198 protein-coding genes and 7 pseudogenes (1 of these 205 cut by a window edge) are annotated in these 226597 nt (G+C 74.3%); 109 read left to right on the plus strand and 96 right to left on the minus strand.

Annotated features, from left to right (window positions below; translation table 11 throughout):
* Positions 1-165: 165 nt before the first annotated feature.
* From ACFWTC_RS04045 to ACFWTC_RS04070, 6 genes are all read right to left on the minus strand, one after another.
* Positions 166-666: an SRPBCC family protein gene (locus ACFWTC_RS04045; RefSeq protein ID WP_384026427.1), complete on the minus strand. Its 501-nt coding sequence runs from the start codon at positions 664-666 to the stop codon at positions 166-168.
* 145 nt (positions 667-811) lie between these two features.
* Positions 812-3295 (minus strand): right-handed parallel beta-helix repeat-containing protein, encoded by a 2484-nt coding sequence (locus ACFWTC_RS04050; protein WP_383915483.1) that lies wholly within the window; start codon positions 3293-3295, stop codon positions 812-814.
* 247 nt (positions 3296-3542) lie between these two features.
* Positions 3543-4142 carry a hypothetical protein gene (locus ACFWTC_RS04055; protein WP_384074034.1) on the minus strand — a complete coding sequence of 200 codons (600 nt, stop codon included), beginning with the start codon at positions 4140-4142 and terminating at the stop codon, positions 3543-3545.
* 287 nt (positions 4143-4429) lie between these two features.
* Positions 4430-5278, minus strand: a complete 849-nt coding sequence (locus ACFWTC_RS04060; protein ID WP_383915480.1) for an MOSC domain-containing protein — start codon at positions 5276-5278, stop codon at positions 4430-4432.
* 55 nt (positions 5279-5333) lie between these two features.
* Positions 5334-5849 carry a DUF6643 family protein gene (locus tag ACFWTC_RS04065; protein WP_383915479.1) on the minus strand — a complete coding sequence of 172 codons (516 nt, stop codon included), beginning with the start codon at positions 5847-5849 and terminating at the stop codon, positions 5334-5336.
* Positions 5850-6095: 246 nt separating this feature from the next.
* Positions 6096-7268, minus strand: coding sequence for a glycosyltransferase (locus ACFWTC_RS04070; RefSeq protein WP_383915478.1), 1173 nt, complete (start codon positions 7266-7268; stop codon positions 6096-6098).
* Positions 7269-7605: 337 nt separating this feature from the next.
* Between ACFWTC_RS04070 and ACFWTC_RS04075 the strand changes: the two genes are divergently transcribed.
* Complete coding sequence (locus tag ACFWTC_RS04075; RefSeq protein WP_383915477.1) at positions 7606-8412, plus strand: glutamate racemase; 807 nt, start codon at positions 7606-7608, stop codon at positions 8410-8412.
* Between the two features lie 217 nt (positions 8413-8629).
* Here the strand turns inward: ACFWTC_RS04075 and ACFWTC_RS04080 are convergent, their stop codons facing one another.
* A complete protein-coding gene (locus tag ACFWTC_RS04080) occupies positions 8630-9571 on the minus strand; it encodes an ADP-ribosylglycohydrolase family protein (protein WP_384026424.1) in 942 nt (313 codons plus the stop codon).
* 479 nt (positions 9572-10050) lie between these two features.
* On the opposite strand from ACFWTC_RS04080, the gene ACFWTC_RS04085 reads away from it, so the two are divergent.
* The 3 genes from ACFWTC_RS04085 (at position 10051) to ACFWTC_RS04095 (ending at position 12913) form a co-directional block, all read left to right on the plus strand.
* On the plus strand, positions 10051-10566 hold the full coding sequence (locus ACFWTC_RS04085) for a hypothetical protein (protein ID WP_383915475.1): 516 nt from the start codon (positions 10051-10053) through the stop codon (positions 10564-10566).
* 180 nt (positions 10567-10746) lie between these two features.
* Entirely contained in the window at positions 10747-12369 is a 1623-nt protein-coding gene (gene lnt / locus ACFWTC_RS04090; protein WP_384026421.1) for an apolipoprotein N-acyltransferase, read from the plus strand.
* A 37-nt stretch (positions 12370-12406) separates the two neighbouring features.
* Entirely contained in the window at positions 12407-12913 is a 507-nt protein-coding gene (locus ACFWTC_RS04095; protein WP_383915473.1) for an NUDIX domain-containing protein, read from the plus strand.
* Positions 12914-12994: 81 nt separating this feature from the next.
* Here the strand turns inward: ACFWTC_RS04095 and ACFWTC_RS04100 are convergent, their stop codons facing one another.
* Complete coding sequence (locus tag ACFWTC_RS04100) at positions 12995-13771, minus strand: trypsin-like serine peptidase (protein ID WP_383915472.1); 777 nt, start codon at positions 13769-13771, stop codon at positions 12995-12997.
* A 312-nt stretch (positions 13772-14083) separates the two neighbouring features.
* Between ACFWTC_RS04100 and ACFWTC_RS04105 the strand changes: the two genes are divergently transcribed.
* Positions 14084-15373, plus strand: a complete 1290-nt coding sequence (locus ACFWTC_RS04105; protein ID WP_383915471.1) for an ATP-binding protein — start codon at positions 14084-14086, stop codon at positions 15371-15373.
* 332 nt (positions 15374-15705) lie between these two features.
* On the opposite strand, the gene ACFWTC_RS04110 is transcribed toward ACFWTC_RS04105, so the two are convergent.
* The 4 genes from ACFWTC_RS04110 to ACFWTC_RS04125 all read right to left on the minus strand — a co-directional run bounded on the left by ACFWTC_RS04110 (position 15706) and on the right by ACFWTC_RS04125 (position 19739).
* Complete coding sequence (locus ACFWTC_RS04110) at positions 15706-16305, minus strand: hypothetical protein (RefSeq protein ID WP_383915470.1); 600 nt, start codon at positions 16303-16305, stop codon at positions 15706-15708.
* A complete protein-coding gene (locus ACFWTC_RS04115) occupies positions 16302-17942 on the minus strand; it encodes a serine/threonine-protein kinase (RefSeq protein ID WP_384026418.1) in 1641 nt (546 codons plus the stop codon). The genes ACFWTC_RS04110 and ACFWTC_RS04115 overlap by 4 nt, the downstream gene beginning before the upstream one ends.
* A 219-nt stretch (positions 17943-18161) precedes the next feature.
* Positions 18162-18641 carry an NUDIX domain-containing protein gene (locus ACFWTC_RS04120; protein ID WP_383915468.1) on the minus strand — a complete coding sequence of 160 codons (480 nt, stop codon included), beginning with the start codon at positions 18639-18641 and terminating at the stop codon, positions 18162-18164.
* A 75-nt stretch (positions 18642-18716) separates the two neighbouring features.
* Entirely contained in the window at positions 18717-19739 is a 1023-nt protein-coding gene (locus tag ACFWTC_RS04125; protein WP_383915467.1) for a cation diffusion facilitator family transporter, read from the minus strand.
* A 178-nt stretch (positions 19740-19917) separates the two neighbouring features.
* Here ACFWTC_RS04125 and ACFWTC_RS04130 point away from each other — a divergent pair, with 178 nt between their 5' ends.
* From ACFWTC_RS04130 to ACFWTC_RS04140, 3 genes are read left to right on the plus strand one after another with little or no spacing between them, the layout of a single operon-like run.
* Positions 19918-22425 (plus strand): FHA domain-containing protein, encoded by a 2508-nt coding sequence (locus ACFWTC_RS04130; protein WP_384026415.1) that lies wholly within the window; start codon positions 19918-19920, stop codon positions 22423-22425.
* Between the two features lie 5 nt (positions 22426-22430).
* Entirely contained in the window at positions 22431-23111 is a 681-nt protein-coding gene (locus ACFWTC_RS04135; protein WP_383915465.1) for a hypothetical protein, read from the plus strand.
* A 41-nt stretch (positions 23112-23152) separates the two neighbouring features.
* On the plus strand, positions 23153-24118 hold the full coding sequence (locus ACFWTC_RS04140) for a serine/threonine-protein kinase (RefSeq protein WP_384026443.1): 966 nt from the start codon (positions 23153-23155) through the stop codon (positions 24116-24118).
* A gap of 45 nt (positions 24119-24163) precedes the next feature.
* On the opposite strand, the gene ACFWTC_RS04145 is transcribed toward ACFWTC_RS04140, so the two are convergent.
* On the minus strand, positions 24164-25435 hold the full coding sequence (locus tag ACFWTC_RS04145; protein WP_383915626.1) for a streptophobe family protein: 1272 nt from the start codon (positions 25433-25435) through the stop codon (positions 24164-24166).
* 406 nt (positions 25436-25841) lie between these two features.
* On the opposite strand from ACFWTC_RS04145, the gene ACFWTC_RS04150 reads away from it, so the two are divergent.
* The 3 genes from ACFWTC_RS04150 to ACFWTC_RS04160 all read left to right on the plus strand — a co-directional run bounded on the left by ACFWTC_RS04150 (position 25842) and on the right by ACFWTC_RS04160 (position 32782).
* Positions 25842-27191, plus strand: coding sequence for a DUF6777 domain-containing protein (locus tag ACFWTC_RS04150; RefSeq protein WP_384074037.1), 1350 nt, complete (start codon positions 25842-25844; stop codon positions 27189-27191).
* 150 nt (positions 27192-27341) lie between these two features.
* Complete coding sequence (locus ACFWTC_RS04155) at positions 27342-29438, plus strand: SpoIIE family protein phosphatase (protein WP_383915463.1); 2097 nt, start codon at positions 27342-27344, stop codon at positions 29436-29438.
* A gap of 551 nt (positions 29439-29989) precedes the next feature.
* Positions 29990-32782, plus strand: a complete 2793-nt coding sequence (locus tag ACFWTC_RS04160) for a phosphodiester glycosidase family protein (RefSeq protein WP_384026409.1) — start codon at positions 29990-29992, stop codon at positions 32780-32782.
* A 45-nt stretch (positions 32783-32827) separates the two neighbouring features.
* Here the strand turns inward: ACFWTC_RS04160 and ACFWTC_RS04165 are convergent, their stop codons facing one another.
* The 4 genes from ACFWTC_RS04165 to ACFWTC_RS04180 form a co-directional block, all read right to left on the minus strand.
* The gene (locus ACFWTC_RS04165) at positions 32828-33520 is read right to left on the minus strand and encodes an alpha/beta fold hydrolase (RefSeq protein WP_383915461.1); all 693 of its coding nucleotides are present in this window, start codon (positions 33518-33520) and stop codon (positions 32828-32830) included.
* 43 nt (positions 33521-33563) lie between these two features.
* Positions 33564-35501, minus strand: coding sequence for an ABC transporter permease (locus ACFWTC_RS04170; RefSeq protein ID WP_383915460.1), 1938 nt, complete (start codon positions 35499-35501; stop codon positions 33564-33566).
* A gap of 244 nt (positions 35502-35745) precedes the next feature.
* Positions 35746-36573 carry a molybdate ABC transporter substrate-binding protein gene (gene modA, locus ACFWTC_RS04175; protein ID WP_384026406.1) on the minus strand — a complete coding sequence of 276 codons (828 nt, stop codon included), beginning with the start codon at positions 36571-36573 and terminating at the stop codon, positions 35746-35748.
* A gap of 210 nt (positions 36574-36783) precedes the next feature.
* Complete coding sequence (locus ACFWTC_RS04180) at positions 36784-37179, minus strand: molybdopterin-binding protein (RefSeq protein WP_383915458.1); 396 nt, start codon at positions 37177-37179, stop codon at positions 36784-36786.
* Positions 37180-37313: 134 nt separating this feature from the next.
* Here ACFWTC_RS04180 and ACFWTC_RS04185 point away from each other — a divergent pair, with 134 nt between their 5' ends.
* From ACFWTC_RS04185 to ACFWTC_RS04200, 4 genes are all read left to right on the plus strand, one after another.
* Positions 37314-37697, plus strand: coding sequence for an RNA-binding S4 domain-containing protein (locus tag ACFWTC_RS04185; protein ID WP_383915457.1), 384 nt, complete (start codon positions 37314-37316; stop codon positions 37695-37697).
* Between the two features lie 89 nt (positions 37698-37786).
* Positions 37787-38422, plus strand: a complete 636-nt coding sequence (locus ACFWTC_RS04190) for an alpha-ketoglutarate-dependent dioxygenase AlkB (RefSeq protein ID WP_384026403.1) — start codon at positions 37787-37789, stop codon at positions 38420-38422.
* A gap of 121 nt (positions 38423-38543) precedes the next feature.
* Positions 38544-38945 carry a hypothetical protein gene (locus ACFWTC_RS04195; protein ID WP_384026400.1) on the plus strand — a complete coding sequence of 134 codons (402 nt, stop codon included), beginning with the start codon at positions 38544-38546 and terminating at the stop codon, positions 38943-38945.
* 119 nt (positions 38946-39064) lie between these two features.
* The gene (locus ACFWTC_RS04200; protein WP_383915455.1) at positions 39065-39709 is read left to right on the plus strand and encodes a fasciclin domain-containing protein; all 645 of its coding nucleotides are present in this window, start codon (positions 39065-39067) and stop codon (positions 39707-39709) included.
* Positions 39710-39815: 106 nt separating this feature from the next.
* Here the strand turns inward: ACFWTC_RS04200 and ACFWTC_RS04205 are convergent, their stop codons facing one another.
* Positions 39816-40112, minus strand: a complete 297-nt coding sequence (locus tag ACFWTC_RS04205; RefSeq protein ID WP_383915454.1) for a YkvA family protein — start codon at positions 40110-40112, stop codon at positions 39816-39818.
* 54 nt (positions 40113-40166) lie between these two features.
* Complete coding sequence (locus tag ACFWTC_RS04210) at positions 40167-40631, minus strand: MarR family winged helix-turn-helix transcriptional regulator (protein ID WP_384026398.1); 465 nt, start codon at positions 40629-40631, stop codon at positions 40167-40169.
* A 131-nt stretch (positions 40632-40762) separates the two neighbouring features.
* On the opposite strand from ACFWTC_RS04210, the gene ACFWTC_RS04215 reads away from it, so the two are divergent.
* Positions 40763-41326, plus strand: a complete 564-nt coding sequence (locus ACFWTC_RS04215) for a DoxX family protein (RefSeq protein ID WP_383915452.1) — start codon at positions 40763-40765, stop codon at positions 41324-41326.
* A 64-nt stretch (positions 41327-41390) separates the two neighbouring features.
* A complete protein-coding gene (locus tag ACFWTC_RS04220; protein WP_384026396.1) occupies positions 41391-43193 on the plus strand; it encodes a glycoside hydrolase family 15 protein in 1803 nt (600 codons plus the stop codon).
* Positions 43194-43207: 14 nt separating this feature from the next.
* Here ACFWTC_RS04220 and ACFWTC_RS04225 read toward each other — a convergent pair whose 3' ends face one another.
* The 7 genes from ACFWTC_RS04225 to ACFWTC_RS04255 all read right to left on the minus strand — a co-directional run bounded on the left by ACFWTC_RS04225 (position 43208) and on the right by ACFWTC_RS04255 (position 49882).
* Positions 43208-43372, minus strand: a complete 165-nt coding sequence (locus ACFWTC_RS04225) for a hypothetical protein (RefSeq protein ID WP_384026392.1) — start codon at positions 43370-43372, stop codon at positions 43208-43210.
* 293 nt (positions 43373-43665) lie between these two features.
* Complete coding sequence (locus ACFWTC_RS04230) at positions 43666-44199, minus strand: rhodanese-like domain-containing protein (RefSeq protein ID WP_384026389.1); 534 nt, start codon at positions 44197-44199, stop codon at positions 43666-43668.
* Positions 44200-44574: 375 nt separating this feature from the next.
* The gene (locus tag ACFWTC_RS04235) at positions 44575-45573 is read right to left on the minus strand and encodes an STM4011 family radical SAM protein (protein ID WP_383915448.1); all 999 of its coding nucleotides are present in this window, start codon (positions 45571-45573) and stop codon (positions 44575-44577) included.
* The gene (locus tag ACFWTC_RS04240; protein ID WP_384026386.1) at positions 45570-46931 is read right to left on the minus strand and encodes an STM4012 family radical SAM protein; all 1362 of its coding nucleotides are present in this window, start codon (positions 46929-46931) and stop codon (positions 45570-45572) included. The genes ACFWTC_RS04235 and ACFWTC_RS04240 overlap by 4 nt, the downstream gene beginning before the upstream one ends.
* On the minus strand, positions 46928-47773 hold the full coding sequence (locus ACFWTC_RS04245) for an STM4013/SEN3800 family hydrolase (protein WP_384026440.1): 846 nt from the start codon (positions 47771-47773) through the stop codon (positions 46928-46930). Before ACFWTC_RS04245 ends, ACFWTC_RS04240 begins: the two co-directional genes overlap by 4 nt.
* Before the next feature lies 1 nt (position 47774).
* Entirely contained in the window at positions 47775-48938 is a 1164-nt protein-coding gene (locus ACFWTC_RS04250) for an STM4014 family protein (protein ID WP_383915446.1), read from the minus strand.
* A complete protein-coding gene (locus ACFWTC_RS04255) occupies positions 48935-49882 on the minus strand; it encodes an STM4015 family protein (RefSeq protein WP_384026383.1) in 948 nt (315 codons plus the stop codon). Before ACFWTC_RS04255 ends, ACFWTC_RS04250 begins: the two co-directional genes overlap by 4 nt.
* Before the next feature lie 141 nt (positions 49883-50023).
* On the opposite strand from ACFWTC_RS04255, the gene ACFWTC_RS04260 reads away from it, so the two are divergent.
* Positions 50024-50413, plus strand: coding sequence for a VOC family protein (locus ACFWTC_RS04260; RefSeq protein WP_383915444.1), 390 nt, complete (start codon positions 50024-50026; stop codon positions 50411-50413).
* Positions 50414-50560: 147 nt separating this feature from the next.
* Here the strand turns inward: ACFWTC_RS04260 and ACFWTC_RS04265 are convergent, their stop codons facing one another.
* Positions 50561-52693 (minus strand): SpoIIE family protein phosphatase, encoded by a 2133-nt coding sequence (locus tag ACFWTC_RS04265; RefSeq protein WP_384026380.1) that lies wholly within the window; start codon positions 52691-52693, stop codon positions 50561-50563.
* A 738-nt stretch (positions 52694-53431) separates the two neighbouring features.
* On the opposite strand from ACFWTC_RS04265, the gene ACFWTC_RS04270 reads away from it, so the two are divergent.
* The gene (locus tag ACFWTC_RS04270; protein ID WP_383915442.1) at positions 53432-54169 is read left to right on the plus strand and encodes a class I SAM-dependent methyltransferase; all 738 of its coding nucleotides are present in this window, start codon (positions 53432-53434) and stop codon (positions 54167-54169) included.
* A 76-nt stretch (positions 54170-54245) separates the two neighbouring features.
* Here ACFWTC_RS04270 and ACFWTC_RS04275 read toward each other — a convergent pair whose 3' ends face one another.
* Positions 54246-55154 carry an alpha/beta hydrolase fold domain-containing protein gene (locus tag ACFWTC_RS04275; RefSeq protein ID WP_383915441.1) on the minus strand — a complete coding sequence of 303 codons (909 nt, stop codon included), beginning with the start codon at positions 55152-55154 and terminating at the stop codon, positions 54246-54248.
* A 198-nt stretch (positions 55155-55352) separates the two neighbouring features.
* On the opposite strand from ACFWTC_RS04275, the gene tdh reads away from it, so the two are divergent.
* The 3 genes from tdh (at position 55353) to ACFWTC_RS04290 (ending at position 58716) form a co-directional block, all read left to right on the plus strand.
* Positions 55353-56381 carry an L-threonine 3-dehydrogenase gene (tdh, locus tag ACFWTC_RS04280; RefSeq protein ID WP_383915440.1) on the plus strand — a complete coding sequence of 343 codons (1029 nt, stop codon included), beginning with the start codon at positions 55353-55355 and terminating at the stop codon, positions 56379-56381.
* A 205-nt stretch (positions 56382-56586) separates the two neighbouring features.
* Positions 56587-57789, plus strand: coding sequence for a glycine C-acetyltransferase (locus tag ACFWTC_RS04285; protein ID WP_384026377.1), 1203 nt, complete (start codon positions 56587-56589; stop codon positions 57787-57789).
* A gap of 12 nt (positions 57790-57801) precedes the next feature.
* Entirely contained in the window at positions 57802-58716 is a 915-nt protein-coding gene (locus tag ACFWTC_RS04290; RefSeq protein WP_383915438.1) for a LysR substrate-binding domain-containing protein, read from the plus strand.
* A gap of 86 nt (positions 58717-58802) precedes the next feature.
* Here ACFWTC_RS04290 and ACFWTC_RS04295 read toward each other — a convergent pair whose 3' ends face one another.
* Entirely contained in the window at positions 58803-59582 is a 780-nt protein-coding gene (locus ACFWTC_RS04295) for a DeoR/GlpR family DNA-binding transcription regulator (protein ID WP_383915437.1), read from the minus strand.
* A 156-nt stretch (positions 59583-59738) separates the two neighbouring features.
* Here ACFWTC_RS04295 and ACFWTC_RS04300 point away from each other — a divergent pair, with 156 nt between their 5' ends.
* The 3 genes from ACFWTC_RS04300 (at position 59739) to ACFWTC_RS04310 (ending at position 62869) form a co-directional block, all read left to right on the plus strand.
* On the plus strand, positions 59739-60641 hold the full coding sequence (locus ACFWTC_RS04300) for an SIS domain-containing protein (RefSeq protein WP_383915436.1): 903 nt from the start codon (positions 59739-59741) through the stop codon (positions 60639-60641).
* Positions 60638-61474, plus strand: coding sequence for a class II fructose-bisphosphate aldolase (locus tag ACFWTC_RS04305; RefSeq protein ID WP_383915435.1), 837 nt, complete (start codon positions 60638-60640; stop codon positions 61472-61474). The genes ACFWTC_RS04300 and ACFWTC_RS04305 overlap by 4 nt, the downstream gene beginning before the upstream one ends.
* 204 nt (positions 61475-61678) lie before the next feature.
* Positions 61679-62869: an acyl-CoA dehydrogenase family protein gene (locus ACFWTC_RS04310; RefSeq protein ID WP_384026375.1), complete on the plus strand. Its 1191-nt coding sequence runs from the start codon at positions 61679-61681 to the stop codon at positions 62867-62869.
* Between the two features lie 504 nt (positions 62870-63373).
* On the opposite strand, the gene ACFWTC_RS04315 is transcribed toward ACFWTC_RS04310, so the two are convergent.
* The gene (locus tag ACFWTC_RS04315; protein ID WP_384026372.1) at positions 63374-65686 is read right to left on the minus strand and encodes a hypothetical protein; all 2313 of its coding nucleotides are present in this window, start codon (positions 65684-65686) and stop codon (positions 63374-63376) included.
* Positions 65687-66041: 355 nt separating this feature from the next.
* Positions 66042-66758, minus strand: coding sequence for a DUF6333 family protein (locus tag ACFWTC_RS04320; protein ID WP_383915432.1), 717 nt, complete (start codon positions 66756-66758; stop codon positions 66042-66044).
* A 176-nt stretch (positions 66759-66934) separates the two neighbouring features.
* Here ACFWTC_RS04320 and ACFWTC_RS04325 point away from each other — a divergent pair, with 176 nt between their 5' ends.
* Complete coding sequence (locus ACFWTC_RS04325) at positions 66935-67219, plus strand: hypothetical protein (protein WP_383915431.1); 285 nt, start codon at positions 66935-66937, stop codon at positions 67217-67219.
* A 361-nt stretch (positions 67220-67580) separates the two neighbouring features.
* On the opposite strand, the gene ACFWTC_RS04330 is transcribed toward ACFWTC_RS04325, so the two are convergent.
* Positions 67581-68495, minus strand: a complete 915-nt coding sequence (locus tag ACFWTC_RS04330; RefSeq protein WP_384026370.1) for an ADP-ribosylglycohydrolase family protein — start codon at positions 68493-68495, stop codon at positions 67581-67583.
* Positions 68496-68789: 294 nt separating this feature from the next.
* Here ACFWTC_RS04330 and ACFWTC_RS04335 point away from each other — a divergent pair.
* From ACFWTC_RS04335 to ACFWTC_RS04365, 7 genes and pseudogenes are all read left to right on the plus strand, one after another.
* Positions 68790-69332, plus strand: a pseudogene (locus ACFWTC_RS04335) (hypothetical protein); the annotation flags it as partial.
* 155 nt (positions 69333-69487) lie between these two features.
* Positions 69488-69895: a hypothetical protein gene (locus tag ACFWTC_RS04340; protein ID WP_383915429.1), complete on the plus strand. Its 408-nt coding sequence runs from the start codon at positions 69488-69490 to the stop codon at positions 69893-69895.
* A 150-nt stretch (positions 69896-70045) separates the two neighbouring features.
* A complete protein-coding gene (sigK, locus tag ACFWTC_RS04345) occupies positions 70046-70654 on the plus strand; it encodes an ECF RNA polymerase sigma factor SigK (protein WP_383915428.1) in 609 nt (202 codons plus the stop codon).
* A complete protein-coding gene (locus ACFWTC_RS04350) occupies positions 70654-71421 on the plus strand; it encodes an anti-sigma factor domain-containing protein (protein WP_384026367.1) in 768 nt (255 codons plus the stop codon). Before sigK ends, ACFWTC_RS04350 begins: the two co-directional genes overlap by 1 nt.
* Before the next feature lie 131 nt (positions 71422-71552).
* Positions 71553-72596, plus strand: a complete 1044-nt coding sequence (locus ACFWTC_RS04355) for an oxygenase MpaB family protein (RefSeq protein WP_383915426.1) — start codon at positions 71553-71555, stop codon at positions 72594-72596.
* Positions 72578-74809: a tetratricopeptide repeat protein gene (locus ACFWTC_RS04360; RefSeq protein WP_384026364.1), complete on the plus strand. Its 2232-nt coding sequence runs from the start codon at positions 72578-72580 to the stop codon at positions 74807-74809. The genes ACFWTC_RS04355 and ACFWTC_RS04360 overlap by 19 nt, the downstream gene beginning before the upstream one ends.
* Positions 74806-76404, plus strand: a complete 1599-nt coding sequence (locus ACFWTC_RS04365; protein ID WP_383915424.1) for a phytoene desaturase family protein — start codon at positions 74806-74808, stop codon at positions 76402-76404. The genes ACFWTC_RS04360 and ACFWTC_RS04365 overlap by 4 nt, the downstream gene beginning before the upstream one ends.
* Before the next feature lie 107 nt (positions 76405-76511).
* On the opposite strand, the gene ACFWTC_RS04370 is transcribed toward ACFWTC_RS04365, so the two are convergent.
* Complete coding sequence (locus ACFWTC_RS04370) at positions 76512-76961, minus strand: nitroreductase family deazaflavin-dependent oxidoreductase (RefSeq protein ID WP_383915423.1); 450 nt, start codon at positions 76959-76961, stop codon at positions 76512-76514.
* A 74-nt stretch (positions 76962-77035) separates the two neighbouring features.
* The gene (locus ACFWTC_RS04375) at positions 77036-78235 is read right to left on the minus strand and encodes an FAD-dependent monooxygenase (RefSeq protein ID WP_383915422.1); all 1200 of its coding nucleotides are present in this window, start codon (positions 78233-78235) and stop codon (positions 77036-77038) included.
* An 87-nt stretch (positions 78236-78322) separates the two neighbouring features.
* Between ACFWTC_RS04375 and ACFWTC_RS04380 the strand changes: the two genes are divergently transcribed.
* Positions 78323-78946, plus strand: a complete 624-nt coding sequence (locus ACFWTC_RS04380; protein WP_384026361.1) for a TetR/AcrR family transcriptional regulator — start codon at positions 78323-78325, stop codon at positions 78944-78946.
* 266 nt (positions 78947-79212) lie between these two features.
* Here ACFWTC_RS04380 and ACFWTC_RS04385 read toward each other — a convergent pair.
* Positions 79213-79479, minus strand: a pseudogene (locus ACFWTC_RS04385) (winged helix-turn-helix domain-containing protein); the annotation flags it as partial.
* 362 nt (positions 79480-79841) lie between these two features.
* Here ACFWTC_RS04385 and ACFWTC_RS04390 point away from each other — a divergent pair.
* Positions 79842-80216, plus strand: coding sequence for a hypothetical protein (locus ACFWTC_RS04390; RefSeq protein WP_383915420.1), 375 nt, complete (start codon positions 79842-79844; stop codon positions 80214-80216).
* Positions 80217-80368: 152 nt separating this feature from the next.
* On the opposite strand, the gene ACFWTC_RS04395 is transcribed toward ACFWTC_RS04390, so the two are convergent.
* Entirely contained in the window at positions 80369-82219 is a 1851-nt protein-coding gene (locus tag ACFWTC_RS04395; RefSeq protein WP_383932778.1) for a serine hydrolase, read from the minus strand.
* A gap of 563 nt (positions 82220-82782) precedes the next feature.
* Between ACFWTC_RS04395 and ACFWTC_RS04400 the strand changes: the two genes are divergently transcribed.
* The 3 genes from ACFWTC_RS04400 to ACFWTC_RS04410 all read left to right on the plus strand — a co-directional run bounded on the left by ACFWTC_RS04400 (position 82783) and on the right by ACFWTC_RS04410 (position 87173).
* A complete protein-coding gene (locus ACFWTC_RS04400; protein ID WP_383932776.1) occupies positions 82783-83889 on the plus strand; it encodes an NAD(P)H-dependent flavin oxidoreductase in 1107 nt (368 codons plus the stop codon).
* A 39-nt stretch (positions 83890-83928) separates the two neighbouring features.
* Positions 83929-85485, plus strand: a complete 1557-nt coding sequence (locus tag ACFWTC_RS04405) for an acyl-CoA synthetase (protein WP_383932774.1) — start codon at positions 83929-83931, stop codon at positions 85483-85485.
* Between the two features lie 548 nt (positions 85486-86033).
* Positions 86034-87173, plus strand: coding sequence for a calcium:proton antiporter (locus ACFWTC_RS04410; protein ID WP_383932772.1), 1140 nt, complete (start codon positions 86034-86036; stop codon positions 87171-87173).
* A 145-nt stretch (positions 87174-87318) separates the two neighbouring features.
* On the opposite strand, the gene ACFWTC_RS04415 is transcribed toward ACFWTC_RS04410, so the two are convergent.
* The 3 genes from ACFWTC_RS04415 to paaK all read right to left on the minus strand — a co-directional run bounded on the left by ACFWTC_RS04415 (position 87319) and on the right by paaK (position 92507).
* Positions 87319-89766: a penicillin acylase family protein gene (locus ACFWTC_RS04415; RefSeq protein ID WP_384026358.1), complete on the minus strand. Its 2448-nt coding sequence runs from the start codon at positions 89764-89766 to the stop codon at positions 87319-87321.
* A 191-nt stretch (positions 89767-89957) separates the two neighbouring features.
* Complete coding sequence (locus tag ACFWTC_RS04420; RefSeq protein WP_383932768.1) at positions 89958-90812, minus strand: YhjD/YihY/BrkB family envelope integrity protein; 855 nt, start codon at positions 90810-90812, stop codon at positions 89958-89960.
* 393 nt (positions 90813-91205) lie between these two features.
* Entirely contained in the window at positions 91206-92507 is a 1302-nt protein-coding gene (gene paaK, locus ACFWTC_RS04425) for a phenylacetate--CoA ligase PaaK (RefSeq protein ID WP_384026356.1), read from the minus strand.
* Positions 92508-92772: 265 nt separating this feature from the next.
* On the opposite strand from paaK, the gene ACFWTC_RS04430 reads away from it, so the two are divergent.
* Both ACFWTC_RS04430 and ACFWTC_RS04435 read left to right on the plus strand, forming a co-directional pair.
* The gene (locus tag ACFWTC_RS04430; RefSeq protein ID WP_383925157.1) at positions 92773-92988 is read left to right on the plus strand and encodes a hypothetical protein; all 216 of its coding nucleotides are present in this window, start codon (positions 92773-92775) and stop codon (positions 92986-92988) included.
* A gap of 61 nt (positions 92989-93049) precedes the next feature.
* Positions 93050-93556 carry a CAP domain-containing protein gene (locus tag ACFWTC_RS04435; RefSeq protein ID WP_383925160.1) on the plus strand — a complete coding sequence of 169 codons (507 nt, stop codon included), beginning with the start codon at positions 93050-93052 and terminating at the stop codon, positions 93554-93556.
* A gap of 141 nt (positions 93557-93697) precedes the next feature.
* Here ACFWTC_RS04435 and ACFWTC_RS04440 read toward each other — a convergent pair whose 3' ends face one another.
* On the minus strand, positions 93698-95335 hold the full coding sequence (locus tag ACFWTC_RS04440; RefSeq protein WP_384026353.1) for an acyl-CoA synthetase: 1638 nt from the start codon (positions 95333-95335) through the stop codon (positions 93698-93700).
* 187 nt (positions 95336-95522) lie between these two features.
* On the opposite strand from ACFWTC_RS04440, the gene ACFWTC_RS04445 reads away from it, so the two are divergent.
* The 5 genes from ACFWTC_RS04445 to ACFWTC_RS04465 all read left to right on the plus strand — a co-directional run bounded on the left by ACFWTC_RS04445 (position 95523) and on the right by ACFWTC_RS04465 (position 100478).
* Positions 95523-96323: a crotonase/enoyl-CoA hydratase family protein gene (locus ACFWTC_RS04445; RefSeq protein ID WP_384026350.1), complete on the plus strand. Its 801-nt coding sequence runs from the start codon at positions 95523-95525 to the stop codon at positions 96321-96323.
* A gap of 577 nt (positions 96324-96900) precedes the next feature.
* The gene (locus tag ACFWTC_RS04450; protein WP_384026347.1) at positions 96901-97869 is read left to right on the plus strand and encodes a Zn-ribbon domain-containing OB-fold protein; all 969 of its coding nucleotides are present in this window, start codon (positions 96901-96903) and stop codon (positions 97867-97869) included.
* Entirely contained in the window at positions 97869-98936 is a 1068-nt protein-coding gene (locus ACFWTC_RS04455; RefSeq protein WP_384026345.1) for a thiolase domain-containing protein, read from the plus strand. The genes ACFWTC_RS04450 and ACFWTC_RS04455 overlap by 1 nt, the downstream gene beginning before the upstream one ends.
* Entirely contained in the window at positions 98933-100117 is a 1185-nt protein-coding gene (locus tag ACFWTC_RS04460; protein ID WP_383925174.1) for a thiolase domain-containing protein, read from the plus strand. The genes ACFWTC_RS04455 and ACFWTC_RS04460 overlap by 4 nt, the downstream gene beginning before the upstream one ends.
* A 121-nt stretch (positions 100118-100238) precedes the next feature.
* Positions 100239-100478, plus strand: coding sequence for a DUF397 domain-containing protein (locus tag ACFWTC_RS04465; protein ID WP_383925176.1), 240 nt, complete (start codon positions 100239-100241; stop codon positions 100476-100478).
* Positions 100479-100588: 110 nt separating this feature from the next.
* Here ACFWTC_RS04465 and ACFWTC_RS04470 read toward each other — a convergent pair whose 3' ends face one another.
* Positions 100589-101779 (minus strand): low temperature requirement protein A, encoded by a 1191-nt coding sequence (locus ACFWTC_RS04470; RefSeq protein ID WP_384026342.1) that lies wholly within the window; start codon positions 101777-101779, stop codon positions 100589-100591.
* A 26-nt stretch (positions 101780-101805) separates the two neighbouring features.
* Here ACFWTC_RS04470 and ACFWTC_RS04475 point away from each other — a divergent pair, with 26 nt between their 5' ends.
* The 3 genes from ACFWTC_RS04475 to ACFWTC_RS04485 all read left to right on the plus strand — a co-directional run bounded on the left by ACFWTC_RS04475 (position 101806) and on the right by ACFWTC_RS04485 (position 106119).
* Positions 101806-102216: an ACT domain-containing protein gene (locus ACFWTC_RS04475; RefSeq protein ID WP_383925181.1), complete on the plus strand. Its 411-nt coding sequence runs from the start codon at positions 101806-101808 to the stop codon at positions 102214-102216.
* Positions 102217-102376: 160 nt separating this feature from the next.
* Positions 102377-105232 carry an ATP-binding protein gene (locus ACFWTC_RS04480; RefSeq protein WP_384074041.1) on the plus strand — a complete coding sequence of 952 codons (2856 nt, stop codon included), beginning with the start codon at positions 102377-102379 and terminating at the stop codon, positions 105230-105232.
* Positions 105233-105618: 386 nt separating this feature from the next.
* Positions 105619-106119, plus strand: a complete 501-nt coding sequence (locus ACFWTC_RS04485; RefSeq protein WP_266911468.1) for a hypothetical protein — start codon at positions 105619-105621, stop codon at positions 106117-106119.
* A 40-nt stretch (positions 106120-106159) separates the two neighbouring features.
* Here the strand turns inward: ACFWTC_RS04485 and kstD are convergent, their stop codons facing one another.
* The gene (gene kstD / locus ACFWTC_RS04490) at positions 106160-107941 is read right to left on the minus strand and encodes a 3-oxosteroid 1-dehydrogenase (RefSeq protein ID WP_384026339.1); all 1782 of its coding nucleotides are present in this window, start codon (positions 107939-107941) and stop codon (positions 106160-106162) included.
* Positions 107942-108221: 280 nt separating this feature from the next.
* Positions 108222-109346 (minus strand): aminoglycoside phosphotransferase family protein, encoded by a 1125-nt coding sequence (locus ACFWTC_RS04495; protein ID WP_383925190.1) that lies wholly within the window; start codon positions 109344-109346, stop codon positions 108222-108224.
* A gap of 231 nt (positions 109347-109577) precedes the next feature.
* Between ACFWTC_RS04495 and ACFWTC_RS04500 the strand changes: the two genes are divergently transcribed.
* On the plus strand, positions 109578-111074 hold the full coding sequence (locus ACFWTC_RS04500) for a hypothetical protein (protein WP_383925193.1): 1497 nt from the start codon (positions 109578-109580) through the stop codon (positions 111072-111074).
* Positions 111075-111205: 131 nt separating this feature from the next.
* On the opposite strand, the gene ACFWTC_RS04505 is transcribed toward ACFWTC_RS04500, so the two are convergent.
* Positions 111206-112642 (minus strand): PP2C family protein-serine/threonine phosphatase, encoded by a 1437-nt coding sequence (locus ACFWTC_RS04505; protein ID WP_384026336.1) that lies wholly within the window; start codon positions 112640-112642, stop codon positions 111206-111208.
* A 567-nt stretch (positions 112643-113209) separates the two neighbouring features.
* Between ACFWTC_RS04505 and ACFWTC_RS04510 the strand changes: the two genes are divergently transcribed.
* Complete coding sequence (locus ACFWTC_RS04510; RefSeq protein ID WP_384026333.1) at positions 113210-115603, plus strand: molybdopterin cofactor-binding domain-containing protein; 2394 nt, start codon at positions 113210-113212, stop codon at positions 115601-115603.
* A gap of 20 nt (positions 115604-115623) precedes the next feature.
* Positions 115624-116079 (plus strand): (2Fe-2S)-binding protein, encoded by a 456-nt coding sequence (locus ACFWTC_RS04515; protein ID WP_383925201.1) that lies wholly within the window; start codon positions 115624-115626, stop codon positions 116077-116079.
* 75 nt (positions 116080-116154) lie between these two features.
* On the opposite strand, the gene ACFWTC_RS04520 is transcribed toward ACFWTC_RS04515, so the two are convergent.
* On the minus strand, positions 116155-116568 hold the full coding sequence (locus ACFWTC_RS04520; protein WP_383925203.1) for an SHOCT domain-containing protein: 414 nt from the start codon (positions 116566-116568) through the stop codon (positions 116155-116157).
* A gap of 137 nt (positions 116569-116705) precedes the next feature.
* On the opposite strand from ACFWTC_RS04520, the gene ACFWTC_RS04525 reads away from it, so the two are divergent.
* The gene (locus ACFWTC_RS04525; RefSeq protein ID WP_384026330.1) at positions 116706-118646 is read left to right on the plus strand and encodes an APC family permease; all 1941 of its coding nucleotides are present in this window, start codon (positions 116706-116708) and stop codon (positions 118644-118646) included.
* A gap of 59 nt (positions 118647-118705) precedes the next feature.
* Here the strand turns inward: ACFWTC_RS04525 and ACFWTC_RS04530 are convergent, their stop codons facing one another.
* Positions 118706-119941: a PucR family transcriptional regulator gene (locus ACFWTC_RS04530; RefSeq protein WP_383925209.1), complete on the minus strand. Its 1236-nt coding sequence runs from the start codon at positions 119939-119941 to the stop codon at positions 118706-118708.
* A gap of 169 nt (positions 119942-120110) precedes the next feature.
* Here ACFWTC_RS04530 and ACFWTC_RS04535 point away from each other — a divergent pair, with 169 nt between their 5' ends.
* From ACFWTC_RS04535 to ACFWTC_RS04570, 8 genes are all read left to right on the plus strand, one after another.
* Positions 120111-120671, plus strand: coding sequence for a TetR/AcrR family transcriptional regulator (locus ACFWTC_RS04535; protein WP_384026327.1), 561 nt, complete (start codon positions 120111-120113; stop codon positions 120669-120671).
* Positions 120672-120863: 192 nt separating this feature from the next.
* On the plus strand, positions 120864-121106 hold the full coding sequence (locus ACFWTC_RS04540; RefSeq protein ID WP_383925215.1) for a helix-turn-helix domain-containing protein: 243 nt from the start codon (positions 120864-120866) through the stop codon (positions 121104-121106).
* 160 nt (positions 121107-121266) lie between these two features.
* Positions 121267-121677, plus strand: a complete 411-nt coding sequence (locus tag ACFWTC_RS04545) for a hypothetical protein (RefSeq protein WP_383925218.1) — start codon at positions 121267-121269, stop codon at positions 121675-121677.
* Complete coding sequence (locus tag ACFWTC_RS04550) at positions 121674-122471, plus strand: transcriptional regulator (protein WP_383925220.1); 798 nt, start codon at positions 121674-121676, stop codon at positions 122469-122471. Before ACFWTC_RS04545 ends, ACFWTC_RS04550 begins: the two co-directional genes overlap by 4 nt.
* A 95-nt stretch (positions 122472-122566) precedes the next feature.
* On the plus strand, positions 122567-122986 hold the full coding sequence (locus ACFWTC_RS04555) for a roadblock/LC7 domain-containing protein (RefSeq protein ID WP_383925223.1): 420 nt from the start codon (positions 122567-122569) through the stop codon (positions 122984-122986).
* Between the two features lie 126 nt (positions 122987-123112).
* A complete protein-coding gene (locus tag ACFWTC_RS04560; RefSeq protein ID WP_383925226.1) occupies positions 123113-123487 on the plus strand; it encodes a hypothetical protein in 375 nt (124 codons plus the stop codon).
* 204 nt (positions 123488-123691) lie between these two features.
* Positions 123692-127258 (plus strand): CDP-glycerol glycerophosphotransferase family protein, encoded by a 3567-nt coding sequence (locus ACFWTC_RS04565; protein WP_384026324.1) that lies wholly within the window; start codon positions 123692-123694, stop codon positions 127256-127258.
* A 125-nt stretch (positions 127259-127383) separates the two neighbouring features.
* Positions 127384-127866, plus strand: a complete 483-nt coding sequence (locus tag ACFWTC_RS04570) for a VOC family protein (RefSeq protein ID WP_383925232.1) — start codon at positions 127384-127386, stop codon at positions 127864-127866.
* Positions 127867-127954: 88 nt separating this feature from the next.
* On the opposite strand, the gene ACFWTC_RS04575 is transcribed toward ACFWTC_RS04570, so the two are convergent.
* Complete coding sequence (locus tag ACFWTC_RS04575; RefSeq protein WP_383925235.1) at positions 127955-128677, minus strand: NAD-dependent deacetylase; 723 nt, start codon at positions 128675-128677, stop codon at positions 127955-127957.
* 153 nt (positions 128678-128830) lie between these two features.
* On the opposite strand from ACFWTC_RS04575, the gene ACFWTC_RS04580 reads away from it, so the two are divergent.
* The 4 genes and pseudogenes from ACFWTC_RS04580 (at position 128831) to ACFWTC_RS04595 (ending at position 131021) form a co-directional block, all read left to right on the plus strand.
* Positions 128831-129268: a hypothetical protein gene (locus ACFWTC_RS04580; RefSeq protein ID WP_383925238.1), complete on the plus strand. Its 438-nt coding sequence runs from the start codon at positions 128831-128833 to the stop codon at positions 129266-129268.
* 43 nt (positions 129269-129311) lie between these two features.
* Positions 129312-129918, plus strand: a pseudogene (locus ACFWTC_RS04585) (ATP-grasp domain-containing protein).
* Between the two features lie 42 nt (positions 129919-129960).
* Positions 129961-130875, plus strand: coding sequence for a GNAT family N-acetyltransferase (locus ACFWTC_RS04590; RefSeq protein ID WP_383925241.1), 915 nt, complete (start codon positions 129961-129963; stop codon positions 130873-130875).
* 20 nt (positions 130876-130895) lie between these two features.
* Entirely contained in the window at positions 130896-131021 is a 126-nt protein-coding gene (locus ACFWTC_RS04595; RefSeq protein ID WP_383925244.1) for a hypothetical protein, read from the plus strand.
* A 175-nt stretch (positions 131022-131196) separates the two neighbouring features.
* Here ACFWTC_RS04595 and ACFWTC_RS04600 read toward each other — a convergent pair whose 3' ends face one another.
* The 3 genes from ACFWTC_RS04600 to ACFWTC_RS04610 all read right to left on the minus strand — a co-directional run bounded on the left by ACFWTC_RS04600 (position 131197) and on the right by ACFWTC_RS04610 (position 132918).
* Entirely contained in the window at positions 131197-131640 is a 444-nt protein-coding gene (locus ACFWTC_RS04600; protein WP_383925247.1) for a subtilase-type protease inhibitor, read from the minus strand.
* A 296-nt stretch (positions 131641-131936) separates the two neighbouring features.
* Positions 131937-132395 carry a Crp/Fnr family transcriptional regulator gene (locus tag ACFWTC_RS04605; RefSeq protein ID WP_383925250.1) on the minus strand — a complete coding sequence of 153 codons (459 nt, stop codon included), beginning with the start codon at positions 132393-132395 and terminating at the stop codon, positions 131937-131939.
* A 220-nt stretch (positions 132396-132615) separates the two neighbouring features.
* On the minus strand, positions 132616-132918 hold the full coding sequence (locus ACFWTC_RS04610; protein ID WP_383925254.1) for a hypothetical protein: 303 nt from the start codon (positions 132916-132918) through the stop codon (positions 132616-132618).
* Positions 132919-133253: 335 nt separating this feature from the next.
* Here ACFWTC_RS04610 and ACFWTC_RS04615 point away from each other — a divergent pair.
* The 6 genes and pseudogenes from ACFWTC_RS04615 (at position 133254) to ACFWTC_RS04640 (ending at position 140525) form a co-directional block, all read left to right on the plus strand.
* Positions 133254-134189: pseudogene (locus ACFWTC_RS04615) on the plus strand (cellulase family glycosylhydrolase).
* Between the two features lie 238 nt (positions 134190-134427).
* Entirely contained in the window at positions 134428-137160 is a 2733-nt protein-coding gene (locus ACFWTC_RS04620) for a DNRLRE domain-containing protein (RefSeq protein ID WP_384026321.1), read from the plus strand.
* Positions 137161-137468: 308 nt separating this feature from the next.
* Positions 137469-138065 carry a ribosome-inactivating family protein gene (locus ACFWTC_RS04625; RefSeq protein ID WP_383925283.1) on the plus strand — a complete coding sequence of 199 codons (597 nt, stop codon included), beginning with the start codon at positions 137469-137471 and terminating at the stop codon, positions 138063-138065.
* A 383-nt stretch (positions 138066-138448) separates the two neighbouring features.
* Positions 138449-139273: a hypothetical protein gene (locus tag ACFWTC_RS04630; RefSeq protein ID WP_383925259.1), complete on the plus strand. Its 825-nt coding sequence runs from the start codon at positions 138449-138451 to the stop codon at positions 139271-139273.
* Positions 139270-140034, plus strand: coding sequence for a class F sortase (locus ACFWTC_RS04635; protein ID WP_384026318.1), 765 nt, complete (start codon positions 139270-139272; stop codon positions 140032-140034). The genes ACFWTC_RS04630 and ACFWTC_RS04635 overlap by 4 nt, the downstream gene beginning before the upstream one ends.
* Before the next feature lie 212 nt (positions 140035-140246).
* Positions 140247-140525, plus strand: a complete 279-nt coding sequence (locus tag ACFWTC_RS04640) for a hypothetical protein (protein WP_384026315.1) — start codon at positions 140247-140249, stop codon at positions 140523-140525.
* On the opposite strand, the gene ACFWTC_RS04645 is transcribed toward ACFWTC_RS04640, so the two are convergent.
* Positions 140506-140958 (minus strand): DUF3224 domain-containing protein, encoded by a 453-nt coding sequence (locus tag ACFWTC_RS04645; RefSeq protein WP_383925267.1) that lies wholly within the window; start codon positions 140956-140958, stop codon positions 140506-140508. The genes ACFWTC_RS04640 and ACFWTC_RS04645 overlap by 20 nt on opposite strands.
* Before the next feature lie 274 nt (positions 140959-141232).
* On the opposite strand from ACFWTC_RS04645, the gene ACFWTC_RS04650 reads away from it, so the two are divergent.
* Both ACFWTC_RS04650 and ACFWTC_RS04655 read left to right on the plus strand, forming a co-directional pair.
* Positions 141233-142195 carry a helix-turn-helix transcriptional regulator gene (locus ACFWTC_RS04650; protein ID WP_384026312.1) on the plus strand — a complete coding sequence of 321 codons (963 nt, stop codon included), beginning with the start codon at positions 141233-141235 and terminating at the stop codon, positions 142193-142195.
* Positions 142196-142232: 37 nt separating this feature from the next.
* Positions 142233-142451 (plus strand): annotated as a pseudogene (locus ACFWTC_RS04655) (GNAT family N-acetyltransferase); the annotation flags it as partial.
* A 39-nt stretch (positions 142452-142490) separates the two neighbouring features.
* Here ACFWTC_RS04655 and ACFWTC_RS04660 read toward each other — a convergent pair.
* Positions 142491-142946, minus strand: a complete 456-nt coding sequence (locus ACFWTC_RS04660) for a hypothetical protein (protein ID WP_384026310.1) — start codon at positions 142944-142946, stop codon at positions 142491-142493.
* A gap of 97 nt (positions 142947-143043) precedes the next feature.
* On the opposite strand from ACFWTC_RS04660, the gene ACFWTC_RS04665 reads away from it, so the two are divergent.
* Positions 143044-143340, plus strand: a complete 297-nt coding sequence (locus ACFWTC_RS04665) for a hypothetical protein (RefSeq protein ID WP_384026307.1) — start codon at positions 143044-143046, stop codon at positions 143338-143340.
* 79 nt (positions 143341-143419) lie between these two features.
* On the opposite strand, the gene ACFWTC_RS04670 is transcribed toward ACFWTC_RS04665, so the two are convergent.
* From ACFWTC_RS04670 to ACFWTC_RS04680, 3 genes are all read right to left on the minus strand, one after another.
* Positions 143420-143950, minus strand: coding sequence for an adenylate kinase (locus tag ACFWTC_RS04670; RefSeq protein ID WP_383925278.1), 531 nt, complete (start codon positions 143948-143950; stop codon positions 143420-143422).
* A 24-nt stretch (positions 143951-143974) separates the two neighbouring features.
* Positions 143975-144823 carry a MerR family transcriptional regulator gene (locus tag ACFWTC_RS04675; protein WP_384074044.1) on the minus strand — a complete coding sequence of 283 codons (849 nt, stop codon included), beginning with the start codon at positions 144821-144823 and terminating at the stop codon, positions 143975-143977.
* Positions 144824-144967: 144 nt separating this feature from the next.
* On the minus strand, positions 144968-145390 hold the full coding sequence (locus ACFWTC_RS04680) for a hypothetical protein (RefSeq protein ID WP_384026301.1): 423 nt from the start codon (positions 145388-145390) through the stop codon (positions 144968-144970).
* Between the two features lie 448 nt (positions 145391-145838).
* Here ACFWTC_RS04680 and ACFWTC_RS04685 point away from each other — a divergent pair, with 448 nt between their 5' ends.
* The 3 genes from ACFWTC_RS04685 (at position 145839) to ACFWTC_RS04695 (ending at position 148561) form a co-directional block, all read left to right on the plus strand.
* Positions 145839-147149 carry an MFS transporter gene (locus ACFWTC_RS04685; protein WP_384026298.1) on the plus strand — a complete coding sequence of 437 codons (1311 nt, stop codon included), beginning with the start codon at positions 145839-145841 and terminating at the stop codon, positions 147147-147149.
* Between the two features lie 249 nt (positions 147150-147398).
* Positions 147399-148229, plus strand: coding sequence for a peptidoglycan-binding protein (locus tag ACFWTC_RS04690; protein ID WP_384074047.1), 831 nt, complete (start codon positions 147399-147401; stop codon positions 148227-148229).
* Between the two features lie 38 nt (positions 148230-148267).
* A complete protein-coding gene (locus tag ACFWTC_RS04695) occupies positions 148268-148561 on the plus strand; it encodes a hypothetical protein (RefSeq protein WP_384026292.1) in 294 nt (97 codons plus the stop codon).
* Between the two features lie 652 nt (positions 148562-149213).
* On the opposite strand, the gene ACFWTC_RS04700 is transcribed toward ACFWTC_RS04695, so the two are convergent.
* Positions 149214-149957 (minus strand): SDR family NAD(P)-dependent oxidoreductase, encoded by a 744-nt coding sequence (locus ACFWTC_RS04700; RefSeq protein WP_384026288.1) that lies wholly within the window; start codon positions 149955-149957, stop codon positions 149214-149216.
* A gap of 190 nt (positions 149958-150147) precedes the next feature.
* Here ACFWTC_RS04700 and ACFWTC_RS04705 point away from each other — a divergent pair, with 190 nt between their 5' ends.
* The 4 genes from ACFWTC_RS04705 to ACFWTC_RS04720 all read left to right on the plus strand — a co-directional run bounded on the left by ACFWTC_RS04705 (position 150148) and on the right by ACFWTC_RS04720 (position 154485).
* Positions 150148-151224, plus strand: a complete 1077-nt coding sequence (locus tag ACFWTC_RS04705; protein WP_383929114.1) for an RNA ligase (ATP) — start codon at positions 150148-150150, stop codon at positions 151222-151224.
* A 123-nt stretch (positions 151225-151347) separates the two neighbouring features.
* Complete coding sequence (locus tag ACFWTC_RS04710; RefSeq protein ID WP_383929117.1) at positions 151348-151590, plus strand: hypothetical protein; 243 nt, start codon at positions 151348-151350, stop codon at positions 151588-151590.
* Between the two features lie 290 nt (positions 151591-151880).
* Entirely contained in the window at positions 151881-154238 is a 2358-nt protein-coding gene (locus ACFWTC_RS04715) for a glycoside hydrolase family 3 C-terminal domain-containing protein (RefSeq protein WP_384026437.1), read from the plus strand.
* On the plus strand, positions 154201-154485 hold the full coding sequence (locus ACFWTC_RS04720) for a fibronectin type III-like domain-contianing protein (RefSeq protein ID WP_384074050.1): 285 nt from the start codon (positions 154201-154203) through the stop codon (positions 154483-154485). The genes ACFWTC_RS04715 and ACFWTC_RS04720 overlap by 38 nt, the downstream gene beginning before the upstream one ends.
* A gap of 58 nt (positions 154486-154543) precedes the next feature.
* Here the strand turns inward: ACFWTC_RS04720 and ACFWTC_RS04725 are convergent, their stop codons facing one another.
* A complete protein-coding gene (locus ACFWTC_RS04725) occupies positions 154544-155251 on the minus strand; it encodes a hypothetical protein (RefSeq protein WP_384026282.1) in 708 nt (235 codons plus the stop codon).
* Positions 155252-155339: 88 nt separating this feature from the next.
* Here ACFWTC_RS04725 and ACFWTC_RS04730 point away from each other — a divergent pair, with 88 nt between their 5' ends.
* Positions 155340-156443, plus strand: a complete 1104-nt coding sequence (locus tag ACFWTC_RS04730; RefSeq protein ID WP_384026279.1) for a LacI family DNA-binding transcriptional regulator — start codon at positions 155340-155342, stop codon at positions 156441-156443.
* Between the two features lie 148 nt (positions 156444-156591).
* Here ACFWTC_RS04730 and ACFWTC_RS04735 read toward each other — a convergent pair whose 3' ends face one another.
* Positions 156592-157905, minus strand: coding sequence for an ROK family protein (locus ACFWTC_RS04735; RefSeq protein ID WP_384026276.1), 1314 nt, complete (start codon positions 157903-157905; stop codon positions 156592-156594).
* Positions 157906-158121: 216 nt separating this feature from the next.
* On the opposite strand from ACFWTC_RS04735, the gene ACFWTC_RS04740 reads away from it, so the two are divergent.
* From ACFWTC_RS04740 to ACFWTC_RS04760, 5 genes are all read left to right on the plus strand, one after another.
* Positions 158122-159441 (plus strand): ABC transporter substrate-binding protein, encoded by a 1320-nt coding sequence (locus ACFWTC_RS04740; RefSeq protein ID WP_383929129.1) that lies wholly within the window; start codon positions 158122-158124, stop codon positions 159439-159441.
* A 9-nt stretch (positions 159442-159450) separates the two neighbouring features.
* Positions 159451-160464, plus strand: coding sequence for a carbohydrate ABC transporter permease (locus ACFWTC_RS04745; protein WP_383929132.1), 1014 nt, complete (start codon positions 159451-159453; stop codon positions 160462-160464).
* Positions 160454-161317, plus strand: coding sequence for a carbohydrate ABC transporter permease (locus tag ACFWTC_RS04750; RefSeq protein WP_383929135.1), 864 nt, complete (start codon positions 160454-160456; stop codon positions 161315-161317). The genes ACFWTC_RS04745 and ACFWTC_RS04750 overlap by 11 nt, the downstream gene beginning before the upstream one ends.
* Entirely contained in the window at positions 161314-162705 is a 1392-nt protein-coding gene (locus tag ACFWTC_RS04755) for a GH1 family beta-glucosidase (protein ID WP_383929138.1), read from the plus strand. Before ACFWTC_RS04750 ends, ACFWTC_RS04755 begins: the two co-directional genes overlap by 4 nt.
* Positions 162706-162840: 135 nt before the next feature.
* Positions 162841-163758, plus strand: a complete 918-nt coding sequence (locus tag ACFWTC_RS04760) for an NADP-dependent oxidoreductase (RefSeq protein ID WP_384026435.1) — start codon at positions 162841-162843, stop codon at positions 163756-163758.
* Positions 163759-163907: 149 nt separating this feature from the next.
* On the opposite strand, the gene ACFWTC_RS04765 is transcribed toward ACFWTC_RS04760, so the two are convergent.
* The 8 genes and pseudogenes from ACFWTC_RS04765 to ACFWTC_RS04800 all read right to left on the minus strand — a co-directional run bounded on the left by ACFWTC_RS04765 (position 163908) and on the right by ACFWTC_RS04800 (position 178098).
* Positions 163908-165626, minus strand: a complete 1719-nt coding sequence (locus ACFWTC_RS04765; protein ID WP_384026432.1) for a discoidin domain-containing protein — start codon at positions 165624-165626, stop codon at positions 163908-163910.
* Positions 165627-165679: 53 nt separating this feature from the next.
* Positions 165680-166756 (minus strand): DUF1996 domain-containing protein, encoded by a 1077-nt coding sequence (locus tag ACFWTC_RS04770; RefSeq protein ID WP_383929141.1) that lies wholly within the window; start codon positions 166754-166756, stop codon positions 165680-165682.
* 112 nt (positions 166757-166868) lie between these two features.
* The gene (locus tag ACFWTC_RS04775) at positions 166869-169025 is read right to left on the minus strand and encodes a discoidin domain-containing protein (RefSeq protein ID WP_383929144.1); all 2157 of its coding nucleotides are present in this window, start codon (positions 169023-169025) and stop codon (positions 166869-166871) included.
* A gap of 805 nt (positions 169026-169830) precedes the next feature.
* Positions 169831-170752: pseudogene (locus ACFWTC_RS04780) on the minus strand (methyltransferase domain-containing protein); the annotation flags it as partial.
* A 316-nt stretch (positions 170753-171068) separates the two neighbouring features.
* Positions 171069-173954 carry a poly(A) polymerase gene (locus ACFWTC_RS04785; RefSeq protein ID WP_384026273.1) on the minus strand — a complete coding sequence of 962 codons (2886 nt, stop codon included), beginning with the start codon at positions 173952-173954 and terminating at the stop codon, positions 171069-171071.
* A complete protein-coding gene (locus tag ACFWTC_RS04790) occupies positions 173954-175870 on the minus strand; it encodes an RNA ligase family protein (protein ID WP_384026270.1) in 1917 nt (638 codons plus the stop codon). The genes ACFWTC_RS04785 and ACFWTC_RS04790 overlap by 1 nt, the downstream gene beginning before the upstream one ends.
* Before the next feature lie 149 nt (positions 175871-176019).
* Positions 176020-177507, minus strand: a complete 1488-nt coding sequence (locus tag ACFWTC_RS04795) for a hypothetical protein (RefSeq protein ID WP_384026268.1) — start codon at positions 177505-177507, stop codon at positions 176020-176022.
* A gap of 54 nt (positions 177508-177561) precedes the next feature.
* The gene (locus ACFWTC_RS04800; RefSeq protein WP_384026265.1) at positions 177562-178098 is read right to left on the minus strand and encodes a hypothetical protein; all 537 of its coding nucleotides are present in this window, start codon (positions 178096-178098) and stop codon (positions 177562-177564) included.
* A gap of 138 nt (positions 178099-178236) precedes the next feature.
* Between ACFWTC_RS04800 and ACFWTC_RS04805 the strand changes: the two genes are divergently transcribed.
* Complete coding sequence (locus ACFWTC_RS04805; RefSeq protein WP_383933176.1) at positions 178237-178875, plus strand: LysE family translocator; 639 nt, start codon at positions 178237-178239, stop codon at positions 178873-178875.
* Here ACFWTC_RS04805 and ACFWTC_RS04810 read toward each other — a convergent pair.
* The 9 genes from ACFWTC_RS04810 to ACFWTC_RS04850 all read right to left on the minus strand — a co-directional run bounded on the left by ACFWTC_RS04810 (position 178783) and on the right by ACFWTC_RS04850 (position 185259).
* Entirely contained in the window at positions 178783-179325 is a 543-nt protein-coding gene (locus ACFWTC_RS04810; protein ID WP_383933174.1) for an ATP-binding protein, read from the minus strand. The genes ACFWTC_RS04805 and ACFWTC_RS04810 overlap by 93 nt on opposite strands.
* A 120-nt stretch (positions 179326-179445) precedes the next feature.
* Positions 179446-180804, minus strand: a complete 1359-nt coding sequence (locus tag ACFWTC_RS04815) for a PP2C family protein-serine/threonine phosphatase (protein ID WP_383933172.1) — start codon at positions 180802-180804, stop codon at positions 179446-179448.
* On the minus strand, positions 180801-182069 hold the full coding sequence (locus ACFWTC_RS04820) for an ATP-binding protein (RefSeq protein ID WP_384026262.1): 1269 nt from the start codon (positions 182067-182069) through the stop codon (positions 180801-180803). The genes ACFWTC_RS04815 and ACFWTC_RS04820 overlap by 4 nt, the downstream gene beginning before the upstream one ends.
* Entirely contained in the window at positions 182066-182467 is a 402-nt protein-coding gene (locus tag ACFWTC_RS04825) for an anti-sigma regulatory factor (RefSeq protein ID WP_383933169.1), read from the minus strand. The genes ACFWTC_RS04820 and ACFWTC_RS04825 overlap by 4 nt, the downstream gene beginning before the upstream one ends.
* Positions 182464-182892 carry an STAS domain-containing protein gene (locus tag ACFWTC_RS04830; protein WP_383933167.1) on the minus strand — a complete coding sequence of 143 codons (429 nt, stop codon included), beginning with the start codon at positions 182890-182892 and terminating at the stop codon, positions 182464-182466. Before ACFWTC_RS04830 ends, ACFWTC_RS04825 begins: the two co-directional genes overlap by 4 nt.
* Positions 182889-183743 (minus strand): STAS domain-containing protein, encoded by an 855-nt coding sequence (locus ACFWTC_RS04835; RefSeq protein ID WP_383933165.1) that lies wholly within the window; start codon positions 183741-183743, stop codon positions 182889-182891. Before ACFWTC_RS04835 ends, ACFWTC_RS04830 begins: the two co-directional genes overlap by 4 nt.
* A gap of 171 nt (positions 183744-183914) precedes the next feature.
* Positions 183915-184265: an STAS domain-containing protein gene (locus ACFWTC_RS04840; protein ID WP_383933163.1), complete on the minus strand. Its 351-nt coding sequence runs from the start codon at positions 184263-184265 to the stop codon at positions 183915-183917.
* A gap of 144 nt (positions 184266-184409) precedes the next feature.
* Positions 184410-184769 (minus strand): ATP-binding protein, encoded by a 360-nt coding sequence (locus ACFWTC_RS04845; protein WP_383933161.1) that lies wholly within the window; start codon positions 184767-184769, stop codon positions 184410-184412.
* A 136-nt stretch (positions 184770-184905) separates the two neighbouring features.
* On the minus strand, positions 184906-185259 hold the full coding sequence (locus ACFWTC_RS04850) for a PRC-barrel domain-containing protein (protein ID WP_383933116.1): 354 nt from the start codon (positions 185257-185259) through the stop codon (positions 184906-184908).
* 301 nt (positions 185260-185560) lie between these two features.
* On the opposite strand from ACFWTC_RS04850, the gene ACFWTC_RS04855 reads away from it, so the two are divergent.
* Complete coding sequence (locus ACFWTC_RS04855) at positions 185561-185776, plus strand: hypothetical protein (protein ID WP_384026260.1); 216 nt, start codon at positions 185561-185563, stop codon at positions 185774-185776.
* Positions 185777-185847: 71 nt separating this feature from the next.
* Here the strand turns inward: ACFWTC_RS04855 and ACFWTC_RS04860 are convergent, their stop codons facing one another.
* Positions 185848-186228, minus strand: coding sequence for a hypothetical protein (locus ACFWTC_RS04860; RefSeq protein ID WP_384026258.1), 381 nt, complete (start codon positions 186226-186228; stop codon positions 185848-185850).
* A complete protein-coding gene (locus tag ACFWTC_RS04865) occupies positions 186225-186812 on the minus strand; it encodes a TetR/AcrR family transcriptional regulator (protein ID WP_383933122.1) in 588 nt (195 codons plus the stop codon). The genes ACFWTC_RS04860 and ACFWTC_RS04865 overlap by 4 nt, the downstream gene beginning before the upstream one ends.
* A gap of 463 nt (positions 186813-187275) precedes the next feature.
* Here ACFWTC_RS04865 and ACFWTC_RS04870 point away from each other — a divergent pair, with 463 nt between their 5' ends.
* The 6 genes from ACFWTC_RS04870 (at position 187276) to ACFWTC_RS04895 (ending at position 200686) form a co-directional block, all read left to right on the plus strand.
* Complete coding sequence (locus tag ACFWTC_RS04870; protein ID WP_383933124.1) at positions 187276-188619, plus strand: MFS transporter; 1344 nt, start codon at positions 187276-187278, stop codon at positions 188617-188619.
* Positions 188620-188771: 152 nt separating this feature from the next.
* On the plus strand, positions 188772-190073 hold the full coding sequence (locus tag ACFWTC_RS04875) for a condensation domain-containing protein (RefSeq protein WP_384026255.1): 1302 nt from the start codon (positions 188772-188774) through the stop codon (positions 190071-190073).
* A gap of 499 nt (positions 190074-190572) precedes the next feature.
* Positions 190573-193722 carry an amino acid adenylation domain-containing protein gene (locus ACFWTC_RS04880; RefSeq protein ID WP_384026252.1) on the plus strand — a complete coding sequence of 1050 codons (3150 nt, stop codon included), beginning with the start codon at positions 190573-190575 and terminating at the stop codon, positions 193720-193722.
* Positions 193722-195659, plus strand: a complete 1938-nt coding sequence (locus ACFWTC_RS04885) for a non-ribosomal peptide synthetase (protein WP_384026249.1) — start codon at positions 193722-193724, stop codon at positions 195657-195659. Before ACFWTC_RS04880 ends, ACFWTC_RS04885 begins: the two co-directional genes overlap by 1 nt.
* Position 195660: 1 nt before the next feature.
* Entirely contained in the window at positions 195661-197568 is a 1908-nt protein-coding gene (locus ACFWTC_RS04890) for an amino acid adenylation domain-containing protein (protein WP_383919333.1), read from the plus strand.
* Entirely contained in the window at positions 197558-200686 is a 3129-nt protein-coding gene (locus tag ACFWTC_RS04895) for a condensation domain-containing protein (RefSeq protein WP_384026247.1), read from the plus strand. The genes ACFWTC_RS04890 and ACFWTC_RS04895 overlap by 11 nt, the downstream gene beginning before the upstream one ends.
* 21 nt (positions 200687-200707) lie before the next feature.
* Here the strand turns inward: ACFWTC_RS04895 and ACFWTC_RS04900 are convergent, their stop codons facing one another.
* The gene (locus ACFWTC_RS04900; protein ID WP_383919339.1) at positions 200708-200896 is read right to left on the minus strand and encodes a hypothetical protein; all 189 of its coding nucleotides are present in this window, start codon (positions 200894-200896) and stop codon (positions 200708-200710) included.
* A 147-nt stretch (positions 200897-201043) separates the two neighbouring features.
* Here ACFWTC_RS04900 and ACFWTC_RS04905 point away from each other — a divergent pair, with 147 nt between their 5' ends.
* Positions 201044-201217, plus strand: coding sequence for a CsbD family protein (locus ACFWTC_RS04905; RefSeq protein WP_384026244.1), 174 nt, complete (start codon positions 201044-201046; stop codon positions 201215-201217).
* 371 nt (positions 201218-201588) lie between these two features.
* Here ACFWTC_RS04905 and ACFWTC_RS04910 read toward each other — a convergent pair whose 3' ends face one another.
* Both ACFWTC_RS04910 and ACFWTC_RS04915 read right to left on the minus strand, forming a co-directional pair.
* Positions 201589-202020 (minus strand): STAS domain-containing protein, encoded by a 432-nt coding sequence (locus tag ACFWTC_RS04910; protein WP_383919344.1) that lies wholly within the window; start codon positions 202018-202020, stop codon positions 201589-201591.
* Positions 202017-202280, minus strand: a pseudogene (locus ACFWTC_RS04915) (PP2C family protein-serine/threonine phosphatase); the annotation flags it as partial. The pseudogene ACFWTC_RS04915 and the gene ACFWTC_RS04910, both read right to left, overlap by 4 nt.
* A gap of 536 nt (positions 202281-202816) precedes the next feature.
* On the opposite strand from ACFWTC_RS04915, the gene ACFWTC_RS04920 reads away from it, so the two are divergent.
* Positions 202817-203461 (plus strand): dihydrofolate reductase family protein, encoded by a 645-nt coding sequence (locus tag ACFWTC_RS04920; protein ID WP_383919346.1) that lies wholly within the window; start codon positions 202817-202819, stop codon positions 203459-203461.
* Between the two features lie 78 nt (positions 203462-203539).
* On the opposite strand, the gene ACFWTC_RS04925 is transcribed toward ACFWTC_RS04920, so the two are convergent.
* The 3 genes from ACFWTC_RS04925 to ACFWTC_RS04935 all read right to left on the minus strand — a co-directional run bounded on the left by ACFWTC_RS04925 (position 203540) and on the right by ACFWTC_RS04935 (position 205333).
* On the minus strand, positions 203540-204196 hold the full coding sequence (locus ACFWTC_RS04925; RefSeq protein ID WP_384026241.1) for a DedA family protein: 657 nt from the start codon (positions 204194-204196) through the stop codon (positions 203540-203542).
* A 107-nt stretch (positions 204197-204303) separates the two neighbouring features.
* Complete coding sequence (locus ACFWTC_RS04930) at positions 204304-204693, minus strand: hypothetical protein (RefSeq protein WP_383919351.1); 390 nt, start codon at positions 204691-204693, stop codon at positions 204304-204306.
* A gap of 307 nt (positions 204694-205000) precedes the next feature.
* The gene (locus ACFWTC_RS04935) at positions 205001-205333 is read right to left on the minus strand and encodes a hypothetical protein (RefSeq protein ID WP_383919354.1); all 333 of its coding nucleotides are present in this window, start codon (positions 205331-205333) and stop codon (positions 205001-205003) included.
* Positions 205334-205611: 278 nt separating this feature from the next.
* Here ACFWTC_RS04935 and ACFWTC_RS04940 point away from each other — a divergent pair, with 278 nt between their 5' ends.
* Both ACFWTC_RS04940 and ACFWTC_RS04945 read left to right on the plus strand, forming a co-directional pair.
* Positions 205612-205758 (plus strand): AraC family transcriptional regulator ligand-binding domain-containing protein, encoded by a 147-nt coding sequence (locus tag ACFWTC_RS04940; RefSeq protein WP_383919357.1) that lies wholly within the window; start codon positions 205612-205614, stop codon positions 205756-205758.
* 47 nt (positions 205759-205805) lie between these two features.
* Positions 205806-205985 (plus strand): hypothetical protein, encoded by a 180-nt coding sequence (locus ACFWTC_RS04945; RefSeq protein ID WP_383919360.1) that lies wholly within the window; start codon positions 205806-205808, stop codon positions 205983-205985.
* A 159-nt stretch (positions 205986-206144) separates the two neighbouring features.
* Here ACFWTC_RS04945 and ACFWTC_RS04950 read toward each other — a convergent pair whose 3' ends face one another.
* Together ACFWTC_RS04950 and ACFWTC_RS04955 are read right to left on the minus strand one after the other, a co-directional pair.
* Positions 206145-207380 (minus strand): DUF418 domain-containing protein, encoded by a 1236-nt coding sequence (locus tag ACFWTC_RS04950; protein WP_383919363.1) that lies wholly within the window; start codon positions 207378-207380, stop codon positions 206145-206147.
* A complete protein-coding gene (locus ACFWTC_RS04955) occupies positions 207371-209131 on the minus strand; it encodes a VanW family protein (protein ID WP_384026238.1) in 1761 nt (586 codons plus the stop codon). The genes ACFWTC_RS04950 and ACFWTC_RS04955 overlap by 10 nt, the downstream gene beginning before the upstream one ends.
* A gap of 218 nt (positions 209132-209349) precedes the next feature.
* On the opposite strand from ACFWTC_RS04955, the gene ACFWTC_RS04960 reads away from it, so the two are divergent.
* The 6 genes from ACFWTC_RS04960 (at position 209350) to ACFWTC_RS04985 (ending at position 213504) form a co-directional block, all read left to right on the plus strand.
* Positions 209350-210465, plus strand: coding sequence for an NUDIX domain-containing protein (locus ACFWTC_RS04960; protein WP_383919369.1), 1116 nt, complete (start codon positions 209350-209352; stop codon positions 210463-210465).
* Between the two features lie 87 nt (positions 210466-210552).
* A complete protein-coding gene (locus ACFWTC_RS04965) occupies positions 210553-211110 on the plus strand; it encodes an SRPBCC domain-containing protein (protein ID WP_383919372.1) in 558 nt (185 codons plus the stop codon).
* A 120-nt stretch (positions 211111-211230) separates the two neighbouring features.
* Positions 211231-211965, plus strand: coding sequence for an SDR family oxidoreductase (locus ACFWTC_RS04970; protein ID WP_384026234.1), 735 nt, complete (start codon positions 211231-211233; stop codon positions 211963-211965).
* A 62-nt stretch (positions 211966-212027) separates the two neighbouring features.
* On the plus strand, positions 212028-212675 hold the full coding sequence (locus tag ACFWTC_RS04975) for a GNAT family N-acetyltransferase (RefSeq protein ID WP_383919377.1): 648 nt from the start codon (positions 212028-212030) through the stop codon (positions 212673-212675).
* 89 nt (positions 212676-212764) lie between these two features.
* Entirely contained in the window at positions 212765-213037 is a 273-nt protein-coding gene (locus ACFWTC_RS04980; RefSeq protein WP_383919380.1) for a hypothetical protein, read from the plus strand.
* Positions 213034-213504, plus strand: a complete 471-nt coding sequence (locus ACFWTC_RS04985) for a hypothetical protein (RefSeq protein WP_383919383.1) — start codon at positions 213034-213036, stop codon at positions 213502-213504. Before ACFWTC_RS04980 ends, ACFWTC_RS04985 begins: the two co-directional genes overlap by 4 nt.
* Positions 213505-213621: 117 nt before the next feature.
* Here ACFWTC_RS04985 and ACFWTC_RS04990 read toward each other — a convergent pair whose 3' ends face one another.
* The gene (locus tag ACFWTC_RS04990) at positions 213622-215109 is read right to left on the minus strand and encodes a DEAD/DEAH box helicase (protein ID WP_383919386.1); all 1488 of its coding nucleotides are present in this window, start codon (positions 215107-215109) and stop codon (positions 213622-213624) included.
* Positions 215110-215175: 66 nt separating this feature from the next.
* Positions 215176-215700: a MarR family transcriptional regulator gene (locus ACFWTC_RS04995; protein WP_383919389.1), complete on the minus strand. Its 525-nt coding sequence runs from the start codon at positions 215698-215700 to the stop codon at positions 215176-215178.
* A gap of 106 nt (positions 215701-215806) precedes the next feature.
* On the opposite strand from ACFWTC_RS04995, the gene ACFWTC_RS05000 reads away from it, so the two are divergent.
* On the plus strand, positions 215807-216202 hold the full coding sequence (locus ACFWTC_RS05000; protein ID WP_383919392.1) for an HGxxPAAW family protein: 396 nt from the start codon (positions 215807-215809) through the stop codon (positions 216200-216202).
* A gap of 234 nt (positions 216203-216436) precedes the next feature.
* Complete coding sequence (locus ACFWTC_RS05005) at positions 216437-216643, plus strand: cold-shock protein (protein WP_383919393.1); 207 nt, start codon at positions 216437-216439, stop codon at positions 216641-216643.
* A 66-nt stretch (positions 216644-216709) separates the two neighbouring features.
* On the opposite strand, the gene ACFWTC_RS05010 is transcribed toward ACFWTC_RS05005, so the two are convergent.
* The 5 genes from ACFWTC_RS05010 to ACFWTC_RS05030 form a co-directional block, all read right to left on the minus strand.
* Positions 216710-217309, minus strand: coding sequence for a TetR/AcrR family transcriptional regulator (locus tag ACFWTC_RS05010; protein WP_384026231.1), 600 nt, complete (start codon positions 217307-217309; stop codon positions 216710-216712).
* Positions 217306-217659 (minus strand): DUF1304 domain-containing protein, encoded by a 354-nt coding sequence (locus ACFWTC_RS05015; protein ID WP_383919399.1) that lies wholly within the window; start codon positions 217657-217659, stop codon positions 217306-217308. The genes ACFWTC_RS05010 and ACFWTC_RS05015 overlap by 4 nt, the downstream gene beginning before the upstream one ends.
* Before the next feature lie 213 nt (positions 217660-217872).
* Positions 217873-218067 (minus strand): ferredoxin, encoded by a 195-nt coding sequence (locus ACFWTC_RS05020; RefSeq protein WP_383919558.1) that lies wholly within the window; start codon positions 218065-218067, stop codon positions 217873-217875.
* A gap of 20 nt (positions 218068-218087) precedes the next feature.
* Positions 218088-219275, minus strand: a complete 1188-nt coding sequence (locus ACFWTC_RS05025) for a cytochrome P450 (protein ID WP_384026228.1) — start codon at positions 219273-219275, stop codon at positions 218088-218090.
* 237 nt (positions 219276-219512) lie between these two features.
* Entirely contained in the window at positions 219513-219857 is a 345-nt protein-coding gene (locus ACFWTC_RS05030; RefSeq protein WP_383919404.1) for a thioredoxin family protein, read from the minus strand.
* Between the two features lie 117 nt (positions 219858-219974).
* Here ACFWTC_RS05030 and ACFWTC_RS05035 point away from each other — a divergent pair, with 117 nt between their 5' ends.
* Entirely contained in the window at positions 219975-220244 is a 270-nt protein-coding gene (locus tag ACFWTC_RS05035) for a hypothetical protein (RefSeq protein WP_383919408.1), read from the plus strand.
* 175 nt (positions 220245-220419) lie between these two features.
* Here the strand turns inward: ACFWTC_RS05035 and ACFWTC_RS05040 are convergent, their stop codons facing one another.
* A complete protein-coding gene (locus tag ACFWTC_RS05040; RefSeq protein ID WP_383919411.1) occupies positions 220420-220797 on the minus strand; it encodes a hypothetical protein in 378 nt (125 codons plus the stop codon).
* Between the two features lie 202 nt (positions 220798-220999).
* On the opposite strand from ACFWTC_RS05040, the gene ACFWTC_RS05045 reads away from it, so the two are divergent.
* Positions 221000-221356, plus strand: coding sequence for a YciI family protein (locus ACFWTC_RS05045; protein ID WP_384026225.1), 357 nt, complete (start codon positions 221000-221002; stop codon positions 221354-221356).
* A 69-nt stretch (positions 221357-221425) separates the two neighbouring features.
* Entirely contained in the window at positions 221426-222646 is a 1221-nt protein-coding gene (locus ACFWTC_RS05050) for an RNA polymerase sigma factor (RefSeq protein WP_383919561.1), read from the plus strand.
* Between the two features lie 84 nt (positions 222647-222730).
* Here ACFWTC_RS05050 and ACFWTC_RS05055 read toward each other — a convergent pair whose 3' ends face one another.
* The 3 genes from ACFWTC_RS05055 to ACFWTC_RS05065 all read right to left on the minus strand — a co-directional run.
* Positions 222731-224209, minus strand: coding sequence for a condensation domain-containing protein (locus ACFWTC_RS05055; protein WP_384026222.1), 1479 nt, complete (start codon positions 224207-224209; stop codon positions 222731-222733).
* A 124-nt stretch (positions 224210-224333) separates the two neighbouring features.
* Complete coding sequence (locus ACFWTC_RS05060) at positions 224334-225317, minus strand: ABC transporter ATP-binding protein (protein ID WP_384026220.1); 984 nt, start codon at positions 225315-225317, stop codon at positions 224334-224336.
* Positions 225314-226597, minus strand: partial view of a hypothetical protein gene (locus tag ACFWTC_RS05065; protein WP_384026217.1) — the 3' end only. The gene runs 1455 nt beyond the window's last position; 1284 of the gene's 2739 nt are visible here — the last part of the coding sequence; its start codon lies beyond the right edge, outside the window; its stop codon occupies positions 225314-225316. Before ACFWTC_RS05065 ends, ACFWTC_RS05060 begins: the two co-directional genes overlap by 4 nt.

A 226597-nucleotide genomic window follows, 5' to 3' on the forward strand; every position in this document is an offset into this window, starting at 1 on the left:
TGCTGTCGCGAGGGTGTCCAGGTCCGTCTTCACACACTGACATTGGACGCCCTCGTCCTATGTCCGCAGGCCATCCCTTGGACTCACTCATCTAGCACTAGCACGAGCACGGGTACTTGACCCGCACCGGCTCCGGCTACGCCCGCCCCCGGGCCCCGGCCCCCCTTACTGCTCCTGCGGGCCCGCCGTGCGGTGAGCGGCGGCGAGGCGCCCGTCCAGCGCGCGCACGGCCGAACGGAACGAGCGGCCCAGCCCGGGCCGGGCGGCGGCGAGGCCGAGCCGGAACGCGGGCGTGCCGTCCGCGGCGAAGGTCCAGAGGATCCGGGTGCCGGAGCCCGCCGGGGTCAGCCGCCACTCCTCCAGCAGGGCGCGCATCCCGGGGACGTTGGTCTCGTCGACCCGGTAGGCGTACCGCTGCTCGGGGTCGGCGGCCATGATCGTCTCCTGGAACCGGACGCCGCCCATCAGCCTGATCTCCCGCCCGGCGCCGCCGTGCGTGGGCCGGGCCAGTGTGACGGCGCGGAACCAGGCGGGCCAGCCCGTGACGTCCTCCGCGAGCGCCTGGTACACCACGGCGGGTGCCGCCGAGGCTACGGCCGTGAACCTAAGCCGTATCGGGGCGTCCTCGGTGAAGTCCGTCCCCACCGGACGGAGTCGGTGAGTCATGTCGGTACCCCCAGGGTCGGGAACGCGTGTGCGGACGGCGTGTCCGCCACCCTAGCTGGCGGCCCGTCAGATGTCCGCCCCCGGAAGCGCGGTGCCGCAGGCGCAGTGCCCCCCCCGCCGCCCCTCCCCGCTGGCGCCCCGCGCCTCAGTGGGAAGCGGGCAGGGCGGGCAGGGCCGGGAGCGCCGGGAGGTCCGCCGGGAAGAGCAGGGTGAGGTCGTCCGTACTCGGTTCCGCGAGCTGCGCCACCCGGCCCGCGTGCCGCTCGACCATCGATTCGAAGGTCTGGCGAGCGGTACGCCCGTTGCCGAAGGCGGGACCCTTCGGCAACTCCGTGAAGTACGTCAGCAGGGCCCCGGACGTGCCCTCGCCGAGCCGGTACTCGTGCTCCTCGGCCTGCTGCTCCACGATCCGCAGCAGCTCCTGCGGCCCGTAGTCGCCGAACGTGATGGTCCGGGAGAACCGCGAGGCCACCCCCGGGTTCACGGTGAGGAAGCGGTCCATCTCCGCCGTGTACCCGGCGACGATCACCACCACCGCGTCCCGGTGGTCCTCCATCAGCTTCACCAGGGTGTCGATCGCCTCGCGCCCGAAGTCGCGGCCCGAGTCCTCCGGCGCCAGCGCGTACGCCTCGTCGATGAACAGCACCCCGCCGCGCGCCCGGTCGAAGGCCTCCTGCGTACGGATCGCCGTGGACCCGATGTGCTCGCCGACCAGGTCCACCCGGGACACCTCGACGAGGTGGCCGCGCTCCAGCACCCCGAGCGAGGCGAGGATCTCCCCGTACAGCCGGGCGACCGTGGTCTTGCCGGTACCGGGGGAGCCGGTGAAGACCAGGTGCCGGCGGACCGAGGCGGCCTTGAGTCCGGCCAGCTGCCGCCGCCGGCCCACCTCGATCATGTCCGTGAGCGCCCGCACCTCGCGTTTGACGCTGTCCAGGCCGACCAGCCCGTCGAGCTGCCCCAGCACCTCGCCGGAGCCCCGGGCGGCCGGCGGCGGGTCCTCCGCGCCGTCCGCCGGTTCCCCGGGCCGCGGTACGGGCACCTCCGCCGCCGACGGGGACTGCGCCGGGGCGGCGACGCCGCCGGCCGTGACCGTACGGGTCCCCGTCCGCGCCCCGGCGGAGCCGGCACCCGGGCCCGACTGGGCCGCCAGGCGGGGGCCGGGCTCGTCGCTCGTGCAGTCCTCGGCCTCCGGACCGTCCTCGGCGAACTCGTAGCCCCCGCGCGCGCAGCGCTCGGTGTGGCAGCCCTTCAGGGTCGTGCGGCAGCCGTCGATCACGTGGAAGCCGAAGCCGGAGCTGCCCGTCACCCGGCAGGCGGTGAAGGTGCCGCGGCCGCCCGCCGACACGTAGAACCCCGCCTCGGCGGGGGAGGTGACCGTGCACCGCTCCAGGGCCGGGTCGGCCCCCTTGGTCACGATCACCCCCGTCTGCACCGCGTCGATGGTGCAGTTCGCGAGGGTGCCGCCGCTGCCGTGGTCGCGGAACCAGGCTCCGGTCGCGGCCTCCCGGATCCGGCAGTCGTCGAGCTGCGCGGTGGCGCCGTCGCTCACCGAGACGGCCGTGTTGCGGACCTGCGACAGGTCGCTGTCGACCACGTCCACGCGCGAGCCCCGGTCCAGGACGAACAGCGCGTCCGGCACGTCGTGCACCCGGCAGGAGTCGAGGGAGACCGAGGCCCCGTCGCTGATCCACACCGCCGGGTAGTCGCCCGTGCTGTCGTGGATCTCGCAGGACTCGGCGTCGACGCGGGTGCCCGGGTCCCACACCGACAGGCCGTTGCGGCCGAACCTGCGCACCGTGGTGCGGCTCAGGGTGAGGACCGACCGGGAGCGCAGGTCCACCGCGTTCTCCGGGATGTCGTGGATGTCGCAGCCGGCGAGGGTGAGCACCGCGTCCGTGTCGAGGGTGACCCCGTCGGTCGACGTGCGGTGCACCGAGCAGTCCGTGAGCCGGGCCGTGGCCCGGGCGGCGATCTGCACGCCGGTGCCCTTGATCTCGTACACCTCGCAGCCCAGCGCCTCCAGGCCCGAGCCCTCGCCGGTGACCGCGATCCCCGCGCCGGTGGCGTGGTGGATCCGGCAGCGCTCCAGCCGGGGACGGCCGCCGCCGCGGACCGAGACGCCGTTCTGCCCGGCGGCCACGACCTCGCACTCCTCGAACACCCCGCCGCCGCCGTCCAGGACGGCGATGCCGACCCCGGTCGGGTTCTCCACGGTGCAGCGCCGCACCAGCGGGCGCGCCCCGCTGCCGCGCACCTCGATGCCGGCCGCCGAGCGGGTGCTCACGCGCAGGTCGGTCAGCTCGGGGGCGCCGTCCTCGACGAGCAGCGCCGGGGCGGCCCGGTCCTGGCCCTCCAGGTGCAGGTCCTGGATCACGGCGGAGGCGCGCACGGTCAGTGCGACCCCGTCGGGAGGCGCGATCCGCACCGACCCCAGACCGCCCTCGGGACCGCGCAGGGTCACCGCGTGGAGCACCACCAGGTTCTCCCGGTAGGTGCCGGGGGGGATGGACAGCACGTCCCCGTCGCCCGCGACGGCCAGTGCGGCGGCCAGCGTCGGATACTCACCGGATCGGCGCCGCCACCGCGATGCCCCGCCGTGCGTCACCTGGACCGTGCCCTGAGCCATGGTGCTGTCGTGCCCCCGCCCTCGTACTCGCGCTGTCGACGCGGCCGAAGCCACTGAAACCGTCGAAAGCCACCGCGGCCACTGACACCGCGGTCACTGGAACCGTCGAACCTGTCGTACCCGTAGAACATTTCGTACTCGCCGGGGCCGGTCGGGGCGCTGGGAGCGGCCCACCGGGGTGGAGCGGCCGAGGGCGCCCGGACCGGCCGCTCCACCGTAGCGCGCGCGGGGCCGGTGGGGCGCCAGGTCAACTTCCCGCGCCCGCCCGGCCCCAGTCGGGCCAGGCCGCCGCCCACGCCCGGTCCAGTCGTATGTACCGCCGATGCATGAGCCTGCGTACGACCATCCGCCGGACGGTCTCCACCAGCGCGGCCGCGCAGACGGCGGCGGCCAGCCCCGCCGTCCCCGCGTGGAACGCGGCGGCGGAGGGGTCGAGCGGCTGCCCCACCGCCCGGCCGTGCCCGTCGGTCCACATCCGGAACCGGTCGCCGGTCCGCGGCGGTTCCTCCGCGGCGGGCACCGTGCCCTCGTGGCTGCTGCCGTCGGGCCCGGTCCACGCGGCCACGACCTGCGTCCGCCGCGGGGCCGTCCGCTGCGCCGACGGGTCGGCCGAGGCGTCCCCGGCCGGCTCGGGAGCCGGCCGGACCACCACCGCCGGTACGAGGTGGCGCTCCTGCCGCTGCTCGTTCGCGGCCCGTTGAAGGGTCCCGTCCACCCGCGCGCCGACGGCCCAGCCGAGGGCCGGGGCCACCAGCAGGAAACACACCACCGCGCCGAAGGCCACCCACGCCTCGACGAGGTCGGTCGGCCGGCGCAGCGGATTGCGCCGCCAACGCCACACACCCATCGCTGTCCGCACGGTCCGGCTCCCCCTGCTTCCGCCTGCCTGCGCGTCCAAGCCTCCCGCATGCCCCCGGGACCCGCATTCCGGGACGCGCGAGACATGTGTCACCCGATCCGGTGTCGAAGTCCCCACGGGTGCCCACCTGTCCTGACTGATCCAACGGCGCGGCGCGGCAGGTTGGTTCCAACCCCGGCCAGGAGCCCCCCGAAGGTGTCATTCCGGCGGCGGGCCCCCCGGGCGCCGCGTCCGCGGCGCCCGGGTCGCTCCAGGCGCCCGGGTCGCTCCGGTCGTCACTCCCGGGCCCCTCCCTCGTCCCACTCCAGCACGTGTACCTCGTCGCCGACCCGCACCGTGCCCAGCCGCACCGGGACCAGGTGCCTCCCGAACGCCAGGGACTTGCCGATCCGGCGGTGCGCGGCCAGCGTCTTGAGGGGCTCCCTGCCGCGCCGCGCCGTCGCCTGGTCGGTGGTCGTGACGACGCACCGCCCGCACTCGCGGACCCCGCGGAACTCGGCGCCGCCGATCACGATGCGCCGCCAGCCGTCCTCCGACCACGCGCCGGCTCCGGACACCACCACGTTCGGGCGGAACCGGTTCATCGGGAGCGGCCCCTCCGCGGGATGGTCTCCCTGCGCGATCAGCGAGTTGAGCGCGTCCAGCGAGCCGAGGGTGGTGATCAGCAGCGGGTAGGCGTCGGCGAGGCTCACCGTCTCGCCCGGCAGCGCGTAGTCCGGGTCCACGGGCCGGCGCACGGCCGGATCGTCCAGGTGGACCAGGCGCGCCCCCACCCCGAGGTACGCGCTGAACCAGGCCGCGGCGTCCTGCGCCGCGACCACGGTCTCGACCTTCTTCCCGAACACCAGGACCGGCTCCGGCGGACCCGGCGCGGGCACCTCCACGACCAGCTCCGGCATGCCCGGTGCCGACAGCCCGATGCGGCCCCCGTCCAGCGGACGGGCCGCGGCCAGGGCCAGCCGGGGCTGCTGGCGCTGCGTGATGACGGCGCCCCCGGTGTCGACCAGTGCCCAGCGCCGGTCCCCGGACAGACCCCAGGGCTCCACGGCCACCGCGTCGGGAGCGGTCCCCGCTACCGATTTGACGGGGTGGACGTGGAGCGACTGGACGCGCATGTTCGGCATGGGGGCATCCTGCCAGCCCCCGCCTCCTCCGCCCCAGCGGGTTTCGACGGCCCCGTCAGTAGCCCCGTCCCTGGTACGGGCGGCCGTACGGGTCCTCGTACGTGGCCGCGGGCGCCGGAGCCTGCATCGGGCGCGGTGCGGCCGGGCGCATGGCCTCGTAGCCGGTGGACGCGGCGACCGGGCGGGGCTGCTGTTGCTGCGGCTGCGGCTGGGGCACGTACCCGCCGCGGGCTGCCATCGGCTGCTGCTGCGGGATGTACGGGGCGGGCGCCTGCTGTAGCGGCATCGGCTGCGGTGCGGCCTGCTGCTGGTACGGGTAGCCGTACGCGGGTGCGTGCTGCTGCGGTGCGGGCGGCAGGGCGGGCAGGGCCGACGCGAGGGCCGGCAGGTATCCACCGTTCGAGTAACCGGTGGAGTAGCCGGCGCTCGGGGACTCGTAGGCGGCCGGGACGCGGATCGGGGCGATCTGCGGAGTGCCGCGTTCGGCGACGAGGGAGTCGTAGATGGGGGTGTCCGGGAAGGAGGGCGCGGAGTAGTAACCGCCGCCATAAGTGGAGCGGGGGGAGGTCATGGGACCTAAGTTAAGCCCACGACTTCACGTGGTCCATAGCGAGGTTGGGCGAACACCGCTCTGACCTGCATATTCGCAGGTCAGGACCACGGCTGTCACTTGGCGTTCACGTGCACGATTCACCACTTCCGTCCCACCTCGCCCCTACTCGTACCTGCTGGTTGTGCGCTGCACCCATTTCGTGCTGACGCAGCGTCACAATGCCGTGACCTCGGACGATGTTGGGCCGGGCGGCAGTTCGCCGTTTCAGGCGTCGCGGGGACGGGCATAGGTACGTCCCTTCCAGGCGGCGCCGCGGCCCCGGTAGTGCTGGACGGCCGAATCGACGGTCATCAGCAGGTACAGCAGCGCCGTGAACGGAAGCAGGGGCGCGAGCAGGGCCGGCTGGCGGTAGTAGCGCAGCATCGGCAGGTACGTGCCGGCCATCAGCAGCCAGGCCAGCCCTCCGGCCCAGGCGACGGCGGGGCGCCCCGCCGCGAGGCCCCCGAGGAGGGCGGCCGGCGGCACGATGTACACGAGCACCAGGCCCGCCACCGTCCCGGCCAGCAGCGCGGGCTGGTGGCGGAGTTGGGCGTACGCGCTGCGCGAGACCATCCGCCACAGGTCCGCGAGCGCCGGGTAAGGGCGCACGCTGTCCACCCGCTCCGCCAGCCCCAGCCAGATGCGGCCGCCGGAGCGCTGGACGGCGCGCGCCAGGGAGACGTCGTCGATCACGGCCTGCCGGATCGAGTCGGGCACGCCCGCCCGGACGGCCGCCTCGGTGCGCAGCAGGACGCAGCCGCCGGCCGCGGCCGCGGTACGGGCGCCGGGACGGTTGATCCGGCGGAAGGGGTACAGCTGGGCGAAGAAGTACACGAACGCCGGCACGACGAGCCGCTCCCACGGGCTCGCGACCCGCAGGCGGGCCATCTGGGAGACGAGGTCCAGGTCGGCGGAGGTCGCGGCGGCGACCAGCTCGCGGAGGCTGTCGGGCTCGTGCGCGATGTCCGCGTCGGTGAGGAGCAGGTACTCGGGCGCGGGAGCGGTACGGGCGATGGCCATGCCGTGGCGCAGCGCCCACAGCTTCCCCGTCCACCCCGGGGCCGGGTCGCCGGGGGAGGCCACCGTGAGGGGCAGCCCGGGCTGTTCGGCGGCCAGGCGGCGGGCGAGGTCGGCGGTGCCGTCCGTACTGCCGTCGTCGACCAGGATGACCTCGGCGTCGCCGGGATAGTCCTGCGCGAGGAGCGAGGGCAAACTCCGGGGCAGCACCCCGGCCTCGTCCCGGGCCGGGACCACGATCGCGACGGACGGCCAGCGGGCGGGGGCGGAGCGCGGGGGGAGGCGGACGTCGGTGCGCCAGAACATGCCCTGGGCCAGGGTGAGCCAGAGCCAGGCGGCGAGGGAGGCGTAGGCCGCGCAGGCGGCGGTGAGGAGGCCCATCCCGGCAGTGTGCCGCTCCCCGACGGCCGTGTCCCGCACCCGGCGGCGCCCCGACCCGGCGCGTCTCCCGAGGGGGCCGGCGGCGCGGGGTCCGGCGCCCGTCCGCGTCGGGGTGGCGTGCGCGGGCCCGGGGGCCGGGGCCGGGCGGTGGAGCGGCCTCGTCGCCGGTGCCGGGCTCCGGGCGAACCTCCGCAGCGGGGGCTCCGGGGCGGAGGCCCCGCGGTGGTACGGGGCGCCTCCCGCGGTCCGGGGCCGCGCGCCCTGCGCGGCTCCGGCGGGTGGGTCCGCCGCCGTGGTCGGAGGCCGGTCCTGCGGGGGCTTCGACTAAGGTGACGGGGTGAAGATCGCGCTCATGGACTCCGGAATCGGCCTCCTCGCGGCGGCCGCGGCGGTACGGCGGCTGCGGCCGGACGCGGATCTCGTGCTGTCCTCCGACCCCGACGGGATGCCGTGGGGCCCGCGGACCCCCGAGGACCTCACCGGGCGGGCCCTCGACGTGGCGCGGGCCGCCGCCGCCCACCGGCCCGCCGCGCTCATCGTGGCCTGCAACACCGCCTCCGTGCACGCCCTCCCCGCCCTGCGGGCCGCGCTGGAACCCGCGATCCCCGTCATCGGGACCGTCCCCGCGATCAAGCCCGCCGCGGCCGCCGGCCGGGGGCGGGTGGCGATCTGGGCCACCCCCGCCACCACCGGCAGCCCGTACCAGCGCGAGCTGATCCGTGCGTTCGCCGCCGGGGCGCGGGTGACCGAGGTGCCCTGTCCCGGCCTCGCCGACGCCGTGGAAGCGGCCGACGGCGCCGCCGTGACGGCCGCCGTCGCCGCCGCCGCCGAACTCACCCCGGCCGACGTCACCGACGTGGTGCTCGGCTGCACCCACTACGAGCTGGTGGAGACCGCCATCCGGGTCGCCCTCGCCGCCCGCACCGGCGGCGCCGACCTCGTCTTCCACGGGTCCGCCGAGCCGGTGGCCGTCCAGGCGCTGCGCCGCATCGGCGCCCGTCCCGAGCCCGCGCTGGCCGCGACCGGCGGCCTGACCGTGCTGCGCAGCGGCCGCCCCGGATCCCTGCCGGCCGCCGCCCTCGGGTACGCGGAGGGACGGCTCCTCGCGGGCCGGGAAGCACGCGGCCCCGCCGCCGTCCGCTGACCTCGCCGCGCTGACGTCCTACAGCCCGGGGCCCGTCGCTCCGCGGTGGCCGGACGCGTGCGCCCGTCGCGTGAGCGGCGGGTGCGCGACGGCCCGGTAGGGGGCGTTTCAGTGCCCGCCGGGGTCGGTCCGACATCGCCAACTGGAGCACGCTGTGCGGAGCCCTGTGCTTCTCGGTCGGCGGTGTGCTCCAGGCCTTCGAGCGGCCGTAGGGGCCCTACCCGTCTCCCGCGCCGGCCGCCGCCAGCCGCCGGGCCAGTTCGCGGAGGTCCTCGGCGCGCAGGACCCGGCCCCCGAAGCCCGGCAGGGGAACGTGCAGCGGGTCCGTCCAGTGCCGCGGGATCGCCGCCGCCCCGTACCGGGCCCCGGCCAGGGTGCCCGTCACCGCGGCCACCGTGTCGGTGTCGCCGCCCAGGTCCACGGCGGCCCGCACCGCCTCCGCGAAGCCGGTGGTCGTCCGCAGCGCCCACACCGCCGAGCCCAGGCAGGGCCACACCGCCCCGTTGAACTCGGTGGCGAGGCCCGGGTGCCAGTCGGCGGCGAGCACCCGCTCGTACCGCTCGCGCGCGCTCGGGCGCACCAGGCCGAGCGTCGCCGGGAGGGCGGCCAGCGGGTCGGCACCGTCGAGGGCGACCCGTACGAGCTCATGCAGGACGGCCGTGCCCTCCCACGCCGCCCGGTCGCCGTGCGTCAGTGCCGCGATCCGCCGGGCGGCGTCCATGGTGGCCTCCCGCCCGGCCGCGGCGAAGTACACCGCCGAGGTCGACGCCCGCATCAGTGAACCGTTGCCCGCCGCCCGGGCGTTGAGCTGGAAGTGCAGTGCGGCGGCGAGGTCCCAGGGCTCGCCGTTGGTCAGCACGTCCTCGGTCTGGAGGCCGATGTCCTTCGGGCCTCCGGCCGCCCAGCGCTGGAACCGGCGGAAGACGTCCGGGAGTTCGAGGCCGCCGTGCTCCAGCAGCGATTCGCCGACCAGGACCGCCATCTGCGTGTCGTCGGTGGCCTCGCCCGGATCCCAGCCGCCGCCCCCGCGCATCTCCTCGCCGCGCGCGGTCAACTGCCCCTCGGGGCCGAACTCGTACGGTGCGCCGAGCGCGTCGCCCGCCGCCGAACCCACTACGGCTCCCACCACCCGGTCGATCCGGTCGTCCTGCTCGCTCACGGAGCCTCCCGCTTCGTACGGCGGCCCGCGGGCCGGGGGCCAAGCCTTCCAGATCCTGCGGCCCCGCCGACCCCTACGCTCCCACTGCCCCGGTGAGGCGGCGGGCCGGGCGAGCGCGTCCGGTACGCACACGTGCAGCGCGACCGAGGTCCCGCCCAGCGCAGCGGGGGAGGCGGAAGGGGCCGCTCCAGCCGGACGTCCTCCACGGCACCGAAGGCTCGCGCGAGAGGCGCGTAAGGGCGCGTAAAGGCGCGTAGAGGAGAAGGTGGCGGGTAGGTCGGCCGCCTGACGTGCGGCGCCACCGCGTTGCGGTACCGCGCCGGAACGATCCGCACTGCGTCCTCGCACATCATGGCAGGACCCTGGAACCTCACGTTCGGTTCGGGTCGAGGGCGGGCCGGTGCAGGTGCGGGGCCTCGGGGGGACCGGCTGGGCGAGAGGCAGTGGCGCGCATGCGGAAGGTGAGTACGCTGCTACACATGACGGGTCACCCACCGGGTCCGCTCTGGACGGGCCGGGCCTCCAACCGCGCACAGTGGCTGCTCGCCGCGACCGGCGCCGCCTGCCTGGCTCTCGGCATCGAGCTGGCCGTGGACAACTCCTGGTCGGCCGGCATCGTGCCGCTGCTCATGTCCGTGGTCGGCTGCCTCGCCGTCGGTCTGCTCATCCTCTACGGCACCCTCGCCTTCGTGCACGTCGCCGTCACCGTCGACTCCGAAGCCCTGGAAGTGCGCTGCGGCCATATCGGACTGCCGCGCCGCAAGATCCGGCTCGCCGAGGTCGCCTCCGCCGAGTTCGTCCCCCGCATCACCCCGCAGCAGTGGGGCGGCTGGGGCTACCGGTGGCGGCCCGAGAAAGGCACCGCGGTCATCGTTCGCCGCGGCGAGGGGCTGGAGCTGCGGCTCGGCGACGGAAAGCTGTTCACGGTCACCGTGGACGACGCCGAGAACGCGGTCCGGGTCATCCGCACCCACCTCCGGTCCCTCGCCCGCTGAACCGCGCACCGCCGGCCGACGCCCGGTCCGCCGCCGCTGCCGGGTTCACCCCCGCAGCGGCCCGCCGTCCCGCTCCCGCCACCCGCGGGAGCCCGCCCCGCGCGGCCGACCGGCTCCTCCGCGGCGCCTGCCCGCCGGCCTTTACGGGCGGTCGGCCCCCGGGGCCGTACACTCCGCCAGATGAGCACCAGTGTCACCCGCGCGGCCGGAAGCGAGCCCGCGCAGCCCGCCGGCCGGACCGCAGCGGGCACCGGAACCGAAGCCGCCGCTTTCCCCGGAAAGGGGAGCCGGAAGGAGTTCTGGGCGCGTGCCGGGCTCGCGGCGCTCGCCGGCGTGCTGCTGTACCTGAGCTTCCCGCCCCGCCCCCTGTGGTGGCTGGCCCCCCTCGCCCTCGCCCTGCTGGCCGGCTCCCTCCACGGTCGCCGCGCGCGCGCCGGCTTCGGCCTCGGGTTCTTCGCCGGCCTCGGGTACCTGCTGCCGCTCCTCAGCTGGACCGGCGAGGAGGTCGGCCCCGTCCCCTGGCTGGCGCTCACGGCCCTCGAAGCCGCCTTCATCGGTCTCACCTGCCTCGGGATCGCCCTCGTCAGCCGGCTTCCCGCCTGGCCGTTCTTCGCCGCCGCCGTCTGGGTCGCCGGGGAGGCACTGCGGGCCCGCGCCCCCTTCGGTGGTTTCCCCTGGGGCAAGCTCGCCTTCGGGCAGGCCGACGGCGTCTTCACCCCGCTCGCCGCGCTCGGTGGCACCCCGCTGCTCTCCTTCGGCGTGGCCCTGTGCGGATTCGGCCTCTACGAGGTCCTGCGCGCCGCCCGCAGCCACCCCCGCCGGGCCACCGCCGCGCTGGCCGCCCTCGCCGTCGCCCTGCCGGTCGGTGCGAGCCTCGCCGCCCGCCCGCTCGTCTCCGACGCGGCCGAGGACGGCACCGTCGTCGCCGCCCTCATCCAGGGCAACGTGCCGCGCCTCGGCCTCGACTTCAACTCCCAGCGCCGCCAGGTCCTCGACAACCACGCCGCGCGCACCGTCCAGCTCGCCGAGGACGTCAAGGCCGGCCGCGTGCCCAAGCCCGACTTCGTCGTCTGGCCGGAGAACTCCTCCGACCTCGACCCCTACGCCGAGCCCGACGCCCGCGCCGTCATCGACCGGGCGGTCAAGGCGATCGGCGTGCCCGTGGCCATCGGCGCCGTCGTTGCCCCCGAGACCGGCCCGCTGCGCAACACGATGATCCTGTGGGACCCGGCCAAGGGCCCGACCGAGACCTACGACAAACGCAAGATCCAGCCCTTCGGCGAGCGCATCCCGATGCGTTCCTTCGTCCGGCTCTTCAGCTCCGATGTGGACCGGGTCCGCCGCGACTTCGGCCCCGGCAAGGAGCCCGGCGTCTTCGACATGGCGGGCAGCGGGGTCGGCATGGTGACGTGCTTCGAGGCCGCCTTCGACGACGCCGTCCGCTCCACGGTCCGGGCCGGGGCCCAGGTCATCACCGTACCCAGCAACAACGCCACGTTCGGCCGGAGCCAGATGACCTACCAGCAGCTGGCCATGGACCGGGTCCGCGCCGTCGAGCACAGCCGGACCGTGCTCGTCCCCGTCACCAGCGGCGTCAGCGCGGTGATCCGCCCCGACGGCAGCGTCGTCTCGGAGACGAAGATGTTCACCGCGGACGCGCTCGTCGCCGAGATCCCGCTGCGCTCCACCCGCACCCCGGCCACCGTCGTCGGACCGCTGCCGGAGTACGCGCTGCTCGTCCTCGCCGCGGCCGGCCTCGGCTGGACCGCGACACTCCGGTTCCGCGCCCGCCGCGCCGCCTGAAACGGGAGCCGTCGGTCCCGGCTCGTAGGGTCGGGGGATGACCACACCCGATTTCATCCGCGCGATCCGCGCCACCGCCGGCCACCAGCTGCTCCTGCTGCCCGGGGTGACGGCGATCGTCCTCGACGACCGGGGCCGGGTGCTGCTCGGCCGGCGCAGCGACACCGGGCGGTGGTCCGTGGTCGGCGGGATCTCCGAGCCGGGGGAGCAGCCGGCCGAGACCGCCGTGCGCGAGGTGTTCGAGGAGACGGCGGTGACGTGTGTGCCGGAGCGGGTGGTCCTCGTGCAGATGCTCGCGCCGGTCACCTACCCCAACGGCGACGTCTGCCAGTTCCAGGACATCACCTTCCGTTGCCGGGCGACCGGCGGGCAGGCCCGCGCCAACGACAGCGAGTCGCTGGAGGTCGCCTGGTTCGAGGTGGACGCGCTGCCGCCGCTGGAGCAGTTCTCCCTCGACCGGATCCACCGGGCGCTGCGGGACGAGCCGACCTGGTTCGAGCCGTTCGTCCCCGCGCCGCAGGAGCGGCCCGCCGGCGGTGCCTGAGGGCCGTACGGAGTACGTACGAGCGCCCGGCCGGCGTACGGGCCCGGGCCGGCGTACGGAGCGCGGCGTCCGGCGGGGGCGTCAGCCCGCGGCCGCCGCCGCGCGGTACAGCGCCGTGGCCCCGTCGCCCAGCACCGCGCTGTAGGAGACCTCCGGAACCGTGCCGCCGCCCTCGTATCCGCCCAGGACCCCGGCCAGCGCGCCGTTGACCAGCCAGGGGCTGCCGCTGGTGCCGCCGCTGAGGTCCGGGCAGCCGATCCGGCGCTGGGTCGGCGAGATCAGGTCGGTGGTGTTGGCGCAGCGCAGCGGGGCGTCCAGCGCGCGCGGGTAGCCGACGACCTCCACCGTGGCCTCCCCGGACTGGTCGCCCGCCACCGGGAACCCGCCCACCAGGTCCTCCACCGGCCCGGACTGCCCGGCGTCCACCGGAGCCACCGTGGCGAAGGCGATGTCCGCGTCCGGGTCCTGGCCGTCCGTCCAGCCCCGGGCGACCTGCACGCCGGTGATCCGCCAGAGGCCGTACGGGGCGATGCCGTCCCGGTAGCCCGGCGCGAAGAAGGTGCTGTCCGGGTCGCCCAGGCAGTGCGCGGCGGTCGCTATCACATCGCCGTCGTCGCTGCGGACCACCGCGGCGGTGCAGAAGTGCCCTCCGTCGAGACCGTCCGTGAACAGGGCGCCCACCCGGTTCGCCGTGGCGTCGGGGACGGCCCGCGCCGTGACGCCGAGCGGCCGGTCGGGGGCGGCGTCCGGCAGGGCCACGCCGAGCAGCGCGGTCAGCGCGGCCAGCACGAGCACGATCCGGGACGCCTGCCGGGCGCGGGCGCGGGCCCGTCCGGCCGCACGGGGATGGGAACGCATGCGCGGGATCATGTTCCGACCCTGCCCGGCGAACCTTTGTCCGGAGCCCGTAGTTCCGTATGAATCTGCTGTGAATCGCGTGAACCGGATGTGAAACCGGGTCATAGCAGCGCAGAGCGGCGGCAGGCGGTGGGGGAGTCGTCGGATGCGATGAACGCGCCGGGTGCTCCGAGGATCCGTTTCGGCGGAAAGCACGAGTCTATGGACGACACGGACGGTTTGCGGACCTGCTGTTGTGCACCGCGGAGCGTGAGCGGCGGGCCCGCCCGCCCCTAGCCTCACCGCAGGAGCACGAACGAGGGGCGGTACCCGGTGAACTGGCTCATCCACGACTACCGCGAGAGCGATCTCGCCGCAGTGGTCCACCTGATCGACACCACGGCCGAACTCGGCCAGGAGTCCGTCTTCTCCCTCGCCGAGTGCATCGGCGCCCTCACCGACCGGCAGCCGTGCGTGGTCGCCGTCCACCAGGGCGTCCCGATCGGCGCGGCCCTCGCCTGCGTCACCGGTGAGCGGGCCTGGGTGATGCGCATCGCGATCGCCGCCGGCTGGCGCGGCCGCGGCCTGGCCAGCGCGCTGCTCGTCGAGCTGGAGCGGCGGCTCATCGCCGCCCGCGTCGGGAGGATCGCGTACGTCCTGCCCGAGGAGGACCTGCTCGGCGAGGGTCTGCTCAACGCCGGATACACCCGGCAGCCCGCCGTGGCGTACTTCGAGAAGACCGAGCCGCTCCACGGACCCGCGGCAGGCCTCCTGGACGACCTCGGCGGCCGCTTCCTCCCCAACGACCTGTGGACCGGGGTCGCCGGGATGGAGAAGGAGAAGGACCTCATCGAGCGGCGCGTGGTCCTGCCGCTCGCCGAGCCGGAGCGGGCCGCCTCGCACGGGGTGCGGGCGCCGCGCGCCATCGCCCTCTTCGGGCCGCCCGGTACCGGCAAGACCACCTTCGCCCGGGCGATCGCCTCGCGGCTGGGCTGGCCGTTCGTCGAACTGCTGCCGTCCCGCCTCGCCGACGAGGGCAACCTGGCGGCCGCGCTGCGCGACGCCTTCGCGCGGATCGCCGAGCTGGAACGGGTGCTCGTCTTCATCGACGAGGTCGAGGAGATCGCGCCCCGGCGCACCGAGCCCGCGCAGCCCGGCGGCATCCACGGGGTGACGAACGAGCTGCTGAAGCTGATACCGCGGTTCCGCGAGGGTGACGAGCGGCTGCTGGTCTGCGCCACCAACTCGGTCCGCTCCCTGGACCCGGCCTTCCTGCGGCCCGGGCGCTTCGACTACCTGATCCCGATCGGCACCCCCGACGCCGTCGCCCGGGCCGCGATCTGGTCCCGGTACACGGCGGGGCGCGCCGACGTCGACGTGGCGGCCCTGGTGGCGGCGACCGAGCTGTTCACCCCGGCCGACATCGAGCACGCGGCGCGGATCGCGGCGCAGGTGTCCTTCGAACGGGACCTGGAGGCGGTGGGCGCGCGCGGCGCGGCGGCCGCGCAGCTCGGCGCGACCACCGGCGACTACCTGGAGGCGGTCCGGCAGTGCCGGCCCACGGTGACCCCGGCGATGACGGGGGAGTTCGAGGCGGACATCACGGCGCACGCCCGGTTCTGACCCCGCGCGGGGTTCAGTGCTCCGTCCCCCGGTTGCGGCGGGGGACGGCACGCGGCCCGCAGTCACTCCCCAAAGCGGCTGCGGGCCTCCCGCGCGGACTTGGCATCCGTGCGGGACGGCCACGCTCCGGTTGGGGTGTATCGCCGGCTGGAGCGTGACACGCAGCGGTGCCGGAGGGCGCCCTGCGCGCCCTCGTCAACACCTTCGAGTCAACCAGCGGGCCGGGGGCCCGCGCTTCGGCCGGACGGCCCCGGACGGCCCCGGACGGCCCCGGCCGCCCCGGCCGGAAGGACGGCCGACAGGACCCGTCACGGGGCCGAACGGCCGGCCGGCTACGGCCGGCAGCGGTACGTGAACTCCACCGCGGCCGTGCGCCGCCCGGGCGACAGCAGCTCCAGCTCGGCCTTCGCGGGGTAGCTGCCCGCGCCCCGGAACGTCCACAGCAGGTGCAGCCGCGCCTCCCGCTGCCCGCGCGGCACCCGCTCGGTCAGCTGCTCGGAGCGCGTGCCGTCGCTGCGGATCCAGCGGTAGGCGAGCGTGCCCTCGCGCCCGTTGGTCCGTACGAGGGCCACCACGTCGGCCGCGGTGTCGCACGACGGGCCCCCGGCCGCGGTGGTCACGGCCACGTCCCGCACTTCCAGGGCGGGCCCGTACCGCTGCCAGCCGAGGTACGCGAGCACGCCGACCAGCACCAGCACGGCCAGCGCGTACCTGCGAAACCCGGCGGCCCGGCGCCCGCGGGGCGCGGCCGCGCCCGCGGTGACGGGGAACGGCGCGGGCAGGGCAGCCGTCACCCCGGGCCCGAACCGCAGCACGGAACCCTCGACCCGGTCGGGGACGACCCCGGCCGGCTCCGGCGGGCCGGAGATCCAGTGGCTGCCGAGGACGGTGGCGCTGTACTCGTCGTCCCGGGGCGCGCGGGGCCCGCTCATCGGGCGGGCCCCTGACAGCGCGGCAGGTACTGGGAGTCCGACGCGGAGCCGCTCGCCGCGGCGGGCTCGGTCGTGACGCGGACCCCGCCGTAGCAGCCGCGTCCGCGGGTGAAGACGTGGGACCGCACCACGGGGGCCACGGAGCCGGACTGGACCACGACCGTGTCCGTGCCGTCGGGCACGGAGAGCTCGCCGGCCGCGTCGCCGAGGTACCACTGCAGGACGACGGTGACGGGGCCGGTGCCCCGGGTGGCGAGCGAGACGGTCGCCTGCCCCTGGTAGACGCCGGGCCGCAGCGACACGTCGAGCTTCGTGACCTTCAGCGTGGGTGTCGGCGTCGGGGTCGGCGTGGGCGTGGGGGTGGGCGTGGCACCGGTGGTCGGCTCGGCCGTGGCGCCCGGCGTCGGGGTCGGCGCCGTCGTGGTCGCGCCGGGTGACGGGGACGCGGACGGCGACGGGGAGGAGGACTGCGACGCGGACGGCGACGGCGAGGGGCTCACCGACGCCGAGGGGCCCGGGGATGCGGACGGGTCCGCGGTCCCGGTCGGCGAGCCCGGTCCCGGCGGGGCGGCGCTGGTGGTGGCGAACGCGCTCAGCGCCGACGCCCCGCCCGGGGTGCTGCCGATCGCGTCCGTCGTGAACAGCAGCACCGCGCCCAGGACCAGTGCCACGCCCGTCGCGAGCCAGCCGCCGCGGCCGGGAGCCCAGCCGGAGCCGCCGCCCAGCGTGGTCGAGGCCAGCGCCGTGGTGCCCTGGGCGGCGGCCCCGGCCGAGGGGAACAGCAGCGGCAGCAGCGCGGCCAGCGCCGCCAGCTTGCGCTGCCCGCGCTCCTCCCACTGCGGCCCGTACGCGGCGAGGGCCACGCCCTCCAGCTCCGCCACGAACTCCTCGGCGTTCTCCGGCCGTTGCTCCGGCTGCTTGGCCAGGCCCCGCCGGATCAGCGGGCGTACGGGCTCGGGGGCCTCGGTCTCCGGAACCGGGGCCTCGATGTGCTGGACCGCGAGCTCCGCGAAGTTCTCCCCGTCGTAGGGCTTGCGGCCGGTCAGGCACTCGAAGAAGGTCGCCGTCGCCGCGTACACGTCGGCGGCGGGCGAGGCCGGACGGCCCTGCCACTGTTCCGGGGCCATGTAGGCGGGCGTTCCGGCCACGCCGGGCGTGGTGCCGCGGCCCGCCGCGATGCCGAAGTCCACCAGCTTCGACGAGCCGTCCGCCGCGACCAGTACGTTCTCCGGCTTGTAGTCCCGGTGGACGACCCCCGCTCGGTGCGCCTCCGCCAGACCGAGCAGGGAGCCCTTCAGCACCACCAACGCGGCTTCGGCGTCGGTCCGCCCGGACTGCTTGAGCAGCGCGCGCAGCGAGATGCCGTCGACCAGCTCCATCACGATGGCCGCGCCGCCGGGCGCCTCCACGTACTCGTACAGCCCCACCACGTACGGGGTCCGCAGCCCGCCGAGGAGCCGCGCCTCGGCCCGGAACTCCCCGACGAAGGCCGGGTCCTCGCGGAGCCGGTCGCCGAGGTACTTCACCGCGACCGCCGTGCCCGTGCCGTCGTGGACGGCGAGCACCACCCGGCCGCTGCCCCCCGAGCCCAGTTCCCGGACCTCCGTGTAGCCGGGGACCGTCCACATACGGTTCATCGTTCACGCCCCTCGGCGCCGTGACGGCGTCCTGTCCCCGGGCCGCCCGGTCGTCGGGCGGCCACCCCTTGGGACACGCATTCCGCCACGGCCGGTTCCCGTCCGTACGGGGTGTGTCAGGCGGCGGCCGTACAGCCGGGCGCCACTGCCCACCAGCACGACGGTCGTCGCAGGAGCGATGTCCATGCAGGCGGGGTTTGCTGGCAAGTAAAGGTCGGGTCAACCCTTCAGCAGCACCAACAGCCTCTCCAGGAAGAGAATTTGAGAAGTCATCAGTTTTTTCTCGGCCACCTCCGGGGCGAACCAGGCCACCCGGTCCAGTTCGGGGAACTCCCGCACCTCCCCGGAGTGCGGCGGCCACTGCATCGAGAACGTCCCGGGCACCATGAGCGCGGGGTCGAGGTCCGCCTCGACGGCCCAGATCGTCACCAGCTTGCCGCTGGTCAGCCGCACCTCGCCGAGCGGCAGGTACGGGCCCTCCGGCGGCGGCAGCCCGATCTCCTCGGTGAACTCCCGGCGGGCCGCGTCCCGCGGCGTCTCGTCCGGCCCGTACTCGCCCTTCGGGATGGCCCAGCCCCCGTCGTCCCGCCCGGCCCAGAGCGGACCGCCCATGTGCCCGAGCAGGACCTCGACGCCGGATGCGTCCTCGCCGCCGGTGCGGCGGAACAGGAACAGCCCGGCACTGCGCTTGTGCGTCATGGGTCCATCCATGCCCCGGACCGGACCGTCCCAGTGACGCCCGGCCGGGGATTCCCGCGGACCGGCGGCCGGCCGTCAGTGGTCGTGCGGACCCTGGCGGTGCACCGGGCCGTGCGCGTCCGCGCAGTGCGGGTCGCCGGACGGCTCCTCGCCGGCGCGGCCGACGGTGAGGAGGGACTCCTGGGTGTGGTCCACCTGGAGGGTGGTGTGCGTGATCCCGTACTCCTTGTCCAGCAGCCCCTCCAGATCGCGGCGCACGGCGTGGCAGTCGCCCGCCGGCTCCACCAGCACGTGCGCCGAGAGCGCCGCCTGACCCGAGGTGATCGTCCAGATGTGCAGGTCGTGCACCTCGGCGACCGGCGGGTGCCCCGCCAGCCGGTCGCCGACCGCGTCCGGGTCGACGTGGGCCGGCGCGGCCTCCAACAGGATCCGGCCGGACTCGCGGACCAGCCCGTAGCCCGCCTTCACCATCAGCACCACGACCACGAGGGTGGCGATCGCGTCGGCCTGCCGGAAGCCGGTGGTCAGCACGATCAGACCGGCCACGGCGGTCCCGATGAAGGCGAACAGGTCGTTCAGGATGTGCTGGTAGGCGCCCTCGACGGCGAGCGAGGACCGGTTCGCCCTGGATATGCACCAGGCCGCGACCACGTTGACGACGATGCCCGCCAAGGCCGTCACCAGGACGAGCCCGCCCTCGACCGGCGGCGGGTCGGCCAGCCGCCGCACGGCCTCGTACGCCAGCCAGACCGCCAGCAGGAGCAGCGTCAGCCCGTTGGCCTGCGCGGAGAGTATCTCCGCGCGCTTGAGGCCGTACGTGAAGCCGCCGCGCGCCGGGCGGGCCGCCAGCCGCATCGCGATCAGGGCCAGGACGATGGAGACGGCGTCGGTCAGCATGTGGGCGGCGTCGGAGATCAGGGCCAGCGAGTGGGCCATGACGCCGATGACCACCTCGACGGCCATGAACGCGCCGATCAGACCGAGCGCGATCCCCAGCCAGCGCCGGTCGGCGTCGGCGGACACGCCGTGGCCGTGTCCGCCGGGTCCGTGGCCGTGCCCTCCGTGTGCGTCGCCGTGATCGTGGTCGTGGCCGCTCATGGGTCCCCCGTCTCATCGCGTCACCCGTGTGTCCGGTTCCGTCGGGTGAAGTGAAGCGCACCCCGGCGCGATGGGCAAAGGCTGCAACGGGGACCGTTGTCATTACCCATAACGCGGCTCTGACCTGCGGTGATGTGCGACCGGTGCCGGGTCGGCCGGATCGTGGGAAAATCTGCTCATGGTCCAGCGCCCCGGAGTGCCGACCGCGCCCGAGCTCGTCCTGGAAACCGACCGTGGCTCCACCGCGATGAGCCCCGGCCGGATCTACCACGTCGGCCGGGACCCCCTCTGCGAGATCTGCCTCGACGACGCCCGCGTCTCCTGGCACCACGCCGTCCTGCGGCCCGACGGCGACCACTGGACGGTGGAGGACGCGGACAGCACCAACGGCACCTGGGCCGACGGCCGCCGCGTGCACGAGTGGAGCGTCGGGCCCGGCAGCGAGCTGCGCTTCGGCCACGCGGCCGACGGGCCGCGCGCGCTGCTGCTCGGGCCGGCACCGCCCGCGCCCGGGCCGACACCGCCCGCCGCGCCCTCCGCCGACTCCGCGGTCGAGCCGCCCGCCGCCCCTCGCGCGGTCGAGCCGCCCGCCGCCGAGCCGCCCGTTGCGCCGCCCGCCGCCGCGTGGCCCGTCGTGCTGCCGGCCGTACCGGCCGCCGCCCGGCCGTCCCGGGTCTCGGACCCGGCCCTGACCGGCACGTTCCGGCAGCCCACCGCCGTCCGTCCGCTGCCCGCCCGCACCGCCGTGCGGATCGGCCGCGCCCCCGACAACGACCTCGTCGTCGACGACCTCGTCGTCTCCCGCCGGCACGCCGAACTGCGCGCCCGCGCCGACGGCACGTACGAGATCGCCGACCTCGGCAGCCACAACGGCACCTACCTCAACGGCGCCCCCGTCGACGGGACCGCCCGCCTCGCCGAGGGCGACCTCGTCGGCATCGGCCACTCGGTGTTCTGCCTCGTCGGAGACCAGCTCCAGGAGTACGTGGACACGGGCGAGGTCTCCCTCGACGTCCAGCAGCTCACCGTCGCCGTCGACCGCGGCCGCAAGACCCTCCTCGACGACGTCTCCTTCCCCGTCGGCGCGAAGTGCCTGCTCGCCGTCGTCGGCCCCAGCGGCGCCGGCAAATCCACCCTCCTCGGCGCCCTGACCGGCCTGCGCCCCGCCGACCGCGGCACCGTCCTCTACGACGGCCGCGACCTCTACCGCGACTACGCCGAACTGCGCAGCCGTATCGGCCTCGTCCCGCAGGACGACATCCTGCACGCCCAGCTCACCGTCCGCCGCGCCCTCGGCTACGCCGCCGAACTGCGCTTCCCCCAGGACACGGCCAAGGCCGAACGCCGGGCCCGGGTCGAGGAGGTCATCGGCGAACTCGGCCTGCGGGAGCGCGCCGACCAGCCCATCCACAGCCTCTCCGGCGGCCAGCGCAAACGTGTCTCCGTCGCCCTGGAACTGCTGACGAAGCCCTCGCTGCTCTTCCTGGACGAGCCCACCTCGGGGCTCGACCCCGGCATGGACCGCTCCGTGATGCACATGCTGCGCGGCCTCGCCGACGACGGCCGCACCGTCATCGTGGTCACCCACAGCGTCCTCAGTCTGGACGTGTGCGACCGCCTCCTGGTCCTCGCCCCGGGCGGGCGCATCGCCTACTTCGGGCCGCCCGGGGAGACCCTCGACTACTTCGGCTACACCCAGTGGCCCGAGGCCTTCGAAGCCTTCGAGAACCACCGGGGCCGCGACTGGGCGGGCGAGTACGCCGTCTCGGCGTCGTACCGCAAGTACGCCGCCGCCGCGTCCCGGACGCCGCGGCGCGACGGCGCAGACGGCCCGGAGGGAACCGGCGGCTTCGTCTCCGCCCCGCCCAAGGCGCAGAGCTGGGGCTCACAGCTTTCCACGCTGGTCCGGCGGTACGCGGCCGCGCTCGGCGCCGACAGGACCTTCCTCGCCATCATGATCGCGCTGCCGTTCGTGATGGGCGCCATGGCCCGCGCCCTCGCGGGCAGCGCGCTCACCGCCGAGACCGCGATCAACGCCCTGCTCATCCTCTGTGTCGGCGGCGTGCTCACGGGCGCCGCCAACGCGGTGCGCGAACTGGTCAAGGAACGGACCATCTACCAGCGCGAGAGAGCCGTCGGACTGTCGCGCTCCGCCTATCTGATGTCCAAGGTGGTGGTGCTCGGCGCCGTCACCGTGGCCCAGGCGGTGGTGCTCACCCTGGTCGGCCTCTTCGGCGTGAAACTGGAGGCACCCGGCGGCCGGGGGGTGTTCCTGCCACCCCTCGTCGAGATCACCCTCGCCGTGGCGCTGCTGTCGTTCACCGCGATGATGCTCGGCCTGCTGGTCTCCGCGCTGGTCAGGAAGGAGGAGGTCACCATGCCGCTGCTGGTCCTCCTCGCCATCGTGCAGGTGGTCTTCTGCGGCGCGCTGCTCCAGCTGGACGGCGTACCCGTCATCGAGCAGTTGGCCTGGCTCGTACCCTCCCGGTGGGCGCTCGGGGCCATGGCGGGCACCATCGACCTCGGCGCCATCGTGCCCGGCACCCTCACCGACGACCCGCTGTTCGCGCACAGCGCCGGGGTGTGGCTGCTCAACATGGGGATGCTGGCCGCCCTGTCCGTGCTGTTCGGGATACTGGTCGTCCGGCTGCTGCGGCGCCACGAACCCGCGATCATGCGGAAGTAGGCCCGATGGCGAATCCGACGACGGACCCCGGGGGCGCCGCGGACTTCCGGCCGACGCACGTCGTGCCGCACGACGGGCTGCCCGCCTGGGAGACCCCCGACGCGTCCCGGCCCACCGTGCCCCTGGACCCCTTCCTTCCCGTACGGCTGCTCTCCCGGCGGGCGGAGTGGGGGGAGATCCTGTGCGCCAACGGCTGGTCCGCCTGGGTGGACGGGCGGCTCCTGGTCGCCGTACCGCAGCCGCCGCCGACGACCGGGGGTCGGCCGCCGGGCCGGGCCGAGGACCCCCGGCCGCTGCTCGCGCGCGGCGCCGACGCCCTGGACCGCTACCGGCGGGCCGTCGACGTGCTGGCGTCCGGGCAGGCGGACGGAGAGGGCTTCCGGGCGTCCGTACGCGGACTGCGCGCCGGGATCGTGATCGACGGGGAGTCGGTCTGGCTGTACGACGAGGCCGCCGGGCGCTGGCTGTACGGGGACGGCACCCGACTGGCGACGTACGCGGTCGTGGCCGGACCGGGCGCCCCGCCGGAGCCGGACGCTGACGCGGAGGCGGGGGCGGACGGCGCGGCGGGCACGGGCCCGGTCCGGCCGGGGGCTCCGGGAGGGGCGCCGGGGCACGAGCCCACCCGCGTCGTAGACGCCCCCGACGGCCGGCCCGGGGCCGCCCGGGAAGGCGGCGGGCGGTGACGGGCCCGGAGCGGGGCCGGGACGCGGATCCGGTCGCGGGGTTGGTCGCGGGGCCGGTCGCGGGGCGCCCGTCGGACCTGCGCGGGCAGCTGATCGCCGGGTACCGGGTGGAGGACGAGATCGGGCGCGGCGGGATGGCCGTCGTCTACCGGGCCCGGGACCTGCGGTTGGACCGGACGGTGGCGTTGAAGCTGCTCGCCCCCGAAATGGCCCGGAACGACACCTTCCGGCAGCGCTTCGCGCACGAGTCGAAGGTGGCCGCGGCCATCGACCACCCCCACATCGTGCCGGTCTTCGAGGCGGGGGAGACGAACGGCCTGCTGTACATCGCGATGCGGTACGTCGCCGGGCAGGACCTGCGGGCCCTGCTCGACCGGACCGGGCCGCTACCGGTGGAGACCGCGGCCCGGATCGCCGGCCAGGTGGCCTCCGCACTGGACGCGGCGCACGCCCACGACCTGGTCCACCGGGACGTGAAGCCGGGGAACGTCCTGGTCGCGGCGGGCACCGACAGCGAACACCCCGAGCACGTCTACCTCACCGACTTCGGGCTGACGAAGAAGTCGCTGTCCCTGACCGGCTTCACGAGCGTCGGACAGTTCGTGGGGACGCTGGACTACGTCGCGCCGGAGCAGATCTCGGGCAAGCCGGTGGACGGCCGGTGCGACGTCTACAGCCTGGGGTGCGTGGTCTACGAGATGCTGGCGGGCGGGCCGCCGTTCCAGCGGGACGACGACATGGCCCTGCTCTGGGCCCACCAGTACGACCCGCCGCCACCGCCGACCTCCCGCCGGCCCGGCCTGCCCGCGGAGGTGGACGGGGTACTGGCGAAGGCGCTGGCCAAGTCGCCGGACGACCGGTGGGGCAGCTGTCTGGAGTTCACCGGCGCCCTGCGCCGGGCGGGCGCCGGAGCCCCCCGGCCGCCGCGGACCCGTGCGGGTTCCCCGACCGGGCCGCCCCCGCCCCCGCCGCACTGGGCGGGCCCCGTGTTCCACGGGCGCTCGTGACCGGTCGGCGGGGAGGCAGGGCGGCCACGGGGACCGGGCCCCGGGCTACCGCCGGGCGCCGGCCGGTTCGCCGACGCGGCCCCGCCGGTGCAGGGGGCGGGCCAGCAGGGCGCCGAGGAAGCCCGCCACCGCGCCCCAGAGGAGGGCGAGGCCCACCGTGCGCCCCAGCAGAGCGGTGAGTTCGACCCGGCCGCCGAGGCCGTCGACGGCGCCGATGCCGAGGAGGGACAGCCCGAACCGGGCCTGTACCCCGGCCAGCAGGCACACCGCGAGCGTCGCCAGCGCCAGAGCCACGCCGAGGTGCAGGGCGTGCTGCCGGGGGCGGACGTGCGCGGGGGACCGTACGGCCGTCAGCACGCCCGCGCCCAGCAGCAGGACGGCGGCGACCACCACCAGCCACCAGGCCCGGGCGTCCCGCTCCGCGAGCGAGGTGACGTCGACCGGGGACAGGTCGGGGCGGCGCAGGACCTGGTCCAGCACCTGCGGCACCGGGAGCCCGAACGGCCCTTCCACCCGGCCCTGCCAGGCCCCGCCGAAGCCGAGGGTGAGCGCGATCCAGACCAGGTTCGGCAGGCCGAGCAGGACCACGGCCAGGGTCTGCCCGGGGTGGCCGCGGGTCGCGGCCACGACCAGCCCGACGCCGACGCCGAGGACGACGTACGCGAGCAGCAGTGCCACCGTGGCGAACGCGGCGGGCCGCACCGCCGCGTGGAAGCGGACCAGACCGGCTGGCAGCGGCGCGCGGCGGGAGACCAGCAGGCAGACCAGCAACACGCCGAGGATCCACAGCAGTCCGAACAGGAGCGTGGCGGGGACGGCCGCGCGGAATCCCACCGTCGGCGCGGAGTCGAGGAGTTCGCCGATCTCGCCGACGGGGGAGTCACCGGTGGAGATCCCGAAGGTCTGGCGGGCCAGGAGCGAGGCGCCGGTGAGCGCGAGGAGCCACAACACCACCAACGGCAGTGCCCGTCCGGCCAGTTCGCGCGGGCGGGCCACGGCCCGGTTGTGCAGGGGACGCAGGAAGCAGAAGCCGGCGGTAAGGGCTCCGGCCAGGCTGACCGAGAGCGGCATGAGGGCCAGGCTCGCGTCCGCGCCGGCGAGGAAGCCCGCCCCGCCCGACACCTCGACCGACCCGCCGGCGGCCAGTACGACGACGGCGGCGACCACGCGGGGGAACGCGCCCTCCGGCAGGTCACCGGCGCCGGCGCAGGCCAGCCCGGCCGCGCCGACCACCGTCATCACCACGAATCCCGCGACGACGGCGACCAGCGCGTCACGCCACGCCCCCGCGGAGGAAGCCCCGGTCGGCGGTGCCATCGGCGTACGGCTCACCCTGCAACGGTAGGCACCGCCCGTGTACGGCCACCACCTGAACGGCCCACCCGGCCGCGCGGCGGAGTGACGGGTGCCCGGATACTGCAAGGAATGCACCCGTATGGGTGGGTCTACGGGCAGAGCGTCCAGCCGGGACCGGAACTTCTGCGTACGGAGGGCATCCGTGACCACGCAACCTTCGGGCATACCGCCGTCCGACCGCCCCGCCGGTCCTCCGTCCGGGCCGCTCTCGGGCGGCCGGCAGGGCCCGCCCCCGGAGGGCCCGGGCGGTCCGTCCGGCCCGGTTCCTCCGGGCGGTTCAGGCCCTTCCGGGCAGCCTCCCGGCGGGCGGCCCCCCGGAAGGCCCCGGTGGCGGTCCGGGCCCCGGCTGGCGGCGGCACTCGTGGCGGTGGCCGCGGCCGTGGCGCTGATCGTGGTGCTGACCCGGCCCGGCGGTACGCCGACCGCCACCGGCGGCGAGGTCTTCCTCCAGCCGGCGGGCTCCGCGGGGCAGGACCCGTTCACCGAGTCCACCGCGACGGCGCCGGGCGCCCAGGAAACCCAGCCGACCCCCACGGGTCCCGTGCCCACCACCGGCACCACCACCACCACCACTCGCACCGTCAGCGGCGCCCAGCCCGGCCTGTACGGCGGTACCCAGGACCTGGCCAGCTGCGACGTCGAGAAGCAGGTGCGGGTGCTCGGGGCGGAGCCGGCCAAGAACAGCGCGTTCGCCGAGGCCCTGGGCATCCGGCCCGCGGCCGTACCGGGCCACCTGCGCGCCCTCACGCCGGTCCGGCTGCGTCTGGACACCCGGGTGACCAACCACGGCTACAAGGACGGCCGCGCGACCCCCTATCAGGCCGTGCTCCAAGCCGGAACGGCCGTGCTGGTGGACGACCGGGGCGTGCCGCGGGTGCGGTGCGCCTGCGGGAACCCGCTGGTGGAGCCGGTGCCCCTGAAGCCCGACTCGAAGCGGTACGGGCAGCCGTGGAGCGCCTACCACCCGCTGAACGTGGTGGTGATCGCGCCCTCGGTCAAGATCGTCAACAAGATCGTGATCTACGACCACGAGGACGAGCGCTGGTACGAGCGCGACCGGGGTGCGAAGCCGGCCCCCGACCGGCGCATCGACCCGCCGGTGGTCCCGACGCCTCCGGTGACGACGGCCCCGCCCTCCCGCTCGCCGTCCGACACGGGCAAGCCCACGGGCAAGCCCACGGGCAAGCCCACGGGCAAGCCCACGGGCAAGCCCACGGGCAAGCCCACGGACACGCCCACGGACACGGATTCGGGTACGCCGACCGACTCGGACACTCCGACCGGCCCGTCCTCCGACACGGACACCGGTACCCCGACGGACTCGGACACGCCCACGGAGACGGACACCGACCGGCAGCGGGACGCGGGTACGCCCACCGACACGGGCACGCCGACGGACTCCGGCACGCGCACGGACACGGGTACGCCCACGGACACGGGCACGCGCACGGACACGGGTACGCCCACGGACACGGGCACGCGCACGGACACGGGTACGCCCACGGACACGGGCACGCCCACCGACACCGGCACCCCCACGGACACCGACACCCCGACGGGCGCGCAGCAGAAGCCGGGGCTGACCGACCGGAGCGGCACTCCGACCGGAACGGCGACGTCCGGCCGACCCGTCGGACCGCCCTCCTCCTCGGGCACGGAAACCGGCACGGAATCCGCCACGGAATCCGGTACCGCCCCCGCCCCGCCCGTCCCGTAGGCGGGGTTCCAGCGAAGGCGCTGCTCTTCTGGAAGCGCACGAGCGAGAACGACCCGTCGGGCCCGACCGGCACGGTGGCGACGCCCTCACCGCCGTCGATCCCCCGTGCCCCGCTGGGACACCGGCGGGCTGGGGTGAGACCCTTGCTCCATGGGCCGAAGGGGAGAGAACCCCGAAGTCGGCTGGCCCGCGCGGCCGGACACGAGCCTCGCACTGAACCGCATGGGCACGTTCGACTGGGACCTCGACAGCGGTCGGATGCACCTGGACCCGACCGCCCTCGAGGTGCTCGACCTGCGGCCGGACGAATTCCCCGGTACGCCCGCCGGACTGGGCCTGCGGATCCCGCCCGCCGAGGCGGCCCGGCTCGACGCCCGGGTCGCGCAGGCGCTGAAGGACGGCCGCAGCCACTACGGCGCGTACGTCCGCAGCCGCCGCCGGGACGGCTCCCCGGCCTGGACCCACCTCCAGGGCCACGTCCTGCGGGAGCGCGACGGCCGCCCGTACCGCGTCATCGGGATACTCCGCGACGCCGCCCACGACCCGGGCGAACCGGGCGCCGCCGGCGAGCGGGACGAGGGGCGGCGGCGGATGACGGGGGTCGTCGAACGGACCACGGCGATCCTGGCCCACGCGCGCACCGTCAACGACGTGACGGACACCCTGAAGGACCCGGAGGCCCTCGGACACCTCGGCGCGGTCAGCGTGATGCTCGGCGTCGTCGACGGCGGCCGCATCCACCTGGTAGCGGAGGGGCAGCTCGGTTCGTACGTCCCGGAGATCGAGTACACGCGGATCGACTCGCAGTTCCCGATGAGCGAGGTCGTACGGACCATGCAGCCGGTGGTCCTCGCCTCGCGGGAGGAGTTCCAGCGGCGCTACCCCCAGCTCTGGCCGTACATCGAGCCGCTGGCCGTGCGCAGCGGGGTCTACCTGCCGCTGATCGCCCAGGGGCGTCCCATCGGCGCGCTCGGGCTCCTCTACACGCGGGACGGCGACTTCACCGCCGAGGAGCGGAACCTGCTGATGGCCCTCGGCAGCGGCATCGCCCAGAGCCTCCAGCGCGCCATCCTCTACGAGCAGGAGCACGACCTCGCCGAAGGGCTCCAGCGCGCCATGCTGCCCCGCCGCATCCCGGACGTGCCGGGCGCGCGGATCGCCGTACGGTACCGGTCCGCCCGGATGGGACGGGACGTCGGCGGCGACTGGTACGACGTGATCCCGCTCGGCGAGGGCCGGGTCGGCGTGATGATCGGCGACGTGGAGGGGCACGACACGGACGCGGCCGCCGTCATGGGACAGCTCCGGATCGTCCTGCGCGCCTACATCACCGAGGGGCACACGCCCGGCGCGGCGATGGAACGGGCTTCGGCCTTCCTCCGCGAGCTGGAGACGGAACGGTTCGCCACCTGTACGTACGCCGAGGTGGACCTGAACACCGGGACGCTCGGCATGGTCCGCGCCGGGCACCTCGACCCGGTCGTGCGGCGCGGCGACGGGAGCTGTCACCGCATCCAGGTGGCCGGCGGCCTCCCCCTCGGCCTGCCGGCACGGGACGCCGCCCCGCACGAGGGGCCGGCGACCGGCTCCGGATACCCCGTCACCAGCCTCGAACTCCACCCCGGCGACACCCTGCTGCTCTGCACGGACGGCCTGATCGAACGGCCCGGCAGCGACGCGGACACGGGCATGCGGGAGTTCATGGAGGCCGTCCACGGCGGCCCCGCCGACGTGGAGGAACTCGCCGACGTGCTCTGCGACCTGGTCGGCGACGCGGGCGGCGGCGACGACATGGCCCTGCTCGTCCTGCGCCGGCGCGGCACGCCCGACGCACGCGGCGGCGGCCCGCTGCGCCACCGCCTGGACCCGGGCGACAAGGACGCCCCGACGGCCGTCCGGCACCTGATCCGGGCGGCGGTGGCCGCCTGGGGTGCCGGGGAGCGGGCCGACGAGATCGAGCTGGCCGCGGACGAGCTGATGACCAACGCCCTGGTCCACACCGACGGCGGCGCCCAAGTGGGACTGCGGCTGACGGCGCAGGGGCGGGTCCGGTTCGAGGTCGAGGACTCCAGCAGCGCCCTGCCCCGGCCGCGCGAGGCCGGGGACTGGGAGGAGTCGGGGCGCGGCCTGCTCCTGGTGGACCGGCTCGCGGACGCCTGGGGCGTGGAGCCGCGGGGCGGCGGGAAGCGCGTGTGGTGCGAGTTCGACCTCGCCGGGCCGGAGGGGTCACCGGAAGCCGCCGCGTGAGGCCATGACCGCCGTCGGGGCGCAGAGCACTCGCCGTCCGGGCCGAGCGGGGTAACGGGCTTCCTGGGTCTGCTTCGCCGTGCGGTACGGGAGGAACCGCCGTGCCGGGGAACCGTGGCATCCAGAGCACCCGTAAGCCTCTTCTCGGCCGGCGTCCACCCGTACACGTGGTCGAGCCGATGACGCAGAGCAGCAGGCCCACGGCCGTCGCGGGGCCCTGCGGGGACAGCGGCACACCGGAGGCGGGCGCGGGGCCGGTGGAGGGCTCCACGGGAAACCGCGGCGGCGCGGACGGGTCCCCGAGGGGAGCGACGTCGGCCGGGTGGCGGCGGCGCCGGTGAGCCGGGCGCGCTGAAGGACAGGACGGTGGCCCCTCCCACGGGATCGTTCCGGGTGGGAAGCGGCGCCCGCCGACCAAGCGGGCAGCGATGAACCCATGTCGTCCCCGCGTCGGCGTCCACGCGGTTCGGCGGGCGCCCGAACGGCTGAACGTGCGGGTCCGCGCCCGGTTCGCGACGTTCGGGCGGTGTCCGGGGGACGATCCTTCCCGGGTGTCGAACCCCCGCCCGCTGCTGCCCGTGCTCCCGCTGCTGCTCGCCGTGGTACTCGCCGCGGTCCTGTCCGTTCCCGCGGACGCCGCCGACCGGGCCGGGGACGGCATCGAGACCGACCGGACCAGCCGCCAGGTGGCCCCGGGCATCCGGCTGGAGTCGTACGACCGGCTGGAGGCCGACCGCTGGCTGCGGATCGACGAGCTCGTCGTCGACCTCGGCGGGAGCGGCGGGGTACGGGCCGAGTACCTCGGCGGCGCCGGCGCCGCCACCGTCGCGGAGGCCGCCGCCCGGCACCGGCCCGGTCCCGGGCGACGCGTGGTCGCCGCCGTCAACGGGGACTTCTTCGACATCGGCCGCACCGGCGCCCCGCTCGGCCCCGGCCTCGCCGCCGGGCGGCTGCTCCACGCGGCGACACCCGGAGCGGGCCGGGCCGTCGGCTTCGGCGCCGACGGCAGCGGCCGCGTCCTGTGGATCGGCCTCGCCGGAGGGGTCACCCTGCCGGGCGGCCGCGCCAGCCCGCTCACCGGCTACAACACGGCCCGGCCGCCCGCCGACGGCATCGCCGCCTACACCGCCGCCTGGGCGGGCACCGAGATCCCGGACCGGGACGGCGCCGCCGCCGTCGACGTACGCGACGGCCTGGTCACCGCCGTCCGGTCGCCCCGGGATCCCGCCCGGCCGCAGCGGCGTCCCGCCCCCGGCACCACCCTGCTGCTCGGCCTCGGCGCGGCCGCGGCCGAGCTAGCCGCCCTGCGCCCCGGGGACCCCGTCGCCGTCGCGGCCCGGCCCGCGCCCGACCCGGGCCCGGCGCCGGTCGCGGCCGTCGGCGGCCGGGAGCCGCTCGTCGTGGCGGGGGTACCGCGGGACCACGACGGCACCCCGAACAACGCGGCCGCGCCGCGCACCGCGGTCGGCCTCTCCCGCGACGGGCGCCGCCTGCGCCTCCTGACGGTGGACGGCCGCCAGCGTGACAGCGGCGGCCTCAGCCTGACCGCGCTGGGCCGGCTGATGCACCGGGCCGGCGCCCACGAGGCCCTCAACCTCGACGGCGGCGGCTCCTCGACCCTCCTCGCGGCGATCAGCGGAGCCGCGGCCCCCGTCCTGGAGAACACCCCCTCCGACGGGCGCCCGCGCCCGGTGCCCAACGGCATCGTCCTCACCGCCCCCGAGGGCCCCGGCCGGCCCACCGCCTTCCGGGTCGACGCCCTCGGCGGAGCCGCCCGCGTCCTTGCCGGTCTGACCCGCACCCTCACCGCCACCGGCCACGACGCCGCGCTCGGACCGGCCGCGGGCCGGCCCCGGTGGTCCGCCACGGCGGGCTCGATCGGGGCGGACGGGGTGCTCCGCGCGCCGCGCGCCGGGAGCGTCACGGCGTCCGCCCGGCTCGGCACCGCCCGCGGCACGCTCCGCCTGGACGTGCTCGGCCCGCCGGCCCGGCTGCGCCCGGTGCCGGCCCGCATCGGCCTCGCGGAGGCGGGCGAGAGCGCGGCGTTCGTGCTGACGGGGTACGACGCCCAGGGCGCGGCCACCACCGTCGAACCCCGGGACGTGACCCTGCGGTTCGACCGCTCGCGGTGGCGCGTCACCGGCGCTGCCGGGGGCGGCTTCACCGTCACCGCCCTCGTCCCGCGGGCCGCCGGGCGGCTGCTGGCCACCGTCCGGGCCACCGGGGTCACCGCCGAACTGGCCCTCGGCGTAGGCCTGGTCAGTCGGGAGCTCGCCGGGATGGAGGACGCCACCGCCTGGACCGGGCCGGACGCGGCCCCGGCCGGGGGCCATCCGGGGCCCGGGCTCGCCCTGGAACTCCGGCCTCCGGCAGCGCCGTTGGCCCCGCCCGCTCCTTCGCAGCCCGGCGTGCCACCGGTCCCGGCCGCGCCCTCGGCCCCCGAGGCCTGGGCGATCCCGCCCCGGCCGCTGCCCGTGCCGGAGCTGGCCCGGACGCTGACGCTCCGGGTCGGCGGGGACGGCTCCGGGGCCCGGCCCGCCGTGGAACTGGCCGACGCGGACGGCGCCGCCGTCACGGTGCGCGGACCCGCCGTGGACTGGACCGGCTGGCGGGAGATCTCCCTCCCGCTGCCCGCCGCGCCGCAGCGGCCGCTCACCGTCACCCGGCTCTCCGCCGCCGGCGGGACCCGTCCGGGCCGGCTGCTCCTGGACACCCTGGCCGCCCGGACCCCGCCCACCGGGCCCGCGGCCCGCGAGCCCGCCCGGCCGGACCCCGTGGTGGCCACCGGCGCCCAAGTCGGTGCCCGGCCCTGGCGGTTCGCCGTCGCGCCCGGCGCCGGGCACGTCCGGGCCGCCGGCGCGGACCCCGCGGTGACGGGCGCCGACCTCGTGGTGACGGGAGCCGAGCAGCGGCCGTTCCTGCACCGCGGCGTACGGTTCGTGCCGCTCGGCAGCGCCCGCCGCACCCTGGACGGGGGCGGGCTGGAGCGCGTACGGGCCCTGCGGGACGCGCTGGCGGCCGCCGCCCGGGATCCCGGCACGGGCGCGCTGGCCGTCGTACGCCGGTACTCCGTGCGCACCGTGGACCGCAAGGAGGAGGCCCTGCTGGCGCGCTGCCTTGCGGAGTTCCGGCGCGCCACGGGAAAGGGCGCCGCGGTGCTCACCGTCGGCGCCCCGCGGTTCGCCGCAGGACGCTCCGAGGGCGTGCTCGCCCTCGCGGCGGCCCGTACCGGCTGGACCCTGGTGGGCGCCGACGCCTTCCCGGGCCCCGGCCGCGACTGGCTCTCCGTACGGCCGACCGGCCCGCTGCCCCGGACCGGGGCGTCGACGGGGCCGCCGTCCTGAACCGCAGGGCCGGGCGCGGGCGGCGCCGGACGCCACCCGGTGGGCTCAGGCCGCGTCGAGGAGGACCCGGGCCAGCTCCCGGGGCCGGGAGAACATGGGCCAGTGGCCCGTGTCCAGCTCCACCAGGCGCCAGTTCCCGCCGGTCAGCAGCCGGGCCACGTCCGGGCCCGGATCCGCCCCGTCGAGCAGGCACTTGACGTACGTGGCGGGAAGTCCGCCCAAGGGGCCCGCCAGCACGGCCGGCTCCGTCAGGGAGGCGCCCGGGTGGGGGGTGGAGCCGGAGACGATCCGGGCGGTCTGCGCGGCGTCGAGCCCCTGCCCCGTGAAGTCTGCGGCGGCCAACGGCGGCCAGAAGCCGTCGTTCCCGGCGATCGCGGCCTCAACCTCCGACCTGCCGTCCGGCCAGCCCGACACGAAGGACTCGCCGTCCGCGGGAACGCTGGCGTCGACGAAGACCACACGGGTCAGCCGGGCCCCGATGCGCTGCGCCGCCTGCCCCACCGGGATGCCCGAGTAGCTGTGCCCGACCAGGACGACGTCCCGCAGGTCGAGGCGCTCCACCTCGGCGACGATGTCCTGCACGTGGGTCTGCTGCCCGGCGGGCGTGCCCCTCCGGCCGGCCAGACCGGACAGGGTGAGGGCGTGGACCCCGTGCCCGGCCGACCGCAGCTCAGGGGCCACCTCGTCCCACGCCCACGAGCCGAGCCAGGCACCTGCCACCAGTACGAAGTTCGTCATGCGGGCACGGTAGCCGAGCCCTCCGACACCGCCCGCCCGCTTGTTAGAGCGGTACGAGGGTGACCTCGGTGGCCTTCACGCTCGTCCACACCTCGACGCCGTCGGCGATGCCCAGCTCGGCGGCGGCCACCGGGGTGATCTCCGCGACCAGGTCGGGCGCCTCGGGGGAGGAGACCAGGACGCGCAGCCGGCTGCCGACGGCGGTGACCTCGCGCACGGTGCCCCGCCAGACGTTGCGGGGGCTGCCGCCCGGGCGCTCCCGGTGCACCGACACGGCCTCCGGGGCGATGATGGCCAGCGCCGGCGCCCCCTCCGGCAGTGCTTCGGCGACGACGAGGCGGCCCCCGGCGGCGAGCGCGAGGCCGTCGGCCGAGGCGGTGCCGGGCCAGGCGTTGCGCCCCAGCATCCGGGCCACCCACGGGGAGCGCGGGTGGCGGGTCACCTCGGCGGGCGGCGCGTCCTGCAGGGTCCGCCCGTCGGCCAGTACGAGGACCCGGTCGGCCAGGGACACCGCCTCCACGGGGTCGTGCGTGACGATGAGGCAGACCCCGCCGAAGCCGGCCAGGTGGGTGCGCAGCGTGTGCCGGACGTGGGCCCGCGTCGTCTGGTCGAGGGCGGCGAGCGGTTCGTCCAGGAGCAGCAGCCGGGGGCGGGCCGCGAGCGCCCGGGCGAGGGCGACGCGCTGGGCCTGGCCCCCGGACAGCTGCGCGGGCCTGCGCTGGGCCAGGTGCCCGACGCCGAGCCGGTCCAGCCAGGCCTGGGCCTCGCGGCGGGCGTCGGCGCGCGGCACCCGGCGGGCGCGCAGCCCGTACGCGGTGTTGGCCAGGGCGCTCAGGTGCGGGAACAGCGCGCCGTCCTGCGGTACCCAGGCCACCTGCCGCCGGTGCGGGGGCAGCGCGGTGACGTCCGTGCCGCCGAGGACGAGGTCGGCATGGGCGCGCGGGGTCAGGCCGAGCAGGGCGCGCAGCAGGGTGGTCTTGCCGGCCCCGTTCTCGCCGACGACGGCGATGGTGGTGCCCGGCGCGGCGTCGAGGGTGACGTGGTTGAAGCCGGTGACGGTGGCGTGCAGGGGCCAGCGGCCGCCGTCACGGGGGGCGTGCCCGGCGGGTTCCACGGGCTCGCCCGGAGGGGGCGGGGGCGGGGTCTCCTCGACCGGTTTCGGCGCTTCGGCGCCGGTGCGGGCGACGGGGGTGCCCGTCCAGCGGCCGCGCAGCGCGATCAGTACGGCCATGGCGATGGCGAGGAGCAGGAGGGAGACGGAGGTCGCCGCCTCGGGCTGGTCCTGGAGCAGCAGGTACACCTGGAGCGGCAGGGTCTGGGTGGTGCCCGGCAGGTTCCCCGCGAAGGTGATGGTGGCGCCGAACTCGCCCAGCGCCCGGGCCCAGGTCAGCGCGGCGCCCGCGATCAGTCCCGGGGCGACCATGGGCAGGGTGACCGTGAAGAACACCCGGACCGGCGGGGCGCCGAGGGACGCGGCGGTCTCCTCGTAGCTCTGCTTCAGGCCGCCGAGCGCGCCCTCCAGGCTGATCACGAGGAACGGCATCGCGACGAACGTGGCCGCGACGACGGCGCCCGAGGTGTGGAAGGGCAGGGTGATCCCGAAGGCGTCCTCCAGCCAGGGCCCCAGCAGTCCGCGGCGGCCGAAGCCCAGCAGCAGCGCCACGCCGCCGACGGTCGGCGGCAGCACCATCGGGAGCAGCACGAGCGAGCGGACGAGGGGCTTGCCCGTGAAGTCGACCCGCGCCAGCAGCCAGGCGAGCGGTACGCCGAGGAGGAGCGAGAGGCCGAGGGCCCACAACGACACCAGCAGCGACAGTTGTAGGGCCTCGACGACGCCGGGGCTGGAGAGGTGGGTGGCGAGGTCGCTCCACTGGGTACGGGTCAGGATGCCGATGAGGGGCAGCAGCAGGAACGCGACGGCGAGCAGCGCGGGCAGCGCGAGGGCCACGGGGGGTCGGGTGCGGGTGCGGAGTCTGCTCATGAGGGGTTCCTGGCTGGGGGGTTACGGCGGCGGGAGAAGCGTATGGCTGCCGACTGCTACAACTGCCGGACGCGCGCCGCCCGGACGCGCGCCGCCCGGACGCGCGCCGCCCGGACGCGCGCCGCCCGGTCCGGAGGGACTGCCCGTCCCCCGGACCGGGCGCTCCTTCCCCGGCGCCGGCGTCACCGGGGGACCGGGTCGGCCCCGTGGTGGCGCCGGACTCCGCCGTACGGCGCGGTGCCCGCTACGGCTTCTGGAAGCCCGCGTCCTGGAGGATCTTCTGCGCGTCCGGGCTGTTGAGCCAGGTCACGAACGCGGCGGCGGCCGCGGCGTTCTTGGACTGCTTCAGGGAGGCGGCCGGGTAGGAGGCGACCGCGTTCTGGTCGTCCGGGATGTCCACGGCGACGACCTTGTCGCCCGACTTGGCGGAGTCCGTCTTGTAGACGAGACCGGCGTCGGCCTCGCCGAGCTCGACCTTGCTCAGCACGGCGCGGACGTTGGGCTCCTGGGAAACCGGCTTCACCGTGACGGCCTGCTTGTCCAGGATCTCCTTGCTGTAGCGGCCGACCGGGACCTCGGGCGCGGCCAGGACGACCTTGAGCTTGGAGTCGGCGAGGTCCTTCAGCTCGTCGATCTTGAACGGGTTGCCCTTGCCCGCCGCGATGACCAGGCGGTTCTTCGCGATGACCGTGGGGTTGCCGGTCTCCGCCTTGAGGCCGTCCATGGTCTTGGTGTCGGCGGTGACCAGCGCGTCGGCCGGGGCGCCCTGCTTCACCTGCGCCGCGAGTTCCTGCGAGCCGGCGAAGGAGAAGGTGATCTTCGTACCCGGGTGGGCCTTCTCGTAGGCCGCGCCCGCGGTCTTGAACACGTCGGTGAGGGAGGCCGCGGCGAGCACCGTGAGGTTCGCCGCCTCGGGCTCGGTGGAGGCCGGTCCGGTGTCCGAGGCGCTCGCGGAGGAGTCGGCGGCCGGCTTCCCGTCGCCGCCTCCGCAAGCGGTCAGCGGGACGAACAGGGCGGCGGTGAGAGCGGCGGCTGCTACGCGGCGGCCGGTCGGGGTCAGGGTCGGGGACATGAGCTGGTGCTCCTCGGTCGGGTCGGCGGCCGGCCGGGTGCCGGTACCGCGCGGTGGTGACCCCGCGCCGGTGACGGCGGAGCGGGTGGGAACGTACGGGACAGGAGGTACTGGGGTGGGGAGGCGGCGCGTCGGGGTGCGGGGTGGTACCGGACCGTGGCCCCGGCCGCGGGGGTGGGCGGGCGTCGGGCCGTCGGCCGCCTCCGGACGTCAGACGCGGTCGATGTGCACGCTGGTGGACTTCACGCGGGCGGTGGCCCGCATGCCGACCTCCAGTCCGAGCTCCTCGACGGCTTCACGGGTGAGCAGGGAGACCAGCCGGTGGGGACCCGCCTGGATCTCGACCTGGGCGGCGACGTCGCCGAGCGTGACGGCCGTGACGATGCCGGGGAAGGCGTTGCGCGCGGAGGTGTACGGCACGCCGTCCTCGGTGTGGGCGCCCTGTCCGACTTCCGCGGAGAAGGCGGCCAGGGCCCGGCCGTTGATCAGGCGCCGGCCGCCCTCGTCGCGGTGGGTCGCAACCCGGCCGGCGTCGGCCCAGCGACGTGCCGTGTCGGGGCTGACGCCCAGCAGACGAGCCGCCTGGCCGATCGTGTAGGACTGCATGTGCGACAAGGTAGGGGCAGTTGTGCCGCATGTGCAATTCTTTTGGGGACATCTCCATGGCAAGTGCGGTGCCCTTTGTCGTATCCGCCAAAAGTCGTTCCGGATTCCTCCGCCCGTCTCGCTAGAGTCGTGGCATGGCTGAAGAGGTAGCGGCGACGGGCACCGTGCGCGTGGACGCGTGGATCTGGTCCGTACGTTTGACGAAGACCCGCGCGACCGCGGCGACCGCGTGCAGGGCGGGCCACGTGAAGGTCAACGGGGAGCGCGCCAAGCCGGCGCAGCCGGTGCGCGCGGGTGATGAGGTGCGGCTGTTCCACGCGGGGCGCGAGCGGATCGTCGTGGTCCGGCGTCCCGTGTCCAAGCGGGTGGGGCCGCCGGTCGCGGCGGACTGCTTCGTCGACAACAGCCCGCCGCCGCCCACGCGCGTCGAGGCGGCCGTCGTGGGCATCCGCGACCGCGGTGCGGGCCGGCCCACGAAGCGCGAGCGCCGCGACATCGAGAACCTGCGCGGCCGCTGACGGCCCGGGGTCGTCTTCCGGTGCGGCCGCGAGGGTACCCGTACACCGCTATTCGAGCGTGTGTTCGGATCCGGGGGTAGGGTGGAGGCATGTGCGCCGTCCAGGGCCTCCAGGGCTCGCTCTTCGACCAGGGGGACGAGGTCCTGCTCGGCCCGCTCGTCGGCGTCCGGCGGACCCCGCTCGGCGCCGGGGCATGGGTCGACCACCTGCCCGGCTGGCTGACCGGCGCCGGCGTGCTGTTCGAGCGACTCGCCGCCGACGTGCCCTGGCGGGCCGAACGGCGGCAGATGTACGAGCGGGAGGTGGACGTGCCCCGGCTGCTCGCCTTCTACGGCGAGGGCGAGGCGCTGCCGGACCCCGCACTCACCGACGCCCGCGAGGCGCTGACCCTGCACTACGCGGCCGAGCTCGGCGAGCCCTTCGCCACCGCCGGGCTGTGCCTCTACCGGGACGGGCGCGACAGCGTGGCCTGGCACGGCGACCGGACCGGCCGCTCCTCCACCGAGGACACCATGGTCGCCATCGTCTCCGTCGGGGATCCGCGCGATCTCGTGCTGCGCCCCCGCGGCGGTGGTTCCACCCTGCTGCGCCTGCCCCTCGGGCACGGGGACCTCGTCGTGATGGGCGGCTCCTGTCAGCGGACGATGGAGCACGCGGTGCCCAAGTCGGCGCGGGCCGTGGGGCCCCGGATCAGCGTGCAGTTCCGCACCCGTGGAGTCCGCTGACCTGCGGTTGCGCCCGTGCCTCCGGCGTCCCGGCCGACCGAGGGACGTCAACGGCCTAGATAATTTTCATCCGTCCGGCTGAACGGCCAATCCGCTGGGCCCGCGGCGCCGAAGACCAGATGTGAGCATCAACCGCAGCACCACCGAGCAGGGCGCACCGGCGCCCGAACTCGTGGACGCCCCGACCGGTACGGGGCCGCTGTGCGCACCGATCGGGCGCCTGACCGCCGTACCGGGCGGTCAGGGCGCGACAGCCGGCATCGGGCCCGGCTGGAGCCGTCGGGGCTTCCTCGCCGCGGACGGGGCCTCTGCGCCGGCCCCGATCGCGGCGGGGGGCCTCGGCCGGCGGCCGGACACCCCCGGCGGCCGGGAGGCGACGGCCTCCCGCGACGCGGAACGACCCCCTGCGGGCGCTCCGCCCACCGCGACCCCCACCCGCAGTGCAGTGCGGGTCGGGACGCGAGCCCGGACCATAACCGGCGGCGCGAGCGGCCGGTACCCGGCCCGGCCCGGCGTCGGCTGAACCGGACTTCTTCCCCTTTCTTCCTCTGACCTCCGTACGTCCGTACCTCCGTGCGCCCGTACGTCTACGCATCCGTGCCCTTTCTGCCGAGCAAGCAACTCCCAAGGAGAACAGCCACCATGAACGCTCTTCACTTCCGCCGCACCGCTGTGGCCGTGGCCGCCGCCGCCGTCCTTCCCTTCACCCTGGCGGCCTGCTCGGAGTCGGGCAAGGACTCCGCCGCCGGCTCCACCGCGAGCACGGACAGCTCCGCCTCGCAGCCCGCCACCCCGGACGCGTCGATGGCGATGGACAAGCCGTTCGGCCCGGCCTGTGCGGGCGTCCCCGCCGATGGTGCGGGTTCGTTCGACGGGATGGCCAAGGACCCGGTGGCGACGGCGGCTTCGAACAACCCGGCGCTGTCGACCCTGGTCACCGCGGTGAAGCAGGCCGGTCTGGTCGACACGCTGAACAACGCGAAGGACATCACGGTCTTCGCGCCGACGAACGACGCGTTCGCGAAGATCCCGAAGGCGGACCTGGACAAGGTCCTCGCCGACAAGGCCATGCTGACGAAGATCCTCACCTACCACGTGGTGGGCGAGAAGCTGACGCCGCAGCAGCTGGAGAACGGCTCCTTCGACACGCTGGAGAAGACGAAGCTGACGACCGCGGGCTCGGGCGAGGCCTACAAGGTCAACGGCACGTCCAGCGTGGTCTGCGGCAACGTCAAGACGGCCAACGCCAACGTCTACATCGTCGACACCGTCCTGATGCCGAAGTAGCGGCGCTGCGCGCGCAGCGCGCGCGGGGAACCGAGTGAGCGAGCACCGTGCGGTCCCGGATTCCGGGGCCGCACGGTGCTGTCCCCGGGCCCCGGGGCGGGCGGCGTCAGGCCGGGTCGGAGTCCTTCATGCCGCCGGGCAGGCGTCCGGCCGCGGCGTGCAGCGAGCGCAGGGCCAGCATGAGGACGCCGATGTCGTCCAGGTACACCGGGTCCGGGATCAGGTCCACGGGGGAGACCGTGTACACGACCGCGACCCAGAACAGGGCCTTGTCGCGCAGCGGGATGCCTGCGTCGAGCAGGAGCCGCCGCGCGGCGAAGACGCGTACGAGCAGTACGACCGCGGCGATCGCCAGAGCAATGGCGACGACCACGGCCAGGGTGAGCCAGACCTTTCCGTCCATGGCGCGCCTATACCCCGTTCCCGGCCCGCTCTACCGGGGCGCCGCAGGGGCGGCTCATCCGGTCCCGCCGCGCAGGCGGCGGCCGACCTCGCCGAGGCCGTCGGCGAGCACGTCGAGCTGCTCGGGGGTGAGGACGTCGACGAGGACCTCCCGGACCGTGGCCACGTGTCCGGGCGCGGCGTCCTCCAGCCGGGCGCTGCCGGCGTCGGTGAGGGCGGCGAAGACGCCGCGCACGTCGGAGGGGCAGCTGCGGCGGCGGACCAGCCCGGCCTTCTCCATCTGGGTGACCTGGTAGGTCAGCCCGCTCTTGGAATTGATCAGGCCATTGGCGAGCTCGGTCATCCGCAGCTCGCGCCCGGGGGCGGCGGCGAGCCGTACGAGGATCTCGTACTGGGGGTGGGAGAGCCCGGAATCGTCCTTGAGCTGCTGGTCGAGGCGGCGGTTCACCAGGGCCGAGGCGGCCAGGAAGCCGTCCCAGGCCCGCATCTCTCGCTCGTTCAGCCATCTCGTCTCAGCCATGCGGCGAGCCTACACGGGTTGTTCCAATTTGAATTAATGGCCTAGGGTCGGGTCTCGGCGGTTCGAATTTGAACAAACCTGAGCAGTGCCGTCCCCGCCATCCGGACCGCCCGACCGGAAGGATTCCCCCCATGACCAGCCCCTCCGTGACCCCGACGAAGCCGCAGGCCGCCGCACCGGCCGTACCCCCGCACGCGTTCGCCCCCTCCACCCCCGCGCACGACACCGGCCTGCTGATCCTGCGCCTGGTCCTCGGCCTGACCATGGCCGCCCACGGCGCCCAGAAGCTCTTCGGCTGGTTCGGCGGCGGCGGTATCAGCGGCACCGGACAGTTCTTCACCGCCAGCGGCTACCCCGCCGGCGACGCCATGGCCGTCCTCGCCGGCCTGACCGAGACCCTGGGAGGCCTCGGCCTCGCCGCCGGACTGCTCACCCCGCTCGCCGGGGCCGCCCTCTTCGGCACGATGATCAACGCCATCGCCGTCCACGGAGCCGGCTCGTTCTTCGCGCCGGAGGGCATCGAGTACGAGCTCCTGCTCACCGCCGGCGCCGCGGCCCTCGCCCTCACCGGCCCCGGCCGGTACGCCGTCGACCGCTTCCTGCCCGTCCTGCGCGCGCACCGGCTGGCGCACGGCGCCCTCGCCGTCGCCCTCGGCGCGGTCCTCGCGGCCGTACTGCTCCTCGTACGCGACTAGCGCGCACGAGGGTGTCCGGGGCCTGCGCTGATTGGCCCCGGGCATTCGCGGGAAGAGCGCACGAATGACACAACCCATCGAAGACTACGCACTCATCGGCGACCTGATGACCAGTGGGCTCGTCGGCCGCGACGGGTCCATCGACTGGCTGTGCCTGCCGCGCTTCGACTCGGCGGCCTGCTTCGCCAAGCTCCTCGGAGAAGAGGACAACGGCCACTGGCGCATCGCCCCTGCCGGGGCCGCACCCGACGAGCGGTGCAGCCGCCGGGCCTACTTGGACGGCGCGCTGGTCCTGGAGTCGTACTGGGAGACCGAGGACGGCACGTTCAAGGTCATCGACTTCATGCCGCAGCGCGACACCGCACCCGACGTCGTCCGGATCGTCGAGGGCCTCACCGGCGAGGTCACCGTACGCAGCATGCTGCGCCTGAGGTTCGACTACGGCCACGTCGTGCCCTGGGTCCGCCGCGTCGACGGCGAACGCGTCGCCGTCGCCGGACCCGACTCCGTCTGGTTCCGCAGCGAACCACACGTGCACACCTGGGGCGAGGACAACAGCACCCGCTCCGAGTTCACCGTCACCGCCGGGGAACGCGTCGCCTTCGTCCTCACCTGGCACCCCTCGCACGAACCCCGCCCCAGCCCGATCGACCCGTACACCGCGCTGGAGACCAGCCTCGCCGACTGGCGCGCGTGGTCCTCCCAGTGCACCTACGAGGGCCCCTACCAGGAAGCGGTCACCCGCTCCCTGATCACCCTCAAGGCCCTCACCTACGCCCCCACCGGAGGCATCGCCGCCGCGGCCACCACCTCCCTCCCCGAGGAGCTCGGCGGCGTCCGCAACTGGGACTACCGGTACTGCTGGCTGCGCGACTCCACCCTCACGCTCGGGTCGTTGCTCGCCACCGGATTCCTCGACGAGGCCCGCGCCTGGCGGGCCTGGCTGCTGCGCGCCGTCGCCGGCGACCCCGCCGACCTCCAGATCATGTACGGGATCGCGGGCGAGCGCCGGATCCCCGAAACGGACCTGCCGTGGCTGCGGGGCTACGCCTCCTCCGCCCCCGTCCGCGTCGGCAACGCGGCCGTGGACCAGCTCCAGCTCGACGTGTACGGCGAGGTCATCGACTCGCTGTACCTGGCCCGCGCCACCGGCCTCGACGCCGAGCCGCACGCCTGGAACCTCCAGCTCGCCCTGCTCGACTTCCTGGAGCGCAACTGGCGCCGGCCCGACGAGGGTCTGTGGGAAGTGCGCGGCCCGCGCCGCCACTTCGTCCACTCCAAGGTGATGGCCTGGGTCGCCGCCGACCGGGCCGTGCGCACCCTGGAGCGCGAGCCCTCGCTGCCCGGCGACATCGAGCGCTGGCGGGCCATAAGGGACGAGGTCCACCGCGACGTCTGCGAGAACGGCTACGACCCGGATCGCAACACCTTCACCCAGTACTACGGTTCCCGCGAGCTCGACGCCGCCACCCTGCTCATCCCGCGCGTCGGCTTCCTGCCGCCCGACGACCCGCGGGTCGTCGGCACGGTCGCCGCGGTCCAGGCCGAGCTCGGGCGCAGCGGCCTGGTCCGCCGCTACACCACCGAGGGTCCCTCCGTCGACGGACTGCCCGGCGACGAAGGGGCCTTCCTGGCCTGCTCGTTCTGGATGGCCGACGCGCTGCAGCTGATCGGCCGGGAGAAGGAGGCCCGCGCCCTCTTCGAGCGGCTGCTGTCCGTGCGCAACGACGTGGGACTGCTCGCGGAGGAGTACGACCCCATCGCGGGACGCCAACTCGGCAACTTCCCGCAGGCGTTCAGCCACGTCGGCCTGGTGAACACCGCGCTCACCCTCGCCCGGGGGGAGGCGGCCGTGGCGACGCCGTAGCGCGAGCCGCCCCATCAGCCCGGGCTGCGGACTCCGCCCGGCGCTACGGAACCCGCACGGCCTCGGTCAGCCGGCCCCGGGCCGATGCCCGCCCACAGGTTCGGCGACACCGTCAGCCGGGCCGCGTCCGCGACCCCGCCGTGCAGGGCCGTCATCCGGGCCTGCACGGTGGAGTCCATGGCGGCGAACCGTTCCTGCGTCGCCCGTACGCGCCGGGGAAGGGTGTGTCAGTGGGGCGCGCGAAGGGTGCGCGGGTGTTCGTACGGGGTCAGGAGCGGCGGATCAGGAGATCAACAGCCGTGCGTACGGGAGGAGTCGGCCCGACAGAGCATGGTCGAGACGCAGCAGATCCACGTGACGACGCGATACGAGTACCGGGGCCATGGCCGCATCCTGTCGTTGCCGGGCGGGCTGGGACAAGCGGGGTCCGGATGGTGGACGTTTCCGTTCCGGAGTCCGGTACGGTCCGGGCTCAGCGGCGCCGGTTGAACGGGAGGCGGCCGAGCACCAGCGCCATCCCGCAGGTGTCGGTGAGCGCGGAGAAGACGAGTCCGGCGCCGATGCCGGCGGAGAGCAGCTGGAACGCCGGGTGCACCAGGAGGCCGAGGGCCAGGCCGAGCAGTACGAGCGAGCCCGCGGTGACCCGTACCTGACGCTCCATGGCCCAGACCGACCGGCGGCCCTTGGCGGGGTAGTCCAGGCCATGCCCGCCCGCCGACCAGGAGCGGGTGCCGCCGGTCAGGCTGGTGGACGGGATGCCGTGCGAGGCGAGGGTCCGGGCGGCGTTCTCCGAGCGGGCGCCGGTGGCGCAGACGAGCAGCAGGCCCTTGTCCTCGGCGGCGCGCCGCAGTTCGGGCAGGGAGGGGGTGATCCGGTCGAGCGGGATGTTCACCGCGCCGGGGAGGTGACCGGAGGCGTACTCGCCCGGTGTGCGGACGTCGATCACGGTGAACTCCTCGGGGCTGGAGAGGACCTGGCCGGCGGTGAGGGTGGTGGGAAGGCTCATGGTGGACGGGCTCCTTGCGGGACGTGGAAGGACGTGGAAGGACGTGGAAGGAAGGGGAAGGCGGACGGACGCGGAACGTGCGGCGGGCCGCGGGAGTCCGGCGCGGGGGTGCGGGACGCCGGGCGGGCACGGGGCCGGGCTTCGGGGGAGCGGGGGCCGCGGGATGTGCGACCCGCGGGGGAGGAGCTCCGGGAGGGGCATAGTCCGGGGCCGGAGCCCGGCCGGAATCCGTCCGGAGCGGCTGCCCGGGGACGGCCCGTCACGCGAAGGCGCGGTGCGGAACCCGGACCGGGCAGGCGTCAGCTACGACAACAGGAGAGCGACAGGAGGCGCTGGGTGACGGCCATGCCGCGGATCATAGGCCCGGAGACGCGATCAGGCCAGCGGCCGTGCCGTGCCGGGCCGGGCGGGGCGCCCGGGGTGACAGCTCCGGCGGTCCGGCCGCACGGCACCGGCCGGCAGGGTCCGGATGCCACCGCCCCCCGCCGGGATGCGTTCGAGCACGCCGCCCGCGAAGACGTCGTAGAGCGGCAGCGTCTCCAGGTGGACGTAGCCGATGTGGCACTCGCAGACCGCCAGCGGGCAGGCCCGCGGGCGCAGCGCCGCCCGGTAGGAGCCGTCGTACAGGTTGCCCAGTTCCGTCTTCACGAAGTGGCAGCGGCGGACCGTGCCGTCGCCGTCCACCGAGATCACCGACTCGCCGGTCCGGCAGGGCAGGCCCGCCGAGCGGTGGGGGTGGCGGCTGTACGGGAAGAGCGGGTCCAGGGCCGTCCAGCGGGCGGCCTCCGGATCCGTGTAGGTGTGCCCCTCCGCCGCGTTCACCCACAGGTAGACCTCCGGCGGGAGCGCCGCCCGCAGCCGCCGGGCCTCCTCCAGGTGCTCGGGGAGGCCGACGACGCCCACGCTGAAGCGGACGCCGGCGTCCGCCAGCTCCCGGCACCGGCCGAGGAAGCGCTCGTACGGGGTCTGCCCCGGGTGGTAGGTGCACCAGAGCGCGAGCGTGTCCGGATCGGCGGCGGCGGTCCACCCGGTGCGGCCGCTCAGGTTCGTCTGGATGGCTACCCGCCGGACGTGCGGCAGGTGCGACAGCTCCACCAGGGTGCGCCGGTACCAGGACCGGACCAGGCCCTCGCCCCACGGGGTGAACAGCACCGAGAGCCGGTCGCCGGTGTTCCCGGCCGCCCAGGCGGCGAACCGCTCCAGTGCCGCCCGGTCGGCGGCCAGCGTCTCGCGGCTGTCCCGGCGCTTGGCGAACGGGCAGTACGGGCAGTCGTAGTCGCAGGAGGCCAGCGGCCCCCGGTAGAGCACGGTGAGCTGACGCGGCCGTTCCGGGATCCCCTCAGCGGCCCCCTCCGGCTCCCGCGGGCCCGTCACTTGCGCGCGTACGCGGCCATGGCGGCCCGTACCTCCGCCGAGAACAGCGCCGGACCGACCGCGTCCGAGTGCGCGAGGCCCTCGGGGGTCAGCCGGAGCAGGCCCGGGTCGTCCGTCAACCAGCCGCGCGCCGCGAACGCCGCCAGCTCGGCCGGGAAGTCCTCCCGGGGGTCGTTGCCGAACCGCTCCCGGTACCCCGCCACCGGCATCCCCGCCGCCTGGAGCAGCGACTGCATCAGGTGCCGCCGCCGGGCCTCGTCCGCGTCGATCCACCGGCCGTACTCCGCCCGCGCGAAGTCCGCCCGCGGCCGCGCCACGTAGTCGTCGACGATCGTGCGGATCTCCCGCATGTCCACCGCGTAGTCGAAGGAGTAGTGCAGCTCGGAGGTGTAGGAACGGGCTCCGCAGCCCAGCCCCACCATGCCGTCGGTCTGGCACGCGTAGTCGTCGGCGCCCGCCGCCGGAGCGCCCGGGAGGCGGAACATCCGCATCGACACCTGCTCGTACCCGGCGGCCAGCAGGTGGTCCCGGCCGGCCCGGTACAGGCGCAGCCGCTGGTCGTCCCAGCTCTCGGCGGGCTCGTCGGGTTCGGCGGCCCCGTCCGGCCGGCGGCCCAGCGCCGTCAGGGGGCGTACGTACAGGGGGTACAGGTACAGCTCCTCCGGGCGCCAGGCGAGCGCGGCGTCCAGGGAGTACCTCCAACTGTCCTCGGTCTGGCCGTCGATGCCGTAGATCAGGTCGATGTTCAGCACCGGGATGCCGGCGTCCCGGACCCGGGACAGCGCCGCCTCCACGTCCGCGCGCTTCTGCGGGCGGACCGCCGTCCGCGCCTCCTCCGGCACGAAGCTCTGCACGCCCAGGCTCAGCCGGGTCGCGCCCCGGTCGGCGAGTACCGCGAGGCGGTCCGCCGTGGTGGTGGCCGGCGAGGCCTCCACCGACAGGGGCACCGCCCGCAGGTCGGCGCCCGCGCCCTTCTCCGCTATGTCGCACAGCCGTTCCAGCTCGGAGGCGGTCAGGAACGTCGGCGTTCCGCCCCCGAAGGCGGCCGCCGCGAACCGGACCGGCCCGCCGTCCGTGCCGTCGAGGGCCTCGCGGACCGCGCCCGCCTGGCGCTCCAGCGCGTCGAGGTAGGCGGTGGTCAGCCCCTCCGGGGCGCCGATCCGGGTGAACAGGTTGCAGAACCCGCAGCGGACCTCGCAGAACGGTACGTGCAGGTAGAGCGAGAGCGCGTGCTTCGGCTGGTCCGCCCACAGGCCGTGCAGTCCCGGCCGCTCGGCCAGCCGCCGGTACGCCGTCTTGTGCGGGTAGGCGTACACGTAACTCTCGTACGGAGTCGCCGTGTTGATGCCGGTCTTCATCGTGCGGCCGCCTCCTTCGGTGCGGGGGCGCACCGCGGTCGCGGCGGCTCCAGGGAGAACTGGGCGTACGGGACGGTCCACACGGCCTCGTGCGCCAGGCGGTGGCCGGTGTACCCGTCGTCCCCGTACGCCGTCCCGTGGTCGGAGCAGACGATCGCGAAGCACCGGCGGCGCGAACGCATCGCGTCGAACAGCCGGCCGATGTGCCGGTCCACGTACTCCAGCGCCGCCGCGTGCGACTCCCACGAGTCCCCGGCCGCGGCCGTCGCGCCGTCCAGGTGGAACCAGTTGGGCTGGTGCATCGCCGACACGTTCAGGAAGAGGAACAGCCGCCGGTCCGCCGGGAGCGCGGCCACCACCTGCTCGGCGCGGGTCACCTGTGCCTCGAAGGAGGTCGGGGACGCCACCCCGAACTCCGGCTCCCAGTGGCTCTCCTGGAACATCCTGGGCAGTACGGAGCCCAGCGCGCCCGCTCGGTTGAAGAACCCGACCCCGCCCACGCACACGGTGCGGTAGCCCGCCCCGGCCAGCCCCGACACCAGGTCCGGGGTGTCGAACACCCAGGTGCGCCCGGCGGTGCTCTCGCTGCCCGCGAACCGGGCTGCGAACAGCCTCGGGTGCGGGCCCGGCCCGGCCGGAGTCGGCAGGAATCCGGCGAACATCGCCTGGTGGGAGGCGTAGGTGAAACTGCCCGGAGCGTGCCGGCGCTCCCAGGCGCCGCCGGGCAGGTGCGCGGCGAGGTGCGGGATGCGCCCCTCGGCGGCCAGCCGGACGGCGACGTCGTACCGCAGGGTGTCGAGGGTGACGAGCAGCAGGTCGTCGCGGCCGACGACCTCGTTCATGTCAGGGGCGGGCGGTGTGGGGTGCATGGTGGTCCTGTCGTGCCGGTGCGTGTACGGCGGCCAGTTGGGCCGCATAGGTGTCGAGACCCTCGGCGGGCGAGCCGGGAAGCCCGGCCAGCCCGGGCAGCAGGTCCCCGAAGGCGTTGACCTCGCCGACGGCGAACCCGCGCCAGCCGGTGGCGGGCAGCAGGTCCACCCCCGTGCAGAGGGTGGCGGGGAAGACGGCCGCGGCGCGCTCGCAGACGGCGAGAGCGTCGCGTTCCCAGCTGCCTCCCGCCGCGGTCACGGCCGCGACGGCGGCGTCGAGGTCGCCGCGCGCGCCGCCGAGGTGCAGGTTGGTCATCGGCCCGCGGGCGGTGCGGACCACGGCGTGCGTGGCGCGGCCCGCGACGGTCACCACCCGCAGATCGGCCGAACGGCCCCGCTGGGAGGCCTTCGGCAGCCAGCGCTCGATGTGCAGGCCGTCGGGGGCGAGCGCGTCGAGGACGGCGCCGATCACCCGCTCGTCCTCGTACCGGCGCACCCGCAGCGAGTTGTGCAGGGCCCCGGAGGAGGAGCGCTCCACCGAGGTCGTCGCCCGGAACCGGCCGCCCGCGCCCGCTTCGAGGGCCACCACGCCGGAGGCCGACGACCCGTGCGCGAGCTTCACGAACACCCGGCGGAAACCGGGCCGCCCGAGGACCTCCCGCACGTCCGCCCAGCCGCGCACCGGCGTCGCGCCGGGGCCGGAGGTCGGGGAGGCCGGCACCGGGACCCCCGCCCGGTCCAGGGCGTGGTGGCACCGGCGCTTGTCGAACAGCGCGGCGAGGTCGGCCGGGGTGGTGAGCAGCCGGCCGCCGGCCTCCGCGACCCCGGCCGCCACCGCCTCCACGGCCGCGGTGAACCGGTCGTACCAGCGGGCGGCGCCCTCCACCCGGGTCGGGTCGGACACCCCGCGCAGCAGCCGCTCGACCTCGGGGTCCTCGCCCGGCGAGTCGATCCGCACGGTCTCGCCCGGGTGGAACCGGGCGGAGCCGTCCAGGACGTCCCGCCAGGCCACCACGCGGGCCGCGGGCAGGCCGCGGGCGCGCACGGCGTCCTGGTAGAGCGCCACGCGGCGGCCCGCCGGGTTGCCGACGACCGCCGGCGCGGCGGCCGGCAGGGCTGCCGGCGGGCCCGGGGTCACTCCGCCACCGCGACGTACCGGTAGATCTCCCCGTCGTAGTCGTCCTCGTCGCCCGCCTCGAGGGAGAGGACCACTCCGTGCGGCTCCAGCGCGGCGCGCAGCCGCTCCTGGAGGTCGGCGCCGATGAAGTGGTGGTCGAGGTCCAGGCGGGACAGGTGGGCGAGGGGCCCGCCCTCCAGCAGGGCGGTCGCGCCCTCGTCGGTGAGGATGCCCATGGACAGGTCCAGGGTTTCCAGCCGCCCCACCACGGGGGCGCCCGCCACCGCGACGGCCACCGCGTCCTGGATCTCGCTGTTGCGCAGCCCGAGGTGGCGCAGGGCCGGGAGCCGCTCGCCCGACAGGATCGGGGCCAGGTCCTGAGCCTCGGTGTCCGCGCCGTACTCGGAGGTGCCCAGCCACAGGTCGAGGACCTCCAGGGAGGGCAGGTCACTCGCTGCGGCGCCGCGCACCACCTCCCTGGGCAGCCCGCCGGTCTGCACCACCAGCTTCCGCAGCCCGGTGTGCTTCACGGGCGCCAGCGCCAGCCCCGTACCGCCGCGCACCCCGAACTCGCGCAGCTCCGGGAAGGCCTCCAGGAGCGGGGTGACGTCCGACTGCTGGATCCACGAGATCTCGGACTCCTCGCCCTCGATGTCCCCGAGGAAGAGGTGCCGCAGGAGCGGGAAGTCGCCGGCGGCCGCGACGAGGGCGGACACGACGGCCGCGCTGGAGACCTCGTACGACTCCTCCCAGACGCCCACGATCAGCGAGGTGACCCGGCGGGTGTCGACGGCGGCCGTGAAGCGGGCGTAGGCCTCGCTCCAGGTCTCCCCGGTGTCGTGCTCGTCGGCGCGCACCCGCCAGGCGACGGCGCCGGCCTCGGGGAGGGCCCGCTCGTCCCCCTTGGCGGGGAAGTCGAAGGCGGGCAGCCCGCCCAGCTCCGAGAGGTGTGCGACCTGGCTCATGCGCTGCTCCTGAGGGGTGAACGGGCCGTTCGGCGAGCGGCCGGTGCGACACCAGTTCTACCAAGGACCACTGACATCCCGGCCCGCGGGGGAAGGCCCTGCGCACCGCGTACGGACGGGCACCGCGGGTAAGCGCGGGTCATGACTGTCGCGAAGACGAGCATTCTCGTACTGGACTGCGCCGATCCCGAGGCGCTTGCCGCCTTCTACGCCGAGTTGCTGGGCGCCGAAGTGCGGGCGGGGGACGGCCCGGACATCGTCGAGGTCGTCGGCGGCGCCGGCGTCCACCTCGCCCTGTGCCGGGACCACGGCTACGCGCCGCCGAGCTGGCCGCGCCCGGAGGACTCCCAACAGGCCCACCTGCGCATCCTCGTCGCCCCCGAGGACCTGGACGAGGCCGAGCGGGAGGCCGTCTCGCTCGGCGCCCGCCCGCTGGCCGTCGACGTCGGCGAAGGCCCGCGTGACGCCCGCCTGTTCGGCGACCCGGCGGGCCACTCCTTCACCCTGGCCGCCACCAGCCTGTCCCGCTGAATCCCGTCCGGCGCGACCGAACGCGGTCCTCGTCGACACCGCGCTCGTCGCGGCCGCGCCCAGCCGCTTCATCGCCGCGACGCGTACGCCCGCGCCACCCGGGCCGGGCCGCCTGAGGTCCGCCCGCCCGGCCCCGGGGCCGGGCGGCTACGGCGTGCGCGACGCGAGCAGCAGGGCCGTGTCGTCCGGCCGGTCCGCGGTACTGCCCGCCACGCCGATCAACCGGTCCGCGGCTTCGGTCAGCGGAGTCGGCCGCGCCGCGGACAGGGAGAGCCGCAGCCGCTCCACCCCGACGTCGATGTCGGTGCCCGGCACCTCCACCAGCCCGTCGGTGTACAGGGCGAGCACCGACCCGGTCTCCAGCCGCAGTTCCGTCACCGGGTAGGAGGCCCCGGCGTCGATGCCGAGCACCACCCCGCCCGTCAGGTCCAGCACCTCGGTGCGGCCGTCGGGGTGGCGCAGCAGCGGCTGGGGGTGTCCGGCGCGGACGGCCCGGGCGGCGCCCGTCTCCGGGTCGAGCAGCACGTAGCAGCAGCTCGCGAACTGGCCCGGGTCCAGGTCGATGAGGAGCCGGTTCGTGCCGCTCATCACCTGCTCGGGACTGCTGCCGCTGAGTGCGAACGCCCTTACCGCGCTGCGAAGTTGGCCCATGGTCGCCGCGGCGGCCACCCCGTGGCCCTGGACGTCCCCGATGACCAGCGCGAGCAGTCCGGCTCCCGTCTCGACGACGTCGTACCAGTCGCCGCCGACGTCCATGCCCAAGGTGCCGGGCAGGTAGCGGCCGACCGTATGCACGTGGTCGCGCACCGGCAGCCGGTGCGGCAGCAGCGCCGCCTGCAGCCCGCGGGCGAGTGCGGCCTCGCTGTCGTAGCGCCGGGCCCGTTCCAGGGCCTGCGCGATCAGCCCGGCCAGCGCGGTGAGCACCGTACGCTCCTCCGGGCTGAAGCCGCGGGGCGCTTCGAAGCCGAGGATGCACGAGCCGACCGGCCGCCCGGAGGCGATGAGCGGCAGGAACGCGCGGGCTCCGACGTCGGCGTCCAGCGGGATCCCCGGGTAGGCGGCGGCCAGGTGCTGCATCGACTCGAAGAACAGCGGCCGGCCCGAGGTCAGGGTCTCGACGCCCGGGAGCCGGGCGTCGAGCCCCACCCCGTCGAAGCGGTCGAGGAAGCCCGTGGGGAAGCCGGTCTCCCACGCGAGGTGCAGGTGCCGCTCGTCCAGCAGGTAGATGGCCAGCTGGCGGCCGCCGAAGGCCGGCAGCAGCTCCTCGGTCACCACCGCCGAGACCTGGCGGGCCGTGACCGCCTCGGTCAGCGCGATGGCGAGGGCCACCGGCCGGTACAGCGCGGAGGCCCGGTCCGCCGGCGAGCCGGGGCCCACGGCCGGCTGGATCACCGTCGCGGGTGCGTACGAGGGCTTCTCGGCCGCCCCGATCATCAGGGTGACCCCGTCGGGTCCCGGGTGCAGGGCCACGGACAGCCAGTCCCCGGGCGGGTGCCGGCCGCGCCGGGCCGCGAAGCGCACCGGCTCGGTGGACATGAAGACTGCCCGGAAGTGGTCCTCGTACTCCGGATGCCCCAGCCAGGGCACCGCCTCCCACACCACCCGCCCGAGCAGCTGCGGCTCGCCGAGGCCCAGCAGGTCCTGGGCGGCGGAGTTGACGAAGCCGATCCGGCCCAGCCGGTCCACCGACAGGACCGCCTGCGCGAGCCGGTCCACTGCCTCGCGGGGGCCCGCGTGCCCGGCCGGGGGCCGGAGGACCACCGGGTCCCCGTCCCAGACCACCGGGTCCGCGCCCTCGGCCCGCCCGGCCAGCTCCCGGGCCAGCCGGTCCGCGGCCTCCCGCAGCCGCTCCCGGTCCACGGCCCCGACCGGGATCCCCGGGGTCGCCGCGCGCAGGGCGAACAGGACGCCGAACCGCTGTCCGTCCGCGGTCACCGGCTCGTACAGCGAGGCGAAGGGGAACGGCAGCCCGGCCATCAGCTGCGGGAAGCGCCGCATGGCCGCCTCCGCGTCGGCCAGGTGCACGGCCTGACCGGACCGGAACGCCTCGGCCACCGGGTACGGGCGGTTCGCGTGCATCCGCCACCACGGCCGGAACAGGCGGCCGGGGAGTCCGGTCAGCACGGCCATCCGGAGCAGCCCCTCGGTGCCCGAGCGCAGGTAGACCCCGCCTGCGTACCCGCCGACGGCCGCCACCGCCTCGACGGTGGCCCGGGCGAGCGCCTGGGCCGTGGCGTCACGGGAGGGGGCGGGGCCGTGGTCGTCCGGTCTCGCCGTCACACCGCCAGGATGCCCCCTCGGCGGCGGTGACCGCACCCCGGCGCCGGTCCCGTTCCCCGGCGGGGCCGCGGCCGGAGCCCCGGTACCGGCCACCGCCGCGACCGCCGCGGAAGACCGGCAAGCTGACCGGCAGCATGTACCTGAAGGGTTTCGGGCACGGAATCTCGATGGAGCGCAGCCGGTCGGCGCCGAGACCTACCTGTGGACCGAGGTCGGCCCCGCATCGCCCAACGACGGCGTCGGCAACAGCTTCGGTACGGCGGTCACACGGGCCGAGGTTGTTGTTGCGGGGGCAGACGCCGCGGGTGCTGCGCTGACCAACCGGCGGCTTGGGTACCGCAACTGCGGCCGACTCTCCCTGGCGTCTTCAGCCAAGTCACCGCGTCGGGGAACGACCGGATCCGCAGCGGGGTGGGCCACCTCCTGGTCTTGGGCACCGGGTCCGCACGGGCCGCCCGCGGCGTGAGGAGATCGGCGATCCGGACTGCGCCGGTGCTTGTTCGCCGCCCGGGTGTGCGCGTCCACCTGCGCCGCCACCGACCCCGCCCGGCCGGTGCTGGTGGCGCTGCGCCCCGTGGCCGCGCCGCCGCCGGTACCCGTACGGCCCGGCCGGCCGCGATAGGCCGACCGCTTCGCTCGTCCGGGGGACGCACGGGTGTACGGGCCGTCCCCGGACGCGCCGCGGGGCACGATACGGACGCGTCCCACCTCACCCGGCAGGCCCCCGGAAGGCAGAACATGCGGTTCCAGTACGACACCATCGGCGAGCGCTACGCCGAGTCCACGGCCACGGCGGCCTTCTCGGCGGCCGACACCTACACCCTGCACGGCGCCCTGGACGCGCTCGGCGGGGTACGCGGACTCGACGCCCTGGACCTGGCCTGCGGATACGGCTACAACACCCGGCTCCTGGCCCGCGGCGGGGCCCGGCGGACGGTGGGCGTGGACCCCTGCGGGGAGCGGATCGCGCAGGCCCGCGCGCACGAGGCGACGAAGGGCCGGCGGGACATCGAGTACCACGTCGCCGAAGCCGTGGGCGTCGCCGGCCTCGGTCCCTTCGACCTCGCCACCGCCGCCTACCTCTTCAACCACGCGACCGACCGCGCGTCGCTGCACGCCGTGCTCCGGTCCGTGCGGGCCAGCCTGCGGCCCGGCGGCAGGCTGCTCGCGATCGTGCCGAACGCGGGCGCGTTCCCGCGGGTGGACTGGTCGCCGTACGGGGTGCGCATCCTGGACCGGGTCCCGCAGGGCGACGCACCGCTGCTGAAGGCGCACTTCCTCACCGATCCGCCCGAGCCCTTCGAGTTCCGCGAGTGGGCCCACGCCGACCTCGCCCAGGCGGCCGTCGAGGCGGGCTTCACGACCGTCGGCTGGCAGCCGAACCGGACGCCGCCGCCCGACGCCGTGCGCGACGAGGCCTACTGGACGGCGTACCGCGCCTGGCCGATCAGCTCCCTGATGACCTGCACGGCTTAGGGACGCGTCCGGCGGGGGTGCGGCACGCCATAAGGCGAGGCGCACGGGCCGGTCCCGGGTCCGGGCCGTCCCTCCCTCAGCCGTCCGCCGCAGACCGGACCAGTTCCACGATCCGGTCGCGTGCCGCCCGGCCCTCCGGCACCGGCAGCAGCGGGTACCCGTGCGGCAGCCCCACCGCCTCGTGGAGGTCCACCTCCACCCCGGCCGCGCGGGCCCGGCGCAGCAGTTCCCTGCTGTCCGTGGCGAGCACGTCCCGGGTCCCCGTGAACACCGTCAGCGGCGCCAGGCCCGCGAACGTCCCGCGCAGCGGGCTCACCCGAGGGTCCTCGGCCGCGAGGGTCCCCGCGTACAGCCGTCCGGCCTCCAGCAGGCCCGGCCGGGCCGACGGCGGATCGGCCGCCTCGATGGCCGCCTGGTCCGGATGGCTCATGGTCACGTCCAGCCAGGGGGACACCAGCACGATCCGGGAGGGCTGCGTCCGGGTGCGGTCGCGCAGCCGCTGGGCGGCCGCCAGCGCCAGCCCGGCCCCGGAGGAGTCCCCGAGGAGCACGGTGCCGCCCGCGCCGCCGCTCTCGATCAGGCCGCTGAGCAGGTCGGCGGCGACCGGCACCGTCCGGTCCGCGGTTCCGCGCGGCGCGAGGATGTACGCCGGTACGACGACCCGCGCCCGCGCCCGCACGACCAGCTCCCGGACCAGCGCCCAGTGCGGGCGCTCCAGTTCGTCCACGAAGCCGCCGCCGTGGAAGTACAGCACCCGGGCGTCCGGCTCGGCCCCGCGCGGGCAGACGTCGTACACCGGCCAGGCCCCGACGAACGTCCGCGAGATGTCCGCGACCCGGCCCAGCGACCGCGGCGGCAGGTGCGACGCGGGCCGCCGGGCGGACTGGGCCACCCGGGTCCGCACCACCTCCGCGCTCGCGAACCGTCTTCGCCGTCCCGTCGCGGTCAGCGCCACCGAAAACGCCCTGCTGCGCAGACTCGGCACGCCCCTCACCTCCCCATTTCCCCCGCGCCTCCCCGGCGCGAGCCCCGGGGAGAGCATAGGCGTGAAGCTGCGCTGGACGCCTGCTTAAGAAAGTCTCGATGGACTGATCACCATGCCGCTCGGCAGATTGGTCCCGTCACACGCGCCACCCGCGCCTCCGCGGCCCCGGCGTCCCGTTCCGCATGCCTGGAGCCACCCATGAAGGCACTCGTCAAGCACAAGGCCGAGCCCGGTCTGTGGCTCATGGACGTCCCCGAGCCCGAGTACGGCGCCGGCGACGTGCTGATCCGGGTGCTGCGCACCGGCATCTGCGGAACGGACCTGCACATCCGGGCCTGGGACGGCTGGGCGCAGGGCGCCGTCAAGACCCCGCTCGTCCTCGGCCACGAGTTCGTCGGCGAGGTGGCCGCGCTCGGCGCGGACGTCCGCGACATCGAGGTCGGCGCGCTGGTCAGCGGCGAGGGCCACCTGGTGTGCGGCAGGTGCCGCAACTGTCTGGCCGGACGCCGCCACCTGTGCCGCAGCACCATCGGACTCGGCGTCGGGCGCGACGGCGCCTTCGCCGAGTACGTCGTGCTGCCCGCGCAGAACGTGTGGGTGCACCGCACCGCCGTCGACCTCGACGTCGCGGCCATCTTCGATCCCTTCGGCAACGCCGTGCACACCGCGCTGTCCTTCCCCCTCGTCGGCGAGGACGTGCTGATCACCGGCGCGGGCCCGATCGGGATCATGGCGGCGGCGGTGGCCCGCCACGCCGGTGCGCGCAGCGTCGTGATCACGGACGTCAGCCCGGAGCGGCTGGAGATCGCCCGCAAGGCGGGCGCCACCCTCGCCGTGAACGTCGCCGAGACCTCCATCGCCGACGCGCAGCGCTCGCTGGGCCTGCGCGAGGGCTTCGACATCGGCCTGGAGATGTCCGGCCGCGCCGAGGCCATGCGCGACATGATCGACAACATGACCCACGGCGGCCGGATCGCCATGCTGGGCCTGCCCGCGCAGGAGTTCCCGGTGGACTGGGCGAAGGTGGTCACCTCGATGATCACGATCAAGGGCATCTACGGCCGTGAGATGTTCGAGACCTGGTACGCGATGACGGTCCTGCTGGAAGGCGGGCTGGACCTCAGCCCCGTCATCACCGGCCGTTACGCGCACGGCGACTTCGAGGCCGCGTTCGACGAGGCGTCGACCGCCCGGAGCGGCAAGATCATCCTGGACTGGACGGCGTAACCCACCCCGGAGTCCTCCCACGGTCCAGCGGCTCACGCCGCGCCGGACCCCCGGACCCCCGGGCCCCCGGACCCCCGGACCCCACAGACCACCTTCCCCCGGCCGGGCCCCGCCCACCCTCCCCCCTCCGCGGGGCCCGGCCCCCCTCGTCGTCCGTACGCCCCGTCCGTACGCCCCGCCTCCGCCGTAGAAGGAGAACCGCACCATGTTCGAGTCCGTCCGCGAGGACCTGCGCACCACCCTCGACGAGATCCGCGCCGCCGGTCTGCACAAGCCCGAGCGCGTCATCGGCACCCCGCAGAACGCGGCCGTGGCCGTCACCTCGGGCGGCGCCGCGGGCGAAGTCCTCAACTTCTGCGCCAACAACTACCTCGGGCTGGCCGATCACCCCGACGTCGTCGCCGCCGCCAAGGACGCGCTGGACCGCTGGGGCTACGGCATGGCCTCCGTGCGCTTCATCTGCGGCACGCAGGAGGTGCACAAGGAGCTGGAGGCGCGGCTGTCGGCGTTCCTCGGCCAGGAGGACACCATCCTGTACTCCTCCTGCTTCGACGCGAACGGCGGCGTCTTCGAGACCCTCCTCGGCGCCGAGGACGCGGTGATCTCCGACGCCCTCAACCACGCCTCGATCATCGACGGCATCCGCCTCTCCAAGGCCCGCCGCTACCGCTACGCCAACCGCGACCTCACCGAGCTGGAGACCCGGCTCAAGGAGTCGCAGGACGCCCGCCGCCGCCTGATCGTCACCGACGGCGTGTTCTCCATGGACGGCTACGTCGCCCCCCTCGCGGAGATCTGTGACCTGGCCGAGCGCTACGACGCCATGGTCATGGTCGACGACTCCCACGCCGTCGGCTTCGTCGGCTCCGGCGGCCGCGGCACCCCCGAGCTGCACGGGGTCATGGACCGCGTCGACATCATCACCGGCACCCTCGGCAAGGCCCTCGGCGGCGCCTCCGGCGGCTACGTCGCTGCGCGCGCCGAGATCGTGGAGCTGCTGCGCCAGCGCTCGCGTCCGTACCTCTTCTCCAACTCCCTCGCCCCGGTCATCGCCGCGGCCTCCCTCACGGTCCTCGACCTGCTGGAGTCGGCCGGTGACCTGCGCGAGCGGCTCGCCGCCAACACCGCCCTCTTCCGTACGAAGATGACCGAGGCCGGATTCGAGATCCTGCCCGGCGACCACGCCATCGCCCCCGTGATGATCGGCGACGCGGCGGAGGCGGCCAAGATGGCCGACCTGCTGCTGGAGCGCGGCGTGTACGTGATCGGCTTCTCGTACCCCGTGGTCCCGCTCGGCGCGGCCCGCATCCGCGTCCAGCTGTCGGCGGCCCACTCGACGGCCGACGTCGAGCGCGCGGTGGCCGCCTTCATCGACGCCCGCGCGGCGCTCGGCACGTCCGCCGGCTGAGACAATGGAGGGGTGATCGACCCCCGCAGGCTGCGCATCCTGCGCGCCGTGGCGGACCACCGTACGGTGACCGCCGCGGCCGCAGCCCTGTACCTCACCCCGTCGGCCGTATCCCAGCAGCTCGCGGCGCTGGAACAGGAGACGGGCCACGTGCTGCTCACCCGCAGCGGCCGCGGGGTACGGCTCACCGCGGCCGGCGAGATCCTCCTCGGGCACGCCCACGAGGTGGTGGCCCAGCTGGAACGGGCGGAGGCCGAACTCGCGGCGTACGCGGGCGGCACGGCGGGGTCGGTGACCGTGGCCGCCTTCGCGACGGGCATCGCCGAGGTCCTCGCCCCGGCGATCTCCCGCCTCTCCCTCGACCACCCGGGCATCCGGCTGCGGGTCCGGGACGCCGAGGGGGACCAGAGCCTGCCCATGCTGCTGGACGGCGAGGCCGACGTGGCCCTCGCGGTGGAGTACCGGGGCGGGCCGGGCGCGGACGACCAGCGGCTGTCCGTCGTCCCCCTGTACGCGGAACCCTTCGACGCGGTACTGCCCCCGGGGCACCCCCTCGCCGACCTGCCCGCGGTGTGCCTGGCCGACCTCGCCGACGCGGACTGGGTGGGCCAGTACCCGGGCAACCCGTGCCACGACGTGACCCTGCTGGCCTGTGAACTGGCCGGATTCCAGCCCCGGTTCGCGCACTCCTCCGACGACTTCCGGGCCGTGACGGCACTGGTGGGCGCGGGCGCCGGGGTGGCCCTGGTACCGCGTTCGGCGCTGCGGGGTATGGACCTCAAGGAGGTCCGGGTGCGCCCCGTCACCGGCCCGGCCGCCACGCGCCGGGTCTTCGCCGCCGCCCGGCGCGGCGCCGAGTCCCACCCGCTGATCGCGCCGGTGCTGGCCGCCCTGGTGCGCGCGTCGGATCGCCTGCCGACCCCCTGACCGCCGGGCCGTCCGCACTCCCGCCAACTCGCGGTCCGTCAGACCCGCGCTCCGTCAGACCCGCGCTCCGTCAGACCCGCACTCCCTCAGACCCTCAGTACCTCCACGCCCGCCGCCTCGAAGGCCTTCGTCACCTCCGCGGGCAGGCCCGTGTCCGTCACCAGGACGTCCACCGCCGAGGTCGCGCAGATACGGGCGAACGCGCGCACGCCCAGCTTGCTGGAGTCCGCCGCGATCACCACCCGGCCGGCCCGCTCGCACAGCAGGCGGTTCACCGAGGCCTCGTCCTCGTGGCGGGTCGCCGCGCCGTCGACGGGGTCGAAGCCGTCCACGCCGACCACCGCGGTGTCCACCGCCAGCTGGCCGAGCACCTGCTCGGCGAGCGGCCCGGTGAGCTCGTACGACTGGGGGCGGGCGACCCCGCCGGTCAGCACGATCTTGAACTGGGGCCGGATCACCAGCTCGCCCGCGATGTTGAGCGCGTTGGTCACCACCGTGAGCGCCGGCGAGCCCGAGGCCAGGTCGGCGCGTCCGGCCAGGGCCCGCGCGACCTCCGTGGTCGTGGTGCCACCGGTCAGGCCGATCACCTCGCCCGGGGCGATCAGGGCCGCCACCGCCTCGCTGATGCGCCCCTTCTCGGGGGCCCGGCGCGAACTGCGGTAGCGCAGCGGCAGTTCGTACGAGACGCCGTGCGGGACCGCGCCGCCGCGGGTGCGGACCAGCAGCTGCTGTTCGGCGAGCTGGTCGAGGTCGCGGCGGATCGTCGCGGCGGAGACGCCCAGCGCCTCCGCGGCCGGCTCCACCTCCAGCTCGCCCCGCTCCACCAGCAGGTCCAGCAGGGTCTGCCAGCGCTCCTTGCGGGTCATCGGCCGCCCCCCTCTCTGCTCTTGCGCGTTCTCCCTTGGCCCACCTGCCGACTTTAACCCAGCCGGTCACCCCGTCGATGCTTGAAGTTGCGCGAAAGGGCGCGATATCTTACAGAAATACGCATCCAGAGTCGCCTGTCGAATGAGGGAGCCTGTATGAGCCACGTCGCGTACGAGTTGGGCACGCAGCCCGCATGCTGGGAGCGGGCCGCCGAACTGGCCCCGGCGAGCCGGGCGGTGCTGCCGCGGCCGGGGGAGCGTACCGCGATCGTCGGGTGCGGGACCTCGTACTACATGGCCCAGGCCGCCGCCGTGTTGCGCGAGGAGGCCGGGCAGGGCGAGACCGACGCGTTCCCCGCCTCGGAGTTCCCCCGCCACCGCCGCTACGACCGGGTGCTCGCCCTGACCCGGTCCGGCACCACCACCGAGGTGCTGGACCTGCTGGCCGGCCTGCGGGACGCGGGCATGCCCACCACCGCGGTCATCGGGGATCCGGCCACCCCCGTGACGACCCTCGCCGACGAGGTCGTCGTCCTCGACTTCGCCGACGAACGGTCCGTCGTGCAGACCCGGTTCGCGACCACCGCCCTCACCCTGCTCCGCGCCCACGCCGGACTGCACTCCCCGGCAGCGGTCGCCGACGCCCGTACCGCCCTCGCCGAGCCGCTCCCCGCCGAACTCTCGGGCCGGAGCCAGTTCACCTTCCTCGGCCGGGGCTGGAGCGTCGGGCTCGCGCACGAGGCGGCCCTCAAGATGCGCGAGGCCTCGCTGTCCTGGGCCGAGTCCTACCCCGCGATGGAGTACCGGCACGGGCCGATCAGCGTCTCCGGTCCCGGCACCGTCACCTGGTCGCTCGACGAGGCACCCGAGGGCCTCGCCGATCAGGTACTGGCCACCGGGGCCGCGTGGGTGGCCGGACGGCTCGACCCGCTCGCCGAACTGGTCCGGGTGCACCGCCTCGCCCTCGCCGTCGCCGCCCACCGGCAGCTCGACCCGGACGCGCCGCGCCACCTCACCCGCTCGGTGATCCTGACCGCCGGAGAGGAGGCGGTCCGATGAGCCTCGTTCCCGCGGGCCCGCTCGTCCTTGAGGCGGCCGCCGCCGGCCGCGCCGTCGCCGCCTTCAACATCATCACCCTGGAGCACGCCGAGGCCGTCGTCGCCGGGGCCGAGGCCGCCGGGCTGCCCGTCATCCTGCAGCTGAGTGAGAACGCCGTGAAGTTCCGCGGCGGCAGGCTCCTGCCCATCTCCCGCGCCGCGGCCGCCTGCGCGGAGGCCGCCGGCGTGCCGGTCGGCCTGCACCTGGACCACGTCAAGAGCACCGAACTGCTCCGCCAGGCCTGCGACGCGGGCTACAGCTCGGTGATGTACGACGCCGCCCACCTCCCGTACGGCGAGAACCTGGAGGCGACCCGCTCCGCCGCGGACTGGGCGCACGCCAACGGGCTGTGGATCGAGGCCGAACTCGGCGAGGTCGGCGGCAAGAACGGCGCCGCGCCCCTGGACCCGCACGCGCCCGGCGCCCGGACCGACCCGGACGAGGCCCGGCGGTTCGTCGCCGACTCCGGGGTGGACGCACTGGCCGTCGCGATCGGCAGCAGCCACGCGATGACCAGCCGGACCGCGTCCCTCGACCACGCCCTGCTGGGCCGGCTCGCCAAGGCGGTCGACGTGCCGCTCGTCCTGCACGGCTCCTCCGGGCTGCCGGACGCCGAGCTCGCGGCCGCCGTCGCGGGCGGCATCCGCAAGGTCAACATCGGCACCGCGCTGAACGTGGCCATGACCGGGGCCATCCGCGCCCACCTGACCCCGGCGGACCCGCGCCCCTACCTGGCGGCCGCCCGGGCGGCGATGGCGGCGACCGCCGAAGCCATGATCAGCGCACTCGACTGACCGGCACCCGGGCGCGGCGGACGCGCAGCGGCGACCGCTGCCGGCTCCCGCTGCCCGCCGGGATCCCCCGGCCCGCCGCGCCGTCGGCGTACGTACGCAGGGGGAAACCCCGGCCACCGACCTTCCGGATTCTTGAAACAGGTTCTAGTCTGCCCCCGCTGCCACCGTGGCGGCCGGCTGGACCGCGAGACTCCCGGAGGGGCCGTGCACCTCGAATACACGCCTGAGCAGCAGCAGTTGCGCACCGAGCTGCGCGCCTACTTCGCCGAGCTGGTGCCGCAGGACGTCTACGCCCGCTACGAGGACCCGGCGGCCCAGAAGCGCTTCTACCGGGAGACCATCCGCCGGCTCGGCGCCGACGGCTGGCTCGGGGTCGGCTGGCCCGAGGAGTACGGCGGCCGGGGCATGTCCCCGATGGACCAGTTCATCTTCTTCGACGAGGCGGCGCAGGCCGTCGTGCCGTTGCCCTTGATGGCGCTCAACACCGTCGGGCCGACGATCATGCAGTTCGGCACCGAGGAGCAGAAGGCGTACTTCCTCCCCGGGATCCTCGCCGGCGAGATCGACTTCGCCATCGGCTACAGCGAGCCCGACGCCGGCACCGACCTCGCCGCGCTCAAGTGCCGGGCGGTCCGCGAGGGCGACGAGGAGAACGGCACCTACGTCGTCGACGGCCAGAAGATCTGGACGACCAACGGCGACACCGCCGACTGGGTCTGGCTCGCCGTCCGCACCGACCCGGACGCCCCCGCGCACAAGGGCATCACCATGCTCCTGGTGCCGACGTCCGACCCCGGTTACTCCTGCACCCTCATCAACACCCTCGCCTCACACGACACCACCGCGAGCTACTACGAGAACATCCGCGTCCCCGCGAGCCGCCGGGTCGGCCAGGAGAACAAGGGCTGGCGCCTGATCACCAACCAGCTCAACCACGAGCGCGTCACCCTCGCCGCCCACGGCACGATGGCCATCCGGGCACTGCACGACGTCCAGCGCTGGGCCGCCGAGACCAAGCTCGCCGACGGCCGGCGCGTCATCGACCTGTCCTGGGTCCGCGGCCGCCTGGCCCGCACCCACGCCCGGCTCGACGCCATGAAGCTGCTCAACTGGCAGATGGTCAACGCGGTCCAGGCCGGCACCCTCACCCCGCAGGACGCCTCGGCGGTGAAGGTGTACGGCTCCGAGGCCCGCCGCGACGCCTACGCCTGGCTCATGGAGGTCGTCGGCGCGGCCGGCTCCCTCAAGGACGGCTCGGCCGGCGGGGTCCTGCACGGCGAGCTGGAACGGGGCTACCGCAGCGCCGTGATCTTCACCTTCGGCGGCGGCAACAACGAGATCCAGCGGGAGATCATCTCCTGGATCGGCCTCGGCATGCCCCGGGTGCGCCGCTGACGCGGTGTGACGAGGATTTTTGGTTGGCGCTTAGGATGTCTAGTTGGCGCCAAGGTCATCCTCACCGCGGAGGTTGACTCCGGCCTTTAGGGCTGCATGCCCCTCAGACATCATTCCGGCCCTGGCACTACGGGGCCAGGCACCACGAACCCCTACAGCCCGCACCCCGGGGCCCGGCCGACCCGGCCGGGCCCGCCGACCACCCCACCACCCCCGACCCCGCCCCTTTACGGTCGATAGCAACATCAGCCGCCGCACCCTGGCCATCGCCATCGCCATCGCCATCGCCGTTACCGCCGCCAAGTCTCGGCGCAGTGAGTGGCGCGTTGGTAAGGGGCACGCGAGGACTCATCCCTACGGTTCGTTGGATGTATGGATGATCGGCTGGCCGCCGTGTGACCGCAAGGGAGCCCGTCTGGATCCTGGGCGGGACGGCGAAGGGCTCCACCCGGCTCGTACTTACGGGTGGAGCCCTTCACTGTGAGACGTGACTGCCTGGCCAGGCTACTCCTGCGCGGTGCGGCGGCGCCGCATCCACCACGTGAGGGTGACGCCGGCCGCTGCTAGGGCAGCGGCGACACCGGCGATCAGGCCCACCGGTGTGTTGGAGCCGGTGTCGGCGAGGTCGCCGTCGGGGTCCTCCGGTGTGGGCGGCGTGTTGTCACCGCCGCCGGCGTTCGTGGGGTCCGGGGCCGGGGTCGTCGGGGGGTTGGTCGGCTTGCCGGTGCCCGACGGGGTCGGCGTCGGGGTGGGGTCGTCGCCGGGATCTTCGCCGCCCGGGTCCTCGCCGCTGCCGTCTGTGACCGGGCCTCCGCCGAGGTACAAGGTGTCGAGGTCCCGGTAGGAGGCGTCATCGGACTTGCCGGAGTTGACGGTGGTGTTGTCCAGGTCCCGGTTCTGGGCGTCGAACTGGGCCTTGGGGATGTTCTGCTTGGGCTGCTTGGAGAAGTCGACGCCGCCGACACCCTGCTTGTACAGCTTGCCGCCATACTCCAGCTCGAACCACTCGATGCCCTCCTTGATGGACTGCATGTACTTGTCCCAGACCTTTTCACGGGTCCAGTCCTCATGCGGAGCGCGGATCGGCCAGGCCGAGACGTCGTTGGAGTTGATGACGTCGTGGAAGTCCGTAGGGGACTTGGCGTCCTGCTGACGGATGTACTCGGCGGCGACGCGGGCGTTGTAGACGGCGCGCAGCTCGGCGTACTTGGGGTCCTTGTTCACTCGCTCCTGGATGACCGGGACGATGTTGGCGTTGACCGAGCGTTCGATGGCCTTCTTCTCGGCGTCCGAGAGGTCGGTGCATTCGGTGGAGCCGGGGACGGTGTAGTCGACGTCCAGCCACTGGGCGGAGACGTCCATTGGCGATTCGAGGATGTAGATCCCGCCGTCCTGCTCGCGGACCTTGGCCTCGTCGGGCTCGATCCAAAAGCGGGTACCGGGGAAGCAGGGGATGCCGTTGCGGCGCGGCGCGGTGTCCCAGTACAGCTTGCCGCCGGGATGCTTGTTGGGGTTCAGGGCTTCGGAGAAGTCGTGCTTCATGACCAGGTCGGCGTCGAGGAGGACGCGGCCGGCGTCGGTCTTGCCGAACTTGGCGTCCATGACCTTGCCCGGCTGGTCCGGGTTCAGGTTGACCCAGAACTTTTCGGGGGTCAGGGCGAGCCAGGTGAACAGGGCGTCGGAGGAGAGCTGCATCCGGGCTTCGCCGCCGAAGCCGGGGTTGTTGTCCGGGTCGGGCATCTGGTCGGCGCGCATGGAGTAGCTCATGCCCTTGCCCTTTTCGAGGCCGCCGACGTACCGGAGTTCCATGGTGGTGAAGTCGACGCCGCCCGGGCCGCCCCTGGGGAGGGTGCCCCTCGGGTCGAGGCGGTTGGCGTCCCGCTGGTAACGCTTCGCCTCTTCCAGGGTCTTCCCGGAGGATAGGGCCCGGTCGTTGGCGGGGCCGCGGGTGCCGCACGTGTTGGCGCCGACCGCCGCGAGCTGCGTCGTGCCGGTCTGGCAGGCGGGCGCGAACCACCGCTGATGGTCCGAATACCCCTTGATCGGGGTCATCTTGGGCACCGGGTTGTACATGCGCTGGTTTCCGCGCACCTGCCCGGTCTTCCCGTTCCGCATGTTGCGGACGTCGCGCTCCAGGTCGTCGATGTGCTTGACCTGGCCCTTGGTGAAGGGCTTCGCGCCGGTGAAGCGGAACTTGTGGTCGGGCATCGACTTGGCGACGACCCGGTCATTCGCAAGCTGCTTAGCCGTCAGCTTCGAGTTCGACTTGAACTCGTTGAACTCTTTGCTCTTCTGGTTGTAGGCGTCGTACCGGCGCTCGCCGACCTTGTCGCCGTTCTTGTCGAAAAGCTCGACGGTGACCTCACACAGCCAGTCCGGGCCGATCAGCTTGTAGTCCTTGACGAGCTGCCGTTCGAAGCCCGAGCCCTTGTGGTTGTTGATCTGATTGCGGATGTACCGCTTGTCGAACCAGTGCTTGAACCCCAGGTTCTCCTTGTTCGCGAAGTACCGGGCGTAGATCTCCATCGCCCGGTCCGCAGGCTTCCCCGACGCGTTGGCGATCTTCTTCCATGCGTCGACGTTCTTGTCCAGGTCCCCGGGGACCTTCGACAGGGCCTCGGTCTTCTGGGCGGCTGTCGGTGTCTGCAGGCCGTCGTACGCCTGTCCCGGAAGGTCGAATTCGAAGTTCTTGGGGAGAGCAGTGTCCTTGTACAGGTTCCCGGTCGGGTTGTCGGGGAACCCGGAGTCCGGCGGTGTCGTCGGGGCGGCCGGGAGGCCGTTGCGGGTGTCGCAGCGCTTCCCGGATCCCGCCTTCATCTTCGCCGAGACCGGCGGCAGCTTCGGTGGTGCGGCCTCGACGGCCTGCAGCCCGGTTGTGACGATCGCGGCCGTCAGGCCGACAGCGGCCGTGAACCTGGCCGCTAACCGCCACTTGGACGGTATGCGAATGTGTAAGTTCAAGAGCTCGTCTTTCCCTCTCCGGTGGGGCCTTGAGGGGGTGTGGGCGGCGCGTGGGCCCCCGTGACGTGTACGCGCCGCCTGACCACCATAGCCCCCACCCGCCACAAGTAAAGACGAGTTAAAGCGTGTCGACGAAGCACCAACACCACTGCCTAGACCGCCAGTTCACACGTCGCGACCCTCGACCCCAGGGGCACACGCCGACTTGCGCCTAGACGAAGTACAAGCTCTCCATGTCCCTCACCGAGCCTTCGGAGTGCCGCACACGGAACGCCGTCGTCTCCATCTCCTCCCACCCCCACGGATCCGAATGCCCGAGCGCCAAGCCCCCCAGGCCCGCCCAGTAGACCTCGTTAGCGGGCTCGTCCAGGTCGACGCCGGCGTTGTCCACCATCCACCCCCTGAGATCCAGGGACGCGATCACCGCACGCGGATCGCCCGAGATGACGAACGGCTCATCACCCGGCCATCCCGATGCGTGGAACATCGCTCCGTCCGGCAACCACACGATGTTCTCGGTGTGCTCCATCCCCCCGTGGTAGGAGACCCGTCCCACGATCCGCGCATCCGGGAACCGCTCCCGCAACTCCTTCGCCGCCGACCGGAGCGGCTCGTCGTTGCCGTCGGTCGCGAACGCGGGAGTCGAGATGCTCAACATGCCACCCCACGCGGCAGCGTGCACGATGTCCAGATCAGACCGTGCCGCCGATGGGAGCGGGGTCTGCGCGGAGCGCGGCCCGAGGTCCTCCAGGACAGCCTCGATGCCCTCGAACGACTCGACGAACGCGCGTGCGCGCTGAGGGTCGTTGGGGGGCAGGTTACGGGGGTCGACGTTGAATGGCGCCTCGAACGCCGTCAGGTGGCACAGACTCATCGAGCCGCGCACGATCCGGTCCGGCGCCGAGGTCCAGTAGGTGTTCTCGTTCATGCGGGCCACCGTAACGGCCGGCGATGACAGAAGCGCCGTTACCTAGGCGTCCGGTTGTGCAGCGTGGCATTGCGTGAGACCGCCTACGCCTTCTCGTCCAGCACCAGGAACTGACGTACCATCAGGTCTCTGTCCGTCTCTGCTGTGGGCGGCTGCGGCCGGTGATGGTGCTGGTCATGCTGACCGATGCATTGTTCTGGGACTCGCTGGTGTTCGCTGGGATCGACGAGGCGGATGTCGAGGCGGTCACGGCTGCGTTCGGTGCGAGGACTGCCCCGTACGCACGGTTCACGACTCGACTCAACCGCGCCCTGGAGCGGGTGGGGCTCGCGCTGGCCGGGTGGATTGGCGCCCGGTTGGCCGCCCAGCTGGGCTTCGGGGCGGGACGGATGACCTTGCTGCGTAGGCATGGCTCTGCCGGAGCGGACTTCGAGTCGAAGGAACTTCCGGCACGGCAGTAGTTCGAAGGCTGCCGTCCTCGCGGCCGCGCGGTTGCAGACGCCGTACCCCGCCACTACGCAGACGCCTGCGTCGAACAGGTCCGCCACCCCGGACCGTGCCTGCGCTGGTGTGGATACCGGGGGAACTGCTGCACCCGCGCGCCTGTTCTCGTGCTGCCGAAGATCTGCAGTCGGATGGGACGCTCGTTGGGGTGACACGCCTCGTGACCTGCGGTGTACCAAAGTGCCAACTATCTCTCTGATTCTGCCCCTCCAGCCGCTGACGCTACTTGGCATCAGTGCAGGTCACGAAAGGTTGCCTGATGCCAAGTAGCAATCCTGGTCACACGCGGCCGTCAGGCGGCGGGCGAAGCGCGGCGGGTCACTGCTCCGCCACGTCCGGGGGCAGCGGTTCGCGGGCTGCGTGCCAGGCGGGCGGGAGCGTGGCGACGCCCGTGCGAGCGGCGACGACCCCGCCCACGATGGCGCACGTGGTGTCGATGTCGCCGCGCCCGGCAACGGTGGACCACAGGCCCCCGTGCAGGTCGTCGAGGTGTCCCGCCGCGCACCAGAGGGCGTAGGGGACGGTGTCGGGCCCGGACATCCGGTAGCCGGAGCCCAGGACCGCCGCGGCGTGGCGGGCCGAGGTGTGCGCCGGCATCCGGGCCGCCGTCCGCACCCCGGACCGGACGTCGCCGACGGGCAGCCGTTCGGCCACGGCCATCAGGAAGTCCGGCCGCGCCGGGGCGGCTCCGCCCCGGCTGCGCGTGGCCAGCGCCGCGGCCACGGCGACCGCCACCGCCCCCGCGGCGGCCTCCGGGTGGTGGTGCGACACCGCGCTCTGCCTGGCGGCCTGCGAGGCGACGGTGCGGAGGTCGGCGGCGTGCCAGGCGCCGAGCGGGGCGACGCGCATGGCCGCGCCGTTGCCCCAGGAGCCCTGGCCGCTGAATTGCCCGGTGACCACGTCCCGCCAGGGCTCGCCCGCGCCGATCCGGCGGAGCACGTCGTGCATCGAGGCGCCGTAGCCGCGGTGCGTGTCGTCGGCGTAGGCCTCGGCGAGGCGCAGGGCGAAGCGGTCCTGGTCGACGGCGCCGCCGCCCTCGGCGAGTTCCCGGACGAGAACGAGCGCCTGGGCGGTGTCGTCGCTCCACCGCCACTGCGGATCCGGGGGCAGGATCCGTGCCTCCAGGGCTGCCGGGCCTTCGCGACGCAGGATGCCGAACCAGCGGTCGCCGAAAGCGTCTCCGAAGGCGAGCCCGGACAGCGAGTCCAGCGCAGCGGCAGGCAGGTTGATCATCGGAGCAGTATGGCAAAGGGCCGCGCCCCCGGCCGGTGCCCCGGACCGCCTCGTCGCCGTCATGGCCGTGATCGGCCTCGCCGGGTTCTTCGGCGCCGGTCTCGTGTACCGGGGCGAGAAGCGACGGCTCAAGGCCGCGACCGCCGAGACGCGCCGCGGGACGGGGACGGGGACGGCGACGGCGGGGGCGACCGGAACCCGGAGGAGCCGTCACCGCGGACCGGCTCACCCGCGCGGGACCCGCCGCCGGTGCTCCGGCCGGTGCTATCCGGTTGCCCGGGGCGGTGGTGACCTGCCCGCACCGCCGCCACCAGGGCCGACGCCCTCGGCCTCCCGTTCCTCTGCTCGTCGGCCGTCCTCGACGCGCTCACCGAGCAGCCGACGGACCGGAACGCGCGCCTCGCCCCGGCGCAGTCCCACGGCTGGCGGATCTACGCGGACCACCTCCTGGCCGCGGGCCACCACCGGATCGCCGTGGCCGCCGAGCCGAGCGTCTACTGGACGTCCGGGACCCGCATCCTGCGGGACCACCTCGCGCCGCGCGGCGGCACCGTCACCGAGCTCGACGCGCGCACGCTCGCCCCCGCGGCCGTCTGCGACGCGCTCGTCTACCACCGCGCGACCGCTCCTCCTCCTCCTCGTCGGCCACCCGGAGCCGACCGGGAGCGCATCGCCGCGTCCTGGCCGGATGTCGCGGCCGAAGGGACCCGCGGGCGGATCCGGTTCTCCCGTACGTCGCCGGACAGCGGCGTGTGGCAGTGGGCGTGGGCGCCCGTCCGGGTCGTCGACCGGGATCCGGCGCGACCCGATCGTTTCCGGACCCTGCACGAGGGGTGAGAGCACGCGGCGGCCGACGCACCGGCCATCGTCGCATTCCGGGAGCTATCTCATATTTCCGAACTTTTCATCCATCCAGCGGGCGACCCACTACGAATTACTTGTGTCACAGCACTCACTGCTCTCGCACCAGCGGGGGCGAGGAGGTGGGATCCATGACCGTCCCCATCCGGATCAGGCGCATGGCCGTGGCCGCGGCCGCGACGGGAATGCTGGTCGGCGGTGCGGCGCTCGGCGCCGCGGCACCGGCCGTCGCAGCCCCCGCGTCGTCCGTGGCGACCGCCGTCAGCGGGGATCGCGACCACGGCAAGCAGTGCCACTGGAAGAAGGGGCACTGGGACCATCGGTGGGTCAAGGGCCACTGGGAGAAGAAGTGGGTCAAGGGCTACGACTGGGACCGTGACCGCGACCACAAGGGCGACCACCGCAAGGGCGACCACCGCTACGGCGGCCACAACGACTGGCGCGGCCACAACGGCCACTGGAAGTGGGTGTACGTCCCCGGGCACTGGGACACGCACTGGGTCCCGGGCCATTGGGTCTGCTGGGACAGGCACCGCTGACGGCGCCCTGCCCGCGGGCACGACGGATGGTTCACGAGGGCCCGCAGCCGCGGGCCCTCGCTGCGGCGGACCCCCTCCGGATGCGGCCGCTCCCGAATGGTGATGGGATCGGAAGTCCGGTGCTGCACTCGGACGACCACTGGATGTCGGATGGCGGACACGGCAGGCGAAGGCGCGGAGCCGCCCGGTGAACCCGAGGACCTCCGAACCGGGGAGACCAAGGGGCTCGACGCCCAGCTCCTGCGGGCCGCCGAAGGCGACCGCGACGCGTTCGCCCGGGTCTACGACGCGCTGACCGTCCCCGTGATGGGACTGGTCTGCCGCATTCTGCGGGACGCCGACCAGGCGGCGGAGGTGACCCAGGACGTGATGGTCGAGGTGTGGCGTACGGCGGGGCGCTTCCGCCCCGAGCTGGGCAGCGCCAGGGCATGGGTGCTGGTGCTGGCCCACCGGCGCGCCGTGGACCGCGTCCGCTCCGTACGGGCCCGGGGCGAGCGGGAGGAGAAGGCCGCCCTGCTGGACCGGACGACCCCCTTCGACGAAGTGGCCGCGGAGGTCGAGGAACGCGACGAGCACGCCCAGGTGAGGCGGTGCCTGTCGGCGCTGACCGAGGTCCAGCGGGAGGCGGTCCTGCTGGCGTTCTACCAGGGCATGACCTACCGGGAGGTGGCGCGCTCGCTGGAGTCGCCGGAGGGCACGGTCAAGTCCAGGCTCCGCGACGGACTGCAACGGCTGCGCGCGTGCTTGGAGGCGTCCTGATGAGCATCGCTTCCGACCCGCACGCCGCCCTCGGGGCCTACCTGCTGCACGCACTGCCGCCGGACGAGGAGAGCGCGTTCGCGAACCACCTGGCGGGCTGCGACAGCTGCCGGCGGGAGCTGACCGCCCTGATGCCCGTCCTGGTCCGCCTCTGCGCCACCGAGGGGATCGCGCCGCCGCCCGGCCTGCGCGAGCGCGTACTGGAGCAGATCGCCGGTACGGCCCAGGAACCCGGCCGCCCCGCCCACCGCGCGGACCCGGCCGCCGGTCCCCGGGCGGGCCGGCGCGGCGGGTCGAGCGCACCGCTGCGCTGGGCCCTGGCCGCGTGCCTGGCCGCCGCGGCCGCCTTCGGCGGCATCGCCGTCTGGCAGCACCAGGAGGCCTCGCAGGCCCGTACGGAGCTCCGCCGGGCCGGACCGGCGGCGCAGCTCGCCGAGGTGCTGGCCGCCCCCGACGCCGTGATCGGCACGGCCGACTTCGGCGACGGCGCCACCGGGTGCGTGGTCGTCTCGCGGGCCGAGAGCCGGGCCGCGTTCATGGCTTCCGGGCTCCCCGAGCTGACCTCGGACCAGGTGTACGAGCTCTGGTACGACGACGCGGGCACACCCCGCTCGGCCGGGACCCTGAACGGGCGCGGCAACTGGCACATCAAACTGCTGGACGGCCCCGTCGAACAGGCCACCGCCCTCGGCATCACGGTCGAGCCCGCCGGCGGCTCCGCGCAGCCCACCGGCTCGCCCATCGGCCTCATCGACATTCCGGCCTGACGCCGGCGGTGCGGGCCGCCGGGCGGGCGGGTGGGACGGGGCGGCGCCGGGTAGGACAGGGGGGCGCCGTCCGGCGGGGGCCGGGCGCAGCGGGCGGACGAGCGAACCGAGCCGAACCGGGAGGACAGCCGATGGGCGGGACGGGCGGGACGGACGGAGCTCCGTCCGCCGAGCGCGCCGGCGGCGCCGACCCCGGGCTCTTCGGCCCGCGGTCCGTCACCTGGCAGTGCCACGGCGACCCGGTGATGTGGATCGCCGGGGTCCGGGCCCTGTACCTCCAGGCCCTGCACCCGCGGGCCGTCCGCGGGGTCGTGGAGAACAGCACGGTGTTCGGACCGGGGCGGGAGCCGGGGGACGCGCGACACCGGAAGGGCCCACGGGGCCGGGGCGGCCCGCGGGACCGCGGTGACGCCTGGGGGCGCCTCCTGCGGACCGCCGACTTCGTCGGCACCACCACCTACGGCACCACCGAGGCGGCCGAACGCGCCGGCGCCCGCGTCCGCAAGATCCACCGCATGCTATCCGCCACCGACCCGGACACGGGCGAACGGTTCCCCGTGGACGACCCGAAGCTGCTGCTCTGGATCCACTGCGCCCAGATCGACAGCTTCCTGCACGTCCTGCGCCGCTCGGGCGTCCCCCTCACCCCCGCCCAGGCCGACCTCTACGTCGACGAGAACCGGGCCGGCGCCCGCCTCGTCGGCCTCGACCCGGCCGGCGTCCCCGCCGGCACCGCCCAGCTCGCCGCGTACTTCGAGACGGTGCGCCCCGAGCTCGCCGCGGGCCCCGACGCCCGCGCCGTGGACGCCTTCCTGCGCAGCCCGCCGATCCACCCCCTCCTCGTACCTGGCCGAAACCTGCTGTGGGGTCCGCTGGCCGGACTCGCGTACGCGACGCTCCCCGGCTGGGCGCACCGGCTGTACGGGCGCCCAGCACCGGCCCCACTCACCACCACCCGGCGCCTGCGCCTCACCGGCCTCACCTTGCGCAGCATTCCCGCAGGTCTGCGCTGGCAGCTGCCACCAGGTCACATCTTGAAAGCGATGCGCCGCATGGGCCCCGGGAGCCGCCCCTCGCCGTACACACTGCGTACATCAGCGGCCATACTGGACGGGCCGGGGAGGGCGTGGCACGACGACGGGGGCGGCTTCACAACATGGCGGAGTCCAGACTGATCCAGGGCCGGTACCGGTCGCTCGATCTGATCGGGCGCGGAGGCATGGGCGAGGTGTGGCGCGCCCGCGACGAGTCGCTGGGGCGGCACGTCGCGGTGAAGTGCCTCAAGCCGATCGGCGCCGAGCAGGACGCGCACTTCACCCAGGTGCTGCGCGAGCGGTTCCGCCGCGAGGCGCGGGTCGCGGCGGCGCTCCAGCACCGGGGCGTCACCGTCGTGCACGACTTCGGCGACGACAGCGCCGCCGGGGGCTGCCTGTACCTCGTCATGGAACTGCTCGAAGGACGCAACCTCAGCCAGCTCCTGGAGGACAACGAGGCCCGCCCGCTGCCCGTGGACGTGGTCGTCGACATCGCCGAGCAGATGGCGGCCGCCCTGGGCTACACCCACGACCAGGGCGTGGTCCACCGCGACCTGAAGCCGGCCAACATCATGCGGTTGCCCGACGGCACGGTGAAGATCTGCGACTTCGGCATCGCCCGGCTCGCCCACGACATCGGCTTCACCGCCAAACTCACCGGCGGCGGCGTGGCGATGGGCACCCCGCACTACATGTCGCCGGAACAGATCGCGGGGGGCGAGGTCGACCACCGCAGCGACCTGTACTCCCTCGGCTGCGTCCTGTACGAGATCGCCACCGGCGCACCGCCCTTCGACCTCGGCGACTCGTGGTCGGTGCTGGTCGGCCACCGGGACAACGCGCCTGTGCCGCCGCGCGAACACCGGCCGGAACTCCCCGGCTACTTCGAGCAGGTGGTCCTGGAGCTGCTCGCCAAGTGCCCCGAGGACCGGCCGGGCGACGCCCGCCTCCTGCACCACCGGCTCGTCGAGGCCCGGATCGGCCCCGGCGGGCTGCCCGGCGCCCAGGCCCCGCTCCCGGGGTGGGCCCGCAGCATGACCGCCGGCCGCAAGGCCGGGATCGAGGCCCGCCCCGCGAGCGGGGAGTGGGCCGTGGTCACCGGTTCCTGGACGGCCGCCCGCGCCGCGGCCGGCGCCACCGGAGGAGACCGGCCCGCCGGTGCGTCGCCGTCCCCGTCCGCGTCCCTGCCCGGGGGCGCGGGCCCGCACGCCGAGCCGGTCCGCAACCCGGCCTTCCCCCCGGCTCCCGCGCAGGGCGCTTCCCGGACACCGGGCGCGGGGCCATACCCCGGGCAGGGCGGACTCCGCCGGATCGTCCGCCCCGAGCCCGCCGAGGACCCGCGCCTCACCGCCGAGTACGGCGTGCCGCGCCTCCCGGGCCCTCCCGAGACCGGGGTCGACGCCCTCGCCGCCGGCCACACCCGCGCCTTCGCCCTCAGCCGGTCCGGCCGCCCCGAGGCGGCGCTCGCCGTCTACCAGGCCGTGGCCGACGGGCGGGTGCGCGTGCTCGGACCGGACCACCCCGACACCCTCGCCGCCCGTCAGGAGACCGCGTACGAACTCGGCCGGCTCGGGCGGCACGCGGAGGCGTACGGGATCTACCGCGCCGTGCTCGTCGCCCGCGAGCGAACCACCGGGCCGCGCCACCCCGACACCCTGCGCTGCCGCCACAACCTGGCCTGCGCCCTGGGGGCCCTGGGGCGGTTCGCGGAGGCGCACGCGGCCGCCGCCGAGACGGCCGCCGACCGGGCGGCGGTCCTGGGCGCCGAGCACGCGGACACGCTGCTGACCCGCTACGAGGTGGCGTACGCGCTCGGCCGCCTGGAGCGCTGGCAGGAGGCCCTCGGCGTCTTCCGCGAGGTCGCCGCCGTACGGGAGCGGGTGCTCGGCCGCGACCACCCCGACACCCTGGCCGCGCGCTACGAGGCCGGCATCGCTCTCGGCCGCACCGGGAACCCCGCCGGGGCCCTCGACCTGTTCCGGGCCCTGGTCCGCGACCGCACCCGCGCGTACGGCGCCGCCGACCCGGAAACGCTCCGCGCCCGGCACGTCCTCGGCGTCAACCTGGGCCGCCTCGACCGCTGGGAGGAGGCGGTCGCCGAGGCCCGGGAGGTCGGCGACGCGCGGGCCCGGGCGCTGGGCGCCGAGCATCCGGACACCCTCGTCAGCCGCCGCGAACTCGCCGCGGGCCTCGGGCGGCTGGGGCGCTGGGACGAGGCGCTGCCCGTCTACCGGGACCTCGCGGGCATCCGCGAGCGGTCCCTGGGCGACGAGCATCCGGACACGGCGCTGGCCCACGCCGACGAGGCGTACTGCCTGGAGCGGCTCGGGCAGGTGTGCTACCAAGAGCCATGACGACCTCGCGGAGCTCCGGCCGGACCGTGTTCGACAAAGCCGTCTACGACGCAGTGATCGTGGGAGGCGGGCACAACGGCCTGGTGGCCGCCGCGTACCTGGCCCGGGCGGGCCGCTCGGTGCTGGTCCTGGAGCGGCTCGGCCACACGGGCGGCGCCGCCGTCTCCAGCCGCCCCTTCACCGGCATGGACGCCCGCCTGTCGCGCTACTCCTACCTCGTCTCCCTCCTCCCGCCGAAGCTCGTGCGCGACCTGGACCTGAGGTTCTCGGTCCGCCGGCGCACGGTCTCCTCGTACACGCCGACCCTGCGCGGCGGCCGGCCCGGCGGCCTCCTCGTCGGAGGCGGCTCCACCCGTACCCGGGAGTCCTTCGCGCGGTTGACCGGCTCGGACCGGGAGTACGACAGCTGGCGCGCCTTCTACGAGACCACCGGGCGGGTCGCCGGGAAGGTGTTCCCGACCCTCACCGAGCCGCTGCCCACCCGCGAGGAGCTGCGGTCCCGCATCGACGACGACGCGGCCTGGCGGATGCTCTTCGAGGAGCCGCTGGGGCAGGCGGTGGAGCGGCACTTCGACGACGACCTGGTCCGCGGCGTCGTCCTCACGGACGGGCTGATCGGCACGTTCGCGGACGCCCACGCCCCCTCGCTCGCCCAGAACCGCTGCTTCCTCTACCACGTCATCGGCGGCGGGACGGGGGACTGGGACGTGCCCGTGGGCGGCATGGGCGCGCTGACGCAGGCCCTCGCGGGGTCGGCGCGCGCGGCCGGGGCGGAGATCGCCACCGGGCACGAGGTCCTGCGGATCGACACGGACGGAACCGGGCCGGCCGAGGTGGTGTTCCGCACGGCGACGGGGGAGGGCCGGGTCGTCGGACGGACCGTCCTGGTCAACGCCTCGCCGCAGGCGCTCGCCGAACTCCTCGGCGAGGACCGGCCGCCGGCGCAGGCCCCCGAGGGGGCCCAGCTCAAGGTCAACATGCTGCTGCGGCGGCTGCCCCGGCTGCGGGACACCGCCGTCGACCCGCGCGAGGCCTTCGGCGGCACCTTCCACATCGCCGAGGGGTACACCGAGCTGGGCCGGGCGTACGCGGAGGCCGCCGCGGGCGAACTGCCGTCCGTACCGCCCTCGGAGATCTACTGCCACTCGCTGACCGACCCGACGATCCTCGGTCCGGAGCTCGTGGAGCAGGGGTACCAGACGCTCACCCTCTTCGGACTGCACGCGCCGGCGCGGCTGTTCCGGAAGGACAACCAGCAGGCGCGCGAGGTGCTCCTGACCGCGACCCTCGCGCAGCTGGACAGCCACCTCGACGAACCGATCACCGACTGCCTCGCCTTCGACGCGGACGGCCGGCCCTGCATCGAGGCGAAGACCCCGCTGGACCTGGAGCGCGAACTGCGCCTGCCCGGCGGCCACATCTTCCACCGGGACCTGTCCTGGCCGTACGCGTCGGGGGACGCGCAGGGCGCCGGCCGCTGGGGCGTGGAGACCGCCCACCGCAACGTCCTGCTGTGCGGCGCGGGGGCGGTGCGCGGCGGCGGCGTCAGCGGGGTCCCCGGGCACAACGCGGCGATGGCGGTGCTGGAACGCTGAGGCGGCGGGCGGCGGGCGGCGCGGAGCCCGTGGCGGCGGAGCCCGTCGGCGGCGGGATCGCCGGACGGGGTCCGGGGTCCGCGCTGCCGGTCGGCGTCGCGTCCCGCTCAGCCGGTCGGTTCGATGACGACGACGGGGATCTCGCGGTCGGTCTTGGCCTGGTACTCGTCGTAGGCGGGCCAGTGCCCGACCATCAGCGGCCAGTACGCCTCCCGCTCCTCAGGGGTCGCGGTGCGGGCCGTGCCCTGGAGGACCTCCGGGCCGACCTGGATGCGGACCTCGGGGTGCTCGGTCAGGTTCCGGTACCAGAGCGGGTCCGCCGGGTCGCCGCCCTTGGACGCGACGACCAGGTAGCGGCCCCCGTCCTCGCCGTAGATGAGCGGGGTCCGCACCGGCTTGCCGGAGACCCGGCCGATGGTGGTGAGCAGGAGGGTCTGGGTGCCGTTCCAGTGGTGGCCGTCCGCCCCGTTCGAGCCCACGTACGCCTTCACGTGGTCGAGCTGCCAGCTGCCCGGCTTGGGGTCGGTCGGGTGGTCCCAGTCGATGTCGGTCGTCATGCGGCTCAGCCTGCCTTCGTGTTGAACGGTCAACGAACTTCAACAACGAGTACGAACGTCCGCGGGCACGCTGTCTATGCCCGGGTCGGGGCGGTGACGGCCGGAAGGGTGAAGCCGTCGAAGAGGTCGTCCATCGCCCGGCGCGAGGCCCGGGCCGGGACGGCCCGCACGGCCAGGTCGCGCACGGTCGCCGCGAGGGGGTGGGTGACGGTGGCGACCCGGCCGGCCCGGCGGGACCGGACCCGGACGGCGTCGGTGCGCGCGCAGCGGGCCGCGCTGTAGGCGGCCAGGGCGCCGGGCACGCCGGACGTGCCGGCTCCGCTCAGCAGGTGCGCGAGGACCACGGCGTCCTCGACGGCCTGGCAGCCGCCCTGGCCGAGGTTGGGGGTCATGGCGTGGGCGGCGTCGCCGAGCCAGGCGAGGCGGCCCCGGTGGTAGCGGGGGAGCGGCGCGGCCAGGTCGTAGAGGTCGTGCCGGAGCACGGCGGCGGGGTCGATCCGCTCCAGGAGCGCGGGGATGGGGTCGTGCCAGGCGCCGAAGCGGCGCAGGAGCTCGGCGCGCGCGTCCGGCGGGTGCCGGTCCCCGGGCTCCGTGGCGGGGGTGACGGCGGTGGCGAACACGTAGGTGCGCCCGTCGGCGAGGGGGACGACCCCGAAGCGCTCGCCGCGCCCCCAGGTCTCGGCGGCGGCCGCGTCGGCGGCGCCGTCCGCGGGCAGGACCGTACGCCAGGCGGTCTCGCCGCTGTAGTGCAGGCCGGGGTGGTCCGGGAAGCACCGGCGGCGCAGCGGGCTGTGGATGCCGTCGGCGGCGACGGCCAGGTCGGCGGCGAGCTCGCCGGCGGTCGTACGGACCGCCACCGGGCTGCCGTCCGGGCGGTCGACGCCGGTGACGGTGGTGGCGTACCGGACGGCGCCGTCGGGCAGCGCGGCCGCGAGCGCGTCGGTGAGCGCGGCCCGGTGCACGGCGAGCGGCGGCCGGCCGTACCGGGCCGCCATCGCGGCGGTGTCGGCGCGCTTCAGCCAGCGGCCGTCCGGGCGCCGCAGGCCCATGGCGGCCGGGACGGCCCTGCCCGCGGCGCGGGTGGCGTCGAAGCCGATGGTGTCGAAGGCGCGCAGGGCGTTGGGGGCGAGCACGATCCCGGCGCCCACGGCGGTGGGGCCGGGCGCCCGCTCGCAGACGGTGACCCGCCAGCCGCTGCGGTGCAGGGCGAGTGCGGCGGTGAGCCCGCCGATCCCGGCACCCGCCACGACCGCATGACGCCGTACCTCTGCCATGACACGCTCCTGCCCGCCGACTCGACTTCAGTCTCTACACCTGTAGAGGCTGTACGGCTGCGCACTCTACACCTGTAGAGTGGTGCCATGTCCAGCCCCTCCCGTGCCCCCGACCGCCGGACGCTGATCGCGGACGCCGCGATCGGCCTCGTGTCCTCCGCCGGCCTCCGCGGCCTCACCCACCGCGCCGTCGACGGCGCGGCGGGACTGCCGGCGGGCAGCACCTCGTACTACTTCCGTACGAGGACGGCGCTGATCGGCGCCTGCTACCACCGTCTGGTACAGCTCGACTTCGCGGAGCACGACGCCGGCACGGAAGCGCCCCCCGCAGGGTCCGGAACACCGGCGCCGCCGGACCTGGAGGCCGCCGTGGTGCTGTTCGCGGGGCTGTTGTACCGCTGGCTCACGGTGGGCCGCGAGCGCCACCTGGCCCGCTTCGAACTCAGCCTGGAGGCGGTCCGCAACCCCGACTTGGCGCCCGAGCTCCAGCGGGCGGGCCGGGCGGCGCGCGCCCGCGCCGCGGCCGTGTTGGCCGCCCTCGGGGCGGAACACCCCGAGGAGGCCGCCGAGCTGCTGGCGGCCTGGACGGACGGCATCCTCTACGACCGCCTGGCAGGAGCCCCGGCCCACTCCCGCCCGGCCCCGGACCGGGCCGAACTCACCCGCACCACCCGCCGCATGCTGAACGCGGCCCTGAACACCGTCGCCTAGATGTGTTGTTACGGGGTGCCCTCGGCGTCCGCGTCGGCGGCCGGATCGGGGGCCCTCGGCGTCGGCGTCGGCATCGGCGTCCTCACGGTCGAACAGGGCCAGGGTGGCGACGGCTCCGCCGCCGGGGGCGTTGGCGAAGGCGAGTTCGGCGCCGATCACGCGTGCCTGGCCGGCGGCGATGGTCGGGCCCAGGCCGTGCCCCGGCCGCGTTCGGACCGCGAGGCGCCGTACGAGCCGCGTCGGCCCCACCGGCCGCGCGACCCGCATCAGCCGCGTCGGAGCTTGTAGCCGAAGCCCCGTGCGGTCTCGATGCGGTCGGCGCCGACCTTCGCCCGCAGCGGCTGGACGTGCAGGCCGACGACGCGGGGGTCGCCGTTCCAGCCGTAGTCCCACACCTCCCGCAGCAGCGCCGCCCGGTCCAGCACCACGCCCGGCCGGGCCGCGAACTTCAGCAGCAGTCTGAGCTCGGTCGGGGTGAGCGCGACCGCCTCGCCGCCCTTGCGCACCTCCCGGCCGTTCGGGTCGACGATCACCGTGTCGTCATCGACGAACAGCAGCCGGCCGGCCGGCTGCTGTTCGAGCACCTCGGTCACTTTGGTCAGCTCGGTCAGCGCGGTCAGCCTGGTCATGACTCCCCCGGACGTACCCGGGGCGGATCGCGCCCCCACGATCACCGTAGGCGGGCCGGTGGGCGTGTCCTGCCGGGGGCGCGTGCGCCGACGGCCCGGGAAGAGGCCGACCGGAGGTGTCGGCGGCGGAACCGGAGGGGGTTCGCGAGGCGGGCGCAGGGGTGAAGGTGTCTCCATCATGACAGGTCAGAGGGCATTTTCGTAGGACCAAGGGCACAGTGGTATGCCCTTGTTCGGGTACCTGTGCGGCTTTCAGAATCAGCGTCATGAATCACATGGCGAACATCAATCACGACGCGGTGCTGCGGGCCCGGGTGGCCCTCCTCGGATCGCAGGCGCTGCCGGTGCGGCAGCAGGTGGCCGCCTGTCGCGTGCTCGCCCAGGTGAGTCCGCTGGCGTATCTGCCCCTGCTGACCGTCGCCCTGTACGAATACAGCCGTCAGGAGTTCGCGCACCTGCCGGAGACGGCCCTGGCCCTCCGGGCCGAGTCCGTCGCGGCCGCCCGGCGCATGTACGGGTTCGAGTCCGATCGGGCGGAGCTCCTCGTGGCCGCGCTGGTCGCCTACAAGGAGCAGTTGGTTCTGATGGGGCGTGCGGGGGAGGTCGGTGCCGTGGACGAGGAGATCGCCCTCCTCGGTTAGGTTCACGCCCCCGCCTCGCCGGGCCGGCTGCGGGGTCGCCGTGGGGTCACTGCGGGGCCAAGACCCGGGTGAACGACGGTGCGTCACCGGCCTGGCCCGGTGTGAGAACGAAATCGGGCGGCCGACAGCGGCCGCCCCCATCCGAAGACGGCCTAGTCCGGCGAGCGGGTCCAGCCCGTGGCCTGGAGGCGGGTGGCGTCCGCCGGGCGGTCTTCCGTGAAGAGGAGGCGGGACGGTTCCGCCACGCGTAGGACGTCCACGTAGATCCCGCGCCCGACGTACCGGCCGGTGGCCGTGTGGCGGAAGCGGAGGTGTACCTCCCGGCCCGCCCATTCCGCCGCCAGGGGGGCTTCGAGGCGGTGCCAGACGCGCCCGGACCAGCCGCTCACCGAGCCGCGCGGCCACTGTTCGGGGGCTCCGCCCGTGGACCGGACGGTGCTGAACGGCAGTGCCTGCCAGGCCTGCCCGTCGGGCGAGGCCTCCAGATGGAGCGAGCCCTCGCCGGGGACGGTGTCCCACCACACGGCGCAGCGCAGCCGGGCGGCGTCCGTGGCCGGGGTGAGCGGCGGCAGGGTGAGGGTGCCCGAGCCGCCGGGGACGGTGCCGGAGAACCAGGCCGCGCCGCCGTGCCGCGTACGGACCGGGACGGCGCGGGCGAAGCGGTTGCCGACGGCCACGCGCGGCGCGCTGCCGGCCCGCCAGGTGCGTACGGGGTGGACGGAGTTGCCGAGGAGGATCAGGAAGGAGTCGGTGGAGGGGTCCAGGACGAGGGAGGTTCCGGTGAAACCGGTGTGGCCGGCGGAGTGCGGGGTGGCCATCGCGCCCATGTACCAGTGCTGGTAGAGCTCGAAGCCCAGGCCGTGGTCGTCGCCGGGGAAGGCGGTGTTGTAGTCGGTGAAGAGCAGCTCGACGGAGGCGGGGCGCAGGATGCGCCGGCCGGCGTACACGCCGCCGTCGAGCAGGGCGCGGGCGAGGACGGCCAGGTCCCAGGCGGTGCCGAAGACGCCGGCGTGGCCCGCTACGCCGCCGAGGGCGTACGCGTTCTCGTCGTGGACCTCGCCCCACACCAGACCGCGGTCCAGGCCGGACCAGGGCGGGCGTTGGACCTCGGTGGCGGCGGTCACCCGGCGCCAGGAGAGCGGTGGGTTGTAACGAGTGCGGTGCATCCCGAGCGGAGCAGTGATCTCGTCGTGGAGCAGGACGTCCAATGTGCGAGCGGTGATCCGTTCCAAGAGCAGCTGGAGAGTGATCAGGTTCAGGTCGGAGTACCGGTACACGGTCCCGGGGGTCTCCTGCGGCCGCACGGACCACAGCAACCTCAGCTGACCCTCGCGTGTGGACTCCTGGTAGAAGGGCGCCCACGAACGCAGCCCCGAGGTGTGCGTGAGGAGTTGGCGGACGGTGATGATCTCCTTCCCGCCGCCGGTGAACTCCGGCAGGTAGCGCCGTACGGGCGCCTCCAGTTCCAATCGGCCCCGCTCCATCTGCTGGACGGCCAGGATGGAGGTGAACAGTTTCGTGAGCGAGGCCAGGTCGAAGACCGTGTCCTCGGCCATGGCGATCCGCTCGGCGGCCGGGAACTCCCGGACCCGGTCGGTCCGCCCGTCGTAGTCGGAGTACCGGACGGCGTCGCCCATGGCGCGGTGCAGGGCGATGGTGCGGCCGCGGCCGGCGAGGACCACGGCCCCCGCGTAGTAGGGGTGTTCGGGGGAGGGGCCCAGGAACCGCCGCGCCTCGTCCGCCACCCCCTCGAGGTGCTTCTCCAGCAGCCCGGCCTGACGCGCCGACCCGTAGCGCAGCCGCAGCCCCTGGAGCGCGCGCCGCTCGGCGGGGCTGCCGGTGGCCCCGGCGGCCCCGGGCAGGGCCGCGTGCAGGACAAGTACCCCGCCGAGCGCGAGCAGCCGGGCCCCGAGCCGCCGCCGACTCAGCCCACCCCCGCCACCGTCTTTTCCCCCCTGCCCCGTCGCACCCTCGGCGGCGACCATGCCCCTGCCTGTGACCATGCCTGGTGCCGGTGCCGGTGCCGGTGCCGGTGCCGGTGCCGGTGCCGGTGCCGTGGCCGTGGCCGTACCCGTACCCGTACCCGTACCCGTGCCCGTGCCCGTGCCCCCGGTCCGTTCCGGGCCCCCGGCTGTGCCCGTAACTCCGGCCGTGCCCGTTCCGGGGGTCCCGGCCGCGTCTCCGGTTGTACCAACCGTACCGACCGCCCCGTGGGTCCCGCCCGTCCCGCGGTTCGGGCGAACGGGGTTGCCCGGCTGTTCGGTCGTACCTTCCCGGACGGTCCCGGGTGCCTGTGCCGGCCCGCACGGGTGGACCGCCCCGCGGCCGGTTCCGGCCGGCCTGCCCCCCGCCGTCGCCGCGGCCGAACCGGCCGCCGGCCGGTTCGGTCGGCCCGTCTCGTCCCCCGTACCGCCCATGTCCGGCCTCCTGTTCGTGGCTGCGCCGCACGCTAGTGGGTATCTGCCCGCCCGCCGCCCAACCTCCGCACCGACCAGCCCCCAAAGAATCTGACACTGCATCAGAAAATCTCTTCCCTCGGATGCCGGGCTGCGGCATCCTGCCGCCCATGGAGACGGAGCTGAGCAAGAAACTGGGAGTCGAGCACGCGATCTTCGGCTTCACTCCCTTCCCGGCGGTCGCCGCCGCCATCACCCGCGCGGGCGGCTTCGGCGTGCTCGGCGCGGTGCGGTACACCGCGCCCGACGACCTCAGGCGCGATCTCGACTGGATGCAGGCGCACACCGACGGCAAGCCCTACGGCCTCGACGTGGTGATGCCCGCCAAGAAGGCCGTCGACGGCATCAGCGAGGCCGACATCGAGGCGATGATCCCGGCCGGGCACCGCCAGTTCGTCCGCGACACCCTCGCCAAGCACCACGTGCCCGAGCTCGCCGAGGGCGAGGCCTCCGGCTGGCGGATCACCGGCTGGATGGAACAGGTCGCCCGCAACCAGCTCGACGTCGCCTTCGACTACCCCATCAAACTCCTGGCGAACGCCCTCGGGTCCCCGCCCGCCGACGTCATCGCCCGCGCCCACGACCACGGCGTCCTCGTCGCCGCCCTCGCCGGCAGCGCCAAACACGCCCGGCGCCACGCCGAGGCCGGCATCGACGTCGTAGTCGCCCAGGGCTACGAGGCCGGCGGGCACACAGGTGACATCGCCACCATGGTCCTGGTCCCCGAGATCGTCGAGGCCGTCGCGCCCCTCCCGGTCCTCGCCGCCGGCGGCATCGGCAGCGGCGGGCAGATCGCCGCCGGACTCGCCCTCGGCGCCCAGGGCGCGTGGCTCGGCTCGCTCTGGCTCACCACCACCGAGGCCGACCTCCACTCGCGGGCCCTCACCGAGAAGCTCCTCGCCGCCGGCTCCGGCGACACCGTCCGCTCCCGCGCCCTGACCGGCAAGCCCGCCCGTCAGCTGCGTACCGAGTGGACCGACGCCTGGGACGACCCGGAGGGGCCGGGCGCCCTGCCCATGCCGTTGCAGGGCCTGCTCGTCGCCGAGGCCGTCTCGCGCATCCAGAAGTACGAGGTCCAGCCGCTGCTGGGCACCCCCGTCGGCCAGATCGTCGGCCGGATGAACAGCGAGCGCAGCGTCCAGGCCGTCTTCGACGAGCTCACCAGCGGTTTCGAGCAGGCCATCGACCGGATCACCCGCATCGCCGGCCGCGCCTGAGCGGGCGGCCGCACCGGACCCAGAGGAGCGAGCAGCAGCATGACCGACAAGCAGCCCCCCAACGGCTTCTGGGCCCAGGCCGCCGCCGACCCGGAGCGCACCGTCCTGGTGACCCCCGAGGGCGGGGAGTGGTCCGCGGGCCGCCTGCACGCGGACGTCAACCGTCTCGTCCACGGCCTGCGCGCCGCCGGGCTGGAAGAGGGGGACGTCTTCGCCGTCGTCCTCCCCAACGGCGTCGAGTTCGTCACCGCCTACCTCGCCGCCGCCCAGGCCGGCTTCTACCTCGTGCCCGTCAACCACCACCTCGTCGGCCCCGAGATCGCCTGGATCGTCTCCGACTCCGGCGCCAAGGTCCTCATCGCCCACGAGCGCTTCGCGGACGCCGCCACCGCCGCGGCCGACGAGGCCGCCCTGCCGACGGGCCGGCGGTACGCCGTCGGCGCCGTCGACGGCTTCCGGCCGTACGCCGAACTCCTCGGCGGGCAGCCCGCAACGCCCCCGGAGGGGCGCACCCTCGGCTGGGTCATGAACTACACCTCGGGCACCACCGGCCGGCCCCGCGGCATCCGCCGACCGCTGCCCGGCAAGCTCCCGGAGGCGACGTACCTCGGCGGTTTCCTCGGCATCTTCGGCATCCGGCCCTTCGACGGAAACGTCCACCTGGTGTGCTCGCCGCTCTACCACACGGCCGTCCTGCAGTTCGCGGGCGCCGCCCTGCACATCGGGCACCCGCTGGTCCTGATGGACCGGTGGACCCCGCAGGAGATGCTGCGCCTGATCGACCAGCACGCCTGCACGCACACGCACATGGTCCCGACGCAGTTCCACCGGCTCCTCGCGCTCCCGCAGGACACGAAGGACGCGTACGACGTCTCCTCGATGCGGCACGCCATCCACGGGGCGGCGCCCTGCCCCGACCACGTCAAGCGGGCCATGATCGACTGGTGGGGCCGGTGCGTGGAGGAGTACTACGCGGCGAGCGAGGGCGGCGGCGCCTTCGCCACGGCCGAGGACTGGCTGAAGAAGCCGGGAACCGTGGGCAAGGCCTGGCCCATCAGCGAACTCGCCGTCTTCGACGACGACGGCAACCGGCTCCCGCCGGGCGAACTGGGCACCGTCTACATCAAGATGAACACCGGCGGATTCAGCTATCACAAGGACGAGGGCAAGACGAAGAAGAACCGCATCGGGGACTTCTTCACGGTCGGCGACCTCGGGCTGATGGACGAGGAGGGCTACCTGTTCCTCCGCGACCGCAAGATCGACATGATCATCTCGGGCGGGGTGAACATCTACCCGGCCGAGATCGAGTCCGCCCTGCTCACCCACCCGGCCGTCGCGGACGCCGCCGCCTTCGGCATCCCCCACGCCGACTGGGGCGAGGAGGTCAAGGCCGTCATCGAGCCCGCCGAGGGCTTCGAGGCCGGTGACGCGCTCGCCGCGGAGATCCTGCACCACTGCGAACGCCAACTGGCAGGCTACAAACGCCCCAAGACGGTCGACTTCATCGAGACGATGCCGCGCGATCCGAACGGCAAGCTCTACAAGCGCCGTCTGCGTGAACCGTACTGGGAGGGCCACGACCGGGCGATGTGACGCGGGGTTCGCGCGCGGGCGTACGGGAGCGTGCGGGAACGTACCGGTTGACGGCGCCGTAGGCCGCGGCCGCCGCGATGTTCTGCGGGCCGCCGCCGACCCCGGTCAGGTGGACGTTCACGGGTCCTACGGAGGCGGCAGCGGCGGCGGGAGCGGCCGATCCGGCGGCAGGCGCGGCTCCGGCCGGTGCGGAGACGGTCACGGACGTCGCCGGTGCGGCGGTCAGGGCGAGGAGGGCGGTGCGCAAGCGGGATGTGCGGCGCACAGCGGAACTCCTGGACGTCGGCCCGGCGCCGGTGGACGGCCGAGGAGTGAGGAGACATCGCATACCGCCCGATCGGCGGCAACATCGGCATTCCATCCGCTACCGGCCGCCCGGTGCCCGCCGTTCTCCGGCCGAACCCGGCGGCGGACCTCGGCTGCCGACGCGCGGCGACGGCCGGCCGTCGCGCCGCCGCGCCCGGCATTTTCGTGAGAATGCCCACGTCAGCCTCTTGGAAGCGCGCCCTTCGCCGCACCCGGGGAACGGTTCTGGCAGCTTTGCTGACATGAGTACGGCAACGCACAGTTCCCCCCTGACCGACTGGACCGTCGTGGTCCCCGTGGTGGCGTTGATCGCGCTTGCCTTCAGCTGGGGACGCGATCTGCCCTCACTCGCGGTGGTCCTGGTCTCTCTCTGCCTCGCGGGCGCGGTGCTGGCGGCCGTCCACCACGCCGAGGTCGTCGCCCTCCGGGTCGGTGAACCCTTCGGGTCCCTCGTCCTCGCCGTCGCCGTAACCGTCATCGAAGTGGCGCTCATCGTCACCCTGATGGCCGACGGCGGGCCCAAGACCTCATCCCTCGCCCGCGACACCGTCTTCGCCGCCGTCATGATCACGTGCAACGGCATCGTCGGCCTGTCGCTGCTGGTCGGCGCCCTGCGCAACCGCGTGGCCGTCTTCAACGCCGAGGGGTCCGGTGCGGCCCTCGCCACCGTCACGACCCTCGCCGTGCTCAGTCTCGTCCTGCCGACCTTCACGACCAGCAAGCCCGGACCCGAGTTCTCCACCGCCCAGCTGACCTTCGCCGCCTTCGCCTCGCTCTCCCTCTACGGTCTGTTCATCGCCGTCCAGACGGTCCGTCACCGGGACTACTTCCTGCCCGTGGACACCAAGCGGCTCCGCAAGGAGGCGGCGCAGGCCGCCGCCGCGGCAGCCGCGGGGGAGGACGACGATCACGCCGAGCCACCCAGCTCCCGGGCCGCCCTGATCAGCCTCGGCCTGCTGCTGGTCGCCCTGGTCGCGGTCGTCGGCAACGCCAAGGCCGTCTCCCCGACCATCGAACGGGGCGTGGAGAGCGCCGGCCTGCCCAATGCCGTCGTCGGTGTGATCATCGCGCTGCTCGTGCTGCTGCCCGAGACCCTGGCCGCGGTCCGCGCCGCCCGCCGCGACCGCGTGCAGACCAGCCTCAACCTCGCCTACGGCTCCGCCATCGCCAGCATCGGTCTGACCATTCCGGCCATCGCCCTGGCCTCGGTCTGGCTGTCCGGACCGCTGATGCTCGGCCTCGGGCCGATCCACATGGTCCTGCTCGCGCTGACCGTCGTGGTCAGCGCCCTGACCATCGTCCCGGGCCGCGCCACCCTGCTCCAGGGCGGCGTCCACCTGGTGCTGTTCGCGGGCTTCCTGTTCCTCGCGGTCAGCCCGTAGCCCTCGGTACGTCGGCGGTCGGGCGCCTGCCGTCAGCTGCCGCCCGTTCCCCCTGTTCCCCCTCGTCTCCCGGCCCGGCGGAGGCCCTCGCGTCCACGCGAGGTGCCTCCGCCGGGCCGGGTCAGGGGGTCATGGGGTCACAGGGTCACCGGCGCTCGCGCGGCCACACCACCTTCAGCCGCGGCGAGGCGAGGATGTCCCGCTCGCAGAACCGCGAGGTCACCCAGCGTTCCTGCGAGAACAGCCTGGTCTGGTCCGCGGAGTGCGGGGAGTCCGGGTTGGAGGACTGGCCGTACGTCAGCAGGGTGCGGGCCACCGGGCAGCGGCCGCCGTCCCAGCCGACCGCCTGGATGTGGCTGGAACCGTGCAGGACCTCGGGGTAGCCGCCGGCGGCCGCGTTCCACGGCGCCTCGATCTTGTTCCAGACGCCGAGTGCCTCGGTGCCGCCGCCCACGGGCAGCTTCTGCCCGCCGCGGACCACGAACTGGTGCGCGCCCAGCGGGGAGTCCAGCGCGATCCCCGCCGCCCGCAGCTCGGCGACGGCGTCCGCGAGGGCCCGTCCGAGCCCGGGCGCCGCCTGGTTGAGCGTGCGCGGCGTGCGGACCGGATCGGCCGCCGAGAACGGCACCAGCCACAGGTCCCTGGCCGCCGTCGTCGCCGTCAGCTTCCGCCAGAACCGGTCGAAGAGCAGCGCGCCCCGGCTGGAGCTGTCCGTCGTACGGTCCCAGCCCGCCAGCACCGTGCAGGCCGCCGACACATCCACCGGGGAGCCGTCGCTGCCCGTCGCCGAGCCGCCGGGCAGCGCCGCGCAGGCCTTCGCCGCGTCGGCGGCCGCCAGGTCACCGGCCGGAACCCGGTTCGCGTACTGCTGCTTCTGCAGGTCGGCCACGGTCAGCCGGCCCTTCGCCGCCATCGCGGACACGTCCTCGACCGCGCCCCGGGTCCGGAGCGAGCGCGGGGTGGAGACGTTGCCCCAGACGCGCTCGTAGCCGGTCAGCGGACGATCCGCGTTGGCGAGCCACGCGCTGTCGTTGGAGTTCTCGGCGTACGGGGCGTCGCGCAGCGTCGGCGCCCGGCCCGGACCGAACACGCCCGGCTGCACCGCGTCGGGGTCCGAGCCCGGCGCGCAGTCGCCGCGCGAGCCGTCCAGCACCGCCAGGCCCGAGGCCGGGTACGTGGCCTGCCCGATCGGTGTCGAGCAGCGGGCCGCGAGCTCGTCGGTGATCCGGGGGAGCACCTGGGACTGGGTGAAGAGGGTGCCGCCCGCGGAGTCCGCGGCCACGGTGTTGACCCACGGGAGGCCCTGGGTGCGCTTCAGGGCGTCCTGGATCCCGGCCACCGAGCGGGCCCGGCCCATCGTGAGCGCGGTGTCGGAGCCGCGCAGGTTCGCCGCGTTGGGGTCGTTCAGCGCGAACGCCGTCCCGGCCGTCCAGGGCAGCGGCAGGCCCGCGCCGAGGTTCGACACCACCGGGCCGTAGCGGGTCCACCACTGGCCGCGGGTGACCGGCTCGCCGCCCGTGACCGGGACGGTGACGGTCCGCCGGGTCATCTTCTCGGGCTTCCCGTCGACCAGGTAGGCGGTCGGGTCGGCGGGGTCCAGGGTGAGCTGGTGCAGGTTGATCGGGGTGCCGGTGGCCACCGTGTGGCTCCAGGCGACCTTCTCGTTGAAGCCGATGTTGACCACGGCGGTGCCCAGCAGGGAACCGCCCGAGACGTTCAGCTCGCCGGGGATGGTCTGCTGGGACTGCCAGAAGCGCCGCCCGCCCTGCCAGGGGTAGTGCGGGTTGCCGAGCAGCAGCCCGCTGCCGCTCTTCGTGGTGGAGCCGGCGAAGGCCACCGCGTTGGAACCCATGTCGTAGCGGGTGGTGTCGAAGAACGCCCTCGCCGCCTCGGCGGCGGCGGCCGGGTCCGGCCCCTGCGGCGCGGCGGCGAGGCCGCCGGCGGCGGAACCCGGCGGCTGCGCGGAGGTGATGCCGTTCACGGCACGCCCCTGGCCGCCGAGGACCGAGACGGCGAAGCCGCGGGCCGCCACGTCGGTGGCCGTGACCGGGCGGACCCAGCCGGCGCCCTTGCACGCGCGGTCGCCGACCTCGTTCTGGGCGAGCCAGGCGTTGTACCCGGCGGCCCAGCCGCGCATCAGCTCCTTCAGGTCCCGGCTGGGCCCGGCCGGTGCGGGCGTGGCCAGGAGCTTCTCGACCGTGCCGGATTCCCGTACGCCCTTGAAGTACAGGTCGCTGGAGAGGTTGTCGGTGGCGGAGGAGAGGGATCCGTCGGGCGCCGCGGCGGGGCCGAACCAGCGCGAGCGCTCCCCGGCGACGGTCACGAACCCGTCGGCGAGCACGCACACCTGGTCGGCCGCCTGCGCCCAGCCGGTGCCGAAGCCGAGGTGGGCGTAATCGCGGGCGAGGATGTGCGGGATGCCGTTCTCGGTGTAGCGGATGACGGCGTTCAGGCCGCCGCCGGACGGGCCGGTGTCCGTGGCGGCCGCCGCGGACCGGGGTAACGCGAGCGTCGTGGCGAGCAGTGCGAATCCGGCCAGTGCGACCCGGCGCAGCGGCGGCCGGGTGCGGCGAGTGCCATCGTATGAGCGCAACGTACCTCCCAAGTGGCCTGCGAACGGGCTTGGTTGCCCCTGATGCAGGCGGTGCGTCCGTGCACCCACACTCATTCAGGTACGCCGATGATCTGTCAACGTCCCGTTTGGTATCCCGGGCGGTGACCTCGGACGTACGGGGGACGCGCGTCGGGGCGCGGCCGTGCCGCGGACCCGGTGGCCGGGGGTGGTCAGACCGCTGTGACGCCCGGGGCGGGCGGGCCCTCGGAGGGGAGGACCCCGTCGCGGCGGAGGCGGCGCAGGGTGAGGTGCTCGTGGAGGAGGCGGCCGACGAGCGCGCCGCCGTAGACCACGAAACCCACGCCGACCAGCCAGGACTGGACGACCAGCAGGGTGCCGAACGGGCCGTAGGTCACGGCGTTCGAGGCGATCAGGGGGGAGAACACCAGCTGGGAGAAGACCCGCAGCCCCAGCAGGCCGACGCTGGTCGCCACCGCCCCCGGTACCAGGGCGCGCCAGCGGACCCGGCCGCCGAGTAGGAGCCGCTGCGAGAGGACGAAGAACAGGCAGGTTCCGGAGAGGTCGCCCAAGGTGCCGAGGAGGGTGCCGAAGGCGTCGTCCGAGGGGGCGGGGATGACCACCAGCAGCGCGAGGTAGCAGACGAGCATGGCGAGCCAGATGACGTGCCGCCACATCGTGTGCCAGCGGGCGGTCGGTACGTCCCAGACCTTCTCGTACCCGGTCTGCACGGCCGAGCCGAACGTCAGGCCGAAGACGGCGAGCGCGGCGAGGCCGAAGGCCGTGGTGCGTTCCAGCGCCAGGTCCGCCGCGCCGAACACCATCTCGACCCGGGCCCGTGAGGACTCCGCGACCCCCAGGGCCTGGCCGAGCCAGCGGCCGAAGCCCGAGCCGCTGCCGGGTGCGGCGGCCGCGACGACCACCAGCAGCGGCACCAGGGTGAGGAACCCGAGGGCCGCGAAGCCCATCGCCCGGTGCATGAGCTCGATCTCCCGGCCGCGGCTCCACGCCAGGCCGGCCTGGGAGCCCTGGAGCCGGTCGTAGAGCCGCCGGAGGATCGAGGTCACGCCTCATGCCCTACCCGCGGGGGCCCGCCCGCTCCCGGAAGCCCGCCGGGAATGGACCCGAAGGGGTGGTTTCGACCGCCCGGAGGCGGAACCGGAGGCGGGGCGCCGCCGTAGCGGCGCGGGGGTGCGGCCCGGAGACGCGGAGGCCCGGCCCGAGGCGCCGGCGCGCGGCCCGGCGGCCCAGCCCAGGAAGCGTGGCCGGTGGCCCGGCGGCCCGCCCCGGGAAGCGGCTCGACGGCTCGACCGGGGGCACGGGGGATCGGGGGATCGGGAGGCGTGGCCGGCGGCCGTGCCCCTGTCCGGCGGTCCCGTGCCGTGTCCGGTGGTCCCGTCCCGCACACCGGCGTCGGGTGCCCCGGCCCCCGGCCCCGGCCCCGGGGTCCCGGCGAGGGGCTAGCCGGCGCCGCGGAGGTCCACCAGCCGCTTGATCTTCCCCACCGACCGCTCCAGGGTCTCCGGCTCGACCACCTCGACCCGTACCGAGACCCCGATGCCCTCCTTCACGGCCCGCGCCACAGCGGCGGCCGCGGCCTCCCGCTGTCCGGCCCCCGCCTCCCGGCGCGCCTCGACCCGTACGGTCAGGGCGTCCATCCGGCCCTCCCGCGTCAGCCGCAGCTGGAAGTGCGGGGCCAGGGCGGGCGTCCGCAGCAGGATCTCCTCGACCTGGGTCGGGTACAGGTTCACCCCGCGCAGGATGATCATGTCGTCGGTGCGGCCGGTGACCTTCTCCATCCGCCGGAACGCCGGCCGGGCGGTCCCGGGCAGCAGCCGCGTCAGGTCCCGGGTGCGGTAGCGGATGACGGGCATGGCCTCCTTGGTCAGGGAGGTGAACACCAGTTCGCCCGGCTCGCCCTCCGGCAGTACCGCGCCGGTGAGCGGATCGACGACCTCCGGGTAGAAGTGGTCCTCCCAGACGTGCAGCCCGTCCTTGGTCTCCACGCACTCCTGCGCCACGCCCGGGCCCATGACCTCGGACAGGCCGTAGATGTCGACCGCGTCGATGTCGAGCCGCTCCTCTATCTCCCGGCGCATCTCCTCGGTCCACGGCTCCGCGCCGAAAATGCCGGTCCTGAGGGAGGTGGAGCGCGGATCGATGCCCTGGCGCTCCATCTCCTCCAGCAGGGTGAGCATGTAGGAAGGGGTGACCATGATCACCTCGGGGCGGAAGTCCTGGATCAGCCTGACCTGGCGATCCGTCATCCCGCCCGAGGCGGGCACGACCGTACAGCCCAGCCGCTCGGCGCCGTAGTGCGCGCCGAGGCCTCCGGTGAACAGCCCGTAGCCGTAGGCGATGTGGACGATCTGGCCGGGTCTGCCGCCCGCCGCGCGCAGGGACCGGGCGACCACGTCGGCCCAGGTGGCCAGGTCCCCGTCGGTGTAGCCGACGACGGTGGGGCGTCCGGTGGTGCCGCTGGAGGCGTGGATCCGGCGGACGTCCGGACGCGGTACGGCGAACATTCCGAAGGGGTACTGGTCGCGGAGGTCGGTCTTGGCGGTGAAGGGGAAGTGGGCGAGGTCCGTGAGCGAGCGGCAGTCGTCCGGATGCACCCCGGCCTTGTCGAAGGCCTGACGGTAGAAGGGCACCCGGTCGTAGGCCCGGTGCAAGGTCGCGCGCAGCCGTTTCAGCTGGAGCGCGGCCAGCTCGTCGCGGCTGAGCCGCTCGCCCTCGTCGTGGAGATCCGCGTACGCCGTCATGCCGTCACCTCATCCGAAACCAACCGACCGATCATTCGGTACATTGCCGGACCCCGCCGGGTAAATCAATGACTCGAACGAGTGAGCGTCTCTTCTGGGGGGCCGTATCGGCGGTCTTCATCCGGTCTTGGTTCGGTCGTAGGCCGGTCTTCGACCGCTCCGCGGCCGGTGTACGGGCGGTCCCCGTCCCGGGCGGCGGGCCACCCGGGACGGGCGTACGGTCGAAGGAGAGCCCCGCGGCCGTGCGGCGAAGGGAGCGGCGGTCATGTCGGTAGTCGATCCCGCCGTATCTGTACGCCTGAGCGCCTCCGGAGCCCGGCGCCTGCTCGGCATGCTGGCCGAGGTCGCGCAGCTGTTGGAGGATCCCGGCCCGCTGCGTCTGACCGAGGCGCAGGCCGAGCTGCTGGGCCAGGGCACGGACCGCCGGGAGCTGGCCGAATGGTGCCGCTCCCTGGCCGCCGAACTGAGGGCCGGCCTGTAGCCGCCGGCCACGCGCAGGACAACGGGGCGCACTCCACTGCCGCCTACCCCGAGGGAACGTCATGAAGACCCGGTCCCACCGCATACGCCGCATCGCCGTGGCCGCCTGCACGGCCCCCCTGCTGCTCGCCGGAGCCGGCGCCGCCGGCGCGGTCACCACGGCCGCGTACCCCGCGGCCCAGGGCGTCGTCCAACAGGCCAGCGCGAGCGAGATCCTCTCGCTCGTGAACGCCGAGCGCGAGAAGGCCGGCTGTCAGCCGCTCGCGGAGAACGCGCAGCTCACCCAGGCCGCTCAGGCCCACGCGGAGGACATGGCCAAGAACAATCTGACCGGACACACCGGGTCGGACGGCTCCACCGTGCCGCAGCGGATCGAGAAGGCCGGCTACACCTGGGGCTCCTGGGGCGAGAACGTCTCCGGGCCCGGATACGACACCGCCAAGGCCCATGTCGACGGCTGGCTGAACAGCGCCCCGCACAAGGCCGACATGCTGAGGTGCAGCTACACGGAGACCGGCGTCGCGGTGTCCGGCGACCGTGCGGTCCAGGTCTTCGCGACTCCGCGCTAGCCGCCGCAGCACCAGCACCAGCACCCGCAGCACCGTCCCACCACCGCAGGCGCAACCGTCGTCGCCCGGGTCGACCGGTCGTCCACCGGCCGACCCGGGCGCGTCGTGTCCTGACGCCCGCCCTGCAGGGTGCGGACCCGCCTACCCCGCGGGTGCGGAATCCGCTTCCGTCGCCATCGACTTGGCCCACCGGTAGTCCGCCTTGCCGCTGGGCGAGCGCTGGATGGCGGGGGCGATGACCAGCTGGCGCGGGATCTTGTACCCCGCCAGCCTCGTGCGGCAGTGGCTCTGGATCTCGTCAAGGGTCGGCTTCGGCGCACCCGCCCGGACCTGGACCACCGCGGCCACGTGGCTGCCCCACGTCGGATCGGAGACGCCCGCGACCAGGGCGTCGTACACGTCCGGATGGGACTTCAGCGCCTGCTCGACCTCCTCCGGATAGACCTTCTCGCCGCCCGTGTTGATGCACTGCGAGCCGCGCCCGAGGACCGTCACGATGCCGGCCTCGTCCACGGTCGCCATGTCGCCGAGCAGCACCCAGCGTTCGGCGCCCTTCCGGAAGAAGGTCTCGGCGGTCTTCGCCGGGTCGTTGTAGTAGCCCAGCGGGACGTGCCCGCGCTGGGCCAGCCGCCCCGGCACGCCCACCGGGACCGGCTCGTAGGTCACCGGATCGACCACCCGGGTCCGCTCGTTGACCTCCAGCCGGAAGCCCTTCTCCGGGCCCGAGTCGTCCGTGGCCCGGCCGTTCGACCCGGACTCGGACGAGCCGAAGTTGTTCAGGAGCATCACGTTCGGGACCAGCCGCTGGAACTCGGCGCGCACGGTCTCCGACATGATCGCGCCGGACGAGGAGACGCTGAACAGCGAGGACAGGTCCGTGCCCTTCAGCGGGCCGTTCAGGGCGTCGATCAGGGGCCTGAGCATCGCGTCGCCCACCAGCGACACGCTGGAGACCTTCTCCTTCTCGATGGTGCGGAGCACCTCCTCCGGCGCGTACTTGCGGTGGATGATCACCCGCTGGCCGTAGTTGAAGGCGATGAACGAGGTCAGGGTGGACGTGCCGTGCATCAGCGGGGGAGCCGGGAAGAAGGTGAGCCCGGCGCCGCGCGCGGCCACCCGCTCGGCCAGCTCCTCCGGCCGCTTCACCGGCTCGCCCGTCGGCTCGCCGCCGAACAGGCCCGCGAAGAACAGGTCCTCCGCGCGCCACATCACGCCCTTGGGCATTCCGGTCGTGCCGCCCGTGTAGATGATGAAGAGGTCGTCGGCGCTGCGGGCCGGGAATCCGCGCGCGGGTGATCCGGACGCCTCGGCGTCCCCGTACGCCACCGGGGCGATCGACGGCTCCGGGGCGCCCTCGGGGGCCTCGCCCACCCGGATCAGGTGGCGGAGCCCCGTCGTCTGGGGCAGCGCGGCCGCGACCCGTGCGGTGAACTCGCCCTCGAAGACGAGGGCGGCGAGGTCCGCGTCGTTGTAGAGGTAGACCAGCTCCTCTTCCACGTAGCGGTAGTTGACGTTCACCGGTACCAGCCGGGCCTTCAGGCAGGCCAGTACGGTCTGCAGGTACTCGACCCCGTTGTACAGGTGCAGGCCCAGGTGCTCGCCGGCCGTCAGCCCGCTGTCCAGCAGGTGGTGCGCGATGCGGTTCGCCGCCGCGTCCAGCTCCGCGTACGTGAGGCGGCGCTCGGCGCCGGTCCCCGGGTGGTCCACGTACACGAGGGCCTCGCGGTCCGGGACCACGTCCACGACCGACTCGAACAGGTCGGCAAGGTTGTACTCCACCGTTCCTCCTGACCCTGACAGCGCCCATGGCCGGACCCATGGCTGGTCTGCTCGGCGGTCATTAGAGCGCCGCCCAGCGCAACTGGGAAGGGAGCCGCCCAAGAAAACTGACAGAGTGTCAGAAAACTATTGAACTGCACCGGCCCTTACTGCAACCTGTTCTAGGTCTTGAGACGGGAGGACGGCAATGGGTGGGACAGAACACCTGACCGTGGATCGCCACGGCGCCACGCTGGTGCTCACCATGAACAGGCCCGAGGCGAAGAACGCGCTCTCGCTGCCGCTGCTGGTGGGGCTGTACGACGGATGGCTGGAGGCCGACGCCGACGACGGGATCCGCTCGGTCGTGCTGACGGGGGCCGGCGGCGACTTCTGCGCCGGCATGGACCTCAAGGCGCTCGCCGGGAAGGGCATGGCGGGCGACCAGTACCGGGACCGCCTGCGGGCCGATCCCGACCTGCACTGGAAGGCCATGCTCCGCCACCACCGGCCGCGCAAACCGGTCATCGCGGCGGTGGAGGGCTACTGCGTGGCCGGCGGGACCGAGATCCTGCAGGGCACCGACATCCGGGTAGCGGGCGAGGGCGCCACCTTCGGCCTCTTCGAGGTCAAGCGGGGACTCTTCCCCATCGGCGGTTCCACGGTGCGGCTGCCCCGCCAGATCCCGCGTACGCACGCCCTGGAGATGCTGCTGACGGGGCGCCCGTACGCGCCGGCCGAGGCCGCGCGGATCGGTCTCGTCGGGCGGGTGGTGCCGGACGGCACGGCGCTGGAGACGGCGCTGGAGATCGCAGAACGGATCAACGCGTGCGGGCCGTTGGCGGTCGAGGCGGTGAAGGCCTCCGTGTACGAGACCGCCGAGATGACCGAGCGGGAGGGCCTGGCGGCCGAACTGCTCCGGGGGTGGCCGGTCTTCGACACGGCGGACGCCAAGGAGGGGGCGCGGGCCTTCGCGGAGAAGCGGCCCGCGGTGTACCGCCGCGAGTAACCGGGGCCCCGCCGCTTCGCTCCCGCTACGGGTTCGCTCCCGTTTCCCGGCCCGCGCCCGCACCCGGGCTCGTCGGGGCGGCGCCCCGGACTCCTCCCGGCTCGGCCGGGGCCGCCGGGCTCCGAGCCCGGACCCGCCTCGATCCCCGCCGGGGGCTCAAGACCGGGGCTCCGCCCCGGACCCCGCGCCTCAAACGCCGGCGGGGCTGGATGTGTGGCTCCGCGTCTCGCACGTCTGCGGGCTGGATGTGTGGTCCTGCGTCTCGTACACCGGCGAGGCCGGATGCGTGGTCCTGCGTCTCGTACACCTGCGGGGCTGGATGTGTGGCTCCGCGTCGCGCACGTCTGCGGGCTGGATGTGTGGTCCTGGGTCTCGTACGCCGATGGGGCCGGATGTGTGGTCCCGCGTCTCCGGCGCCGGGTGGCGGGGGCCGGTGTGGCCCCCGCCACCCGGGCGCCGGCCGGGACCGGGACCGGACCCGGCCCCGGGGCGCACCGGGGCGGGGGGCCGGCCGCCCGGCCGAGGTTCGTGTTCGTCGTCCGTCCGTACCGGAACAACCGCATCGGAGTTGCCAGCCATGACAGCCGCCTCCCCACCCGACCTGCTCCGCGCGCCCCTCGTCGTCGAGTTCCCCTTCACCCGGTCCCTCGGGCCCGTCCAGAGCGCCTTCCTCACCGGCCTGCGCGAAGGCGTCGTGCTCGGGGTGCGGACCTCCGACGGCAAGGTGATGGTCCCGCCGACCGAGTACGACCCCGTCACCGCCGAGGAGATCCGCGACCTCGTCGAGGTGGCCCCCACCGGCACCGTCACCACCTGGGCCTGGAACCACGCCCCCCGCCCGAACCAGCCCCTCGCCACCCCCTTCGCCTGGGTCCTCGTCACCCTCGACGGCGCGGACACCGCGCTCCTGCACGCCCTCGACGCCCCCGGCCCCGAAGCCGTGCGCACCGGCATGCGGGTACGGGTGCGGTGGGCCGCCGAGCGGATCGGCGCCATCACCGACATCGCCTGCTTCGAGCCCCACGCGGGCGCCGCGGGCGCCGCGGACGCCGCGGACGCCCCGCACGACGGGGTGTTCGCCGACGCCGTCACCGGCATCGTCGCCGAGGCCCGCCTGGACTACACGTACAGCCCGGGCCGCGCCCAGACCGCCTACATCAACGCCCTCGCCGAACGGAAGACCGTCGGCGAGCGCTGCCCCTCCTGCCACAAGGTCTACGTCCCGCCCCGCGGCGCCTGCCCCACCTGCGGGGTCGCGACCACCGACCACGTGGAGGTCGGTCCGGCCGGGACCGTCACCACGTACTGCATCGTCAACATCAAGGCCCGGGGCCTCGACATCGAAGTCCCCTACGTCTACGCCCACATCGCCCTCGACGGCGCCGGCCTCGCCCTCCACGGCCGGATCGGCGGGATCCCGTACGACCAGGTCCGCATGGGCCTGCGCGTCGAACCGGTGTGGACCGAAGGCGGCCGCCACCCCGACCACTACCGCCCCACCGGCGAGCCGGACGCGGACTACGACGCGTACAAGGAGCTCATCTGATGGCCAGGACGAGCAGGCACGCACGGGAAGTCGCCGTCGTCGCCTTCGCGCAGAGCGACCACCTGCGCCGCACCGACGAGCTCAGCGAAGTGGAAATGGTCATGCCGGTGCTCCACCAGGTCCTGGCCCAGACCGGGCTGAAGGCCGGCGAGATCGGCTTCACCTGCTCCGGCTCCAGCGACTACCTCGCCGGCCGGGCCTTCTCCTTCACGATGACCCTCGACGGGGTCGGCGCCTGGCCGCCGATCTCCGAGTCGCACGTCGAGATGGACGGCGCCTGGGCCCTGTACGAGGCCTGGGTGAAGATCCAGACCGGCGAGGCCGACACCGCGCTCGTCTACGGGTACGGGAAGTCCTCGCCCGGGTCGGTGCGCGACGTGCTCACCCGCCAGCTCGACCCGTACTACCTCGCCCCGCTCTGGCCCGACTCGGTGGCCCTCGCCGCCCTCCAGGCCCAGGCCCTCGTCGACGCGGGGGAGACCGACGAGGAGGCGCTGGCCGCCATCGGCGCCCGCAGCCGCGCCGACGCCAGCGCCAACCCGCACGCCCAGCTCACCGGGACCGTCCCCCGGGGCGACTACCTGGTGGCCCCGCTGCGCACCGGTGACTGCCCGCCCATCGGCGACGGCGCCGCCGCGGTGATCCTGGCCGCGGGCGACACGGCGCGCCGGCTGTGCGAGCGGCCCGCCTGGATCACCGGCATCGACCACCGCATCGAGGCCCACGGCCTGGGCCTGCGCGACCTCACCGACTCCCCGTCCACACGGATCGCCGCCGAGCAGGCGGGGGTCTTCGAGGGGCCCGTGGACACGGCCGAACTGCACGCGCCGTTCTCCTCTCAGGAGGTCGTGCTCCGCAAGGTCCTCGGCCTCGGCGACGGCGTGGCCGTCAACCCCTCCGGTGGCGCCCTCGCCGCCAACCCGGTCATGGCCGCCGGCCTGATCCGGATCGGCGAGGCTGCCGCCCGCATCCACCGCGGCGAGTCCGACCGGGCCGTCGCCCACGCGACCTCCGGCCCCTGCCTCCAGCAGAACCTGGTCGCCGTCCTGGAAGGGGACCCCCGTTGAGTACGACGAGCACGACGGGCAAGGAACCGGTGGCCGTCGTCGGGATCGGCCAGACCAAGCACGTGGCCGCCCGCCACGACGTCTCCATCGCCGGACTGGTCCGGGAGGCCGCCACCCGCGCCCTCGCGGACGCTGAGCTGACCTGGGCGGACATCGACGCGGTCGTCATCGGCAAGGCCCCCGACTTCTTCGAGGGGGTGATGATGCCGGAGCTGTACCTGGCGGACGCGCTCGGCGCGGTCGGCAAGCCCATGCTCCGCGTGCACACGGCCGGCTCCGTCGGCGGCTCCACCGCCCTCGTCGCCTCCAACCTGGTCGCGGCCCGCGTCCACCGGACGGTCCTGACCCTCGCCTTCGAGAAGCAGTCCGAATCCAACGCCATGTGGGGGCTGTCGCTGCCCGTCCCCTTCCAGCAGCCCCTGCTCGCCGGAGCCGGCGGCTTCTTCGCCCCGCACGTCCGCGCGTACATGCGGCGTACCGGCGCGCCGGACACCGTGGGCTCGCTGGTGGCGTACAAGGACCGCCGCAACGCGCTGAAGAACCCGTACGCGCACCTGCACGAGCACGACATCACCCTGGAGAAGGTCCAGGCCTCGCCGATGCTGTGGGACCCGATCCGGTACTCCGAGACCTGCCCCTCCTCGGACGGGGCCTGCGCGATGATCCTCACGGACCGTGCCGGTGCCGCCCGTTCGCCGAGGCCGCCGGCCTGGGTGCACGGCGGGGCGATGCGCAGCGAGCCCACGCTGTTCGCCGGGAAGGACTTCGTGTCCCCGCAGGCGGGCAAGGACTGCGCGGCGGACGTCTACCGGCAGGCGGGCGTCACCGACCCGCGCCGGGAGATCGACGCGGTCGAGATGTACGTGCCGTTCTCCTGGTACGAGCCGATGTGGCTGGAGAACCTCGGCTTCGCGGCCGAGGGCGAGGGCTGGAAGCTCACCGAGGCCGGGGTCACCGAGCTCGACGGCGACCTTCCCGTGAACCCGTCCGGCGGGGTCCTGTCCACCAACCCGATCGGCGCCTCCGGCATGATCCGCTTCGCGGAGGCGGCGCTGCAGGTGCGCGGACAGGCCGGGGAGCACCAGGTTCCCGACGCCCGCCGGGCGATCGGGCACGCGTACGGCGGCGGCGCGCAGTTCTTCGCGATGTGGCTGGTCGGAACGGAGGAACCGACCTCCTGAGCACGGCCGGAAGGCGCGCGGGGGGTGCCGTACCGGTCACGGGTGACGCACCGTGGCCTGTGCGGTACCCCACGCGGTGGATAACCTGGCCCCCGGACGACGTACCGGGAGGAGCACGCACGTGGCCGAGAGCATGACTTCGCAGCCCCTGGCCGGCTGGGGCAAGCCGGACCTCGATCTCACCGAGGCGCAGTGGCGGTCGACCAGCCGGGGAGCGGGTGACGTCCAGATCGCCTTCGTCGAGGGCTTCATCGCGATGCGCAACGGAGAACGCCCCGAGAGCCCCTCGCTGATCTTCGCGCCGGACGAGTGGCGCAAGTTCGTCCTGGACGCGCGGGGCGGGGAGTTCGACCTCACGTAGCGCCCCCGACCGTACGGACGCGGCGCACCACCGGGGCGCGAAGCCGCAGCCCCGGTGGTGCGCCGGCCGTCCCGGCCCCGCGAGCCCCCAGCCCCCCTGCTCCGGCAGGTCTACGAGGGCGCCCCCGCCGCCGCCCGGGAGGGCCGGGCCCGCTCCACCAGGAGCGGCCACCGCAGCGCCAGGACCAGCAGCCACACCAGCCCCGCCGGACGCCAGCCGCCCGCCGCCGCGCCCAGCGCCGCGACCACCGCCAGTGCCGGGCCCACCAGGAGCAGCGAGCGGCCCGCACCGCGCCCCGAGCACAGCGCCGCCACCCCCGCGATCAGCAGGTACAGCGCGAGGCTCCCGCACAGCAGCCACCGCACCGCGTCCGGGACCGCGCCCTCCGCGTCGGCCACCGAGTCGCCGAGCGCGGCCGCGAGCGCCGCCACCGAGCCGGCCGTGAAGCAGTGCAGCGGCAGGACCAGGCGCACCGGGAGGGCGTCCACCGCCAGCAGCGGCACCCCGAACGCCCCGTTGCGCAGCGACATCGACCACAGCTGGAGCAGCAGCACGAAGGCCCCGGTGCCGACCCCGTAGAGCGGCCAGTCCCACTCCGCCTCCGAGGCCGCGGACACCGTCTGGGCGATCGCCTCGCCCAGCACGATCAGCACGAAAAGGCCGAGCCGCTCACCGAGGTGCGGCGCGTCCATCCGCACCGCGACCGGCCGGGACACCGGCCGGTGCCGCCGAGCCGCCTCCTCCTCGTACCCGGCCTCCACACGGGCCGTCAGCTTCCCGTCGGACACCGAGAACATGACGACCAGGTCGATGGCCAGTCCCAGCGCCCAGAGCTCGAACCGCAGCGGCCCCTCGCACCACAGCGACACGATCCACGGCGCCAGCCCCAGTCCGACCTGGGTGAGCGGCAGCCCGGCCACGTACACCCCGCGCCGCCCCCACGCCTTGCCCGCCAGGGACCGCACCAGGATGTAGGCGAGCGCGAACGCCGTCGCCCGGTCCCCGCGCACGCCGTGCACCGCGGCCGCCATCACCGCCAGCCCGAACATCCCGGTCAGCACCGTCCGGACCCGGGCCTCGTCCCCGGTGACGTTCCCGTACACCGTGAACAGCATCCAGCCGGTCCAGAACGCCAGGAACATCACCGTGTACAGGCCGAGGTCGTCCCACCCGGGGCCGCCGTGCAGCAGGTGCGCCAGCTGGGCGACCCCCGCCACCGCCGTCAGGTCGAAGAACAGCTCCAGCCAGGAGGCGTGCCGCTCGCCGCGCACGCTCTCCGCCGGAGGCGTCGAATCGGTCATATCGGGATGATAGGTAGGGTGACGGCATGACTGGAGAGAGCGACCTGCGGAAACTGCTGAGCGGCATGCGCCCCGAACTGAACGAGGGGCACTACGTCTTCTGCACGATCCCCGCCACTGCCCCCGTCCCGGCCGGGATCACCCCCGTCGCCACCGTCCTGGAACCCGAGGGCCTCACGCTGGTGCTGCGCCGGGAGGACGCCGACGCGGCCGGCCTCGCCCACGACTACACGGCCGGCTGGATCACCCTGCGCGTCCACTCCGCCCTCGACGCCGTCGGCCTCACCGCCGCCTTCGCCGCGGAGCTCGGCGCACACGGTCTGAGCTGCAACGTCATCGCCGGCTACCACCACGACCACCTGTTCGTCGCCGCCGACCGGGCCGCCGAGGCCGTGGCCGTCCTGGAAGCCCTCGCGGCACGCTCCGCACAGGACTGACGGCCCTCCCGGCACGGGACGCGCACCACCGGCGCGCGAAGGTCCTTACACCCCCGGGACGAGCCGCGATACGAAGATCAGGTTCTTTTCCGGAGCAGGCTCCCTCCGGTTCCGCGCGGGCGTACGCTGAGGCCCCGAACAGGCCTGGGGGGTACCCGCCATGACGGAACGCCGGACCCGCACACGGCGCACGATGATCGAGCGCGAGGCCGAACTCGGCACCGCGGACGACGCACTGGACCAGCTCACCGGAGCCGGCCCGGCCGCCCGCGGCGCCCTGCTCGCCTTCTCCGGACCGGCCGGCCTCGGCAAGACCACCCTCCTGTCCGAACTGCGCCGCCGCGCCCGCGCCCGCTCCTGCACCGTGCTGTCCGCCCGCGGCGGCGAACAGGAGCAGAGCCAGCCCTTCCACGTCGCCCGCCAGCTCATCCAGCCCCAGCTGGCCGGGACCCCCGAGGAGGCGCTCCGCGCGGCCCTCGGCAGCTGGTACGCCATCGTCGGTCCGGCCCTCGGGCTGTGCGCCCCCGAACAGGGAGCCCCGCCCGACCCCCAGGGCCTGCGCGACGGCCTCGACTGGGTCCTGACCCACCTCGTGGTCCAGCGCGCCCCGGTCGTCCTGGTCCTCGACGACGCCCACTGGGCCGACCCCGAATCCCTCGGCTGGCTCGCCGCCTACGCACCGCGCGCCGAACACCTCCCGCTGCTCCTCGTCGTCGCCTACCGCCCCGACGAACTGCCCGCGCACGCCGACGCCTTCCGTACGACGCCCGGCCGCGCGGGACAGCGCCCCCTGGCCCTCGCACCGCTCACCCCGGCCGCCGTCACGGCACTGGTCCGCGAATCGCTCGGCGACCACGCCGAGGACGCGTTCTGCCGCGAGGCCTGGGTCGTCACCACCGGCAACCCCTTCGAAACAGTCGAACTCACCGCCAAGGTCCGGGAGAAGGGCCTGCTCCCGATCGAGGCCAACGCGCCGCTGCTGCGCGACCTCGCCGCCGCACAGCGCGGCAGCGGCCTCGTCGCCCGCCTGGAACGCCTCGGCCCCTCGACCGTCCGCTTCGCCTGGGCCTGCGCCGTCCTCGGCACCGACATCCCGGGCGAACTCGCCGCCCGCGTCGCCGCCCTCGGCACCGAGGAGGCCGTCGACGCCACCGGACGGCTGCGCGACGCCCGCATCCTGTCCGCCGCCGGCGAAGGACCCGACGCCGGCCTGGAGTTCGTCCACCCGCTCATCGCCACCGCCATCTACCGCGCCATCCCCGAAGCCCTCCGGGTCGCGCTGCACGGCAAGACCGCCGTCGCCGTCGTCGACGCCGGGCTCGGCTCCTCCGCTGCCGCCCGCCACCTCCTGGAGACCCACCCCGAGAACGACCCCTGGGTGGTGCGGACCCTGCGCCGGGCCGCCGCCGAGAACCTCCGCGCCGGCGCGCCGGAAGCCGCCCGCCGACAGCTCGCCCGCGCCCTGCGCGAACCCCCCGATTTCGAGGAGCGCGCCGCCGTCCTGTACGAACTCGGCTGCGCCTCCCTCCTCACCGAACCGGCCAACACCGTCAACCACCTCAGGGCCGCCCTCGACGAACCCTTCGACGACCCGGTCCTGCGCCAGGGCATCGTCGCCCGCCTCGCCCAGGTGCTCGCCCACAGCGACCACCTCTTCGAGGCCTCCGAACTGCTGGCCCGCGAGATCCCGCTGGCCCAGGACGCCCGCGCCCGGCTCCGCCTGCAGTCCGAGCAGTTCATGTGGGACGCGTTCAACGCCGCCGAACCCGACTCCCCGGCCCGCTCCCGGCGGCTGGCGAAACTCGCCGACCGGCTCACCGGCCGCGATCTCACCGAGCGGTACGTCATCGGGCTGCGCACCTGGGACGCCTGCCTGCGCGGCGAGCCCGTCGACGTGGTCCTGCACCACGCCGGACGGGTGCTGCGGGAGCCCTTCAGCTGGGCGTACGCCGACCGCGGCTTCGAGGTCCCGGTCCTCACCGCCATGGCCCACCTGTACGCCGACCGGCCCTGGAAGGCGGAGGAGCTCTTCGCCGCGGGCACCGCCGAGTTCGAACGGCAGGGCTGGCGCGGGGCGCACCTGTCCTTCGCCCAGAGCCTGCGCGGGTACATCCGCTACCGGCGCGGCCGGCTGGCCGAGGCCGAGGAGCTGTCCCGGGCCGGGCTGCGGCTCGCCGAGCGGGTGGGCCGCCGTACGCCCGTGCACTGGTACGCCATCGCCATCCTCGTCACCACCCTGCTCGCGCGCGGGAAGACCGACGAGGCATGGGAGCTGGCGCAGGAGCACGACTACGGCAAGCCCTTCCCTGCGGCGGTCGTCTTCCCCGACTCGCAGACCGTGTACGCGGAACTGCTCCTGGCCCGCGGAGACGCCCCGGCGGCCGTCATCGAGCTGGAGGCGGTGGACCGGCGGCTGACCCCGCGCGGCATCCAGAACCCCGCCTGGTGCCCGTGGCAGCTGCACCTGGCCCGCGCGGTGGCCGCCGACGACCCGGGACGGGCGCGCGACCTGGCCGCCGATGCGGTACGGGGGGCCCGCGCCTTCGGCGCCCCCTCGGGCATCGGACAGGCCCTGCGGGTGGCGGCGGAGGTCGCGGCCCCCGAGGACCGGCCGGAACTGCTGCGCGAGGCCGTGGCCGTGCTGTCGGCGTCCCCCGCCGGATACGAGCTGGCCCGCGCCCTCGCCGCCGCGGGCACCGAACTGCGCGACCGGGACCTGCTGACCCAGGCCGTCGTCACCGCCCGGGACTGCGCCGCCGACGGACTGGCCGCGGAGGCCGCCGGGACCCTGATCGGACTGGGCGGGGCCCTGCCGTGCGCGTCGTCCTGGCAGGACGAGCCGACGGAGGAGGAGCTCCGGGCGGCGGAGCTCGCCGCGGGGGAGGACGGGGCGGACCCCGGCCCCGACCGGATGCGGGCCCCCGACCCGGCACTGTCGGCGGCCTGCCGCAAGCTGGGCACGGACCGCGCCGGCCTGCGCGCCGCGCTGGACGCGCACACCCGCACCGCGGGCTGAGGACCCCGGGGCACGGGCACGGGTCACGGGTCACCGCCGGAGGCGCCGCCCTCCGTCTGCGGGAGCGCGCCCTCCCGCAGACCCGGCCGGGGCAGGGTGCCCCCGTGCGCCGGGGAGGCCACGGCGCCGGGGGCGGCCCCGGCCCGTACCCGGGACGCGTGCGCACCTGCCGGCCCCCGCGTCGGCCGGTCGGCTCCCGCCCCGGCCGGCGGCGCCCCGGCCGGCGGCGCCCGGGACGGTCCGGGTGCCGGCGCCGGGCCGCCGCCGGGGCGTCCTCCGGCCGGTGTTCCCGGCCCTTCCCGGCGGGCCGGGCGGGGTACGGGCTCCGGGCGGGCGGGATGGGGGCCCCGGGCCGGAAAACTCCTCCGGCCACGTACCATGGCGGCATGTCCTTCCTCCGCCGCCACCGCGCCGCCACACCCGCCGGCCCGGACTTCGACGTCCTGGCCATGGACCCGGGGGACTGGCCGGGCAATCTCGGGGCCGGGCTGCTGCCCGCGCCCGACGGCAGCTGTCAGGGTGTCTTCCTCCGCTACGACCTCTTCGGCGGACGCGGCCCCGCGATGATCATCGGCAACCTCCCCGAGGGTTCCCCCGCCCGGGACCTGTCCGAGGGCCAGGTCCCCTTCGAGGTGGCCCAGCTCCTCGACGCGCTGGAGAACGACGAGGACGTCGAGGTCACCGGCGCCGAGGACTGCCCCGTCATGCAGGGCGACAACCTCCTCATCGTCCGGAAGGTCAAGCTGTCGGAGTCCCGCATCTCCTGCGTGCAGTTCGACCGCAGCGACAACGTGCTGGTCACCATCGCCAGCTGGGACCGCCCGATCACCGATGACCTCTACGCCCTCCTGAAGCCGCTCCCCGCCGAGCTCTTCCAGCAGGGCTAGGCCTGCCGGGCCCGGCCGGAGCGGTACCCGTACGTCCGCGTCACGCGTCCGCGATGTCGTTCGCCGCCACGTAGCCGAACGTCATCGCCGGACCGATCGTCGAACCGGCCCCCGCGTAGCTGTGGCCCATCACGGCCGCGCTCGCGTTGCCCGCCGCGTACAGGCCCCGGATCACCGAACCGTCCGTCCGCAGGGCCCGGGCCCGCGCGTCCGTCACGATGCCGCCCTTCGTGCCCAGATCCCCGGGAACGATCCTGAACGCGTAGAACGGGGGCGCCCAGATCGGCGCCAGGCACGAGTTCGGGTGCACGTTCGGGTCCGTGTAGTAGTGGTCGTACGCCGTGTCCCCCCGGTGGAAGTCCGCGTCGTCGCCCGTCCGCGCCTGCGCGTTGAACCGGCCCAGCGTCGCCCGCAGGGCCGCCGCCGGGACCCCGATCTGGCCCGCCAGGGCGTCCCACGTCCAGGCCTTCTTCGCCGCACCCGACTCGTACCACGCGTCCGGGAAGGGGAACGTCGGCAGGATGTCCTTGAACAGGTACTTGTTGCGGTAGTTCTGGTCCACGATCAGCCATGCCGGGATGTGCGACCCGGGTGCGCCCCGGTCGCGGTCGTACATCACGTGCACCACATCGCTGTACGGAGCCGCCTCGTTGACGAACCGCGCGCCGTTGCGGTTCACGATCAGCCCGCCCGGCAGGGTCCGTTCGGCGAGGCAGAAGTACGGTTCCCCGGGCAGCGGGATCGACGGCCCCCACCACGCGTCGTCCATCAGCCCGAGCGCCGCCCCGGCCCGCTGCCCGGCCCGGATGCCGTCTCCCGTGTTCTCCTTCGCGCCCACCGACCACTGGGTGCCGATGGGCTGTTGCTGGTACTGCGCCCGCATCTGCGCGTTGTGCTCGAAGCCGCCCGAACCGACGATCACGCCCTTGCGGGCCCGTACGGTGCCCCGTACGCCGTCCTTCTCCACCACGACGCCCGTGACCGCGCCGCCCTCCTGGACCAGGTCCACGAGCGGGCTGTTCAGCCACACCGGCACCCCCGCCCGCTGGAGTCCGGCCCGCAGGCCCGCCGCCAGGGACTGCCCCATCGTCAGCGGCTTCTCCCCGCGCAGCGCCGCCTTCGTACCGCGCGCCAGGCACTCGGTGGACACCGCCAGGCCCTTCGCGCTCACCGCCGCGAGGTTCAGCCACTTGTAGTCCTGGCTGAACACCACCATTCCGGCCGGCACCGGCATGTACGCCGGGTTCAGGCGGGCCAGTTCGGCCCCCAGGACGTTCCCGTCGAGCTGGTCCGGCTCGATGGACCGGCCGTTCGGCAACCCGCCCGGCAGGTTGGGATAGTAGTCGCTGTAGCCCTCCATGAAGCGGAACCGCAGGGGGCTGTGGGCCATCACGAAGTCCAGCATCCGAGGCCCGTTGGACAGGAACGCCGCCTGCCGGTCGGCCGGGACCCCGGGCCCCACCACCGCAGCGAGGTACGTGGCCGCCTTCTGCGGGGTGTCCGGCACCCCGGCGCCCAGGATCACCGAGTTGTTGGGCAGCCAGATGCCCGCCCCGGACCGCGCCGCCGATCCGCCGAACGTCGGTGCCTTCTCCACCACCAGCACGCTCAGACCCCGCTTCGCGGCGGTGAGCGCGGCGGTCATCCCGGCGGCCCCGGATCCGACCACGACCACGTCGTACTCACCGAGCGGCGGGCCGTCGGCGGCCCGGGCGGCGGCCGGGAGCACGGTCGCGGCGAGCACGCCCGCGCCCGTCCCCGCGAGCACGGTCCGTCTGGAGGGGAGGCTTTCGGGGGAGGTGCGGGAAGCACTTGCGGACATGGGCGGGCTCCAGCGACGAGGGGGGAGGTCCGGCTCCAGCATGTCTGATGCTAAGTCAGAAAAGGTGTTCGGGGGATCATGTGATGTCAAGGCATGCGGCAGCCCGGACAGCAGCCCCGCACCCCCGCGCCCCGGCCCTTGCATGCCCCCCGGCCCTCGTGCCCGCCCCGGCGCGTGCCCGCCGCCGGGACCACCGTGCGCGCAGACGGGCGAAGCCCCGCGGCGGTGGGGGCCACGGGACTTCGCGTAGGTGGGACGGCCGGCGGGCGCCGACCACCGCTCAGCGGGTGCCGACCGCCGCCCGGACGGCCCTGCGGGCCATTCCGGCGTCGTCGTGCAGGCGGCGGAGCAGCAGCCGCTGCTCCTCCCCGGAGGAGAGGGCGCCCGCGGGCAGGGGCTGGGCCGCGGAGGTCGCCAGCATCGAGCGCTGGATGGCCGTCTCGGACATCCGGATCTCCCGGGTCAGCACCAGCATCAGGTTCACCAGGAAGGCGTCCCGGGCGGCCGGACCGGCGGACTGGGCGAGCCGGCTGATCTGCGCGCGGGCGGCCGGGGCGTCTCCCAGTACCGTCCACAGGGTTGCCAGGTCGTAGCCCGGCAGGTACCAGCCCGCGTGCTCCCAGTCGAGCAGTACCGGACCGGCCGGCGACAGCAGCAGGTTCGACAGCAGCGCGTCGCCGTGGTTGAACTGCAGCCCGGCGCCGGACTGCCGGGCACCGTGCAGCAGCTTCTGCAGGTCGCCGAGGTCCCGGTCGGTCAGCAGCCCCAGCTCGTAGTCACGGGCGATCCGCCGCGCGTAGTTCAGCGGGGTCCCGAACAGATCGGCCGGCGGACGCCACTGGTTGACCCGGCAGACCGCGCCCAGGGCCGCCCGCAGGTCGACCCGCGGCGGGGCCTCCACCGGGTGCCGCTGCAGCGCCGCGACCCGGCCCGCCATCCGCTCGACCACCAGGGTGCAGTTCTCCGGGTCGGCGGCGATCAGCCGCGGTACCCGGACCGGCGGGCGGTGCCGGACGAACGCCCGGTACGCCGCTATTTCGTGCCGGTACCGCTCGCGCCACTCGGGCGAGTGATCCAGTAAGACCTTCGCGACGGCGGTCATCCGTCCGGTCGTTCCCACCAGGAGGACCGAGCGGCCGCTGCGGCGCAGCACCTGCACCGGCGCGAACTCCGGACAGATCCGCTGCACCGAGGCGAGGGCGGTGCGCAGTTGCGCGCCCTGCGGTCCCGAGAGGTCGATTCTTCCACTCAGCGGCTGCGATCCGGTGCCCGGTAGCCGCCGGGCCCGTACGGCGCCCTGCACCGGGGCGGCCGGGCGGCCGGGTTCGAGGTAGGGGCCGCCGCCCGCCTGGAGCGTGCGGTGCGGCCGGACCGGTGCGGACACGGAGGTCGTTGCTGCGTACATGGCGTTACGGATCCCTTCGTGCGCCGACGGTTTACGTACGCCACCCCGCCGGATCCCGTGCTTCACCCTGGGGAGTTCCGCCGGTGAACCGGGTCGGGGAGGCGCATTCCTACCTGACACCCGGGCGTGGGTGGCGGACCACGAAGCGTGCCCTGGCGAAGCATGGCGAATAGCCGCTGGGCATCTGACGTCGGGTTAGTGTCAACTCAGCCGAGAACCTGGGGGCTTGACGTGAGCAAAGGTCCGAACACCCGCTTGAACGACTTGTTCGGCCTGGCCGGCTGGTCGAAGGGCGAACTCGCGAGGATGGTGAACCGGCAGGCGGCGGCCATGGGCCACCCCCAGCTGGCCACCGACACCTCACGGGTGCGGCGCTGGATCGACATGGGGGAATCCCCGCGCGAACCGGTTCCGACGGTACTGGCAGCACTGTTCACCGAGCGGCTCGGTCGTGTCGTGACCATCGAGGACCTCGGGTTCGTACGGCAGCGGCGCTCCGCCAGACGGCAGCCGGACGGGGTTCAGGAGAACCCCGACGGGATGCCCTGGGCGCCCGAACGCACAGCCGCGGTCCTCACCGAATTCACGGGAATGGACCTCATGCTCAACCGACGCGGTCTGATGGGCGCGGGCGCCGTGCTCACCGCCGGCTCCGCCCTCACCAACGCCATGCACGACTGGCTCCACGCCGACCCGGCCCTCGCCAAGCAGGCGGCGGGCTTCGGGGAGGCCTTCCAGGCCGACCCCGCGAGCTACGACCGCTACGAGGCTGCCCCGATCGGCTCCGAGGAGATCGAGGCCCTGGAACGCTCGGTGGACGTGTTCCGCGCCTGGGACGCCTCCAGAGGCGGCGGACTCCAGCGCAAGGCCGTGGTGGGCCAGCTCAACGAGGTGGGCGGGATGCTCGCCTACCACCATCCCGACCACCTCCAGCGAAGGCTCTGGGGGGTGGCGGCCAACCTGGCGGTCCTCGCCGGCTGGATGTCCCACGACGTGGGCCTGGAACCCACCGCGCAGAAGTACTTCGTCATCGCCGCGCACGCCGCCCGGGAGGGCGGTGACCGGCCGCGCGCGGGCGAGGCGTTGTCCCGGGCCGCCCGCCAGATGGTCCACCTCGGCAAGCCGAACGAGGCCCTCGACCTGATGAAGCTGGCGAAGTCCGGCTCCGGAGAGCAGACCCTCCCGCGCACCCGCGCCATGCTGCACACCGTCGAGGCGTGGGCGCAGGCGGCCATGGGCAAGGGCCAGGCCATGCGCCGCACGCTGGGGGAGGCCGAGGAGCTGTTCGTCTCCGACAAGGGCGACGTGCCGCCGCCGAGCTGGATGCAGCACTTCGACGAGGCCGACCTGCACGGCATGCAGGCCCTGGCGTACCGGACGCTGGCCGACCACGACGCCTCGGCGGCGCCGGTCGCCGCCCGGCACGCCAAGGAGGCCCTGCGCCTGCGCGGCGAGGGCTACCAGCGCTCGCAGATCTTCGACTACATCTCGCTGGCCTCGGCCTGCTTCATCGCGGACGATCCGGAGCAGGCCGACCGCTACGCCCGGCTCGCCCTGGTGTCGATGAACGAGACCTCCTCGCACCGCACCTGGGACCGGCTGCGCGAGATGTACCGGCTCACGGGCCAGTACGCCGGGTACCCGAGCATCGAGGACCTCCGCGAGGAGATCGAGCGCGCCCTCCCCGACAGCCCCCCGCCGCGCAGCCCGCGCGGTACGGAGGTGTAGGAGGGAGGTGTAGCCCTTCACCGCGCCCCTCCGGTCCCCCCGCACCGCGTACGGAGACGAGAAGGGCCGCGCCGGTCGGCGCGGCCGCGAAGCCCGTGCGGGTACTCTCCTTCGTGCCGTCCGCCCGTCGGCTATCCGCCGACCCGGGCCACGAGCAGGCAGGCGCCGTCCTCGCGCCCGCCCTCGCCGAACTCCTCGATCACCAGCCGGAGGCACTCCTGCGCCGTCCGGGCCGCCGAGAACCGGGGTGCGAGGGCAAGGAGCCGCTCGGTACCGTCCGCGCGGCTGAAGTCGAAGCCGCGCGCGGTCAGTCCGTCCGTGTGCAGGACGAGCACGTCGCCCGGCTCGACGTGTTGCTCGGCCTGCCCGTACGCGGCTCCGGACGTCGCGCCGAGCAGCACGCCCTCCGGCGGCCGCAGGGAGCGGCCCGTACCGCCGCGGAAGAGAAGGGGAGCGGGGTGACCGGCCTGCGCCCAGGACAGGACGCGGCGCGCGGGGTCGTAGCTGCAGCACACGGCCGAGCCGAGCGCGGGCTGGACGGAGCTTTCGAGGAGTTGGTTGAGCCAGCCCATCAGGGGGCCGGGCTCGATCCCGGCCATCGCCATGCCGCGCAGGGCGCCCAGCATCATCGCCATTCCGGAGGTGGCGGTGACCCCGTGTCCGGTCAGGTCGCCGACGGTCAGCATCGAACGGCCGCCGGGGAGTTCGAGGGAGTCGTACCAGTCGCCGCCGATCAGGTCCCTCGTCGCGGACGGCAGGTAGTGCGCGGCCACGTCCAGGGTGTCGGGGGTGCCGGGGGGCGGTCGCAGGGAGCCGCGCCACGGGGGGAGCACGGCCTCCTGCAGTTCGACCGCCAGCCGGTGCTCGGTCCGCGCGATCTCCTGCCGGCGCTGGAGGCTGTCGTGCGACTCGGTCACGGCGCGCCGGCTGCGGCGCAGTTCGCTCACGTCCCGGAGCACCGCCCACAGGGAGGCGGTGCAGCCGTCGGGGTCGAGGACGGGCTCTCCCCTCATGTGCAGGGTCCGGACCCGGCCGTCGGCCCGGACGATGCGGAACTCCCCGTCGATCGGACGGCCGTCCACGAGGCAGGCGGTGACCCAGGCGGTGAGCAGCGGCTGGTCCTCGGAGAACAGGGTGGAGCCCAGTTCGTCGAGGGGGAGCGGGCCGGACCCGGGGGGGCGGCCGAAGATCTGGAACAGTTCGTCGGACCAACTGACCTCGTCGGTCAGCAGGTTCCACTCGGCGGTGCCGACACGGGTCCGACGCTCCCCGGCGCCGGCGCCGGTGCTCGCTCCGGTCACCGTATCCGGGTGCTCGACGGGTTCGGGGGCGGGCGGCAGGCCCTCTTTGAGCTGGCCGAGGTGCCGGCCGAGGTCGTCGAGGTGGTGCACGGCGAGGTCGCACAGGGCGCGCTGCCAGCGGCCCCGGGCGTCGTCGTCGTGCACGACGGTGTCGCGGCGGACCGCGTCCACGTCTCCCCGGAGGCGGCGGGTCTGCGAGATCAGGGCGTCCACCGACCCGGGTTCGGGGGGCTGCGCGGAGCGGTCCGCGAAGAGGTGGGACGGCATGAGCACTCCGATACAGGCGCGGCACGGCCAAGTCTGATGGAAGGACCGGTAACGACTGTGGCACAGGCCACGACGGCGTGTAAGTCGTTTGGCAACATCCGTCCACCTCTTGCTTCCGGCATATGCCCGAGGCCATCCGGGACTCCCGCGCTGTACGAACGAATCCGGTCAGTGGCGTCCGGAGCCCCTTCCGCCGCCTCCGGACGGGCCGTGCTCGCCACCGGCCGGGCGCGCGTGCGGTTCCGGGCCCCCGGGGCCCCGGAGAGCGGGCCGCCGGCGGCCGGGAAATCCGGCCAGGCGCCGGCCGGGGGTCGATCGTACGGCCGAGGCGTGCGAGGTGGCGGCCCCCCCGATCCACCCGTACGGGCCGCTGGTCAACGCGGCGCCCGCGGGGCCCCGATCGGATGGCCCGCGCCGCGGTCCGCGCCGGCCGGCCGCCCGTCGCGCCGGCCGGCCGGGCGGTCCCCCGGCCTTCCCAGCCCCACCCGTGATCGCTACGCTACGTGTCGGTAATGAACGGGGGAGGTCCGCGCGGGCGGGCCCACGCAGGGCTGGGGACACCACGACATGACCGGGCAGCGCGGGACCGCGGGACGGCGCCACACCGCCGGGGAGGGCGACGCGGCGGGGGACGGCCGCGCGTCCGGGCAGCCCGGGGCGACCGGGGAGGACGCCGTCGGGGAAGGGGCAGCCGGGGAGGGCCCGGCCGGGGAGGGTGCTGCGGGGGAGGGCACCGCCGGGGCAGGGCGGGCCGCCGGGCGGAGCCGCCGCTCGTTCCTCACCTGCCTCGTGGCGGCGCCGACCCTCGCCCTGGTGACCCGCGCCGGTGCCGACGTGCTCGCGCCGCAGCCCGCCCACGCCGTGGTGCCGTCGCTGCCCGCCGTCGCCGACCTGGTGGACCTGGGCGACCTGTTCATCCTGGCCGGCGCCCCCACCTCCGCCCTGCTGGCCCTCGCCGTCGACGCCGACGGCACCGTCCGCTTCCGGCTGCCGCGCGAGGAGGTCGGCCAGGGCCTCACCACCGCCGTGGCCATGCTCGTCGCGGAGGAGCTCGACGCGCCGCTGGCCTCCGTACGCGTGGAACTGGACGACGCGCGGCCCGAGCTGCTCTTCAACCAGCTCACGGGCTCGTCCAACTCCGTCCGCTCCCTCTACGGCCCGGTCCGCCAGTGCGCCGCGACCGCCCGGGCCCGCCTGGTCGCCGCCGCGGCCCGGCGCTGGGGCCTCACCCCGTCCTCGCTGACCACCGCGGACGGCGCCGTCCGCGCCCCCGACGGCCGCACCGCCGGCTACGGATCCCTCGCCGCGGACGCCGCCGACCCCGGCCTCGTCGTGCTCGGCGCCACCCCCAAGAAGACCGCCCGGCACACCCTGGTCGGCAGGCCCACCAACCGGGTCGACGCCCGCGCCATGGTCACCGGCACCCTCCGGTACACCCTCGACCTCGACGTACCCGGCGCCAAGCCCTGCGTGGTGCGCCGCCCGCCCACCCTCGGCGGCGGCGTCCGCGCCGTCGTCAACCTCGCCGCCGTCAGGGCCATGCCCGGCGTACTGCACGTGGTGACCGTGCCGACCGGGGTCGCCGTCGTCGCCGAGACCTTCGGCCAGGCCCTCGACGCCAAGGCCGCGCTCCAGGTCACCTGGGGGCCGGGCCCCGCCGACGGGCTCTCCGACGCGCAGGTGCGCACGAAGCTGCGCGCCGCCACCCCGCCGCTGCTGGTGCCGCCGCTGCTGACCCCGTACGTGGACGCCGAGTTCGACTTCGCCTTCGTCAGCCACGCCCCGATGGAGACCAACTCCGCCATCGCCGACGTCCGTGAGGACCGCGCCGAGATCTGGTCCGGGCTCAAGTCCCCGATCGTGGCCCGCCAGACCATCGCCGCCGACCTCGGGCTGCCGCTCGACAAGGTCGACGTGCACGTGGTCCAGGCCGGCGGCTCCTTCGGCCGGCGGCTCTTCTTCGACGCCGCGCTGGAGGCGGCCCGGGTCTCGAAGGCCTGCCGCCGCCCCGTGAAGCTGATGTGGACCCGCGTCGACGACACCCGGCACGGCCGGATGCGCCCCGCCACGCACCACAAGATCCGCGCCACCCACCTGCTGGGCGAGGTGCTCAGCTTCGAGCACCGGGTCGCCGCCGCCGAGACCGACTTCCGGCACGGGCTGGGCGAGATCATCACCGCCACCGCGGCGAACCTGCCGCTCGGCCTCGGCAACGCCACCCTCGCCCAGACGCTCTTCCTCACCACGGTCAAGTCCCCGTACCACTTCGGGCTCACCACCCAGGCACTGACCGAGGTGCCCACGGGGGTCCCCACCGCCTCCTGGCGCTCGGTGTACTCCGCCAACACCCGCGGCGCCGAGGAGATCATGGTCGACGAACTGGCGGCGGCCACCGGCCGGGACCCCTACCGCTTCCGCCGGGCCTTCCTGAAGAACGACGCCCAGCGCGCGGTCCTGGACAAGGTGGCGGCAGAGGGCGGGTGGGGCCGGCCGATGGGGGCGGGGCGGGCCCAGGGCATCGCCTTCCACGAGGAGTACAAGTCGCGCACCGCGTGCCTGGTGGAGATCGACACCCGCGATCCCGAGCACGTGCGCGTCACCAAGGCGGTCATCGCGGTGGACGTGGGCCTGCCCGTCAACCCGCGCGGGCTGGAGGCCCAGATGATCGGCGGTCTCACCGACGCCGTCTCGACCACCCTGCGGGCCGGGCTGCACCTGGACAAGGGGCTGCCGCTGGAGGGCAGTTACAGCCAGTTCCACTGGGCGAAGCAGCGCGACACCCCGCTGGACGTACGGGTCTTCGTCCTGCCGGCCACCGGCGAGGAGCCGGGCGGCGCGGGTGAGCTCGGGGTACCCGCCGCGGTCGGTGCCATCGCCAACGCGTGGGCCCGGGCCACCGGTTCCAAGCCGCGCAGCTTCCCCCTCGACTTCGACGTCGACTTCACCCCCTACCCCCGCTAGTCGGAGCCAGGAGCCACGCCGTGCCCTCGCACACCTTCACCGTCAACGGGCGGAGCGTCACCGTGGACGCGCCCGACGACCTGCCCCTGCTGTGGGTGCTCCGCGACATGCTGGGCGTCAACGGCCCCAAGTACGGCTGTGGCGTCGACGTCTGCAAGGCGTGCACGAGCCACCTCGACGGCGTCGACGTCCGCCCGTGCGTCGTGCCCGTCTCGGCCTGCGCCGGGAGGACCGTCACCACGATCGAGGGGCTGGCTGACGGGGACGACCTGCACCCCGTGCAGGAGGCCTGGCTCGAACAGGACGTCGCCCAGTGCGGTTTCTGCCAGCCCGGACAGATCATGGCGGCCGTCGCGCTGCTGAAACGCACCAGCGCCCCCACCGACGAGGACATCGACGCCATCGCCAACATCTGCCGCTGCGGCACGTACTTCCGCATCCGGGAGGCCATCCGCAGCGCGGCCGCCAGGATGTGAGCGGAGCTGCGGCGCGCGCGGGCCCGGGCCGGAGCGTTCGTCGCCGCTCCGGCCCGGGCCCGTGGAGTCGTGGAGTCAGCCAAGGAGCTTCTGCTTGGCCCTCTGGAACTCCTCCTCGCTCAGGTCGCCCTTCGCCTTCAGCTCGGAGAGTCTGACCAGGTCGTCCGCGCCCGCCCGGCCGGGATCCTTCGCGGTCTCCCGGATGTAGGTGTTGAAGGCGTCCTGGCGTTCCTGCGCGTGCTGGACCTCGCGCTTGCCCATGTTCTTGCCGCGGGCGATCACGTACACCAGCACGCCGAGGAACGGGATGAGGATCAGGAACAGGAGCCACAGGGCTTTGAGCCACCCGCTCATCTCGTGGTCGCGGAACACGTCCACGATGACGCGGAAGAGCAGGATCAGCCACATGACCCACAGGAAGATCCACATCACGGTCCAGAACGCGCCCAGCACCGGGTAGTCGTAGGCCAGGTAGACAGATCGGTCCATGGCCGTCCTCCTTCCGTACCCGATCACCATCGCAGCGCCCGTTCAAGATCGCCACTGGCCGCGGACGGGGCGGGTTCGCGGCATGACACAGGCATCAGACCGCCATGAACCCCTGCCAAATGGACGATCATCCTCGAATGAGGCGTATCCATGCGAAACGCGTGCTGGTCGGGGAGCCCCTTGACACCGCGCGCCTGGGCGAGACCCTGCTGCCCAAACGGCTCGCCCTGCCGATCTTCTGCAGCGACCCGCTCTCCTCCGTGGCCTACGCCACCGAGGAGATCCTGCTGATCCTCGCCCTCGGCGGAGTCGCGCTGCTCCACCTCACCTGGTACGCGGCAGCCGCCATCGTGTTCCTCCTCGTGGTGGTTATCGCCTCCTACCGTCAGACCTGCCACGCCTACCCCGGGGGCGGCGGGGCGTACGTCGTCAGCGCGGAGAACCTCGGACCCACCGCCGCCCTCACCGCCGCGAGCGCCCTGCTCGTCGACTACGTGATGACCGTCGCGGTCTCCGTCGTCTCCGGCGTCGCCGCCATCACCTCCGCGGTCCCCGCGCTGCACGACCACGAGGTGGTCCTCTCGGTCTCCTTCGTCGCGCTGCTGACCCTGATGAACCTGCGCGGCGTCCGGGAGTCGGGGCGGGTGTTCGCCATCCCCACATACGGCTTCGTCCTCGTCATCTACGTCATGTTCGCGTTCGCCGCCGTCCGGCTGGCGACCGGCGAGACCATCCGCGCCGAATCCGCAGGCCTCCCCATCACCCCGGAGGGCACCTACACCGGCCTGGCCCTGGTGTTCCTCGCCATGCGCGCCTTCGCCTCCGGCTGTACGGCCCTCACCGGTGTCGAGGCGATCAGCAACGGCGTACCCGCCTTCCAGAAGCCCAAGGCCAGGAACGCGGCGACCACCCTCGCCGCGATGGGCGTGCTCTCGGTGACGATGTTCGTCGGTATCACCGTCCTCGCCATGTCGTACCAGGTGCACGTGGCCGCCGACCCCACGGAACTGGGACTCGCCCCCGGCACCCCGACCTCCACCGCCCTCGCCCAGATCGGCCGGGCCACCTTCGGGAGCTGGCACTTCCTCTTCTACCTGCTCCAGGCCGTCACCGCCGGCGTGCTGATCCTCGCCGCGAACACCGCCTTCAACGGCTTCCCGATGCTCGCCTCGATCCTGGCCCGGGACCGGTACGCGCCCCGCCAGCTCTTCAACCGCGGTGACCGGCTCGTCTACTCCAACGGCGTCGTGCTCCTCGCGCTCGCCGCCATCGCGCTCATCGTCGCCTTCGACGCCGAACTGACCCGCCTGATCCAGCTCTACATCATCGGCGTCTTCGTCTCCTTCACCCTCTCCCAGTCGGGCATGGTCCGGCACTGGCGCAAGGAGCTCGCCTCGCCCGCCACCCCGCGCGAGGAGCGCGTCCACATCCACCGCCGCCTCGCCATCAACGCCGTGGGCGCCGTGATGACCGCGCTGGTCCTCGTCATCGTGCTCCTCACCAAGTTCACGCACGGCGCCTGGCTGGTCGTCATCGCCATGCCGCTGCTCTTCCTCGGCATGAAGGGCGTGCGCCGCCACTACGACCAAGTCGCCCGGCAGGTCGCCGTCGCACCCGACGCCAGACCGCGCAAGCCCGCCCGCCACCACGTCCTGGTGCTGGTCGCCTCCATGCAGGCCCCGACGCTCAAGGCCCTCGGCTACGCGCAGGGCCTGCGCCCCGACAGCCTGACGGCGGTCACCGTGGCGGCCGACGAGGAGGACGCCGCCCGGCTCCGCGAGGCCTGGGCCGCCCACGACCCGGGGATCACCCTGAAGATCCTCCACTCGCCGTACCGCGAGGTGGTGGGACCGGTCCTGGCGTACGTACAGGAACTGGCCGCCGGCGACGCCACGGGCGTGCTGTCGGTGGTGATCCCGGAGTACGTGGTGGGCCACTGGTGGGAGCAGCCCCTGCACAACCAGAACGCGCTGCGGCTCAAGGCGCGGCTGCTGTTCACGCCGGGCGTCGCGGTGATCGACGTGCCGTACCTGTCGGAGTCCGCCCGGCCGCTGGAGCGGGTGCGCGACGAGGGCTGAGCGGGGGCCGGGCCGACCCGTGCCGGACGAGGGCCGGACGCGGCCCGGGCCCGCCGGTGTCAGGAGGCCGGGCCGCCGCCCCCGCGCCGCCCGTGGCCCGGCGGATTCGGCCGGGACGCGGCGCCCTCCGCGCCGCCCCGCTGGACGACCGCCGCGTGGGCCAGGGCCAGTTCCACCACGTGCGCCGGGTCGGAGAGGGCGCGGCCGGTGAGCTGCTCCAGGCGGCGCAGCCGGTTCGAGACCGTGTTGCGGTGGCAGTACAGCCGCTGGGCGGCGTGCGTCGTCGAGCCCCGGCAGGCCAGCCAGGTGCCGAGGGTGGTCAACAGCACCCGGCGGTCCTCGGCGGGCAGCGCCAGTACCGGACCCAGCACCACCTGGCGGAGCCGGCCCGCGAGTTCGCCCTGGGAGGCGACCAGCGCCGCCGGCAGCCGCTCGTCGAGCAGGGCGGTGCGCGGGCCGCCCGACGCCGGGGCGGTGCGCAGGGCCAGGGCCGCCAGCCGGTGCGCCCGGGCCACCTCGGCCGGAGCCTCCACGACCGGGCTGACCCCCGCCCGCACCCCGAGGGGCGCCAGCAGGTCCCGTACGGATTCCAGCGGGTGGTGGCCCAGCTGCACCAGGCCGCTCTCCCCGTCCGCGCGGACCCGCCACAGCACGCGCGGCGCACCGGCGGCCCCGGGTCTCGGGCCCGCGGCGTCGGCGCTCCCGGCGGCCAGTACGACCACGGCGAAGCGGCCGCGCTCCGGTAGCCCCAACTGGGCCGCGGCCTCGGAGGCGGCGGGCCCGTCCACGGCGGCCGCGCCGTCCAGCAGTGCGTCGAGCAGGGCCGCACGGCGCTCCCGGTCGCGGTCGGTGCGGGCGGCCTCCGTGGTCCGGTACGACTCGGCGACGGCGTCCGTCATCTGGTCCAGTACGTCCCACAGCGCCGTCGCGCCCGGCAGCAGCCGGGGGAGCGCGGCCCGGTCGTGCGCGGTGACCGCCTCGGTGAGGGTCAGCCAGAGCAGCCGCCCGCCCCGGCGGTAGGTGCGCAGCAGGGAGGCGAGCGGCAGCCCCTGCTCGGCCCGGAGCGTCCCGGTGGCCCGCGCGTCGGTCAGCTCGACCGGTAACCCTCGGGAGCTGCGGACCAGGCCGTCGACGGCCTGGCGGAGGTTGCGGTGGATGCGCTCGCGCAGTTCGGCCCGGCCGAGCAGGGCGGCGTAGGCGGGGTCCTCGGCCAGCGTCCGCTCGGCGAGCCGGTCCGCGGCCGCGGCGAGCCGGCGGGACAGGTCCTCGCGTATCTCCTCGATGATCCGCTCCATGACGGGCAGCCTGACACGGGGGAGGGGGCGGTGGGGAGGGCCGGGACGCGGTGCATCCGCTACCGTGACCGAAGCACTGCACATGCAGTGCTCACCGCGCTGCGCGCCGCCGCCCGCCCGGCGTTTCCCGCGTCGGGCCCCGCAGCGGCACCGATCCCGAGGACGACCCATGCGCCAGAATCCGGAGCGCCGCGCCGCACTGCTCGACGCCGCGATCGAAGTCCTGGCGCGCGAGGGCTCGCGCGGACTGACGCTGCGCGCGGTGGACGCGGAGGCGGGCGTACCGACGGGCACCGCGTCGAACTACTTCGCCAACCGGGCGCAGCTCCTCGTACAGATCCTGCACCGCACGCGCGAGCGACTGGTCCCCGACCCCGTCGACCTCGGCGGCCCGCTGGACACGACGGTGCTGCTCGGGCAGCTCCTGGACCGGATGCGCCGCGAGCGGAGCGTGCACGTCGCGTCCCTGGAACTGCGGCTGGAGGCCACGCGGCGGCCCGAACTCCAGGCCGAACTGGCCAGGTTCCAGGGGGCCGAGCTGGAGGCCAACGTCGCCTGGCACCTGGAGTCGGGCCTGCCGGGGGACCGGCAGGGCGTGGTCCTGCTGTACCTCGCGATGCTGGGGCTGATCGTGGACGACCTGACCGTGCCCGCCCTGCTGGAGCCCTATCCGGTGGAGGCGCTCATCCGGGCGATGGCCGAGCGGCTCCTCCCGGAGGGTGGTGCGTAAGTGACGCGTGGGATCTGGGAGTTCGATGGGGAGGGAGGGGCCGGAGGGGCACCTCGAGGGCCCCGGAGCGGCACGCACCGGCCGGACGGGCGGTGATCTTATGCTCAGGTTTACGCGAGTCAGCTGGTGTTGGAGCCGGTGAAGGACTTTGATGGGGCGGCCAGGCCTCGTACCGGAGCAGGGGGATCACTCATGCGCACCGAACACAGCCAGAAGGACACCACGCCCACTCTGATCGGTTCCGTGCAGCGCGCGCTGCGCCTCGTGGAAGCGATGCACGCGGAGAACGGGGCGACGGCCAAGCGCCTCGCGCGGGTCACCGGCATCCCGCTGCCCACCGTCTACCACCTGCTGCGCACCCTCAGCCACGAGGGCTACGTGCGGCACGAGGGAGGGTCGTTCCGGCTCGCCGACGATCTTCCGCTCGCTTCCTGATCAGAAGGCGACGGGTTCCGGCCAAGCAGCTACACGCTTCGGCGCATGTTCCAGCGGAAAATGCCAGAACGCCTTTTCGCCCTGCGGAAGTTGAGTAGGTTCCCTCCTGTCGCGCCGTACGACCGTGCACCCCGCACGTCCGGCCGGGAGGGGAGCCCGCGTGCCCGGGATCGACGAATGCCTGCTCGAAGCCATGGCCCTGCCTGGTGCGCGGGGGGCCGCGCTGGTCGACTGGAGCAGCGGACTGGCCCTCGGCACCGCCGGGGACTCGCCCGTGGGCGACCACGAGACCACCGCCGCCGAGACCGCCGAGCTGGCCCGGGCCGCCGCCGAGTACGAGTCGTTCGCCCCGTCCGAGTCCGAGCAGATATCCGGCGGCGGAGCACCTTGCGGCCCGCCCGTGGAAGACCTGATCGTCACCACCCGCACCGGCTACCACGTGCTCCGCTTCGTCGAGACCAGCTTCGACAGCAGCGTATTCCTCCACCTCTGGCTGGACCGCGCCGAGGGCAATCTCGCCCTCGCCCGGCACAGACTCCGCAGCCTGGCCGAGGAGCTGGTGCTCAGATGACCGCCCCCGCGCCGGTGCCGCTGCCGGCCCCGATGACCGCCGTCTCCCCGCTCCTCACCCGCCTCGCCGCCGAGCGCGCCACCGGCGCCCTGCTCCGCGACCGCGGCACCCTCTTCCTGGAGGACGGCCGGATAGTCCACGCGGAGAGCCCTGCCACACCCGGCCTCGACGTCCTGCTCACCACCGGCGGCGGCCTCGCCCCCGAGCGCTGGCGCGAGGCCCTGGACCGGGCCGGCGCCCGCCGCCAGGTCGCCCGCTTCCTCGTCGACAGCGGCGGGCTCGCGGGGGGCGAACTGGAGATCTGCCACCTCGCCGCGATCTTCGACGCCGCCTTCTTCGCACTGTCCCCCGGCAGCGGCCCCTCCCGGTTCCGCCGCGGGGCCACCCACTGGATCGGCTCCGTGCGCTCCGTCCCGGCCGCAGCCGTCGAGCGCGAGACCCGCCGCCGCCGGGAACTGCTCGACGCGGTCTGGCCCTACCCGCTGCTGGACACCGCCCCGGTGGTACCCCGGGCCGCCGCGCCCGGCCAGACGGTCACCCCCCGCCAGCGCCTCCTGCTGCACCAGGCCGACGGCGTCCGCACCCCCGCCGACCTCGCGTGGGTGCTGGGGCGGCCCGCCTTCCACACGCTCCTCGACGTACGGCGCCTCGCGGCGGCCGGCCTCGTCGACACCCCGCGCGCCGCGGCCCCCGCCCCGGTCGCGGAACCACTGCCCGACTGGATGACCCAGGCCCAATCCCCGGACGTGGCACTGCTCCGCCGGTTACGCGACGCACTGGAGGCAAGCCTGTGAGGCTCCCGCTGCGACCGGCCCTTCGCGCCGACCGCTCCGAGCGCAGGCTGCCCGAGAGGCAGCCCGAGGGGCCGTCCGAAAGGAGAAAGGCCGACATGAGCACGGTGCCCGCCGAGGCGGAGGCCGAGATACTCGCAGAGCTCCGCAGGCTCCGGGCCCGCGTTCCCCAGCTCACCGGGGCCCTCGCCGCGAGCGCCGACGGCCTCGTGCTGGCGCACGACAGCGCCGCCACCGAGGCCGAGACGGTGGCCGCCCTGACCGCGGCCGCCCTCGGGGTGGCCCAGCGGCTCAGCGACAGCACCGGCCAGGGCGTGTTCCGCGAGCTGCTCGTGCGCGGGGAACACGGATACGTGGCGACGTACGCGGCGGGAGAGGCCGCCGTGCTGACCCTGCTCGCGGAGCCGCGCGTCAACGTCGGGCGCCTCCACCTGGAGGCCCGGCGCTCCAGCCTGCGCATAGCCGACCTCATAGCCCACAGCCTCGGACGGCGGGGCCCCGGCAGCCCGCCGGCGTAGCCCCGACGCCGGCGGCGCCGCGCCCGTCCGGCCCCGAACCCGCACCTGCGCACACCCCTGCACCCGCACCGCGACAGCCGTACACCTCGAAACAGCTCACCAGCGAACCAGAAAGAGGAACCCCACATGGCCAACGTGGAGACCGCACTCAAGGAAGCGACCACTACGATCGAGGGCGCGATCGGCGCCGCCCTCGTCGACTACGGCAGCGGCATGGCCCTCGGCACCGTCGGCGGCGGCAAGGACCTGGACCTTGCCGTCGCCGCCGCGGGCAACACCGACGTCGTGCGCGCCAAGGTCCGCACGATGGAGATGCTCGGACTGAACGACGACATCGAGGACATCCTGATCACCCTCGGAGGGCAGTACCACCTCATCCGGCTGCTGAAGGGTCGGGGCACCACGGGTTTCTTCCTGTACCTGGCCCTCGACCGGGGCCGGGCGAACCTCGCGATGGCCCGCCACCAGCTGAAGAAGATCGAGAACGAGCTGGAGGTCTGACCCGCGAGCCCGTCCCGGACCTGCTCCGGTGGCCTTCGTCAAGGTGGCGGGCGGCTTAATTCTTTGCCGTCCGCCCCGACGATCAGCCAGGATATGTCCAAGATGGTGGGATTTTATGAATCTGTTACAGAGTAGGATGCTGTAATCAGCCGATCATCGATAAAGCATAAAACGCTGGAGAATTCGCCACCCATGCCCCCGCGCTTGAGCATCGTCGTCCCCGTCTACAACGTCGAGCTCTACCTCGACGAGTGCCTGGAGTCCCTTGCCGCTCAGACCTTCACCGACTTCGAGGCCATCCTCGTCGACGATGGATCCACGGACACCAGTGCTGTCATAGCGAAGGCGTTCGCCGCGCGGGACAAGCGCTTCCGGGTCGTCATGCAGGAGAACGCCGGCCTCGGTGCCGCCCGCAACGTGGGCGCCCGGCACGCCGACGAGGACAGCGAGTACCTGGCCTTCGTCGACAGTGACGACACCATGCCCACGTACGCGTACGAGCGGCTCATCGCGGCCCTCGACGAGACGGGTTCGGACTTCGCGGGCGGCAACGTCAAGCGCTTCCGCTCCGTCGGCATGCAGCAGTCCTGGGGCCACCGGGCGGCGTTCGCCAAGACCCAGCTGAAGACCCACATCTCCAAGTTCCCGGCGCTGGTCACCGACCGCACCGCGTGGAACAAGGTCTACCGGCGCAGCTTCTGGAACGAGCACGGCTTCCAGTACCCGGAGGGCATCCTCTACGAGGACGCCCCGGTCAGCATCCCCGCGCACTACTTCGCGTCCAGCGTCGACATCATCAGCGACTGCGTCTACCACTGGCGCGTCCGCGAGACCGGCGAGCGCTCCATCACCCAGCGCTCCACCGACCCGGTCTCCCTGATCGACCGCGTGACCTCCGTACGCCTGGTCCGCGAGGCCCTCAAGGGCAAGGAGGGCGCCAAGTACGCCCGCTACCTGCGCGACTACGACTACAACGTGCTGAGCGAGGAACTGCCGCTCATCTACAAGTACGTCGGCGAGGGCGGGCAGGACTTCCGTGACGCGTTCGTCAAGGAGGTCGGCGGTCTCGTCCGCGAGATCGGCACCGGCCCCTGGTCCGACCTGACCGTGGCCGACCGCCTGAAGGCGTTCCTGGCCCGCGAAGGCCGCGTCGAGGACTTCATCGCCCTCCAGGACCACCAGCGGGACTACCACTACAGCGTCCCGGTCAAGGGCCTCGCCCGTCCGCAGGCGGACTACCCCTTCCTCCAGGGCCGCCCGCCCGTGCCCCCCAGGATCCTCACGCTCGGCCCGCGCGAGCGCCGCGTCGTCAGCCGCCTCGAGCAGGCCGTCTGGGCCGACGGCAAGCTGCTCCTGCGCGGCTACGCCCTGCCCGGCCACCTCGGCGCCGAAAGCCGCCTGGGCTCCCGCAAGATGCTGGTGTTCCGCGAGGGCGGCAAGCGCCGCCGCTCCGTCGTCAGCGCCCGTACGGTCGCCTCCCCGATGGCCTCCGTCAACTCCCCGCACCTGGCCCTGCGCCACGCGGACTGGGCCGGCTTCACCGCCGTCGTCGACCCCTCGATCTTCCAGTCGGGCGGCACCTGGCGCGACGGCGTCTGGACCACCTCCGTCGCAGTGACCGGCGCCGGCGGCCTGCACCGCGCCCGGCTGCGGGGCGGCGAGCACGACACCGGCCAGAACCCGCCCGCGCACTGGGTCGCCCCCGACGTGCGCATCCTGCCGGTCGTCTCCGGTTCCCTCACCATCCAGGTCGAGACCGTGCGCGCCCGCGCGCTGGACGTCCGCCCGGCCGGTGAGGACGCCCTGGAGATCGTCGGCGAACTCGCCGCCGAAGTGGGCGCCGACGCCACCCTGCGGGCCGTCCACACCACCACCGCGACCACCCTGTCCTTCCCGCTGGAGACCTCCGCCGCCGCGGGCGGCCGGGTCCCCTTCACCGCGCGCGTCCCGCTGGCCGGGCTCGCCGCCGTCCCGGACGCCGAGTGCCTGCCCGGCGAGTGGACCCCGCAGCCCTGGACCCTGACGGTGGTCGGCGCCGACGGCACCGAGCACCCGCTGGCCCACGACGAGCGCGGCGACTTTTCCGGCCTCGTTGTTCCGCTGCCCGGCGGCGGCTCCGGACGCTCCCTGTTCGCCAAGCGCGGCAACACCGGCCACCTGATCCTCTCCGCGCAGCCCTCGCCGCCGCTGGTCGACGGGGTCACCGCGAAGGACGGCGCCATCACCCTGCGCGGCCGCTTCCTCGCACCGACCGACGAGCCGTACGAGCTGGTCCTGCACAACGTGCACGGCGTCGAGTTCAGCTACCCGGTCACCCGCGACGGGGACGCCTTCGAGACCACCTTCGTCCCCGCCCTCCCCGAGGCGTACGCGGGCCGCACCACGCTGCCCGAGGGCCGCTGGTGGCCCACGCTGCGCCCGGTCGCGCAGGGCGGAACCACCGCCGGCCTGCTCGGCGTCGACCGCGGCGCCCCGGTGCAGATGGGCCCCGGCCTGCTCTTCGCCGGTCCCCACCCGCTCACCGTGCAGGGCCGGCGGATGCGCGTCGAGACCCGTTTCCACGACCGCATGGTGCTCGTCTCGGACCCGCTGCTCAGCCCGCACGACCGCTCCAACTTCGCCCAGCGTGTGGCCCGTTACGAGACCTACCCGGCTCAGCGCGCCCTCCCGCTCAAGGACATGGTCGTCTACGACACGTTCCAGGGGAACGGGGCCGGCGACTCGCCGCGCGCCATCCACGAGGAACTCCTGCGCCGCGGCGAGAAGCTGGAGCACATCTGGCTCGTCCGCGACGGCCGCGCCGAGGTCCCCGAGACGGCCCGCGCCGTCCAGTACGACAGCGTCGAGTCCTGGGACGTGCTGGCCCGGGCCCGCTACTACGTGGTGAACTCGAACGTGCCGCGGAACTTCCTGCGCCGCTCCGGCCAGACCGTGGTCCAGACGTGGCACGGTACCCCGATCAAGCAGATCGGCCACGACTACGTCCACGACTACTACACGAGCCCCGAGGTGCTGGAGGGCCTGGAGCACGACAGCGCCCAGTGGACGCTGCTCGCCTCTCCGAGCTCGTACGCCACTCCGCTCCTCAAGCGCGCCCTCGGCTACACCGGCGAGGTCGTCGAGTCCGGCAGCCCGCGCACGGACGCGCTGGTCAAGCCCGACCCGGAGCGGGTCGCCGAGGTGCGCCGCCGGCTCGGCCTGCCCGAGGGCAAGAAGGTCGTCCTGTACATGCCGACCTGGCGGGAGAACCGCGAGGGCTTCTCCGGCGGCTACAAGCTGGACCTGAACATCGACCTCGACGAGGCCCGTCGCGAGCTCGGCGAGGACCACGTCCTGCTGGTCCGCGGCCACCACAACGTGGGCGAGCAGGTCCGCGAGGGCGTCCGTGACGGATTCGTCATCGACGTGTCGCGCTGGCCCGACGCCACCGACCTGCTGCTGGTCGCCGACGTGCTGATCTCTGACTACTCCTCCGCGATCTTCGACTTCGCGGTGACCGACCGGCCGATCCTGCTCTTCACGTACGACCTGGAGCACTACCGGGGCACGCTGCGCGGCTTCAACTTCGACTTGGAGGAGAAGGCGCCCGGCCCGCTGCTCGCGGACTCGGCGAGCCTGATCGCGGCCGTCCGCAACGCGGAGTCCGTCGCGGCCGAGTACGCCGGGGCGCGGGCGGCGTTCCGCGCCGAGTTCTGCGACCTCGACGACGGCGCCGCCGCGAAGCGGGTCGTCGACCGCATGCTCGGCGTCACCGGGACGCCCGGGAAGTAACCCGTACGAGCGAATTCCAGGCTGGACACAGACCGGCCCCGGGCCCACCGATGAGATGCGGGCCCGGGGCCGGTCTCTATGTGAGGACGGGTACGCACCGCCCGCACAACGGCCTGGAGGCAGTCATGACCAGCAAGGGTTTCACCACGTGCCTGTGGTTCGACGGCAACGCGGAACAGGCGGCCGACTTCTACCTCTCCGTCTTCAAGGACGGGAAGCTCGGGCGGATCGGCCGCTACACAGAGGCGGGCCCCGGGCCGGCGGGCACGGTGATGGTCGTCGAGTTCGAGATCAACGGGCAGCAGTTCATCGGCCTCAACGGCGGCCCGCAGTTCCCCTTCACGGAGGCCGTCTCCTTCCAGATCCGCTGCGCCGACCAGGCCGAGGCCGACCACTACTGGGAGGTGCTCACGCGGGACGGCGGACAGGAGGGGCCCTGCGGCTGGGTCAAGGACAGGTTCGGGCTCTCGTGGCAGGTCACCCCGGTCGAGGCCATCGAGCTGATCGCCGACCCGGACCCGCAGCGGGCCGCCCGCGCGACTGCCGCCATGATGCAGATGAAGAAGCTCGACGTGGTGCAGATGCGCCAAGCCGCCGACGCCACCTGACCCCCGCCCCGACGCCCCGCGCCCCCGCTCCGCCGCCCGCGGACGCACGGTCCGCGGGGGCGCGGGGCGTGGGTGCGGCGGCCGGGTGTCAGGCGATGCGGGCGAGCAGGGCCGGGAGGGCCGTGCCGATGGGGTCGCGGATCACCTCGTCGGCGAGGGAGTCGTACGGGGTCTCCTCGGCGTTCACGATGATCAGCCGGGCGCCTGCCCCGGCGGCCATGCCGGCCAGCGAGGCGGCGGGCTGGACCTGGAGGGTCGATCCGACGGCGATGAACACCTGGCACCCCTTGGCCACCGCCATCGCCCGCCCCAGCACCTCCGGGTCGAGCCGCTGGCCGAACATCACCGTCGCCGCCTTCAGGATCCCGCCGCAGGCCGGGCAGTCGGGATCCGGTTCCCCCGCCGCGACCCGGGCCAGCGCCTCGTCCATGCCCGACCGGGCGGCGCAGCCCGTGCACACGACCGACCGGGCGGTCCCGTGCAGCTCGAACACCTTGCGGTCCGGAATCCCGGCGAGCTGGTGCAGCCCGTCCACGTTCTGGGTGATGACCCGCACCGGGGTCCCGCCGCGCTCCAGCTCCGCCACCGCCAGGTGCGCGGCGTTGGGCCGCGGCCCGAGCGCCCCGATCTCGGCCCGCATCAGCCAGGACCGGCGCCGGACCTCCGGATCGGCCATGTAGTAGGCGTAGGTCACGAGCTTTTCGGCCCCGGGGTCCCGCCGCCACAGGCCCTGCGGGCCCCGGTAGTCCGGAATCCCGGAATCGGTGGACATCCCTGCCCCACTGAACACGGCGACGAGCGGCTTTCCCATGGGCCGACCCTACGTACGGGGCCCGGCCGCCCGCGACCGCATTACCGGGCCGGGGGCCGGGTTCCGGGCGCTCCGGTGAATCCCGCCCCCCACAGGAGTGAGTCCGGGCCGCGCCCCTCCCGGCGGACCCGCCCCGGCGGCTACAAACCGGACATGAGACTCATGCCGTACGGCCCCCGCTCCGCCCTGCTCCTCGTCCTGCTCGCGCTGCCGGCGGCCCTGTCCTGCGGACCCGCCCTCGCCGCCCCGCCGGACCGGGCGGCCGCCCGGCACCACACCGCCACCCAGATCAGCCGGTTCCTGACCTCCTTCTACGGCGACCACGGCCCCACCGCGTACGACCGCGAGTACCGGGTCTCGCAGGTGCTGAAGGACAAGCAGGCGGCGATCCCGGATGCGGACGTCCTGCTCTGCTCCCAGAACCGGCCGCTGGACGTCGCCATCGGCCCCGTCACCGTGGCCCAGTCGGCGGGGGTCGGCTGGGCCACCGTCACGACCCACTGGTCGGCCGGCGCCACCGACACCTTCACCGCGTACGTGCGCCTGGACTCCCTCCCCATCCGGCTCGACGACGTGATCTGCGCGGGCTGACCTCCGTGCCGCGGCCCCGGGGGGCCGTGCGTAGGGTGTCGCCATGGCCGCGACCCTCCCCGCCCCCGTCCTGTACTGCGCCGATCCGCTGAACGGCCGCCGGGCCGACGCCCACTTCGAGGCAGAGGCCCGGCAGGTGCGGGCGGCGGGCGCACCGGTGCTGCTCGTCGACCACGACGCGCTGCTCGCGGGGGACGCCGAGCGGGCGGTGGCGCGGGTGCCCGCCGGGAGCGGACCCGTGTGGTACCGGGGCTGGATGATCCCCTCCGGGCGGTACGCCGAGCTGGACGCGGCCCTGCGCGGCCGCGGCGGCGAGCTCGCCGTCACCCCCGGGGCGTACCGGCGGGCCCACGAACTGCCCGGCTGGTACGCGGCGTTCACCGGGCTCACCCCGGCCAGCGCCTGGCTTCCCACGGGCACCGGGGCTGGTCACGGCGCACCCCGACAGCCCGTTCGCCGAGGCCCCCCGGCCGGAGCTCGGCGCGGTCGGCGAGGCTGTCGCGCAGCTGGGCTGCCGGTTCGTGACCACCGACCTGGCCGTGCGGACCGACGGCGTCTGGCGGGTCGTCGAAGTGGGCGACGGCCAGGTAAGCGACCTGCACCGGGACGCCGACCGGTCGGCCTTCGCCAGCCTGCTGACGGCCGGTTAGGCCCCGCTGCGCGCCCTTCCGGCATCTGGTACAACACCGGACATGACGGGAACGGGATGCGAGATCGCCGGCGCCGGCGCCGCCGACATGGAACGGATGCGGGTCTGGGCCGAGGAGGAGGGCTGGAACCCGGGGGACTCGGACCGGTTCGCGTTCGCGGCCGCCGATCCGGAGGGCTTCCTCATCGGCCGCGTCGACGGCGAACCGGTGGCCTGCATCTCCGCGGTGCGCTACGGATCGGACTTCGGCTTCATCGGCTTCTACATCGCCCGCCCCGCCTTCCGCGGACAGGGGTACGGGATCCGGTTGTGGCGCGCCGGCATGGAACGGCTCCGCGGGCGGCTCGTCGGCCTCGACGGGGTCGTCGCCCAGCAGGACAACTACCGCAGGTCCGGGTTCCGTCCGGCGTGGAACAACACCCGCCTGGAAGGGGTGCCCGGGGGAGCACTGGGGGCCGGGGGAGCGGTGCTGCCCGGCGGGGCCAGGGTGTCCGGCGGGGCCGGAGCGGCCGGCGGGGCCGCCGGTGTCGAGCTGGTCGACGCCGGGTCGCTCCCCTTCGCGCAGCTCGCCGCCTACGACCGCCGCTTCTTTCCCGCGTCCCGCGACGCCTTCCTCTCCCTCTGGACCGCACTCCCCGGCAGGACGGCGCTGGTCGCCGTCCGCGACGGCCGGATCGCGGGCCTCGGCGTGGTCCGCCCGTCCGCCGGACCCGCCCGGGTCGGCCCCCTGTACGCCGACGACCCCGAGGTGGCGGCCGCGCTGCTGCGCGGGCTCGCGCGGCACGCATTCGACGGGCGGATCTCCGTGGACGTCCCGGACGCGAACGCGGGCGCCGCCGGACTCCTGGCCGGCCTCGGCCTCGTACCGACCTTCGAGACGGCGCGGATGTACACGGGCCCCGCCCCCGAAGCCGCCCTCGCCGGGATCTACGGCGTCACGAGTCTCGAACTGGGCTGACCAGCTGGGCGGTGTGGGCCGTGGGCATCGCCCTGCTGCCGCTGGGCCGGCGGCGCAACCGGAACACGTTCGCCACCGTCGAGGAGGCGGAGCGGCTGTTGCGACCCTGCCACGCCTTCACCATGGACGGCGGAACGCCACTGTGAGCCCTGTGACCCCGACCTGCCGTCCGTCGTGTCCCCCGTCCCTGTGTCCCCGGTCTGCTCGTCCCTGTGTGCCCGGTCTGCCGGACGGCGGTCGCACGGCGCCGCCCGGCAGACCGGGGTGACACGGGTCGGCACTCCGGGGTGCCGCGGGATCAGAACTCCGGGACGCGCGGGCTCAGAAGCCGAACAGCGCGCCGTTCGCGCTCCCGAGGCCGCAGGGGTTGCCGAAGGTGTACGCGTAGCTCATCCGGCGGCCCTCCCACACCCCGTCGGCCCTGACCGTCATCGGATTCCACTCCCTGGTACACGCGGTGTCCGGGGCGGGCGCGGCGAGCACGTCCAACTCCGGGCTGTTGGCGCGTAATTCGGCACACGCGGCGACCGGGTCCGGGTGCGTCCCGCCGGGCGTCGGCGCGCAGACGAGGGTCACCGCCCGCAGTACCGTACCGGCGTCGGCGTCCTCCCCGGCCGTCACGCTGAGCACGAGCGCGGACGGGGCGTACAGGCTCGCCGTGCCGGCCGGGGCGGCGTCGGCCGCTCCCGGCCAGGCCAGCGCGGTGAGCGCGGTGAGCGCCATGGCGGCGGAACCGAGCCCGAGACCCCTTGCGATGGACCGCATTTCGAACACTCCCTTGGGTTGGTGTTTCGGATAGCGGACAGAGTCTTGCCCACGCTGCTCGCGAACGCCCGTTCGCACCCCCATTTCTCGTCACCGATCGTGTACGGATGACCGCAGACCGCAGCGGTGCGAGTCGACTGACCAGTACGGGAGCACGTCTGCGAATCGGCCGAACACCGACTCGGATACGCTCCCGAAACCCTCCCGGAACATGCCGGGACCCGCCGGGGTGCGGGGCCCGGGGCCGCCTGCGGCTTCCAAGCCGGGTCCGCCGCGGTGGTGCGGGCCCCGGGCGGTCAGCGGGCCGCGGTGCGGGGTGCGTACAGGTCGAGGAGGCGGGTGCGGGTCTGGTGCAGCCGGAGGGCGAGCACGCGCCCGACCCAGTGCCCCACCGCCGACCCGAACGCGGGATCGGCGTCCATCAGCATCCGCACGCGGGGGCCGTCGAACTCGTACGCGCGCACCGGCGTCATCGCCTCGGCGCCCAGCTGCCACACGTACGGCGGGAACAGCCACGACCAGCCCACCAGCTCACCGGGGCCGAGGTTCTCCACGGACGCGGGCCGGCGGCCGGGCACCGGGATCTCCAGGGTCACGGTTCCGGAGCGCACGATCCAGAAGGACTCCGCCCGGGAGCCCTCGTCGAAGATCCGCGCGCCCTCCCGGAAGTGGACCTCCCGGGCCTGCGACATCAGCCGTCCGCGGTGCTCGGTGGACAGGACGGCGGCGATCCGGATGGGAGAAGGTGTGCTCACGACGGCCTCCGATCACGACCCCCCGGTGGCTCCTGCTCATCCCAGTGTCGCCGACACCCGCCGGATCGTGAGCGGTCGCGCACCGCTTCTTCCCGGGGTACTCTCCCGGCGCCCCCGCGCGGGTCGGTGCGGCCGCTGCGCGGAGCGTCGTACGGGCCCGCCCCGGTCCTCGGCGCCCCAGTCCCCGGTCCCCAAGTCCTCGGCCCCGGTCCTCGGCGTTCTAGTCCTCGGCGCTCGCCTCCAGGCAGGCCAGCTCGACCGCGTCCAGCACGGCCTCGTGGCTGCGCCCGCTCAGCTCCGCGACGTTCTCGATCTGCGCCGTCGCCCAGGCCGCGAGCGTCATCACCAGCACGCGCAGGCCGTCCGTGCCGTGCTCCGCCAGGATCGCATCAGCGACGATCATGGCGTCCTCGGGCACCTGCTCCGGCGGCTCCAGGCCCGCGAGGCCGCGCAGCATCGTGAGGGTGCGGCGGGAGATCTCCGGCGTCATCCTCGCCAGCCGCATGTCTTCTTCGTCGTCCATGAGCCCCACCTCCGGTGCCGTGCCCGTCCCCCCAGGGGCACGGTAGAGGGGCCCGGGCCCGGTGCGTGGCGCTTTCGCCAGGGTGACGGGGGGTAAACGGGTGGCGCCGGTGGGTTCCGGTTGACGCGATCCGGATCATGCCGCGACGAATCACACCTTTCCGTTCTCCCCCTTCCGTTCCCGCCGTCGTCTCCTTGCCGCGCGATGCCGCGATGCCGCGCCCCGTTCGCCGATTCCCCCCGCCCGCGCGGCCGTTGGCTTCCCAGCTCGACGACCGGCCGATAACTTGACCGCGGCGCAGCCCGCCCCGCGCGGCCGACCACGGCTGGAGCGAGATGAAGAGCCTCGTGCGCGCCGTCCTCTGCGCCCTGCTGCTGGTGGCCGGCGGGCCGCCCGCCCGGGCCGCCACGCCACCGGAGCCGGTATCCGGCGCCGCCGCGGAGGCCTGGACCCCGCCGCTGTCCACCCGCGGCCGTTACATCGTCGACGCCCGGGGCGAGCGGCTGCGCCTGCGCTCCGGGAACTGCGACGGCGCCCACGGCTCCTGGAACGGTTCCGGCGACCGCAGGTCCGTCGCGACCTCCTCGACGACCCGAACTGGGGCCTCGGCGACCACCACGACTGGCACGCGGCCGCCCAGGAAGCCGCCGACCGCATCCTCACCGAGGCCAATCCGGACCTGCTCATCGTGGTCGAGGGCATCAACTGGACCGGCCTGCCCGTGGACGGTTTCCCGCACGGCCGCCCCACCCTCACGCCCGTCCGCACCCTCTCCCACACCCTGGCCGTCTCCGGCAAGCTGGTCTACTCGGCCCACTTCTACGGTTACACCGGCCCGCGGCACAGCGGCGTCACCGGGCTCGGTGAGACCAGCGACCCCCGCTACCAGGACCTGACCGCCGCGCAGCTCCAACAGACCCTCACCGAGCAGGCCTTCTTCATCTCCGCCGAGACCGGCGCGCACTTCACCGCGCCCGTCTGGATCAGCGAGTTCAGCATCGGGGCCGACGGGCTACAGCCGCCGGGGCGAACGGGTCTCGGCGGCCCTGTGCGCCCCGGCCCGTACGGCTCTTCCCGCGGGCGGGCGCACGCTCTGGTTCGACCGCGGCGACAACCGCCCGCCGGGCGGCCCCGGAGCCGACTTCGCCGCCGGGCACTACAAGGGGCAGTGCCTGCCGACCGAGTACGCGGCGGGCATCGCCTTCACCACCCGTGCGGCTGCCCGCCCCTCCCCGGCAGCCCTGCTCTGCCGCCCCCTGCCCCCGGCCTGAACCCCGCCCCAGGCGACTCTTCCCGTACGTGTGTTCGCTGCCGAGCCGGGGTGTGGCCGGTGTCGCGGGCGTTCCCCGGAGCGATTCGGCATCCGATGTGCCAAGTGGGGTGAACCGGGAGGCGATCCGCCCTAGGGTGCGGCCGTACGCATGGTTGTGGACAGCTGACGGCTGTTTTCGGCCATGACACCCGGCCGCGCGCGACACGGCCGTACCGCATCACCGAACTGGGGGGTTCATGCGTAGATCCAGAGGCCTCGCGGCCGCCCTCGCCCTGTCCCTTGCCGCCACCGGCGCGAGCATAGGCCTCGGCCTCGTGCCGCAGGCGGCGGCGGTCACCCCGCCCGTCGCCTTCACCGCCGACGCACTGCCGACCTGGCAGCCCAACGGAGTCGTCTGGGCCCTCGCCGAAGCGGGCGGCAAGGTCTTCGTCGGCGGCACCTTCTCCGTCGTACGACCGCCCGCGGGCGGCGCCGGCAGCGAGCAGTCCGCCGTGAACTTCGTCGCGCTCGACGCGGCGACCGGCGCTCCCGCCGCCTGCACCCTGTCCTTCACCGTCGGCGGCGGAACGGCCACCGTCCGCGCGCTCACCCTCTCGCCCGACCAGCAGACCCTGTACGCGGGCGGCTACTTCGGGGCCGTGAACGGCACCCCCGTCTCCAGCCTCGCCGCGATCGACGTGGCGACCTGCACCGTCAAGACCGGCTTCCGCCCGGCGTTCGCCGCCACCGTCCGCGCCCTGGCCGTCGACGGCGACACCGTCTACGCGGGCGGCGACTTCCTCACCGTCGCCGGCCAGCAGCGCGAGCGCTTCGCCGCGGTCGACGCGGACGACGGGGCGCTGCGCCCCTTCACCGCCCACGCCGACGAGCCCGGCCGGGCCGTCGAGGTCACCCCCGACGGAAGCAAGGTCATCCTCGGCGGGGACTTCTTCACCGTCAACGGCGTGAACACGCACGCGCTGGCCGTCGTCGACGCCGCCACCGGTGCGCTCGCCACGTCCTACCCCGGCTTCATCGAGAACAACTCGGTGGTCAAGGACGTCGCCACCGACGCGACCGGCTTCTACACCGCCAACGAGGGCACCGGAGGCGGCGTCTTCGACGGCCGCATCGCCCTCGACCTCGGCGACCTGGGCCAGCGCTGGCGCGACACCTGCCTCGGCGCGACCCAGGCGGTGCTCCCCTACCAGGACGTGCTCTACAGCGCCTCCCACGCCCACGACTGCTCCAGCGTCGGAGAGTTCCCCGACGGCCAGCGCCACCACCTCCTCGCGCAGCCGACCACCGGCACCGGCAAGCTGGGCTGGGCGCCGGACACCAACGACGGCATCGGCGAGGGCATCGGCCCGCGCGTCATGACGGTCGGTTCCAAGAGCGGCGTCCAGTACCTCTGGGTCGGCGGCGAGTTCACCACCGTCAACGGGGCCGCGCAGCAGAGCCTGACCCGGTTCGCCTCCACCGGGGACACCGGCGCCCCCACCGTTCCGGTGGCCGGCGCGGTCAGCTTCGCTCCCGGCGAGGCCCAGGTCCGCTGGCGGACCAGCCTCGACCTGGACGACAGCACCCTGACGTACAAGATCTACCGCAACGGCGCGGCCACCCCGGTCGCCACGGTCAACGCCGACTCGCTGTTCTTCCGGCGCCCGCAGGCCTCGTGGACCGACACCACCGTCTCGCCGGGCCAGTCGTACACGTACCGCGTCACGGCCACCGACGCGGCCGGCAACGCCAGCGCCCTGTCGGGGACGGCGAGCGTCACGGTGCCCACCTCGGTGGACGGCTACCCGAACCAGGTCCGGGCCGACGGGGCGCAGCAGTTCTGGCGCTACGACGAGTCCGCTCTGCCCTTCGCCGCGGATTCCTCGGTGAGCGGCAACCAGGCGGGCGTGCACCTCGGCGGCCCGGCCCTGCGCCAGACGCCCGGGGCCGTCACCGGCGCCAGTACGGCGATCGGCTTCGACGGCACGGACACCCAGGTGTACGGGGACAAGCGCCAGACGGTGGGCAGCACGTACTCCGTCGAGACCTGGTTCCGTACGAACACCACCCGCGGCGGCAAGCTCGTCGGCTTCGGGAACAACCAGGACCGGACGAGCAGCCAGTACGACAAGCACGTCTACATGACCAATGACGGCCGGCTGGTCTTCGGCGTCTACACCGGGGCCACCCGCACCGTCACCACCGGCGCCGCCTACAACGACAACGCCTGGCACCACGTCGTCGCGACCCAGGGACCGGGCGGGATGACGCTGCACGTGGACGGCGTCCAGAGGGGCACCCTCAACGTCACCACGCACGAGAACTTCTCGGGCTACTGGCACTCCGGCGGTGACAACCTGGGCGGCTGGCCGGACCGGCCGACCAGCGACTTCTGGGCGGGCCGGCTCGACGAGACCGCCGTCTACCCGACCGTCCTGAGCGCGGCGCAGGTGCAGAACCACTTCGCCCTCGCCTCCGCCCCGGCCGACTCGGTCGTGGAGGTGACCGCCTCCGAGGACACCTACGCCAACGCCGGCGCGCCCGGCACCAACTACGGGACCTCCGGCTCGCTCGCGGTGCGCGGCAGCTCGTTCTACGCGAGCTACCTGCGCTTCGACCTGCCCGCGGCGCCCGCGGGCACGGTGCTCAAGTCGGCCGTCCTCGGCGTGAAGACGAGCACGATGAGCGGCGCCGGCACCACGGACACCGTGTCGGTGGTCCCGGTCACCGGGGCGTGGACCGAGGCGGGGACCACGTACACCAACCGCCCGGCCCTGGGCGGTACGGCGCTCGGCATCTTCGCCGGCGTCCCGGACGGCTCGGCGGTGCACTCCACCGGGCTGAACACCGCGACCGTGGCGGCCGCGCTCGGCACCGGCTACGGGCTGGCGCTGACCAGCACCGGTACGGACGCGCTGTGGCTGTGGTCCTCGGAGGCCCAGGCCAACGAGGGAACCCCGCGGCTGACGCTGACCTTCGGGGCGCCGTAGCCGAGGGACGAACGGGCGAGGGGGCGCGAGCCGGGGAACGGCTCGCGCCCCCTCGTGCTGTGCCGGGCCCCCGTCGTTGCCGAACCGTGATGAGTTCTTAGCATCAGAGGCCAAGTATTCGTTCCGGCGCCGCGTCGACGACTACAAAGGACCGCAGCGAAGCCAATCCCGGCGATGCGGACGGTGCCAGCCGTCGACGACCGGGTCCCTGCGGAAGGCGGTGGATGTTCCGTGCGTGAGTGCGGCAGGACCGAACCGATTGCGATCGATTTCCCTCCGGGGAGTCCGAGTTCCGGAGCCGCCACCTGATGCGCGCCGTCACACTGAACCCCGTCTCGTTTTCCGTGGAGTGCGCCTCCGTGGCGGAGTACCGACTTCTCGCATCGGCCATCCGATCCAGAGCGACGGAGGTGCGGGCCTTTTCGAGCAATGCGGGGGGCGGGGAGGCAAGGGTTCGATACCTCCCCGTGCGCATGCAGCAGAGGGGCCTTTTCGTCGAGCTCTACATCGAACTCCGGGTACACAATCCCGGGATTCGCATCGTGGGGTTCCGCAACACCTTCGAAGACGGGCAGGCTCCGCCGGAAGCCCATTTCCGCCACGTGCGGGACTCGGTCGCCCCACCGGGCGTCCGACGGGCCGAGGCCCTCCCGTTCGGCGGGGGCCGCTCCCTGGAGGCAGCGGCCGGCGCGGTGCGGACGAGCCTTCCCCTGGGGCGCCGTTCCATGGTCAACGCGGTCATCTGGCTGCACCGCAACACCGACCCGAAGTGCACCGCACGGGCGATCCTCGTGCTCTCGGAAATGCTCTGCGAGGCAGCGCGCTCGCCCGTCCTGGCGGACGAGATGTCACGCGTCTGGATGACCGGCGGACCCCTGCCGGCCGCGATGCGGGCGGCCGCCTGACAGGGCTCGTCCGACAGGCCCACCCCATTCCCCGCGGCGGCCGCACGGGCGGCCGTCCGGCAGGTGGCACCGTATGTCGTCCCCGGAATTCCCGGACGCGCGGAAGTATTTCGCCTGCCTCTTTTCCGGCCGCGCCCGCGAACACATGCACGGCGCCCGCCGTGCGGATTCTGTGCGCCTGCCCGACGCGGTTCTGACCCTCAATGGTGAAGCGTCTCGACGGGCCCGGTCGCAGGTTTTCGGACATGCGAAATATCTTCAAAGAAGCACCAATCCAAAGGCGTTGGCACCCCGAAGAAGTAGCGAGACCCTCTCCAGGGACTCATTTCCACCCCGCACGATCTGCGATTCCCCACCGGGGAATCCATGGAACAGGAGCGAATGTGATAGTCAAGCGCACAGGCCGCCTCGTGGTGCTCGCCGCCGTACCCGCCGCCGTGTTCCTGACCGTTGGCCTCTCCGGCCCGGCCCTCGCGGACGCGGGGAAGGCGTACCAGATCGACCTGGCACAGCTGAACGGGTCCGGAGCCAAGGGGACCGTCATGCTGAGCCTCAAGGGCCGGCAGCTCACCGTGCAGATCGAGTCCGAGGGCATGGTGCCCGGACAGCCGTCGGCCCAGCACCTGCACGGCTCCACCAAGGCCCACGACTTCCACTGCCCGGACGCCAGCGACGACACCGACGGCGACGGGATCCTCAACAACACCGAGGCCACGGTCGACTACGGCGACATCAACATCTCCCTCACCACGTCCGGGAGCACCGAGGCGGCCAGCGGTCTCGCCGTGGACCGCATGCCCGTCGCCGACAAGCAGGGCAAGATCTCCTACAAGCGGACGATCCCCGTCGGGCAGGACGTCGTCGACAGCATCAAGGACCTGCACGTCGTGCAGCACGGGATCGACCGCAACAACAACGACAAGTACGACTTCGAAGGCGCAGGCAAGAGCGAGCTCGACCCGAAGCTGCCGCAGGAGGCCACGGCTCCCACCAACTGCGGAGAGGTCAAGGGGGCGGCCGTGGGCTCCATCCCGGTCGGCGGCATCGAGACCGGCGGCAGCGCCCCGCAGGGTGCGTCGGCGCCGACGGCGACGATGGCCGGAGCCGCCATCGCCCTGTCCGTGGCGGCGTTCGGCGCGGTGACCGCCGCACGCAGGCGGGTCACCGCCGTCCCCGTACGCAAGAACACCACGGGCGGCGCCGCGTGAAGCCCGCCGCACCCCGCGTCCGCCCGCCCGGCGCGCCCGCCGCGCGGCCCCGCCGCCTGGCTGCGGGTCCCCTGGCCGCCGCCGCGCTCGCCACCCTCCTCCTCGCGGGGTGCTCCGGCCAGGACCCGGCGGCGCCCTCCACCCCGCAGGGCCAGGCCCCGCAGGGGCAGTCCCAACCGGGCGGGGCGCCGGCCGCCGGCAGCGGGGCAGACGTCCCCGCCGGGGAGGCGTCCCCGGGCAACAGCGCGTCGCCCGGAGCGGGGGCGCACAGCGGTGCGGGTGCGGGGGCCCAGGCCAAGCCCGCGCTGGCCCGGTCGGAGCCGCAGAAGATCTCGATCCCGTCGCTCGGCGTCTCCAGCTCCCTGGAGACGCTGCGGCAGAACGCGGACGGAACCATGGAGACCCCGAAGGACCCGAATCTCGCGGGCTGGTACGAACCGGGGCCGACCCCCGGTTCCCAGGGGCCGGCCGTGATCGCCGGCCACGTCACCTGGAACGGCTCGTCGGCCGTGTTCGAGAAACTGAAGGCGATGAAGGCCGGCGACACGATCAAGGTGACCCGGCGGGACAACAAGACGGTCACCTTCACGGTGAACCGGGTCGCCGAGTACCCGAAGGCCGAGTTCCCCACGCTGGAGGTCTACAAGAACCTCGACCACGCGGGCCTGCGGCTGGTCACCTGCGGCGGCGACTTCGACCCGAAGAAGCACTACTACAACAGCAACGTGGTCGTGTTCGCCCAAATGACGGGCACCGCGTAGCCCGGCGCCGGTGACCGGGAGGGGCGTCCGTCAGCCGCAGTGCGGTCCTGCGGCTGACGGCTCCCCGGAGCGGTCGCCGGCGCCGGGCCGACGTCCACGGGCACCGGCGAGGTCACCGCCACCGCCGAGGTCACCGCCACCGCGACGGCGGTCGGGCCCGGTCCTCGTGGTGCACGTGGGCCGGCACCTGCTGGAGCACGGCCGGTTCCGCGGTGGCCCAGGAAACGGCGGACATCGCGCTCATGTCCGACGACCCGAACCGCCTGCCCTTCGTCACCGGCCTGAGCCGTCGGGCGAGCCGGATCACCCGGCAGAACCTCTGGCTCAGCCTCGGCATCGTCGCCGTCCTCTCCCCGGCCACCGCGCTCGGCCCGGGAATCGGCCCCGTGGTCCTCGTCCACGAGGGCTCCACCCTCCTGGTGGTGGCCAACGCGCTGCGGCTGCCGCGCCCCCCGGACGACCGGGGCCCGCTCAGCCCAGCCGGTAGCTGAACGCGTACGCGACCGAGGCCTCTCCGTGGCGGTGGGTGAACCCGCCGGACCCGCTGAGCCCGGCCAGGTCCCCGGTACCGGAGCCGGGGACCACCGTGAAACGGCAGGTGGTGCCGCCGGGGTCGAAGGTGCCGGACTCCTCCAGCACGAACGACCCCGCGCGGCCGTCGACGCTGCCGGACAGCAGCTCCATGCCGGTGTAGGCGCCGACGTTCTCCCCGGTGTAGGCGATCGTGTACGCGCAGTTGGTGGCGGCCGCCGACACCCCGCCGGTGAACGTGTTGGTGACGAGGGCCCGGGCGAGCCGCGGGGCCCCGTCGGGGGAGCCGACGGCAAGTTCCTCCCAACCGGCGTACGTGAAGCGCCCGGAGGTCTCCACGGAGGCGGTCGACGGCTCCGGGCTCCGGGCCCGGTCGGGGGTGAAGGTGGACATGGCGGTCCTCTCGGCAGGCCGGACGGCAGCTCCGCCCGGCGGGTGAACAGGGGGCCGGCCAGGGGTCGGCCGGTGCCCGACCGGAGATCGATCCGGCGGTGCCCACAGGCTGTCAGCCGTACCTGACACCTCCCGTCAGGTACGGGAGGCAGGTGCGACCGACTGGTGCGACCGACAGGTGCGACCGACAGGTGGGGTCGTCGGGTGGGGTCGGCGGGTGGGGCCAGTGGGTAGCGCCGGCGGTGGGGCCGGCAGGTACGGCGAGAATGACGGCATGCGCGCCGACCGGCTCCTCACCCTCCTCCTGCTGCTGCAGAACCGCGGCCGCATGACCGCGCCCCAGCTCGCCGCCGAGCTGGAGGTGTCCGTCCGCACCGTCTACCGGGACATCGAGGCCCTCGGCGCCTCCGGCGTCCCCGTCCACGCCGACCGCGGCCCCGCCGGCGGCTACCGGCTGGCGGACGGCTACCGCACCCGCCTCACCGGACTCACCGACGCCCAGGCGGGCTCGCTCTTCCTCGCCGGAGCACCGGGGCCCGCGCGTGACCTCGGCCTCGGCGCCGACCTGGCCGCCGCCCAGCTGAAGCTCCAGGCGGCGCTCCCGGCAGCACTCGCCAGCCGCGTCCGCCACCTCCAAGACCGCTTCCACCTCGACGCACCCGCCTGGTTCCGCGACGCCGACCCCGTCCCGCACCTCGCGCGGATCGCCCAGGCCGTCTGGGACCAGCGGGTCCTCCGGGCCGACTACCGCCGCTGGAGCGGCGAGGTCCACCGCGAACTGCGCCCCCTCGGCCTCGTCGTCAAGGGCGGCATCTGGTACCTCGCTGCCGAAGCCGACGGCACCGTACGGTCCTACCGGGTCGCCCGCTTCCTCGCGGTGGACACCACGGACGACACCTTCGAACGGCCGCCCGGCTTCGACCTCGCCGCGTACTGGAGGGAGTCCACCGGCCGCCTCGCCGCGGCGCTGCACCAGGAGACCGCCGAACTGCGGCTCTCCCCCCGGGGCCGGAAGCTGCTGCCGATGTGGTTCGGGTCCGCCGGTGTACGGGCGCTCGCCGAGGCCGAACCGCCCGACGCGCAGGGCTGGGTACGGCTCCGGCTCCCCGTCGAGTCCCGGGCGGTGGCGGTCGGCGACCTGCTCCGGCTGGGTGTCGAGGCCGAGGTCCTGGGCCCGCCCGATCTCCGCCGCGCGGTCGCCGAGACGGCATCGGCCCTCGCCGCCCGTTACCGCTGAGGCCCGGAAGGCCGGTTGGGTACGCTCGGCGGGCAGCATCGGGCCCGCGCACTGGGGGAGGGGCATCGCCACCCGGGCACTGGCCGTACTGATCGAGCTTGAGGCGACGCGCCCGCTGCACGCCGGGGCGGCCGCCGACAACACGGGCTCGATCCGGGTGCTGGAGAAGTGCGGGTTCGCCGTCACCGGACGGGCCCGGGAGCACGCCCTCGCCCGCGGCGAAGAGGTGGACGTCGTCCTGCCGACCCTGAACTGACGCCGGCCCGCCGGAGCCCGCCCCGTCGGCTGCCCGCGGTCAGCGCGGGGGTTCCACCTCCAGGAACCGGCGCCGCCGCGGGCCCCGGTAGAGCAGGCAGACCCACCCGAGACCCTCCAGCACCCCCGCGCAGGCCGTGAGCCGCTCCTGCTCCTCCTCGGCGGCGCCCCCGCCCGGCGGGCCGGACCAGGTCACCTCTGCCCGGCCCGGTTCGGCCCCGTCGGCCACCCGGTATCCCGTGCGCGTCCGCCGGCCCTGCGCGTCCACCGCCGACGGGGGGAACCCCGCCGCCTCCAGTACGAGCGCCACCGCGCGCACGGGCTGCCGTACCTCCCACGGCGCGGGAACGGCAGCCCCCGCCGGGCCGTTGACGAGGCGGCGGATCTGCGTCAACCCCTCGTGAGCCGTACGGAGCTCGCGCTCCCGGCCGACCGAAGGCTCCGGCTCCGGGCCGTCGCCGGTCGCGGGCTCGAATCCCTGCCCGGGTACCGCCATCACCCACCACCCCGCCCCGCCGTCTGAGTACCCCGTGCCCAACGGCCTGAGTATCCGCCCCGATTCCCCGCCGCGCCCGCGCTGGTCGAATGGGGCCATGACTTCCGAGGCCCCACACGCCGCGACGATCCGCCCGCACCTGCGGCACGTGACCACCGCCGGTTCCGCCCTGGCCGTGGCCCTGGTACCGCTCGTGGTCGGCGTCCTGCTCGCCAAGGGCCTGGCCGCCGACCCGATGACCCCCGTCAACGCCCTGATCACGGGCGGCGGTCAGCGGGCCGGCCTGCCCCGGGCCGAGTGGCGGCGCCGCGGCCACGACACCGTGCGCCGCCTGCGCACCGTCCGGCGCGACACGGCCGTGCGCTGCGCCCGGGTCTGCGGCCGCCGTCCCTGACGCGCCGCCGCGACCGTACGCGCCGTCCGGTGCCGTCCCGGGGCTGCACCGGTGCCGACCGGGTGCCGTTCCGGCCGCCCTACGCGGGCCCGCCCTGCTCCCGCAGCCAGGCCTCGGCCGCGCGGGGCGACCGCAGCCGGACCAGCTCCAGCGGGGCGAACCGCGGGTCGCCGGCCCGGCGCAGGATCTCGGCGCGGCGGGGCTCGTACCGCCGCCAGGCCCACCACACGGGGTGGTCGGCGCGCAGCCACTCCCGCCAGGACTCCCGGTTCCCGCCGAACAGCCGCTCCCGCGTCAGGCTCCGGCGCAGCGAACGGAGCAGCACCCGCCGCATGACCACGTACCGGGGGTGGTCCAGCCAGACGACGGTGTCGGCCCGTTCCCACAGCAGGTCCCGGACGGCCGGGTAGCCGAGGGAGTCGAAGACCCACCGCTCGGCACCCGCCAGCCGCGCGGTGTCCTCGGCGAAGTCGGGGTTCACCGCCCACCCGGGGCCGGTGAAGTGCAGGGCGTCCAGCTCGTGGAACGGCAGCGCGCGCCGCACCCCCAGGGCCCGGGCCATCGTGGACTTGCCCGCCCCGCTGATCCCCACCACCAGTACGCGTCGCATCCCGGCACATTACGGGCCGCCCCGTCAGGGCGCGTCGGCCAGGGGTTCCTGGAGTTCGGTGACCCACCGGTCCCGGTCCTGCGGGCAGGCGAGGGTCAGCTCCCGGGCGTACCCGGCCGAGCGGTGGCCGTGGGCGTCGATCCACCGCGCCAGGAGCTGCGAGGTCGGCAGTACGCCCTCCATCGGCCCCCGGTGCACCACCGTCGCGGCCCGTTCCACCGCGGGCAGCTCGACGATCCGTACCCCGCCTCCGAGGTCCTCGGCGCGGACCCCGGCCGCCACGGGCAGCCCGGCGTGCACCACGATCGCCCCGGCCGGCGCGCCCGGGCGGTCCGGGGCGTCCTCGTAGCGGGCGATGCCGGGCCCCGTGGGGACCACCCCGGCCCCGTCGAGGCGGCGGCACAGCTCCTCGTAGAGCGGGCCGACGACCGGCCCGACGTCCTGTGGCCCGTAGCTCTCCGCGATCCCGGTCAGCTCGGCGAGCCGGACGGACGGGAGGCTCTTCACGACGACGTCGTCGACAGGCATGGAACCCTCGCTCTCGATGGTCCGGAGCCTCGCCTCGACCTGTACCAGCCGGGCGGCCGCGGCGGCCGCCGCGGCCGCCAGCTCGGCCCGGCGCAGCCGCAGCATGCCGCGCAGCTCCTCGGCGCTCACCCGCTCGTCGAGGATCGTCCCCACCTGGTCGAGGCTGAAGCCGAGTTCCTTGAGCGCGATGACACGGTTGAGGCGGGCCAGCTGCCCGGCCTCGTAGGAGCGGTAGCCGGTGAAGGGGTCGACGCGGGCCGGACGCAGCAGTCCGAGGGCGTCGTAGTGACGCAGCATGCGGACCGATACCCGGCCGTGCTTGGCGAAGTCTCCGATGGTGAACATGACGCTTCCCAGTGCAAGCCCTGACACGGGGGGAGGGTCAAGCCCCGGCCGGTTCCCCGCCGGTCGTCACCCGCCGGTCGGGCTCGTTCCGGTCGGGTTCCCGGGCGGTTGCCGTGCGGCCGGCGCTTACCGGCCGCTCCCCGGTCAGCGACCGTACTCCCGCAGGCACAGGTCGACGATCGAGGGGGGTACGGTCCCGTCCGCGGCCGCGCACAGCTCGTCCATCGCGGGCGGCGCGGCCGGCCTGCGGCCCGGGTGGGGGCTCGCCGGCCCGGGCGGGTGGGCCCGCCGGGGCGGCGCCGGCTTCGCGGGCCGGCCCGAGAGCGGCCGGGCGGCCTTGGCGGGCGGGCGCCCGGCGGAGGCGTCGGGGGCCGGGCGCGGCTCGTCCGCCGCGGGGCCGGGCAGTTTCCCGAGGGGCAGGGCCGACGGCGCGGCCGGCCGGTCGGGGGCGCCGACGGGCGGGAGGGAACCGGGCGCCGGAGCCATGGAGTCGGGGCCGACGGAGACACAGCCGGCGCTCGCGAGGAGCGCGACGAGGGAAAGGGGCACGGCCCGGCGCAACTGCATCCGACCACCTTGCCGTACGGCCCGGCCGACCGGATCCGGCGGCTCACGCGTCCGGGTGACGCGGGCCCGTCTGCGGAATCGATCCGCCACGGCGCTTGGTTCGCGGGGGCCCGCGCGCGGGCCCCCGCGACCGGCCCGGTGGCCCCGGCGGGAATTACCGGAGCGGGCGGGGGATTGGTACGACCGTACGGGTGACGGGGGAGGCGCGACCCCCGCTCGCCCCGCACCGCCGTGTCCTGCCCGCCACTCTGCCCGTACGGAGTACCGATCCATGACCTCAGCCGCCGCGCCCGGTAACCCGCCGTCGTCCCGCGAGCCCCACGACTCTCTTCCGTCCCGTGAGGCGCTCGCGCCCCGTGCGCCGCTGGCGTCCGCCGCACCCCGAACGGTTTCCGAGCCCCGGACCGGTACCGGTGCTGATCCCGCGTCCGGTGGCGCGCCGGAGGCCGTGCCCGGCGCCCCGGCACGGGCCGGCGGGGACGGGGGTGCGTACGGGGCCGATGGCGCCAACAGTGCCGGTGGTGCCGGTGGTGCCGGTGGTTCCTACGGTGCCTACGGTGCCTACGGTGCCTACGGGGCCGGTGGCGCCGGCGGGTCAGGGCGCGCCCCGTGGACGGGCTGGGCGGCCGTCTGCGCCGTAGCGCTCGGGATCTTCGGCCTGATCACCTCCGAGCTGCTGCCCGTCGGCCTGCTCACCCCCGTCGGCGCCGCCCTCGGCGTATCCGACGGAACCGCCGGGCTGATGGTCACCGTGCCCGGGCTCGTCGCCGGGTTCTGCGCGCTCCTCGTCACCGTCGGCTCCGGCCGTCTGGACCGGCGGCTCGTGCTGTGCGTGCTGATCGCCCTGATGGCCGTGGCGAACCTCGCCGCCGCCCTGGCCCCGAACTTCACCGTCGTGCTGGCGACCCGGCTGCTCGTCGGCGTCAGCGTCGGCGGCTTCTGGGCCATCGCGGGAGGGCTCGCCGTACGGCTCGTCCCGGAGCGGCACGTCGGCTCCGCGACCGCGGTGGTGTTCGGCGGCGTCCCCACCGCCTCCGTGCTGGGCGTCCCCGCCGGAACGCTGCTCGGCGAAGTCGGCGGCTGGCGTACCGCCTTCGCCGCGGTCGGCGCCCTCGGCCTCCTCACGCTGGTCGCCCTCGTCCTGCTGCTGCCCCCGCTCCCGCCGACCCGGCCCATCGGCTTCCCCGAACTCCTCGGCCTGCTCGTCGGGAACCGCGGGGTCCGCGTCGGCGTCGCCGTCACCTTTTTCGTGGTCACCGGGCAGTTCGCCGCCTACACGTTCGTCCGGCCGATCCTCCAGGACGTCTCCGGCATCGACGCCCACCACGTCAGCACGCTCCTGCTCGGCTACGGCGTGGCCGGCGTCGCGGGCAACTTCCTGGCCGGGCCGCGCGATGCGCGCCGTACGCTGCTCACGGTCAGCGCGTCCCTCGCCGTGATCCTCGCGCTGATGGCAGTCCTCCCCGGCATGGTCGCCGGGACCGCGCTGCTGCTCGCCTGGGGGCTGGCGTACGGAGGCGTGCCGGTGAGCCTGCAGAGCTGGATGATCGCGTCGGCGCCGGCGGCGACCGAGGCGGCGTCCTCGCTCATGGTGGCCGTGTTCAACCTGGCCATCGCCGCGGGCGCGCTGATCGGCGGGCTCGCCGTGGACGGGATCTCCGCGCCCGCCGCGCCGCTCGGCGGCGCCGCCCTGATGCTCCTCGCCGCGGTGACGGTCTGGGGTACGTCGGCCCGTCGGGGCGAAGGGATCCCCAACTGACCCGCGGGGCGCGGCCGGAGCGTCCGAAGCGACAGACCGGGCGGCCCGTACGGGCGGTGGTGTGGTGGCGGGGGAACCGGCCGTCGGCGGCGCCGCCGTGCTGGCCACCGGAACCGCCATGGTCCTCGTCGCCCGGCGGCGCAGGACCTGACCGGACGGGCGCGGGGGCCGGCCGTACCGCACCGCTGTGCGGGCCCGCGTCGCCGCCGGGAGACAATGATGTCCCACGCCTTCCATGAGAGCCGGACCGTGCCCGACGACCACCCCCTCGTACGCCCCTACGTGGCCCCCTCGGGCCGCCCGGCCGACCCGCCGGAGCCGCCGGACGCGGCCGGCCCGACCGGCCCGGCCTGGCCGCGGACCGGGCCCGTCACCTTCCCCGGACCGATCCCGGGCGTCCGACGCGCCCCCGGCCGGGCCCCCGCCCCGGAACCCGCTTCCGGGCCCGCTTCCGGAACGGCGACCGCCCCGGGGACGGGTACCTCGTACAGCTACGGCTCAGGCTCCGGCTCCGGCAGTGCCCCCGGCTCCGGACCCGAGGGCGGCGGCAGGCTGCCCGTGTCCCTCCTCGTCCTCCTCGCCCTGTTCGCGCTCGCCGCGGCGGGCGGCCTGGTGCTCCTGCTCAGCGGGCCCGACCCGGAACCGGCGCGGACCGTACCGCCGCCCGGGCTCCCCATGCCGGTGCTCCCGCAGCGTGACCCGGGCGCCACCGCCGACGACCCCGCCGCGGCCGCTCCGGATGCCGCTCCGGCGCCGGCCACCCCGACCCCCACCGGGGCCGCGCCGGCGCCCGAGTCCGCGTCGCCCCGCCCGACGGGCAACCACGACCGGAAGCCCCCGCCGAGCACCTCGCCCACGCCACCACCGGCCGACGACGGCACGCTGAACCCGGGTGACCGCGGGGCGGAGGTCCGCGCCCTGCAGGAACGGCTCCACGGGCAGGGGTTCACGTACGTCACCGTCAACGGCGTCTACGACGACCAGACCCGACGCGGTGTGGCCCAACTCCAGAGCGACCGGGGCATCAAGGGCGACCCGAAGGGCATCTACGGCCCGGCCACCCGCTCGGCATTCGACTAGGTTCTGTCCGGCGGGCCTTGGGTCGTTAGGCTGAGGCCGTGATCAACCTTCAGGTCCGTGGTGAGAACGGTTCGATCGAGGCTCGCGCCCGGCACGGTGTCGTGTGGGGACCGGAGCTCGCCGGCCTCGAGCAGGCGGTGTTCCCGATGCTGGGGCACCTGTTGCCGTATGCGGACACGGTTTTCAACAGCCGGCAGGTGTCCACCCTGCTGGACGAAGTACCGCGGCTGCCGGCGGGTGTGGTCGCGGAGGAGTTCGCGCGAGAGGTCCTGGACCTGGGCCAGAAGGTTCTCGACGGACATCACCTGTATCTGTGGTTCCTCGGGGACTGAGGCAGCAGGTCCGCTCGGTCCCGGAGCCACGGCCCGACGGCTGCGACGATCGCAGGCCGTCGCGTGACCAGCCGAGTCCCTCGTCGGGTCGGCGGGCTCGGTGCGTGGTCTCTCTTTCGGGACCCGCGGGGCCGTCTTGCGTGCGCCGGCCGCGTGCTGGCGGGCACGGCCGGTAGTGGGTCCACCGCCATCATGCTCCAGTCGCGCCTGCCCGCCAGGTAGACGTCGGCCTGTACCGCGCAGACCCGGTTCCAGCCGCACCGGGGCGACGCATACCCGGACGGGGACACCATCCCCGTCGCTGAGGCGTTGTGGCTCGTGGAACACGTTGTCGGCGCTGGCTCTCGGCCGGCGGGCGGGCGTTGGGTGGCCGATCGCTGACGGGGTGGGGTTGTCGCCCGAACCGAATAAGGAAGCTGGCGGCGCGGCCTCACCGCAGACGGTGACCGATCCAGTCGGGCTTCGGGCCCGTTCTCGGTCTTCCGGGTCCGCTGCGCGGAACACGGGCGTCTGCCGTGATGTCCAGGGTCGGGGGTCGTGCCCGGCTGGCGCAGGCGAGGCGGGTCTTCGTGGTCAGGCCCCCGAGGGAGCGTTCCGTCGGGCCCGGTGCCCCCGTTCGCCGACCGGCGGCCCGCGCGGCAGTCGCCGGGGCTCAGCGGCCTCCGGCGACGCGCAGGACGGCGCCCGTCGTGTAGGAGGCGTCCGGGGACAGCAGCCACGCGATCGCCCCGGCGACCTCGCCGGGCCGGCCGGCCCGCCCGAGCGGGATGCCGGCCGCGGCCCGGGCGGGGCGGTCGGGATCGCCCATCGCCGCGTGCATGTCGGTCTCGATGATGCCGGGAGCCACGCCGTTCACCCTGATGCCGTCCGCCCCGAGCTCCTTCGAGAGGCACACGGTCAGGGCATCGGTCGCGGCCTTGGTCGCCGCGTAGTGCACGTAGTCCCCGGGGCTGCCGAGGGTGGCCGCCGCCGAGGAGACGTTCACGATCGACCCGCCGCCGGAACAGGCCATGTCCCGGGCGGCGCGGCGGCAGCACAGCAGGTATCCGAAGAGGTTCACGTCGACCACACGCCGCAGGTCCGCCGTCGCGGTGTCGGCGAGCCGGCCCGGCGGACCGGTCACCCCCGCGTTGTTCACCAGGCCGCTCACCGCACCGAGTTCGGCCCCCGCGATGTCGAAGAGCCGCTCGACGCCGCACTCCTCCGAGGTGTCGCCGCGCACCGTCACGCATCGGGCGCCGAGCGCCCGTACCCGTTCGGCGACGGACGCCGCGGCCTCCTCGTCGCGCAGGTACCCCAGGGCCAGGTCGTGCCCGTCGGCGGCGAGCCGTAGACAGACCGCGGCGCCGATGCCCCTGCTGCCGCCGGTGACGACGGTGACCGGGCGACGTGTCATGGGGGCCTCCTGTGCGACGGACCGAGTTGCCGGTGCAGCCATGCTGCCAGGTCGTGATTGCCGGGCGCCGGAGACCAACACCGCGATATGCGGTGGACCAGGGGAAACCGGTCGGCGAGAGTGGGGGCGTCGCCGCGGGCCCCGACCGGGCGCGCTGCCGGCCAGACCGTCACGTACGAGGAGCCTCCCCATGTCGACCTTGCGGGTCACCGCCGAAGAGCTGACCGTCCACGAGCACCCGAACGCCGACGCGCTGGAGCTGGCCCAAGTCGGCCTCTACCGCGCCGTCGTCGCCAAGAGCGCGTACAAGAGCGGCGAGTTCGCGCTCTACATCCCCGAACAGGCCGTCCTGCCGGTCGCTCTGATCGAGGAGCTGGGCCTGACCGGGAGGCTCGCCGGAGGTTCCGCCGACCGGGTCAAGGCCGTCCGGCTGCGCGGCGAGCTCTCCCAGGGACTGGTGTGCCGGCCGCGCGCCCTGGCCGGCGTCGACCTGGCGCGCGCCGCCGAGGAGGGTACGGACTTCGCGGAGCTGCTCGGCATCACCAAGTGGTCGCCTCCCATACCCACCACGATGAGTGGTGACGTCGAGTCCGCCCCGGAGCTGATGCCGTGGGTCGACATCGAGAACCTCCAGCGCTATCCGGACATATTCGAGGCCGGTGAGCCGGTCGTCCTCACCGAAAAACTGCACGGCACCGCCTCGCTGTTCACCTACGTCGTCGACGGCGGGCGGTCCCTGGTCTCCTCCAAGGGGTTCGGCTCGAAGAACCTGGCGCTCAAGGAGGACGAGCGCAACCTGTACTGGCGTGCCGTACGCGGCCACGGCGTCCCCGCGGTCGCGGCGGCCCTCGCCGCCCGGCTCGGCGCGACCCGGATCGGGATCTTCGCAGAGGTGTACGGCGCGGGCGTCCAGGACCTGGCGTACGGGACCAACGTGCGCACCGCCGAAGCGCCGCCCGGGTACGCCGTCTTCGACGTCTCCGCCGAGATCGACGGCCAAGTGCGCTGGCTGGACCCGGCCGAGGTACTGGACGCCGGCGAACTGCCGCTGGTCCCGCGCCTGTACGAGGGGCCGTACGAGCTCGCCACGGTACTGGAGCTGGCGAGCGGCCGGGAGACCGTGTCCGGGCGGGAGCTCCACCTGCGCGAGGGGGTCGTCATCAGGCCGGCGACCGAGCGGTACAGCCCGGTCGTGGGCGGCCGCGCCATCGCGAAGGCCGTCAGCCCGGCCTACCTGACCCGCAAGGGCGGTACGGAGTACGAGTGAGCGGGACTGGTCCCGGCGCCGGCCTCGGCCCCGATCGACTGGCTGGCCGGGTACTGTCCCGGGCTGGTCTTCAACCGCGCGGACGTCCTCTTCGGGGCGGCGACGCACGACATCGGCAAGGCGGTGCACCCCGGGCAGCTCAGCGGGCCGGGCTCCGCGCACGAGCCCGCCGGGCGGGCCCTGCTCCTCGCCCAGGGGTTCGTCCCGGCACGGGCCAGGTTCGCCGCCACCCACGCCGCATGGGGCGAACCGGGTCCCGGCGTCGCGGAGTCGCTGGTCAGTGTCGCCGGCACGGTGTGGAAGGGGAAGCAGATCCCCGAGCTGGAGGACCTCCTGGTCGGACACCTGGCCCGGGCGGGCGGTTGAGAAGCCCTGGGCTGCCTTCCTCGCTCTGGACGAGGTGCTCGGGAAGGTCGCCGACGGTGCGGACGCGAGGGTCGCGTTCCAGGCGGCCTTTCCGGTGGACGCCGTCTGACAAGTGCACTGTGCGGCACGGATGTTGACAGCATTCGCCGTACGCCTCGATCATGGGGGAGAGCGCTCTCCCAGCTCTCTCAGCTGCTCTTCCGGCATCCGGTGCGAAGGGGTCGACAGGCGTGTATGACGGCGGCGGCGAAGGCAGTGGCGAAAGAAGCGGCGAGGGCAGCGGCGACGACGTGGGGCGGCTCGCGGACAAGCTGGATCTCCGGGGATGCGTACGGTTGTTGACCGGAGCCGACACCTGGCACACTCCCGCCGAGCCGGCCGTGGGGCTGCGCCCGATGGTGTTCTCCGACGGTCCGGCCGGGGTGCGCGGGCCCGGCTGGGACGAGGGCTCGACCTCCGCCTTGCTGCCCTCCGCCAGCGCGATCGGCGCGCTCTGGGACGAGGACCGGGTGTACGGCCTCGGCGTCCTGCTGGGCGACGAGGCCCGCCGCAAGGGGGTCCACGTCCTGCTCGCCCCCACGCTGAACCTGCACCGCAGCCCCCTCGCCGGACGCCACTTCGAGTGCTGTGCCGAGGATCCGGTGCTCGCCGGCCGCACCGGGGCGGCCCTCGTCCGCGGAATCCAGTCACGGGGCGTGGCCGCGACGGCGAAGCACTACGTCGCCAACGACTCCGAGGCCGAACGGCTGACCCTCGACGCCCGGGTGGACGAGCGCGTGCTGCGGGAGCTGTACCTCGTCCCCTTCGAGGCCGCCGTCCGGGCCGGGGTCGGGCTGGTGATGTCCGCGTACAACGGGGTCAACGGCGCGAGCATGAGCGAGAGTTCCCTGCTGGCCGAGCCGCTCAAGGGGGAGTGGGGCTTCGACGGGGTGGTCGTCTCCGACTGGGGCGCCGGCCGGTCCACCGTCGCGTCGGCCCGCGCCGCACAGGACCTGCTGATGCCCGGTCCGGACGGGCCCTGGGGCGAGGCGCTGGTGGAGGCCGTGGAGCGTGGACTGGTCCCCGCCGAAGCCGTACGGGACAAGGCGCGCCGCCTGCTCCGGCTGGCCACGCGGGTGGGCGCCCTCGGCCCCCCGGCCGCGGACGCCCCCCAGGCGCCGGACGCCCTTCAGGTGCCGGACGCCCCCCAAGTGCCGGACAGCCCTCAGGTGCCTGGCGGCCTCCAGGTGCCGGATGCTCCCCGGACCCCGCACGGCCCCTCCGGCCCGCCGGCCCCGGGCCGTCCGGGGCCCGGCGGGCTCGCGGACGGGGGCGCCGCCCCGGCGCGCGAGGGGGTCGCCGTCCTCCCCGAGCCCCAGGAGGCGGCTGTCCGGCGGGTGTTGCGCGAGGCGGCCGCCGCGAGCTCCGTCCTGCTGGAGAACCGGGGCCTGCTGCCACTGGACCCGGGAGGGCTCCGCAGCCTCGCCGTCATCGGCGTGCACGCGGCGGACCCCCGGATCCAGGGCGGCGGCAGCTCCGAGGTGTTCCCGAGCGCCGTCGTCACCCCGCTCGCGGGTCTGCGGGCCGCCCTGCCGCCCGGCGTACGCGTCGAGTACGAGCCCGGTCCGCCGCCGGAGGGGGCCGCCGGGCCCGCGCCGCTCGGTGCGCGGTACGCCCGAGACCCCGAGACCGGCGCCCCCGGCGTACGGCTGCGGGTCCTCGACGCCGCCGGGACCGTACTGCACCACGGCCACCAGCCCTCCGGGCGGGTCCTGGAGCCCGAACTGCTCCCGGGCGCAAGCACGGTAGAGCTGGCGGCCGTGCTCCACCCCGACGCGACCGGGCCGTGGACCCTGGGGCTCGGCGGCTTCGGCGCGCTGAGCCTGGCCGTGGCGGGCGCGCCCGTGCTGGGCGGTACGTTCCCGCCCGAGACCGACGACCCGGCCGTCGTCCACGTACGCCCGCCCCAGCACACCGTCGGCGTCCACCTCACCGCCGGGGTCCCCGTCGATGTCCTGGCCCGCCGCGAGCTGGCCCCCGGCACCGGCCGGGCCACCGTCCTGACCGCCGCCGCGCCCGCCCCCGACCCGGCGGAGGCACTCGCCGCCGCCGTGGCGGCCGCCCGCGCGGCCGACGTAGCGGTCGTGGTCGTCGGCACCACCGAAGGTGCCGAATCCGAGGGACACGACCGGGAAACCCTGGAACTGCCGCACCCGCAAGACGAGTTGGTGCGCGAGGTCGTGCGGGCGAACCCCCGCACCGTCGTCGTCGTCAACGCCGGCGGGCCCGTCGAACTCCCCTGGCGCGCCGTCCCCGGCGCCGTCCTCCTCACCTGGTTCCCCGGGCAGGAAGCGGGCCGTGCCCTGGCCGACGTGCTCCTCGGCCGCGCCGAGCCCGGCGGCCGCCTCCCCACCACCTGGCCCGCCACCCTCGCCGACGCCCCCGTCCGCACCACCCGCCCCACCCGCGGGGTCCTCCCGTACGAGGAGGGGCTGCACATCGGCCACCGCGCGTGGCTGCGGGCGGGCACCGCCCCCGCGTACTGGTTCGGACACGGGCTCGGCTACACCACCTGGGAAGTACGAGCGTCTCGGCACCCCCGAACCGGCCCCCGACGGGTACGAGGTCCCCGTGGTGCTCCGCAACACCGGTACCCGCCGGGGCCGTGAGGTGGTCCAGCTCCACCTGGCGCGGCCCGGCTCGGCCGTCGACCGCCCGGTGCGCTGGCTGGCGGGCTGGACGGCCGTGGAGGCCGCGCCGGGGGAGCGGGTGACGGCCTACGTACCCGTTCCCGCGCGGGCCCTGCGGTACTGGTCCCCGGAAGCCCGGGCCTGGGTCCTGGAGCCGGGCGGCTTCACGGTCCTGGCGGGCCGCAGCGCCGGTGACCTCCCGCTGCGCGCGACCCTGGAGGTCTGAGCGGGGGCACGGCTGGCCGTACCCCGCCGCGCCGCGTTCCTCCCAGGGGAGGGCTCTCTCAGGGAGCGGGCGCGACCGGGCGGGGGGTGACCAGCACCGTGGGGCGGTCCGCGCTGCCGATGACGAACAGCGTCGCCGCGTCCGCGTCCGCCTTTCGCCTTCGCCTTCGCCTCCGCGTCCGCGCCAGGGTCCTGCGGGCCGCCCCACCGTAGGAGATCCACTCGGCCTCGTCGGCCCGCCCGAGGTCGGGTACGGCCTCGTCGGGGAGGTCCGGTGCGAGCCTGACCCAGCCCGCGCCGGTCGTGCGCACGCGGTCCAACGCCCAGGGCTGCGGAAGGTCGTAGGCCTCGGGGTCGTGCCGCCCGCCGGGTCCGGCGCGCCGCATCGGGTCGACGAGGACGGCCTCGCCCCGGCCGTCGAACTCCCCGATGTCCGCCCGGGCGAGGGAGAGCACCGGTTCGTCCATCGCCCGCCGGTTCGCCGCGGCGACCGCGAGGGTCAGCGGGTCCCCGTCGACGCCCACGGCGTCGTGGGACCAGCTCAGCACGAGGGCGTCGGCGCCGCGGCCGAGGCTCAACGCGTCGATCATCACCACGCCGATCTCGTGCAGCACCCGGTCCAACTCGTACTCGGACACGGCCAGGTGGGACGACAGCTCCACGCTGGCCACTGCTCCGACCTCTCCGGCCGGGTCGGCGTCCGCCAGTACGGCGAGCAGGGCCTGGCCTTCGTCCGACAGCAGCGTGCGGAACGTGTCGGGATCCATCCGGTCATGCACACAGCAGGCCCTCCGTGCCGGGGAGGCCGGTCCGGCAGGCGACCGCCGCTCCGGGAGGGGGCGTTACGCTGCGGCCATGGACACTGGGGGGCGTACGGCAACAGGGGCGGGGACCAGGGCGGGCGCGGTGGCCGGGCCCGCCGGGGCAGGGGCGGCGGGGGCGCCGACGCTGGAGGACGTGGCCCGCGCCGCCGGCGTCTCCCGGGCGACGGTGTCCCGGGTGGTGAACGGGGTCCGCAACGTCGACCCGGCCATCCAGGCGGCCGTCCGCCGGGCGGTCGCCTCGACCGGGTACGTGCCGAACCGCGCGGCCCGCTCGCTCGTGACGCGGCGGTCCGGCACGGTCGCCCTCGTGGTCTGCGGCGCCGGGTCCGAATCACCCGGCGGCAGCGACGCGTTCGCGGCCGGCGTCTTCCAGGACCCCTTCTTCGGGCGGGTGGTCAGCGGGGTGGTCCGGGCGCTCCGGCCGCGCGGGGTGCACCCGGTGCTGATGTTCGCCGACGGCGCCGAGGACCGCGCCGAGGTGCTCGCCTACCTCGCGCAGGGCAACGCCGACGGGGCCCTCCTCGCCACCACCCGCCCGCGGGACCCGCTGCCCGGCATGCTCGCCGGGGCGGGGCTGCCCGCAGTCCTGTTCGCGCGCCCGGCGGCCGGGGTGCCGATCGACCACGTCGACCTGCTCCACCGCGAGGGCGGGGCGCTGGCCGCGCGGCACCTACTGGCGCGCGGGCGGCGACGGCTCGCGGCGATCGGCGGCCCGGCCGACGTGCCGGCGAGCCGGGAGCGGCTGGCGGGCTTCCGGGAGGCGGCGGGGGGCCGGGTGCGGGTGGTCGAGGGGGACTTCACCCTCGACGGGGGCGAACGGGCGATGCGACGGCTCCTCGCCGAACAGCGCGAACTGGACGGGGTGTTCGCCGCCAACGACCTCATGGCGCACGGGGCGTGCCTGGTGCTCGGCGAGCACGGCCGCCGGGTCCCGGACGACGTGGCGGTCGTCGGCTTCGACGACTCCAGCGCCGCTGCGGCGTGCCGGCCGCGGCTGACGACCGTGCGCCAGCCGGTGGAGGACATGGCGGCCGAGATGGTCCGGCTGCTCCTGGACCGGATGAGGGGCGCGGCCCCCGCGGAGCCGGAGTCCGTGCTGTTCGCCCCCGAGCTGGTGATCCGCGCGTCGGCCTGACCGGGACCGCGCGGCCCCCGCCCTCGGCCCCGTGCCCGTGCCCGTGCCCGTACCCGTACCCGTACCCGTGCCCGTACTCGCGCCCGCGCTCGGCCCCGTGCCGCCGCACCCGCGCCCGTACCTGCGCCCCTCCGGGATGCGCGTTCCCTCATGCCCGGCGGGCCGCCGCCGCCTCGCCGCGGACGTCCAGGGCCGTGCGCCAGCCCGGGGGTTCCGTCTGCGGTTCGGGGGTCGCGCGGCGGCCGCCCGTCGTGAAGAACGCCGACAGGGGGAGGGTGGCCGCGCCCACCGTGACCGCGTCCGGGCCCAGGGAGCCCATGCTGATGGCCACCCGGCCGGCCGGGTGGCGCAGGGAGTACCGCGTCGCGTGCTCCCGTACCGCGGGGAGGATGTGCGGGCCCAGCATCAGGCCCGCCCAGCCGCCGATCAGGATCCGCTCGGGCCGGAACAGGTTGATCAGGTCCGACAGGCCGGCGCCCAGGTACTCCGCCGTCTCCTCCAGTACCGCCAGCGCGACCGGGTCCGCCGCGTCCGCCGCCGCGAGGAGGGCGGCCACGGCCTCCTCCTCGTCGGCCGAGTCCCCCGGACGCCCGCCCCGCTCGGTCCACCGCGCCAGCAGGGACTCCGCCCCCGTGTACGCCTCCAGGCAACCCAGGGCCCCGCACCGGCACCGGCGGCCCCGTACCGACACCGTCAAGTGGCCCCACTCCAGGGGGGTGCCCTCCGTGGTGCCACCCTCCGGCGAGCCGTCCGTGATCAGGCTCGCGCCGACGCCCGAGCCGAACAGCACGACCACCGCCTCGCGGGCCCCGCGTCCCGCGCCGAACCACATCTCCGCCTGGCCGAGCGTGCGGGCGCCGTTGTCGATGATGTACGGGACCTCCTCCGGCAGGGCCCCCGTCGCGCGCAGCAGCCCCTCCAGCGGCACCGCGTCCCAGCCGATGGTCTGCCCGTGCACGACCGCTCCGCCGGGCGCCCCGCGGTCCACGATGCCCGGGACGCCGACCCCGACGCCCAGCAGCCGTTCGGTACCGACACCGGCCTCGGCGAGGACCGTGGCGATGCCGGTTCGGATGTGGTCGACGATGGGGCCGACGTCGTAGCAGCCTCGCGGCAGCAACGGCATTTCGGTGCGGGCGAGTTCGGTCAGGGTCAGGTCGAACAGCTCGACGCGGACGCGAGTCTCGCCGACGTCCACCCCGATCATGTGGGCGCTGCCGGGCGCCACGCGGAGCAGGGTGCGGGGCCGGCCGCCGTCGGAGTCGACGACGCCCGCCTCCTCCAGCAGTCCGTCCGCGACGAGCTCGCCCACGACATTGCTGACGGATCCCGAGCTGAGCCCGGTGGCGGGCCCCAGTTCCTGCCGGCTCATCGGTCCGCCGAAGTACAGCCGTTGGAGAACGGCACTCCGGTTGCCGCGCCGCAGGTCCCGCACCGTTCGTCCGCTACGCCCCGTGGTCATCTGGCCCCTTCCGCAGTGACGTCGGCGTCACTTCGCTCGCAACATACCCTTGCGCGACCCCTTGACGCGACCCTCTGGCGAGGCTTAACTCACGTCCTAAATTAAGGCCTGGACGAAAACAGGCGCAGCGGAGACGCCGGGAGCGGACGACTCCCGGCACCTCCCCGCCGACCCCGCAGGCCTTCCTCCGACCCTGCCGAAAGGGACCGAGCCGTCATGCGCAGAACCAGAGCCGCCGCAGCCGCCGCCGTCGCAGTCTCCCTCCTCTCCGTGGTCACCGCCTGTGGCGGGGGATCCGCGGGCAACGGGGGCGGCTCCAACGCGGCCCCCAAGGAGCTCACCTACTGGGCCTCCAACCAGGGCCCCGACATCACGGCGGACCAGGCGACGCTCGGTCCGGAACTGAAGAAGTTCGAGGAGCAGACCGGCATCAAGGTCAAGCTCGAGGTGGTCCCCTGGTCGGACCTGCTGAACCGGATCCTCGCGGCCACCGCGTCCGGCCAGGGCCCCGACGTCCTCAACATCGGCAACACGTGGTCCTCCTCGCTCCAGGCGACCGGCGCCCTGCTGCCCTGGAACGCGCAGAACTTCGACGCCATCGGCGGCAAGGACCGGTTCGTCGCGTCCGCCATCGGCTCGGCCGGCGCCGCCGGCCAGGACCCGGCGGCCGTGCCGCTGTACTCGATGTCGTACGCGCTCTACTACAACAAGAAGATGTTCCAGGAGGCGGGCATCGAGAAGCCCCCGGCCACCTGGGACGAGATGGTCACCACCGGCCAGAAGCTGTCCAAGGACGGCAAGTGGGCGCTCGGCGCCGAGGGTTCGAACCTCTCCAACAACATCCACCAGGCCTTCGTCTTCGCCAAGCAGCACGGCGCGGACTTCTTCGACGCCTCCGGCAAGCCCACCTTCGACAGCCCCGCCAACGTCGACGCCGTCAAGCAGTACGTGGACCTGATGGCCAAGGACAAGATCATCGCGCCCGGCAACGCCGAGTACGACAAGAACCAGTCCCTCCAGGACTTCGCCAACGGCAAGACCGCCATGGTCCTGTGGCAGAGCGCCGCCAGCAGCTTCAAGGCGCACGGCATGAAGGAGGGCGACTGGGGCGTGGCCCCGGTCCCGCTCCCCGCCGGCGGCACCCCCGGCTCCGGGAAGAACACCAACTCCATGGTCGCCGGCATCAACATGGCCGTCTTCAAGAACACCGACAACATCGACGGCGCCCTGAAGTTCGTGAAGTTCATGACCAGCGACGAGGAGCAGAAGATCCTCAACAAGACCTACGGCTCCATCCCGCCGGTCAAGACCGCCCAGAGCGACATCGCCTTCGCCAGTGAGGACCTCACGGTGCTCCGCAACACCCTGGCCACCAGCGCCGCCCCGCTCCCGCAGGTCCCGGAGGAGTCGCAGTTCGAGACGGCCGTCGGAACCGCCGTCAAGGAGCTCTTCGCCGAAGCCGCGGCCGGCCGCCCGGTGACCACCGAATCGGTCAGGACACGGCTCACCAAGGCCCAGCAGCAGATGTCGAACTGAGCGAGCCCGATGACCTCCGCGCCCACCACGACCCCGCCCGACGCCAGGACAGGGGGCTCCCGCCCCCCTGCCCGCGCGCGCCGTCCCGGACGCGTCCGCCGCCCGGGACGCGTGCGCCGCGCCGCACTGCCCTACCTCCTGCTGCTGCCCGCGCTGCTCCTCGAACTGCTCATCCACCTGGTCCCGATGGTCATGGGCATCACGATGAGCTTCCGCGAGCTCACCCAGTTCTACATCCGGGACTGGTCCCGCGCCCCCTGGACGGGCTTCGACAACTACGAACTCGCCGTCGACATCAACCGGCCCGTCGGCGAGGCGCTCCTCGGCTCCTTCCTCACCACCTGCCTGTTCACCCTGCTGTCGGTCGGCCTGTGCTGGCTGCTGGGCACCGCGGCCGCCGTGTTCATGCAGGAGACGTTCCGCGGCCGCGGCATCCTGCGGGCGCTGTTCCTCGTCCCGTACGCCCTGCCCGTGTACGCGGCCGTCATCACCTGGGCGTTCATGTTCCAGCGCGACAACGGCATGGTGAACCACCTCCTGCACGACCAACTGGGCCTCGGCGGCGCCGAGCACACCTTCTGGCTGCTCGGGGACAACAGCTTCTGGGCCCTGCTGACCGTCTCCGTCTGGAAGGGCTGGCCGTTCGCCTTCCTCATCGTGATGGCCGCCCTGCAGAACATCCCCCGGGACCTCTACGAGGCGGCCGCCCTGGACGGCGCCGGCATCTGGCAGCAGATCCGCCGGATCACCCTGCCGTCGGTCGGCGCCGTCAACCAGGTCCTGATCCTCGTGCTGTTCCTGTGGACCTTCAACGACTTCAACACGCCGTTCGTGCTCTTCGGCAAAGCGGCCCCCGAGGCCGCCGACCTGATCTCCATCCACATCTACCAGTCGAGCTTCGTGACCTGGAACTTCGGCACCGGATCGGCCATGTCCGTCCTCCTGCTGCTGTTCCTCCTGCTGGTCACCGCCGGCTACCTCCTCTTCACCACCCGCGGCCGGAAGGACGCCGATGCCCGCTAGAGCGCGCAGCCCGCTCGACCCGCCCCCGTCCTTCCGGATGATCCGGGCCGTCTTCCTCACCCTGCTCTCCGGCTTCGTCCTGCTGCCCGTCTACGTGATGGTCACCAGCTCGCTGAAGCCGCTGGGGGACGTCGCCGGCGAGTTCCGGTGGATCCCCAGCGGGCTCACCATCCGCCCGTACATCGACATCTGGCACACCGTCCCCCTCGCCAAGTACTTCGTGAACTCCCTGATCGTGGCGGGCGCCGCCACCGTCTGCTCCGTGGTCATCGCCGTCTTCGCGGCCTACGCGGTCAGCCGCTACCGCTTCCGCGGCAAGCGCCTGTTCACCGTCACCGTGCTGTCGACGCAGATGTTCCCGGGGATCCTCTTCCTCCTCCCGCTGTTCCTGATCTTCGTGAACATCGGCAACAGCACCGGCGTCGCGCTCTACGGATCGCGCGGCGGACTGATCCTCACCTACCTCACCTTCTCCCTCCCCTTCTCCATCTGGATGCTCATCGGGTACTTCGACTCGGTACCCCGCGACCTCGACGAGGCGGCCACCGTCGACGGCTGCGGCCCGCTCGGCGCGCTCTTCCGCGTCGTGATCCCGGCCGCGGTCCCCGGCATCGTCGCCGTGGCCGTGTACGCGTTCATGACGGCCTGGGGCGAGGTCCTCTTCGCCTCCGTCATGACGAACGACACCACCCGGACCCTCGCCGTCGGCCTCCAGGGCTACTCCACGCAGAACGACGTCTACTGGAACCAGATCATGGCCGCCTCGCTCGTCGTCAGCATCCCCGTCGTCGCCGGATTCCTGCTGCTGCAGAAGTACCTGGTGGCCGGACTCACGGCAGGAGCCGTCAAATGACCCTTTCCGAAAGCCTCCCCGCCACCGACGCGCAGACCGTCGACCTCGCCGCCCTGCCCGCCGACTTCGCCTGGGGCACCGCGACCTCCGCCTACCAGATCGAGGGCGCGGTCGACGAGGACGGCCGCGCCCCCTCCATCTGGGACACGTTCTCCCGCGTCCCCGGCGCCATCGACGGCGGCCACACCGGCGACACGGCCTGCGACCACTACCACCGCTGGCGGGACGACATCGCCCTCATGCGGGAGCTCGGCACGAACGCCTACCGCCTGTCCGTCGCCTGGCCGCGCATCGTGCCCGGCGGCGACGGACCCGTCAACGCCAAGGGCCTCGACTTCTACGACCAGCTGGTCGACGGCCTGCTCGACGCCGGCGTCGAGCCCTCCGTCACCCTCTACCACTGGGACCTGCCCCAGGCCCTCCAGGACCGCGGCGGGTGGCCCGAGCGGGACACCGCCGAGCACTTCGCCGCGTACGCCGGCCTCGTCGCCGAGCGCCTCGGCGACCGCGTCACCCAGTGGGCGACCCTCAACGAGCCCCTCTGCTCGGCGTGGATCGGCCACCTGGAGGGCAAGATGGCCCCCGGCACCGCCGACCTCACCGCCGCCGTCCGCGCCTCCTACCACCTGCTGCTCGGCCACGGCCTCGCCGCACGGGCGGTCCGCGCCGCCGCCCCGCACGCCCGGATCGGCATCGTCAACAACCTCTCCACCGTCGAACCCGCCACCCCCGCCGACTCCGACCGCGCGGCCGCCCGCCGGATGGACGGCCACGTCAACCGCTGGTGGCTCGACCCCGTCCACGGCCGCGGCTTCCCCGCCGACCTGCGCGAGGTGTACGGCGTGGACCTCCCCGAACGCCCCGGCGACCTCGACACCATCGCCGCCCCCCTCGACTGGATCGGCCTGAACTACTACTTCCCGCAGGTCGTCACCGCCGACCCGCACGGCCCCGCCCCCTACGCCCGCCAGATCGCCCGGCCCGACGCCCCCCGCACCGGCATGGACTGGGAGGTCGACGCCGACGGACTGGAGACCCTGATCATGCGCCTCCACGAGGAGTACGGCGCCCAGGAGATCCGGATCACCGAGAACGGCTCCTCGTACCCCGACACCGTCGCCCCCGACGGCGGCGTCCACGACCCCGAGCGCAGCGCCTACCTGGCCGCCCACCTCGCCGCCTGCGCCCGGGCGGCCCGCCGCGGCGCTCCCGTGACCGGCTACTACGCCTGGTCCCTGCTGGACAACTTCGAGTGGGCTTACGGCTACGACAAGCGCTTCGGCCTGGTCCACGTCGACTACGCGACCCAGCGCCGCACCGTCAAGTCCAGCGGCCGCCACTACGCCGGCATCATCGCCGCCCACGGCGCCGCCCACCGCTCCGGCTGACCCCCCGCCCGACCCTCCACAGCGCCGCGCCGCGCCCGCCCCGCTTCGGTGGACGGGCGCGGCGTGCGTGGTGGGATGGGCCCCGGGGCGGGGTCCACCACCACACGGAGAGGTCGGAACATGGCCGAGGCCACCATGAGGGCGATTGCCTACGAGACGTACGGCGGGACGGAGGTGCTCGCCGAGACCCGGCTGCCAGTGCCGAAGGTGGGTCCGGGCGAGGTCCTGGTCCGGGTCAAGTACGCGGGCGTCAACCCCGTCGACTGGAAGATCATGTCCGGCGGGCTCGACGCCCTGATGAACGTCGTGTACCCGGTCGTCCCCGGCTGGGACGTCGCCGGCACCGTCGAACGCGTCGGGATCGACACCCCCGAGTACGCCGAGGGCGACGAGGTCATGGCGTACGCCCGCAAGGACTACGTGCACGGCGGGACCTTCGCCGAGTTCGTCACCGTCCCCGTACGCGCCCTGGCGCACAAGCCCGCCTCCCTCGGCTGGGCCGAGGCGGCCGGACTCCCGCTCGCGGGGCTCACCGCCTACCAGGTGCTCACCCGGCTCGGCACCGGCGCGGGCGACACCGTCCTCATCCACGGCGCCGCGGGCGGCGTGGGTTCCCTCGGCGTCCAGATCGCCCGCGCGCTCGGCGCCCGCGTCATCGGCACCGCCTCCCCGCGCAACCACGACCGGGTGCGCGCCCTCGGAGCGGAACCCGTCGCGTACGGGGACGGCCTCGCGGACCGGGTGCGCGCGCTCGCCCCCGAAGGCGCCACCGTCGTCGCGGACTTCGTCGGCGGCGTCCTCTCCGTCACCCGCGAGGTGCTCCACGACGACGGCCGGCACGCATCGATCGCCGACCCCACCGTCACCGGCTCCGGCGGTGAGTGGATGTGGGTCCGGCCGGTCGGCACCGACCTGGCCGAACTGGCCCGCCTCGCCGACGCGGGCAAGCTGGAGGTCACCGTCGCCGAGACCTTCCCGCTCGCCGAGACGGCGGCCGCCTTCGCGCTCAGCCAGGACGGCCACACCGCGGGGAAGATCGTGATCGAGGTCTGAGCACGTTCCGGGCCCCGCGGCACCCGGACCCGGACCCGGACCCGGACCCGGACATGCCGAACCGCGCGCCGCCCGGCGGGGTGGGAGGGCGGCGCGCGGAGTGCGCGGGGAGCGCCAGGGGGCCCGGTCAGGCCCGGACCCCGAACCGGTCAGGCATAGACCCCGAAGTGGAACAGCGAGTAGCCGTAGCCGGTGCCGCGCTGGTTCAGCTCCAGCCGCACGTACCGGCCCGACGCGGTGACGTCGAAGTCGTCGATCCCGCCGTCACCCGACGACGTCGCGTACGCCGTGCGCCACGTCTGACCGTCGTCCGACACCCTGATCGTGTAAGCCCTCCCGTACGCCGTCTCCCACACCAGCTGCGCGTGCTTCAGCTGCCGGACCGACCCCAGGTCCACCTGGAGCCACTGGGAGTCCACCCAACTGGTAGCCCAGCGGGTGTCGCTCCGCCCGTCGGTCGCCAGTTGCGGAGTGCACGGGCAGCCGCCCCAGCCGTCGTTCTGGAAGGTGGACGCGGTGGTCGGCCGGTTCCGGGCCACGTCGGTGCCCGCCACCGGTGGCGGGACCACCCTCACCGACCGCTGCTCCACGCCGACGTTGCCGCGCCCGTCTTTGACCTTCACGTACAGCTTCCACGCACCGGTCTTCGCCGGAGCCGTGACCTTGAGGGTGCCGCCGCCCAGGTGGGTGGAGGGGACCGAGACCAGCCCGCCCCCGCCGTCGACGTACTTGCCGCCCCAGAGCACCTCGTACGCGAGCTGGTCGCCCTCGGGGTCGGTCGCCGGCGCCTGTACGGTGACCTCCCGGCCCGCCGGGACGCCGCCGGGATCCGCCACCGCGGGCACCGAGACGGTCGGGGGCAGGTTGTCCCCGGCGGTGTTCCCGCCGTAGGCCCGCTTGACCGCGTAGTACATCTTGCGACGCTCCCCGGCGGGGGTCAGGTTGAACCAGTGGCCGCCGAAGTCGTACTCGGTGCCGTAGTGGAAGACGGTCGCGCCCAGCGCCACGCCCCGGTGGCCGGTGACGCAGTTCCAGGCGGTGGTGTAGCCGTCCGCCTTCGCCTGGTCGCCCGGCTCCAGCGGGACCCCGTTGGCGTCGTTCGGCACCTCCCATTCGCCGGCCGGACCGGTCTCGGTGATCAGGTACGGCTTGGTGTGGCCGCCCTGCTCCCAGGCCTGACGGACCCCGCACACCTCCTTGTAGGCGTTGACCGAGTACAGGTCCAGGTCGGGGGAGTTGCGCTTGTAGTAGGTCCACGCGCCGGCCCACGCGTCCGTGGAGGTCACCGGGTGGTTCGCGTCGATGCGGTGGATCGCCTTCGCGACGTCGTTGACGAAGGTGGTGTAGGCGTTGCGCTGGTTCTCCAGCTCGGCTCCGGCGTAGCAGTTCTGCAGGCCGAGGACCGACTCGTTGCCGACGTTCCACATCAGCACGGCGGGGTGGTCGCGGTAGGCCGCCACCCAGCGGGAGAACTCGGCCAGCATGGTGCTCTTGGAGCCGGTGTCCGTCACGTAGTTGGTGCAGCCGCCGCTGCCGGGACCGCCGCCCGGCTGGAGCCAGAATCCGGCGACCACCTTGACGTTGTTCGCGGAGGCCGCGTCGAACAGCTGGCGGCTGCTCGCGTCGGTGCCCCACGTACGGATCGTGTTGGCGCCCAGCGATCTCACGTCGGGCAGCAGCCGGCCCGCGTCGGCCGGGGACGGACCCCAGGTGACGCCCTTGACGAGGTACGGCGAACCATCCACCGTCAGCTGCCAGTTGCCCTGGCCACCGGTCACCTTGACCACGCTGCCGGCGGCCTGCGCCGGGGCGCTGGGAAGTACGGTCACGGCGCCGGCGAGGAGCGCGGCCGTGACGAGGGAACGCATGCGGGAGTGCACGCGGGAACCTCCTGGAGGAGTGGGGGGAACGGGGGAGGGGGTCACGGGAGCCGGTAGTCCGGGCCCAGGGCGGCGCCCGCCGCGGGGTGGGTCTCGTCGTAGCCGCGGGCGTTGCACTGGAGCCCGCCGCGGATGCAGTGGTCGACGAGCGCCTTCAGGGTCCGGTCGTCCCAGGCGTTGAAGAAGTCGTAGTGGAAGGAGTGCCCGCTCCCGCTGGAGAGCCGGACCTGCGACATGTCACCGCTGACCGGGAAGGCCATCTTGAACTCGACCATGGGGACGGCGACCGGGTGGCTGGCCGGGCACACGTTGTCGTTGTTGCCGGGCTTCACGACCGGGTAGGCCATGTGCGCCTTGTGGTCAGGGGTGTCCAGGAACGTGCCGTTCCAGCAACTGGGCGACTGCATGCGGATGTTGAGTTGGCTTCCGGGCGGGCAGTGGGCGGGGATCTCGGTGTTCTTGAAGCTCTCGCCGCACTCCCAGCCCTCGACCCAGCCGCGGTGGCCGCGGAACTCGGCCGCCGTCTGCGTCGGACTGCCGACGAGGAAGCGCAGGCCCTTGGGGAAGGGGCGCACGCTCTTGTAGTCGGTCACGCCGGTCTTGTAGTAGATCACCTGCGGTCCGGTCGGCAGCACGGGCTGGTTGCCGTTGTAGAGCGTCGGCATCCAGTACCCGGAGAGGTCGCCGGGGGCGGTGCAGGCGGTGCCGCCCGCGCTGAGCGAGGCGGTGGTGCTGAAGGCGTCCGTCGAGGTGTTGCCCATGAAGGTGTGGTTGTGGGAGGCGCCGGGACGGCCCGCGTAGACGATCGGGTCGTCGGACGCGGTCCTGGTGACGGCGCAGTTGGCCTGGAACTCGTGGAAGTACCGGTCCGGGGGGTTCGCCCAGGACGGGGCGACCCCCGTGACCTGCGGAACCGCCGGGATGTAGCCGTCGCCGTCCGGGTCGTCGCCGGTGGCGAGGGGGGCGACGGCGGCGTGGTTCATGGTCGTGTGGACGGCCGCGCCGCCGTCGGGGGAGGCCTGGGCGGTCAGGGCGAGTCCGCCGAGGCCGGCGGCAGCGGTCACGGCGAGGGCCGCCGAGACCAGTAAGGCGGACAGGGTCCGCGGTCGGAGTGTCATTTCTGCGGCTCCTTCGATGGGGCGGGGTGGTGGGAGAGCGCTCTCTCAGGTGGCCCGGAAAACGCGGGGCGGCCGCCGGGCCGCCCCGCGTCTTCCGGGGGTCAGGGGTGGATCAGGGGAACGAGAGGACGGTGGAGGGGACGGTCGAGGTGCCCGAGGTGGGGGCGCCGATGCCGTTGATGACGTGCTCGTACTGGCCGTTGCCGCCGAGCGAGACGACCAGGAGGTCGTGGAACTTCACTCCGGGCTTCACCGGAGCCTGGAACCCGTGCTCCTGACGGATCGTCGGATCCACGTTGTAGTAGCAGTAGCTGCCCAGGCCCCAGCCCTCGTGGGTGTTGACCGAGTCGGCCACCTTGTAGGCCGCGTAGCCCTTGATGGCGCCGTTCTGGATCGCGGCCTGGTTCGGCGCGTCGTACGCCTTCTCGTTCTGGAAGAAGATCGTGCGACCGCGCTCGCCGTTCCACTCCACGTCGTACTTGTTGAAGTGCTCGACGAACAGCCCGGTGGCGAGCACATCGTCGCCGTTCACGCGGAACCCGTAGTCGGAGCGGTTGGTCTCCCAGCCCACACCGTCGCCGTGGTCGGCCCGCCAGATCCAGGTGTGGTCGACGATCGTGTCGTGGTTGTTGACCACCATGCCGAGCGTCGCCTTGCCGGCGCCGGCGCCGCCGACCCGGATGAAGACGTCCTGGACGGTGGTCGGGTTCGCCGCGTGGTCCGTGGTGGCGCCGGCCGGGCCGACCTCCAGCAGGGTGGGCGAGTTGACGGTGCCGGCGTCGATCAGGAAGCCGGCGAGCCTCACGCCGTCCACGTCGGCGACCTTCATCGCGGTGACCCCGTTGTCCGGGACGATCGTGGCGAGGCCGAGGCCCAGCACGACGGTGTCCGGGCGGTTGACCTGGATGGTCTGGTTGACGTGGTAGACCCCGGGCGTGAACAGCAGGTGCAGGCCCTGCGCCAGCGCCGCGTTGATCGTCGCCGCGCTCGCGCCCGGCTTCACGACGTAGAACTGGCTCAGCGGGATCGACGAGCCCTGCGGCGCGCCGTTGCCCCAGGAGGTGCCGCGGGCGTTGGTGCGCTTGGCCGGGACGAAGACCTTGTAGTCGGCGCCGTCCAGGTACAGGAACGGCTTCTCACGGGAGACGGGGGTCGTGTCCAGGGTGGTGTAGGGCGGGTTCGGGTACGACTGCGCGGGTGCGCCCTGGGTACCGGAGAACACCTGGTTCCACACCGCGTTGGACCAGCCGCCGATCGAGCTGTCACGGGTGTACCACTGCTGCTGCGAGTAGTTGCCCACCTGGCCGTCGACCTTGGAGTCGGCGATGTAGCCGCCGGAGGCCCAGCCGTAGCCGTTCGGGGCGAGGTTCAGCCCGCCCTTGACGTGCATCCGGCGGAACGGCGCGGCCTGCGAGACCGCCCAGCGGTTGGTTCCGCTGACCGGGTTCAAGGCGAGGTTCTCCGCCGAACGCCAGAAGTTCTGCGTGGCGTTGCCGCCGAACCAGCCCGCGTCCACGGTCACGTCGCCGTTGATGGTGGTGTCGTCGGGATTCAGGCCGAGGCCCGAGACGGAGGTGTAGAAGCCGATCTGCGCGTTGAGCCCGTTGTACGTGCCGGGCTTGAACAGGAACTGGTAGCGGCCCGAGCCGAACTGCGCCGACTCCTGCTGGGCGAAGACCTGGTCCAGCCTGGCCTGGATGTTCGGCGTCGACGGGTCGAAGACGATCACGTTCGGTCCGAGGTCGCCGCCGCCGGGGATGACCGGTCCGGTGCCGGTGGTGCCGTAGACCTGGAACTCCCAGAGGGAGTAGCCGTATCCGGTGGTGCGCTGGGTTCCGTACACCCGCACGTACCGGGCGGTGCCGGTGACGTCGTGGGTGACGTTGCCACCCGCGCCGGCGGTGGTCGAGTAGGCGGTGGACCAGTTGGAGCCGTCAGTGGACAGCTCGACGCGGTACGCCTTGGCGGCCGCGGCCTCCCAGCGCAGTACGACCTGGCTCAGCTGGGCCGGTGCGCCGAGGTCGACCTGTATCCACTGCGGGTCGGCGAACTGGCTGGACCAGCGGGTGCCGTTGTTGCCGTCGACGGCCGCCCCGGCGGGGGTGCCGGCGCCCTCCAGGCTGGAGGCGGTGGCTGGCTTGCCCTGCGACAGCAGGACGGGGGCCGCGTGGGCGGCGGTGCCGGGCAGCAGCACGAGGAGGGCGGCGACCAGCGCCGCGGCGAGCGCCGCGACGGCGAGGCGCGGCGGGCGGTCGGAGAGAAGGGGCATGCGGGGTGCTCCTGACGTCGGGGATCCGGGGGGATCGAAGCGTGAGTGAACTGCCCGCAGAGGAGGCCGTCAAGGGTTTGAGCGTTCATGAACTGAAGGTCAAACGGTCTGTCAATTACGCATCAGGGCTGTGAACTTGGAGTTTCTTCAATCCTTGTGAAAAGTGTTGACGAAAAAACCCGGCAGCGCTGTACTGAGGCTCCTGACCGCTCCGTCCCGCCGCGCCCGCTGGGCGGGGCGGAGCCCGGGGAAGCGTTCGGGAAGTGTCCGAGCCGTGGGCCGCTGCGGCGACGTGCGTTCGTTAGTCGTCGCTGTGGACGCGCGCCGCGGGCTGCTCTGCCACCGCCCTCGGGGCCCGGCCCGCCGCAGGCCGGTACCCGGGCCGGTCCGCGGAACGGCTCGTGCAGGGGGAGAGCCGTTCCGGTACCCGGGCCGGTCCGCGGAACGGCTCGTGCAGGGGGAGAGCCGTTCCGCGGATCGCCTGCGGTGCGGGTGCGGGTGCGGGGCTGCCCCGTGCGTTCGGCCCGCGGCCTGGCAGGTCCGCATGTTCAGGAGTTCCGCATGCGCCATGCTGTCGGTCCAGCGTCACCGGGACGGCACCGAACATGACGTCGTCCACGGTGAGGACAAAGACGGGGCTCAACCTCCGATTCCGGTCGACGCGGCCGGCGCCCGCCGCGGCGACGCGGTCCTCGCCGGGCGCGCTGACCCGGACGGGACGGAGGGCCGACGGGGTGGCCGCGGAGCGTCCCGGCCCCGGCACGAGGGACACGTCACCGCCGACCCGGCGGACGCCGGGGTCTGCCGAGCCGAGGTCGTCGCCGAGGCTTCGGGCCGCCCGCTGGTCGGCCTCCGGCCCGGCCTCCGTCCACACGGGCGTCACACAGCGCACATGTTCCTTCAGATACGGACCCGCTCGGCGCAAGTACGCCTCGGACAGACCGTCCGTGCAGTCCCACGGGACGGGCACCGGTTCAGCGCGCCTACGCCGATCGCCTCGGCCGTCCCGGCGAGCGAGGGAAACCCCCGTGAGGGCGGTGGCGCACTCGGGCAGGTAATCGCGGGTGGCCCAGAACCGGTCCTGCCATGCGGGCTCGTCGGGGTCGAACGTGAACACCACCACGCGGTGAGCCACGCGCCGCACCTCGCGCAGCCCCGTCATCGGGTCCTGCCCGTGGTGAACGGTGGAGACGGCCATCGCGACGTCGAAGGAGCGGTCCTCGAACGGCAGGTTCGCCGCGGCGGCCACGCACGGCGCCGGGCCGGCAGGCCGATGCCCCGCACGACCGCCGACGGTTCCACCGCGGTCCCGTCGCGATCAGTCGGTGTCGGCCCCGGTGTCGAGGACCTTCTGCGGTTTCCCCGAGACCGTCCGGGATCTGCACGGCGATCTGCGGCTCGGTGCGCCGCGGCTCGGTGCGCCGTGTCGCGGTGCGCCGTGTCGCGGTGCAGGCGCGGCCGATCGCGTCGTACAGCCGTGCGCCGGGCATCTCGAGTTGCTGCTCCGGTGTCACCTTCGGGCCCTTCGCCCGGGTCTTGAGTTCCCTTTCGATGACCGCCACGACGGCGTCGGCGTGATCACGCCGCTCCAGCAGGCCGCGCGGCCGGCGCAGGTACGTGCCCGGGTCGGTGGACGAGTCGCCCACCGGCTCCGCCGCCTCCCGCAGCCCGAAGCGCAACCACCGGTAGGCCAGGACCTCTCTCAGCCGTCCCGCGTCTCCCGCTGAGCTCCCCACGGCACCGACTGCGCCGCCTGACGTCTCGTGAGGGCCAAGAACGGCACTTCCAGCGGCAAGCGCCGAAGCGGATGCCACGGCCGCGCGCCGCACTGCTGTCAGGGCCGGATCCCTTCCCGGAGCACCGTGCCGCTCGCGCCTCCGCGCGGTCGCCGGAACCCACCACCCCGGCCGCTTCGCACGGGTGCCCCGGCGCCGGGCTCCCCGCGTGCCCGGCCCCCGACCGACCGGCGCCCCTGGCAGCCCTGGCGGCCGGTCCCCTGGAGCCCGCATCGGTCCACGCGGGCACCCCGGCGCGGAGTGGCGCTCAGGGGAGGTCCGGGACGTCTCCGCCCGGGGCCCAGGTGACCTCGACCCCCGGCAGGCCGGAGGACCAGGGCGCCGCCAGCCGGGCCAGCCGCGCGGCGTCCGGCGGGGTCGAGCCCAGGCCCACCGCGTACCGGACCAGGCCCGGCCCCGCCTCGAAGGGCCGCGGCCAGGCGTGCGCCTCCGTGACGCCCGCCTCCTCCAGGGTGACGAGCAGCGCCCGCAGCCGGCCCCGCGTGCGGCCGAGGGCGTCCTCGAACCCCCCGGCGGCCGGCGTCCGCACCGTCACCACCGCCCACGCGGCGTGCCGGCGGTGCAGCGGAGGTGCGGCCAGGACCGCGTCGAAGGCCCCGGGGTCCGCCTCCAGCGCCTCCCAGGCCCGGTACAGCTCCCGTACCAGCAGATCGCGCATACCGGGCCCCACCTGGGCGGTACAGCTGCGCACCGGCTCCGACGGCGTCAACACGGTCACCGCACCCGTGCCGAGCGGCGACCGGGCCGGTTCCGGGAACAGGGCCACCGGGTCCCGCCAGTCCCAGGCCGCCCACGTGGCGAAGAACTCCCGGCGCAGGGAGGCGGGTTCCATCGGGCCCGCCTCCCGCACCGTGCGCGCCGCGAGCACCGCCCAGGCGATGCCGGGCAGCCCGCCGAACGGTGCCGAGTCCAGCCCCCGGGCGCGCGCCCACGCCTTGACCTCCCGGGCCAGCCGGGTGAACGCGGCGGTGTGCTCCGCCCCCGTGGCGTCCCGTACGGCGTCGGCGTCGCTCAGTGCGCTCAGCGCGACGGCCGCCGCCTCGCCCAGCTCGGCCCGCCGCGCGAGCGCCCGCGCCGGCTCCAGCGGGCCGCAGCCCACCACGGCCAGGTCCACCTCCAGCGGCCCCACGCGGAAGCGCAGCCCCGGCACCCGGGCGCCGGTCACCTCCCGCGTCCGCTCCGCCTCCGGGAGCCCCGCCGTCAACCTGCGCCGTACATCGTCCAGTTCGGGAGTCCCAGGAAGGGCCGCCACCAGGTCGAGATCCGCCCGGGAGAGCGCGCAGCGCATGCGCCGCGACCCGGCGACCCGGACCAGCCCGTCACCGAGGGCCGTCGCCACCCGCCCGGCCACGGCCCGGGCACGTTCCTCGGCGGCCGCCAAGTCGCCGGTCGCCCGCTCGGGCCCGCCCCGATCCACCGGCTCGGCCGTCCACCGCACCTCGCCCGTACCCAGCGCCACCGTCGCCCGCACCCGCATCGGTCCGTCCCCGCGCCGCGAGAGCACCGCCAGCTCCCCAACCCGCACGGACGCGATGCCGCCGAGCCGGGCCTCGCACTCGGCCAGCAGGCGCTGCGGGTCCCGGCTCCGCCCCAGGGTCAGGTGCGGGGTGTAGCCCCGCTCCGCGTCGGCGCGCCCCCGGCACCCGGGGAACCGCTCGACCAGTGTCCGCCGCAGCTCCTGCCACGGCGCCGCACCGGCCGCCGCCGGATCGAGCCACACCGTGGCGTCCTCGCGGTGTCCGAAGCTGTGCACGCCCTCCGTGCGCCCGGTGAACTCCGGTACTCCTGCGGCCGCCTCCGCCAGCAGGGGCAGGGCCTCCTCGAAACAGTGCTCCGGTACGAAGCCGAACAGCAGGTTCACGTGCGCCGGCCACCGGTCGACCCCCGGATCGTGCCTGCGCCGGAGGTCCGCCACCCGCGGGTCCTCCGGCGGCAGCCAGGCCACCGCGGTCCGAGCCGTCGCCGGTACGCCGAGCCGCGCGGGACCTCCGGCCTCCCCCGCCCCGAACTCCACCGTGGCCTCCACCCCGTAGTGGTCGGAGATGAACAGCCCCTCCGGACCGGGCGCGTCCCCGCGCAGCCCGGCCCGCTCCACACGGGCTCCGGCCGACCCCAGCAGGATCCGGTCCAGCCGTGCGGCCCGACCCGACAGGGATCCGACCGCCGCGAGCGGATTGGCCGTCGGGTCGAACGTCGCAGTTCCGTCGGCCGCCCCGTGCACCTCGCTCCAGGCGTCCCGCATGCCGAGCGCCGCCGCCGGCCCGTCCGCCCCGGCCCGGCCGTCGTTGAAGTCGCCCAGCAGGGCGACCCCTGCCCCGGCCTCGGCCGTGACCCCGCCGAACCCCTCGGCGAGGAGCGCGAGTTCGACCGCCCGCCGGGCGTGCCCGTCCTGGGTGTGGTCGCTGGTCAGGTGCGTGGCGGCGACGACCAGCGGGCCGGCCGAGGTCTCCACCGCCACGGCGGTGACCGCCTTGTGCGGGCCCAGCGCGTGCGCCGCGGCCTCCCGTACGGGCAGCCGGCTGAGTACCAGCAGTCCGTGCTCGGCGACGTCCCGACCGGCCGGATCCGTGCCCACGGCGTAGGCGGCCCGCACCCAGGGCGCGGCCAGGAGCATGCGGAGCAGTTCGGGCTCGACCTCCTGGAGCGCGATGACGTCGGCGTCTGCGGCCGCGAGGTCGGCCAGCAGCAGCGGCCTGCGCCGGGCAGTGGCGATACGCGGGGCGTCGTACCGGTCCCAGAGCGTGTTCCACGTCAGGAGCCGTACCCGGTCGGGGGCGCCCGCCCCGCGGCGCGGCCCGGCCTCCGCCGGCCGCCACGCGCCGCCGCCCGCCGGATCCCACGCGTACGGGGTGCGGGCGGTGAAGAACGGCGCCCGCAGCAGCCGGGGGTCGCGGACCCGCCCCGCCGACGTCGCGTCGATCCGGTCCAGGCCGGTGGCGCGGTCCCACACCGGTTCGCCGTCCGCCTCGACGAACAGCACGCGGTGCCAGGGGATGTCGCCGCCGGGCACGAACGACGGCAGCGGCACGCGTTTCGGCGCGGCCCCGCGCTGGAGCAGCCCGAGCACGAACCGCGCCGGGTCGAACCGGGGGTCCCAGCGGACCTGGTGGTACAGCTCCTCGCTCGTCCGCATCAGTGGTCCCCGCCGTTCGCGGCCAGGCTGCCGGCCGTGTCCTCGACGTGCCCGCCCGCGCCGATGTACCACGTACGGTGCGCCTGGCCCGGGTAGGGCGGGCTGAACCGGTGGAGCTGCGAGCTCAGCACCTGCGGGGGCACGGGGTGCGGGCGCCCTGCGTTGCGGCGCACCAGCTCCTCCTCGCCGACGAGCACCACGGCGTGCGTGACCAGGGCGTCGCGGCGCCGGGCGATTGAGCCGGCGAGCCCGCGCTGCTGGTCGGTGAGCGAGGTGGCGTCCCACACCACCGTGCCGCCGCGGGCCAGGGCAGCGTCGAGCCGGTCCAGGCCCTCGCTCAGCACGGCCGCGTTGGCCCGCTGGTCCGCCCGCGACCCCCGGGCGCCGCGCAGGTCGTCGAGACTGATGCAGGTGTCCACGCCGGGCAGAGCCCGGCCGAAGGTGCTCTTGCCGCTGCCCGAGGGACCGGACAACTGCACCAGGCGGGGAAACGATCCGTCACGCCACCGCCAGGTCGCCGCCACGGCCTCCTCGGCGCCCGTGCCCGCGCCCGTGCCCGCCCCGGCCCCGGGGCCCAAGATCCGCCCCTGCGCGAACGCGCGCCGCGCCTCGGCCCAGCAGCGGTCCGCCGCGTCCGCCCCGAGCCCGGCGAGGGACTCGCGCAGGGCCGCCCGCAGGGACCGGAGCGGGTCCGTGCCCAGCAGCCCCGCCTCTTCGGCACACAGCGCCGACCACTCGGTGCACTCCCGCGCCGCGGCGCCGTCCGCGTCCCCGCCGGGGACCAGGGTGCCCGCGAGCGCGTGCAGCACCCCGAGATCGGCCGCCGCGGACAACCGCACCAGCCCGGCCCGCCGCTCCGCTTCCGGGAACGGCCGCTGGAGGTACGGGTACAGCCCCACGAGGTCGGCGACCCGGCGCGCGAGCGGCATCCCGAGCGGCCCCGCCGCGAGCCGGGCGGCGATCCGGGCCCGCGGCGCACCGTGCAGCACGGCGGCCAGCACCCCGGCCAGCCGGTCCTCGCCCGTACGGCCCCACCCGTCGACACGGGCCGTCACCTCGGCGACCGCCCCGGCGAGGTCGGCGCCCCCGGCGAGCGGGGTGCCCCCTGCGTTCCCAGCGTTCCCCGCGTCCCGGGCAACCGAGGCGCCCCGGGCGGCCCCGGCAACCGAGGCGGCCCCGGCAGCCCAGGCGTCCCCGGAGTCCGCCGGGACCCCCGCCCCGTCGGCGGTCATCCCCACCGCCCCCAGCAGCCCCGCCACGTCGGCCTCGGCCCCGGACCGGACCGCCCACAACGGAGCCGCCGGGCCCAGCCCGTTGGGAACCACCGTCGCGAACATCCAGTGCGCGTCCGTCTGTACGTGGCCGCCGCGCACCCACTTCGCCACGCACCGCCCGAAGTCCTGCCGGGCGAAGCCGTCCACGGTCCGTACGACGTACCCCTCCTGCCGGGCCGTGTCGACCTTGAGCCGGCGCAGCGCGCGCTCGTCGTAGGTGCCGCGCCACAGCACGCGCGGGGTGGGCACCCCGAGACCGCGCAGGAACCGCACGGTCCGGTCCCAGTCCAGGCAGTGCTCGCCGTCCCACACCGAGAAGCCGTAGAACCAGCTGTCCAGGTCCTCGTACGCGAGCGAGTGCCGCGCGTACAGGTTCTCCCCGCAGACCCGCCGGCCGGGCGGGATCCCGGCGCCGATCCGGCCCTGGAGGCCCTTGACCCACGCCCGCGAGGGATGGTGCGCGGAGTCGAGCGACCGCGCGTGCAGGCCGTCCGCGTACAGCGTGGTGTTCTCCCCGTCGAGCTTCTCGGTCACCACGACCTCGCGCCCGGCCATGCCGCCCGGCCCGGTGGCCCGCACGTCGTCCGCGGTGGCCCCGGGAGACCAGGGCAGATGTGCCGTACGGGGGTAGTGCGTGCGCATGATCCGCTCCTGCTCGACGATCCGGGGCCCCGTCACTCTAGGTATCCGGTCCCGGGAGCGGCCACCGATTAACCCCGCCGCCGGGCTCCGCCGTCGCCCCGTCGCGCACGTCGCGCACGTCGCACGTGTCGCACGCGTCGCCCCGCCCGTCAGCCGCCGACCGGCACCGCCGCGGCCAGCCGGCCGCCCTCGGCGAAGTGCAACCGGTCCAGCCGGGCCGCGTACGGCCAGCCCGCCGCCCGGTAGAAGCAGAGGTCGCTCGGGATCGGGACCTCCCGCAAGTCGGCGGCGTGCGTGCCCTCCGGCAGCTCGGCGGCCGCCGCGAGCAGCGGGTCGGTGGCGCCGGCCCACTCGCGCACGGGCGCGGGCCGCGGCCAGGGCTCGCCGGTGTTGGGCTGCATCCACCGGGAGTCACAGGCGACGCGGCCCGCCAGGTCGGCGCGCTCCGCGGCCTGCCGGGCCAGCCGGGCGTACGTCATCAGCAGGTCCGGCAGCGACTCGGCGACCAGCGTCACCTCGGGGTACTCCCGCAGCTCCTTGGGGCTGGTCGACACCGAGACGGCGTACCCCCACCGCCCGCTCTCCCGGTCGAGGCGGATCTGTACGAGGACGCCCTTGCGGCCGGAGTCCATCCGTGCCACCGGCCAGTACGTTCCGTCACCGCCCAGCATCCGGTGCAGCTCGGCGTCCACCGCGTGCTCGGGGCCCCCGGGGAGCAGCCGCAGCGCGGGCAGCCCCGTCACGGTGACCCCGCCGACCTCGCGGAGCACGCCCCGGACGTCCTCGGGCACCGGGACCCCCCAGCCGTCCATGTCGGCGTCGGCGCAGCCCGGTTCGAGCCCGACGAATCCGGGGAGCCGTACGGCCAGTTCCCGCAGTTCGGCCACGGCCCGCCCGGCGGCGTCCACGGGAACGGTGTGGCGCCGTACGGCCCGGCCGAGGAAGTCGCCGCTCACCACGCTGCGCAGCAGGAGCGCGCGGCCGTCGCCCGCGATGCGGAACTGGACCTCGCTGCTGCCGGTGTCGGCGGTGTTGTGCGCCGTGGAGAAGTACGGCTCCCAGACCACGGAGCAGGGGTAGCCGGGCAGGGTGCGCAGGTCCACCAGGTCGGTCAGCGGATCACCGCGCCCGACGAGCGCGGCGAGTTCGGCGTCGGTCCCTTCGGCCACCTCGACGCTGGAGGTCGCCGCCGCGGCGTGCTCGGCCCGCGGCTGCTCCTCCGCCCCGGCGGCCAGCCGCTCGGTGACGCCGGCGAGCCAGCCCACGAAATCCGCCGCCCGGACGGTGACGTCCGGGTCGTAGCCCGACGCGTTGACGCCCACGACGGGACCCCAGCTTTCGGCTCCGACCCCGACGATCAGCGAGCCCTCGCCGAAGTCGATCTCGCCGAGGGTCCAGTAGCCGTCACCGAACACCGCGCGTCCGCGCGGCCCGAAGCGGTACTCGTGCTCCTCGGTCTCCAGCCCGCCGATCTCCCGGAGCACGGTCCGCACGTCGTCCGGCACGGGGACCTTCCAGCCGTCCAGCTCCGCGTCCGTGAACCCGTCGAACAGCTCGACCTCGTCCGCCCGCTGCTGCGCCAGTTCCTTCAGCGCCCGCACGGCCGCCGACGCCGCCCGCACTCCCGCGTCGTTCATGTCTTCCGCTCCCGAGTCGTCCGCCTCACGATTCCGAACCATATCCGCCGCCCGCTACCGGCACAGGGCCACGATCGACGGCGATACCGTGCCCCGGGCGGCCTCGCACAGCGGCGCCATGTCGTACGTCCGCCGCGGCGCGGGCCGGGAACCGGCCTTCACCGGCGCCCGCTTGCGGGACTTGGCGGGGGCCGCCGCCGCGGTCCGGCGGGCGGGTTTCACGGCTTTGGCCCGGCGCGGGCGGCGCGGCTCGGCCGCGGCGGCACCGGGGCGGGCTGCGGGCCGGGCTGCGGGGCGGGCTGCGGGCCGGGAACCGGGCGCGTCCGCCCGCCCCGGAACGCTCCGGGCGTCCGGGGCCGAGGGCGGGGCCGGGGGAGCGGCGGCCGGAACCGCGGGCGCGGGCTCGGCGGGGCTCGGGAGCCGGCCCAACGGCCAGGCGGCGGGCTCCGGACGGGCGGGCTCCGGACGGGCCGGGCCGGGGAGCGGCCGCGGCGCCTCGGGCGGCACGGCGGGACGTACGGTCACGCAACCCGTGGCCAGGACGAGCGCGGCAAGGGTCAGGGGCAGGGGCAGGGACCGGCGCAGCTGCATGCGCCCACCCTGCCGCACCCGCGGGCCCGGAACCGTGCCCGTCACGCGGACGGGTGATGTGCGCGGCGGGGCGGCGGTGGCCCGCGCCCGCCCGGAATTCCCGGGCGGGCCGCCCCCACCCCGTGCTTTCATGCGCGCATGGTGTCCACCGACCGACTGCTGGCGTTCGCGGCCATGTCCTTCCTGCTGATCGTCATCCCCGGCCCCAGCGTGCTGTTCGTGATCGGCCGCGCCCTCGCACAGGGCCGGCGCGCGGCCCTCACCACGGTGGTCGGCAACACCCTCGGCGCCTACGTGCTCGTCGTGGCCGTGGCGCTCGGTGTCGGGGCCGTCGTGGAGCGCTCGGTCCTGGTCTTCACCGCGCTCAAGCTCGTCGGCGCCGCGTACCTCGTCTACCTCGGCGTCAAGGCGGTGCGGGGGCGCGGCTCGCTGCAGGCGGCGCTGGGCGGCGGCGGCCCCGCGTACGGCAGTCTGCGCACGCTGGGGGAGGGCTTCGTCGTGGGCGTGGCCAACCCCAAGACCATCGTGTTCTTCGCGGCGGTGCTGCCCCAGTTCGTCGACCGGGGCCAGGGGGACGTCACGGCGCAGATGCTGCTGCTCGGGCTGGTCTTCAACGTCATCGCGGTGGTGTCCGACAGTGTCTGGGGCGTGGCCGCGGCCACCAGCCGGACCTGGTTCGCCCGCTCACCGCGCAGGCTCGCCGCCGTCGGAGGCGTCGGCGGCCTCACGATGATCGGCCTGGGCGTCACCGTCGCCGTGACGGGCCGCAAGGAGTAGGGCCCCGGGGGCGTCGGCCAGGCCGATGGTCGCGGTGATCCGCTTTCCGGCGGGTTCGCAGTGGACCTCCAGGCTCCTGGAGACGGCCGCGACGATCTCCAGGCCGTGCCGGCCCACTCGGCGGGGGTCGGGCGGGAGGATCACGGGCGCGTCGGGGTTGCCGTCCGAGACGGTCACCTCCGCACAGCCGTCCCGGACGTGGAGGCCCAGTCCGCCGGGGCCGGGTGCGTACTTGCGGGTGTTGGTGATCAGCTCGCTGACCACCAGCTCGACCGTGCTCATCGCGCGGTCGGACACGGGGATCCGGTGCTCGTCCCGCACCTCCAGCAAGAACGAGCGGGCGAAGTCCCGTGCCGCGGCGACGGGTTCGGTGCCTTCGAACACGGCTGTCGCGGATATGGAGGGGGGCGACGGGGCTTGCGGTCCGGCTCCCTCTGCCAACTTGTCCATGCGGGCCCACTCCAGCGTCCGGGAGCCGCGCCTCCGGCGGACGGGCCCGTCCCCGGACTGTACGGGGCCCGCACACCGTACGGGGCGATTACCGTCGCAGTCGGGTCAGGCCGGGGCGGGTCAGGCCGATGCGGGCACGGGCTGCAGGCGGGCGACGAGGACGACGATGTCGTCCTCGGGGTCGGACGCGAACCTCTCCACGAGGTGCGTGCACAGCGCTTCGGGGTCGTCCGGGCCGGTCGCGGCCGTGGTGCTGAGCAGGTCCAGGCGTTCGTAGAGGTCGCCGTCGCGAATTTCTATGAGGCCGTCGGTGACCATGAGGAGACGGCTGCCCGGCTCGACCGGGTGGCTGGTGGCGGGCGGGTGGGGCACGCCGATGCCCATGAGCGGGCCGTGTTCGCGCAGGAGGCGCGGGGGTCCGCCGGGGGACAGCAGCAGCGGCGGCAGGTGGCCGGCGTTCGCCACCTGGATGCGCGTGTTGCCGGGTTCGACGAGCACGATGCACAGGCTGGTGGTCCATCCGGGCTCGTGCAGTCCCAGCAGGTGGTCGAGGTGCTCTAGCAGGACGTGCGGGGGATGGCCCTGGGCGGCGTACGCGCGCAGGGCGAACCGCAGTTGGCCCATGACGACGGCCGCCTGGAGCGAATGGCCGACGACGTCGCCGACGGCCAGCAGCAGCCCGTGGGGGGTGTCGACGGCTTCGTAGAAGTCGCCGCCGATCTCGGCGGTGGTGGCCGAGGCGAGGTAGCGCACGGCGACCTCCACCCCCCGGGGCCGGGGCAGCGCCGCGGGCAGGAAGGCCCGCTGGAGGGTCAGCGCGACCTCGTGCTCCTGGCTGAACCGCTCGACGACGTCCTTGTGCTCGACCGTCAGCTCCGCGTACAGGGCCATCACGCCGGCGTTGGTCTCGGTCAGTTCCTCGTTGAGGCGTTCGAGCTCGTCGCGTTGGGCGTGCGCCTCCTCCAGCGCGGCGATGAGGTCGCGGGTCTGGGCCTGGAGGTCGTCGATCGCACTGGCGGGGGCGTCCGCCGCCAGGACGCGAAGGATCTCCTCCACATCCCGGCGGGCGGAGGCGGCGGGAAGGGGGCAGGTGATGTCGATGCGGCCGCCGGGCGGGCGGGCCGCCGCCGTGGCCGACCCGTTCGGGGCCGGCGCGTAGTGGGTCTGCGGCAGCAGCCGGGTGACGGCGGCCAGCGACTCGCTGCTGGGAACGCGGTCGTCGCGCCAGCGCAGCGAGGCCTTGAGCGCCGCCGGCTCCCGCAGGACGTCGAAGGCGGCGGTCATCGGGGCGGGACGCAGGAGGTCCCGCCCGAGTTCACTCAGGGCGGTGGCGAGGCGGACCTGGTCGCGGTGGTCGAGGCCGACGGCTTGCGCGACGGCCTTGGCGCGGCGGCGCAGGGCGAAGACGTCCTTCTCGGTGCCGACCGCCGTGACCAGTACGGGCGTCTGGTCCCGGGCGGGGGAGGCGGGCACGGTCACCAGGCCCCCTTGGCGATCACCACGCTGGCATCGTCACGCCGGGTCCCGGCGTGACGCAGGAGCCCTGTGGCGATGAGAGCAGGCGAGTGGTGCAGGAGGGAACCCAGATCACTGGGCTTCCAGCGCTCGCTGAGCCCGTCGGAATGCATCACCAGCGCTCCGCCGAAGGGCAGTTGCTGTTCGTAGGTACGCAGCTGGCGCATCTGGTGGCCGACGATCCCGGGATGGGACAGCAGGTTCGAGCGGAACTCGGGCGTGACGATGGAGGCCGAGATGTTGCCGATGCCGCAGAACAGCACCCGGCCGTCCGGCTCCAGACGGGCGACCGCGACCGCGGCGCCGCGGGTTCCGCGCAGGGCCCGGTGCACCTCCTGCACCGCCTGGTCGGGCAGGCGCGCGGACCCCTGGTGGAACGCCTTGACGGCTGCCTGGGAGGCGGCCGCCGCCATCGGGCCGTGGCCGAGGCCGTCGCAGGACATGACCAGGACGCCCTGCCCCGATCCCGCGACGGCTCCGTGAACGAGCTCGGAGCGGACCTTGCCCGGCGCACCCGTGGACGGGAGGTGACCGGCCCGCGCCGCGAGCACCGACCCGCCGGCCGACCCGGTCGAAGCCCGCAGGGCGCCGCCGAGAGCGGTACCGGACCGGCCCGCCCGGTCGGTTCGTTCCGCGGTCGTCCGCTCGGTCCGCTCGGTCCGCTCGGTCCGATCCGTGCGCTCCGTCTGCTCCGTCCACTCGCCGGTATCGGTGCGCGCGGCCCAGGCGTCCCCGCACACGTCCTCGCCGCCGATGGGACGGGTGATGCCGCCGACGACCGCTTCGCCGGCCACCGAGGCGGGCAGGGGGTGCGGCCAGAAACGGGCCAGCTGCACGGTGCCGAGTCCGGGCACGGAATGGACGTCGAAGCGGTCCGCCAGGCGCTGGACCGCGCCCAGCCCGATGCCCAGGGTTCCGGCGGTCGAGACCCCGTCGCGCAGTGCCGTCGCCACGTCCGCCATACCGGGACCGCTGTCGACGACCACCACCTCGACGCCCGCCACGTCCCGGTTGCGCAGCACGCGCAGCACCACGGAGCCGTCCGTGGCGTGCTTGCTGGCGTTCGTGGCCAGCTCGGCGACCGCCAGGACCAGCTGGGCGGTGCGGTGCTCTCCCAGGCCGACGCGACGGCCCAGCGCGGCGGCCGCACCGCGGGCGGCTTCGGGCTGGTCGCGGAACCAGGCGGAGTCCTCGCAGTCGAGCAGCAGCGGCCCGCGTACGGCTGTCATCGGGCCCACTTGGTGATGGTGACCGTGGTGCCCTGTCCCGGCGCGGTGTCCAGGACGAAGTCGTCGACGAGGCGCCTGGATCCGGAGAGGCCGAGGCCCATGCCGTTGCCCGACGTCCAGCCGTCGGTCAGGGCCAGGTCCACGTCGGGGATGCCGGGGCCCTGGTCCTCGAACGCCAGGCGCACGCCCCGCCGGCCCCGTTCCTCGACCAGGGCGGCGGTCATGGTGCCGCCGCCTCCGTAGATGAGGGTGTTGCGGGCGAGCTCACTGGCTGCGGTGACCAGCTTGGTCTGCTCGACCAGGGAGAGCCGGCACTCCTGGGCCAGGGAGCGGACCAGCTGACGGGCCTGTACCACGCCGGCATTGGCAGTGATCTCCAGCACGGCCGGGCCGGTCACAGACCCTCATCTGATGTGACGGCACCGAATCCGATCGAGGAATCAGACGTGTTTCCCCCCATCCGGTGCACGCGGGCCTGCTCCAGAACCTGGAGTCCCTTGTCCAGGGTCAGCGCGGTCCTGACCCCGCCGAGTGACAGACCGAGCTCGACCAGGGTGATGGCCACGGCCGGCCGCATGCCGACCACGACGGTCTGCGCGTCCAGCAGCCGGGAGATCGAGGCGATGGTCGAGAGCATCCGGCCCACGAAGGAGTCGACGATCTCCACGGCGGTAATGTCGATCACCACTCCGTGCGCGCCCGAGTCCACCACCGCGGCGGCGAGGTCGTCCTGGAGCTGCATGACCGAGTGGTCGTCGAGGTCGGTCTGGATCGACACCAACAGCACTTGTCCGATCCGAAGGACCGGAACCTGCTCGCTCACCGGGTACCGGCCTGGGGGGCCGTACGGGAGAGGGTGACGCCGGAACGCCGCAGCGCGTGGCGCAGCGCGTCGGCCAGGGTGGCCTTGGTCACGATGTCACCGAAGTCGATGCCGAGGGCCACGATCGTCTGCGCGATCTGCGGGCGGATGCCGGATATGGTGCATTCCGCACCCATCAGACGGGCCGCCACCACCGTCTTGAGCAGGTGCTGGGCCACCTCGGTGTCCACGGCCGGCACGCCGGTGATGTCGATGATGGCCTGCTCGGATCCGGTGTCGATCAGAGCCTGGAGCATCTTCTCCATCACCACCATGGTGCGCGCCGAGTCCAGGGTGCCGACCAGCGGTACGCCGATCACGCCGTCCCACAGCTTCACCACGGGCGTGGACAGCTCCATCAGCTGTTCCGCCTGCGCCGAGATCAGCTCCTCACGGGTGCGGGTGTAGACCTCGACGGTGAACAGTCCGAGGGTGTCCAGGAGGGAGGCGAACTTCAGGTACGCCTGCACATCGCCGGTCTCGCCGTCCAGCGCCGACTCCAGGACCTGCTTGAGGGCGAAAACGCTCCCAGCGGTCTCGGTGGGGCTGAATCCCTGTCGGGCCCTGGTGCGGGACAACTCGGTCAGCAGCGCACGAACCTCACCGAACGCTTCTGCCCGCCCGTCCAGGCTGCCGCTGTCCAGCGCGGCCACCAGAGCGTCGTACAGCTCCTGCAGCTCCCGCTGGACCTCTGCCCGGCTCACCCGTCCGCCCAGCGAACCGGTCACCTTGTCCGCCCACTCGGCGCCCAGGTCTTCACCTCGGACTGACAAAAGGCTGATCAGGCGGTCCGAAACATTTTCATCAGTCACTATGCGCATCCTTTTTATTCGTCTCCGGGAACCCTATGGCACGGCCCTCGACCGCGGGGCACCGTCGGTTCTTCCCACCGAGAAGCCCGCAGACGGGCCTTGCCCCGGTTCGGCGGGAGGCATGCCGGGTACCAGGTCCTGGGTCTCCTCGGCGCCGGGGTGGTCGGCGCGCTAGGAGGCCGGGCGGCGCGGGGTGATCTGGAACAGCTGGTCGACGCCGGACATTTCCAGCAGCTGCACGACTTGGGGCCGGGGCGCGTGCAGGCGCAGCCGACGCCCGTGCTGCCGGGCGAGGTGGTGGGCCCGGACGAACGCGTTCAGGCCGGCGGAATCGCAGAAGGTGAGGCCGTCCAGGTCCACGACGATCTCATCGGGACCGTCGGCCTGGGTGATCACGTTGTGGAGGACGTCACCCAGCAGGGGCGCCCGATCGATGTCGATCTCGCCGCCGACGCGTACGACGGCCAGCTCCGCGCTCTCCACCGGGGTGAACTGCGCCCCCTCCTCATGCTCGTCTGCCACCTGCCCAGCTTACGAGGCGTACGGACGGGCGGTGACAGGAAGGTGGCCCCGGGACCGTCCGAGCAGGCTCACGGGCGGGCCGCGGCCCGCCCTGACGTGCGGAGGATCACCCCGGAAGCCGGTGGAACGGCCTCCGTCGACGGGTCACACCGCGAGGAACACGGTGATGGTCTTGCCGCCGGGGCCGGAGTCGATCTCCACGCGGGCGGCGAGGCGGTTGACCAGCATCCAGCCGAACCCACCGGGTACGTCGGGCGCCGTGCCCGGGCTGCGGGGGTGTTCGGGGGAGGCGTCGGCAACTTCGACGACGACCGTTGCCCCGTCGCGGCGGACGGTGAACCCGGTCACGCCGCCCGCATGGCGCACCGCGTTGGAGACCAGCTCCGACACGATCACCAGGACGTCGTCCACCCGCTCGGAACGCTCCTCCGCCAGGACGTGCCGGGCGATCTGCCGGGCGTCCTCACATCGCAGAGCAGCGGCTTCGACCGTCCTCCGGCTCATCGCCTCTCCGTCCACAGGCTGCCTTCCCCCCCGCTGTCCCGCGCCGTGCATCCGGCCCGGAGCAGGATATGACCCCGGGCGGGGGCGGCAGCCCGGAGGCTGCCGCCCCCGCCCGGGGTCACGGGGGGAGCGCCTGTCAGACGCGGTGCGGGCCGTCGTAGTAGCCGCCGACCTCGCGGTGGTAGTCCTCGTTGCCGAGGTGCTTGTCCTTGTCGAACTCCGGAGCGTTCTTGATCTGCTCCTTCGTCCGGTCCACGTAGACCTTCTCCTCGTCCGCGTCGACCCGGCTGATCGTGCCGGCGGGCAGCAGGACCTCCTTGCCGAAGATCCAGGGACCGGTGTCGACCACGATGTACGAGGAGCCGACCTCGTCGGAGTGCTTGTCGACCTTCCCGATGGAGCCGTCCGTCGCCTCGACCTTGTAGCCGGTCAGATCGGCGCCGGCCAGACGGCCGGACGTCTCACGGTAGCCCCACACGTTCTCAGTCATACGAAGTCTCCTCCTGAATCGGTGAATTGGGTGGCCGCTCCCTCCCGCAAACCGGGCGATGCGGCCTCGCTGAGGAGCGCCTGCCCCGACAGAATCGGCTCACACCCCGGAACTCGCGCTTTTCCCCGGATCGCCGGCTCCCGGCGCCGGTGCGGCGGCCGGACGCTGCATCAACGTGTTGAACTGCGAAAACGGGGAAGCCGAGGGGGAAACCGCTTGTTCGACCTGTGGAGTGTGGGTGCCGAGGCCGCCGCGCCCCCCCGTGTGAGGAGATGCCCTCCGTGCGTACTGCCCCACGCTGATGCCGGGTTCCGTCTTCGATGCGGCCCTGGACGCCGCGTACGAAACGCACCGCCGGTTCCGGCACGGTGCGTTCGCCGAGGCCTGTCCCACCTGCCGTGTCCCCGCGGGCGAACTCTGCCTGTCCCGGCGCAGTGTCCACGTCGAGCGCCGCCGGGCCCACCGCGCCCGCTCGGAGCGCGTCAGGGGCCCGCTGCTGGCGGCGCTGGCCGGCTGAACGCGGTCACCGCCGGGGATCGGGCGCCGGTCGGGGCGGCCGGTCGGCGCGATCCTCCCGTTTCGCCTCCGTCACGCGGCGCCCGCCGCCGCCAGGGCCGCGACGGGCAGGAGCAGGAACCACTGCGGCAGCCGGAGCAGCGGCTTCGGCCAGCCGACCGACAGGGTGACGACCAGGAAGGCGGCCGTGTACGCGAGGAAGTGCGCGGCCACGAACCACGCCAGCGGACCGGTCGCCGACGTGGCGTCCGCCAGCGCGAGGTGGACCAACACGGCTGCGGAGAGCACCAGGTCGATGCTCACCATGTGCCATACGGCGTGCAGGACGCGCTTGGGTTCGTCGGCGAGTCCGCAGGACAGCAGCGGGCGGACCACATCCCGGTGGCCGCCGACGATGTGCGCCGCGGCCACACCGGACGCGGTGATGCCCGCTGCGAGGAGCCAGCCGTTCATCGGGTCTCGATTCCTTGGGCGATGACGGCAGCCAGCCGGCCGGCCAGCTGCGGGTCGGGGTGTTCCCCGATCAGACCGACGTGGAAGAACACGGATCCCGCGAGCGTGTCCAGGACCAGGTCCACGGGTGTGCCGGCCGTGATCTCCCCGCGTGTCACGGCGCGTTCGAAGACGATCAGCAGCCGCTCCTTCGAGGGGGCCAGGAAGTCGCTGCGGATGCGCGCCTTCAGGACCGGATCGGCGGCGAAGTCGGCGAGGAGCCCCGGGAGCGCCGCCGCGGCGGCGGGTGCGTGGAACTCGTCCACCAGGCCCTGCAGCAGAGCGGTCAGGTCCCCGGTCAGCGTTCCGGTGTCCGGTACCGGAGCGTCGTCGGTGGTCGTGAACACGGCCTCGAAGACCAACTCCGGTTTGCCCCGCCACCGTCGGTAGACCGTGTCCTTGCCGACGCCGGCGCGGGCGGCCACCGCCCCGATGGACGTGGCGGCGTAGCCGACCTCGACCACCAGCTCCGTGGTCGCGCTGACGATCGCCTCGTGCGAGCGGGGATCCCTGGGACGTCCCCTGGGGGACGGAGAGGAGTTCACGCGCTTTACAATACGGGTCGACCCGTATCGTAAACAACCCCCGGCCGGGCGCCGTTCGTTCCCGCGCCGTTCCGCTCGGCCGCGACCGGCGGGAACCGCATGGGTGAGGGCGTGTCGCGGCGCTCTGGGCGACTTCTTCACCCCAGGGGCGCCGACCGCACGCGCCGTTCGTATAGCGGACGGAGCGAGTGCTTGCGGAGCGGCGTGATCGCAGATGAGTGTTTTCGGTCAGGATCGGACCGATTACTCAGGGTGATGAGGGCCGCCCGGCCCCTTCCCGCACCCCTTGTCCCCCCTTGCCCCACCTGTCCGGCGCTGCGTGCGCAACCGGCAGTAATTCACGCGGCCGTACCTCTGGTAGTGCGCAAGATTTCCTGAGTTGTGTCCGCGGCGCCGCAAAACAAGTCCGAAACTGACAGGTTTGCTTTGACTCCCGATCGGTTGGTCAGTGACTGTCGTTCACATGTCCGACACATCCCGAGCCGCCGCCGGTGGCCCCCTGCGCTTGCGCGACTTCCGACTGTTACTCGCGGGGGCCGCCACCGGACAGCTCGGTGCCCAGGTGACGCTGGTGGCGCTGCCCCTCGTGGCCGTCCTCGAACTCGACGCGCCCGCCTTCCAGGTGGGCCTCCTGACAGCCGCGGAGACCGCTGCCTTCCTGCTCGTCGGGCTGCCCGCGGGGGCGCTCACCGACCGCATGCGCAAACGGCCGCTGATGATCCGCGCGGACCTCGTGCGCGCCGTGGCCATGGCGAGCATCCCCGCCGCCGCGCTCGCCGACGTCCTGACCATGGTCCAGCTCTACGTCGTCGCTCTCGTGACGGGCGTGGCGACCGTGTTCTTCGACGTCGCCCATCAAAGCTACTTGCCGCAGATCCTGCCCCGCCACCAACTCGTAGCCGGAAACGGCGCGTTGGAGACCGTCCGGTCCACCGCCCAGGTGACCGGGCCCGGTGTCGGCGGCGGACTGGTCCAGCTCGTCGGCGCGCACTTCGCGGTCATCGTCGACGTCATCGGCTACGTGCTCTCCGCCCTGTTCCTCCGCCGCATCAAGCAGGTCGAGGAAGCACCCGAGCCCGCCGCCGCGGGGGGCTCGCTGCGCAAGGAGATCGGCGAGGGCGTCCGCTTCGTCTTCGGCCACCCGCTGCTCCGCGTCATCGCGTTCACCACCGGCCTCGCCAACTTCTCCATGGCCGTCCTCATGGCGACGCAGACCGTGCACCTCGTCCGCGTCGTCGGACTGGAGGCCGGCGGGCTCGGGCTGGTGCTGTCCGCGTCGGCCGTGGGAGGGCTCCTGGGTGCCCTGTGCGCCGGGCGCCTCGCCGCCCGGCTGGGGCAGGCGCGGGTCATCCTCGTGTCCGTCCTCGCCACCGGCCCGTTCGCGCTGCTGTGGCCCCTGTCCGGGCACGGTTTCGCAGGGGCGGTCGTCTTCGCCGCCGGATCGGGTGTCGTCTCCTTCGGCGCCGTCGTCTACAACGTCGCCCAGGTCAGCTTCCGCCAGGGCCTCTGCCCCCCACGACTGCTCGGCCGGATGAACGCCACCCTGCGCTTCCTCATGTGGGGCACCCTCCCGCTCGGCGCGCTCCTCGGCGGAGCCCTCGCCCAGTCCTACGGGTCGCGCACGGCACTCGCCTGGTGCGCCGTCGGCATCCTCGCCGTACCGCTGCCGCTGCTCTTCTCCCCGTTGCGCCGGATGCGTGACCTGCCCGGTCCGCAGGACGACGGCGACGGCGCCGACCGGGGGACACCGCCGGAGAAGGCCCCCGCCGAAGCCGACGAACGGCCGGCCTCCGCACCCGCCGACTGACCACCGCACCGTGCGCGGGGACACCTCCCGCGGGGGACGGCGCCCGCCGCGACCGCCCGTACCGCCACGTCCGCAGGGGCGGGGACGCCACCCCCACCCGCCGACCCACCGATCCGCGCGACCGCTACCACGGTCACGACGAAGAGGACCACGTGCCCAGCATCACGAGTCAGTACCTGGCCCGCTACCGGCGCCTCGCCGGCGACCGGTCCGACGCCCTGCTGCCGGTCACCGGAGCACAGCGCCGCTTCGCGCTGGTGCGCTCGCTGGACCCGGCGGGACGCCCCGACGTGGTGCCGATGTGCTTCGCCTTCCCGTACGGAACCGTCGACCCCGAACGCCTGGGCGCGGCGGCCCGCAGGCTCGCCGCCCGGCACACCGCCCTGCGCTCGCGGCCCGCCGTCGTCCGCGGCACCCCCGTCCTCAGCGTCGAGGCCCCGGAGGCCGGCGTGATCCGGCCGGCCCCCGTACCGGGGGAGACGCCTGCCGACGCGCTCCGTCGCGCGCTGTCCTCCTGGGACGCGCAGGGTCCCGCCCTGCGGCTCTTCCTCGTACGCGACGAGGAGCGCCGGGAGGACGTCCTCGCCGTCGTCCTGGACCACGCCGTCTGCGACGGCCGTTCGCTGGCGCGGATCGTCGACGAACTGGGCGCCGCGTACGACGAGGAGACCACCGGCGGCCCCACCGGCTCCCGCGTCGCACCGGAAGAGACGGAAGCCGAACGCGCCGCCTACCGGGACGCGGTCCTGCGCCAACTCGCCGCCGAGGAGAGGGCGGAGACGCCCGAAGCGGCCGCGTACTGGGCGGACCGGCTGCGCGCGCTGCGCGCTCACGCTCCGGCACCCCGTCCGGAACGCGTACCCGAGGGCGCACCGCCCGGCGGCGCCGCGCAGGCCCGACTGCCCGCGCACGACGGCGGCGTGTCCTTCCCCGGACTGCTCGACGCCTGCCGCGCCGCGGCCCGCGAGCTGTACGGCCCGGACCACGCGGTCCCGCTCGGCTACCCGTGGGGCGGCCGTCCCGCGGGAGCGGAGCCCGTCGTCGGCTGCTTCCTCAACACCCTCGTCTTCCCGGCCGACACCGGCCCGGGACCCGGACCCGAAGCCACGGCGGACGGGTGGTGGGACGACCTCGACCGGGCCGACGTACCGTTCGACGCGGTCGTCGGCGCCGCGCGGGCCGCCGGCTCGGGCTGGACCGGCGGCCTCGACGGACTTCTGACCGTGGACGACGACAGACGCCGCCCACCCCTCAGGCTGGCCGGTGTCGAGGGCCGGGAGGTCCACGTCGACGGCAGACCGGTCCGCGGGCCCTTCGCCGTCTCCGTCACCCAGGGAGCGGAGATCCGCCTGCGGATGGTCTGGGACCGGGCGGTGCTCGACGACGAGACCGCGCACCGGGCGTTCGACGCGCTCACCCACGCGCTGCGCCCCCCGGAGCGCACCGCGGGGTGACCCCGCCGGCGCCCCTCCCCAGGCCTGGACGCCGGGCCCACCGGGCGTCCAGGCGTCCGGGACGCCCGGGTACGGCCGCACGGCCCGAGCGGTGGGGCGGCACCACCGCCGCGCCCCGGGAACGACGCGGCCGCCTCCGCTCCCGGCCCCCGATCCGGCCGCAGCGCCCCCGACGCGCTTCCGACCCGCGGCCACCGCGCACCGCCGTTCACGCGCACCGCCGTTCACGCGCACCGCCGTTCACGCGCACCGCCGTTCGCGCGTGCCCCGTACCGCCCGGCACCCCGGCGCACCCACGCCGGCCGGAGCATCCCACCCCGGCGCACCCACGCCGGCCGGAGCACCCCACCCCGGCGCACCGCCAGGCGCCCCGAGCCTCCCCCACGGCATCCCCTCACGCAGAAAGCGGCACCGCGCGACCCGCGAAACCGCCCGCACGACCGCCGGACACGACCGTGACCGGCACCGGACACCGACCCGACAACCCCAGGGATCGCCCATGCTTCCCCTCTCCTCCTCGCAGGAGATCGTCTGGCTGCACGAACAGATGCAGCCCGGCAGTCGCGCCTACAACTTCACCGCCTCACTGGACCTGTGGGGCACGCTCGACACCGAGGCGCTGCGCCGGGGGCTCGACGCCACGCTGGCGCGCCACCCCGGTCTGCGGCTCGAACTCGTCGCCTCCGCCGGCTCCGTACCGGGGCAGCGGGTCGCACCGCAGTGCTCGCCGCGGCTGCGCACGATCGACCTCGGCACGGAGGCGGACCCCGAGGCGGCCTTCGCCCGGCTCCTGCGCACCGAGGCCGAGACACCCCTCGACACCTTCGAGGCACCGCTGATCCGCTGGACGCTCGTGCGGCTGGCCGAGCGCCACCACCGGCTGGTCCACGTCGAGCACCACCTGATCCACGACGGGCACTCCTTCGCGATCCTGCTCGACGACGTCTTCCGCGTCTACCGCGCCCACGTCCTCGGCGAGACCCTGGAACTCCCGCCCGCCTCCTCGTACGCGGACCACGTCCGGGACCGGGCCGGGGCCGCGTACGCCCCCGCGTCGCTCGACTTCTGGCGGGCCGCGCTGCGCGACCAGCAGCACGACCTGCCGCTGCCCGGCCTCACCCGCCCCGGTGCCCGCCGCGGGCACCACGGCGGACAGCTGCGCCAGACGATCGGCGCCGATCTCGCCGAACGCCTGCGCGGACACGCCCGTTCCCGCGGCCTCACCCCGTTCGCCACGCTCCTCGGCCTGTTCGCCGAGCTCCTGCGCCGGCACAGCGGCCGCTCCCGGATGGTCGTCGGCACCGCCGTCGGCAACCGTCCCCTCGGCTACGAGGACGCCGTGGGCATGTTCGTCAACACCATCCCGCTGCCGCTCGCCCTGGACGGCGCCGCCCCCGCCCAGGACACCATGGACGAGGTCACCGACACCCTCATCCGCGCCCTGCCGCACCAGGACGTGCCGGTCCAGGAGCTGACCCGCGCGCTCGGCATGCACACCTCCGGCGCCGACAACCCGCTCTTCTCCGTCATGTTCAGCGCCCACGACGCACCGCTGCCCGAGATCGACGTACCCGGCCTCGACATCACCCTCTTCGAGGGCTTCAACACCGGCACCACCCGCTTCGACCTCGACGTGGTGCTGCTGCCGGACGACCGGCGCGGCGTCACCCCGCGCCACGGCTCGCCCGGCATGACCCTGGTCTGGGACTACGACGTGGACCTCTTCGGCGAGGACGTCGCCCGGCTGCTCTCCGGCCGCTTCCTGGACCTGCTGCGCGCCTACCTCGACGGCCCCGAGACCCCGCTGGCCGACCTGGCGCCCACCGTCGTGGAGCCGGCCGCCGAGCCCGTACCCGTACCGGCCGACCGCGATCCGCTGGATCCCGTGGCCGCGCACCACCCGTCGCTGCCCGCCGTGTTGTGCGGCGCGCGCCGGCTCACGTACGGCGAACTCGACGACCGCGTCGGCGCTCTCGCCGAGCGCCTGCGCGCCGCCGGTGTGACGCCCGGCCGGCCGGTGGCCGTGGTCCTGCCCCGGGGGACCGACTCGGTGGTCGCCCTGCTCGCGTGCCTGCGGACCGGCGCCGTCTACTGCCCGCTGTCCCCGGCCGATCCGCCGGCCCGGCTCGCGCTGCTGCTGGAACGCCTCGCCCCGGCGCTGGTCCTCACCGGCGACGGCACCCCGGCCCTGCCGGAAGCGCTGCCGACCGCTCGGATCGACGCCCCGGTCCTGCCCCCCGCGCGCGGGGCCGCGGAGCTCCCCGGCACCGCGTACGTCATCCACACCTCCGGCTCCACCGGGACGCCGAAGCCGGTCGCGGTCGGCCCCGCGGCGCTCGTGCACCACCTGACGGCGGCGGCCGACCGGTTCGGCCTCACCACCTCGGACCGGGTCCTGATGTTCGCCCAGCCGTCCTTCGACGTGGCGCTCGAGGAGGTGCTGCCGGCCCTGCACGCCGGTGCGTGCCTGGTCGTGCCCGAGTACGAGGTGCCCACGGGCGCCGAGCTCACCGAACTGCTGGTATCCGCCCGGGTCACCGTCGCCAACCTGCCCACCAGCTACTTCCTCGCGACCCGCGAGGACCTGCGTCCCGCGCTGCGCGACGAGAGCTGGGCGCCCAGGCTCCTGGTCCTCGGTGGCGAGCGCCTGCCCGTGGAGGCACTGCGCGGGGTCCTCGCCGACACCGACGCCACCGTGCTCAACGTGTACGGCGTCACGGAGGCGGCCATCAGCTCGACCGTCCACGAGGTCTCCCGCGACGCCCTCGCCGAGGGCGCCGAGATCCCCCTGGGCACCGAGCTCCCCGGCGAGCGGGTCCACGTCCTGGACGCCCACCACCGCCCGCTGCCGTCCGGCGCGGTCGGTGAACTCGCCGTCGCCGGGCCCGGTCTCGCCGAGGGCTACGCGGGCAACGCGGAGGCGACGGCCGCCCGGTTCGTCGCGGTCGACGCACTCGACGGGCAGCGCGTCTACCTCACCGGCGACCTCGGCTACCGCGGCCTGGACGGCCTGCTGTACTTCCTCGGCCGGCGCGACAACCAGATCAAGCTGCGCGGTCACCGCATCGAGTTGGAGGAGATCGAGGCGGCGGCGTCCGCGGTGCTGGGCGGCCGGTCCTGCGCCGTCGTCCTGGACCGGGAGAACCCCGGCGGGCCCCGGCTCGTCGGCTTCCTCGAAGACCTCGCCGACGGCGCGTCCTTCGACGAGAAGGCGCTGCACGCCGAGCTGAGCCGCCGCCTGCCCGGCGCCCTCGTGCCCGCCCGGTGGGCCCGGCTGGACGCCATGCCGACCCTCGCCGGCGGCAAGCCCGACCGTACGGCGCTGTCCCGCCGGGCGGCGGCCCTCGACCCCGACGCCGCCGCGACGTCCGAGCCCGACCCCGAGTGCGGAGCCGGAGCCGGCGCCGGGTCCGACGACCCGATGACGGCCCTGCTCGCGGAAGGCTGGCGGGAGGTCCTCGGCCACGGCCGGTTCGACACCCGCTCCCACTTCTTCCACAGCGGGGGCCATTCCCTGCTGGCCGCCGAGCTGGCCGCCTGGCTGGAGCCCCGGCTGGGCACGCGCCCGCCGCTGAGGGTGCTCTTCCGCAACCCCGTGCTCGCCGACCAGGCCGAGGCCCTCGCCACCACCCTTTCCACGGAGTCGTGATGACCCAGTCCCCGACCGCACCCGTCCTTCCCGCCACGCCCCTCGCCACCGCCACCGGCACCGGCACCGGTACCGCGTTGAGCGTCGCCCACGGCCCCGCCGCCGAACCGTCCCGTGTGGTCGCCCGCTTCGAGGACCTGGCCCGGCGCGACCCGCAGGCCCCCGCCGTCGTCGACGGCACCCGGATCTGGACGTACCAGGACCTCGACGCGGCGGCCGTACGGGTCGCCGCCGCCCTGGGTGACCGCGTACGCCCCGGTGACCTGGTCGGCGTCTGCCTCGACCGGTCCACCGCCCTGGTGGTGACCGCCGTCGCGCTCGCCCGGATCGGCGCCGTCTACCTGCCGCTCGGCCCCCGCCCCGGCGAACGCCGGACCCGCGCCGTCACCGAGGACCTCGACGTCGCCTGCCTCATCGGCGACCCGGGTGTCCTGCCCGAGGAGCACCGCAGCGGGGAGCACCTCCCGCTGCCGCTGCCCACGGACGGCGTCAACGCCCCCGCCGCCGTGGTGGCGGCCTTCACCGACTCCGTCCGCGGCACCCGGCGCGCTCCCGAAGGCGCCCTGTACGCCGTCCTCACCTCCGGTTCCACCGGCCGCCCCAAGGCGGTCGCCGTGGCCGAGGCCTCGCTCTCCGTCGCCCTCGACTGGTACCGGGCCGCGACCGGCCTCGGACCGGGCGACCGCCAGTCCCTGCTCATCGGTGTCGCGTTCGACCCGCACCTGCTGGAGCTGTGGGCCGGCCTGACCTCCGGCGCCGCCCTCGTCCCGGCCCCGGACGACACCCGCTGGGACTCGCACGTCCTCACCGACTGGTGGCGGGAGACCGGTCTCACCCACGCGGTGGCGGCCACGCCCACCGTCGAACCGCTCCTGGACCGCCCGTGGCCGCAGAACCTGAGGCTGCGTCACCTCGTCGTCGGCGGCGACCGCATGCGCCGCCGCCCGGGCACCGACGTCACCGCCGCCGTCCACAACGCCTACGGCCCCGCCGAAGCCACCGTCGTCACCACCACCCACACCATGCGCGCCACCGACCCGGAGGCCGGCGACCCCGCCGCGCCGCCCATCGGCACCGCGCTGCCGGGCGTCACCCTCGTCGTCACGGACGACGACGGCCGCCCCGTCGCCCGTGGACAGGACGGTGAACTGCGCGTCGGCGGCCACTGCCTGGCGCTCGGCTACCTCGACCCCGAACTGACCGCCCGCCGGTTCGTCCCGCCGCCGGGCGAACCGGTGCTGCCCGCGATCGACCGCCTCTACCGCACCGGCGACCGGGTACGGATGAACGCCGACGGCAGCCTGGACTTCCTCGGCCGCCTCGACGACCAGGTGAAGATCAGCGGGGTGCGGATCGAACCGGCCGAGGTCGAAGCCGCCTTCGAGCAGGACCCCCGGGTCCGCAGTGCCGTCGTCACCGTGCTGCGCGACAGCACCGGCCACGGACACCTCGTCGCGCACGTACGGCCCGCCGACGGCGCCGAACCCGCGGCGGGGGACCTCCTCGCCGCGGTCCGTGCCTGGCTCCCCGAACAGGCCGTCCCCACCGCCGTACGGATCGTCGACGGCTTTCCGCTCGACGCCAACGGCAAGGTGGACCGATCCGCCCTGGCGGCCCGGGCCGCGGCCGACGCCCCGGCCCCCGGGGCGCCGCGGACCGCCCCCCCGGACGACCTCGCCGCTGAGGCCGCCGTCACCGCCTCCGAGCGGCTCGTGCTCACGACCGTGCGCGAGCTCCTCGGCCGGCCCGGCACCGGCCTCGGCGACAACTTCACCGACGCCGGCGGTACGTCCCTCGTCGCCGCACGGCTGCTGGACACCGTCGAACGCGAGACCGGCGTACGCCTGCGTGCCCCCGAGCTGCTGCGCAGCACCGACCTCCGCGCCTTCGCCGCCCTCCTCGAACAGCGCCGGACCCCGCGACCGGAAGGAGCCTGACATGACAACCACCACCCCGCAGCCCGCCGACACCACCACCCCGCGGCCCGTCGACCCGGCGAACGGCGCCCCCGAACGGTCGCCCGGCACCCCCGCCACCGTGCCCGTACCGCCGCCGGTACGGGCGGACACCCTGCCGGCGCTCGTCGCGCGGCACGCCGAACTCACCCCGAACGCCCTCGCCGTCGTGGACGGCGACACCACCCTCACCTACGGCCGCCTCCTCCAGGCCGGCCGCGCCCTCGCGGCCCGGCTGCGCGAACACGGCGTGGCCCGCGGCGACCGGGTGGCGCTGCTGACGGCGCGGTCGTCCCGTACGGTCGTGGCGCAGCTCGGGCTGTGGCTGGCCGGAGCCGCCTGCGTGCCGCTCGATCCCGCCCAGCCCCGGCCGCGTACCGAGGCGATGATCGCCGACGCCGAGGTGACGCTCACCGTCGGCGACGCGAAGCTGCTGGACGCGGCCACGTTCCCCGGCCCCGTCCTCGCCCTGCCCGAGGAGCCGCTCACGACCGGGCGCGCGGTCGACGAGTCCGACCCGGACGGCCCGGCGTTCATCATGTTCACGTCCGGATCCACCGGCCGCCCCAAGGGCGTCGTGGTGCCGCACCGTGCCGTTGCCGAGCTGGTCGGCGCACCCGACTACGTCAGCGTCACCGGCCGCGACCGCGTGCTGTTCCACTCGCCCATGACCTTCGACGCCTCGACGTTCGAAGTCTGGGTCGCGCTCGCCAACGGCGCCGCGGTCGTCGTCTGCACCGAGCAGCGACCCTCCCTGGAGGACCTGGCCCGGCACGTCGAGCGGCACGGCGTGACGGTGGCGTTCTTCACCACGGCCCTCTTCCACCAGCTCGCCGCGCGCCGCTCCCGCGTCTTCGCCCAGCTCCGCTCGGTCGTCGTGGGCGGCGAGGCGATGGCCGCCGCACAGGCCCGCGAGGTGCTCACCGCCTTCCCCTGGCTGGAACTCGTCAACGGCTACGGGCCGACCGAGACGACCACCTTCGCCACCGCCCACCGGGTCACCGCGCAGGACTGCGAGGCGCCGATACCGATCGGCCGACCCGTCTCCGGGGCCACGGCGCACGTCCTGGACGCCGCCGGCCACCCCGTGGACGCGGGCGACCGGGGCGAACTGTGGATCGGCGGCAGCAGGCTCGCCCACGGGTACACGGGCCTGCCCGAGCTCACCGCCGAACGGTTCGTCGAGGATCCCGCCGCCGGCCGGCTCTACCGTACGGGCGACGTCGTCTCCCTCCGGCCCGACGGCATCCTCCAGTTCCACGGACGCAACGACGACCAGGTGAAGGTCCGCGGCTTCCGCATCGAACCCGCCGAGGTCGAACACGCGCTGCGCGAACAGCCGGACGTGGACGACGCCGCCGTCGCCGTCGACGGCGCCGGCACACCCGAGGCGTGCCTCGTCGCGTTCGTCGTCGCCGCGCCCGGCCCCGTGCCCGCCGGCGCGGCGCTGCGCGCGCGGCTCACCGCCGTACTGCCCGCCCACCTGGTGCCCGACGCGGTCACCGTGCTGGAGCGGCTTCCCCTCACCCCGGCCGGCAAGGTCGACCGGCGCGCCCTCACCGGACGCGGGCACGCGGCCGGGAACCGGCCGGGCGACGGGCCGGCGCCGCCGATGACACCGCTGGAACAGGCCGTCGCCGAGGTGTGGAGCCAGTCCCTGGGCAGCGAGGTCACCCGCGCCGACGCCGAGTTCCTCGTCCTCGGCGGCCATTCCCTCCTCGCCCTCGCCGTCACCGACGACCTGCGCGAGGAACTGGGCGTGGAACTCTCCCTCGCCGACTTCTTCGCCGCCCCCACCGTCGCCGCGCAGGCCGCGCTGGTCGAACGCGCCCTCCTGGCCGCCCACGGCGACCTCCACCCCGAGACCCCGGAGCACAGCGATGTCCACTGACGCCGACTCCGCCGCCCACGACCGCCGCGGGCGACTCCAGCGGGAACTGCTGCGCCGCGCCCGCGCCGGAACCGCCCGGCGCGCGACCGCCGGGCCCGCCGCCGACACGGGCGCCGGCCGCGACGGGCACGCGCCGCAGGACGCCACCGGCTCCGGTACCGGCGAGTCCGGTGCCGCCGGCTCCGGTACCGGCGCATCCGGCACCGCTGCATCCGGTACCGCCGCCCCGCAGGACGGAAGCGCCCCCCTGTCCCGCGCTCAGCGCCGCATGTGGCTGATGGAGCGGCTCGGCGGCGCGGGCGACTCGTACCACGTACCGTTCGCCACCCGGGTGCGCGGCCCGTTCGACGTGGCCGCGTTCGCCACCGCCCTCACCTCGCTGGTGGCCCGGCACACGATTCTCCGCACCCGCTACGCGGAGCGCGGGGGAGAGCCCCGCCAGGAGGTGCTCCCGACGCCGCGGACGGTCCCCGTACACGTCGTCGACACCGACGTGGCGCACGCCCCGGAGCTGCTGCGGCGCGAGACGGCCCAGCCGTTCGACCTCGCGGCCGGTGACGCCGTACGGGCGCTCGTCCTGCGCCACGGCCCGCAGGACCACACCCTGCTGCTGACGTTCCACCACATCGCCGTGGACGGCGGCTCGCTGGAGACCGTGGCCGACGAACTCGCCGTCTTCTACGCGACGTCCACGGGCGGAACGGGCCGGCGCGCCCTCGCCGCACCGCCGCAGTACGCCGACCACGCGCGCCGCGAGCACGACGGCCTGCCCGGGTTGGAGGCGGACCTGAACCGCTGGAGCGACCTGCTGGCCGACGCCGCCCCGCCGCGCCTGCCCCGCCCGGCGGAGGCCGCGCCGCACCCTTCCGCGCGGCCCGCCGCCGTGCGGACCGTACCCCTCGCGACCGGCGTGCCCGAGGCCCTGCGGGCGCTGGGCGCCCAGCGGGGTGCCACGCTCTTCGCGGTCTCGCTCACCGCGGCCTTCGCCGCGCTGCACCGCCTCACCGGCGACGAGGACCTCGTCATCGGCGTGGCGGGCACCCACCGCAGCGGCACGGCCATGCGCGGCCTGGTCGGCCTGTGCGTCAACACCCTGCCCGTACGGGTCGACGCATCCGGCGGCCCGTCCTTCGCCGACCTGCTGCGCCGCGTGAGCGACGCGCTCCTCGAAGCCCAGCGCCACCGGCACATCCCCTTCGACCTGGTCCTCGAACGCCTGGGCGCCGGGGCACGCGGCGCCGACGGCACCGCGCTGGTCCGCGTCACCTCCGACGTCCTCGGCACGCCGACGGTGCTGCGGCTGCCGGGCACGTCGGCCGAGTACGTCGACGTCCCCTCCGACGGCGCGAAGTTCACCCTGTCCTACGGCCTGGGGCTGGGCGACGACGCCGCACAGCCGCGGGCGCTCGTCCAGTACGACGCGAACACGCTGGACGACACCGTGGCGGAGGCGGCCGTACGGGACTACGCGGCCCTGCTCCACGCGGTGGCGGCCGACCCGGAACTCGCCCTGGCCGAACTGCCCGTCCCCGGCCCGGACCACGGCGCCGGCCCCGCGGAGGGCGAAAGCGGCCGCCGCCCGCAGGCGGGCGCCCCGGACACGGGCGCCCCGGGCCCCGCCGCCATGGACCGCGCCGCCCCGGGCCCCGCCGCCCCGGACGGGGACCGCCACCCGGCCGCGGAGGCCCTGCGGGCCCACCCGCGGGTCGCCGACGCCACGGTGGTCCGGCCCGTGCAGGGGCGGCCCGTGGCGTACGCCGTCCTGCGCGACAGCGTCGGCCCGTCCGGTCACGAACTGCTGTCCCTGCTGCGCCGGTCGCTCGCGCCCGAGGCCGTGCCCGTCACGGTCACGCTGCTCGACGCGCTGCCGCGCACGGCGGCCGGGCCGCTCGACCCCGCACGGCTGCCCGGGCCGTCCGCGCCGGGCCTCCCGTCCGGCCCCCGGGCAGAAGCGGTCACGGCGGGCTTCACCGCGGTGCTCGGCCTCGTCCCGTCCCCCGACGACGACTTCTTCGCCCTCGGCGGCCACTCCCTTAAAGCCGTGCAGCTCGCCGAACGGCTGCGCACGGAGCTCGGACTGCCGCTCACCGGCCTCGACGTGCTCCAGGCCCGTACGCCGCAGGCGCTGACCGCGCTCCTCGACGAACGGGCGGCACGGCAGAGCGCCGCGAAGGCCGCGAGCAGGCCGGCCCCCCGCTCCCGGGACGTCCGCCCGGGCACGGTGCTGGTCACCGGTGCGACGGGCGGCGTGGGCGCGTTCGTCGTACGCGAACTGGCCGCGCGGGGCCGCCCCGTGCTGGCGCTGGCCCGGCCCGAGTCCGCGCATCTGATCGCGACCGAGGGCGTCGACGTCATCGAGGGCGACCTCACCGACCTGGCCGGGCTGCGGGACGCCGTCGCGCAGGCGGACGCGGTCATCCACGCCGCCTGCACCTTCACCCGGCACGACGTGGACCTGGCCGCGATGGAGGCGATGGTCGAGGCCTGGCGGCGGGGACCGTTCGTCTTCGTCAGCAGCATCGACGCCTACGGGCACCCCGCGACGGACCGGGTCGCCGAGGAGGCGCCGCCCCACGAGCCCGTCAGCCCGTACGGGAAGGCCAAGCTCGACTGCGAGGCGATGCTGCTGCGCGCCGCGGGGACCGCGGGGCGCGGGGGCGCGAGCGCCGTGCGCTCACCGATCGTCTGGGGCGCGCACGACCGGCTGCGCGAACAGCTGCGCTGGGGCGCCATCGGCACGCTCTACCAGTCGGCCCGCCAGGGCGGGCCGATCGAACTGCCACGTCCCGGTACCGGCGGGCACGCCTGGTACGGAGCCGCCTGGGTGCACGCGGCGGCCCTCGCCCGTGCGGTGGCCGAGTGCCTGGACCGCCCCGTGCACGGAGTCGCCAACGCGTGCAGCGGCCACGTCTCCTGGCCCGACCTGGCACACGACCTCACGGAACTGCTCGGCACCCGCGCGGACGTCCGCACGACCGGCGGGGCGCCCGGCGACCTCGACCACCGCTGGCACTACGACAGCGCCCGCCTGGCCCGTCCGCTCCGGGCACGGCCGGGAGAGGACCGGCGGACCGTGCTGGCCGAGATGATCGGCGGCATGACGCCCGACAACGGCTGACACGCCGGCTGCGCCCGGACCTTAGCGGGCGTGGTGCTGGGTTCCCTGCTGGCTGGGGATGTGGTTCAGGCGGGGCGCGGCGCGGCGGTGGGTGGCCGGACGCCTGCGGCCGGGGGAGGGGTTGCGGCGTGCGGGCGCACTCGGGGCCAGGGCCAGGAGGGCGATGGCTGCGAGGACCGCGACGAGGATGAGTACGGTCACGAGGGTCATGTTCCGGCCTTCCGTCGGGTTCTGACTGCCTGTAGCTACTTGGTGTTACCGCAACGCGGGCGGTTAAACACGGTGGGTGATGTTTAGGCCGCGAGGGAGGGGCACACGTCCTGGCGTAAGAGTTTTCTACCGCTTGGAGTGATGACCATGTCCGGTGAAGAGAAGGCTCAGGCCAAGGGCGAGCAGGCCAAGGGCAAGGTCAAGGAGGCCGCCGGCCGGCTCGTGGGGAACGAGAGCCTGACCGCCGAAGGCCGCGGAGAGCAGGCCAAGGGCGATGCGCGCGAGGCCAAGGAGAAGGTCAAGGACGTCTTCAAGGACTGACCGCGTGGCGTTGCGGAGGGGGCGGACCCGGAGCCGGGTCCGCCCCCTCCGTCGTCCTGCCGCACCGGCACCCGCCCGGAAGCGCCGCGGGCGCCCGCGGCCGGGTGACGGAGGGGCCGGCCGCGCCGAGGAGCCCGGCCAGGGCGCGCATGCGGATACCGGGCCGTGGTCGACGAGGTACATCAGGCGGAGCTGCGCGGGAGAGACCGGGGCCGTGGTGGTGGCCTGGCGGGCGCTTTCCCAGATGACGTCGAGGAGTTCGGCGATGTCGCTGACGGAGCGTGCCGCGTAGCGGTCGACACTGTGTGGCCCGGGAGCCGGCGGCGGCGTCTGTGTCCCCTTCGTACGAGCGGGTCGCCCGGCCGTGCCGGTCAGGTGGTGGTCTCCGGACCGCTGGAGCGGGGCGTTACGGGTTCCTCCGAAGCGGCGGACTGTCTCTCCCTCACAGAGGACTCGGACCGCTCGCCCGCACTCTGTCCGGTGAGGTGGTCCAGCGTACCGGTGACCGTGAGCATCCGGTCCAGATTCACGGGCCTGCCGCCGAGGCGCAGGCGCACGCCGGCCGAGTCGGTCAGGCGCTTGGCCATCAGCAGCGTCGACAGCCCGGTGGAGTCGACCGCACTCAGGCCCGTGCAGTCCAGGTACAGCTCGCGCGGGGCCGCGGGCTCGGCCAGGACGCGCATGACGGCGTCCAGGAGGACGGTGGCGTACTGGTAGTCGAAGTCGCCGTGCAGCTCGATGCGCACGACGTCCTTCGTGTCGACGCGCGTCAGCCGGAGCGGGCTGGGTAGCGGCATGGTCATGGGGCGGTCCCGGCGGAGGTGAGAGGTGGTGCGGGGGCGGAGATCACGACGACGGCCATGTCGTCGTGGCGGCCGGTGCCGACCCACTGGGAGGGGAGCATCTGCACCCGTTCCACCACCGCTTCGGCGGGCATGCCCGCGCACTGCGACAGGGCGCGGCGCAGCCGGTCCTCGCCGAACATCGCCCCGCCGCGGGCCTCGGTGATCCCGTCCGTTTACAGGACGCAGGTCTCGCCCGGCGCCAGCGTCACCGGCACCGTGTCGGCGGCGAGGGCACCGCACCCGCCAGCGGCAAGCCCGGGAGGGCATCGGGGAAGGCGGAAGCGGCCGCCCCGTTGACGAACACCAGGGCTCCCTGGTCGTCCGCCACGAGCACGGGATGGGGGGACTCACTCCACGGCGCGCGCACCGCCGGCGGAGCGCTGGATGCCTGGGGTGAATTCACCAAACGTTGAGGGCCCGCTACGTGAACCCCTCACCTCATCGACTCGAAGAAAATGCTTGCCTCGCGGCAACCATCCGCCATCCGGTGTCCTCCTGGCAACCAGGCAATCCTCCCGGCCGTCCCCCACCCCCGCCCACCCACGGCGCGCCCAACCGGTCCGGTGGGCCGGGCGCGGGCGATCCCGCATCCGGACCGGCGGGGTGCCCGATCGGCGAAAGGGCCCGCTCCGCGCCGCCTGCGCGAGGTCGTTCCGCCCGGCCGGGTGAAGTCGGGTCCCGTCGTGCCGATGAGTCCGCGGGCACTGGCAGGTCTACCCCTTGACGGGGACGACCGCTGCACAGGGAGTACGCCATGGGCCTCATCCACATCGAGCTGTTCGCGACCCTCGACCTCGTCGGGCAGGCGCCCGGCGGCCCCGACGAGGACCCGGTGGGGTTCCCGTTCGGCGGCTGGCAGGCGCCCCTGCTGGACGAGGTCGCCGGGGCGCAGATCGGCGCCGCGTACGAGGGCACGGACGCGCTGCTGCTCGGCCGGCGGACGTACGACATCTTCGCCGCCCACTGGCCTCACCAGGAGGGCGGCGAGGACCACGAGATCGCCACGCTCTTCAACCGCGTCCCGAAGTACGTGGCCTCCCGCGGCCGGCCCGACCTCTCGTGGGCCGGGTCCACGCAGCTCGGCCCGGACCTCGTCGGCGCGGTGCGGGAGATCCGTGACCGGCACGAGCACATCAAGGTCGTCGGGAGCCTGAACCTCGTACAGACGCTCCTGCGCGAGAAGCTCTTCGACCGCCTCGACCTCTGGCTGCACCCGATCGTGCTCGGCGTCGGCAAGAAGGTGTTCGACGACGGTGCGGTGCCCGCCAGCCTCACGCTCCTCACGCCCCCGGTGGCCGGCCCGAAGGGCACCGTGTACCTGCGCTACGGGCTCGCCGGAGGCACTCCCGCCACGGGCGACATGAGCGCACCCGATCGCGGCGTCGGAAGCGACGGCTGAGGCCCGCGCGCGCCCGCGGGCGCGCAACTGACGGGGCCCGGGCGTCAGCCCGGCGCGGGGATTGCCTCCCCGGCGGTTCTACGCATCCTCATGGGCGCGGGCCGTCCGACGGGCGCGTATTTTCCGCCCGATCGTGACGGCCAGGGCCACGACGACAAGAGCCACTACGGCCTTCGAGAACATTCCCACGTACTGCTCGACCGTCTCCCATTGATCGCCCAGCCAGTATCCGGCCATGATGAGAACGAAGTTCCAGATCGAGCTGCCCAGGGCGGTGAGCAGAAGGAACAGCGGCAGGGGCATCCGTTCGAGGCCGGCCGGTACGCTGATGAGGCTTCGGAAGATGGGAATCATCCGGCCGAAGAAGACGGCTTTCGTTCCGTGCTTGCCGAACCACGCTTCGGTCTTCTCCAGGTCGGATGTTTTGACCAGGGGAAGTCGGGCCCACAGGGCGTACATGCGCTCGCGGCCGAAAAGGTTGGCGATCTGGTAAAAGGCGAACGCGCCGACCACCGAGCCCGCGGTGGTCCAGAAGAGCGCGGAGGAGAGGCTGATCACCCCGTTCCCCGCGGCGAATCCCGTCAGCGGAAGAATGACCTCGCTGGGCAACGGTGGGAAGAGGTTCTCCAACGCGATGGCCAGCCCTGCTCCAGGGCCGCCCATGGTTTCGACGAGGCTCGTCGCCCAGCCCGCGATGCCGCCCGTGGGTTCGGCGGTCAATGTGAATTGCTCCATCTGTCTACTCCGAGCTCCGTGGGCTTCGGTCCCCACGGCGAGGGCGAAAGCGAGAACGGCGGGCAGCCGGCCGTCATCGAATGCCAGCTGCCCGTACACGGGCCAGTTCAGGGAGAGCAGACCTTGGCGAGATCCGCCGCGGCGGTCTTCACCGGGGTGATGTCGGGGGCCGGGTTGCCGCCGCGCACCGCGTCGGTCACGTCGGCCACCGCCTTCTTGAGTTCGGCCACCGCCTTGGAGACGTCCGCGTCCTTCGACGTGTCACCGACCGTCGCCAGGTTCTTGTCGATCTCCGCCAGCGCCCTGTCCGCCTGGGCCGGGTCGTTGGCGGCGCTTTCGAGGGCCTTCTGGAGGTCGTTCACGCTCGTGGAGATCGTGTTGGCTGCACGTACGCAGCCCATCGTCTTGTCCACCGCGCCGCAGCCGGTGGTGAGCCCGACGCTGAGCAGGGCCAGCACGGCAGCGGCACCGGCAGTGGTGTGACGAATGCGAGACACTTCTGTCCCCTTTTTCTTCTAGGTGAAGATCCGCGGACACGGCCGGCTTGACCCGGCCGCGTGCACTGGGGCGCGCGGGGAATTCGGGCAGCGAAAATGTCGTGCGGACGCGGTGGGCACGCGGCCACGGCACATCCGCCCACCTGGGTGTTCTCGGGGGAGAAAGTGCGGAACTCGGGCCGACGAGCGTTCGAGCTGAGGCAACACCGCTACGACGTGGAAAGCCTGGGTATACGAGGCGACGGCGCAGCGGGGTCAGGGCTGTGGAGCGCCCTGGAATCAACCGGATGGACATCCGATGAGCCGCTCAGCAGCGAAGGACCTGCGCAAGGGACGGGTCGAGCGGGGCGGCGCAGCCGTGCAATGCGCGGCATGCGGTGCCCGAAGCCGGCTCGTGGCAATCGAGCGACGGGGAACCGGTCGCCTCCCGGGTGGGCGGCGCGGTGGCGGTATCCGTGGAGTCCTGGCTGCGGTGGCGGCGCGCCACATCCCCGTCGTCGGACTCGTCCGGAAGATTCAATCCCGAGTCGTCCCACTGGGAATGAGTCTGGGCATTCACCACTGCAGCCGCTTCGACCGACTGCAGTGCCGGTGTGAGGAATCCGAGAGCGAGGGCGGAAGCCACCAGGAAGACGGTCACCGTGGCACAGAAGGAAAGAACCCTCCCGCAGCGCATTCTCTACGCCCCCAGTGCCGTTGGTGCCGCCCCGACGATAAACCGGTTGATCCCTCCAGGCTTTTGTCACTGGAGGACTGCACTGTAACAGCCGAAGATGAAGCGATCCGGATGAGCCGAACACCCGAACACCCGAAGACCGGATGACCTGGAGACCGGATGGCCTGAAGACCTGGTGATCCAACGGCGGCACGCGAGCAAAGCCGTGCAACCGTCAGGGGTATACCGGGAGCGGGGTGTCGGTGTCGTTCGCACACCCGCGGACGGGCGCGCCCGAGCCGTACGCGCGGGTGCTGGGCTGCCCGGTGGTGTTCGGTGCGGCCGAGCACGAGATCACCCTCGCCGACGCGGACCTCGCCGCCGCCGGGCACCCTGCGACCCGGAGCTGAACGCGCTGCACCGGGCCTACGCGGACCGCCTGCTGGGGGAGTTGACAGTGGCGGTGCCGCTGCGGGAACGGGTCCGGCAGTGGCTGGAGTACGCGCCGCTCGACCGCTCGGGTCCGGGCGAGCCGTCCCGGGAGCTGCACCCGAGCCCGCGGACACTGCGCAGGATGCTGCGGGAGGAGGGCACGTCCTGGCGGGAGCTCCTCGACGGGGCGCGCCGGGGGAGTTGAACCGAACCGAACCGAACCGAGCGCCGTGGACCGGCCGCGAGACCGCTGGCGCAGCCACGCCAAGCCGTCACCGCCCCGGTTGCCCTTCCGGCCCTCGCGGAAACCACGCCCGGGCCGACCGGGTGCCCCCTGCGCGCATCGTCACGGGGCGCCGGTGGCTCAGAGCGGCCGGGTCCTGCCCTGTACGACCAGCCGGAGGGCGTGTTCCACCGGGCCCCGGCGCACCGGGCTGTGCGCCCAGGCGCGTTGCCAGGCCCAGGTGAGGGCCAGCGCCGTGCCGCTGAAGGCGATCCAGGCGAACCAGGAGGCGACGCCGTACGCCGGGCCGGCCAGCACCAACGCGTGGACCACGTACGCACTGAGGGCCATCGCCCCCAGCACGGCCAGCGGCCGCAGCAGCCGGGCTCCGGTCCGGTGCCGCGCGGCGAAGACGCACAGGCCGATCAGGGCGCAGCCCACTCCCGCGTTGCCCAGGGTCTCCAACGGGGTCTGGCTGTACGGGTCGGCCACCAGCAGCCAGTCCCACGACGTGCTCGGCACGGCGCCGAACTGCCCGCGCAGCACCTCCCGTACGGGGTCGGCGGCGGCCATCGCCTCGGGATGGTGGACGGCGATCGCCCCCAGCAGCCGCTCACGGGCCCCGAACACGTGGGTGGCGAGCCAGGCGGATCCGTAGCCGACGACGGCCGCGGACGTGCCCCATGCGGCCATCCGCAGGGTCACGGCGCGCTCGCGCACGTCGCAGAGGCGGGCGAGCGCCATCCCGACCAGCACGTACGGGAAGTAGGTGGCCAGCGGGTACGCGCCGGTGAGCAGCAGCTCGCACACCACGTCCCCGGCCCCGGACCAGCTCGTCAACTGCGTGGCCTCGGGGACCGCGCCCCGGCCGGACGTGCCGTAGCCGAACACCGGGCCCAGCAGGAACGACAGCAGCGGACCCGCCACCACCGAGACACCCGCGACGGCGGACAGGACGGGTGTGGAGAGCCGCGTGAAGGGTTCGGCGGCCAGGAAGTACACGGCGAAGAAGGCGAGGATGACCAGGATCCCGGGCCACAACGCGGCCAGGAGGAGCCCGAGCGCGGCCAGCACGGAGCAGCGGATCAGCAGCGGGCGCCAGCGCCGGGCCCACCCCCCGGGCGCTGCCGCCGGGTCCTGGCCGCGCTGGGCGAGGAGCAGCGAGAACCCCGCGAGGAGGGTGAACAGGGCCGGTGCGCGGCCGTCCGCCGCGACCATCAGGTACCGGGCGCCCTCGGGTTCCGGGCTCGGCCCGACGTGGACGGCGAACATGCCGAGGACCGCGAGGCCGCGCACGGCGTCCACCCCGGCCAGCCGGCCGCCGACGGCCCCGGTGCGCGCGCCCGCGCCCGGTCCGGCACCCCGGTTCAGCCGCACGTCACGCTGTCCCGCGGCGTGTAACGGGTCTTCATCGTCTCCCGCTTGGCCTCCTTGCCGCCCACGACGAAGACGCGGTCGACGGCGACGTCGAAGCCCTCCAGCGGGGACTGGGGCTCGCACTTCGGGCTGTTGTCCTTGCGGGTGGCGGGCTGGCGGACGTTGGTCCGCGGGCCCTGGACCGCGCGTATCTCCTCGTACTTCTTCGTGCCCAGGAAGGTGATGGTGACGGAGGTCTCGGTGGCCTCGGCCTGGATGTACAGGGCCTTGCCCGAGTCGTTGGCGAAGCGCAGGTCGAGGCTGCCCCACGCGACGGTGGCCTCGCGGCCCTCCGGGTAGCGCTCGATGTAGAAGGAGTGGGCGCCGTACTCGACGGGTTTGACCCCCGCGAAGAACACGGCGTTGAAGACGGTCGTCGCGACCGCCGAGACCCCGCCCCCGGCCGCCTTCTCGTACTGGCCGTTGTTGATGATCAGGCCGTCGACGAAGCCGTTCTCCTTGGTGCGCTCGCCGACCCTGCGGTTGAAGCTCCAGGTCTCGTCGGGCAGGACCAGCGAACCGTCGATCAGCTCGGCGGCCCGGCCGATGTTGGTCGTGCGGTACGCGGCAGGCTCGAACGAGACGGTGAAGGAGGACACCTTCTCCTTGATGCCGAGCTGCTCGACCGTGTCCGCGGACAGCCTGGGCCGGGCCTCCTCGGTGGCGACCTCCCCGGTACGGGCGGTCGCCCCGGACCCGGTCAGCAGGGGCAGCACCGCCCCGCTCAGGGCCTGTTCGGAGACCTGCCGGCCGGCCCGGCCCTCCTCGGCGACGCCGACCCGGCCCGAGCCGTCGACCCGGAGCCGGGCCTCGGCCGGGCCGGGGACGGCCTGGCGCAGAGGTCCGGCCAGCGCGGGATCGGCCAGGAACGCCCCGGCGTCGAGGCCGGGGGAGAGCCGGCCCTTTCCGTCGTCCTTCAGGGCCAGGTGCCTGGAGAGGACCGCGGGGCCGACGGATATCCGCTTGCCCGCGACGGTCAGGGTGACGGGGGCGGACATCGCCGGCTCCGCGAACTCCTTCAGGGCCCGGTCCACCTCCTGCTTCCCGATCCGCGGTTCCGTCCGCCGGACGGGAAGGACGACGGGCTCCGCCGAGGTGCGCGGGTAGGCCTCGCGCAGCGCGTCCAGGGAGCCGTCCACGTCCAGGGCCGTACCGGTGACGGGGGCGACCGCCTTCGCTTTGCCCTTCTCGAAGGCGACGGCGCCCTCACGCACCTCCTGCGCCGCCTTCTTGCCCAGGGCGTCGAGCGCGGCGCGGGCCGCCTGCGCGTCCAGGCGGACCACCGGCGCCACGTCCGGGTCGCCGGAGGAGAACAGCCGGCCGATCACGGCGAAGGGGTCGGAACCCGAGCCGGCGGCGCGCTCGGCCGTCGCGGCGGTGTCCAGCGACAGGCCCAGGGTCCCCGGGCCGGCCTGCTCGGAGCGGTCGCCGAGCCGCAGCGCGACCGGGGCCGCGGCGGACGGGCCCAGCTCCCGATCCAGCACCCGGCGGGCCTCGGCCCGGCTCATGCCGCCTATGTCGACCCCGCGCACCTTCGTCCCCGGGGCGACGTCCTCGCCGGCCAGGAGCAGCCCGGCGGCGTACAGGCCGCCGAAGCCGAGGGCCGCGGCGCCGCCGGCCACACCGGCGAGCACCGGCACGGACCACCGTTTTCCCGTGGCGTCCGCGGGGCCCGTGGAGTGCGCAGGGCCCGTGGGGGAACGGCGTCGCATGTGGGGTTCTCTTCCGTGTCCGGTGAAATGGTCGGACCGGCGGGTTCAACGCCGCCAGTCCGCACGGGAAAGCTACCAAGGTCTACATAACCAGGTAATAAGGAGGTATAGAACCGGCAAAGCGCGGAGTTCGGCCTCCGGGGCGGGAGCGCCGTAACCCGGGAGCCGCGGCCGCTGTTGCACCACCGGCGGGTCCACCCACGGTGAACGGAGTTCCGATGCGGCACCTGACCGACGACACGGCCGCGCCCGGCCAGACGGTACAGACGGCACCGGGCGTGGCGGCACCGGGCCGGGCGGCACCGGGCACGGAGCCGCCCGGCCGTGCGGCACCGGGCCGGGCCGGGGCCGAGGCGGCGGGCACCTGGATGACCCCGGAGGCGTACGGCGCCTCGCGCGCCGCCCTGTGGACCGGGGCGGTGGTCCTCGTCACCGACGCCGACGGCCGCGTCCTCGTCCAGAGCGTCGACTACCGGGCCGACCGGCTTCTCCCCGGCGGGGCCGTCGACGCCGGCGAGTCCCCGTCCGCCGCCGCGGCCCGCGAGGTGCGCGAGGAGCTGGGCGTCGAGGGCCGGTACCCGCGCGGCCTCGCCGTGGACTGGATCCCGCGCGAGACCCCCGGCTTCCCGCCGGCGATGCGGTTCCCCGGCGAGGTCCTGTACGTCTACGACGGCGGCACCTGGACCCCGGACCGGATCGACGCCGTCCGCCTCCCCGCCCAGGAGATCACCGGCATCCAGTTCGCCGAGCCCGCCGACCTGCCGGCCCTGATGGACCCAGGGGACGCCCGCCGCACCCTGTCCGCCCTGCGCGCCCGGATCGCCGGCCGCGGCACCGCCCTGCTGGAGGACGGCCGCCCCACCACACCCACGGCCCTCGACCGGCTCGGGGTGCTGCGTACCCGCCGCACCCCGCAGCACGGCACCTGGCACCCGGGCCCGGTACCCGCGCGACAGACCGTACGGGACCGCTCGGGCTGGCTGTTCGCCCCCGACGGCCGGGTCCTGCTCCTGATCGCCCGCGCCACCGGCGCCGCCCACCTTCCGCCCCCGGACGCCGGACCCACCGCGGGCGCCGCTCCGCTGGGCCACCGGCTGACCGCCGACGGGGCCCACGTCCGCACCGCGGCCCGCCTCACCGGCCCGGCCCCGGCCGCCGACCCGGCGTACGCCCGGCTGCTGGCCACTCCCGAGCAGGTCCGCGAGCTGAGCGACTGGGGACCGGCCGGGGAACACGAGCTCGCGGCGGTCCATGCGGCGCGCACCCGGCTGTCGCTGCCGGCTCCCGCCCGCATCCCGCCCACCGAACTGCCCGGGGAGGCCGTCCGCTGGTGACGGCGCGGGCCCGGCCCCGCGGCTCCGGCCAGCCGCCATGACCGGGAAATCCGGCCGCCGGGGCCCCCGGTCCCGCAGCATGGGGCCATGAGCGACAGCGCGATCACCTACACCCTGTACATCCAGGCCGATCCCGCCCGGGTCTGGCAGGCCCTCACCGAACCCGCCCTCACCCGCCGGTACTGGGGCACGAGCTTCGAGACCGACTGGGCCGTGGGCTCGACGATGGACTGGATCGAGCGCGGGGCCCGCACCAGCGACCCCGCCCAGGTGGTCCTGGACTGCGTCCCCGACCGGCGGCTCTCCTACACCTGGCACTCCTTCACCCCGCAATGGGCGGCCGCCGTCGGCATCGGCGAGGAGCTGCGGGCCGAGCTGGCGAAGGAACGCCGCACGAAGGTGACGTACGAGATCGAGCCCGTCGGCGAGACCCTCGCCCGGCTCACCGTCCTGCACGAGGGCTTCCAGCCGGGCGGGACCCTGATCGGCATGTGCGGGCGGGCCTGGCCGCTGCTCGCCTCCAGCCTCAAGACCCTGCTGGAGACCGGGGCTCCGCTGCCCGAACCGGGACACGACGCCGACCAGGGGACGGGCGGGCACGAGGCGCACGAGACCCGCCGGCGCGGCGCCGACCCCGGCAACTGAGCCGCGGCGCCCGCGGGGCTGACGGCCCTCGCCGACGCGGTCCGGCACACCCGCCCCGCCCGAACGGCCCTGCCCCGCGCCTGAGATCATGTGTAACGCCCACGAACCAGGAGCGCAGGCATGGCACTCGAACACCACCGCGTCGTCATCACCGCCGCCGGACGGGACTTCGGGCGGACCTTGGCCCTCCGGTTCGCCGCCCGAGGCGCCGAGGTCCACCTGTCCGCCCGCACCCTCGGCGCCGCCGAGGCCGTCCGCGCGGAGATCCTCGCCCAGGGCCACGACGCCGACCGGGTCCACGCCTACGCCTGCGACCTCACCGACCCCGCCTCGGTACGGGAGTTCGCCGCCGCGGTGGCCGCCCGTACCGACCACGTCGACGTGCTCGTCAACAACGGATCGCGCTACCAGCACGGCACCGACCTGCTGTCCGCCTCGGACCAGGAGGTCGTCGACACCCTGGCCTCCGGTGCCACGGGCACCGTCCTGGCCACCAAGGCCTTCCTCCCGCTCCTCCTGGAGTCGTCGAAGCCGGACATCGTGACCATGGTCTCGGGCTGCGGCGAGACCGGCAACCACCGGTCCGACGCGCACGGCGCCTTCTACGCGGCCAAGAGCGCCCAGGCCGGCTTCACCGAGCTCCTCTCCCACAGGCTCCGCGACCGGGGCGTCCGGGTGATCTCCCTCTACCCGCCGGACTTCGACAACCACGACCCGCTGTCGGACGCCTGGGAGAACGCCCCGCGCACCTCGAAGGACCAGCTCACCGCCCAGTCGGTGCTGGACTGCATCTTCTTCGCCGTCGGCCAGCCCCGCGACTGCTTCATCAAGTCCTTCACCTTCGAACAGGTATGACGGGCACGGGGGCAGGGACGGGAACGGGAGTGGGAGTGGGAGCAGGCACGGAGGCGGACACGATGGCCACGACACTGGCGGAGATCCTTGACGCGGCCGCCGGGGGGCGCTTCCCGCCGCCCGACGGGGGCACCACGGTGGTGCCCCAGCCGAACCGGCGCGACGCGGGGGTCATCGCCTTCACCGCGCACTCCGTGGTGTTCACCGACGAGGACCCGCAGTGGGTCCGCGCCACCCTCGCCTCCCTGGACTGCGACGCGCTGGCCGCCACCATGAACCCGCGGTTCCTGGCCGCGCTGCTGGAACGCACCGGCCGCGCCACCGACACGATCGACCTCCTCACCGTGGCCGCTCCGCTTCCCGGCGAGCCGCCGCTGGCACTGCGGGAGCTCGCCGACCCGGACCACCCCCGCGTACGGCGGGCCCTGCGGCGCCGCGACGGCGTACGGGTCTGGGCCGCGGACGGCGGCGTGATCGTCCTGGGCCGGGGCGTCGCGGGCCGCTGGGAGACGGCGGTCGAGGTGGACGAGGACGTCCGCCACCGGGGCCTGGGCCGGGAACTCGCACGCGCCGCACGCCACTTGGTGCCGGACGGCCGACCGGTCTGGTCCCAGCAGGCCACCGGCAACGCACGCAGCATCCGCGCTTTCCAAGCGGCCGGTTTCCGCCCGGTCGGCGCGGAATCACTGATGCTGCCCCGCGCCGACTGAGGCCGCCGGCGCACCCGGCCGACATCCCGACGAGGCCCCGACGGCACCCTGATCACCGGCCGTTCACGGCAGTCGTGTGGAATGGAGGCATGGCGAGAGGGAAGAAACAGCGGCCACCGGCCATCGGCATGCCGACGTCGGTCCTGGTCGTGCCCGCGCGGGACGGCCGGGCACAGTCCGTCGCCGGGGTCGGGTGCGGGCGGCCCGATCCGGACGTCGTGGACGCCGAACAGGCCAAGGACCGTGCGGCCGGGACGGTCCGCCGGGCCGCCGGACTCCACGGCCGCACGGTCCGGATCGACTGGCGGCAACGTCCGGACGGGTCGTGGGCCGGGCACCTCGGGGAAGGCGCCGCACGGTGAGCGACCCGGACGACGACGCCCCCGCCGAACACTGGCGCTACGCCCGGCATGTGGAGGCCCTGGCCGCCGCACCGGACACGGCCGCCGAAGTCGAGGCGGTGTCCGCCGTACTCCGCGACCCCGACCCGGTGATGGCCGAGAGCGCCGTGGTCACCCACCTCGACCGCCGGGCGGAACGGCTGCTGGCCGACGAGGAGTTCCCCGCCTGGGCCACGGCCCTGGCCGCCGCCCTCGCGGGCCGTGCGTTCGCCGAGCGGCGGCTGCGCGAGTGGACCCTGCTGCGGGCCGTCGACGGGGGTGGCCCCTGGTCGGCGGCGGAGCTCACCGCGGCCTCCGACTGGTGTCAGCGCACCGCCGTCCGGTCGGTGGCCTCGTACGAGGCCCTCACCCTGCTCGCCGCGGACGCCCGCACTCGCCGTGTCCGCAACGCCGCCGCCGAACGCCTGCGCAAACACACCCCGGCCTGACGCGGCTCCCGGCGCCGGGACCGGCGGCCCGGCCACGCCCGGGGCGCGGGGGAACGCGACAGGCCCCCTCCGGAGAGGGGGCCTGCGGGTGAGGACCGAAGGTCCTTCGAAGCTGCGTCAGTTGGCCTTGCGGACGCGGGCCGCGGCGCGCGCCTCCGCCGTCAGGCGGGCCTCCGCCGTCTTGCGGGACTCCTTGCCCCGGCCCGGCCGCCCCGGGCGCCGGCCCATGCCGCGGAAGCCCAGCTCGGAGCCCGAGGGCTTGCCCTTGGCGTCGGTGGGCGCGGCGCCGGCGAGCGGCACCCCGGAGGGCGCCTTGGCCCCGGTGATCCGGCTGAGCGCCGCCTCGCCGGAGCGCACCTGGGTGATCTCCGGCCGGATGCGGGCGTCGGCCATCAGCCGGACCATGTCCCGGCGCTGGTTCGGCGTGACGAGCGTGACGACCCGGCCGGACTCGCCGGCCCGCGCCGTACGGCCGCCGCGGTGCAGGTAGTCCTTGTGGTCGGCGGGCGGGTCGACGTTGACCACGAGGTCGAGGTCGTCGATGTGGATGCCGCGCGCGGCCACGTTGGTGGCGACCAGCACGTTGACGGCGCCGGTCTTGAACTGCGCCAGCGTCCGCGTGCGCTGCGGCTGCGACTTGCCGCTGTGCAGGCCCTCGGCCCGTACGCCCATGGCGCGCAGGTGCTTCACGAACTGGTCGACCCCGTGCTTGGTGTCGAGGAACATCAGCACCCGCCCCTCGCGCGCCGCGATCTCCGTCGCCGCCGAGATTTTGTCGGCCGCGTGGATGTGCAGCACGTGGTGGTCCATCGTGGTCACCGCGCCCGCCTGCGGGTCGACGGAGTGGGCGACGGGGTCCTTCAGGTACGTCCGGACCAGCTGGTCCACGTTGCGGTCCAGGGTCGCGGAGAACAGCATCCGCTGCCCCGCGTGGTGCACCTGGTCCAGGATCTCCGTGACCTGCGGCATGAAGCCCATGTCACACATCTGGTCGGCCTCGTCGAGCACGGCGATCTTCACGCGCTCCAGGTGCACGTCCCGCCGGCCCACCAGGTCGCTGAGGCGTCCGGGGGTGGCCACCACGATCTCCGCGCCGGTGCGCAGCGCACTGACCTGCCGGCCGATGGACAGGCCGCCGACGACGGTGACCATCCGCAGCTTCAGGGCGTCGGCGTACGGGGTCAGCGCCTCGGTCACCTGCTGCGCCAGCTCGCGCGTCGGTACGAGGACCAGCGCGAGCGGGCGCTTGGGGTCCGCCTGCCGGCCCGCGGTGCGCGCCAGCAGGGCCAGGCCGAAGGCCAGCGTCTTGCCGGATCCGGTCTGGGCGCGGCCCAGGACGTCGCGGCCGGCCAGGGCGTTCGGCAAGGTGGCGGCCTGGATGGGGAAGGGGTCCTTCACCGCCAGGTCGGCCAGCTTCTTCACCAGCTCAAGGGGCAGGTCGAGCTCGGAGAACGACGCCACCGGCGGGAGCGCCGGCGTCGTCGACCGGGGCATCGAGAACTCGCCCTGCGGTCCGAGGGTGCGCGTGGGCTTGGCGGCGGACTTGCCACCGCCCTTCGCACCCGCCTTCACACCGAAGCGCCCATGAACTGACGGGTTCTTCATGCAGAACCTTTCGAAGAAGCACAGCGAGAACAAAAGATGGTCAACCGCCCATGGTACCAGCGGGCCCTAGTCCTCCCCGGCGGCCGATTCCCCGGCCCCGGGCGGGGTCGCGGACAGCTCCCCGGCCCGCACCTGCGCCAGATGGGCGCGGGCCTCGCCGGCCGCCCGCCCGAACCAGTCGGCGATCACCGCGATCTCGTCCGGCGTGTAGTCGGCGAACAGTGCCCCGAGCCGGTCGTAGAAGGGCTGGTACACCGCGAAGACCCGGACCGCGGCCTGCGGGTCGGCCACCACGCGGACCCGGCGCCGGTCGGCCGGGTCGGGCCGGCGGTGCGCGTATCCGGCCCGCTCCAGGCGGTTGAGGACCCCCGTCACGGCTCCCGTGGTGAGGTTCACCAGCTCGGCGAGGTCCCCCGCGGCGAGGGGGGCGTCCCCGGCGCCCAGGATGTGGCCCAGGCAGGTCAGGTCCGTGACGTTCAGCCCGAGGAGCTGCGCCATCTCCTGCTGGCCGACGATGCCCACGGCGACGTAGTGGTCCATGCGCGAAAGCGCCTCCCCGGCGGTGGCCGGAGGGCGGGACTTGCCCTGCACGCCAGATACTCCTTAGTGTCTAAGTTACTTAGCTCGTGAGATGCTTATTTCGTGAAGTAAGCGTCCCGCTCCGAGCCTAGTGCCGCCCGTACGACCAGGGAGAATCATGAGCGCGCACGGCGACGTCGACCTCGGCCACACCGTGGCCGGATGGACCGGCACCACACTGGCCCTGATGGGCTTCACCGGATCGGGCGCCGCGGTGTGCGCGGCCTGGGTCCCCGGCATCTGGATCGGCCTCGCGGTGGTGGCCGTGGCGGGCGTCGCCACGTGGAGGCTGCACCTCGCCGGATGGGGCAAGGCGAGCGGACCCCGCCCCGCCTCCCGCCGCGACTGGCGGGTCCGGGACACCGCCGCGCACGCGGGGCACGCCGACTGCCTGGGCTGCCGGATCGGCGGACCGCGCCGGGCCCGCGCGGGAGGCCTCGTGGCCGGGGCCGGCTCGCCGGCGGTGGAAGCCGGACCCCGCACGGCCGTGTCGGCCGGGTCCGTGTCGGCCTGAGCGGCCTCGTCCGCCGTCCTGGTCCGCGCCGTCCTGCGCGTCCTGCGCGTCCTGGGCGGCCGGGGGCGCCCCCGCAGCGCGATTCCCCCGATGTGCGGACGAGGTGGTCAGAAGTTCGAGTCGGCGCCGCGCCACGGTTGGCCGCGTTGAGCGTGTGGTGCGCAGGGCCGTCAGGCAGGATCGAAGACGGCCGCGTGTGCGGCCCGCAGTGGAACGTCGTGAAGGATCAGCAAGATGGCAACAGGCATCGTGAAGTGGTTCAACTCCGAGAAGGGGTTCGGCTTCATCCAGCAGGACGACGGCGGCCCGGACGTGTTCGTGCACTTCTCCGCCATCGAGTCCACCGGCTTCAAGTCGCTGGAGGAGAACGCGAAGGTCGAGTACAACGTCACCCAGGGCCCCAAGGGTCCCCAGGCTGAGCGGGTGGTTCCCCTCTCGTAGTGCCGCTTCACGGGCCCGCCCGTGAGGTGAGCCCCGCCGGTCCGTCCGGCGGGGCTCACGCGCGTTTCAGGCGCGGTGCAGCGCCAGCAGCAGCGTCCACAGGCGGTCCGCCAGGCCGGCCGGATCCGCCGGGATGCCGTCGTGGAGCCAGTCCGCGAGGACCCCGGTGAAGGTGGCGGCCACCGCCGAGGCGACGAGTTCCGCGTCGGGGGCGCCGGCGGCCGCGCGCTCGGCGCGGGCGCGCTCGCGCAGCTCCCGGTGGAGCCGGTCGCCGAGGGGTCCGCCGCCGCCCGGCAGCAGCAGGGTGCGGTACAGCGCCGCCCGCCCGGCCGCGCCGGCCAGGAAGTCGGCCAGTGCGGCCGGCGGCCGGACCGGGGGGCGCGCGCAGGGGCCGGTCTGCCAGGCGTGCAGGGCGTCGACGCCGGCGTGCACCACGTCGGCGCACGCGTCCACGGCGAGCGCGGTGAGGTCCTCGTAGTGCAGGTAGAACGTGGCGCGGCCGACGCCCGCCCGGCGGACCACCGCGGAGACGCTGACCTCGGCGAGCGGACGGCCCGCGCACTCGGCGAGCAGCGCCTCGCGCAGCCTGGCCTTCGTCCGGGCCGTACGGGGATCCTCGGCGCGTGCGTCGGGACGCGCGCCGGGGCGCGGGTCCTGAGGGGTCACGCGGCGAGCAGCGCGGCGCCGAGGGCGAGCGCGCCGGGCAGGGCCTGGGCGAACAGGATGCGCTTGTTGGCGGTGGCGGCCCCGAAGATGCCGGCGACGATCACGCAGGCGAGGAAGAAGACCTGGGTGGCGAGCGAGTCGATGACCAGCCCCCAGACCAGGCCCGCGGCCAGGAACCCGTTGTACAGCCCCTGGTTGGCCGCGAGAGGGGCGGTCAGGCGGGCGGTCTCCGCGTCGAAGCCGGACAGGGCGCGACCCGGCGGGCGCTGCCACAGGAACATCTCCAGCACCAGGAAGTACGCGTGCAGCGCGGCGACGAGGGCGATGAGGATCTGGGCGACCGTGTGCATGGCCGGCTCCGCTTCTCGGAAGGGTCGGGCAGGGCGGCGAGCGGCGGTCCCCCGCTTCCTGGACAACTGTACAGGAAGTCCTGGCGGCGGCCTTGGCGCGGGGCGGGGGCCGGGCCCGTCCGCGCGCTCCGGCAGGGCCCGGCCCCCGACCTGCACCACGGCCCCCGGCTCCCAGGCCCGACCTCCCGGCCCCCGGCTCCCGGGCCCCGGCCCTCAGGCCTCCCGCACGGAAATGGCCGAGACGGGGCAGGCCCGGGCGGCCTCGCGCACCAGCGCGCTGCCGGCGCCGTCCTCGCGGCCCGGGAGGAGCGCGCTGATCCCGTCGTCGTCCTGGGTGAAAACCCCGGGCGCGGCCAGCGCGCACTGGCCGGCTCCGATGCACGCGCCTGTGTCGATGGCGATCGCCACGCGGCCGGGCGGCACGCCCCTCACCACGCCACGGGGAGTTCGACCATGCCCTGGATCGTGTCGCCGGGCTTGAAGGGGATGCGGTCCGGCTCGGCCGCCAGCCGCAGCCGCGGGAGCCGTTCGAAGAGCGCGGCCAGCGCGATCTCCATCTCCGCGCGCGCCAGGTTCTGGCCCAGGCACTGGTGGATGCCGAAGCCGAACGCCACGTGGTGCCCGTGGGGCCGGTGCCAGTCCAGGTGGTCGGGTTCCTCGAAGACCGCCCCGTCGCGGTTGATGACGGAGGTGGAGAAGCCGACCCCGTCGTCGGCGCGGACCGTCACCCCGCCGATCTCGATGTCCTCGGTGGTCACCCGCAGCATTCCGTCCGCGATCGACAGGAACCGCATCAGCTCCTCGACAGCCGCCGGCATCAGCTCCGGCTCGGCGCGCAGTTCGGCCAGCTGCTCGGGGTGCCGCAGCAGGGTGAACGTGCCGAGGGAGATCATGTTGGCGGTGGTCTCGTGCCCGGCGACCAGCAGGATCACGGCGAGGGAGACCAGCTCCTCGACGTCGACCTCGCCGGTCTCCAGGCGCCGGGCGATCAGTTCGTCGAGCAGTCCGTCGCCCGGCTCCCGGCGCTTTCGCTCCACGAGCTCGACGAGGTAGGCGTCGAGCTGCCGCCGGGCGCCCTCCACGTCGGCGGCCTCCGGGCCGCGCAGCAGCCGGCGCGACTGCCCCTCGAAGAACTCGTGGTCCCCGTACGGGACCCCGAGCAGGGCGCAGATCACCATCGAGGGCGCCGGCATGGCGAAGGCGCTAACGAGTTCCGCGCGCGGACCCGCCGCCACCATCTCGTCGATCAGCCGGTCGACGGTCTCGCGGATGCGCGGGCGAAGGGCGGCGGTCCGCTTGAGCGTGAAGCTGGGGATCAGCATCCGGCGCTGGGTGTTGTGCTCGGGGTCGTCGACCCCGAGCAGGGCGGTGCGGCGGACCTTCAGGCCCTTGAACCGCCTGGAGGGGGTGGGGAAGGCGGCGTTCTCGCGGTCGGTGGACAGCCGCCCGTCGGAGAGCAGGGCGCGCGCCTCGGCGTGCCCGGTGACGACCCATACGGAGCGGCCGTCGAAGAGGGTGACCCGGGAGAGCGGGCGGCCCTTCCGCAGCGGCTCGTACGCGGCCGGCGGGTGGTAGGGGCAGGTTCGGTCCTGGGGGAACGCGACGGTCTCTGACATGAAGCACCTCGCATGCGATGGTTCCGTCTTGCCGGACTCCATTACATGCCTGAGGCACCTATCCCACCCATGCCACTTTCGGCCAGATCACCCAAGTTCGCCCACAGGGCCCGGTCGGCGCACGCGGACCGGTCCGGTCGGGCCCCGGCATGCGGCCCCGGCATGCGGCCCCGGCACGCGGGCCCGGACCTGCGGGCCTGAGGGCCCCGGGCGGGCGGCCTCCGGCGGGCCGACCCCTCAGAGGTGGGCGTCCAGGAACCCCCGGAACTCCTCGCGGGTCATCGGCCCGGCCTGGCTCGCGACCACCTCGCCGTCCTTGAGGAGCACGGCGGTCGGGGCGCCGGTCACCCCGTAGCGCCTGGTCGGGCCGGGGCAGCGGGTGATGTCGGTGCGGACGGCCGTGAACCGGGTCCCGTACTCCTGCTCCTGCGACAGTTCGGCCACGAGAGCGTCCATCGCCCGGCAGGCCTCGACGGCCTTGGGCCAGGTCCCGCAGAAGTAGGCGAGGACCGGCCCCGGCGTCATCGAGAGGATGAAGTCGAACTCCTGGTCCTCCAGGGGCTGGTGCACCCGACGTGCCATGCGCGGCGCTCCTCGCTCGTGCGCCCGCCGGTCATCGGCGGGGCGCCCCCATCATCGCCGGTCGGCGCGGCGGCCCGCGGCGGGCCCGTTGTCAGTGGCGCCTGTGAAGCTGGACCCATGGACGACAGGATGCTCCGGCGCCGGGTCTACGGCGCCGACCACGACGACCCCGACCCCGGCCCCCGCCCCGGCCACGTCTACGGCGAACTCGTGGGCGGACCCCTCGACGGGCTCCTGCTCGACGTCACCGGCTGGAGCGCCCCGCAGCTCGCCGAAGAGGCCCGCCTCCCCACGGAGATAGGGCGCTACGGCGCCGGCGGCCGCGCCCACTACCGGCGCCGCGCTGCCGACCCGGGTCACTGGGACTGGACCGGCGACAGCCGCTGACCGGCGGGCCGCCCCGGCGGAGTCGACGGGCGCCCGAAGGCGGAACGGGAGGGCCCGGAGCCGACCGGAGCCACGGGACGGGCGAGCCCCCGGTCCGCCGACGTGCGACCGGGGGCTCGTGCTGTTCTTCCGGCGGGCCGCCGCGACCGGATGCGTCAGCGGGCGACCGGATGCGTCAGCGGCCCGCCGCGTTGCGGCTCACGCTGCGCGCCCACAGCACCAGCGGTACCTGGAGCGGCAGCCGGGCGATGGTCGCGGCCCGGACGGCGGGCGAGCGGCGCCGCGCGTCGGCCGCCATCTTCACGTTCGCCGGGAGCACCCCAACGAAGAAGACCGCCGCGGCCAGCGCCGCCGTACGCCGGGTCCGCGGATGGGCGACACCGGCGGCCAGGACGAGCTCGGCCACGCCGCTCGCGTACGTCCACTGCCGCGGGCGGCCCGGCAGCGAGCGGGGGACCATCGCGTCGAACGGCCCGGGCAGGGCCGCGTGGGCGAGCGCGGACCCGGCCAGCAGTCCGGCGAGGAGCAGGGGGGAGGAGGGGCTGCGCGGCATCGGGTTTCCTCTCGGGAACGGCCTGGGCCCGCCGATCCTACTCGTGGGTAGATCCGGTGGGGGAGGGCCGTGCGGACGGTCCGGTGGCCGTCTCCGAAGATTCTTCGAAGAATTTCCCGGGAGCTGTCGATCCGGGCGCCTCCCGTTCGACGCAGAGGTGAGAGGCAGGGAACGCCCCCGCCCTCCCGACCGAGGAGTCACCATGCCGCGCTTCCTGACGATGATCCGCATCGACGAGCAGAACCTGCCCACCGAGGGCTTCCCCGCCGACTTCGAGCAGCGCATGGGCGCCCTCCTGGAGGAGATCACCAAGGCCGGGGTCATGCTCGACACCGCCGGGCTGTTCCCCACCTCCGAGGCCACCCGTCTCAGCTGGTCCGGCGGGAAGATCAGCTACACCGACGGCCCCTTCACCGAGACCAAGGAGGTCGTGGGCGGCTACTCCCTGAGCCAGTGCAAGGACAAGGCCGAGGCCGTCGAGTGGACCAGGCGGTTCCTGGAGATCCACCCGGCCCACTGGAACCTCAGCGCCGAGGTGCGCGAGATCCAGGAGATGTGACCCGGCGGCGCCCCGCGCCGCGTTTGCCCTGCCGCGTCACGGCTGCTCTGATGGGTGGCCGTGACGGCAGTGAGTACGGCCCAGGCGGTCGAAACGGTGTTCAGGATCGAGTCCGCGCGGATCATCGCCGCCGTCGCCCGGATCGTGCGCGACGTCGGCATCGCCGAGGAGCTCGCCCAGGACGCCGTCGTCGCCGCCCTGGAACAGTGGCCCGCCACGGGTGTCCCGGACCGGCCGGGCGCCTGGCTCACGGCCACCGCCAAGCACCGCGCGATCGACCTCGTCCGCCGCAAGGAGACGTACGCGCGCAAGCTCGCGGAGGTCGGCCGGACCCTGGAGGACGTACCGCCGCCCGCCGAGCCGGCCGACCCGGACGACATCGACGACGACCTGCTGCGGCTGGTCTTCACCTCCTGCCACCCGGTCCTGGCGACCGAGGCCCGGATCGCCCTCACCCTGCGCCTGATGGGCGGACTCACCACCCAGGAGATCGCCCGGGCCTTCCTCACCTCCGAGGCCACCGTCGCCCAGCGCATCGTCCGGGCGAAGCGGACGCTGGCCAAGGCGGGCGTGCCCTTCGAGGTGCCGTACGGGACCGACCGCCACGAGCGGCTCGCCTCGGTGCTGGAAGTCATCTACCTCGTCTTCAACGAGGGGTACTCGGCGACCGCGGGCGACGACCTCGTCCGCCCGGCCCTGTGCGAGGACGCCCTGCGCCTCGCCCGCGTCCTGGCCGCCCTGATGCCCGCCGAACCCGAGGTGCACGGGCTCGCCGCGCTGCTGGAGTTCCAGGCCTCCCGCATCGCCGCCCGCACCGGCCCCGGCGGCGAACCGGTGCTGCTCGCCGACCAGAACCGGTCCAAGTGGAACCGGCTGCTCATCCACCGGGGCGTCGCGGCGATGCGGCACGCGGGAACCGGCCCGTACTCCGTCCAGGCCGCCATCGCCGGCTGCCACGCGGCGGCCGTCCGCTACGAGGACACCGACTGGACGGCGATCGCCACCCTGTACGGGCGGCTCGTCCTGCTCGTCCCCTCGCCGGTGGTGGAACTCAACCGGGCCGTGGCCGTCTCGATGGCCCGGGGCCCCGAGGCGGCGCTGCCGCTCGTCGACGCCCTCGCGGCGGAACCCGCCCTGCGCGCCTACCACCTGCTGCCGAGCGTACGGGGAGACCTGCTGGAGCGGCTCGGCCGCCCGGCGGAGGCCCGCGCGGAGTTCGAGCGCGCCGCCGCGCTCACGCACAACGGGCAGGAACGCGCCCTGCTCCTCCAGCGCGCCGCCCGCCTCTGAACGAGCGGAAGCGCGGGCACCCCCCTCACACGATCCCGCGTACGGATCCGCGCGGCCCGGGGACCCGCGGCTGCCGGCCCCGGCTCAGGCGCGCCGGGCGAACGCGGCCACGTCGAGCGGCGTCCGCGACGGCCGCCGCGGCGCGGTCAGGGCGATGGGCCGGCCGAAGCCGCCGCAACGGGTGACCTGCTGGACCGTCAGGCGCAGCGCCTCCTGGAAGCCGCCCATGGTGCGCCGGGCCGCCGCGGTGTCCACGTAGAGGGAGTTCATGTGCAGCCCCTCCGCGTCCCGCTGGAACCAGGAGCACGCCCCGTTGGCGCGCGCCGACCACACGTGGGTGGCGGGCCGCCACTCGTCGTGCCGCTCGGCGCCCCGGCACTTGCGCATGTCGATGTACGAGAAGAAGTTCACCGGGTACGGCCAGGACCGGGCCGCGAACTCCTCGGGCGCCAGCAGCTCCCACGCCCGGACGAACGGCACGTCGATGTGCGCGATCATCTCGCCGAACCCGGCCCGGACCCCCGCCATCACCTGGCCGAAGTCCCGGCCGGGCGAGGCGTCGAACTCGATCGGCATGGTGTTCACGAACCAGCCCACCGAGTCCGCCCACGTATCGCGGCCGCGCTCGCTGACCGGCATCAGGCCCCGGTAGACCCCGGGCCCGCCCGCCTCGCGCAGACACACCGCGACCGAGGCCAGCACCCCCATGAACGGCTTGCCGCCGACCGCCAGGCAGGTCTTCTCGAACACCTCCGCCTCACCCGGGTCCAGCAGCAGGGAGGCCTCGTTGACGATCGGGTACATGCGTCCCGGCTCCACGCCGAGGTCCAGGGGGAAGCGCGGGAAGAACTCCTCCTCCGGGCCCATGAAGGACTTCCAGTAGTCCAGGCGTTCGTCACGGACGTCGATGGACAGGTAGCGGCGGCGCTGCTCCTCCGCGAAGTCCAGGTAGCTCGGCGCGGGCTCCGGCGCGATCTCCTCGCCGCGGCACAGGGCCTCGTACGCAGTCATCACCTCCTGGACGACCACCGGCATCGACATGCCGTCGCACACGATGTGGTCGAACGCGAGGTAGACCGTGGCCGAGTCGTCGCGGAGCACCGCGCCCATGACGAACAGCGGCCACGACAGGGTGTCGATGCTCCGGGTGAACCGCTCGACGAGGAAGCCGCGCAGCCGTTCGGAGGTGTCGAACGCCCCCACGTGCTCGGCGTCGAGTGCGAGCTCCTCCGGCGCGAAGGGCTCGCAGGCGAGCTCTCCGGCCAGCCGCCGGAACGCGCACCGCAGCACCTCGTGGCGCTGGACGAAGCAGAGCAGTGCGCGGGCCAGGGCCGGCTCGTCCAGCGCTCCGGCCACCTCGAAGGTGACCGCGAGCCACGAGGCGGCGGGGTCGTCGGCGGCCCGGCTCTCCTCGGCGACGGTGAAGTGCTTGTCCTGGTTGAAGGACGCCCTCCTGCCCGCCCCCTCGCCCTGGCCGTCGGCCTCCGCCGCCGTGGACCGCAACCGCCACTCGACCACCCGACCGGGTGCCACGTGGTGCATCTCCAGAGGAAACTGCCGCATTCCGTCATCCCTTCGCCCCGAGTCAACCCCCAGGCCCTAACGACCCCCGGGCCGGGTAAGTGACGGAATCACTCGGGGCGGAGCCGGGGGAGCGCTGCGGCGGGGTGGTCCGGCGGCGTGCGGTTCAGGCGCCGGAGCCGCCCGTGCCACCGGCGGCGCCGTGGCTGTCCGGGCGGAGTTCGATGTGGTCGGCGGCGAGGTCGACCGCGACGCGGTGCTCCATGCCGAGGGCCTCCAGGAACTTGTGGGGGAGCTGGACGCGGCCGCTGCGGTCGAGCATGACGTACTCGCGTTCGCTCACGGACTCGGCGCCGTGCTCGTCGGTGACGGTGCGGCGGAGCACCTCGGTGCTGGTGCGGCCGTCGCGCATGGCGACCGTACGCCGGACCTCGCCGGCCACGAGGGGGTCGTGGGTGACGATGACCACGGTCGCCCCGAGTTCGCGGTTCACGGTCCGCAGGGCCTCGAAGACCGCCGCTCCGGTTTCGGAGTCGAGCTCCCCGGTGGGCTCGTCGGCGAGGAGGACGGCGGGATCGTTGGCCATGGCCACGGCGATCGCCACCCGCTGCTGCTGGCCGCCGGAGAGCGCGGCGGGGCGGCGGTCGGCGAGGTCGGCGATGTCGAGGGCCTCCAGGAGCTCGGCGGTGCGGGCCGCGTGGCGCCGGGCCGCACCGCGCCGGCCGCCACGCAGCTGCATCGGGAGCGCGATGTTCTGCGCGGCGGTCAGGAAGGGGAGCAGGTTGCGCGCGGTCTGCTGCCAGACGAAGCCCACGGCCTCGCGCCGGTAGCGCAGCCGCTCCCCGGCGGACATCTCCAGCAGGTCGTAGCCGCCGACGGTGGCGGTTCCCGCGGTCGGGACGTCCAGCCCGGCGAGGATGCCCAGCAGGGTGGACTTGCCGCTGCCCGAGGCGCCGACCAGCGCCATCAACTCACCTTGTGCGACGCTCATTTCGAGCCCCTGCAGGGCCTGGACCTCCACCCCGGCCGTGGTGAAGACGCGGACCAGGCGGTCGCAGACGATCGCGGCCCCGGCCGTGTGCCCGCGGGGTGCGGCGGCGGCCAGCGCCTGCTGCCGCAGCTCCTGGTAGGTGGGCGCCTCGCTGCTCATCGCTGGTCTCCCGCTCTCAACTCGGTGGTGATCTGTCGCCTGCCGGATATCGCGGCCTCGGCCAGTACGACCGCCGACACCAGGCCCGCCAGGCCCAGCGACTGGGACAGTACGGGCCACACGTCCGCCCGCAGCCCGGCCGGCACCGGCGAACCGACGAGCGTGGACAGGTCCACGGCCGGCCCGAGCAGGGCCACCGCCGCCAGTGCCACCAGCGCACCGCCGAACGCGGCGACCAGTGCCTGCGGCAGGGCCTCGGCGAGGATCAGCGCGACTCCCTGCCGGGGCCGCAGCCCCATGGTGCGCAACCGGGCCAGCAGCGCGGCCCGTTCGGGCGCGGCCCGGACCAGGGTCAGCAGGAGGGCCAGCAGGGCGAAGCCCGCCGCGCTCGCCAGCGAGGCCCAGAACAGCCGGCCGGCCGACCTCTGGAGCGGGTCCGCGGCCAGTTCGGCCACGATGCCGGAGCTCGTGGCCGTGCGGTACTGCTCCGCCGTCGCCCCGGGTGCGGCGGTGGTGACCAGCTGCGCGAGCCGGGTCCCGTCGGTGAGACCGGTCGCGAACCACCGGTTGGGCCGGGCGGACCCGGGTACGGCCGCGGCAGCCGGCCCGGCCGGCAGCACGATCGTGGCCGTCGCGGAGGCGTCGAGCGCGGGCGTGCCGTCCACCACGGCGGCGGCCCTGACCCGGAGTTCGTCACCGCCGATCCGCAGCCGCAGCGCCTCCTGTCCCGCGCCCGCCGGGCCGCCGAGGTCACTGCTGAACAGCGCCGGCACGGGGGAGCCGGGCCCGCCCGCCACGAGGACGGCCGGATCGAAGCCGCCGCGCCCGGCCGTCCGGGCCAGCTCGGCGTACGCCACCGGATCGGCGACGACCACCGTGACGTGGGGGGAGCCCTTGGCGGTGCCGAACAGGAACGCGTCGTCACTCGTCCACACGGGGACGGAGGTACGCACGCCGGGCAGCGCGGCGGCGGCCCGGAGCAGCTCCGGCGGCAGCGGATCGCCCTCCCGCGCCACGATCCGGCTGTCCCCGCCGACGGCCTGCCGGGCCGCCCCCAGCCGGGAGGAGTCCACCGAGCCCAGCACCGTGACCCCGAACCCGGCGGTGGTCACGGCCAGCAGCAGCGCCACCAGCGGCAGCACCGACGGCCGCGCGCGGCCCCCGGTGCCGCGTGCCGCGCGGGCCAGCCCGAGGAAGCCGACCACGCCGGGCCGCCGGGCCGCGGCCCGGGCCAGCGCCCCCACGAGGGCGGGCTGGATGCGGGCCAGGAGCAGCCCGCC

Origin of the sequence: Streptomyces sp. NPDC058619, assembly GCF_042717785.1 — a bacterium.
Lineage (GTDB): Bacteria > Actinomycetota > Actinomycetes > Streptomycetales > Streptomycetaceae > Streptomyces.

Coding starts and splice junctions, on each gene's coding strand:
- ACFWTC_RS04045 (WP_384026427.1), bottom strand. CDS start 666: ATGACTCACCGACTCCGTCCGGTGGGGACGGACTTCACCGAGGACGCC.
- ACFWTC_RS04050 (WP_383915483.1), bottom strand. CDS start 3,295: ATGGCTCAGGGCACGGTCCAGGTGACGCACGGCGGGGCATCGCGGTGG.
- ACFWTC_RS04055 (WP_384074034.1), bottom strand. CDS start 4,142: ATGGGTGTGTGGCGTTGGCGGCGCAATCCGCTGCGCCGGCCGACCGAC.
- ACFWTC_RS04060 (WP_383915480.1), bottom strand. CDS start 5,278: ATGCCGAACATGCGCGTCCAGTCGCTCCACGTCCACCCCGTCAAATCG.
- ACFWTC_RS04065 (WP_383915479.1), bottom strand. CDS start 5,849: ATGACCTCCCCCCGCTCCACTTATGGCGGCGGTTACTACTCCGCGCCC.
- ACFWTC_RS04070 (WP_383915478.1), bottom strand. CDS start 7,268: ATGGGCCTCCTCACCGCCGCCTGCGCGGCCTACGCCTCCCTCGCCGCC.
- ACFWTC_RS04085 (WP_383915475.1), top strand. CDS start 10,051: ATGACGGGTCACCCACCGGGTCCGCTCTGGACGGGCCGGGCCTCCAAC.
- lnt (WP_384026421.1), top strand. CDS start 10,747: ATGAGCACCAGTGTCACCCGCGCGGCCGGAAGCGAGCCCGCGCAGCCC.
- ACFWTC_RS04095 (WP_383915473.1), top strand. CDS start 12,407: ATGACCACACCCGATTTCATCCGCGCGATCCGCGCCACCGCCGGCCAC.
- ACFWTC_RS04100 (WP_383915472.1), bottom strand. CDS start 13,771: ATGCGTTCCCATCCCCGTGCGGCCGGACGGGCCCGCGCCCGCGCCCGG.
- ACFWTC_RS04110 (WP_383915470.1), bottom strand. CDS start 16,305: ATGAGCGGGCCCCGCGCGCCCCGGGACGACGAGTACAGCGCCACCGTC.
- ACFWTC_RS04115 (WP_384026418.1), bottom strand. CDS start 17,942: ATGAACCGTATGTGGACGGTCCCCGGCTACACGGAGGTCCGGGAACTG.
- ACFWTC_RS04120 (WP_383915468.1), bottom strand. CDS start 18,641: ATGACGCACAAGCGCAGTGCCGGGCTGTTCCTGTTCCGCCGCACCGGC.
- ACFWTC_RS04125 (WP_383915467.1), bottom strand. CDS start 19,739: ATGAGCGGCCACGACCACGATCACGGCGACGCACACGGAGGGCACGGC.
- ACFWTC_RS04130 (WP_384026415.1), top strand. CDS start 19,918: ATGGTCCAGCGCCCCGGAGTGCCGACCGCGCCCGAGCTCGTCCTGGAA.
- ACFWTC_RS04135 (WP_383915465.1), top strand. CDS start 22,431: ATGGCGAATCCGACGACGGACCCCGGGGGCGCCGCGGACTTCCGGCCG.
- ACFWTC_RS04145 (WP_383915626.1), bottom strand. CDS start 25,435: ATGGCACCGCCGACCGGGGCTTCCTCCGCGGGGGCGTGGCGTGACGCG.
- ACFWTC_RS04155 (WP_383915463.1), top strand. CDS start 27,342: ATGGGCCGAAGGGGAGAGAACCCCGAAGTCGGCTGGCCCGCGCGGCCG.
- ACFWTC_RS04165 (WP_383915461.1), bottom strand. CDS start 33,520: ATGACGAACTTCGTACTGGTGGCAGGTGCCTGGCTCGGCTCGTGGGCG.
- ACFWTC_RS04170 (WP_383915460.1), bottom strand. CDS start 35,501: ATGAGCAGACTCCGCACCCGCACCCGACCCCCCGTGGCCCTCGCGCTG.
- modA (WP_384026406.1), bottom strand. CDS start 36,573: ATGTCCCCGACCCTGACCCCGACCGGCCGCCGCGTAGCAGCCGCCGCT.
- ACFWTC_RS04180 (WP_383915458.1), bottom strand. CDS start 37,179: ATGCAGTCCTACACGATCGGCCAGGCGGCTCGTCTGCTGGGCGTCAGC.
- ACFWTC_RS04185 (WP_383915457.1), top strand. CDS start 37,314: ATGGCTGAAGAGGTAGCGGCGACGGGCACCGTGCGCGTGGACGCGTGG.
- ACFWTC_RS04190 (WP_384026403.1), top strand. CDS start 37,787: ATGTGCGCCGTCCAGGGCCTCCAGGGCTCGCTCTTCGACCAGGGGGAC.
- ACFWTC_RS04200 (WP_383915455.1), top strand. CDS start 39,065: ATGAACGCTCTTCACTTCCGCCGCACCGCTGTGGCCGTGGCCGCCGCC.
- ACFWTC_RS04205 (WP_383915454.1), bottom strand. CDS start 40,112: ATGGACGGAAAGGTCTGGCTCACCCTGGCCGTGGTCGTCGCCATTGCT.
- ACFWTC_RS04210 (WP_384026398.1), bottom strand. CDS start 40,631: ATGGCTGAGACGAGATGGCTGAACGAGCGAGAGATGCGGGCCTGGGAC.
- ACFWTC_RS04215 (WP_383915452.1), top strand. CDS start 40,763: ATGACCAGCCCCTCCGTGACCCCGACGAAGCCGCAGGCCGCCGCACCG.
- ACFWTC_RS04220 (WP_384026396.1), top strand. CDS start 41,391: ATGACACAACCCATCGAAGACTACGCACTCATCGGCGACCTGATGACC.
- ACFWTC_RS04225 (WP_384026392.1), bottom strand. CDS start 43,372: ATGGACTCCACCGTGCAGGCCCGGATGACGGCCCTGCACGGCGGGGTC.
- ACFWTC_RS04230 (WP_384026389.1), bottom strand. CDS start 44,199: ATGAGCCTTCCCACCACCCTCACCGCCGGCCAGGTCCTCTCCAGCCCC.
- ACFWTC_RS04240 (WP_384026386.1), bottom strand. CDS start 46,931: ATGAAGACCGGCATCAACACGGCGACTCCGTACGAGAGTTACGTGTAC.
- ACFWTC_RS04245 (WP_384026440.1), bottom strand. CDS start 47,773: ATGAACGAGGTCGTCGGCCGCGACGACCTGCTGCTCGTCACCCTCGAC.
- ACFWTC_RS04255 (WP_384026383.1), bottom strand. CDS start 49,882: ATGAGCCAGGTCGCACACCTCTCGGAGCTGGGCGGGCTGCCCGCCTTC.
- ACFWTC_RS04260 (WP_383915444.1), top strand. CDS start 50,024: ATGACTGTCGCGAAGACGAGCATTCTCGTACTGGACTGCGCCGATCCC.
- ACFWTC_RS04270 (WP_383915442.1), top strand. CDS start 53,432: ATGCGGTTCCAGTACGACACCATCGGCGAGCGCTACGCCGAGTCCACG.
- tdh (WP_383915440.1), top strand. CDS start 55,353: ATGAAGGCACTCGTCAAGCACAAGGCCGAGCCCGGTCTGTGGCTCATG.
- ACFWTC_RS04285 (WP_384026377.1), top strand. CDS start 56,587: ATGTTCGAGTCCGTCCGCGAGGACCTGCGCACCACCCTCGACGAGATC.
- ACFWTC_RS04295 (WP_383915437.1), bottom strand. CDS start 59,582: ATGACCCGCAAGGAGCGCTGGCAGACCCTGCTGGACCTGCTGGTGGAG.
- ACFWTC_RS04300 (WP_383915436.1), top strand. CDS start 59,739: ATGAGCCACGTCGCGTACGAGTTGGGCACGCAGCCCGCATGCTGGGAG.
- ACFWTC_RS04305 (WP_383915435.1), top strand. CDS start 60,638: ATGAGCCTCGTTCCCGCGGGCCCGCTCGTCCTTGAGGCGGCCGCCGCC.
- ACFWTC_RS04315 (WP_384026372.1), bottom strand. CDS start 65,686: ATGAAGGCGGGATCCGGGAAGCGCTGCGACACCCGCAACGGCCTCCCG.
- ACFWTC_RS04320 (WP_383915432.1), bottom strand. CDS start 66,758: ATGAACGAGAACACCTACTGGACCTCGGCGCCGGACCGGATCGTGCGC.
- ACFWTC_RS04325 (WP_383915431.1), top strand. CDS start 66,935: ATGCTGACCGATGCATTGTTCTGGGACTCGCTGGTGTTCGCTGGGATC.
- ACFWTC_RS04330 (WP_384026370.1), bottom strand. CDS start 68,495: ATGATCAACCTGCCTGCCGCTGCGCTGGACTCGCTGTCCGGGCTCGCC.
- ACFWTC_RS04340 (WP_383915429.1), top strand. CDS start 69,488: ATGACCGTCCCCATCCGGATCAGGCGCATGGCCGTGGCCGCGGCCGCG.
- sigK (WP_383915428.1), top strand. CDS start 70,046: ATGGCGGACACGGCAGGCGAAGGCGCGGAGCCGCCCGGTGAACCCGAG.
- ACFWTC_RS04350 (WP_384026367.1), top strand. CDS start 70,654: ATGAGCATCGCTTCCGACCCGCACGCCGCCCTCGGGGCCTACCTGCTG.
- ACFWTC_RS04355 (WP_383915426.1), top strand. CDS start 71,553: ATGGGCGGGACGGGCGGGACGGACGGAGCTCCGTCCGCCGAGCGCGCC.
- ACFWTC_RS04360 (WP_384026364.1), top strand. CDS start 72,578: ATGGCGGAGTCCAGACTGATCCAGGGCCGGTACCGGTCGCTCGATCTG.
- ACFWTC_RS04365 (WP_383915424.1), top strand. CDS start 74,806: ATGACGACCTCGCGGAGCTCCGGCCGGACCGTGTTCGACAAAGCCGTC.
- ACFWTC_RS04370 (WP_383915423.1), bottom strand. CDS start 76,961: ATGACGACCGACATCGACTGGGACCACCCGACCGACCCCAAGCCGGGC.
- ACFWTC_RS04375 (WP_383915422.1), bottom strand. CDS start 78,235: ATGGCAGAGGTACGGCGTCATGCGGTCGTGGCGGGTGCCGGGATCGGC.
- ACFWTC_RS04380 (WP_384026361.1), top strand. CDS start 78,323: ATGTCCAGCCCCTCCCGTGCCCCCGACCGCCGGACGCTGATCGCGGAC.
- ACFWTC_RS04390 (WP_383915420.1), top strand. CDS start 79,842: ATGAATCACATGGCGAACATCAATCACGACGCGGTGCTGCGGGCCCGG.
- ACFWTC_RS04395 (WP_383932778.1), bottom strand. CDS start 82,219: ATGGTCACAGGCAGGGGCATGGTCGCCGCCGAGGGTGCGACGGGGCAG.
- ACFWTC_RS04400 (WP_383932776.1), top strand. CDS start 82,783: ATGGAGACGGAGCTGAGCAAGAAACTGGGAGTCGAGCACGCGATCTTC.
- ACFWTC_RS04405 (WP_383932774.1), top strand. CDS start 83,929: ATGACCGACAAGCAGCCCCCCAACGGCTTCTGGGCCCAGGCCGCCGCC.
- ACFWTC_RS04410 (WP_383932772.1), top strand. CDS start 86,034: ATGAGTACGGCAACGCACAGTTCCCCCCTGACCGACTGGACCGTCGTG.
- paaK (WP_384026356.1), bottom strand. CDS start 92,507: ATGACGGCGTACGCGGATCTCCACGACGAGGGCGAGCGGCTCAGCCGC.
- ACFWTC_RS04430 (WP_383925157.1), top strand. CDS start 92,773: ATGTCGGTAGTCGATCCCGCCGTATCTGTACGCCTGAGCGCCTCCGGA.
- ACFWTC_RS04435 (WP_383925160.1), top strand. CDS start 93,050: ATGAAGACCCGGTCCCACCGCATACGCCGCATCGCCGTGGCCGCCTGC.
- ACFWTC_RS04445 (WP_384026350.1), top strand. CDS start 95,523: ATGGGTGGGACAGAACACCTGACCGTGGATCGCCACGGCGCCACGCTG.
- ACFWTC_RS04450 (WP_384026347.1), top strand. CDS start 96,901: ATGACAGCCGCCTCCCCACCCGACCTGCTCCGCGCGCCCCTCGTCGTC.
- ACFWTC_RS04455 (WP_384026345.1), top strand. CDS start 97,869: ATGGCCAGGACGAGCAGGCACGCACGGGAAGTCGCCGTCGTCGCCTTC.
- ACFWTC_RS04470 (WP_384026342.1), bottom strand. CDS start 101,779: ATGACCGATTCGACGCCTCCGGCGGAGAGCGTGCGCGGCGAGCGGCAC.
- ACFWTC_RS04475 (WP_383925181.1), top strand. CDS start 101,806: ATGACTGGAGAGAGCGACCTGCGGAAACTGCTGAGCGGCATGCGCCCC.
- ACFWTC_RS04480 (WP_384074041.1), top strand. CDS start 102,377: ATGACGGAACGCCGGACCCGCACACGGCGCACGATGATCGAGCGCGAG.
- ACFWTC_RS04485 (WP_266911468.1), top strand. CDS start 105,619: ATGTCCTTCCTCCGCCGCCACCGCGCCGCCACACCCGCCGGCCCGGAC.
- kstD (WP_384026339.1), bottom strand. CDS start 107,941: ATGTCCGCAAGTGCTTCCCGCACCTCCCCCGAAAGCCTCCCCTCCAGA.
- ACFWTC_RS04495 (WP_383925190.1), bottom strand. CDS start 109,346: ATGTACGCAGCAACGACCTCCGTGTCCGCACCGGTCCGGCCGCACCGC.
- ACFWTC_RS04505 (WP_384026336.1), bottom strand. CDS start 112,642: ATGCCGTCCCACCTCTTCGCGGACCGCTCCGCGCAGCCCCCCGAACCC.
- ACFWTC_RS04510 (WP_384026333.1), top strand. CDS start 113,210: ATGACCGGGCAGCGCGGGACCGCGGGACGGCGCCACACCGCCGGGGAG.
- ACFWTC_RS04520 (WP_383925203.1), bottom strand. CDS start 116,568: ATGGACCGATCTGTCTACCTGGCCTACGACTACCCGGTGCTGGGCGCG.
- ACFWTC_RS04525 (WP_384026330.1), top strand. CDS start 116,706: ATGAGGCGTATCCATGCGAAACGCGTGCTGGTCGGGGAGCCCCTTGAC.
- ACFWTC_RS04530 (WP_383925209.1), bottom strand. CDS start 119,941: ATGGAGCGGATCATCGAGGAGATACGCGAGGACCTGTCCCGCCGGCTC.
- ACFWTC_RS04535 (WP_384026327.1), top strand. CDS start 120,111: ATGCGCCAGAATCCGGAGCGCCGCGCCGCACTGCTCGACGCCGCGATC.
- ACFWTC_RS04540 (WP_383925215.1), top strand. CDS start 120,864: ATGCGCACCGAACACAGCCAGAAGGACACCACGCCCACTCTGATCGGT.
- ACFWTC_RS04550 (WP_383925220.1), top strand. CDS start 121,674: ATGACCGCCCCCGCGCCGGTGCCGCTGCCGGCCCCGATGACCGCCGTC.
- ACFWTC_RS04555 (WP_383925223.1), top strand. CDS start 122,567: ATGAGCACGGTGCCCGCCGAGGCGGAGGCCGAGATACTCGCAGAGCTC.
- ACFWTC_RS04560 (WP_383925226.1), top strand. CDS start 123,113: ATGGCCAACGTGGAGACCGCACTCAAGGAAGCGACCACTACGATCGAG.
- ACFWTC_RS04570 (WP_383925232.1), top strand. CDS start 127,384: ATGACCAGCAAGGGTTTCACCACGTGCCTGTGGTTCGACGGCAACGCG.
- ACFWTC_RS04575 (WP_383925235.1), bottom strand. CDS start 128,677: ATGGGAAAGCCGCTCGTCGCCGTGTTCAGTGGGGCAGGGATGTCCACC.
- ACFWTC_RS04580 (WP_383925238.1), top strand. CDS start 128,831: ATGAGACTCATGCCGTACGGCCCCCGCTCCGCCCTGCTCCTCGTCCTG.
- ACFWTC_RS04590 (WP_383925241.1), top strand. CDS start 129,961: ATGACGGGAACGGGATGCGAGATCGCCGGCGCCGGCGCCGCCGACATG.
- ACFWTC_RS04600 (WP_383925247.1), bottom strand. CDS start 131,640: ATGCGGTCCATCGCAAGGGGTCTCGGGCTCGGTTCCGCCGCCATGGCG.
- ACFWTC_RS04610 (WP_383925254.1), bottom strand. CDS start 132,918: ATGGACGACGAAGAAGACATGCGGCTGGCGAGGATGACGCCGGAGATC.
- ACFWTC_RS04620 (WP_384026321.1), top strand. CDS start 134,428: ATGCGTAGATCCAGAGGCCTCGCGGCCGCCCTCGCCCTGTCCCTTGCC.
- ACFWTC_RS04625 (WP_383925283.1), top strand. CDS start 137,469: ATGCGCGCCGTCACACTGAACCCCGTCTCGTTTTCCGTGGAGTGCGCC.
- ACFWTC_RS04645 (WP_383925267.1), bottom strand. CDS start 140,958: ATGTCCACCTTCACCCCCGACCGGGCCCGGAGCCCGGAGCCGTCGACC.
- ACFWTC_RS04650 (WP_384026312.1), top strand. CDS start 141,233: ATGCGCGCCGACCGGCTCCTCACCCTCCTCCTGCTGCTGCAGAACCGC.
- ACFWTC_RS04660 (WP_384026310.1), bottom strand. CDS start 142,946: ATGGCGGTACCCGGGCAGGGATTCGAGCCCGCGACCGGCGACGGCCCG.
- ACFWTC_RS04665 (WP_384026307.1), top strand. CDS start 143,044: ATGACTTCCGAGGCCCCACACGCCGCGACGATCCGCCCGCACCTGCGG.
- ACFWTC_RS04670 (WP_383925278.1), bottom strand. CDS start 143,950: ATGCGACGCGTACTGGTGGTGGGGATCAGCGGGGCGGGCAAGTCCACG.
- ACFWTC_RS04675 (WP_384074044.1), bottom strand. CDS start 144,823: ATGTTCACCATCGGAGACTTCGCCAAGCACGGCCGGGTATCGGTCCGC.
- ACFWTC_RS04680 (WP_384026301.1), bottom strand. CDS start 145,390: ATGCAGTTGCGCCGGGCCGTGCCCCTTTCCCTCGTCGCGCTCCTCGCG.
- ACFWTC_RS04700 (WP_384026288.1), bottom strand. CDS start 149,957: ATGACACGTCGCCCGGTCACCGTCGTCACCGGCGGCAGCAGGGGCATC.
- ACFWTC_RS04705 (WP_383929114.1), top strand. CDS start 150,148: ATGTCGACCTTGCGGGTCACCGCCGAAGAGCTGACCGTCCACGAGCAC.
- ACFWTC_RS04725 (WP_384026282.1), bottom strand. CDS start 155,251: ATGGATCCCGACACGTTCCGCACGCTGCTGTCGGACGAAGGCCAGGCC.
- ACFWTC_RS04730 (WP_384026279.1), top strand. CDS start 155,340: ATGGACACTGGGGGGCGTACGGCAACAGGGGCGGGGACCAGGGCGGGC.
- ACFWTC_RS04735 (WP_384026276.1), bottom strand. CDS start 157,905: ATGACCACGGGGCGTAGCGGACGAACGGTGCGGGACCTGCGGCGCGGC.
- ACFWTC_RS04740 (WP_383929129.1), top strand. CDS start 158,122: ATGCGCAGAACCAGAGCCGCCGCAGCCGCCGCCGTCGCAGTCTCCCTC.
- ACFWTC_RS04745 (WP_383929132.1), top strand. CDS start 159,451: ATGACCTCCGCGCCCACCACGACCCCGCCCGACGCCAGGACAGGGGGC.
- ACFWTC_RS04750 (WP_383929135.1), top strand. CDS start 160,454: ATGCCCGCTAGAGCGCGCAGCCCGCTCGACCCGCCCCCGTCCTTCCGG.
- ACFWTC_RS04755 (WP_383929138.1), top strand. CDS start 161,314: ATGACCCTTTCCGAAAGCCTCCCCGCCACCGACGCGCAGACCGTCGAC.
- ACFWTC_RS04760 (WP_384026435.1), top strand. CDS start 162,841: ATGAGGGCGATTGCCTACGAGACGTACGGCGGGACGGAGGTGCTCGCC.
- ACFWTC_RS04765 (WP_384026432.1), bottom strand. CDS start 165,626: ATGCGTTCCCTCGTCACGGCCGCGCTCCTCGCCGGCGCCGTGACCGTA.
- ACFWTC_RS04770 (WP_383929141.1), bottom strand. CDS start 166,756: ATGACACTCCGACCGCGGACCCTGTCCGCCTTACTGGTCTCGGCGGCC.
- ACFWTC_RS04775 (WP_383929144.1), bottom strand. CDS start 169,025: ATGCCCCTTCTCTCCGACCGCCCGCCGCGCCTCGCCGTCGCGGCGCTC.
- ACFWTC_RS04785 (WP_384026273.1), bottom strand. CDS start 173,954: ATGCGGACGAGCGAGGAGCTGTACCACCAGGTCCGCTGGGACCCCCGG.
- ACFWTC_RS04790 (WP_384026270.1), bottom strand. CDS start 175,870: ATGCGCACGCACTACCCCCGTACGGCACATCTGCCCTGGTCTCCCGGG.
- ACFWTC_RS04795 (WP_384026268.1), bottom strand. CDS start 177,507: ATGAACGACGCGGGAGTGCGGGCGGCGTCGGCGGCCGTGCGGGCGCTG.
- ACFWTC_RS04800 (WP_384026265.1), bottom strand. CDS start 178,098: ATGCAGCTGCGCCGGTCCCTGCCCCTGCCCCTGACCCTTGCCGCGCTC.
- ACFWTC_RS04805 (WP_383933176.1), top strand. CDS start 178,237: ATGGTGTCCACCGACCGACTGCTGGCGTTCGCGGCCATGTCCTTCCTG.
- ACFWTC_RS04810 (WP_383933174.1), bottom strand. CDS start 179,325: ATGGACAAGTTGGCAGAGGGAGCCGGACCGCAAGCCCCGTCGCCCCCC.
- ACFWTC_RS04820 (WP_384026262.1), bottom strand. CDS start 182,069: ATGACAGCCGTACGCGGGCCGCTGCTGCTCGACTGCGAGGACTCCGCC.
- ACFWTC_RS04845 (WP_383933161.1), bottom strand. CDS start 184,769: ATGAGCCGGAGGACGGTCGAAGCCGCTGCTCTGCGATGTGAGGACGCC.
- ACFWTC_RS04850 (WP_383933116.1), bottom strand. CDS start 185,259: ATGACTGAGAACGTGTGGGGCTACCGTGAGACGTCCGGCCGTCTGGCC.
- ACFWTC_RS04855 (WP_384026260.1), top strand. CDS start 185,561: ATGCCGGGTTCCGTCTTCGATGCGGCCCTGGACGCCGCGTACGAAACG.
- ACFWTC_RS04860 (WP_384026258.1), bottom strand. CDS start 186,228: ATGAACGGCTGGCTCCTCGCAGCGGGCATCACCGCGTCCGGTGTGGCC.
- ACFWTC_RS04870 (WP_383933124.1), top strand. CDS start 187,276: ATGTCCGACACATCCCGAGCCGCCGCCGGTGGCCCCCTGCGCTTGCGC.
- ACFWTC_RS04880 (WP_384026252.1), top strand. CDS start 190,573: ATGCTTCCCCTCTCCTCCTCGCAGGAGATCGTCTGGCTGCACGAACAG.
- ACFWTC_RS04885 (WP_384026249.1), top strand. CDS start 193,722: ATGACCCAGTCCCCGACCGCACCCGTCCTTCCCGCCACGCCCCTCGCC.
- ACFWTC_RS04890 (WP_383919333.1), top strand. CDS start 195,661: ATGACAACCACCACCCCGCAGCCCGCCGACACCACCACCCCGCGGCCC.
- ACFWTC_RS04895 (WP_384026247.1), top strand. CDS start 197,558: ATGTCCACTGACGCCGACTCCGCCGCCCACGACCGCCGCGGGCGACTC.
- ACFWTC_RS04900 (WP_383919339.1), bottom strand. CDS start 200,896: ATGACCCTCGTGACCGTACTCATCCTCGTCGCGGTCCTCGCAGCCATC.
- ACFWTC_RS04905 (WP_384026244.1), top strand. CDS start 201,044: ATGTCCGGTGAAGAGAAGGCTCAGGCCAAGGGCGAGCAGGCCAAGGGC.
- ACFWTC_RS04910 (WP_383919344.1), bottom strand. CDS start 202,020: ATGACCATGCCGCTACCCAGCCCGCTCCGGCTGACGCGCGTCGACACG.
- ACFWTC_RS04920 (WP_383919346.1), top strand. CDS start 202,817: ATGGGCCTCATCCACATCGAGCTGTTCGCGACCCTCGACCTCGTCGGG.
- ACFWTC_RS04925 (WP_384026241.1), bottom strand. CDS start 204,196: ATGGAGCAATTCACATTGACCGCCGAACCCACGGGCGGCATCGCGGGC.
- ACFWTC_RS04955 (WP_384026238.1), bottom strand. CDS start 209,131: ATGCGACGCCGTTCCCCCACGGGCCCTGCGCACTCCACGGGCCCCGCG.
- ACFWTC_RS04960 (WP_383919369.1), top strand. CDS start 209,350: ATGCGGCACCTGACCGACGACACGGCCGCGCCCGGCCAGACGGTACAG.
- ACFWTC_RS04965 (WP_383919372.1), top strand. CDS start 210,553: ATGAGCGACAGCGCGATCACCTACACCCTGTACATCCAGGCCGATCCC.
- ACFWTC_RS04970 (WP_384026234.1), top strand. CDS start 211,231: ATGGCACTCGAACACCACCGCGTCGTCATCACCGCCGCCGGACGGGAC.
- ACFWTC_RS04975 (WP_383919377.1), top strand. CDS start 212,028: ATGGCCACGACACTGGCGGAGATCCTTGACGCGGCCGCCGGGGGGCGC.
- ACFWTC_RS04980 (WP_383919380.1), top strand. CDS start 212,765: ATGGCGAGAGGGAAGAAACAGCGGCCACCGGCCATCGGCATGCCGACG.
- ACFWTC_RS04990 (WP_383919386.1), bottom strand. CDS start 215,109: ATGAAGAACCCGTCAGTTCATGGGCGCTTCGGTGTGAAGGCGGGTGCG.
- ACFWTC_RS05000 (WP_383919392.1), top strand. CDS start 215,807: ATGAGCGCGCACGGCGACGTCGACCTCGGCCACACCGTGGCCGGATGG.
- ACFWTC_RS05005 (WP_383919393.1), top strand. CDS start 216,437: ATGGCAACAGGCATCGTGAAGTGGTTCAACTCCGAGAAGGGGTTCGGC.
- ACFWTC_RS05015 (WP_383919399.1), bottom strand. CDS start 217,659: ATGCACACGGTCGCCCAGATCCTCATCGCCCTCGTCGCCGCGCTGCAC.
- ACFWTC_RS05025 (WP_384026228.1), bottom strand. CDS start 219,275: ATGTCAGAGACCGTCGCGTTCCCCCAGGACCGAACCTGCCCCTACCAC.
- ACFWTC_RS05030 (WP_383919404.1), bottom strand. CDS start 219,857: ATGGCACGTCGGGTGCACCAGCCCCTGGAGGACCAGGAGTTCGACTTC.
- ACFWTC_RS05035 (WP_383919408.1), top strand. CDS start 219,975: ATGGACGACAGGATGCTCCGGCGCCGGGTCTACGGCGCCGACCACGAC.
- ACFWTC_RS05040 (WP_383919411.1), bottom strand. CDS start 220,797: ATGCCGCGCAGCCCCTCCTCCCCCCTGCTCCTCGCCGGACTGCTGGCC.
- ACFWTC_RS05045 (WP_384026225.1), top strand. CDS start 221,000: ATGCCGCGCTTCCTGACGATGATCCGCATCGACGAGCAGAACCTGCCC.
- ACFWTC_RS05055 (WP_384026222.1), bottom strand. CDS start 224,209: ATGCGGCAGTTTCCTCTGGAGATGCACCACGTGGCACCCGGTCGGGTG.
- ACFWTC_RS05060 (WP_384026220.1), bottom strand. CDS start 225,317: ATGAGCAGCGAGGCGCCCACCTACCAGGAGCTGCGGCAGCAGGCGCTG.